195 protein-coding genes, 10 tRNA genes and 1 pseudogene (1 of these 206 cut by a window edge) are annotated in these 225,247 nt (G+C 73.4%); 77 read left to right on the top strand and 129 right to left on the bottom strand.

Annotated elements, in window-relative coordinates:
• Positions 1 to 1,945, bottom strand: partial view of a hypothetical protein gene (locus ACWEPF_RS01030; RefSeq protein WP_452170877.1) — the 5' portion only. 185 nt of this gene lie to the left of the window's left edge; only the first 1,945 of its 2,130 coding nucleotides appear in the window; its start codon is at positions 1,943 to 1,945; its stop codon lies beyond the left edge, outside the window.
• Positions 1,942 to 2,727 carry a hypothetical protein gene (locus tag ACWEPF_RS01025; protein ID WP_452170876.1) on the bottom strand — a complete coding sequence of 262 codons (786 nt, stop codon included), beginning with the start codon at positions 2,725 to 2,727 and terminating at the stop codon, positions 1,942 to 1,944. The genes ACWEPF_RS01030 and ACWEPF_RS01025 overlap by 4 nt, the downstream gene beginning before the upstream one ends.
• A 233-nt stretch (positions 2,728 to 2,960) precedes the next feature.
• On the opposite strand from ACWEPF_RS01025, the gene ACWEPF_RS01020 reads away from it, so the two are divergent.
• The gene (locus ACWEPF_RS01020; protein WP_452170875.1) at positions 2,961 to 3,452 is read left to right on the top strand and encodes a hypothetical protein; all 492 of its coding nucleotides are present in this window, start codon (positions 2,961 to 2,963) and stop codon (positions 3,450 to 3,452) included.
• Positions 3,453 to 3,520: 68 nt separating this feature from the next.
• Here the strand turns inward: ACWEPF_RS01020 and ACWEPF_RS01015 are convergent, their stop codons facing one another.
• The gene (locus ACWEPF_RS01015; protein WP_345287100.1) at positions 3,521 to 4,222 is read right to left on the bottom strand and encodes a Crp/Fnr family transcriptional regulator; all 702 of its coding nucleotides are present in this window, start codon (positions 4,220 to 4,222) and stop codon (positions 3,521 to 3,523) included.
• Between the two features lie 110 nt (positions 4,223 to 4,332).
• Here ACWEPF_RS01015 and ACWEPF_RS01010 point away from each other — a divergent pair, with 110 nt between their 5' ends.
• Positions 4,333 to 4,938, top strand: a complete 606-nt coding sequence (locus ACWEPF_RS01010) for an HhH-GPD-type base excision DNA repair protein (protein ID WP_345287102.1) — start codon at positions 4,333 to 4,335, stop codon at positions 4,936 to 4,938.
• On the opposite strand, the gene ACWEPF_RS01005 is transcribed toward ACWEPF_RS01010, so the two are convergent.
• A complete protein-coding gene (locus ACWEPF_RS01005) occupies positions 4,931 to 5,137 on the bottom strand; it encodes a KTSC domain-containing protein (RefSeq protein WP_345287104.1) in 207 nt (68 codons plus the stop codon). The genes ACWEPF_RS01010 and ACWEPF_RS01005 overlap by 8 nt on opposite strands.
• 57 nt (positions 5,138 to 5,194) lie before the next feature.
• Between ACWEPF_RS01005 and ACWEPF_RS01000 the strand changes: the two genes are divergently transcribed.
• Complete coding sequence (locus tag ACWEPF_RS01000; RefSeq protein ID WP_452170874.1) at positions 5,195 to 5,902, top strand: nucleotidyl transferase AbiEii/AbiGii toxin family protein; 708 nt, start codon at positions 5,195 to 5,197, stop codon at positions 5,900 to 5,902.
• 7 nt (positions 5,903 to 5,909) lie between these two features.
• Here ACWEPF_RS01000 and pyrB read toward each other — a convergent pair whose 3' ends face one another.
• Entirely contained in the window at positions 5,910 to 6,944 is a 1,035-nt protein-coding gene (gene pyrB / locus ACWEPF_RS00995; protein ID WP_452170873.1) for an aspartate carbamoyltransferase, read from the bottom strand.
• Positions 6,945 to 7,051: 107 nt separating this feature from the next.
• Positions 7,052 to 7,570, bottom strand: a complete 519-nt coding sequence (locus tag ACWEPF_RS00990) for a YbhB/YbcL family Raf kinase inhibitor-like protein (RefSeq protein ID WP_452170872.1) — start codon at positions 7,568 to 7,570, stop codon at positions 7,052 to 7,054.
• 67 nt (positions 7,571 to 7,637) lie between these two features.
• Between ACWEPF_RS00990 and ACWEPF_RS00985 the strand changes: the two genes are divergently transcribed.
• Both ACWEPF_RS00985 and ACWEPF_RS00980 read left to right on the top strand, forming a co-directional pair.
• Positions 7,638 to 8,363 (top strand): rhomboid family intramembrane serine protease, encoded by a 726-nt coding sequence (locus ACWEPF_RS00985; RefSeq protein ID WP_452170871.1) that lies wholly within the window; start codon positions 7,638 to 7,640, stop codon positions 8,361 to 8,363.
• A 93-nt stretch (positions 8,364 to 8,456) separates the two neighbouring features.
• Positions 8,457 to 9,614, top strand: coding sequence for a hypothetical protein (locus ACWEPF_RS00980; RefSeq protein ID WP_452170870.1), 1,158 nt, complete (start codon positions 8,457 to 8,459; stop codon positions 9,612 to 9,614).
• Between the two features lie 290 nt (positions 9,615 to 9,904).
• Here ACWEPF_RS00980 and ACWEPF_RS00975 read toward each other — a convergent pair whose 3' ends face one another.
• The gene (locus tag ACWEPF_RS00975; protein WP_452170869.1) at positions 9,905 to 11,482 is read right to left on the bottom strand and encodes a helicase HerA-like domain-containing protein; all 1,578 of its coding nucleotides are present in this window, start codon (positions 11,480 to 11,482) and stop codon (positions 9,905 to 9,907) included.
• A gap of 147 nt (positions 11,483 to 11,629) precedes the next feature.
• On the opposite strand from ACWEPF_RS00975, the gene ACWEPF_RS00970 reads away from it, so the two are divergent.
• Positions 11,630 to 11,926, top strand: coding sequence for a type II toxin-antitoxin system VapB family antitoxin (locus ACWEPF_RS00970; RefSeq protein ID WP_104817069.1), 297 nt, complete (start codon positions 11,630 to 11,632; stop codon positions 11,924 to 11,926).
• 217 nt (positions 11,927 to 12,143) lie between these two features.
• Positions 12,144 to 12,809: a LytR C-terminal domain-containing protein gene (locus tag ACWEPF_RS00965; protein WP_452170942.1), complete on the top strand. Its 666-nt coding sequence runs from the start codon at positions 12,144 to 12,146 to the stop codon at positions 12,807 to 12,809.
• A gap of 108 nt (positions 12,810 to 12,917) precedes the next feature.
• On the opposite strand, the gene upp is transcribed toward ACWEPF_RS00965, so the two are convergent.
• Positions 12,918 to 13,553 (bottom strand): uracil phosphoribosyltransferase, encoded by a 636-nt coding sequence (upp, locus tag ACWEPF_RS00960; RefSeq protein ID WP_345287119.1) that lies wholly within the window; start codon positions 13,551 to 13,553, stop codon positions 12,918 to 12,920.
• A gap of 164 nt (positions 13,554 to 13,717) precedes the next feature.
• Between upp and ACWEPF_RS00955 the strand changes: the two genes are divergently transcribed.
• The 4 genes from ACWEPF_RS00955 (at position 13,718) to ACWEPF_RS00940 (ending at position 15,335) form a co-directional block, all read left to right on the top strand.
• Positions 13,718 to 13,924 carry a hypothetical protein gene (locus ACWEPF_RS00955; protein ID WP_345287121.1) on the top strand — a complete coding sequence of 69 codons (207 nt, stop codon included), beginning with the start codon at positions 13,718 to 13,720 and terminating at the stop codon, positions 13,922 to 13,924.
• A 233-nt stretch (positions 13,925 to 14,157) separates the two neighbouring features.
• Positions 14,158 to 14,670 (top strand): tRNA adenosine deaminase-associated protein, encoded by a 513-nt coding sequence (locus tag ACWEPF_RS00950; RefSeq protein WP_380149491.1) that lies wholly within the window; start codon positions 14,158 to 14,160, stop codon positions 14,668 to 14,670.
• Positions 14,671 to 14,703: 33 nt separating this feature from the next.
• Positions 14,704 to 15,201 carry a tRNA adenosine(34) deaminase TadA gene (gene tadA, locus ACWEPF_RS00945; protein ID WP_345287125.1) on the top strand — a complete coding sequence of 166 codons (498 nt, stop codon included), beginning with the start codon at positions 14,704 to 14,706 and terminating at the stop codon, positions 15,199 to 15,201.
• 44 nt (positions 15,202 to 15,245) lie between these two features.
• Positions 15,246 to 15,335 (top strand) — tRNA-Ser (locus ACWEPF_RS00940).
• A gap of 54 nt (positions 15,336 to 15,389) precedes the next feature.
• Here ACWEPF_RS00940 and ACWEPF_RS00935 read toward each other — a convergent pair.
• Positions 15,390 to 16,298, bottom strand: coding sequence for an NgoMIV family type II restriction endonuclease (locus ACWEPF_RS00935; RefSeq protein ID WP_452170868.1), 909 nt, complete (start codon positions 16,296 to 16,298; stop codon positions 15,390 to 15,392).
• Between the two features lie 70 nt (positions 16,299 to 16,368).
• On the opposite strand from ACWEPF_RS00935, the gene ACWEPF_RS00930 reads away from it, so the two are divergent.
• Together ACWEPF_RS00930 and ACWEPF_RS00925 are read left to right on the top strand one after the other, a co-directional pair.
• Complete coding sequence (locus ACWEPF_RS00930; protein WP_452170867.1) at positions 16,369 to 16,839, top strand: very short patch repair endonuclease; 471 nt, start codon at positions 16,369 to 16,371, stop codon at positions 16,837 to 16,839.
• 214 nt (positions 16,840 to 17,053) lie between these two features.
• Positions 17,054 to 18,139, top strand: coding sequence for a DNA cytosine methyltransferase (locus tag ACWEPF_RS00925; RefSeq protein WP_452170941.1), 1,086 nt, complete (start codon positions 17,054 to 17,056; stop codon positions 18,137 to 18,139).
• Positions 18,140 to 18,157: 18 nt separating this feature from the next.
• Here the strand turns inward: ACWEPF_RS00925 and ACWEPF_RS00920 are convergent, their stop codons facing one another.
• Positions 18,158 to 19,114 carry a NaeI family type II restriction endonuclease gene (locus ACWEPF_RS00920; protein ID WP_452170866.1) on the bottom strand — a complete coding sequence of 319 codons (957 nt, stop codon included), beginning with the start codon at positions 19,112 to 19,114 and terminating at the stop codon, positions 18,158 to 18,160.
• Between the two features lie 428 nt (positions 19,115 to 19,542).
• On the opposite strand from ACWEPF_RS00920, the gene ACWEPF_RS00915 reads away from it, so the two are divergent.
• The 4 genes from ACWEPF_RS00915 to ACWEPF_RS00900 all read left to right on the top strand — a co-directional run bounded on the left by ACWEPF_RS00915 (position 19,543) and on the right by ACWEPF_RS00900 (position 22,386).
• Positions 19,543 to 19,707: a hypothetical protein gene (locus ACWEPF_RS00915; RefSeq protein ID WP_345287128.1), complete on the top strand. Its 165-nt coding sequence runs from the start codon at positions 19,543 to 19,545 to the stop codon at positions 19,705 to 19,707.
• Between the two features lie 82 nt (positions 19,708 to 19,789).
• The gene (locus ACWEPF_RS00910) at positions 19,790 to 20,083 is read left to right on the top strand and encodes a Dabb family protein (protein ID WP_345287129.1); all 294 of its coding nucleotides are present in this window, start codon (positions 19,790 to 19,792) and stop codon (positions 20,081 to 20,083) included.
• A gap of 402 nt (positions 20,084 to 20,485) precedes the next feature.
• Positions 20,486 to 21,274 carry an RNA polymerase sigma factor SigF gene (locus tag ACWEPF_RS00905; protein ID WP_452170940.1) on the top strand — a complete coding sequence of 263 codons (789 nt, stop codon included), beginning with the start codon at positions 20,486 to 20,488 and terminating at the stop codon, positions 21,272 to 21,274.
• Between the two features lie 158 nt (positions 21,275 to 21,432).
• Positions 21,433 to 22,386, top strand: coding sequence for an RNA polymerase sigma factor SigF (locus tag ACWEPF_RS00900; RefSeq protein WP_345287131.1), 954 nt, complete (start codon positions 21,433 to 21,435; stop codon positions 22,384 to 22,386).
• Between the two features lie 3 nt (positions 22,387 to 22,389).
• On the opposite strand, the gene ACWEPF_RS00895 is transcribed toward ACWEPF_RS00900, so the two are convergent.
• On the bottom strand, positions 22,390 to 23,277 hold the full coding sequence (locus ACWEPF_RS00895) for a tyrosine-protein phosphatase (protein ID WP_452170865.1): 888 nt from the start codon (positions 23,275 to 23,277) through the stop codon (positions 22,390 to 22,392).
• Positions 23,278 to 23,428: 151 nt separating this feature from the next.
• Complete coding sequence (locus ACWEPF_RS00890) at positions 23,429 to 23,629, bottom strand: hypothetical protein (RefSeq protein ID WP_345287135.1); 201 nt, start codon at positions 23,627 to 23,629, stop codon at positions 23,429 to 23,431.
• Between the two features lie 155 nt (positions 23,630 to 23,784).
• Between ACWEPF_RS00890 and ACWEPF_RS00885 the strand changes: the two genes are divergently transcribed.
• Entirely contained in the window at positions 23,785 to 24,756 is a 972-nt protein-coding gene (locus ACWEPF_RS00885; RefSeq protein WP_452170864.1) for an aldo/keto reductase, read from the top strand.
• Positions 24,757 to 24,863: 107 nt separating this feature from the next.
• Here the strand turns inward: ACWEPF_RS00885 and ACWEPF_RS00880 are convergent, their stop codons facing one another.
• The 3 genes from ACWEPF_RS00880 to ACWEPF_RS00870 form a co-directional block, all read right to left on the bottom strand.
• Complete coding sequence (locus tag ACWEPF_RS00880; RefSeq protein WP_452170863.1) at positions 24,864 to 25,772, bottom strand: C40 family peptidase; 909 nt, start codon at positions 25,770 to 25,772, stop codon at positions 24,864 to 24,866.
• A complete protein-coding gene (locus ACWEPF_RS00875; RefSeq protein ID WP_452170862.1) occupies positions 25,769 to 27,091 on the bottom strand; it encodes an SPFH domain-containing protein in 1,323 nt (440 codons plus the stop codon). The genes ACWEPF_RS00880 and ACWEPF_RS00875 overlap by 4 nt, the downstream gene beginning before the upstream one ends.
• A 166-nt stretch (positions 27,092 to 27,257) precedes the next feature.
• Complete coding sequence (locus ACWEPF_RS00870) at positions 27,258 to 30,599, bottom strand: Ig-like domain-containing protein (protein ID WP_452170861.1); 3,342 nt, start codon at positions 30,597 to 30,599, stop codon at positions 27,258 to 27,260.
• A gap of 416 nt (positions 30,600 to 31,015) precedes the next feature.
• On the opposite strand from ACWEPF_RS00870, the gene ACWEPF_RS00865 reads away from it, so the two are divergent.
• Positions 31,016 to 32,176: a globin domain-containing protein gene (locus tag ACWEPF_RS00865; RefSeq protein WP_452170860.1), complete on the top strand. Its 1,161-nt coding sequence runs from the start codon at positions 31,016 to 31,018 to the stop codon at positions 32,174 to 32,176.
• Positions 32,177 to 32,243: 67 nt separating this feature from the next.
• Here ACWEPF_RS00865 and ACWEPF_RS00860 read toward each other — a convergent pair.
• The 3 genes from ACWEPF_RS00860 to ACWEPF_RS00850 all read right to left on the bottom strand — a co-directional run bounded on the left by ACWEPF_RS00860 (position 32,244) and on the right by ACWEPF_RS00850 (position 32,649).
• Positions 32,244 to 32,319 (bottom strand) — tRNA-Arg (locus tag ACWEPF_RS00860).
• Positions 32,320 to 32,358: 39 nt separating this feature from the next.
• Positions 32,359 to 32,434, bottom strand: a tRNA-Arg gene (locus ACWEPF_RS00855).
• Between the two features lie 124 nt (positions 32,435 to 32,558).
• Positions 32,559 to 32,649, bottom strand: a tRNA-Ser gene (locus ACWEPF_RS00850).
• Between the two features lie 202 nt (positions 32,650 to 32,851).
• Between ACWEPF_RS00850 and ACWEPF_RS00845 the strand changes: the two genes are divergently transcribed.
• A complete protein-coding gene (locus tag ACWEPF_RS00845; RefSeq protein ID WP_452170859.1) occupies positions 32,852 to 36,124 on the top strand; it encodes a PAS domain-containing protein in 3,273 nt (1,090 codons plus the stop codon).
• A gap of 87 nt (positions 36,125 to 36,211) precedes the next feature.
• Here ACWEPF_RS00845 and ACWEPF_RS00840 read toward each other — a convergent pair whose 3' ends face one another.
• On the bottom strand, positions 36,212 to 37,870 hold the full coding sequence (locus tag ACWEPF_RS00840; protein WP_452170858.1) for a long-chain fatty acid--CoA ligase: 1,659 nt from the start codon (positions 37,868 to 37,870) through the stop codon (positions 36,212 to 36,214).
• Positions 37,871 to 38,013: 143 nt separating this feature from the next.
• Complete coding sequence (locus ACWEPF_RS00835) at positions 38,014 to 38,979, bottom strand: DUF1906 domain-containing protein (protein ID WP_452170857.1); 966 nt, start codon at positions 38,977 to 38,979, stop codon at positions 38,014 to 38,016.
• 121 nt (positions 38,980 to 39,100) lie between these two features.
• On the opposite strand from ACWEPF_RS00835, the gene ACWEPF_RS00830 reads away from it, so the two are divergent.
• Positions 39,101 to 40,039 (top strand): EamA family transporter, encoded by a 939-nt coding sequence (locus ACWEPF_RS00830; RefSeq protein ID WP_452170856.1) that lies wholly within the window; start codon positions 39,101 to 39,103, stop codon positions 40,037 to 40,039.
• Between the two features lie 142 nt (positions 40,040 to 40,181).
• Here ACWEPF_RS00830 and ACWEPF_RS00825 read toward each other — a convergent pair whose 3' ends face one another.
• From ACWEPF_RS00825 to ACWEPF_RS00775, 11 genes are all read right to left on the bottom strand, one after another.
• Positions 40,182 to 40,511 carry a hypothetical protein gene (locus tag ACWEPF_RS00825; protein WP_345287155.1) on the bottom strand — a complete coding sequence of 110 codons (330 nt, stop codon included), beginning with the start codon at positions 40,509 to 40,511 and terminating at the stop codon, positions 40,182 to 40,184.
• Between the two features lie 302 nt (positions 40,512 to 40,813).
• Positions 40,814 to 41,755, bottom strand: a complete 942-nt coding sequence (locus tag ACWEPF_RS00820) for a glutathione S-transferase family protein (protein ID WP_452170855.1) — start codon at positions 41,753 to 41,755, stop codon at positions 40,814 to 40,816.
• Positions 41,756 to 41,800: 45 nt separating this feature from the next.
• Positions 41,801 to 42,415 (bottom strand): CE1759 family FMN reductase, encoded by a 615-nt coding sequence (locus ACWEPF_RS00815; protein ID WP_452170854.1) that lies wholly within the window; start codon positions 42,413 to 42,415, stop codon positions 41,801 to 41,803.
• Positions 42,412 to 43,494: a CE1758 family FMN-dependent luciferase-like monooxygenase gene (locus ACWEPF_RS00810; RefSeq protein ID WP_452170853.1), complete on the bottom strand. Its 1,083-nt coding sequence runs from the start codon at positions 43,492 to 43,494 to the stop codon at positions 42,412 to 42,414. Before ACWEPF_RS00810 ends, ACWEPF_RS00815 begins: the two co-directional genes overlap by 4 nt.
• 123 nt (positions 43,495 to 43,617) lie before the next feature.
• A complete protein-coding gene (aroC, locus tag ACWEPF_RS00805; RefSeq protein ID WP_452170939.1) occupies positions 43,618 to 44,802 on the bottom strand; it encodes a chorismate synthase in 1,185 nt (394 codons plus the stop codon).
• Positions 44,803 to 44,804: 2 nt separating this feature from the next.
• Complete coding sequence (locus ACWEPF_RS00800) at positions 44,805 to 46,034, bottom strand: 3-hydroxybenzoate 6-monooxygenase (RefSeq protein ID WP_345287162.1); 1,230 nt, start codon at positions 46,032 to 46,034, stop codon at positions 44,805 to 44,807.
• Positions 46,035 to 46,120: 86 nt separating this feature from the next.
• Positions 46,121 to 47,302, bottom strand: a complete 1,182-nt coding sequence (locus ACWEPF_RS00795; protein WP_452170852.1) for a transaldolase family protein — start codon at positions 47,300 to 47,302, stop codon at positions 46,121 to 46,123.
• Positions 47,302 to 48,063 carry a glucose 1-dehydrogenase gene (locus ACWEPF_RS00790; protein WP_345287166.1) on the bottom strand — a complete coding sequence of 254 codons (762 nt, stop codon included), beginning with the start codon at positions 48,061 to 48,063 and terminating at the stop codon, positions 47,302 to 47,304. The genes ACWEPF_RS00795 and ACWEPF_RS00790 overlap by 1 nt, the downstream gene beginning before the upstream one ends.
• Positions 48,064 to 48,098: 35 nt before the next feature.
• A complete protein-coding gene (locus ACWEPF_RS00785) occupies positions 48,099 to 48,584 on the bottom strand; it encodes an AtaL-like protein (RefSeq protein ID WP_452170851.1) in 486 nt (161 codons plus the stop codon).
• A gap of 171 nt (positions 48,585 to 48,755) precedes the next feature.
• Positions 48,756 to 49,373 carry an NAD(P)H:quinone oxidoreductase gene (gene wrbA / locus ACWEPF_RS00780; RefSeq protein WP_452170850.1) on the bottom strand — a complete coding sequence of 206 codons (618 nt, stop codon included), beginning with the start codon at positions 49,371 to 49,373 and terminating at the stop codon, positions 48,756 to 48,758.
• A gap of 202 nt (positions 49,374 to 49,575) precedes the next feature.
• A complete protein-coding gene (locus ACWEPF_RS00775; protein ID WP_452170849.1) occupies positions 49,576 to 51,054 on the bottom strand; it encodes a multicopper oxidase family protein in 1,479 nt (492 codons plus the stop codon).
• A 343-nt stretch (positions 51,055 to 51,397) separates the two neighbouring features.
• Between ACWEPF_RS00775 and ACWEPF_RS00770 the strand changes: the two genes are divergently transcribed.
• Positions 51,398 to 52,273 carry a shikimate dehydrogenase gene (locus ACWEPF_RS00770; RefSeq protein ID WP_345287176.1) on the top strand — a complete coding sequence of 292 codons (876 nt, stop codon included), beginning with the start codon at positions 51,398 to 51,400 and terminating at the stop codon, positions 52,271 to 52,273.
• A gap of 125 nt (positions 52,274 to 52,398) precedes the next feature.
• Here ACWEPF_RS00770 and ACWEPF_RS00765 read toward each other — a convergent pair whose 3' ends face one another.
• The gene (locus ACWEPF_RS00765; protein ID WP_345287178.1) at positions 52,399 to 53,613 is read right to left on the bottom strand and encodes an IS701 family transposase; all 1,215 of its coding nucleotides are present in this window, start codon (positions 53,611 to 53,613) and stop codon (positions 52,399 to 52,401) included.
• 276 nt (positions 53,614 to 53,889) lie between these two features.
• Between ACWEPF_RS00765 and ACWEPF_RS00760 the strand changes: the two genes are divergently transcribed.
• Positions 53,890 to 54,591: a ScbR family autoregulator-binding transcription factor gene (locus ACWEPF_RS00760; RefSeq protein ID WP_452170848.1), complete on the top strand. Its 702-nt coding sequence runs from the start codon at positions 53,890 to 53,892 to the stop codon at positions 54,589 to 54,591.
• A 54-nt stretch (positions 54,592 to 54,645) separates the two neighbouring features.
• Here ACWEPF_RS00760 and ACWEPF_RS00755 read toward each other — a convergent pair whose 3' ends face one another.
• Entirely contained in the window at positions 54,646 to 55,284 is a 639-nt protein-coding gene (locus ACWEPF_RS00755; RefSeq protein WP_345287182.1) for a ScbR family autoregulator-binding transcription factor, read from the bottom strand.
• 274 nt (positions 55,285 to 55,558) lie between these two features.
• Here ACWEPF_RS00755 and ACWEPF_RS00750 point away from each other — a divergent pair, with 274 nt between their 5' ends.
• Positions 55,559 to 56,521, top strand: coding sequence for a ScbA/BarX family gamma-butyrolactone biosynthesis protein (locus ACWEPF_RS00750; protein WP_345287184.1), 963 nt, complete (start codon positions 55,559 to 55,561; stop codon positions 56,519 to 56,521).
• 27 nt (positions 56,522 to 56,548) lie between these two features.
• Here the strand turns inward: ACWEPF_RS00750 and ACWEPF_RS00745 are convergent, their stop codons facing one another.
• The 7 genes from ACWEPF_RS00745 to ACWEPF_RS00715 all read right to left on the bottom strand — a co-directional run bounded on the left by ACWEPF_RS00745 (position 56,549) and on the right by ACWEPF_RS00715 (position 63,518).
• Positions 56,549 to 57,247: an HAD family hydrolase gene (locus ACWEPF_RS00745; RefSeq protein WP_452170847.1), complete on the bottom strand. Its 699-nt coding sequence runs from the start codon at positions 57,245 to 57,247 to the stop codon at positions 56,549 to 56,551.
• 156 nt (positions 57,248 to 57,403) lie between these two features.
• A complete protein-coding gene (locus ACWEPF_RS00740; protein ID WP_452170846.1) occupies positions 57,404 to 57,736 on the bottom strand; it encodes a hypothetical protein in 333 nt (110 codons plus the stop codon).
• A gap of 98 nt (positions 57,737 to 57,834) precedes the next feature.
• Positions 57,835 to 59,769 carry an anthranilate synthase family protein gene (locus ACWEPF_RS00735; protein ID WP_452170845.1) on the bottom strand — a complete coding sequence of 645 codons (1,935 nt, stop codon included), beginning with the start codon at positions 59,767 to 59,769 and terminating at the stop codon, positions 57,835 to 57,837.
• Positions 59,770 to 59,838: 69 nt separating this feature from the next.
• Positions 59,839 to 60,474: an isochorismatase family protein gene (locus ACWEPF_RS00730; RefSeq protein WP_345287192.1), complete on the bottom strand. Its 636-nt coding sequence runs from the start codon at positions 60,472 to 60,474 to the stop codon at positions 59,839 to 59,841.
• A gap of 117 nt (positions 60,475 to 60,591) precedes the next feature.
• Complete coding sequence (locus tag ACWEPF_RS00725) at positions 60,592 to 61,371, bottom strand: 2,3-dihydro-2,3-dihydroxybenzoate dehydrogenase (protein WP_345287194.1); 780 nt, start codon at positions 61,369 to 61,371, stop codon at positions 60,592 to 60,594.
• 81 nt (positions 61,372 to 61,452) lie between these two features.
• On the bottom strand, positions 61,453 to 62,661 hold the full coding sequence (locus ACWEPF_RS00720) for a 3-deoxy-7-phosphoheptulonate synthase (RefSeq protein ID WP_452170938.1): 1,209 nt from the start codon (positions 62,659 to 62,661) through the stop codon (positions 61,453 to 61,455).
• A gap of 416 nt (positions 62,662 to 63,077) precedes the next feature.
• On the bottom strand, positions 63,078 to 63,518 hold the full coding sequence (locus ACWEPF_RS00715; protein ID WP_452170844.1) for a transketolase-like TK C-terminal-containing protein: 441 nt from the start codon (positions 63,516 to 63,518) through the stop codon (positions 63,078 to 63,080).
• A 163-nt stretch (positions 63,519 to 63,681) separates the two neighbouring features.
• On the opposite strand from ACWEPF_RS00715, the gene ACWEPF_RS00710 reads away from it, so the two are divergent.
• Complete coding sequence (locus ACWEPF_RS00710) at positions 63,682 to 64,446, top strand: SDR family NAD(P)-dependent oxidoreductase (protein WP_345287198.1); 765 nt, start codon at positions 63,682 to 63,684, stop codon at positions 64,444 to 64,446.
• 59 nt (positions 64,447 to 64,505) lie between these two features.
• On the opposite strand, the gene ACWEPF_RS00705 is transcribed toward ACWEPF_RS00710, so the two are convergent.
• A tRNA-Ser gene (locus tag ACWEPF_RS00705) sits at positions 64,506 to 64,593 on the bottom strand.
• A gap of 47 nt (positions 64,594 to 64,640) precedes the next feature.
• Positions 64,641 to 66,254, bottom strand: coding sequence for a S1C family serine protease (locus tag ACWEPF_RS00700; protein ID WP_452170843.1), 1,614 nt, complete (start codon positions 66,252 to 66,254; stop codon positions 64,641 to 64,643).
• A 310-nt stretch (positions 66,255 to 66,564) separates the two neighbouring features.
• Between ACWEPF_RS00700 and ACWEPF_RS00695 the strand changes: the two genes are divergently transcribed.
• The 4 genes from ACWEPF_RS00695 (at position 66,565) to ACWEPF_RS00680 (ending at position 70,691) form a co-directional block, all read left to right on the top strand.
• Positions 66,565 to 67,905 carry a purine-cytosine permease family protein gene (locus ACWEPF_RS00695; protein WP_452170842.1) on the top strand — a complete coding sequence of 447 codons (1,341 nt, stop codon included), beginning with the start codon at positions 66,565 to 66,567 and terminating at the stop codon, positions 67,903 to 67,905.
• Positions 67,906 to 67,993: 88 nt separating this feature from the next.
• Positions 67,994 to 68,803, top strand: coding sequence for a glycerophosphodiester phosphodiesterase (locus tag ACWEPF_RS00690; RefSeq protein WP_449796141.1), 810 nt, complete (start codon positions 67,994 to 67,996; stop codon positions 68,801 to 68,803).
• 240 nt (positions 68,804 to 69,043) lie between these two features.
• Positions 69,044 to 69,571 carry an ATP-binding protein gene (locus tag ACWEPF_RS00685; RefSeq protein ID WP_380149493.1) on the top strand — a complete coding sequence of 176 codons (528 nt, stop codon included), beginning with the start codon at positions 69,044 to 69,046 and terminating at the stop codon, positions 69,569 to 69,571.
• A 133-nt stretch (positions 69,572 to 69,704) separates the two neighbouring features.
• Complete coding sequence (locus ACWEPF_RS00680; RefSeq protein ID WP_452170841.1) at positions 69,705 to 70,691, top strand: DUF5926 family protein; 987 nt, start codon at positions 69,705 to 69,707, stop codon at positions 70,689 to 70,691.
• 156 nt (positions 70,692 to 70,847) lie between these two features.
• Here the strand turns inward: ACWEPF_RS00680 and ACWEPF_RS00675 are convergent, their stop codons facing one another.
• Positions 70,848 to 71,558 (bottom strand): bifunctional DNA primase/polymerase, encoded by a 711-nt coding sequence (locus ACWEPF_RS00675; protein ID WP_345287210.1) that lies wholly within the window; start codon positions 71,556 to 71,558, stop codon positions 70,848 to 70,850.
• Between the two features lie 461 nt (positions 71,559 to 72,019).
• On the opposite strand from ACWEPF_RS00675, the gene ACWEPF_RS00670 reads away from it, so the two are divergent.
• Positions 72,020 to 73,372 (top strand): PP2C family protein-serine/threonine phosphatase, encoded by a 1,353-nt coding sequence (locus ACWEPF_RS00670; RefSeq protein ID WP_449796143.1) that lies wholly within the window; start codon positions 72,020 to 72,022, stop codon positions 73,370 to 73,372.
• A gap of 153 nt (positions 73,373 to 73,525) precedes the next feature.
• Entirely contained in the window at positions 73,526 to 75,025 is a 1,500-nt protein-coding gene (locus ACWEPF_RS00665; protein WP_452170840.1) for an aminopeptidase P family protein, read from the top strand.
• A gap of 69 nt (positions 75,026 to 75,094) precedes the next feature.
• On the opposite strand, the gene ACWEPF_RS00660 is transcribed toward ACWEPF_RS00665, so the two are convergent.
• The 4 genes from ACWEPF_RS00660 to ACWEPF_RS00645 form a co-directional block, all read right to left on the bottom strand.
• Positions 75,095 to 76,432 carry a hypothetical protein gene (locus ACWEPF_RS00660; protein WP_452170839.1) on the bottom strand — a complete coding sequence of 446 codons (1,338 nt, stop codon included), beginning with the start codon at positions 76,430 to 76,432 and terminating at the stop codon, positions 75,095 to 75,097.
• Complete coding sequence (locus tag ACWEPF_RS00655) at positions 76,429 to 77,073, bottom strand: RNA polymerase sigma factor (protein ID WP_452170838.1); 645 nt, start codon at positions 77,071 to 77,073, stop codon at positions 76,429 to 76,431. The genes ACWEPF_RS00660 and ACWEPF_RS00655 overlap by 4 nt, the downstream gene beginning before the upstream one ends.
• Before the next feature lie 100 nt (positions 77,074 to 77,173).
• Positions 77,174 to 77,305 carry a hypothetical protein gene (locus ACWEPF_RS00650; RefSeq protein ID WP_452170837.1) on the bottom strand — a complete coding sequence of 44 codons (132 nt, stop codon included), beginning with the start codon at positions 77,303 to 77,305 and terminating at the stop codon, positions 77,174 to 77,176.
• A gap of 161 nt (positions 77,306 to 77,466) precedes the next feature.
• Positions 77,467 to 77,931 (bottom strand): rhodanese-like domain-containing protein, encoded by a 465-nt coding sequence (locus ACWEPF_RS00645; RefSeq protein ID WP_452170836.1) that lies wholly within the window; start codon positions 77,929 to 77,931, stop codon positions 77,467 to 77,469.
• Between the two features lie 202 nt (positions 77,932 to 78,133).
• Here ACWEPF_RS00645 and ACWEPF_RS00640 point away from each other — a divergent pair, with 202 nt between their 5' ends.
• Positions 78,134 to 79,111, top strand: a complete 978-nt coding sequence (locus ACWEPF_RS00640) for a helix-turn-helix domain-containing protein (RefSeq protein WP_425558694.1) — start codon at positions 78,134 to 78,136, stop codon at positions 79,109 to 79,111.
• A gap of 2 nt (positions 79,112 to 79,113) precedes the next feature.
• Here ACWEPF_RS00640 and ACWEPF_RS00635 read toward each other — a convergent pair whose 3' ends face one another.
• On the bottom strand, positions 79,114 to 79,884 hold the full coding sequence (locus ACWEPF_RS00635; RefSeq protein ID WP_452170835.1) for a MerR family transcriptional regulator: 771 nt from the start codon (positions 79,882 to 79,884) through the stop codon (positions 79,114 to 79,116).
• Positions 79,885 to 80,055: 171 nt separating this feature from the next.
• On the opposite strand from ACWEPF_RS00635, the gene ACWEPF_RS00630 reads away from it, so the two are divergent.
• Positions 80,056 to 80,787 carry an aquaporin gene (locus ACWEPF_RS00630; RefSeq protein WP_449796149.1) on the top strand — a complete coding sequence of 244 codons (732 nt, stop codon included), beginning with the start codon at positions 80,056 to 80,058 and terminating at the stop codon, positions 80,785 to 80,787.
• Positions 80,788 to 80,803: 16 nt separating this feature from the next.
• Here ACWEPF_RS00630 and ACWEPF_RS00625 read toward each other — a convergent pair whose 3' ends face one another.
• The 3 genes from ACWEPF_RS00625 to ACWEPF_RS00615 form a co-directional block, all read right to left on the bottom strand.
• Positions 80,804 to 81,400 (bottom strand): flavodoxin family protein, encoded by a 597-nt coding sequence (locus tag ACWEPF_RS00625; protein WP_345287230.1) that lies wholly within the window; start codon positions 81,398 to 81,400, stop codon positions 80,804 to 80,806.
• 42 nt (positions 81,401 to 81,442) lie between these two features.
• Positions 81,443 to 81,868 carry a PPOX class F420-dependent oxidoreductase gene (locus tag ACWEPF_RS00620; protein WP_452170834.1) on the bottom strand — a complete coding sequence of 142 codons (426 nt, stop codon included), beginning with the start codon at positions 81,866 to 81,868 and terminating at the stop codon, positions 81,443 to 81,445.
• A 72-nt stretch (positions 81,869 to 81,940) separates the two neighbouring features.
• Positions 81,941 to 82,429, bottom strand: coding sequence for a GNAT family N-acetyltransferase (locus tag ACWEPF_RS00615; RefSeq protein ID WP_452170832.1), 489 nt, complete (start codon positions 82,427 to 82,429; stop codon positions 81,941 to 81,943).
• 246 nt (positions 82,430 to 82,675) lie between these two features.
• On the opposite strand from ACWEPF_RS00615, the gene ACWEPF_RS00610 reads away from it, so the two are divergent.
• Positions 82,676 to 83,815, top strand: a complete 1,140-nt coding sequence (locus ACWEPF_RS00610; protein WP_345287274.1) for a sensor histidine kinase — start codon at positions 82,676 to 82,678, stop codon at positions 83,813 to 83,815.
• Between the two features lie 17 nt (positions 83,816 to 83,832).
• A complete protein-coding gene (locus ACWEPF_RS00605) occupies positions 83,833 to 84,468 on the top strand; it encodes a response regulator transcription factor (RefSeq protein ID WP_345287236.1) in 636 nt (211 codons plus the stop codon).
• A 197-nt stretch (positions 84,469 to 84,665) separates the two neighbouring features.
• Here ACWEPF_RS00605 and ACWEPF_RS00600 read toward each other — a convergent pair whose 3' ends face one another.
• The 4 genes from ACWEPF_RS00600 to ACWEPF_RS00585 all read right to left on the bottom strand — a co-directional run bounded on the left by ACWEPF_RS00600 (position 84,666) and on the right by ACWEPF_RS00585 (position 89,507).
• Positions 84,666 to 86,525 carry an FAD/NAD(P)-binding protein gene (locus tag ACWEPF_RS00600; RefSeq protein WP_452170831.1) on the bottom strand — a complete coding sequence of 620 codons (1,860 nt, stop codon included), beginning with the start codon at positions 86,523 to 86,525 and terminating at the stop codon, positions 84,666 to 84,668.
• Positions 86,519 to 87,526, bottom strand: a complete 1,008-nt coding sequence (gene sbnB, locus ACWEPF_RS00595; protein WP_452170830.1) for a 2,3-diaminopropionate biosynthesis protein SbnB — start codon at positions 87,524 to 87,526, stop codon at positions 86,519 to 86,521. Before sbnB ends, ACWEPF_RS00600 begins: the two co-directional genes overlap by 7 nt.
• A gap of 54 nt (positions 87,527 to 87,580) precedes the next feature.
• Positions 87,581 to 88,552: a 2,3-diaminopropionate biosynthesis protein SbnA gene (sbnA, locus tag ACWEPF_RS00590; protein WP_345287242.1), complete on the bottom strand. Its 972-nt coding sequence runs from the start codon at positions 88,550 to 88,552 to the stop codon at positions 87,581 to 87,583.
• Between the two features lie 94 nt (positions 88,553 to 88,646).
• Positions 88,647 to 89,507 (bottom strand): ABC transporter substrate-binding protein, encoded by an 861-nt coding sequence (locus tag ACWEPF_RS00585; protein ID WP_452170829.1) that lies wholly within the window; start codon positions 89,505 to 89,507, stop codon positions 88,647 to 88,649.
• Between the two features lie 405 nt (positions 89,508 to 89,912).
• Here ACWEPF_RS00585 and ACWEPF_RS00580 point away from each other — a divergent pair, with 405 nt between their 5' ends.
• Positions 89,913 to 91,127: a helix-turn-helix transcriptional regulator gene (locus ACWEPF_RS00580; protein ID WP_452170828.1), complete on the top strand. Its 1,215-nt coding sequence runs from the start codon at positions 89,913 to 89,915 to the stop codon at positions 91,125 to 91,127.
• A gap of 79 nt (positions 91,128 to 91,206) precedes the next feature.
• Here the strand turns inward: ACWEPF_RS00580 and ACWEPF_RS00575 are convergent, their stop codons facing one another.
• The 14 genes from ACWEPF_RS00575 to ACWEPF_RS00510 form a co-directional block, all read right to left on the bottom strand.
• Positions 91,207 to 92,451, bottom strand: coding sequence for an MFS transporter (locus ACWEPF_RS00575; protein ID WP_452170826.1), 1,245 nt, complete (start codon positions 92,449 to 92,451; stop codon positions 91,207 to 91,209).
• An 86-nt stretch (positions 92,452 to 92,537) separates the two neighbouring features.
• Positions 92,538 to 93,794 (bottom strand): ATP-grasp domain-containing protein, encoded by a 1,257-nt coding sequence (locus tag ACWEPF_RS00570; protein WP_452170825.1) that lies wholly within the window; start codon positions 93,792 to 93,794, stop codon positions 92,538 to 92,540.
• Positions 93,791 to 94,810, bottom strand: coding sequence for a methyltransferase (locus tag ACWEPF_RS00565; RefSeq protein WP_452170824.1), 1,020 nt, complete (start codon positions 94,808 to 94,810; stop codon positions 93,791 to 93,793). Before ACWEPF_RS00565 ends, ACWEPF_RS00570 begins: the two co-directional genes overlap by 4 nt.
• Positions 94,811 to 94,845: 35 nt before the next feature.
• On the bottom strand, positions 94,846 to 95,040 hold the full coding sequence (locus ACWEPF_RS00560) for an MbtH family protein (RefSeq protein ID WP_345287255.1): 195 nt from the start codon (positions 95,038 to 95,040) through the stop codon (positions 94,846 to 94,848).
• 3 nt (positions 95,041 to 95,043) lie between these two features.
• The gene (locus tag ACWEPF_RS00555; RefSeq protein ID WP_452170823.1) at positions 95,044 to 95,763 is read right to left on the bottom strand and encodes a DUF6875 domain-containing protein; all 720 of its coding nucleotides are present in this window, start codon (positions 95,761 to 95,763) and stop codon (positions 95,044 to 95,046) included.
• Positions 95,760 to 97,535, bottom strand: a complete 1,776-nt coding sequence (locus tag ACWEPF_RS00550) for a non-ribosomal peptide synthetase (RefSeq protein WP_452170822.1) — start codon at positions 97,533 to 97,535, stop codon at positions 95,760 to 95,762. The genes ACWEPF_RS00555 and ACWEPF_RS00550 overlap by 4 nt, the downstream gene beginning before the upstream one ends.
• Positions 97,532 to 98,875, bottom strand: coding sequence for a cytochrome P450 (locus tag ACWEPF_RS00545; RefSeq protein ID WP_452170821.1), 1,344 nt, complete (start codon positions 98,873 to 98,875; stop codon positions 97,532 to 97,534). Before ACWEPF_RS00545 ends, ACWEPF_RS00550 begins: the two co-directional genes overlap by 4 nt.
• Position 98,876: 1 nt before the next feature.
• Positions 98,877 to 99,764: a phytanoyl-CoA dioxygenase family protein gene (locus ACWEPF_RS00540; RefSeq protein WP_452170820.1), complete on the bottom strand. Its 888-nt coding sequence runs from the start codon at positions 99,762 to 99,764 to the stop codon at positions 98,877 to 98,879.
• Between the two features lie 28 nt (positions 99,765 to 99,792).
• Positions 99,793 to 104,166, bottom strand: coding sequence for a non-ribosomal peptide synthetase (locus ACWEPF_RS00535; RefSeq protein WP_452170819.1), 4,374 nt, complete (start codon positions 104,164 to 104,166; stop codon positions 99,793 to 99,795).
• The gene (locus ACWEPF_RS00530; protein WP_452170818.1) at positions 104,163 to 107,117 is read right to left on the bottom strand and encodes a type I polyketide synthase; all 2,955 of its coding nucleotides are present in this window, start codon (positions 107,115 to 107,117) and stop codon (positions 104,163 to 104,165) included. The genes ACWEPF_RS00535 and ACWEPF_RS00530 overlap by 4 nt, the downstream gene beginning before the upstream one ends.
• The gene (locus ACWEPF_RS00525) at positions 107,114 to 113,263 is read right to left on the bottom strand and encodes an amino acid adenylation domain-containing protein (RefSeq protein WP_452170817.1); all 6,150 of its coding nucleotides are present in this window, start codon (positions 113,261 to 113,263) and stop codon (positions 107,114 to 107,116) included. The genes ACWEPF_RS00530 and ACWEPF_RS00525 overlap by 4 nt, the downstream gene beginning before the upstream one ends.
• 143 nt (positions 113,264 to 113,406) lie before the next feature.
• Positions 113,407 to 114,174, bottom strand: a complete 768-nt coding sequence (locus ACWEPF_RS00520; protein WP_452170816.1) for a thioesterase II family protein — start codon at positions 114,172 to 114,174, stop codon at positions 113,407 to 113,409.
• A 236-nt stretch (positions 114,175 to 114,410) separates the two neighbouring features.
• Complete coding sequence (locus tag ACWEPF_RS00515) at positions 114,411 to 114,602, bottom strand: hypothetical protein (RefSeq protein WP_345287985.1); 192 nt, start codon at positions 114,600 to 114,602, stop codon at positions 114,411 to 114,413.
• A gap of 100 nt (positions 114,603 to 114,702) precedes the next feature.
• Positions 114,703 to 114,966 carry a hypothetical protein gene (locus tag ACWEPF_RS00510; RefSeq protein ID WP_452170815.1) on the bottom strand — a complete coding sequence of 88 codons (264 nt, stop codon included), beginning with the start codon at positions 114,964 to 114,966 and terminating at the stop codon, positions 114,703 to 114,705.
• A 241-nt stretch (positions 114,967 to 115,207) separates the two neighbouring features.
• On the opposite strand from ACWEPF_RS00510, the gene ACWEPF_RS00505 reads away from it, so the two are divergent.
• Complete coding sequence (locus ACWEPF_RS00505) at positions 115,208 to 116,212, top strand: helix-turn-helix transcriptional regulator (protein ID WP_452170814.1); 1,005 nt, start codon at positions 115,208 to 115,210, stop codon at positions 116,210 to 116,212.
• 66 nt (positions 116,213 to 116,278) lie between these two features.
• On the opposite strand, the gene ACWEPF_RS00500 is transcribed toward ACWEPF_RS00505, so the two are convergent.
• Positions 116,279 to 116,351, bottom strand: a tRNA-Lys gene (locus ACWEPF_RS00500).
• A 154-nt stretch (positions 116,352 to 116,505) separates the two neighbouring features.
• The gene (locus ACWEPF_RS00495; protein ID WP_452170937.1) at positions 116,506 to 117,216 is read right to left on the bottom strand and encodes a nucleotidyltransferase domain-containing protein; all 711 of its coding nucleotides are present in this window, start codon (positions 117,214 to 117,216) and stop codon (positions 116,506 to 116,508) included.
• A gap of 167 nt (positions 117,217 to 117,383) precedes the next feature.
• Here ACWEPF_RS00495 and ACWEPF_RS00490 point away from each other — a divergent pair, with 167 nt between their 5' ends.
• From ACWEPF_RS00490 to ACWEPF_RS00475, 4 genes are all read left to right on the top strand, one after another.
• On the top strand, positions 117,384 to 118,592 hold the full coding sequence (locus ACWEPF_RS00490) for a DNA glycosylase AlkZ-like family protein (RefSeq protein WP_452170813.1): 1,209 nt from the start codon (positions 117,384 to 117,386) through the stop codon (positions 118,590 to 118,592).
• 44 nt (positions 118,593 to 118,636) lie between these two features.
• The gene (locus tag ACWEPF_RS00485; protein ID WP_345287993.1) at positions 118,637 to 119,389 is read left to right on the top strand and encodes an SDR family oxidoreductase; all 753 of its coding nucleotides are present in this window, start codon (positions 118,637 to 118,639) and stop codon (positions 119,387 to 119,389) included.
• Positions 119,390 to 119,520: 131 nt separating this feature from the next.
• Entirely contained in the window at positions 119,521 to 120,231 is a 711-nt protein-coding gene (locus ACWEPF_RS00480) for a tyrosine-protein phosphatase (protein ID WP_452170812.1), read from the top strand.
• A gap of 83 nt (positions 120,232 to 120,314) precedes the next feature.
• A complete protein-coding gene (locus ACWEPF_RS00475) occupies positions 120,315 to 120,635 on the top strand; it encodes a hypothetical protein (protein ID WP_345287997.1) in 321 nt (106 codons plus the stop codon).
• A gap of 67 nt (positions 120,636 to 120,702) precedes the next feature.
• Here ACWEPF_RS00475 and ACWEPF_RS00470 read toward each other — a convergent pair whose 3' ends face one another.
• Positions 120,703 to 121,518 (bottom strand): TIGR02452 family protein, encoded by an 816-nt coding sequence (locus ACWEPF_RS00470; RefSeq protein ID WP_452170811.1) that lies wholly within the window; start codon positions 121,516 to 121,518, stop codon positions 120,703 to 120,705.
• 101 nt (positions 121,519 to 121,619) lie between these two features.
• Positions 121,620 to 123,944, bottom strand: a complete 2,325-nt coding sequence (locus tag ACWEPF_RS00465) for a DEAD/DEAH box helicase (RefSeq protein WP_452170810.1) — start codon at positions 123,942 to 123,944, stop codon at positions 121,620 to 121,622.
• A gap of 258 nt (positions 123,945 to 124,202) precedes the next feature.
• Between ACWEPF_RS00465 and ACWEPF_RS00460 the strand changes: the two genes are divergently transcribed.
• Complete coding sequence (locus ACWEPF_RS00460; protein WP_452170809.1) at positions 124,203 to 124,544, top strand: hypothetical protein; 342 nt, start codon at positions 124,203 to 124,205, stop codon at positions 124,542 to 124,544.
• A 439-nt stretch (positions 124,545 to 124,983) separates the two neighbouring features.
• Here ACWEPF_RS00460 and crcB (ACWEPF_RS00455) read toward each other — a convergent pair whose 3' ends face one another.
• Together crcB (ACWEPF_RS00455) and crcB (ACWEPF_RS00450) are read right to left on the bottom strand one after the other, a co-directional pair.
• Positions 124,984 to 125,337 carry a fluoride efflux transporter CrcB gene (gene crcB / locus ACWEPF_RS00455; RefSeq protein WP_452170808.1) on the bottom strand — a complete coding sequence of 118 codons (354 nt, stop codon included), beginning with the start codon at positions 125,335 to 125,337 and terminating at the stop codon, positions 124,984 to 124,986.
• Positions 125,334 to 125,813 carry a fluoride efflux transporter CrcB gene (gene crcB / locus ACWEPF_RS00450; RefSeq protein ID WP_452170807.1) on the bottom strand — a complete coding sequence of 160 codons (480 nt, stop codon included), beginning with the start codon at positions 125,811 to 125,813 and terminating at the stop codon, positions 125,334 to 125,336. The genes crcB (ACWEPF_RS00455) and crcB (ACWEPF_RS00450) overlap by 4 nt, the downstream gene beginning before the upstream one ends.
• 98 nt (positions 125,814 to 125,911) lie before the next feature.
• Here crcB (ACWEPF_RS00450) and ACWEPF_RS00445 point away from each other — a divergent pair, with 98 nt between their 5' ends.
• From ACWEPF_RS00445 to ACWEPF_RS00430, 4 genes are all read left to right on the top strand, one after another.
• Complete coding sequence (locus tag ACWEPF_RS00445) at positions 125,912 to 126,253, top strand: metallopeptidase family protein (RefSeq protein WP_452170936.1); 342 nt, start codon at positions 125,912 to 125,914, stop codon at positions 126,251 to 126,253.
• Between the two features lie 106 nt (positions 126,254 to 126,359).
• Positions 126,360 to 126,432, top strand: a tRNA-Glu gene (locus ACWEPF_RS00440).
• Positions 126,433 to 126,484: 52 nt separating this feature from the next.
• A tRNA-Asp gene (locus ACWEPF_RS00435) sits at positions 126,485 to 126,558 on the top strand.
• A 27-nt stretch (positions 126,559 to 126,585) separates the two neighbouring features.
• A tRNA-Phe gene (locus tag ACWEPF_RS00430) sits at positions 126,586 to 126,659 on the top strand.
• A 125-nt stretch (positions 126,660 to 126,784) separates the two neighbouring features.
• Here the strand turns inward: ACWEPF_RS00430 and ACWEPF_RS00425 are convergent.
• The 3 genes from ACWEPF_RS00425 to ACWEPF_RS00415 all read right to left on the bottom strand — a co-directional run bounded on the left by ACWEPF_RS00425 (position 126,785) and on the right by ACWEPF_RS00415 (position 129,148).
• Positions 126,785 to 127,828, bottom strand: a complete 1,044-nt coding sequence (locus ACWEPF_RS00425) for a hypothetical protein (protein ID WP_452170806.1) — start codon at positions 127,826 to 127,828, stop codon at positions 126,785 to 126,787.
• 41 nt (positions 127,829 to 127,869) lie between these two features.
• Positions 127,870 to 128,223 carry a WXG100 family type VII secretion target gene (locus ACWEPF_RS00420; protein ID WP_345290665.1) on the bottom strand — a complete coding sequence of 118 codons (354 nt, stop codon included), beginning with the start codon at positions 128,221 to 128,223 and terminating at the stop codon, positions 127,870 to 127,872.
• Between the two features lie 115 nt (positions 128,224 to 128,338).
• Complete coding sequence (locus tag ACWEPF_RS00415) at positions 128,339 to 129,148, bottom strand: class I SAM-dependent methyltransferase (RefSeq protein ID WP_452170805.1); 810 nt, start codon at positions 129,146 to 129,148, stop codon at positions 128,339 to 128,341.
• A 432-nt stretch (positions 129,149 to 129,580) separates the two neighbouring features.
• Here ACWEPF_RS00415 and hrpA point away from each other — a divergent pair, with 432 nt between their 5' ends.
• Both hrpA and ACWEPF_RS00405 read left to right on the top strand, forming a co-directional pair.
• Positions 129,581 to 133,555 (top strand): ATP-dependent RNA helicase HrpA, encoded by a 3,975-nt coding sequence (gene hrpA / locus ACWEPF_RS00410; protein ID WP_452170804.1) that lies wholly within the window; start codon positions 129,581 to 129,583, stop codon positions 133,553 to 133,555.
• Between the two features lie 349 nt (positions 133,556 to 133,904).
• Positions 133,905 to 133,978, top strand: a tRNA-Asp gene (locus ACWEPF_RS00405).
• Between the two features lie 343 nt (positions 133,979 to 134,321).
• Here ACWEPF_RS00405 and bldC read toward each other — a convergent pair.
• On the bottom strand, positions 134,322 to 134,528 hold the full coding sequence (gene bldC, locus ACWEPF_RS00400; protein WP_014137253.1) for a developmental transcriptional regulator BldC: 207 nt from the start codon (positions 134,526 to 134,528) through the stop codon (positions 134,322 to 134,324).
• 515 nt (positions 134,529 to 135,043) lie between these two features.
• A complete protein-coding gene (locus ACWEPF_RS00395) occupies positions 135,044 to 135,931 on the bottom strand; it encodes a hypothetical protein (protein ID WP_345290662.1) in 888 nt (295 codons plus the stop codon).
• A 110-nt stretch (positions 135,932 to 136,041) separates the two neighbouring features.
• Here ACWEPF_RS00395 and ACWEPF_RS00390 point away from each other — a divergent pair, with 110 nt between their 5' ends.
• Together ACWEPF_RS00390 and ACWEPF_RS00385 are read left to right on the top strand one after the other, a co-directional pair.
• Positions 136,042 to 137,217: a Glu/Leu/Phe/Val dehydrogenase dimerization domain-containing protein gene (locus tag ACWEPF_RS00390; protein ID WP_452170803.1), complete on the top strand. Its 1,176-nt coding sequence runs from the start codon at positions 136,042 to 136,044 to the stop codon at positions 137,215 to 137,217.
• Positions 137,218 to 137,562: 345 nt separating this feature from the next.
• Positions 137,563 to 137,802, top strand: a complete 240-nt coding sequence (locus ACWEPF_RS00385; RefSeq protein WP_345290661.1) for a DUF3073 domain-containing protein — start codon at positions 137,563 to 137,565, stop codon at positions 137,800 to 137,802.
• 123 nt (positions 137,803 to 137,925) lie between these two features.
• Here the strand turns inward: ACWEPF_RS00385 and purM are convergent, their stop codons facing one another.
• From purM to ACWEPF_RS00370, 3 genes are all read right to left on the bottom strand, one after another.
• On the bottom strand, positions 137,926 to 139,011 hold the full coding sequence (gene purM, locus ACWEPF_RS00380; RefSeq protein ID WP_345290660.1) for a phosphoribosylformylglycinamidine cyclo-ligase: 1,086 nt from the start codon (positions 139,009 to 139,011) through the stop codon (positions 137,926 to 137,928).
• Positions 139,012 to 139,093: 82 nt separating this feature from the next.
• Positions 139,094 to 140,674 (bottom strand): amidophosphoribosyltransferase, encoded by a 1,581-nt coding sequence (gene purF / locus ACWEPF_RS00375; protein ID WP_345290659.1) that lies wholly within the window; start codon positions 140,672 to 140,674, stop codon positions 139,094 to 139,096.
• A 219-nt stretch (positions 140,675 to 140,893) separates the two neighbouring features.
• Positions 140,894 to 141,718 (bottom strand): diacylglycerol kinase family protein, encoded by an 825-nt coding sequence (locus ACWEPF_RS00370; RefSeq protein WP_345290658.1) that lies wholly within the window; start codon positions 141,716 to 141,718, stop codon positions 140,894 to 140,896.
• A 126-nt stretch (positions 141,719 to 141,844) separates the two neighbouring features.
• Here ACWEPF_RS00370 and ACWEPF_RS00365 point away from each other — a divergent pair, with 126 nt between their 5' ends.
• Positions 141,845 to 143,128 (top strand): adenylosuccinate synthase, encoded by a 1,284-nt coding sequence (locus ACWEPF_RS00365; RefSeq protein ID WP_449796164.1) that lies wholly within the window; start codon positions 141,845 to 141,847, stop codon positions 143,126 to 143,128.
• Between the two features lie 106 nt (positions 143,129 to 143,234).
• The gene (locus ACWEPF_RS00360; protein WP_452170802.1) at positions 143,235 to 143,828 is read left to right on the top strand and encodes a GNAT family N-acetyltransferase; all 594 of its coding nucleotides are present in this window, start codon (positions 143,235 to 143,237) and stop codon (positions 143,826 to 143,828) included.
• Between the two features lie 3 nt (positions 143,829 to 143,831).
• Here ACWEPF_RS00360 and ACWEPF_RS00355 read toward each other — a convergent pair whose 3' ends face one another.
• The 6 genes from ACWEPF_RS00355 to ACWEPF_RS00330 form a co-directional block, all read right to left on the bottom strand.
• Positions 143,832 to 145,646 carry an NHL domain-containing thioredoxin family protein gene (locus ACWEPF_RS00355; RefSeq protein WP_452170801.1) on the bottom strand — a complete coding sequence of 605 codons (1,815 nt, stop codon included), beginning with the start codon at positions 145,644 to 145,646 and terminating at the stop codon, positions 143,832 to 143,834.
• Positions 145,647 to 145,698: 52 nt separating this feature from the next.
• On the bottom strand, positions 145,699 to 146,520 hold the full coding sequence (locus ACWEPF_RS00350) for a hypothetical protein (protein ID WP_345290654.1): 822 nt from the start codon (positions 146,518 to 146,520) through the stop codon (positions 145,699 to 145,701).
• Positions 146,521 to 146,615: 95 nt separating this feature from the next.
• The gene (locus tag ACWEPF_RS00345) at positions 146,616 to 147,416 is read right to left on the bottom strand and encodes a hypothetical protein (protein WP_449796166.1); all 801 of its coding nucleotides are present in this window, start codon (positions 147,414 to 147,416) and stop codon (positions 146,616 to 146,618) included.
• Between the two features lie 32 nt (positions 147,417 to 147,448).
• On the bottom strand, positions 147,449 to 148,252 hold the full coding sequence (locus ACWEPF_RS00340; protein ID WP_452170800.1) for a hypothetical protein: 804 nt from the start codon (positions 148,250 to 148,252) through the stop codon (positions 147,449 to 147,451).
• Positions 148,253 to 148,333: 81 nt separating this feature from the next.
• Positions 148,334 to 149,554: a glutathionylspermidine synthase family protein gene (locus ACWEPF_RS00335; RefSeq protein WP_345290651.1), complete on the bottom strand. Its 1,221-nt coding sequence runs from the start codon at positions 149,552 to 149,554 to the stop codon at positions 148,334 to 148,336.
• Between the two features lie 7 nt (positions 149,555 to 149,561).
• The gene (locus ACWEPF_RS00330; protein ID WP_345290650.1) at positions 149,562 to 149,867 is read right to left on the bottom strand and encodes a hypothetical protein; all 306 of its coding nucleotides are present in this window, start codon (positions 149,865 to 149,867) and stop codon (positions 149,562 to 149,564) included.
• Positions 149,868 to 149,973: 106 nt separating this feature from the next.
• On the opposite strand from ACWEPF_RS00330, the gene ACWEPF_RS00325 reads away from it, so the two are divergent.
• Entirely contained in the window at positions 149,974 to 150,396 is a 423-nt protein-coding gene (locus ACWEPF_RS00325) for a DUF350 domain-containing protein (RefSeq protein WP_345290649.1), read from the top strand.
• An 82-nt stretch (positions 150,397 to 150,478) separates the two neighbouring features.
• Here the strand turns inward: ACWEPF_RS00325 and ACWEPF_RS00320 are convergent, their stop codons facing one another.
• Positions 150,479 to 151,780 carry a M18 family aminopeptidase gene (locus ACWEPF_RS00320; RefSeq protein WP_345290648.1) on the bottom strand — a complete coding sequence of 434 codons (1,302 nt, stop codon included), beginning with the start codon at positions 151,778 to 151,780 and terminating at the stop codon, positions 150,479 to 150,481.
• 363 nt (positions 151,781 to 152,143) lie between these two features.
• Here ACWEPF_RS00320 and ACWEPF_RS00315 point away from each other — a divergent pair, with 363 nt between their 5' ends.
• From ACWEPF_RS00315 to ACWEPF_RS00305, 3 genes are read left to right on the top strand one after another with little or no spacing between them, the layout of a single operon-like run.
• Entirely contained in the window at positions 152,144 to 153,625 is a 1,482-nt protein-coding gene (locus ACWEPF_RS00315) for a peptidoglycan-binding protein (protein WP_452170799.1), read from the top strand.
• Positions 153,622 to 154,401 (top strand): ABC transporter ATP-binding protein, encoded by a 780-nt coding sequence (locus ACWEPF_RS00310; protein WP_452170798.1) that lies wholly within the window; start codon positions 153,622 to 153,624, stop codon positions 154,399 to 154,401. Before ACWEPF_RS00315 ends, ACWEPF_RS00310 begins: the two co-directional genes overlap by 4 nt.
• On the top strand, positions 154,401 to 155,654 hold the full coding sequence (locus ACWEPF_RS00305; RefSeq protein ID WP_452170797.1) for an ABC transporter permease: 1,254 nt from the start codon (positions 154,401 to 154,403) through the stop codon (positions 155,652 to 155,654). Before ACWEPF_RS00310 ends, ACWEPF_RS00305 begins: the two co-directional genes overlap by 1 nt.
• Before the next feature lie 97 nt (positions 155,655 to 155,751).
• Here ACWEPF_RS00305 and ACWEPF_RS00300 read toward each other — a convergent pair whose 3' ends face one another.
• Entirely contained in the window at positions 155,752 to 157,581 is a 1,830-nt protein-coding gene (locus ACWEPF_RS00300) for an acyl-CoA dehydrogenase (RefSeq protein WP_345290644.1), read from the bottom strand.
• 159 nt (positions 157,582 to 157,740) lie between these two features.
• Here ACWEPF_RS00300 and ACWEPF_RS00295 point away from each other — a divergent pair, with 159 nt between their 5' ends.
• Together ACWEPF_RS00295 and ACWEPF_RS00290 are read left to right on the top strand one after the other, a co-directional pair.
• Positions 157,741 to 158,262 (top strand): SseB family protein, encoded by a 522-nt coding sequence (locus ACWEPF_RS00295; RefSeq protein ID WP_380149505.1) that lies wholly within the window; start codon positions 157,741 to 157,743, stop codon positions 158,260 to 158,262.
• Positions 158,263 to 158,386: 124 nt separating this feature from the next.
• Entirely contained in the window at positions 158,387 to 159,337 is a 951-nt protein-coding gene (locus ACWEPF_RS00290) for a pirin family protein (protein ID WP_449796170.1), read from the top strand.
• A gap of 90 nt (positions 159,338 to 159,427) precedes the next feature.
• Here ACWEPF_RS00290 and ACWEPF_RS00285 read toward each other — a convergent pair whose 3' ends face one another.
• The gene (locus ACWEPF_RS00285) at positions 159,428 to 160,249 is read right to left on the bottom strand and encodes an integrase (RefSeq protein ID WP_452170796.1); all 822 of its coding nucleotides are present in this window, start codon (positions 160,247 to 160,249) and stop codon (positions 159,428 to 159,430) included.
• A gap of 298 nt (positions 160,250 to 160,547) precedes the next feature.
• On the opposite strand from ACWEPF_RS00285, the gene ACWEPF_RS00280 reads away from it, so the two are divergent.
• Complete coding sequence (locus ACWEPF_RS00280; protein ID WP_345290628.1) at positions 160,548 to 160,760, top strand: DUF5302 domain-containing protein; 213 nt, start codon at positions 160,548 to 160,550, stop codon at positions 160,758 to 160,760.
• Between the two features lie 57 nt (positions 160,761 to 160,817).
• On the opposite strand, the gene ACWEPF_RS00275 is transcribed toward ACWEPF_RS00280, so the two are convergent.
• The 4 genes from ACWEPF_RS00275 to ACWEPF_RS00260 all read right to left on the bottom strand — a co-directional run bounded on the left by ACWEPF_RS00275 (position 160,818) and on the right by ACWEPF_RS00260 (position 164,195).
• Positions 160,818 to 161,687 (bottom strand): alpha/beta fold hydrolase, encoded by an 870-nt coding sequence (locus ACWEPF_RS00275; RefSeq protein ID WP_452170795.1) that lies wholly within the window; start codon positions 161,685 to 161,687, stop codon positions 160,818 to 160,820.
• Between the two features lie 128 nt (positions 161,688 to 161,815).
• Positions 161,816 to 162,433 carry a TetR/AcrR family transcriptional regulator gene (locus tag ACWEPF_RS00270; protein WP_449796172.1) on the bottom strand — a complete coding sequence of 206 codons (618 nt, stop codon included), beginning with the start codon at positions 162,431 to 162,433 and terminating at the stop codon, positions 161,816 to 161,818.
• 235 nt (positions 162,434 to 162,668) lie between these two features.
• Positions 162,669 to 163,922, bottom strand: a complete 1,254-nt coding sequence (locus ACWEPF_RS00265) for an amidase (RefSeq protein WP_452170794.1) — start codon at positions 163,920 to 163,922, stop codon at positions 162,669 to 162,671.
• A gap of 27 nt (positions 163,923 to 163,949) precedes the next feature.
• On the bottom strand, positions 163,950 to 164,195 hold the full coding sequence (locus tag ACWEPF_RS00260; RefSeq protein WP_345290624.1) for a hypothetical protein: 246 nt from the start codon (positions 164,193 to 164,195) through the stop codon (positions 163,950 to 163,952).
• Between the two features lie 138 nt (positions 164,196 to 164,333).
• On the opposite strand from ACWEPF_RS00260, the gene ACWEPF_RS00255 reads away from it, so the two are divergent.
• On the top strand, positions 164,334 to 165,125 hold the full coding sequence (locus ACWEPF_RS00255; RefSeq protein ID WP_452170793.1) for a thioesterase II family protein: 792 nt from the start codon (positions 164,334 to 164,336) through the stop codon (positions 165,123 to 165,125).
• Positions 165,126 to 165,129: 4 nt separating this feature from the next.
• Here ACWEPF_RS00255 and ACWEPF_RS00250 read toward each other — a convergent pair whose 3' ends face one another.
• From ACWEPF_RS00250 to ACWEPF_RS00240, 3 genes are all read right to left on the bottom strand, one after another.
• Positions 165,130 to 165,981 carry a nucleotidyltransferase domain-containing protein gene (locus tag ACWEPF_RS00250; protein WP_452170792.1) on the bottom strand — a complete coding sequence of 284 codons (852 nt, stop codon included), beginning with the start codon at positions 165,979 to 165,981 and terminating at the stop codon, positions 165,130 to 165,132.
• Positions 165,978 to 166,331, bottom strand: a complete 354-nt coding sequence (locus ACWEPF_RS00245) for an Eco29kI family restriction endonuclease (RefSeq protein ID WP_452170935.1) — start codon at positions 166,329 to 166,331, stop codon at positions 165,978 to 165,980. The genes ACWEPF_RS00250 and ACWEPF_RS00245 overlap by 4 nt, the downstream gene beginning before the upstream one ends.
• 167 nt (positions 166,332 to 166,498) lie before the next feature.
• Complete coding sequence (locus ACWEPF_RS00240; RefSeq protein WP_452170791.1) at positions 166,499 to 167,341, bottom strand: GIY-YIG nuclease family protein; 843 nt, start codon at positions 167,339 to 167,341, stop codon at positions 166,499 to 166,501.
• A 116-nt stretch (positions 167,342 to 167,457) separates the two neighbouring features.
• Here ACWEPF_RS00240 and ACWEPF_RS00235 point away from each other — a divergent pair, with 116 nt between their 5' ends.
• Together ACWEPF_RS00235 and ACWEPF_RS00230 are read left to right on the top strand one after the other, a co-directional pair.
• Entirely contained in the window at positions 167,458 to 168,777 is a 1,320-nt protein-coding gene (locus ACWEPF_RS00235; protein ID WP_452170790.1) for a DNA cytosine methyltransferase, read from the top strand.
• Complete coding sequence (locus tag ACWEPF_RS00230) at positions 168,774 to 169,556, top strand: very short patch repair endonuclease (RefSeq protein ID WP_452170789.1); 783 nt, start codon at positions 168,774 to 168,776, stop codon at positions 169,554 to 169,556. Before ACWEPF_RS00235 ends, ACWEPF_RS00230 begins: the two co-directional genes overlap by 4 nt.
• Positions 169,557 to 169,570: 14 nt before the next feature.
• Here the strand turns inward: ACWEPF_RS00230 and ACWEPF_RS00225 are convergent, their stop codons facing one another.
• The gene (locus ACWEPF_RS00225; protein ID WP_345290621.1) at positions 169,571 to 170,221 is read right to left on the bottom strand and encodes an ATP-binding protein; all 651 of its coding nucleotides are present in this window, start codon (positions 170,219 to 170,221) and stop codon (positions 169,571 to 169,573) included.
• Positions 170,222 to 170,451: 230 nt separating this feature from the next.
• Between ACWEPF_RS00225 and ACWEPF_RS00220 the strand changes: the two genes are divergently transcribed.
• The 6 genes from ACWEPF_RS00220 to efeB all read left to right on the top strand — a co-directional run bounded on the left by ACWEPF_RS00220 (position 170,452) and on the right by efeB (position 176,747).
• The gene (locus ACWEPF_RS00220; protein WP_452170788.1) at positions 170,452 to 171,270 is read left to right on the top strand and encodes a hypothetical protein; all 819 of its coding nucleotides are present in this window, start codon (positions 170,452 to 170,454) and stop codon (positions 171,268 to 171,270) included.
• Between the two features lie 140 nt (positions 171,271 to 171,410).
• Positions 171,411 to 172,157, top strand: coding sequence for a YcnI family copper-binding membrane protein (locus ACWEPF_RS00215; RefSeq protein ID WP_452170787.1), 747 nt, complete (start codon positions 171,411 to 171,413; stop codon positions 172,155 to 172,157).
• Positions 172,158 to 172,237: 80 nt separating this feature from the next.
• A complete protein-coding gene (locus ACWEPF_RS00210) occupies positions 172,238 to 172,918 on the top strand; it encodes an SCO family protein (RefSeq protein ID WP_452170786.1) in 681 nt (226 codons plus the stop codon).
• Positions 172,915 to 173,418: a copper chaperone PCu(A)C gene (locus ACWEPF_RS00205; protein WP_449796179.1), complete on the top strand. Its 504-nt coding sequence runs from the start codon at positions 172,915 to 172,917 to the stop codon at positions 173,416 to 173,418. The genes ACWEPF_RS00210 and ACWEPF_RS00205 overlap by 4 nt, the downstream gene beginning before the upstream one ends.
• A 6-nt stretch (positions 173,419 to 173,424) precedes the next feature.
• A complete protein-coding gene (locus tag ACWEPF_RS00200) occupies positions 173,425 to 175,527 on the top strand; it encodes a FixH family protein (protein ID WP_452170785.1) in 2,103 nt (700 codons plus the stop codon).
• A gap of 5 nt (positions 175,528 to 175,532) precedes the next feature.
• Entirely contained in the window at positions 175,533 to 176,747 is a 1,215-nt protein-coding gene (efeB, locus tag ACWEPF_RS00195; RefSeq protein ID WP_452170784.1) for an iron uptake transporter deferrochelatase/peroxidase subunit, read from the top strand.
• Positions 176,748 to 176,885: 138 nt separating this feature from the next.
• On the opposite strand, the gene ACWEPF_RS00190 is transcribed toward efeB, so the two are convergent.
• Positions 176,886 to 179,333, bottom strand: coding sequence for an FtsX-like permease family protein (locus ACWEPF_RS00190; protein ID WP_452170783.1), 2,448 nt, complete (start codon positions 179,331 to 179,333; stop codon positions 176,886 to 176,888).
• Entirely contained in the window at positions 179,330 to 180,094 is a 765-nt protein-coding gene (locus tag ACWEPF_RS00185; RefSeq protein WP_345290614.1) for an ABC transporter ATP-binding protein, read from the bottom strand. Before ACWEPF_RS00185 ends, ACWEPF_RS00190 begins: the two co-directional genes overlap by 4 nt.
• Before the next feature lie 357 nt (positions 180,095 to 180,451).
• On the opposite strand from ACWEPF_RS00185, the gene pheA reads away from it, so the two are divergent.
• The 3 genes from pheA (at position 180,452) to ACWEPF_RS00170 (ending at position 184,118) form a co-directional block, all read left to right on the top strand.
• On the top strand, positions 180,452 to 181,387 hold the full coding sequence (gene pheA / locus ACWEPF_RS00180) for a prephenate dehydratase (RefSeq protein ID WP_452170782.1): 936 nt from the start codon (positions 180,452 to 180,454) through the stop codon (positions 181,385 to 181,387).
• A 656-nt stretch (positions 181,388 to 182,043) separates the two neighbouring features.
• Entirely contained in the window at positions 182,044 to 183,318 is a 1,275-nt protein-coding gene (gene serS / locus ACWEPF_RS00175; protein WP_345290612.1) for a serine--tRNA ligase, read from the top strand.
• Positions 183,315 to 184,118, top strand: a complete 804-nt coding sequence (locus ACWEPF_RS00170; RefSeq protein ID WP_345290611.1) for an HAD family hydrolase — start codon at positions 183,315 to 183,317, stop codon at positions 184,116 to 184,118. The genes serS and ACWEPF_RS00170 overlap by 4 nt, the downstream gene beginning before the upstream one ends.
• 101 nt (positions 184,119 to 184,219) lie before the next feature.
• Here ACWEPF_RS00170 and ACWEPF_RS00165 read toward each other — a convergent pair whose 3' ends face one another.
• The 13 genes from ACWEPF_RS00165 to ACWEPF_RS00105 form a co-directional block, all read right to left on the bottom strand.
• Entirely contained in the window at positions 184,220 to 186,193 is a 1,974-nt protein-coding gene (locus ACWEPF_RS00165) for an LCP family protein (RefSeq protein ID WP_452170781.1), read from the bottom strand.
• Between the two features lie 160 nt (positions 186,194 to 186,353).
• Positions 186,354 to 187,277 (bottom strand): sporulation protein, encoded by a 924-nt coding sequence (locus ACWEPF_RS00160; protein WP_452170780.1) that lies wholly within the window; start codon positions 187,275 to 187,277, stop codon positions 186,354 to 186,356.
• 112 nt (positions 187,278 to 187,389) lie between these two features.
• Entirely contained in the window at positions 187,390 to 188,601 is a 1,212-nt protein-coding gene (locus ACWEPF_RS00155) for a threonine synthase (protein ID WP_452170779.1), read from the bottom strand.
• 98 nt (positions 188,602 to 188,699) lie between these two features.
• Positions 188,700 to 189,926 carry a CynX/NimT family MFS transporter gene (locus ACWEPF_RS00150; RefSeq protein ID WP_452170778.1) on the bottom strand — a complete coding sequence of 409 codons (1,227 nt, stop codon included), beginning with the start codon at positions 189,924 to 189,926 and terminating at the stop codon, positions 188,700 to 188,702.
• A gap of 100 nt (positions 189,927 to 190,026) precedes the next feature.
• On the bottom strand, positions 190,027 to 190,752 hold the full coding sequence (locus ACWEPF_RS00145) for a FadR/GntR family transcriptional regulator (RefSeq protein WP_345290606.1): 726 nt from the start codon (positions 190,750 to 190,752) through the stop codon (positions 190,027 to 190,029).
• A 306-nt stretch (positions 190,753 to 191,058) separates the two neighbouring features.
• Positions 191,059 to 191,775 carry an ABC transporter permease gene (locus tag ACWEPF_RS00140; protein WP_452170777.1) on the bottom strand — a complete coding sequence of 239 codons (717 nt, stop codon included), beginning with the start codon at positions 191,773 to 191,775 and terminating at the stop codon, positions 191,059 to 191,061.
• A gap of 58 nt (positions 191,776 to 191,833) precedes the next feature.
• Positions 191,834 to 192,751, bottom strand: coding sequence for an ABC transporter ATP-binding protein (locus ACWEPF_RS00135; RefSeq protein ID WP_452170776.1), 918 nt, complete (start codon positions 192,749 to 192,751; stop codon positions 191,834 to 191,836).
• Between the two features lie 9 nt (positions 192,752 to 192,760).
• Complete coding sequence (locus ACWEPF_RS00130; RefSeq protein ID WP_452170775.1) at positions 192,761 to 193,702, bottom strand: ABC transporter permease; 942 nt, start codon at positions 193,700 to 193,702, stop codon at positions 192,761 to 192,763.
• Positions 193,695 to 194,648 (bottom strand): ABC transporter ATP-binding protein, encoded by a 954-nt coding sequence (locus ACWEPF_RS00125; RefSeq protein WP_345290602.1) that lies wholly within the window; start codon positions 194,646 to 194,648, stop codon positions 193,695 to 193,697. The genes ACWEPF_RS00130 and ACWEPF_RS00125 overlap by 8 nt, the downstream gene beginning before the upstream one ends.
• 158 nt (positions 194,649 to 194,806) lie before the next feature.
• Complete coding sequence (locus ACWEPF_RS00120) at positions 194,807 to 195,718, bottom strand: hypothetical protein (protein WP_452170774.1); 912 nt, start codon at positions 195,716 to 195,718, stop codon at positions 194,807 to 194,809.
• Complete coding sequence (locus tag ACWEPF_RS00115; protein ID WP_452170772.1) at positions 195,715 to 196,548, bottom strand: hypothetical protein; 834 nt, start codon at positions 196,546 to 196,548, stop codon at positions 195,715 to 195,717. Before ACWEPF_RS00115 ends, ACWEPF_RS00120 begins: the two co-directional genes overlap by 4 nt.
• Positions 196,545 to 197,360 carry a hypothetical protein gene (locus ACWEPF_RS00110; protein WP_452170771.1) on the bottom strand — a complete coding sequence of 272 codons (816 nt, stop codon included), beginning with the start codon at positions 197,358 to 197,360 and terminating at the stop codon, positions 196,545 to 196,547. Before ACWEPF_RS00110 ends, ACWEPF_RS00115 begins: the two co-directional genes overlap by 4 nt.
• The gene (locus ACWEPF_RS00105; protein WP_452170770.1) at positions 197,353 to 198,129 is read right to left on the bottom strand and encodes a hypothetical protein; all 777 of its coding nucleotides are present in this window, start codon (positions 198,127 to 198,129) and stop codon (positions 197,353 to 197,355) included. Before ACWEPF_RS00105 ends, ACWEPF_RS00110 begins: the two co-directional genes overlap by 8 nt.
• A gap of 342 nt (positions 198,130 to 198,471) precedes the next feature.
• On the opposite strand from ACWEPF_RS00105, the gene ACWEPF_RS00100 reads away from it, so the two are divergent.
• From ACWEPF_RS00100 to ACWEPF_RS00090, 3 genes are read left to right on the top strand one after another with little or no spacing between them, the layout of a single operon-like run.
• Positions 198,472 to 199,068, top strand: coding sequence for a WXG100-like domain-containing protein (locus ACWEPF_RS00100; RefSeq protein WP_452170769.1), 597 nt, complete (start codon positions 198,472 to 198,474; stop codon positions 199,066 to 199,068).
• Positions 199,065 to 202,979 (top strand): colicin E3/pyocin S6 family cytotoxin, encoded by a 3,915-nt coding sequence (locus tag ACWEPF_RS00095; protein ID WP_452170768.1) that lies wholly within the window; start codon positions 199,065 to 199,067, stop codon positions 202,977 to 202,979. Before ACWEPF_RS00100 ends, ACWEPF_RS00095 begins: the two co-directional genes overlap by 4 nt.
• Entirely contained in the window at positions 202,976 to 203,212 is a 237-nt protein-coding gene (locus ACWEPF_RS00090; RefSeq protein ID WP_452170767.1) for a DUF7683 domain-containing protein, read from the top strand. The genes ACWEPF_RS00095 and ACWEPF_RS00090 overlap by 4 nt, the downstream gene beginning before the upstream one ends.
• Before the next feature lie 173 nt (positions 203,213 to 203,385).
• On the opposite strand, the gene lanKC is transcribed toward ACWEPF_RS00090, so the two are convergent.
• Positions 203,386 to 205,983: a class III lanthionine synthetase LanKC gene (lanKC, locus tag ACWEPF_RS00085; protein ID WP_452170766.1), complete on the bottom strand. Its 2,598-nt coding sequence runs from the start codon at positions 205,981 to 205,983 to the stop codon at positions 203,386 to 203,388.
• Positions 205,984 to 206,226: 243 nt separating this feature from the next.
• Between lanKC and ACWEPF_RS00080 the strand changes: the two genes are divergently transcribed.
• The 3 genes from ACWEPF_RS00080 (at position 206,227) to ACWEPF_RS00070 (ending at position 208,756) form a co-directional block, all read left to right on the top strand.
• Positions 206,227 to 207,114, top strand: a complete 888-nt coding sequence (locus ACWEPF_RS00080; RefSeq protein ID WP_452170765.1) for an LLM class flavin-dependent oxidoreductase — start codon at positions 206,227 to 206,229, stop codon at positions 207,112 to 207,114.
• A gap of 124 nt (positions 207,115 to 207,238) precedes the next feature.
• The gene (locus tag ACWEPF_RS00075; protein WP_449796193.1) at positions 207,239 to 207,850 is read left to right on the top strand and encodes a hypothetical protein; all 612 of its coding nucleotides are present in this window, start codon (positions 207,239 to 207,241) and stop codon (positions 207,848 to 207,850) included.
• Positions 207,851 to 207,919: 69 nt separating this feature from the next.
• Positions 207,920 to 208,756: an HAD family hydrolase gene (locus ACWEPF_RS00070; RefSeq protein ID WP_452170764.1), complete on the top strand. Its 837-nt coding sequence runs from the start codon at positions 207,920 to 207,922 to the stop codon at positions 208,754 to 208,756.
• Positions 208,757 to 208,763: 7 nt separating this feature from the next.
• Here the strand turns inward: ACWEPF_RS00070 and ACWEPF_RS00065 are convergent, their stop codons facing one another.
• The 13 genes and pseudogenes from ACWEPF_RS00065 to ACWEPF_RS00005 all read right to left on the bottom strand — a co-directional run.
• A complete protein-coding gene (locus tag ACWEPF_RS00065; RefSeq protein ID WP_452170763.1) occupies positions 208,764 to 210,548 on the bottom strand; it encodes a GAF domain-containing protein in 1,785 nt (594 codons plus the stop codon).
• A 9-nt stretch (positions 210,549 to 210,557) separates the two neighbouring features.
• Positions 210,558 to 214,148 carry a thiol reductant ABC exporter subunit CydD gene (cydD, locus tag ACWEPF_RS00060; protein WP_452170762.1) on the bottom strand — a complete coding sequence of 1,197 codons (3,591 nt, stop codon included), beginning with the start codon at positions 214,146 to 214,148 and terminating at the stop codon, positions 210,558 to 210,560.
• Between the two features lie 27 nt (positions 214,149 to 214,175).
• The gene (gene cydB, locus ACWEPF_RS00055) at positions 214,176 to 215,177 is read right to left on the bottom strand and encodes a cytochrome d ubiquinol oxidase subunit II (RefSeq protein WP_452170761.1); all 1,002 of its coding nucleotides are present in this window, start codon (positions 215,175 to 215,177) and stop codon (positions 214,176 to 214,178) included.
• Positions 215,178 to 215,198: 21 nt separating this feature from the next.
• Entirely contained in the window at positions 215,199 to 216,737 is a 1,539-nt protein-coding gene (locus ACWEPF_RS00050) for a cytochrome ubiquinol oxidase subunit I (protein ID WP_452170760.1), read from the bottom strand.
• Positions 216,738 to 216,932: 195 nt separating this feature from the next.
• Positions 216,933 to 218,381: an ATP-binding protein gene (locus ACWEPF_RS00045; RefSeq protein WP_452170759.1), complete on the bottom strand. Its 1,449-nt coding sequence runs from the start codon at positions 218,379 to 218,381 to the stop codon at positions 216,933 to 216,935.
• Positions 218,382 to 218,398: 17 nt separating this feature from the next.
• Positions 218,399 to 219,163, bottom strand: coding sequence for a response regulator transcription factor (locus ACWEPF_RS00040; RefSeq protein WP_345290587.1), 765 nt, complete (start codon positions 219,161 to 219,163; stop codon positions 218,399 to 218,401).
• Positions 219,164 to 219,296: 133 nt separating this feature from the next.
• A complete protein-coding gene (locus ACWEPF_RS00035; protein ID WP_452170758.1) occupies positions 219,297 to 219,965 on the bottom strand; it encodes a hypothetical protein in 669 nt (222 codons plus the stop codon).
• Positions 219,966 to 219,972: 7 nt separating this feature from the next.
• Positions 219,973 to 221,172, bottom strand: a complete 1,200-nt coding sequence (locus ACWEPF_RS00030; RefSeq protein WP_452170757.1) for an ABC transporter permease — start codon at positions 221,170 to 221,172, stop codon at positions 219,973 to 219,975.
• Entirely contained in the window at positions 221,169 to 221,891 is a 723-nt protein-coding gene (locus ACWEPF_RS00025) for an ABC transporter ATP-binding protein (protein ID WP_452170756.1), read from the bottom strand. Before ACWEPF_RS00025 ends, ACWEPF_RS00030 begins: the two co-directional genes overlap by 4 nt.
• A gap of 32 nt (positions 221,892 to 221,923) precedes the next feature.
• Positions 221,924 to 223,240 (bottom strand): efflux RND transporter periplasmic adaptor subunit, encoded by a 1,317-nt coding sequence (locus ACWEPF_RS00020; protein ID WP_452170755.1) that lies wholly within the window; start codon positions 223,238 to 223,240, stop codon positions 221,924 to 221,926.
• Between the two features lie 235 nt (positions 223,241 to 223,475).
• Complete coding sequence (locus ACWEPF_RS00015; RefSeq protein ID WP_452170754.1) at positions 223,476 to 223,868, bottom strand: hypothetical protein; 393 nt, start codon at positions 223,866 to 223,868, stop codon at positions 223,476 to 223,478.
• A gap of 114 nt (positions 223,869 to 223,982) precedes the next feature.
• Positions 223,983 to 224,699, bottom strand: a complete 717-nt coding sequence (locus ACWEPF_RS00010; RefSeq protein ID WP_452170753.1) for a hypothetical protein — start codon at positions 224,697 to 224,699, stop codon at positions 223,983 to 223,985.
• Positions 224,699 to 225,247, bottom strand: a pseudogene (locus tag ACWEPF_RS00005) (hypothetical protein); the annotation flags it as partial. The pseudogene ACWEPF_RS00005 and the gene ACWEPF_RS00010, both read right to left, overlap by 1 nt.

The raw sequence follows: 225,247 nt of genomic DNA, 5'->3' as shown, positions 1-225,247 counted from the left end.
CGGCCTCCGCCTGCGCCCTCGCCCGTGCCGGGCCGCCGGACCGGTCCAGGCCCTCCACGGCCCGCACCAGCGCCGTCAACGCCCCCCGTCGCAGCGGTCGGTAGCGGAGCAGGTCGGCCCAGAGCCGGCCCAGCCGGGCGGCGTGGTCCGGCCGGGCCGCCAGGTGGTGCATCACGGCCAGGCCCGCGGCCCGCTCGGCGGGGGCGGAGAGCACCGCGAGCACCGTGGAGAACACGGCCCCGGGGTCGCGCCGGCGCTCGGCGGCGTCCATCCGCTCCAGGTTCTTCAGCACCACGGTCGCGGCCCGGCCCTCGGCGGTGAGCATCGCGAACAGCACGCCCAGCGCCTGCTGGGCCATCCCCCGCAGCCGCTCGTCCTGCCGCACCAGGCCGCAGAGCCGGGCGGCCGCCTCGTGCGGGTAGCGCAGGCCGAGCTCGCCGGTGAAGGCCACCGAACCGGCCCACCGCCGCGCCTTGTTCGGGCCGGTGACCCAGCCCTCGGCGATGCTCAGCGCGACGGGGGCGAGCCCCTCGTCCAGCCGGCACATCATCCACAGGGTGTGGACGGCGGTCTGCTGCCCGGCCCACCCCAGCTGTCCGGCGGCCCACGGGTGGAGACAGGAGTTCTCCACCTCGTACACCTCCAGCCTGGCCAGCTCGGCCAGCCCGGAGGCGACCGCGGTGCGCAGCTCGGGGTCGGCGTCCGGGCGGCCGCGGACCCGGCCCGCCAGCCAGCTGCTGACGCCCCGCCAGAACGCCACGTCGTAGTGGTCGTTGAGCTCGGCCAGCACCCGCTGCCGGTAGACCGGCTCGCGGAAGACCATCACCGCCCTGGTCCGGACGCCCTCGGCCAGCCGCTCCCGCCGGATCAGGCCGTCGGGCCTGATCCGGGCGGCCCGGCTGGCCGGGAGCACCGGCACCGCCGGGGCGTCCGGCCCGTCCTCGACGGAGGGCGCCAGCGAGGGCACCGCCACCGCCATCCGCTCCACCAGTTCGGCCAGGCCGTGCTCGTACTCCTGGATGCTGGTGTGCTCGCTGAAGGCCAGCGCCGTCACCTCCAGCACCTCGACCGGCCCGGGCCCGGCGCGGAACCAGTCGGCCACCGCCGCCGAGGCCGCCAGCGAGAACTGTTCGAGGGCGGCCGCCGTCCCCTCCCCGGCGGCCAGCCTCCGGGCGACCGTCCGCAGGTCCTGCGGGCGGAAGTCGGCGGGCACCGAGGCGAGCACCTCGTCCACCGTGCCGGGCGGGAGCTCGGCCGGCCCGAGCCCGGCCAGCAGCAGCGCCCGGGCGTCCGGCCGGCGCCACTCCACCCGCCAGGGCGAGGGCGGCGAGGCCACCGAGGCGGTCACCACCAGGTGGGCGCCGGCCTCCCGGACCGTCGTCCGCACCCGGCGCCAGAGCAGGTCGGTGTCCTCGGCCCGGTCCCCCTCGCCGAGCCGGCCCGGCAGGACGTAGCCGCAGCCGGAGCGGTAGTCGCGCTCGGCCAGCTGCCGCAGCGAGAGCGTGGGACGGAGCAGGAAGACCGGCCCGTCGAGCAGCTCGTCGAGCAGCACGACCGCCCCGGCCCGCTTGCCGGTGCCGGCCTCGCCCCAGAGCTCCACCACCCGGTGCTTCATCAGCAGGGCGAGCGCTCCGTCGTACGGCGCCGGCCGGATGTACCCGGTGGTGGCGTCGGCCAGGTCGTCCTCGGTGAGCCGCCCGGTGTCGGTGGCGCGGCGCGCCGGGCGCCCCGGCTCCCGCCCGGTTCCGCCGCCTTGGCCGAAGACGCTGTTGCGGGCGTCCACCGGACCGGCGAACAGCTGGAACACCTGGACGGCACTGGCGAGTTGGTCGGCCACCAGCTCCTCGGCCGGCAGCCCCTCGTCCTCGCCGGCCGCACCCCCCTCGGGCTCGGCCGCCGCCGCGCCCGGGCCGTCGGCCGGATCGGCCCCCTCCTCCTCGCTCACCGGTCGTTCCCGTGCCGGTTGTGGACCGTCCCGAAGCCGAACACCGAACCGGGGGCGGTGACGTGGTGGAAGACCTGCTGGAGGCCGGGCGCCGACGCGGCCGGAGCCGGATCCGCGCTTCCGCGCTCCGGCCCGGGGTCCGATCCCGACCCCGATCCCGCGCTCGGGCCCGCGCCGCCGTCGAGGTCCAGCCCGTGGACGTCCTCCCCCGGCACCCGGAGCCAGGCCGCCACCGGACGCTCCTTGGTCTCCACCGTCACCCGCCGGAACTCCCCCGGGGCCAGCCGGGTGTGCCGCTGGAGCACGGTGTCGGTGTAGACCCGGTCCGAGACGACCACCACCAGGTCGGCCGCCCTGGCCACGGCCAGCGCCCGCTTGACCGGCGCACCGTCGATCAGCCGGCTGACCAGGACCACGCCCTGGCTGGCGAAGCCGTTGTCGGCGTCCGAGACCGGCCCGAAGTGCACCGCGAGCCGCAGCCGGAGCCGGTGCTCCGGGCGCCTGGGCTCGTTGTGGTACGCCAGCGCGGCGCGCAGCTCGGCCACGTAGTCGTCGACCACCTTCGCCTCCGGGACGTCGGCCGGCAGGATCGCCAACTCCCCGTCCCCGGCGCCCTGTCGGATCCAGTCCGACCGTGCGAGGCCGACCGCGTCGGCGGCGTCGCCGAGCACCTGCACCAGCCCGCGCTGCGTGTCGAACTGGGTCCGGTCGTCACCCTTCCCGTACCCCTCGACATCGGTGGAGAGCAGCAGCCGTCGCGGCCCGCCCTGAAACCTGCTCAACTCCGCCCAGCCTTCCTTGCGGTGATGCGCCTCATGGGCAGCAGTGTGGTGCGCCGGGGCAGCAGGAATACCGGATCGATACGGATTCCCCCCGGTCGATCGCACCCCTCGCGGGTGACCATGCTCACACAGCGGAACCCGGATTCCTCCGGCATCTCCGATTCGTTACCGAGCTTCCATGAATGTGCGAACACCCGTACCAAGGGGGGGCTTTGACGAATCATCAAATCGACATGGCGGCTCAGCCGGAGCCGTCCGCGCTGAGCGTCGCACTCAGCGCGCTGACCGCCTTCCAGGGTTACGTGCAGCAGGCCGACAGCAAGGTCAACACCCTCCTGGTGGTGCACACCGGCGGGGTGGTCGCGGTGGTGAGCGCCCTGGCCGGGCGGGACACCCCGGCCCGCTTCCCGGTGCCCACGCTGCTGGTGATGGCGGGCTTCGTGGCGGCCTTCCTGATCTCCGGACTCCATCTGGTCCAGGCGCTCCGCCCCCGGCTGAGCCCGCCGGTGCCGCCCAGCCGGTTCGCCATGACGGGCGTCGGCCACCTCGGCCTCGGCCACGTCGCCGGTGCCGATCCGGACGCCCAGCGGGTGGAGGCCTGGGCGATGGCCCAACTGCTGGGCCAGATCGCCCTGCTGAAGAACCGGCACCTGTCCAGGGCGACGCCCTGGACGGCCGTGATGCTGCTGCTCGGGGTGGTGGCGGCCCTGCTCCGCTCCTGGTGACCGCCGGGAGCGGGGCGGGGGAGCTCACGCGTCGGCGAGGCACCGCGGAGGGGCCGGAGCGGGGCGGCTCACTCGTCGGCGAAGTGCCGCAGCCCCTCCAGGTCGAGCACCACGACGCTGCGGTACTGCGAGCGGACCAGCCCGGCCGCCTTCAGGCGGTGCATCGCCCGGCCGACGGCGTCGGTGCCCGCCCCGATCAGCCGGCCGAGCTCGGGCTGGGAGAGCTCGACCCCGATGCTGTGACCGCCGCCGACCCGGTGCCCGTACTGCTCGACCAGCTCGACCAGGATCCGGGAGAGCCGCTGCGCCACGTCGAAGGCCGCGAAGTCGAGCCGGCGCCGGTTGGCCGAGTTCAGCCGGTCCGCCATCATCACCGTCAACGCCAGCCCCGCCGAGGGGTGTTCGGCCAGGAAGCCCATGAACCGCTCCCGCGTGACGTGGCCGACCAGCACCGGGCTGCAGGCCGTCACGGTGGCCGAGCGCGTCCCGTCGGTGATCACGGCCTGCTCCCCCACCAGGTCTCCCCCGACCCTGATGCCGAGCAGCCCCTCCGCCCCGTTCTCCAGGGTCGCGGTCACCTTGGCGCAGGCCAGCGCCGAGCTGTCCACCGGCTGGAGCAGGCAGACGTGGGTGCCGTCGTCCCCCTGACGCACGATCACTTCGCCCGGCGCGTACCGGACCTGACGGGCCAGGCCCAGCAGACGCTCTGCCTGGACCGGCTCCAGCCGGGCCAGGTACGAGTTGCGCGCCCAGGGCGCGTTCTCCCTCATGTCCGGTATTGAACCCCCGTCGGAGCCCCAGGTGAAGCCCTCGGAGCGGCACCCCGCCGGGGCGGGCGGGCACACCTACGCTGGGCCGCAGCGACGACGAGGAGACGGCGATGGCGACCGAGGTGCACCTGGCGCAGCAGGCGGAGGCCGACGAACTGCTCGGGCGCAGCCCGTTGGCGGCGTTGATCGGCATGCTGCTGGACCAGCAGGTGCCGATGGAGAAGGCGTTCAGCGGGCCCCGGGTGGTGCTGGACCGGATGGGCGGGGAGGACCTGGACGCGCACGCCATCGCCACCTACGACCCCGAGGGGTTCGTGGCGCTCTGCGCACGGACCCCGGCGGTGCACCGGTACCCGGGGTCGATGGCCAAGCGGATGCAGCAGCTCTGCCAGTACCTGGTGGCGGAGTACGACGGCGACGCGGAGGCCGTCTGGCGGGGGGCCTCGACCGGGGCCGAGCTGCTCAAGCGGCTGGAGGCGCTGCCGGGGTACGGGCGGCAGAAGGCGCAGATCTTCCTGGCGCTGCTGGGCAAGCAGTACGGCGTGCGGCCGGAGGGCTGGCGGCAGGCGGCCGGCGCGTACGGGGAGGAGGGCAGCTTCCGCTCGGTGGCGGACATCACCGGGCCGGAGTCCCTCTCCCAGGTGCGGGCGCACAAGCAGGAGATGAAGGCGGCGGCCAAGGCGGAGAAGGCCGCCAGGACGGGCAGGGTCAGCTGAGGCGGCGGTAGGGGTACCGGTCCCGGATGTGTGCGTGGAAGTACCGGCCGAGGCTGGGCGCGGCGAGCAGTGCGCGGTACTCCGCCTCGGGCACGTCCGCGTACGCGTAGACCGAGCCGCCGTGGAACTCCAGCTCCAGCGTCGTGCCCCGGTGGCCGACGGAGGAGAGGCAGCTGGATTCGACGGGTAGGCGTTCCACTGGGTGCTCCGCCCTCCAGTATGAGCGGGGAGCCGCAGGCCCGGCGATACTGACGGCATGTCACCCATGACGGACACCGGACGGCGGCTGCTGGCCGATCTGCTGGCGCTCGGCACCCGCTTCCCGCTGGTGCTCGGCGGCGACTGCGCCGCCCTCGCGCACGGCCTGCCGGACCGGCCGGTGCGCACGGTGGAGCTGGCGACCGCGAGCCCGGTGCCGCTGGAGGAGCTGACCGCGCGGACGGCCGCCGAACTGCTGGCCCGCGGCTGGACCGTCCGGGTGCTGGTGGACGATCCGCTGGCCTCCGCCCTGACGGCGGCCGGTCCGGGGACGGGCGAGGAGTACGGGGTGGAGCTGCGGAAGGAGAACTTCTGGCAGCCCCCGCACCAGGGCCCGGACGGGCCGGTGCTGGCCCTGGCGGACCTGGCCGGGACGAAGGTCCGCGCCCTGGTCGACCGGGGGCTGCCCCGGGACCTCGCGGACCTGTTCGCCCTGGCGGACCGGTGGTCGTACCCGGAGCTGGAGACCCTGGGCCGCCGGCACACCGGCGAGCCGGGGCTGGACCCGGCCGAGCTGCAGGCCCGGCTGGCCGAGGCGGGGTGGCGCGAGGAGCGCGACCTGGCCCGGCTGGGGCTCGACGCCGGGGAGTCCGCCGCCCTGCGCGACTGGGCGCAGGGCTGGCTGGACGACCTCACGGAGCGCCTGATGGAACGTCAGGCACCGCTCGCGGAGGAGGACGACGAGGACCCCGACGGGGAGTCCTGAACCGCCGTCACTTGTAGAACGGCGCGTCGTCCGGCCCGACGTACTCCGGCCGGTACCAGCGGGCCGGGCGGAGCGAGCCGGGGATCTCCTCGGCGACGCCGAGCACCGAGGCGAAGAGCGCCATCCGGGTCGGGATGCCGGCGTCGGTCTGCCGGAAGACCGCCAGCCGCGGGTCGCGGTTGAGGTCGGCGCTGAGGTCGTTGGAGCCGGGGCGGGAGTCGCGCGGGAGCGGGTGCATGATCACCGCGTCCTCCCGGCAGACCCGGTTCACCAGGGCGCTGTCGATCCGGAAGTCGTCGCTGTAGGGCAGCGGCCGGTCCTTGAAGCGCTCGGTCTGCAGGCGGGTGGTGTAGACGAGGTCGGCGTCCTTGAGGCCCAGGGTCGGCTGGTCGGTCACCTCGACCCGGTGGCCGCGCTCGGCGGCCAGCTCCAGCAGGTGGGCGGGCATGCCCAGCTCCTCCGGGGCCACGCAGACGATGGTCATGTCCTGGTAGCGGGAGAGCAGCTTGACCAGCGAGTGCACGGTGCGGCCGTGCTTGAGGTCACCGACCAGGGCGATCCGGCGGCCGTCCATGGACTTGCCGAGCCGGTCGAACTCGCGGTGCAGGGCGAACATGTCCAGCAGCGCCTGGGTCGGGTGCTCGCCCGCCCCGTTGCCGGCGTTGACCACCGGGACGTTGGTCGCGGCGGCGAACTCGTGGATCGAGCTGACCTCGGGGTGACGCATCACCACCAGGTCGACGTAGCCGGTCACCACGCGGCTGGTGTCGGCCAGCGACTCGCCCTTGGCGATCGAGGTGACCTCGGTGCCGGTGGTGGAGGTGACCCCGCCGCCCAGGCGCAGGAACGCGGTCTCGCAGCTGAGCCGGGTACGGGTGGAGGCCTCGAAGAACAGGCTGGCCATCACGGCGCCCTCGAGCACCCGGGTGATCTGCTCGCCCCGGGCCACCGGCACCAGCAGGTCGGCCAGCCGGAACAGCTGCTCCAGGTCCTGCCGCTCGAACTGGTCGCTGGAGAGGATGTGCTTCCCGGTCAGTGACATGGCGGCTGGGTTCTCCCTCGGGCGACGCGCTGGACGCCGTCAGTTTACTGGCCGGGCACCGGCCGCCGCCCGGGCCCTCCGCGGGCCCGGACGACGGCCGCCGCAGGTCACGGCCGTGCGTACTCGACGGTGAGCAGCGCCCGGCCGAGCGCGTGGTGGGTGAGGTGGAAGCCCACCACCGCGGCCGGGGTGTCCGGGGTGAGGTCGAGCTCCGCCACGTCCAGCGCGTGCACCGCGAAGACGTACCGGTGGGCCGGGCCGGGCGGCGGGGCGGCCCCGTCGTAGCGGTGGCCGGGGAAGTCGTTGCGGACGTGGAACGCCCCGCCCGGCAGGGTCCCGTCCGAGGCGCCGGCCCCGGCCGGGAGCCCGGTGGTGGCGGCCGGGAGGTTGACGGCCAACCAGTGCCACCACCCGCTGGCGGTCGGCGCGTCCGGGTCGTAGCAGGTGACCGCGTAGCTCAGCGTCCCCTCGGGGGCGCCGGACCAGGCCAGCTGCGGCGAGGTGTTCCCGGCCGCGTGCACCTGGGCGTCCGGCATGGTGCCGCCCTCGGTGAGGTCCTCGCTGGTCAGCTCGAACGACGGGACCGGGGGCAGGAATTCGTACGGCAGCGGCGGGCGCCGGCTCATCGCGGGACCTTCCTCGACTTCGGTGGCGGGGGTCACTGCGCAGCCTATGACCTCTAGAGTGCGGGGCATGGCAGCCGAACAGACTCCCGCTCCCGACTACGGCCGGATGGTCGCCGAGGCCCGGCGGGCCTTCTACGTGATGTTCGGGGTGCTCTGCCTGGTCTGGGCGCTGCACCTCGTCAACTGGCTGACGGACTACCAGCTGAGCGTCGACGGCGGCATCCGGGCCCGCGAGCCCGACTCCCTCCCCGACCTGGTCTCCGCGCCCTTCCTGCACGTCAACTGGGCGCACCTGGAGGGCAACTCCGGCCCGCTCTTCATCTTCGGCTTCCTCGCCGCCTACCGGGGCGTCAAGCGCTTCCTCGGGCTGACCGCACTGGTCGCCCTGACCAGCGGGACGGCGATCTGGCTGTTCTCCCCGGAGCGCTCGCTCACCATCGGGGCCAGCGGACTGGTCTTCGGCTACTTCGGCTACGTGGTGCTGCGCGGCCTGATCGACCGGAACCTGATCGACAGTCTGGTCGGCGTGGTGATGGGAGCCTCCTTCGCCTACATCCTCACCACCGCGGTGCCCGGCACCCCCGGCGTCAGCTGGCAGGGCCACCTGGGCGGGCTGATCGGCGGCCTGGCGGGCGCGTGGCTCTTCCGCGAGCGCCGCCCGAAGGCCTCGACCGCCGCCACGGCCGCCCCCTCCTCGGCCGTCCTCCCCGCCCAGTCCGCCCCCACGGAGGGTGGAGCCGCGCTGACGGAGCGCCAGAAGCTGCTCAAGGAGCTGGACGACCTGGGGCTCTAGACCCGACGCACCCCCCTTGGAGGTATAGACCATTCGAGGGCCCCCCGGTTAGCGTGGTCGCACCCGCCCGCACCACCCGTCCGGAGCCGCCCCGTGGACTCGTCCGTCCTCGCCTTCGCCACCGACCTGCTCGACGAGGGCCCCGAGACCTTCTTCGGCAACCTCACCGACCGCGCCGGGGTCGGCGGCGTCACCCTCGCCTCGGTCTACCACGAGGCCCGCGACGTCTTCCCGCACAACCCGCACCGGGTGGTCCGCTACCTGGAGCCGGGCGCCGCCTACTTCCGCCCCGACCCGGCCCGCTGGGCCGGCCGCCGGCTCACCCCGCTGCCCTCCACCGCCATCGGCGACCGCGACCCGTTCGCCGAGGCGGCCGAGGAGGCGCAGCGGCGCGGCCTCAAGCTGCACGCCTGGACGGTCTTCTGCCACAACGACCGGCTCGGCTTCCGCCACCCCGAGGTCTCCCCCGAGAACGCCTTCGGCGACCGCCACCTCACCGAGCTCTGCCCGGCCAACCCCGAGGTCCGCGAGTACGCCACCACCCTGGTCGGCGAGTTCGCCCGCTACGGCGTCGACGCGATCCGCGCCGAGTCGCTGCACTTCCACGGCCTGCGCCACGGCTACCACCACGAGCGCTACTTCGAGCAGCTCGGACCGGTCACCGAGGCCCTGCTCGGCCTCTGCTTCTGCGAGCACTGCCGGGCCGCCTTCGGCCCGGACGCGGAGGCCGTCCGCACCGCCGTCCGCACCGAGGTCCGGGCCCGCCTGTCCGACGAGGCCCGGGCCGCCGAACCCGCCCCGCTCGACGGCCTCGCGGACGGCGCGGTGGCCGCGTACGTGGACGCCTCCGCCCGCACCGTCACCTCGCTGGCCACCGAGGTCGCCGAGGCGGCCGCCGCCGACGGCATGCGGCTCAGCTTCATGGACGGCGGCGGCCCCGGCACCGGCTGGCTCTCCGGCATCGACCTGCCCGCCCTGACCAAGGGCGTCCACCAGATCGAGACCCTCGGCTACGCCCGCACCCCCGAGGCGGTCCGCGACAAGGTCGCCGCCTTCGCGGTGCACGGCGTGCGCCCCGAGGAGATGGCCGTCATCCTCCGCCCGATGACCGAGGACTGCGACGGCCCCGCCAACCTCGCCGCCAAGATCGCCGTCCTGCGCGAGCTCGGCGTCCCGGAGGTCGAGTTCTACAACTACGGCCTGATGCGGCTCTCCTCCATGGACCGCATCGGCCAGGCCCTCAACGGCTGACGACGCGTCACCGCCGGGAGGCCCCGCACCCACCCCGCGAGGCCTCCCACCCCGCCCGCCGCAGGCGGCCCTACCGCTTGCGACGCGACGTCCCGAAGATGCTCCGCGAGATCTCCCTCCCGACCTGCGCCCCCGCCGCCCTCTCCCTCCCCCCTCCCGCCCCGCCCGCCGCAGGCGGCCCTACCGCTTGCGACGCGACGTCCCGAAGATGCTCCGCGAGATCTCCCTCCCGACCTGCGCCCCCGCCGCCCTCTCCCTCCCCCCTCCCGCCCCGCCCGCCGCAGGCGGCCCTACCGCTTGCGACGCGACGTCCCGAAGATGCTCCGCGAGATCTCCCTCCCGACCTGCGCCCCCGCCGAGCGCGCGAACGACTTCAGCATCGGGTTGTTCAGCAGCGCGTCCATCAGCCCCGGCTCGGGCTTCGCCGCCGGCGGCGCGGGAGCAGGAGCGGGCTCGGGCAGTGCCTCGGGCTGCGGCGGCGCCTCCGCCTCCGCCTCCGGACGGGCCGTCAGCTTCTCGTACGCCGACTCGCGGTCGACCGCGTCCCGGTAGCGCCCGATCAGCGCCGACCCGTCCACCGCCGCCCGCAGCGCCTCCGCCGGCACCGGCCCCATCAACGACTGCGGCGCCCGCAGCCGGGTGGCCGCGACCGGCGTCGGCGCGCCCTTCTCGGAGAGCACCGTCACCACCGCCTCCCCCGTCCCGAGCCCGGTCAGCACCTCCCCGAGGTCGTAGGCGGCCGACTTCGGGAAGGTGGAGACGGTCGCCTTCAGCGCCTTGGCGTCGTCCGGCGTGAAGGCCCGCAGCGCGTGCTGCACCCGGTTGCCCAGCTGCGCCAGCACGTCCCCCGGCACGTCCTTGGGCGTCTGGGTCACGAAGAAGACCCCGACCCCCTTGCTGCGGATCAGCCGCACCGTCTGGGTGATCGCCTCCAGGAAGGCCTTCGAGGCGCCCTTGAACAGCAGGTGCGCCTCGTCGAAGAAGAACACCAGCTTCGGCTTCTCCGGGTCCCCCACCTCCGGCAGCTCCTGGTAGAGCTCGGCCAGCAGCCACATCAGGAAGGTGGAGAACAGCCGCGGCCGGTCCTGCACCGCCGGCAGCTCCAGCACCGAGACCACCCCGCGCCCGTCCTGCGCGCACCGCAGCAGCTCGGAGGTGTCGAACTCCGGCTCGCCGAAGAAGGACCCGGCCCCCTCGTTCTCCAGCACCGTCACCGACCGCAGGATCACCCCCGCCGTGGCGGCGGACAGCCCGCCGATGCCCTTGAGCTGCTCCTTGCCCTCGGGGGAGGTGAGGAAGGAGATCACCGCCGAGAGGTCCTTGAGGTCGTAGAGCTCCAGGCCGTTGCGGTCGGCGAAGTGGAAGATCAGCGAGAGCGAGGCCTCCTGGGTCTCGTTCAGCTCCAGCACCTTGGACATCAGGAGCGGCCCGAAGCTGGTCACGGTGGCCCGCAGCGGGATGCCGTCGCCGAGCCCGCCGAGGGCGTAGAACTCGGCCGGGCAGCCCTGCGCCGACCAGACCTGTCCGACCTCGGCGGCCCGGCCGGCCACCTTCTCGTTGGCCTGCCCGGGCGCGGAGATGCCGGAGACGTCGCCCTTCACGTCGGCCAGGAACACCGGGACGCCCTGGGCCGAGAGCTGTTCGGCGATCAGTTGGAGGGTCTTGGTCTTGCCGGTGCCGGTCGCCCCGGCCACCAGACCGTGCCGGTTCAGCGCCCCGAGCGGGATGCGGACCGGCGCCCCGGGGAAGGCGGTGCCGTCCAGCAGCACGGCGCCGAGGTCGAGCGCGGGGCCGGTGAAGGCGTATCCGGCCGCGATCTCCCGCACCTCGGCCGGCAGCTCGTCGGTGGGCTTCTGGTCGGTGGTCATCTCGGCAGGCTCCCGGTCCTCGCGAACGGATCGTCAGAACAACCACCCCGAAAAGGGGATGTTTCCTATGTAATCCCTACGAATCACCGAACGCAGGCCGGGTCACGCTTGCTGTGCCCCGGGGCGGCGTGACGGTAGGCTTTCCGTGTGATCTTCAAGCGCATCGGCAACGCACGGCCGTACCCGGATCACGGCCGGACCAGCACCCGCCAGTGGGCGGACGTCGCGCCGCGCCCGGTGCGGCTGGACCAACTGGTCACCACCAAGGGCCAGCTGGACCTCGAGACCCTCCTGGCCGAGGACTCCACCTTCTACGGGGACCTCTTCGCCCACGTGGTGAAGTGGCGCGGCGACCTCTACCTGGAGGACGGCCTGCACCGCGCGGTCCGGGCCGCACTCCAGCAGCGCCAGGTCCTGCACGCCCGCGTCCTCGAGATGGACTGACCCTCCGTCACTCCTTCGCGGGACCGCTGCCGTCGTCCGTTCGGACGCCGGTACATCCTTTCGAGTGCCCGCGTACTCCAGATGATGATCATTTAGTACCTCCGGGCCGGGTGTGGCACTAATCTGCTGATTACGGCCGCAGACTCCGGCACTCCGCCCCGTCGGCCGCATCCGCCCGACCCTTGCCCTGGCACGAGGGGGAGACCGACCCGTGAGCATGTTGACTCCCCAGGGACTGAAGGGGAAGCAGTACCGGATCACCGGTAACTCCTACCCCCGCCTTGGACGCCCGCCGAAGAAGAGCCGCAAGATCCTTGCCGCGATCGGCGCCCTGCTGGCCCTCTCGCTGATCGCCCTCGGTGGCGTGCAGCTGGTGGACATCTTCTCCGGCAAGAAGGGCGGCACCGCGCAGGCCTGCGCCTCCCCCTCCGGGAAGCCGCTGGCCGCCCCCGAACCGGCCGGCACCCCGGCCGCCTCCCCCACCGCCGGCGCCACCTCGACGGCCGTCCCGCAGCCGAACGCCGTGACGGTGAACGTCTACAACGCCACCGCCAAGTCGGGCCTGGCCGCGCGGACCGCCGAGGAGTTCAAGAAGCGCGGCTTCACCATCGGCAAGGTCGGCAACGCGCCCGCCAACGTGGAGAAGCTGCCCACCACCACCGTCCAGGTGATCAGCGGCCCCGGCGGCCTCGGCGGCGCCACCCTGCTCGCCTCCCAGGTCGGCGGCGCCACCAAGTCGGCCGACACCCGGGTGGACGGCTCCGTGGACGTGGTGGTCGGCGACGCCTTCACCGCACTGCTCGAACCGAACCAGGCCGCCGCCGCACTGGCCGAGGCCACCAAGCCCTCGCCCACCCCCAGCCCGGTGCCCGGCAGCTGCTGACCGGCCCCGCCGCCGGGCTCCGGCGGCCGCCGTGCGGCACCACTGACCGAACGTCAGGAGGGCCCCACCCCCGTGCGGGGGTGGGGCCCTCCTCGCGTGCTCCGCGCCTCAGCCGGCGGTGCCGTACAGGCGGTCGCCCGCGTCGCCCAGGCCCGGCACGATGTAGCCGTTCTCGTTCAGGCGCTCGTCCACGGCGGCGGTCACCACGGTGACCGGCAGGCCGGCCAGCTCGCGCTCCATCACCTCGACGCCCTCCGGCGCCGCCAGCAGCACCACGGCGGTGACGTCGGTGGCGCCCCGCTCGATCAGCATCCGGATCGCCGCGACCAGCGTGCCGCCGGTGGCCAGCATCGGGTCCAGCACGTACACCTGACGGCCCGAGAGGTCGTCCGGCATCCGGGTGGCGTAGGTGGAGGCCTCCAGGGTCTCCTCGTTCCGCACCATGCCGAGGAAGCCGACCTCGGCGGTCGGCAGCAGCCGGGTCATCCCGTCCAGCATGCCGAGGCCGGCCCGCAGGATCGGCACCACCAGCGGGCGCGGGTAGCTGAGCCTGGTCCCGGTGGTGACGGCGACCGGGGTGGTGATCTCCACCTCGTCGGTCCGGACGTCCCGGGTGGCCTCGTAGGCGAGCAGGGTGACCAGCTCGTCGGTGAGCCGACGGAAGGTCGGCGAGTCGGTGCGCTCGTCACGCAGGGTGGAGAGCTTGTGGGCCACCAAGGGGTGGTCGACGACATGGAGACGCATGTTCCGACCATAACGGGCATCGGCACACCCGTACGACCAGCCGGGCCGCACCCCTCCCCACCTGCGGGCTTCACCCGGCCCGCCCGGCGACCCGCCGCACCGGGTCGCCGGAGCCGCGCACCAGCTGTGGTATTTACCGGACACATCTGGGAAAGTCGGACCTTATGAAGAGCAGCACCCCGGCACCCGGGCCTCGCTCGACAGAGGAGCCCGAGGTCCCGCACGAGACCGAAGCCGAACGCCGCCGCCGGCGCGCAGTCTTCCTGCGCGAGCTGGCCGAGGCCCGCGAGCTCCGCGCCAGGGTGCAGCCACGGCGCACCAAGGAGCGCAGGATGCGCGAAGCCCTCCGGATGCGAACCTTCCGAATCTGACGGTACGTCGGTCATTCCGACACGACCTGCGAAGACGCGCTGCCGAACACTCCCCGCAGCGCCGGGCTTTCTGTCACGATGCCGGAGGGACGGTCCGAACAGCGGGCCGCACCCGGCGCGGGGGCGGCCAGGCCGCGCCCGTCCGAGATCGCCGACAGCCGAGACCAATCTTGGGAGAGTCCCTGGTGGCGTACTTCGCTGCAGTGCTTGCTCGCACCTCCGGCGGGTGGGACGTGAGCGAGACAGAACTGGACGACGTCGAGACCCTGACCGACCTGGCCGACCTGGCCAGGGAGGCGGCCCAGGACGACGACAGCGTCCTGATCTTCATCGAGCAGGAGGACGCCTGGTTCGCCGTCCTCCGGGTGGACGGCGAGGAGGATCCGCGGATCTTCGTCTCGGACGGGGCCGCCGCCGCCCGCAGCTCCTACGGTTCGATCCTCACCGACGAACTCCTCGACCGCGGCCCCGACGACTTCGACGAGCTCGACCGGCTGGTCGACCTCGACGAGGACTCCGAGGACTCCGACTCCGACACCTCCGACGGGGACGAGGACGAGGACACCGCCACCGGCCACGACGGCATCCCGATCGGCCCGCTCGGCGACGCCGAACTCCTCGCCGAGTTCGGCCTGGCCGCCGACGGCCTGCGCGAGCTCAGCGGCGAGGGCGCCCTGCCCGGCGACGCGCTCGGCGAGATCGCCGAGGCGATCGGCTGCGGCGAGGTCCTGGAGGCGGTCCGCTGAGGGCCTGAGGGCACCATGCCCGACACTGGTCCCATGCAGATCGCCCCGCTCCCGGCCCCCGTACGCCCCGACCCGGTGCGCGACCGCTGGACGGACGCGATGCGCCTCGCCATCGACGAGGCCGCACTCGCCACCGCCACCGGCGACGTACCGGTCGGGGCACTCGTGCTCGGCCCCGACGGCACCCTCCTCGGCCGCGGCCACAACGAACGCGAAGCCGTCGGCGACCCCACCGCCCACGCCGAGGTCGTCGCCATCCGGCAGGCCGCCGCCGCCCTCGGCGAGTGGCGCCTCAGCGGCTGCACCCTCGTCGTCACCCTCGAACCCTGCACCATGTGCGCCGGCGCCATCGTCCTCTCCCGCCTCGACCGTGTCGTCTACGGAGCCCTCGACGACAAGGCCGGCGCCGCCGGCTCCCTCTTCGACGTCATCCGCGACCGCCGCCTCAACCACCGCCCCGAGGTCATCCCCGGCGTCCTCGCCACCGCCTGCGCCGACCAGCTCCGCACCTGGTTCGACACCCACCGCTGAACGGATTTCGTCCCCACCCACCCCATCCGGTAGAGTCTCGTCTCGGTAGCGTGTCCGAGCGGCCAAAGGAGCACGCCTCGAAAGCGTGTGTGGGGGCAACTTCACCGTGGGTTCGAATCCCACCGCTACCGCCATCAGCCCGAAGGGCCCCGATCCACCGGATCGGGGCCCTTCGGCATTCGCGTGCTTCAGTCCAGCACGAGCCTCCCGGGGGCCGGAGACCAGACCGTGGCGAGGTAGGCCACCAACTCGTCGTAGTCCCGAAGCCTGCCTTGGTCGACCATCCGCCGGAAGGCGTCGCGCTGCTTCCTTCGGGCAGGGCTTCCGTACACCTCTTCGACAGCGTCGATCAGGCCGGGCAGGTGGAGGTGGTAGACACAGTCGAGGTCCCCGGTCCCGCCACCAAGACGGCCGAGCATGTACGGGCGGGGCTCCATCGTCACGGCTGCGAAGTGCGGCATGCGCCCGCGACGCAGGGAGGCCATCTTCGAACCCTGGATCCGCGGGTCCTGGAGCCGGTCGGTTCGCAGGGTCCACTTGAGCGACAGGCCGGCGACGAGATGGGACGCAGCCTCGGCGGCGTGCTGCGAGCCGCCCGCGGACCGGTGCACGGCGATGTCCAGCCGCAAGAGCGACTCGTCGCCGAGCATGTCGAGCAGCGGCTTGCGCCGGGCGGCGGCGTCATCGAGGGCGGCCCGCAGCTGACCGAGCAGCCGGTTCGCCTGGGACATCCCGACCGTGCCGTCCAGGGAGCGCAAATGGCGGTCCAGGTTGTCGAGGCTCAGCTCGACCTCGGGACTCTCCTCGGCGGCAAGGTCCTGGAGCGCCCTGAGGTGCGCGTACTGCTCGAACTCGTGGGGCCAACGTTCCTCCTGCACCGTCAGGTGAGGTGCGGGGAAGCGGAGTTGAGCGGAGAGGTCCTGGACCATGGCCGCACTCCACAGCTTGTCGACCTTGCCGACCTGCTGCCACCTCGGGACACCGATCCGTTCGAAGAAGGCTTCGCCGATCTCCACCGAGAGCTTCTGGCTCGCGTCGCTGGTGTTCGGGAGACCGTTCCGATAGCCGCAGAGCTGGAGGGTGAACGGCGCGGGCATAAACGCTCCAGTTGATCGTCTTTTCCGACAAGCCTAAGCCCCTGTCCGAGGCACGCGGCATGATGCAGATGTGGCAAGAACTCTGGGCACCACTCCGGCCGTCCGGGCGCGGATGAGTCGTCAACGGCGGCGCGACACCGGAATCGAGGTCGCGCTGCGCCAGGAGCTGCACCGTATGGGGCTCCGCTTCCGCAAGCACCGTCGACCTCTGCCGAACCTCCGGCGTGAGGCAGACGTGTTGTTCGGACCGGCTCGGGTCGCGGTCTTCGTCGACGGTTGCTTCTGGCACGGATGCCCGACCCACGGGACCTACCCGCGCAACAACGCCGAGTTCTGGCGGGCGAAGATCGACGGGAACCGCGACCGGGACAGGGAGACGGACACGCTCCTCCTGGCAGCGGGCTGGCAGCCCGTCAGAGTGTGGGAGCACGAGGATGCGGCCACCGCTGCCGCCGAGGTGGCCAGGATCGTCCTGGGCCGGCGCAAACGCTCCGCGTCCCCGGCGGGCGGTCATCCCGGCTCCCCGTCCGAGACGACGTGAGGTAGGCCGCCGGTCCGACCGGCGGAAGGACCACCTGCACTCACCGCCGAGGGGCGAAACGGTGCCTTTCGGCGAAAGTCATGATGTCGGCGACTCGGGGTACGCTGTGTGGCTGCTGTCGTGTTCGTCGGTCGAGCCTTGCCGGTGCTCCCGAACATGCCGGCGCAGGCCACGAAGCGCACCCCTTGGAGATCACGTGCACCCCACCAAGATCGTGGACTTGTTCGCAGGTCCCGGCGGGATCGACGTGGCTGCCGAGAAGCTCGGCCTCGAGACCGTGGGTCTCGAATGGGACGCCGGTGCCTGCGAGACCCGCCGGGCCGCCGGGCTCGCGACCATCCAGGGAGACGTTCGCTCGCGGAACTCCACGGATGCCGATCTGCGGGACGCTGAGGCCCTGACCGGCGGACCGCCTTGCCAGACCTTCACCGTCGCGGGTGGTGGCGCCGGCCGGCGGGCTCTGGACGACGTGCTCGAGTTCGTCAAGAGGATGGTCGCCCGCGAGAGTCACGAGGAGATCGTCCGGGACCTCGCGAGGATGGAGGACGAGCGGACCGGCCTGGTCCTGGAGCCCCTCCGGTGGATCCTGGAGGCGATCGACAGCACGGATCGCGCCCCCTACCGAGTGATCGTCCTCGAGCAGGTACCGGCAGTCCTGCCGGTCTGGAAGGCGTACCGCGAAGTCCTGGAGGGCGAGGGCTACCAGGCGGACTGCGGAATCCTGCACACCGAGGCGTTCGGCGTTCCCCAGACCCGTCGGCGGGCCGTGCTGATCGCACGCCTCGGCACCGAACCGGTCTCCCTGCCCAGCCCGACCCACCGGATCTACCGGAAGGGCGTCGCCCACGATGCTGGCGACCCGGTCCTGCAGCCGTGGCGGACCATGGGCGAGGTCCTGGACCGCGTTCACCCGTTCGAGGTCGTCTCCAACTACGGCACCGGTGGTGACCCCAAGGCCCGAGGCAGGCGTTCTTCCTCCGAGCCGTCGGCCACCGTGACCGGAAAGATCTTCCGGAACCGGATCTACAGCAACGGGGTCGAGCAGGACCGCTTCCTCCCCGCCGAGGCCGGGCGCCTGCAGACCTTCCCCGGCAACTACCCCTGGTCCGGACGCGATGTGGGCCAGCAGGTCGGGAACGCCGTTCCCCCGCGGCTCGCCATGCACATCCTCGCTGCCGCCTTCGGCCTCCCCGCGCCGACCCCGGACCAGCTGCGGGGCCTCGGCACCTGGGACAAGCAAGCCGTACCGGAGCCCCGCTCGGAGGAGGCGCCCGCCGCCTCCGTTCCCAGCGCCACCTGACGGCCGGGCAGGGTCGGGTCACACTTCCGGGGCCGGGGCACCAGTCTCGCCCGGGAGTGCCACCGAGTGGCGGGTCCCCGCGATCACGACACCCGCACGGCTCTGGTCTTCGCTCGCGACGAGCCTCACCGCCGTCCACTCACCCTTGCGCGGTACGGCCAGACCAAGGTCACGCGCGATCCTGGGATGGTCCCCCTGGTGACCGAGGATGACGATGCCCTCGGGGCGCAGGTGCTTACGGGCGTCCCGGACCCGCTTCGGCCCGTCGTCCTGGCGAGCCACCGTGAGGATCGTGCTGCGACCGACGAGCTTGCCCTGGACCCACTCCCGCCGGAACAGCTCGTTGACGCGTTGCTGACCTCCGCGCTTTCCGTTCAGGCTCACACCCCCAGCCTTCTCGACGAGGATGCGGTCGGCCTTCGGCATGTTGAGCAGCAGGTTCTCGGGCAGGTCGCCGTTCTCGACCAACCAACGGATGGCCGACTTGCCCATCTTGGAGAGGGACTTCTTGCCGTCCTTGTTCTCGCCGTTGGTCAGGAGAGCGGCATCGGCCTTCACCAGACCGACCGCGAACGATCCCAGCACGTCGTTCGCCGTCGACACGAGACAGATCTGTCCGACCGCCTCCGTCGGGATCATCCAGCCGGCGGAGAGGGAGAACTTCGAGTCGACCTCGTGCCCGCTCACCGTGTAGTCCATGGAGTTGCCGGGGGCGAGGTCGAACTCGTTCCGCAGGAGGATCTCGACCTTGGTGCCGAGGTAGGTCTTCTCGGTCTTCTCCGCCTTCGCGATGTCGTACCGACCGGTCCGCTGACCGTCGAGCACCTCGTCGATCGACTGCCGCAGGACGCCGCCCAGCCGGTGCTCAAGATCCGGCCGCGCACGGAACCAGGCCTCGACCTCGTCAACCTCTGCCCAGGTCGCGGCGAAGGGAGGTTCGGGGACGTAGTCGAAGAGCCCTGGGGTGGAGGTCATCCGAGGACGGTAGCCGCTCTGCGCGCAGTGATCAACGGACTTGTGGGCATACGGAAAAGGCCCCGCACTCGGGGCTTTGACCACCGTGGCCCGGGGTGAGTGCGAGGCCTGTTGAGGGGGCAGCCGTCCCGGGGGGACGGACGGCTGCCCCGGGCGGAGGTCCCACAACCGGGGTCGTGTCGGGGGGAAGCCACGACGCCCGGTCCCACAGCGGGGAGCTCCGGTCCTCGTACCTGGGGATTCCTGCCAGATCCCTCGGTACGTGTTCCATCCTGCTGGACGGGGTGGGGGCGGGCGAGCGGAGAAGGGCCCGTCTTGGGGGGACCTTCGTCCTGGGGGGTGAACGGGGTGCTGACCTGATGGGCCGTCCGGTCGATAAGCTGCTCGGGGTGGTGGGCCAGGTGGGCTAGCGGGAGGCGGCGAGCAGGGTGGCACAGGCGAAGAAGATCGGGATGTGGCTGCTGCTGATCTTCGTGATCTACACGGTGATCACCTCTCCGACCCGGGCAGCCGAGCTGGTGCAGTCGGGGTTCGTGGGGATCTCGGACGCGGCCAAGGCGGTCGGGACGTTCATGACGGGGCTGGTCAGCTAGCGGACGGCGAGGACGGGGCCGCGGGGGCGGAGGCTACGGTGGGCGGGACAGCACACACCCTCGACCCGCTGGGAGCGGCATCGTGATTCGGCATCTGGTCCTGTTCAGGCTCAACGACGGCGTCACCAAGGACGACGAGCGCGCGGTGGCCGGCGCGAAGGCGTTCGAGGAGCTCGGCGGGCTGATCACCGAGCTGCGCGAGTGGGAGTGCGGCTGGAACACCACGGAGCGGGACATCGCCTACGACTTCGCGATCAACAGCCTGGTGGAGGACCGCGACGCGCTGGCCGCCTACCTGGGCCACCCGGCCCATCAGGCGGCCGCCGGGCAGTGGCGCGAGTTCGCCACCTGGGTGATCGCGGACATCGAGGTCTGAGTAGGCCATTCGGACAGGTCGTACCCCAAGGACCCTTCGGCCCCCTGGCGCCCAGTGCGCCGGGGGGCCGTTCCACACCCCGACAGCTCTCCCGACTATCCGCCAACACGCCTACTACGGGTGCTTGCTCCCGATGTGCACGACTTGTGATGCTATGACCGTTTTTGCCGGACCTGGTGAGCGACGGGCAGCGGACCACGACCGGTGGTCCCTGGCACAGGGCGTGGGAGGGGTGGCGTGGCCGTGCGGACGCGGGACAGTCAGGACAGCAGTGCGCCGGAGGCCGGCGAGGAGCGGATCACCGAGGCGCGGACCAGCGAGGAGCGGATCGCCGAGGCGCGGGTCAGCGAGGAGCGGATCAGCGAGGATCGGGTCGCCGAGGACCGGGGCGAGGCCGGGCCGGTGGTGGAGGTGCGCGGCCCCGCCCGGGGCCAGGTGGACGTGCGGACGCTGACCAGGGTGCTGTTCGAGCGGTTGGCGGAGCTGCCGCCGGGCGCCCCGGAGCGGGAGCGGGTGCGGGCGGCGCTGATCGAGGCGAACATCCCGCTGGTGCGCTACGCGGCGACCCGCTTCCGCAGCCGGAACGAGCCGATGGAGGACATCGTCCAGGTCGGCACCATCGGCCTGATCAACGCGATCGACCGCTTCGACCCGACCCGGGGCGTGCAGTTCCCGACGTACGCGCTGCCGACCATCCTGGGCGAGATCAAGCGGTACTTCCGGGACAACGTCCGCACCATGCACGTGCCGCGCCGGCTGCAGGAGCTGTGGGTCCAGGTCAGCGGCGCCATGGAGGAGTTGACGGTCACTCACGGGCGCTCGCCCAAGGTGCCGGAGATCGCCGCCAACCTGCGGATCCCGGAGGAGGACGTCCGGGCCTGCCTGGCGGCCGGGCGGGCGTACAACGCGGCCTCGCTGGAGGCCGCGCAGGAGCACGAGGGCGGGCTGGCCCTGCTGGACCGGCTGGGCTACGAGGACTCGGCGCTGGCCGACGTGGAGCACCGGGACATGGTGCGCCACCTGCTGGTGCAACTGCCCGAGCGGGAGCGGCGGATCATCATGCTCCGGTTCTTCGCGAACCTGACGCAGTCCCAGATCAGCACCGAGCTCGGTATGTCGCAGATGCACGTGTCCCGACTACTGTCCAGAATCCTGACCCGTCTGCGGACCGGGAACTCCTGGGAGGAGTGACGCCGCGACGGGTAGCCGTGTGTCACTGCGGCGTGACATCTTGCGACGTTCGGGTTTGCCGGGGCGCCTGGGCCGGTATGGAGCTGGAGGGGTAGTCCGAAGCCGGGAACTGTCGCTGGGTAGTGCCCGTTGTACAGTCGGTCACGAGGGGGTGGAGCATGTCCGCAGAGCTGGGCAGCGCGGAGGGCCACGGTACGGCCGCCACGCTCGCGTCCGTGACGGCACCGGGGCCGGTGCCCGAGCCGGTGGTGGTCGTGGTGGAGATCCCCTCCCAGGCCACGGCGGAGCGGCCCGCGGCCGGGGAGCCGGCGGGGCCCGAGGGCGCCGCGGACGGGCGTCCCGTCCTCGAGAAGGGTCTGGACACCCGGACGCTCTCGCGCTCGCTGTTCGCCCGGCTGGCCGGGCTGGAGCCGGGCAGCGAGGAGCACACCTACGTCCGCGACACCCTGATCGAGCTGAACCTGCCGCTGGTCCGGTACGCCTCCGCCCGCTTCCGCAGCCGGAACGAGCCGATGGAGGACATCGTCCAGGTCGGCACCATCGGCCTGATCAAGGCGATCGACCGCTTCGACCCGGAGCGCGGGGTGGAGTTCCCCACCTTCGCGATGCCCACCGTGGTCGGCGAGATCAAGCGCTTCTTCCGGGACACCAGTTGGTCGGTCCGGGTGCCGCGGCGGCTCCAGGAGCTGCGGCTGGCCCTCACCAAGGCCGGCGACGAGCTCTCCCAGAAGCTGGACCGCTCCCCCACCGTGGCCGAGCTCGCGGTCTTCCTCGGCGTCACCGAGGAGGACGTGGTCGAGGGCCTCGCGGTGGGGAACGCGTACACCGCCTCCTCGCTGGACTCCACTCCCGGCGAGGAGGACGGCGACGGGCCGCTGGCCGACCGGCTCGGCTACGAGGACCTGGCGCTGGAGGGCGTCGAGTACCGCGAGTCGCTCAAGCCGCTGCTGGCCAAGCTGCCGCCGCGCGAGCGCCGGATCATCATGCTCCGGTTCTTCGGCGGGCTGACGCAGTCCCAGATCGGCGAGGAGATCGGCATCTCGCAGATGCACGTCTCGCGGCTGCTCACCAAGACCCTGAGCCAGCTGCGGAACGGGCTGACCGGCGAGTAGCGCCTACGGCTCCAGCAGGTTGGCGCGCAGGCCGGCCAGGACGGCGTCGTCCAGGCCGAGGCCGTCGCGCCAGAAGTGGTCGAAGGAGTCCCAGCCCGCGTCCACCTCGGCGAAGGCGGCGTCCAGGAACTCGCGCTCGGCGCGGAGGACCGGGAGCAGCAGCGAGGGGTCCTCCATCAGGCCGGAGGTGCCGAAGCTCTCCATCAGGTGGTCGACCACGCGGGCCGAGCGCTCGTTGGTGAGCAGGTAGTCCTGGTAGACGGTCCCGCGGTCCACGCCGAGCGCGGTGAGGGCCAGGGCGGCCACCCAGCCGGTCCGGTCCTTGCCGGCCGAGCAGTGGAAGAGCACCGGCGGGCCGTCCGGCGCGGCCAGCAGCCGCAGGACCTCGGCGAAGCGCTCGCGGGCCTCGGGGGCGGTGACGAACCAGCGGTAGAGGCCGGTCATGATGCCGGCCGCCCGGCCGTCGCCGAGCAGCTCGCGCTGGCGGGCCGGATCGCGGTCGGCGAGGGCGTCGCGCAGGGCCACGTAGACGTCGAAGTCGGCGGCGAAGACCGGGAGGTGGTGGAGCGTCAGCCCGCCCTCCAGGGTGAGCGCGGCGGCGGTGGCCTCGGCCTGCTCCAGCTCGGCCAGACCGGCCACCGGCAGGCCGGGCATCCGGTCGGCCCCGGCCTCCCGGACCTCGCCGAAGCTGCGCAGGTCGACCACCCGGCGCACGCCGGCGGCGAGCAGCGCCGCGCCGTCCTCCTCGGTCAGCCGGTGGAGCGCGTCGGCCCGCAGCGCCACGCCGTGGCGCACCACCGAGCCGTCCGCGGTGCGGTACCCGCCCAGGTCACGGGCGTTGGAGGCACCGGCCAGTCCGAGGCTGCGGGCTTGCTCGACGGACTGGGTCACGGGGGCCTCCGGGGCACGCTGGAACGGGAGTGCGGATCTTCCGCGCCAGTCTAGGCGGGTCGGATCCGCACCCCGGAGGGCGTCCCGGCAGGTGACGGGGTGCGTGGCGGCACGCGGTGCGGCGCACCGCACGGCGTGCCGCTACGCGGGGTCACTTGACGGCCAGCCAGATGACGGCACCCAGGACCGCCAGGCCGAGCACGGCGAGACCGACGATCAGGCCGGTGCGGCTGTTGCCGCCGGTGCTGCCGTAGGTCGTCACCGAGCCGGGCGCCTGCGGGGCCGGGGCCTCGTCGACGAAGGCCCGGAACATCTGGGTGCTGCCGGCGGGGTCGTAGTCGTTGTCAGCCATGCCACGGACTCTAGCCAACCCCGCAGGTCGAGGAACACCCCGGACCCCCTCGTTAGTGGTGCCCGATGGCAGCACTGCTACGGGCGTACGACGGTCCTGTGAAGGCCCGTGGAGAACCCGCGCGGGCCGGTGAACGGTGCGGTTGGATCGCCCCCATGACCGACATCCTCAGTGACGCCCGGCACCGGGTGACCCTCGGCGCCTCGGACCTCTCCGTCTCCCGGCTGGCCCTCGGCGGCAACGTCTTCGGGTGGACCGCCGACCGCGACGCCTCCTTCGCCGTGCTGAACGCCTACGCCGCGGCCGGCGGCAACTTCGTGGACACCGCCGACGTCTACTCGGCCTGGGTGCCGGGGAACACCGGCGGCGAGTCCGAGGCGATCATCGGCGAGTGGCTGCGCAGCCGGGGGAACCGGGACGCGGTGGTGGTCGCCACCAAGGTCGGCGCGCACCCCGAGGCGGAGGGCCTCTCGGCGGCCACCGTGCGCTCGGCCACCGAGGCCTCGCTGCGGCGCTTGGGCCTGGACCACGTCGACCTGCTGTACACCCACCGGGACGACCTCGGGACGCCGGTGGCCGAGATCGTCGGCGTGCTGGACGAGCTGGTCCGGGAGGGCAAGGTCCGGGCGGTGGCCGCCTCCAACATCGGCGCGGACCGGCTGGCCGAGTCGCTGGCGCACTCCGCCGCCGAGGGCCTGGCGGCGTACGTCGCGGTGCAGCCGAACTACAGCCTGGTCTCCCGCGGCACCTACGAGGGCGGGCTGGCGAAGGTGGTGGCCGAGTACGGGCTGTCCGCCGTGCCGTACTACGCGCTGGCCTCGGGCTTCCTGACGGGCAAGTACCGGCCGGGCGGCCCGGAGGTGGACAGCGCCCGGGCGGTCGGCGCCTCGCGCCACCTGACCGAGGGGCGCGGCCTGGCCGTGCTGGAGGCGCTGGACCGGATCGCGGAGGGACGCGGGGCGGCCCTGGCCAGCGTGGCGCTGGCCTGGGTGGCGGCGCAGCCGACCGTCGCGGCGCCGATCGCCTCCGCGCGGACGGTGGAGCAGTTGCCGGCGCTGCTGGAGGGCGTGCGGCTGGAGCTGACGCCGGAGGAGCTGAAGCTGCTGGACGCCGCCTCGGCGGGCTGACCCGGGCCGGCCGGCTGACGGATGGGCGGACGGGCGGACAGACGGACAGACGGACCGTCCGCGCGGGCCCGGGGCGGCTGGTGCTCCGGGCCCGCGCGGGCTCTCCGCTACGGGCGGCCGATGTGGGTCGGGAAGTAGCCCTGGGTGAGGGTCGAGATCCGGATCCGGGTGCCGGGGCGGGCAGCCTCGAGGTACTTGTTGTCGCCGAGGTAGACGGCGACGTGGTGGATCCCGGAGGCCCGGCTGCTGTTGGACCAGAACAGCAGGTCCCCGCGCCGGAGTTGGCCCGCATCGATCGGCGTGGTGGCGGCGTACTGGTCGTCGGCCACCCGGGGCAGGGAGATGCCCGCCCGGCGGTAGGCCTGCTGCACCAGGCCCGAACAGTCGTACCCGGAGGGGCCGTTGCCGCCCCAGACGTAGGGCTTTCCCAACTGGGCGGTGGCGTGGGCGATCGCGGCCTCGACCGAGGAGGAGCCCGGCTGCGAAGGTTGCGACGCCGGGGGCTTGGGCTGCGGCGCCGGGGGCTGCGGCTGTCCGGCGCCCGCGCCGGTGCGGGCCTGGTAGACCGAGAGGTGGCTGGTCCAGCGCCACTCACCCGAGGCGTTCTTGAACCAGTACCTCGAACCGTCCCAACCCTGCCTGATCCCACCGGAGTCGGTGGGCCGGCCGACGGAGCTCCCGGTGCGGGCCTGGTAGACCGAGAGGTGGCTGGTCCAGCGCCACTCGCCCGAGGCGTTCTTGAACCAGTACTTCGAACCGTCCCAACCCTGGCTCCCGGCAGCGGCGTTGGCGTTCGCCGCACCGAGCCCGAGGCCGACCGTACCGGCTCCGGCGAGCACCGTGGTGGCCACGCAGGTGGCGCGCACCGCCCGGTGTATTCGCCCGGGCTCGGCGTCCTCGCGGGCGGCCGCGGACCTGCTCCGCTCCTCCTCGCGGCACGGCGGGCAGGTGCACAGCCCCTCCCCCAGGGAGGTCTCGGAGAAGTCGATCAGGGCGGGGTCGGTGGCTATCCTCACGCGGGCTTTCCTTCCTTGCGCCCGGCCCTGGCGGCCGGGGACGGCACGGCGGCGGCCACCCCGGCGGGGGCCACGAAGGCGACCAGCAGCTGCTCCATCAGCGCGCTGCGGGCGGCCTCGTCCAACTGGTGCGCGGTGGCCCGCTCAAGGCGGCGGACGGCCAGCGCGGCGGCCTCCACCGCGTCGTCCACCAGGACGGTGCGCAGGCCCGCGTCCAGATCGGCCAGCCGACGGCGGCGCATCGACTCGGCGACCTCCGGCGCGTAGTCCAGGGAGAGCGGCTGCACCGAGTAGGCCTCGATCCCGGCCGGGGCGACCTCGGCGGCCAGCGCCCGGGTCAGCTCGTCGGCGAACCACTGACCATCCCGCAGGGCGGGCCCCGGCGCGGAGTTGGAGTCGCAGGGCAGGGCGCTGGCGATCCGGGTCAGCACCGCGTGCACCTGCTCGCGCAGGTAGGCCTCGTGCTCGGCGATGGCCAGGGCGGCCCGCGCGGTGTCCCGCACCCGCCAGACGATCAGCAGCCGGACCACGATCGGGGTGCCGGTGCGGTCGGTGACGTGCACCGGCTCGCTGCGCCAGTGCCGGAGCCGGACGTCCACCCGGCGGCGGCGCAGCAGCGGGTTGACCCAGAGCAGACCGGTACGGCGCACCGTGCCCCGGTACCGGCCCCAACGGGTGAGCACCCGGGTCTCGCCGCCCGCGTTGACCAACAGTCCCGACAGCGCGACCAGCACCGCCAGCCCGGCGGCCGCGACGGCCGCTGCCGAACGGAGCGTCACCTCGGAACCGCCGCTCGCCCTCGCAGCCTCGCCACGGAGGTCGGGCAGCACGTCCGGGTGCGGCAGCACCCCGGCCCGGGCCAGCACCAGCAGCACCCCGGCGATCCCGGCCAGCAGCACCAGCAGGGCCAGCCAACCGGGCAGCGAACGGGCCTGGCGCTCCCGGAGGTTGGGGTCGGTCCGGGGCGGGCGACGGCCGGCCCGGGCCTCGGTGACGGCCAGGCCCTCGAGGGTCGGCGCGTCGGCGGGCGGCGCGGCCGGCCGATCGTGGGCGGCAACCCTCGGCGCCTCGGGCGCGGTCGGCGTGTCCGGCGTGTCGGGCGTGGCGGGCGTGGCGTGGCCCGGCGTGACGGCGTCCGGCACGACGGCGGGCTCGCCCTCGACGGGCAGCGGGTGCACCTTGATCAGCGGACGGGCGACCGCACCGGCCACGGCCAGGCTGAGCGGCGTGGCGCCGCCACCACCGGGCAGCTCCGGCCGTTCCGGCAGGACCGGCGGCCAGGTCTCGGGACGGGGAGAGGGTTCGCGGGTGACGTCCATGCACGGGTTCCTTGGTGGTCGGTGTGTCGCGCAACGGGCGGCCCGGAACTGACGGGCGGTGCCAGGTTCAGGCTAGGTTGATAAGTCATCAAATGCGACATTTGCGGCGCGGCGTGTCGAGCATATCTGACGGCGCGTCGGGCGACGCGCCGTCAGATTCCGCAGCTCAGCGGCGTCGTCGGCCGCCACTGCCCCGGCTGAGCACCCGCCGGGCCAGCAGGCCGAGCGCCGTCAGCATGAGCAGCAGCCCGAACGCACCGTTCCGCCAACTCTCGGCCTCGCTCTGGGCCCCGACCGGCGGTGCGGCGAGGTTCCGCTCCTCCGGGCCCGTCTCGGACGGCGAGGGCGTGGGGCTCGGCGGAGGCGCCGGAGCATCGGCGGCCTCCGGCTGCCCCGCCGCAGAGGTGGCGGCGGGTTGCCGCGCCGCGGAGGGGGACGGCGACGGCGTACCCGAGGGGGCGCCCGAAGGCGAGGCCGACGGTGACGGAGAGGTCGTGGTGGCCGTTGGCGAAGCCGACACGACCGGGGGGGCTGATTCCACCGCAGGTGCGGCGGCCGGCCCCGACGGCGACGGGGAGACCGGGCTGCCCTGTTCCGTTTGGGTGGACGGCGAGGCCGAAACCGAGGGAACGGCCGCGGCGGACACCGAAGGTGACGCAGCCACAGTCGCCGACCCGGACGGCGACGCCGACGGCGAGGCGGGGGCCGACGGCGCGGGCGAGGCGGACGGCGCGGCCGGCACGGACCCCGAAGGCGGGGCCGACACGGCTGCGGACGCCGGAGCCGACGACGGCGAACCCGAAGCGGCTGCGGCTGCGGCTGCGGACGCGGACGCGGAAGGCGCTGCGGACGGCGAGGCCGACGCGGATGCGGGGGCGGAGGCCGAAGGGGACGCCGAGGCCGACGGGGACGGCTCGGGTGCGGCCGGGTCCGTACCGCCGCCGGGCACCACGATCGGGACGATCGCGGCCAGCTCGTCCGGCGTCAACACCGGTCCGGTGTACGGCGGTTCGGACGGCTCACCGGACGGTGTGGGGCGTACGGAGGCCGGCACGGTCGGCAGCAGCGACGGCGAACCGGACGGCAGCGGAAGGGCGCTGGCCGGGACGGACGGCGACGGCGTGTCGGCCGGACCCGACGCCGACGGCCCCACGGCGGGCAGGGACGGAGAAGCCGAGGACGGGACCGACGGCAGGGCGGCCGCCGAGGGAGAGGCCGAGGCGGAGGCGGACGGCGAAGGCACCACCGCGACCGACGGCGACGGCGACGGCGTGGGCGTGGGCGTGGGCACAACCGAAGGCGAAGCGGAGGGCGAAGGTGAAGGAGACGGCGACGGCGACGGCGAAGGAGACGGCGACGGCGACGGCTCCGCCGGCGGACGGACCGTCAGGTCGGCCGCGTTGGCCGAAGCCGTGTTCCCCGCCCGGTCCGTGGCCGTGACCACCACCGCGTAGTCGCCCGCCGCCAGGTCACGTGCGGCGGTGCAGCTCCAGGCCCCGTCCGCCCCGGTGACGGCGGTGCAGAGCACGAACCGCTCCCCCGCCGCCCGCGGCCGGGCCGTGACGGTGACGGTGGAGCCGGGCTCGGCGCGGCCGGTGAGGCGGGGTCGGGTGGTGTCGAGGACCGCACCCGCCGCCGGGGAGCCGAGGGAGGGCCGGGGCGGGGCGACGGTGTCGACCACCAGGGTGGCGGGCTTGCCGGCCGTGCGGTTGCCGGCGGCGTCGGAGGCGGAGGGGGTGAGCTGGTGACGGCCGTCGGCGAGGTTCTCCACCGGGAGGCAGGACCAGGTGCCGTCGGCGGCCACGGCGGTGCTGCACAGCTCGCCGGCGATCCGCCCGGCTCCGGGCGCGGCCGGGGAGTCGACCACGGAGACGGTGGTGCCGGGGTCGGCGGTGCCGGTGAGCAGCAGGCCGGGGTCGTTGGTGTACTCGGGGAGGGTCAACTGCGGGGCCGAGGGCGGATCGGTCTTGACGGTGAGTCGGATCTCCTCGCCGCGCAGCACCAGCCCGCCCCGGGTGGTCTCCACCGGGACCAGGACGTGCTCCCCGGCGGGAAGCGGCTGGTCCGGGCGGCAGACCCAGCCGCCGTCCCGTCCGACGGTCGCGCGGCAGAGCTCGCGCTCGCCCTCCAGCACCGCGACGGTGGCGCCGGCGACGCCCGCCTCGCCGCGGATCTCCGGGCGGGCCTCGGCCAGCACGCTGCCGCTGACCGGGCTGGTGAACTCGGGGCGGGCGGCACCGACGGTGAGCCGGACCTTCTGGTCGAGCACCTCGCCGGAGTCGGCGAAGCCGCCCGGGTTGACCACCTGGGCGGCGGCGTGGGCCAGCCGGAGCCGGGCCCACGCCTCCCCCGCGGCCGCGTTGCCGGGCACGATCCACTCCAGCCGGGCGCTCTTCGCGCCGGGGACCACCTCGGCCTGCACCCGCTCGGGGGCGTCGAACTTCCCGTTGTGGTCGAAGTCGATCCAGCCGGCCAGGGTGGCCGGCCCGGAGGCGGCGGCGACCGGGACGGTGGCCTCGTAGTAGCGCCCGATCGCGGCCTCGGCGGGGAAGACCACGGTCGGGTCGGGGCCCTGGTAGTCGCCCCGGCCCGGCTGGGGGGCGCCGGGCGCGGTGGGCCGCTCGAAGGCGCTGCGGCGGGACTCGCCGCCGTCCAACTCGACCATCGGCTGCGAGCGTTCGAGCAGGGCCTCGGGCTCCTGCGGGCCGGCCGGGCCCTCCGGCACCAGCGGCCGGGCCACGGTGGCGGTGCCGGGGCGGGCCGCGCCGGTGGCGGTGCGCCCGAGGAAGAGGTCGGAGACCAGGTGCGAGGCGTTGGTGTAGCCCTGGGGCGCGCTGCCCACGCCCTCGTCCAGGGTCACCGTGTACGCCTGCCGGAGCGGCGCCGGGGCGGGGGCGGAGCCGCTCGTGGTGCTGCGCTGCTCCAGACGGAAGGTCACGGTGGAGACGGTGCCGGAGAGTTCGAGACTCCCCTGCCCGGGCCCGGCCTCGGGGCCGGTCTCCCCGGAGCCCGCGGGGGTGAGGGCGTTGTCGGTGACGGTCCAGCCGGGCCAGTCGGTGCGGGCGACCAGGCTGGGGGCGCTCGGGCTGCCGCCGGTGACGGTCAGCCGGCTCACCGTGGAGGTCGACCCGTTCCTTCCGCCGGCCAGCGCGGAGAGGCCGCTGAGGTGCAGCCGGGGATTGCGGACCGGGCCGGAGAAGGAGAGCTGGAGGGTGCCGAGGGTGCGCCAGGAACCGTCCGTGGTGGGCCGTTCCGCGCCGAGTTCGAACGCGGTGGCCGGATCTCCGCCGCGCAGCCCGTCGGAGTATCCGCCGCCACCGGTGGCGAGCTTTCCGGCACCGCCTTTGGCGGTGATTCCTGGGAGGGGGGAGAAATCCAGCTGGACACGGAGTCCGGAGGGCAGCGCGGCGCGGCGTTCGGCCGACCAGGAGTCCGGGGTCTGCTGCGCGACCGCGGCCGGGGCCAGCAGCGGTGAATTCCAGCCGAGCAGCAGCCCGGTGGCCAGCACCGCCGCCATTCTCCGCCCGATTCCCGACCTCCGGCCGGCGCTCCCACCTGCCCTCCCGGAGGCGAGCTCCGCCGCAGGTGCGGCGCACCGGCCCGAGCGGGCGGCTGACGGCGTGTCGGCAGAACGGAACTGTCGGCTCATCCGGCTCTCCTTCGGTGTCGGCCGCGAACGGGCACGGCGGGCATAAGTTCCGACAAAACGGAATCACGACATGGAGTCCGTCATACCGTGACACTGCGGGGAACGTCCCACTGCAACCCGATTGGCGGTCACTCGTCCGGCAGTCTCCGACTTACCCCACGCGCACCGGTTCCAGCCGTCGGAGTTGTCCGCCAACCGGACGTTAGGGGGCCGTGCCTGACCATTCGTCACCGATTTCCGTTCGAATAAATCTCCGGTTGAGTAGAGTCAGCGCAGTGTCCTTCGACCCCGCGCTGCTGCGCGCCAGCTTCGCCGTCGTCGAGCGCCGGGCCGACCAGCTGGTCCGGTTCTTCTACGTCCACCTGTTCGCACACAACCCCGGTCTGCGCAGGCACTTCCCCGCCGACCTGACCGCACAGCGCGACCGCCTCTTCCGCGCCCTCGCGCAGGTGGTGCTCCACCTCGACCAGCCCGCCCGGCTCACCGAGTACCTGCGGGGGCTCGGCCGGGACCACCGCAAGTACCGCGCCGCCGCCGAGCACTACCCCGCCGTCGGGGCCAGCCTGATCGCCGCGCTGCGGCACTTCTCCGGCCGGTCCTGGACCCAGGAGGTGGAGAAGGCCTGGACCGAGGCGTACACGGTGGTCTCGCAGACGATGATCGAGGCCGCCGAGTCCGACGCCGAAGCACCCGCCTGGTGGGAGGCCGAGGTGACGCACCGTCGGCGGGCCGCCGCCGACGTGGTGGTGCTCACCCTCCGCCCCGACCAGCCCTACCCGTACGCGGCCGGCCAGTACCTGACCCTCAGTTCGCCCCGGCTGCCGCGGCTGTGGCGCCCGTACTCGATCGCCAACGCCCCGCGCCCGGACGGCACCCTGGAGCTCCACGTGCGCCGCGTGCCCGGCGGGACGCTCAGCCCGGTGCTGGTGAACGACGTGCTGCCCGGCGAGCGGCTGCTGCTCGGCGCGCCGCTCGGCTCCACCGTTCTCGACCCCGGCTCGGACCGGCCGGTCCTGGCGGTGGCCGGCGGCACCGGCTGGGCCACCGTCAAAGCGCTGCTGGAGCAGCTCTCCCGGGGCCCGGCCCGCCCGGCCACCGTCTTCCTGGCCGCCCGGGACGACGACGACCAGTACGACCTGGCGGGCGTCACCGCGCTGGTCACCCGACACGCCTGGCTGGAGGTGGTCCTGGCGGCACCCGAGCGGGGGGCCGGCCCCGAGGAGGCGGCCGCACTGCTGCGCACCGGGCTGCGCCGGGCCCGCGACTGGTCCGGCCACGACGTCTACCTGAGCGGGCCTCCGGCCATGGCCCCCGAACTCACCCGTCTGCTCACCGGGCTGCACGCCGAACCGGAGCTGATCCGCCACGATCCGGCCCCACCGACCACCCGGCCCGACGGGCACCTCAGCTCGGCCGAGTGGTTCCTCAGACCCTGAAGGACCCCGGAGGCGGGTGGGCCGGGAACGGCGAGAGGGCCCCGGGATGTCCCGGGGCCCTCTCGTCTGGTGCGCTCAGCAGGATTCGAACCTGCAACCTCTTGATCCGTAGTCAAGTGCTCTATCCGTTGAGCTATGAGCGCTTGCGCGGCCCAACTGGCGGGCTGCGAAGCGGTGGTGCGTGGTGCGCTCAGCAGGATTCGAACCTGCAACCTCTTGATCCGTAGTCAAGTGCTCTATCCGTTGAGCTATGAGCGCTTGCCCCTGGCGGGGCGTTGCGGGGACAACATTACATGACCCGCGACCTGGGGCGAAATCGATTGCCCCGGGGGTACGACACAGGAGCCCCGACGGTCAGTGACCGCCGGGGCTCCCGGTTGAGCGGAGGCTGAGGGATTTGAACCCTCGATCAGGAATAACCCCGAAACCGCATTAGCAGTGCGGCGCCATAGACCGGACTAGGCGAAGCCTCCTCCACAGGGACCGCACCGGCGAAGCCGGTGCACTCCGTGCGAGTGTGATGATGCCACAGCCTGGGGCCCCGACACCAACCGCCGCCAACGATACTGGGCGGGTCGTCCGCGGTGCAAAGAAGAATGAGATACTCCAGTCTCCCGAGAGAGCGCGAGCCGCCGGTCGCACGCCGTGACGCAAGCCGTGAGGAGACCTGTCGACATGAGCAGCAGGCCGATCCGAGGCGCTGCTCGCCTCGCCGCGATACTCGACGCGCTGCCCGACGCACTGCTGCTGGTGAACAGCAACGGCACCGTGGTCGACGCCAACGCCGCTGCCGTGCAGGCGATGCAGACCCCCGGCACCTCCCTGGTCGGACGCGGGGTGCTCGACCTGCTGCCGGAGTTCGACCCGAGCCGGATCCCCGGTTCGATGCGCCCGGCCCCGCGCGAGCCGGAGGGTCTGGACCGCCCGGTGCGGATGACCGCCCGGCGGACCGACGGGACCACCTTCCCGGTCGAGGTCTCGGGCAACGACTTCACCGACGAGGGCGAGGGCCGGGGCGGCTCCGGCTACACCTTCTATCCGGACGGCGGTTCCTCGGCCGGGGAGCTGCTGCTCCTGCTGGTGCGCGACCTGAGCGGCCGGCTCGGGGTCGAGGCGGAGCTGCGCCGCCAGCACAAGCAGACCGAGATGATCCTGCGGGCCGCCGCCGAGGGCGTGCTCGGGGTGGACCTGGACGGCCGGGTGGTGCTGGTCAACCCGGCCGCCGCGCACATCCTGGACTACCGGGCCAGTGAGCTGGGCGGCCGCGAGCTGCACCCGCTGGTCCAGCACTCGCAGGCCGACGGCACTCCGCTGGCGCTCGAGGGATCGGCGCTGCTGGACACCCTGCTCTCCGGTCGCAAGCACCGGGTGCGCGGCGCGGTGCTCTGGCGCAAGGACGGCACCCCGGTGACGGTGGACCTCACCACCGCCCCGGTCCGGGACGGCGACCAGCTGGTCGGCGCGGTGATGACCTTCACCGACCGGACCAGGGAGCTGGCCCTGATCGCCCGCAACGAGCACCTGACGGCCGTTCTGGAGAGCGAGCTGGGCGGGGCGTTGGAGGACCTGCGGAGCCGGATCGACGGGCTGGCCGAGGACCCGGCCGGCTCGCTCTGGCCCGAGGCCAACTGGACCCTGCGGCGGCTGGCCGACGAGTGCCGCCGCTTCGGCACGCTGATCGAAGGGGTGCTGGACCACCAGCGCTTCGAGGTGGCGGCCGAGTCCGGGCGGGAGCAGCTGGACCGCGAGCCGGTGCCGCTGGACGAGGTGGTCAAGCGCGCGGTCGAGCAGGCCGGCGAGCTGGTCGGTGCGGGCCGGGTGCGGTACTCGGTGCACGCCGCCTCGGTCGAGGTGGTGGCGGACCGGGAGCGGCTGGCCCGGGCGCTGGCCCACCTGGTGGCGGACGTCAGCGGTGTGGCGCTCTCCTTGGACGGCGACACCGGCGAGGCCCCGATGGTGGTGCTGGCCGCCGCCCAGCGCGGCGAGGTGGCCCGGATCGAGGTGCGCGGCCCGGCCCGGGCGGCCAACCCCGTGCACCTGCCGATCGCCCGGGGCACCGTCGAGCGGCACGGCGGGGTGCTCCAGCGGCACGACCTGCCGGCCCGCGGCGGTACGACGTACGTGGTGGAGCTGCCGCTCGACCCGGCCACCGCCGCCCTGCACCGGACCAGGCCGAGCGTCCCCAAGGAGACCGACACGGCGATGCTGCCGGACCTCCCCGAGGTGCCGCCCGCCGAGGAGGCCCGGGGCGGGGAGCCCGCCGGGAGGCCCGCCGACCGCGCGGAGGCGGACGGGGAGGAGCCCGCGAAGGACGGGGAGCCGCAGGCCCGCACCCCGATCGCGCTGGGCCCCGGCCCCGACGCGCCGTCGGCCACCGAGGCCGCACCCGCCGAGGATGGCGGCCGGGTCGGGCGGCGCCGGCGCGGTGCCCCCGCCCCCACCCCCGGGGAGGCGCTCGCACTGCCGGGCGTGCCGGACCCGGGCACGCCCGTCTACCCCGGCCTGGAACGCTCCCTGACGGAGGCCCAGCCCGCCGCCGAACCCACCGCCACCCCGCCGACCGGGCGCCGCCGCCGGCTCGCCCTGCCCGCCCAGGCCGGCCAGGGGAGCCAGGGGCAGCGGACGGACGAGGGGAACCGGTCCGGCTCCGAGCCGGAGGCGGCCCGGGGCGCGCTGGAGCTGCCCGCCGCTCCCAACGGCTCGTCACCCGCCCTCCCCCCGGCCCTCCCTGAGCCCCCGTCGGTCCCGCCGACCGCGCACCTGGTGCCCGCGGGCGAGTCCGGGCCGCCCCAGCCGGTCGGCACCGGGCTGGGCGAGCTGGCCCCGCCGCGCCCGATGGGCGGCGGCTTCGCGGGGGCCTTCCCGAACGCCTTCCCGCAGCAGCCCGCGGGCCCGGGCGGAGCGGAGCGCGCCGCGCTCCCTGCGCTCACCTCCGGCGGCGCCCCGGCGGACGGGCTCGCGCCCGGCGCCGGCGCACCGAACACCGGCGCGCCGAACACCGGCGCGCCGAACACCGGGGCACCGAACACCGGTGCGCCGGGGGCCGGTGGGCCGGAGGCCGGTGCGTCCGAGGGCGTGCGGCAGGACGGCGCGCTGGTGCCGGCCGCCCCCGCGCCCCGCACCCCGCCCCGGCCGACCTCCGAACTCGCGCTGGCGGCGGGCCCGTCCGGCCAGGTCCCGGACGAGTCCCCGACCGTGGTGGTGCCCGCCGTGGACGGCGGTCCGCGCCGCCTGCTGGTCTGGCCGGAGCCCGAGCCGGCCACCGAGCGGGCGCTCCAGGACCGGGGCTTCCTGCCCGTCACGGTCCGCTCCCGCGAGGAGGTCGACTCCGAGGCCCCCGGCTACCCCGCCGCGCTCTTCGTCGACCCGCTGACCGGCCCGATCACCCGCACCGCACTCCAGTCGCTGCGCACCGCCGCGCTCAACAACCGGGTGCCGGTGCTGGTCACCGCCGGGCTCGGCCAGGCCACCCGGGACGCCGCGTACGGAGCCGAACCGGCCGTGCTGCTGCGGGCGTTGGCCCCCAAGGACAGCGAGAACCACGCCCCCCGGGTGCTGCTGGTGGAGTCCGACCCGGACGTGGCCGCCGCGCTGATCGGCGGTCTGGAGCGGCGCGGCATGCACGTGGAGCACGCCACCGACGAGAACGACGCGGTCTCCCGGGCCAGCAGCGTGCAGCCCAACCTGGTGGTGATGGACCTGCTCCAGATCCGCCGCCGCCGGCTCGGCCTGCTGGACTGGCTGCGCGCCAACGACCGCCTGCACCGGACCCCGCTGGTCGTCTACACCTCGGTGGACCTCGACCCGGCGGCGCTGCCCCGGCTGCGCACCGGCGAGACGGTGCTCTTCCTGGCCGAGCGCTCCACCTCCGACGAGGTGCAGGCCCGGATCGTCGACCTGCTGGCCCGGATCGGCTCGCTGGCCGAGCCCGCCGCCGCCGAGCGCTGACCGGCAGCGACACCTGCGCGGACGCCGACGCGGGACGGGGCCCGGACCGCCGCACGCGGTCCGGGCCCCGTCATCGCTGACCCGGCGTCACTTCCCGAGGGTGGTGACGTCCAGCTCGTCGGCCGCGTACTGGGCACGGATCACCTTCTTGTCGAACTTGCCGACCGAGGTCTTCGGCACCGCCTCGACCAGCGACCAGCGCTCGGGCAGCTGCCAGGAGGCCACCCGCCCGGCCAGGAAGGCGCGCAGCTCGGCCAGACCGGCGGTGGCGCCGGGGCGCAGCACCACGGTGGCCAGCGGGCGCTCGCCCCACTTCTCGTCCGGCACCGCCACCACGGCGGCCTCGGCCACCTCCGGGTGGGCCATCAGGTGGTTCTCCAGCTCCACCGAGGAGATCCACTCGCCGCCGGACTTGATCACGTCCTTGGCCCGGTCGGTCAGGGTGAGGTAGCCGTCCGGGGTGATGGTGCCGACGTCACCGGTGCGCAGCCAGCCGTCCGGGCTGAACTTGTCCTCGGGGCGCTCCGGCTCCTGCCCCGCGCCGCCGAAGTACGCCCCCGCGATCCACGGGCCGCGCACCTCCAACTCACCGGCGGAGACGCCGTCGTGCGGCATCCGCTCGCCGGCCGGGCCGATCAGCCGGGCCTCCACCGAGGCCGGGAAGCGGCCCTGGGTGTAGCGGTACGGCCACTCCTCCTCCTCGGTCAGCCCGCCCGGCGGGAGGCCGAAGGAACCGAGCGGGGAGGTCTCGGTCATGCCCCAGGCGTGCACCACCCGGATGCCGTGGCGCTCCTGGAAGGCCCGCATCAGCGCGGGCGGGCAGGCCGAGCCGCCGATCACCACCATCGCCAGGCTGGAGGTGTCGTAGGAGCCGGCGTCCAGCTCGTCCAGCAGCCCGTTCCAGATGGTCGGCACGGCGGCGGCCACGGTCGGCCGGCAGCGCTCGATCATCTCGGCCAGCGGCTTGGGCTGGAGGAAGCGGTCCGGCATCAGCAGCTTGGCGCCGGACATGAAGGCGGCGTACGGCTTGCCCCAGGCGTTCACGTGGAACATCGGGACCACCGGCAGCACGGTGTCCCGCTGGCTCATGCCGAAGCTGTCGGCGGAGAGCACCTGGAGGCAGTGCAGGTAGACCGAGCGGTGGCTGTAGGCCACGCCCTTCGGGTCCCCCGTGGTGCCGGAGGTGTAGCAGAGCGCGGCGGCCCGGCGCTCGTCGATGTCGGTCAGCCAGGGGTAGTCGGCCGGGCGGTCGGCGATCAGCGCCTCGTAGTCGTGCACCCGGCCGGCGAAGCCGTCCAGCAGCGAGCGGTCGCCGGGGCCGTTCACCACGATGTGACGGAGCGTCGGGTTGAGCTGCGGCAGCACGCCGGCCAGCAGCGGCAGCACGCTGCCGTCGACCAGGACGGCGTGGTCGGCGGCGTGGTTGATGATGTACGCCAGCTGCTGCGGGGGCAGCCGGAGGTTGAGGGTGTGCAGCACCGCGCCCATCGAGGGGACGGCGAGGTAGGCCTCCAGGTGCTCGGCGTTGTTCCACATCAGGGTGGCGATGACGGACTCCTCGCCCGCCCCGAGCTCGTCCCGCAGCGCGTGGGCCAGCTGCCCGGCGCGGGCGCCCACCTCGCCGAAGGTGCGGACCACCGGCCCGGTGCCGTCCCAGGTGGAGACGGTGGAGGCGGCGTGCAGGGTCGATCCGTGCGTCAGGATCCTGGCGACGGTGAGCGGTACGTCCTGCATGGTGCTGAACACGCGGGTCCTCCTTGACCGGGCGGGGGGACGAGCAATCGCGCCAGTGACTACTGGCGGGTAGTGAGATGCTGCTTGTCCCGGATTCCGTCGTCAAGGGAATGGACCGTCAGCGACGAAGGTCACGCCCCGGCCCCGACGGGTCGTCAGGCCGCGACCGGGGCGTCCACGCTGTTGTGGTCGATCGAGAGGGTGGCGCCGCCGTGGGTCTCGGTGGTGTTGCCGCGGTACTGGTGGACGCGGGCGTGCGGGGACCACTGGCCGGAGGTCAGGGCGGTGGTGGAGGTGGTGTCGGCCTTGTCGTCCCAGCGGGCGTACCAGACCGCGTCCGGCAGCGGGGAGGCCCCGGCCTTCGCGGCGGCGGCCAGGTCGGCGATGCCGGAGTCGGTGCTGGAGTAGAAGCCGGAGCGGTATCCGGCGGCGTGCAGGGCCCTGGTCCAGGAGAGGGTGAAGTCCACCACGCCCTGGGCACAGCGCTGGTCGCCGCGCGGGTAGGACTCGATGTCCAGGTAGACCGGGCTGCCCGGGCCGAGCCCGAGGGCGCGCAGCGCGGCGACCGCCTCGGCGGCCTCCTCCTTGCCCTGGCGGACGGCGGCGGCCGGGTCGATCCGGCGGGGCTTGCCGCCGAGGGCGGCGCAGGGGGCCTGCAGGCCGACGTGGGTGGGGATCAGCCGCCAGCCCATCGCCCGGACCTCGCGGACCCAGTCGGCGGTGAGCCGGGGCTGGGAGCAGCCGCGCTGGCTCCCGCTGACGTAGATGCCCACCGCGCCGTACGGGGAGTCCCGCTTCCAGGCCCGCATGGTCTCCAGCGGGGGCGCGGTGCAGGCGTCGAAGCCGCCGCCGGTGAAGATCTCGGCCGGGGCGAGGGAGCGCCGGGTGCGGCTCTCCGTCAGCCGGGTGCCGCGGATCACCACGGGCCGCGGCGAGGGGGCGGCCGAGCGGGAGGGGGAGGCGGCGGGGGCCTTGGCCGGGACCACGCTGGCGACGGGCACGGCGGCCGGCGCCGCGACGGGCACGGCCTCGGCGACGGGGGCGGCGGCGGGCATCCCCTCGGCGGCGACCAGCAGCACGAGCGAGGAGACGGTGAGGGCGGCCGGGGCCAGGTAGCGCATCACAACCGGGATACCTGGCCAACCGTCAGGCGGAACAGCCGCCCGGCCGCGAAGTTCACCCGTTCGCACCCGGCCTGTCATGGGTTTGCCCGGGCTGCGGTCCTTACGTCACACTCCTTGGATGTCCACCGCCGACCTCGCCGCCCCCGCGGCCACCACCCCTGCCACCAGCACCGCTCCCCCGTCCGGGGGCCGCACCGCCCACGTTCCCGCGCCCCTGCTCTGCGTGGTGGCGATGTTCACCGTCCAGCTGGGCATCGCGCTCTCCAAGCCGCTCTTCGGCCAGCTCGGCGTGGGCGGCGCCACCTTCCTGCGGATCACCTTCGCGGCGGTGCTGCTGCTCGCGCTGACCCGCCCCCGGCTGCGCGGCCGCAGCGCCCGCGACCTGGGGGCCACCGCCCTGCTGGGCGCGGCCTCGGCCGGGATGACGCTGCTCTTCGCCGGCGCGGTGGACCGCCTGCCGATGGGGACCGCGGCCACCATCGAGTTCCTCGGCCCGCTCGCGGTGGCACTGGCCTTCTCCCGGCGGCTGCCGCACCTGCTCTGGGCCCTGCTGGCCGGCGGCGGAGTGGCGCTGCTCACCCTGCTCGGCGAGGGCGGCGGGCACGGCGGCGGCGGACTGGACCCGGTCGGCCTGCTCTGCGCCTTCGGCGCGGCCGCCTGCTACGCCGGGTACATCCTGCTGACCGACAAGGTCGGCGCCGCCTTCCAGGGCTTCCAGGGGCTGGCGGTCTCGATGGCGGTCGGCGCCGTGCTGCTGGCCCCGGTCGGGCTCGGCGGGGCCTGGTCGGGGCTCTCCTCGGCCGAGTCGCCCTGGCTGCTGCTGGCCGCCTCGGCGGGGGTGGCGCTGCTGCTGCCGGTGATCCCGTACGCGCTGGAGATGACGGCGCTGCGGCGGATGCCGCAGCGGGTGTTCAGCGTGCTGGTGAGCCTGGAGCCGGCGGTCAGCGCGCTGATGGGCCTGCTGGTGCTCGGCCAGCTGCTCGGAGCGGTCCAACTGGCCGGGATCGCCTGCGTGGTGGCCGCGAGCCTGGGCGCCACCCTGACGAGCCGTCACTGAACGGCGCGCGCCGGACGCGCCCGTGGGCGGTGCCGCGCGATGCGGCACCGCCCACGGTGCGTTCTCTCGGGAGCGAGTGACCCTTCCCACTCCTGGGAGGCCGGGCGTCGGGGTGCTCAGCTCACCCCGGCCCGGTGACCTGTCAGTGGAAGACCGGCGCGAAGACGAAGTTGAAGTCCCGGTTGCCCTGGTCGCTGAAGATGAAGCCGGTGTTGTCCTTGGCCTGCAGGTTGTTGTTCTGGTTCGACGCGCCGGAGCCGGTGGCCACCTGCTGGGTCGAGTTGTAGTTGCCGTTCACGGTTCCGAAGATGTTCCCGCTGCCGACGTTGGACACCACGCTGCTGTTGGAACCCTGCCCGGCCAGCGCGCCGTTGTCGGCCGACGCGGTGCCGGCGCAGGCGAGCAGCAGGCCGGCGGCGAGCGGGGCGCCGGCCAGCAGGCCGACCAGTCGGGTGGTGCGAGAGCGAACCATGGTGAAGCCTCCAGATAACCGCACAGATAACTGCACTTCGGGTACTGCGTGCGGGAGTTCGCGGCCAGACGAGCTCCTGCGGGCTGCGACGCCGAGGAACAGGTTTCCTTAACAAATCGACAAAGTGCCAGTACCTGAAGGGGTTTTCGCCCGTTAGCGTGATCCGGCCGGTCCGGTGCATAGTCCGTGGACGGCCGGTTCGTGGGCAGGCACACCGGCCTCCACCAGCGACTTCCCCCGATCGGAGGCAGCTCCGAAGAGCTGCCGCCCGGCGCGCGGCGACACGCCGCGCGCCGCGCCCGTCATCCCCGGCCGTGCGGGGTGAGCCAGAGCTCCGGGTCCGGGCCGACCGCCACCACCCGGGTCGGGTTGATGTTGTCGTGGGTCGCGTAGTAGTGCCGGCGGATGTGCTCGAAGTTCACCGTCTCCCCGAACCCGGGCGTCTGGAACAGGTCCCGGGCGTAGGCCCAGAGCGCGGGGTACTCGCTCAACTTCCGGATGTTGCACTTGAAGTGGCCGTGGTAGACCGCGTCGAAGCGCACCAGCGTGGTCCAGAGCCGGATGTCCGCCTCGGTGAGGGTGTCACCGACCAGGTAGCGCCGCTCGCGCAGCCGCTCCTCCAACGCGTCCAGCCGGCGGAAGAGCACCCGCACCGCCTGCTCGTAGTAGGCCTGGTTGGCCGAGAAGCCCGCCCGGTACACCTGGGTGTTGACCTCCTCGTAGACGATCTCGTTGATCGCGTCGATCTCCGCCCGCAGGTGCTCGGGGTAGAGGTCGGGAGCGCCCTCGCGCTGCCACTGCTTCCACTCCGTGCCCAGGTCGAGGGTGAGGTTGGCGAAGTCGTTGTTCACCAGGAAGCCGGTCCTGGTGTCCACCAGGCCCGGCACGCTCACGCCGCCCGTGTAGTCCGGCTCGGCGGCCAGGTAGGCCTCCCGCAGCGCGTGGATGCCCAGCACCTCGTCGACGCCGCCGGCGTCGCCGTTCTCCTCGGTGAAGACCCAGTGGTACTCGCCCTCGATCATCTCCTGGACCGGGTCGGTGACGGCCAGCGAGATGACGTCCTGAAGACCCATCAACTCCCGGGTGATGACCACCCGGTGGGCCCACGGGCAGGCCCGGCTGACCACCAGTCGGTACCGGTCCGCCTCGGCCCTGACGCCGTCCGCGCCGTCCGCGGTGAGCCGGGTGGTGAAGTGCTGCGGAGCCCGGACGTGCTCCTTGGTCTCGCTCTGCTCGGTGGTCATGCCAGTCCCCTCCAGGTGTGCGGTCACCGCGCCGTCGCCGCGCGGTCACTCCAGGCCGAGTGCGGCCAACTGCTCTGCGAACGGCACGAGTTCGTCCTCGGAGGACGACGCGTGCGATGACGGCGCGGTGGGCACGCCCAGCGCGGCGGCCAGCTCGGCCCCGCCCCGGTCGATCCGGCCGGCCAGCTCCTCGGTGCCGCTCTCCACCCCCGCGCCCCAGTCCGAGGAGGCGGCGTACACCGCCGTCGGCAGCACCACGGCGCGCAGGTAGACGAACATCGGACGCAGCGCGTGCTCCAGCGCCAGCGAGTGCCGGGTGGAGCCGCCGGTGGCGCCGAGCAGCACCGGCTTGCCGGTCAGCGCGGTGTTCTCCAGGACGTCGAAGAAGGACTTGAACAGGCCGCTGTACGAGGCGGTGAACACCGGGGTGACGGCGATCAGGGCGTCCGCCGCCGCGACCGCCTCCTGCACCTCCCGCAGCGCGGGCGTCGGGAATCCGCTGACCAGGTTCTTGGCCACGTCCACGGCCAGCTCGCGCAGCTCCACCACCCGCACCCCGACGGGCGTCAGGCGGGCGGTGGCCTCGGCCAGCCGGTCGGCCAGCAGCCGGGTGGAGGAGGGCTCGCTCAGCCCGGCCGAGACGACCACCAGGCGCTTCACCGCCCGGCCCGCCCGGCCGCCGCCACCCGGGCCTCGTGGGTCGGCCCGGCCGGCACGTCCACCGGGCGGCCGACCGCGAACTCCTTGCGCAGCTCGGGCAGCACGTGCTCGCCGAGCAGGTCCAGCTGCTCCAGCACCACCTTCAGCGGGGCACCGCCGCCGTCCATCAGGAAGAGCTGGCGCTGGTAGTCGCCGAAGTGCTCGCGGAAGGTCAGGGTCTTCTCGATCACCTGCTGCGGGCTGCCCACGGTGAGCGGGGTGGCCTCCAGGTAGTCCTCCAGCACCCCGCCGCGGTAGACGCCGCTGTTGTTGAAGTACGGGCGGTACGCCTTGATCGCGTCCTGGGAGCTCTTCCCGATGAAGACCTGCCCGCCGAGGCCGACGTAGGCCTGCTCGGGGCGGCCGTGGCCGTAGTGCGCGTACCTGGTCCGGTAGAGCTCGATCAGCTTCCGGAAGTGGTCGGTGGGCCAGAAGATGTGGTTGGCGAAGAAGCCGTCGCCGTAGTACGCGGCCTGCTCGGCGATCTCGGGACTGCGGATCGAGCCGTGCCAGACGAACGGCGGCACGCCGTCCAGCGGCCGGGGCACCGCGGTGAAGCCCTGCAGCGGGGTGCGGAAGCGGCCCTTCCAGTCCACCACCTCCTCGCGCCAGAGCTTGTGCAGCAGCGCGTAGTTCTCGATCGCCAGCGGGATGCCCTGGCGGATGTCCTTGCCGAACCACGGGTAGACCGGGCCGGTGTTGCCGCGGCCCATCATCAGGTCCACCCGGCCGTCGGCCAGGTGCTGGAGGACCGCGAAGTCCTCGGCGATCTTCACCGGGTCGTTGGTGGTGATCAGCGTGGTGGAGGTGGAGAGGATGATCCGCTCGGTCTGCGCGGCGATGTACGCCAGCAGCGTGGTCGGGGAGGAGGTGACGAACGGCGGATTGTGGTGCTCGCCGGTGGCGAAGACGTCCAGGCCGACCTCTTCGACCTTGCGGGCGATGGCGACCGTCGCCCTGGTCCGCTCCTGCTCGGTCGGCGGGCGCCCGGTGGACGGATCGGCGGTCAGGTCGCCGACGGTGAACAGACCGAACTGCATGTCTCTCTCCATACCGACAATCGTGGGTGCTCGCGGGAACGGGCGGGAAAGCCCGGCCCGATACTTCGTCAACTGCCGCGCGGGCCCGGCCCGGAGGCTCGTCCTCCGGGCCGGGCCCGCGGCTCAGCGGATGGCCATCGCGTCCAGGTAGCCCCGCACGTTGCGGCTCGTCTCGGCGACGCTGTCGCCGCCGAACTTCTCCAGCACCGCTTCGGCCAGCACCAGGGCGGTCATCGCCTCGGCGACGATGCCCGCCGCCGGGACGGCGCAGACGTCCGAGCGCTGGTGGTGGGCCGGGGTGAACTCGCCGGTGCGGACGTCCACCGTGCGCAGCGCGTGCGGCACGGTGGCGATCGGCTTCATCGCCGCCCGCACCCGCAGCGCCTCGCCGGTGGAGATGCCGCCCTCCACCCCGCCCGCCCGGGCCGAGGCCCGGCGGATGCCGGCCGGGGTGGGCACGATCTCGTCGTGCGCCTGCGAGCCGGGCAGCCGGGCCAGGTCGAAGCCGTCGCCGACCTCCACGCCCTTGATCGCCTGAATGCCCATCAGGGCGGCGGCCAGGCGCGCGTCCAGCCGGCGGTCCCAGTGCACGTGCGAGCCCAGGCCCACCGGCAGGCCGTACGCCAGCACCTCGACCACGCCGCCCAGAGTGTCGCCGTCCTTGTGCGCCCGGTCGATCTCGTCCATCATCCAGGCCGAGCTCTCCGGGTCCAGGCAGCGGACCGGATCGGCGTCCAGGTACGGCTGGTCCTCCGGCTTGGGGGACAGCCAGGACGGGGCGGTCGCCCGGCCGAGACCGACCACGTGCGAGACCACCTCGATCCCGGCGGCGGCCCGCAGGAAGGACTTGGCCACGGCGCCGAGCGCGACCCGGGCCGCGGTCTCCCGGGCCGAGGCCCGCTCCAGCACCGGCCGCGCCTCGTCGAAGCCGTACTTCTGCATGCCCGCCAGGTCGGCGTGGCCCGGTCGGGGCCGGGTCAGCGGCTCGTTCCGGGCCAGGCCCGCGAGGACCTCCGGGTCGACCGGGTCGGCCGACATGACCTGCTCCCACTTGGGCCACTCGGTGTTGCCGACCATGATCGCCACCGGGCTCCCGATGGACTCGCCGTGCCGGACGCCGCCGAGCAGGGTGACCTCGTCCCGCTCGAACGCCATCCGAGCGCCCCGGCCGTGGCCGAGCCGACGGCGGGCCAGCTCGTCCGCCACCGCCGAGGTGGTCACCGGCACGCCGGCCGGCAGGCCCTCCAGGGTGGCCAGCAGGGCCGGACCGTGCGACTCGCCCGCGGTCAGCCAGCGCAGCCCGCCCACGGTCACCGGCCTTCGCCGGCGGCCCGACGGCCGATCACCGGCGGCTCGATGACGGTGCCGTCACCGACCCGGGTGCCGTGCAGCCACTGCACCTTGTCGTGCAGCTGCTCCGGGGTGAGCGAGGCGAGCAGCGCGTTGCGGGCCTTGGCGGCCTCGCCGATCGGGTGGTACAGCTGCTTGCCCATCTCACGGGCGACCAGCTGGGTGGCGGCGGTGCGCTCGCGGCGCTCGCCGTTGAACTTCTCGAAGCGCTGCGGGAACTCGCAGGCCTCGGTGCCGATCACCTGGCCGAGCACCACCGCGTCCTCGACCGCCTGGCAGGCGCCCTGGGCGGCGTACTGGAGCATCGGGTGCGCGGCGTCGCCGATCAGCACCACCCGGCCGTCGGTCCACTTCTCGACCGGGTCGCGGTCGCAGAGCACCCAGGCCTTCCAATCCTCGCCGAGCTCCAGCAGCCGGCGCGGGATCTCGCCCAGGTCGGGGAACTCGTTGAGCACGAAGTCCTTCTCGGCCGGGGCACCGATCACCGCCTCCTGGGCGTCGTCGTCCCGGGTGGCGGCCAGGTTGAAGTACTTGCCGCCGCCGATCGGGTAGTGGACGAAGTGCCACTTGGGGCCGGCCCAGAGGGTCACGGTGTTCCAGCGCAGCTCCTCGGGCACCTTCTCCATCGGGATGACGGAGCGGTAGATGGTGTGCCCGGAGACCTTCGGGAAGCCGTCGCCGACCAGCTGCTTGCGGACGAAGGAGTTGATGCCGTCGGCGCCGATCAGCGCCTCGCCGCGCACCTCCTCCCCGGAGGCCAGCACCGCGGTGACGCCCTCGGCGTCCTGACGGTAGCTCAGCAGCTGGGAGTCGGTGCGCAGCTCGATCGCGTCCGAGGCGCGGGCCGCGTCCAGCAGCGGGGCGTAGATGTCGATCCGGTGCACCACCGCGTACGGGTTGCCGAAGCGCTCCCGGTACTCGCCGGTCAGCGGCATGGTGGCCACCAGCTCGGAGGTGGTGCCGTCCATGAAGCGCAGCTCGTCGATGTGCACGGCGCGGGAGCGGACCTCGTCGCCGACGCCCAGCACGTCCAGGGCGTGGAAGGCGTTCGGGCCCAGCTGGATGCCGGCGCCGAGCTCGGTGAAGGTGTCACGGGCCTCCAGCACCACCACCTGGTGCCCCTGGCGGGAGACGCTCAGCGCGGTCGCCAGACCGCCGATGCCACCGCCGGCTATCAGGATCTTCGCCATCTGGCTGTTCTGCCTTTCGGGTTGGTCGGGTCGGTGGTCCGTCTGATCCCGGTCGGGGACCGACAGCCGGGAGGGGGTGGGCGGGGTCATCGGTTCGCCTCGGCGGCCCGGTGGCCGACGGCCTTCTCGGACGCCCCGTCAGGACCGGCCCCGGGCCCGGCGGTCCGGGCGTGGGAGGCCCTGAACTCGGTGAGCCGTGCCAGTACCGACTCCAGGAGTTCGGTCCGGGTCCGGCGCAGCCCGGCCAGGGCCTCCCGCTCCAGTTCGGTGAGCAGCCCGACCAGGTCGAGGCCGAACCACTCCAGGTAGCCCAGCACCCGCTCGGCGTCGGCGTACCCGGCGGAGAACCGCTGGGCCGGGGCCGGCCGGCCGTGGTCGCGGACCTCGGCCAGGGTCGCCTCGGTGACCGCGGTCACCGAGTTGGGCGCGACCAGCTCGTCCACGTACCGGGTGCCGCGCCGCCCGGAGGGCTCCCGCATCTCGGTGCGGGACCAGAGCAGGCGCTGCGGCCGGGCGCCGAGCGCGGCCAGCACCGTCCAGCGCTCCGAGCCGAACTCCCGCTCGTAGCGCCGGTAGGCGATCCGGGCCAGCGCCGGGCCGGCCTGGCCCCGGAAGGCCTTGGCCTCCTCGGTGCCGACCGCCTCCAGCGCGTGGTCCACCACCGCGTCCAGCAGACCGACCGGCACCTCGGCCACCGAGTTGATCCGGGAGACGTCCCGGCCCTGCTCGGCGGCCAGCTCCAGGCCGGTCACGAAGGCCTCCAGCACCTGGCCGTACCGCTCGGGCGAGAGCACCAGCGAGACGTGCACGCCGATCCCCTCGGCCAGGCAGCGGGTGACGGCGGGCAGCGCCTCGGTCGTGGCCGGCAGTTCGACCAGCAGGTTGGGGCGGTCCACCGCCTGGTGCAGGGTCCGCGCCTCGGCCAGCGCGGCCAGCGTGCCGCGGGCGAAGGCCGGGTCGACGGCGGCCGAGACCAGACCGTCCAGGCCCGCGGTGCACCGGTGGACCGGGTCCAGCAGTTCGCAGGCCCGCCGCAGGTCACGGACCGTCAGTTCGCGCAGCGCGACGGTAGCGGAGGCACCCCGGGCGGCCAGTTCGGCCAGCTGCTGGTGGTACGCCGGGCCCGTCCCGGGCGCGGCGAGCGCCCCGGCCACGGACCGGTCGCCGACCAGGGCGGCCAGGCCCCCGTCGGCCAGCCGGTCGCGGCCGAGGCCGTCCAACCAGAGCGAGACGCCCTCCTCGGAGAGCCGCCGCAGGATGCCCGTCATCAGGCGGTGGCCCCGCCGTCGAGCACCAGGTCGTGGCCGACCACGAAGCTGGACTCGTCGCCGGAGAGCCAGAGCACGGTGTCGGCGATCTCCTCGGTCCGGGCGACCCGGCCGATCGGGACGCCGTTGCGGACCCGCTCGTCCCGCTGCTCCTCGGTCTCGTTGTAGCGGCGGCCCTGGTCGGTGTCGACCGTGCCGGGGCTGATCGCGTTGATCCGGATGCCCTCCTTGATGTACTCGCGGGCGGCGGTCCGGGTCAGGGTGGAGAGCGCGGCCTTCGAGGCGGCGAAGGCGCCGAAGCCGGGGATCCGGCCGTGGATGCCGATGTTGGCCGCGGTGTTCACGATGACGCCGCCGCCGTGCTCGCGCATGTGGGCGATCTCGTGCTTCATCAGCAGCCACGCACCGGTGAGGTTGGTGGACAGGATGTCGCCCCAGACCGCCTCGCAGACCTCGGCGAGCGGGCTCGGACGGCCCATCACACCGGCGTTGTTGAAGGCGATGTGCAGGCCGCCGTGCCGATCCACGGTGGACTGCACCAGCTTGATGACGTCCATGCCGTGCGTGACGTCGGCGCGGATGCAGTCGGCCTTGCCGCCCGCCTCCTCGATCAGGGCCACGGTCTCCCGCAGCTCGCTCGGCTCGCGGCCGGCCACCATCACGGTGGCGCCCTCCCGGGCGAAGGCCAGCGCGGTGGCACGGCCGATGCCGGACCCGCCACCGGTGACCAGGGCGACCTTGCCGTCGAATCGTGCGGTCATCAGGTTCCTCCTGTGGATGTGCAAGTACCGGTCGTTCAGGCGGCGTTGATCAGCTCGACGGTCCCGACGGTGGTCCTGATCTCGTCGATCGCGGCACGCAGCGCATCGGTGAAGTAGGCGTCCGCGGCTTCCAGGAACCTGCTCTCCCGGACGGCTCGCTCGACCCCCTCGGGAGCCAGGTCCACCGAGATGGTCAGCGCCAGCGAGCCGTCCTCGGTGCGGTCGATCCGGTTGCTGATCGCCTGGATCTCCGGGTCGCCGGGCTGGCGGTAGACGATCTCGTCACCGGGCTCTATCTCGATGCGCTGGAACACGGTGCGGCCGTCCCGGACGATGCTCCGGTGGAATCCGCCGGGAAAGCGGTCGAGTACGGTGCACTCGGTGATCGCGGGAACGTAGGGGACGGGATTCTCGGCCTTGGCCATCAACTGGCTCCACAGCCCGTGCGCGTCCATCCGTGCTGGCCCGGACGTCGTCCCGGAATCGACCGGTACCGTCCAGGAGATCGTCACCGTCGACATCCGCTGCCCCTTCGCCGGGTAATTCGAACCGTTCTCCTTTCGAGAACTCTGGGCCAGCCCTCTGGACTGCGGCAATGAGGGTCCCCTGACTTCGTCAGCTGCCCGAAAAGCGGGCAGCGCAGCGATTACGGGAATTCCGCATCCGCTGCGCTGCCGGGTGGTGACGGTCCGTCAGGACGCCGCGAGGCCGACCTTCAGGGCTGCGGCGATCTGGACCGTGCGACGGGCCTGGTGGCCGATCGCGGCCAGGTTCTCGTCGTTCGGGGTGCCCACGCCGTTGTTCGACACGTGGCTGGTGCCGTACGGGTTGCCGTTGGTCGGCGCGAACTGCACCTCGTGGGTGTAGCCGGGCGGGACGATGACGGCGCCCCAGTGGTAGAAGGTGTTGTTCAGCGCCAGCAGGGTGCTCTCCTGGCCGCCGTGCAGGGTGGAGGTGGAGGTGAAGGAGGAGACCACCTTGTTCACCAGCTTGCCCTGGAACCACAGGCCGCCCGTGGTGTCGATGAACTGCTTGAGCTGGGCGGCCGGCAGGCCGAAGCGGGTCGGGGTGCCGAACAGGATCGCGTCGGCCCACTCCAGGTCGGCCAGGGTGGCCACGGGCACGTCCTTGGTCGCCTCGTGGTGGTCCGCCCACTCCTGCTTCGCGGCGACCACGGCGGCCGGGGCGAGCTCGGCGACCTTGCGCAGCCGGACCTCGGCCCCCGCCTTCGCCGCGGCCGAGGCGGCCTCCTCGGCCAGCTTGTGAACGTGGCCGGTGGACGAGTAGTAGATGATGGCGACGTTGGTCACGGTCGCTACTCCATTCCCGGTGGGTCCGTCGTGCGGGGCGGCCGGGGCCTCCCCCGACGCGCACGACTCTCCCGCTCGGGCGCACCGACCGGCAACCGTGAGCGGCCCACTCCATCACCTCGTGGCGACTTGGCACTGACGGTGGCCCGGTCCGTCAGTCCGTCCGGTTCCGCGGAAGTCCTCCGGCAGATTCCCGGAGGTGTCAGTAGATCTCCATCTGCCCCATCATCCCCATCGCTCCGTGGTCGAACATGTGGCAGTGGTAGGGGAAGACGCCGCGGTAGCTGTTGAAGGTGACCAGCAGCTTGACCGTCTCCCCCGCCAGCACCTGGACGGTGTCCTTGAGCCCGGCCTCGGCCGCGGCCGGCGGTGTGCCGTTGCGCTCCAGGACGCGGAACTGCACCAGGTGCACATGGAAGTTGTGCGGGGCGCGGGTGTTGGTGTTGCTGACGGTCCAGACCTCGGTCGAGCCCCAGGGGATCCGCACGTCGATCCGGGCCGGGTCGTAGGTCTGCCCGTTGACGGTCGCCCGCGGGTCGGGCCGGCCGTCCTCGTCCATCCGCAGCTCGAAGCCGCGGTTCGCGGTGGCGGGCGGCGGGGTCGGCAGGGTGGTCAGCCGGTCCGGCACGGTGGAGCCGTCGGCGGCGGTCCTGACCACGTCGAAGCGCATGACCTTCCCGACCTGGTCGGCCGGGCCGGGCCCGAGGGCGTTCTGCAGCACCAGCTGGGTACCGACCGGGTAGCGCGAGAAGTCGATCACGACGTCGGCCCGCTCCCCGGGCGAGACCGCCAGCACCGGGGTCACGTTCGGCCGCTCCAGCAGGCCGCCGTCCGAGCCGATCTGGGTGAAGGCGCTGCCGTCGGAGAGGTTGAGCCGGAGGAAGCGGACGTTGGCCGAGTTGACGATCCGGAAGCGGTACTTGCGGGCCGCCACCCGGAAGTACGGCCACGGCGAACCGTTCACCGTGATGGTGGTGCGGTTCATGAAGTCGTCCATGATGTAGACGAGTTGGCCGTTCTCGTCGTAGCGGCCGTCCCGGATCACCAGCGGCACGTCGTAGGCACCGGAGGGCAGGCCGAGCGCCTGCTCGGCGTCGTCGTTGATCACGTAGACCGAGGAGAGCCCGCGGTAGACGTTCTCCGACTCGAAGTGGTGCGCGTGGTCGTGCGTCCAGAGCGTCGTGGCCCGCTGGTTGTTCGGGTAGGTGTACACCTTGCTGGCCCCGGGGGCGATGGTGTCCATCGGCGAGCCGTCGCTGTCCATCGGGACGTCGGCGCCGTGCAGGTGCACCGAGACCGGCACGTCCAGCTGGTTGGTCTGACGGACCACCACCCGGGTGCCGCGTCTGGCCCTGACGGTCGGGCCGGGCACCAGGCCGTTGTAGCCGTAGAACTCGGTCTGCTTTCCGGGCACGACCTCCTTGAGCACCTTCTTCATGGTGACCAGGTAGTAGTCGGTGGTGCCGCTGGAGAGCAGCGGCGAGAGCACCGGCGGCACCGTGAGCGGGACCGCGAACTGCGGGATCACCGCCGGCGCCCCGATCGCACCGGGCACCGCGCCCGCCCCCGGCTCGGCGGCCTCGGCGGCCCGCGAGCCGAGCACCGGGCTGGCCAGTCCGGCCGCCCCGACCACCCCCGTGGTGATCACTCCGGCCTTGAGCGCGTTCCTACGTGACAGCATCGGTTCCCCGTTCCCGTTGCGTCGACGGCGCGTCGACTAGGCTCGGACGACCAGTTCGATCATCCACTGGGAAGCGTGCGGATTCTCCGTACGACCTATCAAACGCAGGTTCGAGACCATGTCAGCTGCTTGATTGACAGGCAAAATGGCATGGTGAGCATGACAATCAACGGTGCGTGACGGAGTGGGAGTCAAAAGCCGTCAGGTCATCCCCGAACGTGACTCTGTGTCAGGCGGCCCACCCGCTTCCGGCCCACGGCTACCTAAGCTGGGCGGTAACCGGGACAGTGAGTGGAACCTGCCCGTCCGGTAGGCCGTTCCCCCTGGCGAAAGGAGCACGACGATGCGCATCGAACAGCCCCCCGTGCTGGAGAGCAGCACGCCGCCCCGCCAGGCCGCCCGACGCACCGCGGTGCTCGGCTCACCCGTCGGCCAGTCGATCACCGCGGCGCTGCACCGAGCCGGGCTGACCGCCATGGGCCTGGACTGGTCGTACCAGAACATCGAGTGCGACGAGACCGAACTCCCCGGCGTGCTGGCCGGCCTGGAGAGCGGCTGGGCCGGCTTCGCGCTCGGCATGCCGCTCAAGCGCTCGGTGCTGCCGCTGATCGACGAGGTCTCCGACCTCGGGCTGGACGTCGGCGGGGTGAACACCGTGGTGTTCCGCCGCGGCCGCAGCCACGGGGAGACCACCGACGTCTACGGCATGCTGACCGCGCTGCGCGAGGCCGGGGTCACCTCACCCGGCTCGGCGGTGGTGCTCGGCGGCGGTGCCACGGCCTGCTCCGCGCTGGCCGCCCTGCGCGAACTCGGCGTGCTGGAGCCCTCGGTGGTGGTCCGCGACCGCAGCCGCGCGACCGAGGCCACCGCCGCGGCCGGCCGCCTGGGCATCGCCGTGGACGTGCACACCTTCGGCGGCCTGGAGGCCCTGCTGCCCGGGGCCGGCCTGGTGATCTCCACCCTGCCCGCCGGGGCCGCCGACACCTTCGCCGCCGCCGTGATGCACTCCCGGGCCGCCGTCTTCGACGTCGTCACCTCGGCCTGGCCGACCAGGCTGGTCAAGGCGGCCGGCTTCGCGGGCTCCACCGTCGTGGACGGCGTCTCCTTCGCGGTCCACCAGGCCGCCCGTCAGCTGGAGCTGCTCACCGGCCGGAGCGACGTGCCGATCGCGGCGCTCCGCCGCGCGGCCCAGGAGGAGCTGCTCCGCCGCGCGGACTGACCCACCCCGCCCGTCCGGGCCGACCCGCTCCCGGGAGGCCCGGACGGTCCGTCGGGCGGGGTGGCCGTCGCACGACCGTGCGCAGGCCACCCCGCCCGTCGCCGTCTCCCGCCCCCGGACCGCCATCAGGCCGACAGCTCCTGCGACTTGTCGAAGCCCTGGCGCCGCGCGGTGGAGAGCACCGAGATCGCGTGGGCCACCGAGCACAGGGTGGCGTGCCGGTGCCAGCCGGCGTAGGAGCGTCCCTCGAAGTCCCGCATCCCGACCCGGCCGGAGACCTCGGCGAAGTCCTTGGCGACCCGCCGGGTGAGCCGGCCCAGCCGCAGCAGTGCGACCGGCGGCACGTCCACCAGGTTGGAGAGCCAGAGCTCGGCGGGCTTGCCCTTGGAGCCCGACCAGCCGCCGACCAGGGCCAGCGCGCGCTCCGGCGGCACCATCATGCCGGGGCGCCGGACCGTCGGCATGGTCACCCTGGTCCCGCTGACCAGGATCGAGCGGGTGATCGAGTAGTCCGGGTCCACCCAGCCCACCGGCCGGGAGAACCGCTTCGCCCACTCGATCAACTGCTGGGCCTGGAAGACCCGTTCGCCGCGTCCCGGCAGGCTGCCGTCGAAGCCGACCAGCCTGGTCGACCCGCTCACCCGCATCACGAACGGGACCCCGCGCCGGCAGAACTCCTCGACCAGGGTGGCGGCGTCCAGCTCGCGGGCGTCCAGCACCGCCGGGCGACGGCGCAACCCCCAGTCGGGAGCGGCCAGTTCGACCACGCTGTTGACGGCACAGAGCTCCGGGGTGGTGGCCGAGACCTCGTCCGGGATCTTCGCGCGCTTGCGCCGCTCCTCGTTGGCCAGCCAGTCGGCCGGCAGCACCAGGCCCCAGTTGACCGGTGCGCTCATGTCCTCGCTGGCGAGCCACACCCCGTACGCCTGCTGGCTGTTGACGACCCGTCCGAGCTCGGTCCGGAAGGACTCCTCGACCCCGACCGAGTGCTCGCCGGCCTTGGGAATGGCCATCGAGTTGAGCACCCAGGCCTGCGGCAGCAGCACCCGGTCCAGGTGCTTGGCCAGCGCCTGGCGGACCGGCCCCCACCGCCAGGACGAGTCGCTGATGAAGTGGTGCAGGCTCTGCTCTGCGGCTCCGTACCCGGCCACCGCCGCCAGGGCCCGCATGGACTTGCGGCCCTGCACCGACAGTAAGCCCGAGATGTACCACTCCCCGCGGGCACGCTGGTCGCGACGCTTCAGCGAAGCCAGCATCCGGCGGGAGAACTCCGTGACGAAGTCGTCCGCCACGTCACCCCAGATGTGCTCAGGAACGTTCTTCTCGCTAACACCTTCCACAGCCCCCGTCCCCTCCTCCGTGGTCACCGTCCGGTGGGGCGCCGGGCGGCGCCGCGCAGCCAGACAGCAGATGCTGGTGATGGATACAGTACAGAACCGACTGGTTGGTTTTGCTGACTCCGTCATCTTACGCACCGCCAGCGCAAGGTCACCAGAGGAAACATGACAGACCTTAGAAATACCGGGTAAGCGGTTTGTTACGCTACTCCGGAAGATGAACACTCAGCAAACCGGGGCTTCGCGCGGGGCCACCGGCGCCACCAGGGAGGAGCCTTGATGGCCCGTCAGGAACGCGCCGAACGCACCCGCATGGTCCTGATCAGGGCAGCAGCCGCCTCGTTCGACCAGGTGGGCTTCGCGATGACCGGCCTGAACGACGTGACCCGGCCGACCGGGATCTCCAAGGGAGCGCTCTACTTCCACTTCGGCTCCAAGGAGTTGCTCGCCGAGGCGGTCATGGCCGAGTCGCGGCACGGACTCCGTGAGGTCGTCCGCCGGGCCCGGCGTTCGGGCGGCTGTCCGCTGCAGTACCTGATCGACCTCAGCCACGGCCTGGCGCACCTGCTGGCCACCGACATCGTCTTCCGGGCCGGCCTGCGGCTCACCGACGACAACGGGCTGGCCGAGCAGCAGCGACCGAACCCCCATCCGGCCTGGATCCGCCTGATCACCCGTCAGCTCTCCCGCAGCGCCTCGGCGGGCCGCATGCACCCCGAGGCCGGGGTCGAGGAGGCGGCCGGGCTGCTCGCCGCCGCCACCGCGGGGGTGGAGATCATCGCCCGGCGCGACCGGGACTGGCTGGAGCCCAAGGTGATCACCCGGCTCTGGCAGGCCGTGCTCCCGCTGCTGGTCCCCGCGGACCAGCTGGACGACATCCGCACCTCGCCCCGTCCCTCCGTGGACGTTCCGGCCGGGGATCCGATCGGCGAACCGATCGCGGCCTCCGTCGCGGGGCGGGCAGGCCACTCGGCCCGCTGACGTGCCGTTCCGACGGAGTGTCTGCCCCTCCGCCTTCCCGACGCCGCCCCGTGCTCAGTCCTGGCCGGCCATCGCCAGCACCCTGGCCCCCCGGCCGGATGCCGCGTCGAGCCGCACCAGGGTGGCCGGCAGTGCGATGGTCGGCAACAGGTGCCGCCAGAGCACCGAGACCCGCTCCTCCATGTCGGCCAGGTTGGTGGCCGCCTGGGAGAAGGTCTGCACCCCGGCGAAGCTGGCGACCAGCATTTCGGCCGTCTCCTTGGCGTCCACCTGCGCCAGCACCTCCCCCAGCCCCTTCGCCTTCTCCAGCAGACCCCCGCACACCCCGGCCCAGGCCAGTAGCGGATTGCTGTCCGAGAAGTCGACCGAACCCCGCTCCATGGCCAGCCGCAGGCCGGCCCGCAGCAGCGGCGAGACGGGAAGCATGTGAGCCACCGCCATCGTCAGGTCGATCAATTCCTGGAGCTTCGAGACGTTCTCCGGAATGTCCAGATAGACGGTCTGTTCCTGGAGCACGCCCCGGGCCAACTCCTCCTTCGACGGAAAGTGGAAGTAGAGGGCGCCCTTCGTCACCTGGGCCCTGACCAGGATCTCCTTGATCGAGGCGGCGTCATATCCGTACTCGTCGAACACCTGGGCCGCGCCGAGCAGGATGCTCCTCCTGGTCTGGACCGCCCGTTCCTGCTGTGCCATGGGCTGGCTCTCTCCCGTCTTGCTTTGATCCGTTCATGACAGGCATTGAACTGCTGTCGGAGTTCGAGGTATCAGGGTCTACAAATAAACCGGCTGCCCTGTATTCTAAGTGCCTGCCGCGCGTCGTCGCCCGTCTGCTGACAGTGATCCTTTGGGGGGGACCATGTCTGACCTGCTCTCGGCCACCGCATTCGGAGTCGAGGCGGTGCACCGCCCGACAAGCACCACTTCCCTGCACTCCCTACTGGCCCCACCTGCGTCTTTCACCACCACTGTGCCCAAAGAGCTGGTGCACCGCGCCGCCGTGGCCGAGGTCCTGCTGACCCGCTGGCGCCGGATCGACGACCGGTTCTTCTCGGTCTCGGCCCAGTGGCCCCGCGGCCACAGCTTCTTCGGCTCGCCCGACGGCCTTCACCACGACTCCACTCTCATAGCAGAAACCATCCGGCAGGTTGGTACTCTACTCGCCCACGCTGAGTTCGCCGTACCTCTCACGAGCCGTTTTCTGCTGCACGACCTGGAGTTCACCGCGGTACTCCACCAGCTCACCGTCCGTGACACTCCGGCCGAGCTGGAGGTGCTGGTCAGCACGACAGTGACCAGGCAGCACGGGCGCCGGGTGGCCGGTCTGCGGTACCAGATGACGCTGCTGAGGGACGGTCAGATCGCCGCCGTCGCCAACGTGAGCGCCACCTTCATGAGCCCCGAGGTCTACCGCCGGGTCCGGGAGAACCGGGTGGTGTCACCGCTCGTCCACGTGCAGCCGACCCCGCCGGTGGATCCCGCCCTGGTCGGCCGGCTCTCCCCGGCGGACGTGGTGCTCTCGGCCACCGGTGAGCGGGACCGTTGGCAGCTGCGGCTGGACACCCGGCACCCGGTGCTCTTCGACCACCCCGGCGACCACGTCCCGGGCATGGTGATGCTGGAGGCGGCCCGGCAGGCGGCCCGGATCATGGTGCCGGAGGCGGCCCTGGTCTCCTCGGCCAGCTCGGAGTTCAGCCACTACGTGGAGTTCGACGCGCCCTGTTTCGTCGAGGCGGTCGAGCTGCCCGTCGAGCATCCGAACCGGCGCACCGTCTCGGTCCGCGCCGAGCAGGGGGGCCGGACGGTCTTCGCCAGCACGCTGACCGTGCCCACCTGTCTGCTCCGCGGCAGCCGCACCGGTGCCGTCTCCTCGTCCGGCCGCGGCCGGGTCACCGCCGAGCTCAGCCACCCGTGGGTGTGCAGCCCGGCCTGACGCCACGTCACGCCCGGCTCTTCGGCCTCAGCTCCACAGCCTCCCGGTGGCGGCCTCCTCGTCCACCGCGCGCACCAGTGCCTCGTCCACCTCGGCAGGCTCCGCCGCCAGGTGCCGCACCCCGGCCTCCCGCATCAGCCGCGGTTGGAAGCCGTGCTCGAACCCGCTCGGGTGACCGATGAACGCCGTCCCCAGCCCACGGGCGGCCTCGGCCACCCGGGCCACGTCGTCGACGAAGAGCACCTCGTCGTGGCGCAGCCCCAGCACGTCCACGACGATCTCCCGGACACCGGGGCGGAATCCGTCGGTGCACACATAGCCCGGATCGTCGAACAGTGCCGTGTGCGCGCCGAGTTCGCGCTCGAAGTGGGCTCTGGACAGGCCGCCGTAGCAGACCGTCCGCAGGCCCAGTGCGCGCAGCCGGGTCACCATCTCGGGTGCGCCGTCGAGGACTTGGATCGGGTGCCGGGCCAGGTACTCCTCGCGCTCCCGGAAGTAGACCTCCAGGACGCGCTCCACCGGCCAGTCCAGGCCGGCCGCCTCGGCGGCGGCAGCAGCAGCGCTGCGCTGGTCCTGCGAGAAGATCCGGCGCTCCACCTCCGCGGTGTACGCGCCGCCCCGGCTGGTGACGAAGTGGTGGATCACCGGACTGAAGGTGTCGTCGAGCATCACACCGTCGATGTTGACGGCGGCCGCACGCAGCCGCCGGAGCGGCTCAGCCGCCATCGGCCCCTCCCCGATCGGATCGGCCGCCAGTCTACGACCCGGGGCGGGGCCTCCTGCCAGAGCACCGTCAACTCAGCCGCGCTCTACGTCACTTCGACCCACGCGCTCCGGCCGGTCGGGCCCGGGCGGGGCCCTGAGCGGGCAGCCGAGCGGCCGTCAGTCGAACGCCAGGCCGAGTCCGGCCAGACCGGCCAGCCGGTACTCGGCCCCCAGCACGCCGGCCTCGACGTCGAAGGCCCAGCGGTGGGTGGGCGGGTAGCCGATGAGTTCGGCGGCCCGGGGCGGGAGCGGACGCCCCGCCGCCTCGGCGGACTCCCAGAGGAAGACCGCGCCCCAGCGGTTGGCCTCCAGGTCGGAGATCCAGCTCTTGTGGACCAGCCCGGGGTGACCGGTGAAGCGCTCGACCGCCTCGTCCCGCAGGAAGGCCCGCAGCTCCTCGATGCCCGCCTTCGACTCGGCGAGGTCCCACCAGACCACGACAACGCGCATGTGACTGCTCCAACTCGGCCGGATCGGTTCGTGGAAGGCCTTCGTGCGGGGCGGCCGGGGAGGGGGGCCGCCCCGCACGGGTCGGGGGTGGTCCGGGCTCAGGAGGCGAGCAGCGAGACCAGGGTGTCGGTGATGATGTGCAGGCCGTCCTGGCTCAGCACCGACTCGGGGTGGAACTGCATGGAGCGGAAGCCGGGCCCGCGCAGCGCGTGCACCTGGCCGTTGGCCGGGTCGCGGCTGACCTCCACCTCGGCCTCGGCCCCGCCGTCGCCGAGCGGGAGCCGCAGCAGGTCCTGCTCGGAGTGCCCGGCGAAGGTGTTGTAGAAGCCGACCAGCTCGGTCCGGCCGAACAGGTCGATCTTCTTGGCCACGCCCTGGTTGGGCATCTCCCGGCGGACCAGGTCCAGGCCGAGCACCGCGCAGAGCACCTGGTGGCTCAGGCAGACCGAGAGGAAGGGCGTGCCCGAGGCCAGCAGCCGGCGGGTGGCGCCGTGCAGGTGGGCGATCTTCGGGTGGTCCACCTCCTGCGGGTCGCCCGGGCCGGGACCGAGCAGCACCAAGTCCCAGTCCTCGTCCAGCGAGTACTCCTCGTCGAACCGGCGCAGCGTCACCTCCAGCCCCAGCGACCGGAGTTGGTGGTCCCACATGGCGGTGAAGGTGTCCTCGGCGTCCACCACCAGGACCCGGCGGCCGGCCAGCCCGGGGACGGGGCGCTTGCGCTCCGCGGTGTCCTCCAGCCAGAACGGCGCCAGCGCGAGGTTGCGCTGGGCCAGGGCGGCCAGCACGTCCGGGTGCCGCGCGAAGCGCACCGGCTCGGCCGGGGCGGCGGCGCCCGCCGGGCGGGTGGCGAACGCGGCCAGCAGGCCGGCCGCCTTGGCCGCCGTCTCGGCGACCTCGGACTCCGGCTGGGAATCGCGGACCAGGGTGGCGCCGACGCCGATGCTCAGGCGGCCGGCGGCGGATATCTCGGCCGTGCGGATCAGGATCGAGGAGTCCAGCGTGCGGCCGCCCTCCGCGTCGCGGCCGATCAGCGCGACCAGGCCGCTGTAGTAGCCGCGGCCCTTGGGCTCGTAACGCTTGATCACCTTGGCCGCGCTCTCCAGCGGGCTGCCGGTGACGGTGGGGGCGAACAGCGTCTCGCGCAGGATCTCCCGCGGGTCGCGCGAGGTCTCGCCCTCGATGAAGTACTCGGTGTGCGCCAGACGGGCCATCTCCATCAGGTGCGGGCCGGTCACCCGGCCGCCCGACTCGGTGATCCGGGCCATCATCTTGAGCTCTTCGTCGACCACCATGTAGAGCTCGTTGGCCTCCTTGGGGTCGGCCAGGAAGGAGAGCACGCCGGTGAGTTCGGGCCCGCCGGCCGGGTAGCGGTAGGTGCCGCTGATCGGGTTCATCACCGCGACGCCGCCCGAGAGGCTGATGTGCCGCTCGGGTGTGGCGCCGACGAAGGTGCGCTCACCGGTGTCGATGACGAAGGTCCAGTAGGCGCCGCGCTCGCGCTCCAGCAGACGGCGGAAGAAGGTGAGGCCGGCCGCCGGGGTGTAGTCGGTGATGTCGGCGACGAAGGCCCGCCGGATCACGAAGTTGGCGCCCTCGCCGTTGCCGATCTCCTCGGCCAGGATCTGCCGGACCACACCGGCGTACTCCTGGTCGTCCACGTCGAACGCGCCGTTCGCCAACTCGATCGCCTGGTCGGGGAGTTGCGCGATCACCTGGTCGAGGGGCAGCGAGGCCTGCTCCCGCACGGCGAGCGCCAGCAGCGGCGCCCCGTCGTCGGCGGCGGCGAAGCCGCGCTCGGCGATCTGGCGGTAGGGCACCAGGGCGAGCACCTCGTGCTCGGCCCGGCCGGTGGCGGTCGGCTCCCCTTCGGCCAGCGGGATGTCGGCCAGCCGGGCGACCTCGGCCACCTCTCCGCCGAGCACGTCCACCCGGCCCGGCCCGCCGGCCTCCGGCCGGTACAGCAGGGCGTAGCCGGACTGCCGCCCGGAGAGGATCCGCTCCAGCAGCTCTTGCCCGGCCTGACTGTCCGTCATGTTGCTCTCCTCCATTGTCCGTTGGCGCCGCTTCTGGTGCTTGGTCCGTCGCGTTCCGGCTCCGTCCGCTCAGTCCAGGTCGGCGAGCACGGCCTTGGTGGTGACCGCCATCGCGCAGCGCTCGGCGGCGTACTTGAGCGCCATCCGGTGGTAGTCGAGCGTGAAGTCGGCGATCGCGTCGCCGACCAGGAACGGCTGGATGTCGTGGGTGTAGGCGTCGAGGGTGGTGGCCAGCACGCCGATGTGGGCGTAGACCCCGCAGACGACCAGCTGGTCCCGGCCCTGCTCGCGCAGGAACTCCAGCAGCTGGGTGCGGTGGAACGCGCTGTAGCGCCACTTGGTCAGCACCAGGTCGCCCTCGGCCGGGGCGATCGGCTCGACCACCTGCTTGTGCTCGGCGTCGATGGTCATCCCCGGGCCCCAGAAGTCCTTGAGCAGGCCTCGCTGTTCGGGCGTCATGCCGCCGGGCTGGGCGGTGTACGCGACCGGGATGCCGAGCTCGGCGGCGCGGTCCCGGAGCAGGGTGGCGTTGGCCACCAGCTGGGTGACCGGGGACTCGCCGGCCTCGAAGGGCTTGAGGAAGTACTTCTGCATGTCGTGGATCAGCAGCACCGCGCGGGCCGGGTCCACCGTCCACTGGACGGTGTTCTCCGGCAGGTCGCCCTGCTGGGGCATCGGGTACGGGCTGATGGTCGGGATCCCCATGACGCTTGTCCTCTCAACTCTGCTGTTCCGTACGGTTGCCGACGCGGCGTCGGGGCGGCTGCGGGCCGGTGGGGCGACCCGCAGCTCCGGCGGCCGGCGGTGGGGCGCCGGCCCTGGTCAGTGCCCGAGCGCGGCGCCTCCGTCGACGGTGAGGTCGTGCATGGTGATGTGCGCGGCCTGGTCCGAGAGCAGGAAGAGCACCGCGTCCGCGATGTGCGAGGGCTGCGCGATCCGCCCGAGCGGGATGCCCACCCGGAAGACCTCGGCCACGCCCTCGATCGAGGCCCGCGAGGCGCTGTCGTCACCGTCGGACCAGAGCGCGGTGAGCATGGGGGTGTCGGTCGAGCCGGGCGCCACCACGTTGCAGCGGATGCCGTACTTGGAGACCTCCAGGCCCAGGCACTTGGTGAACATGGTGGCCGCCGCCTTGGAGGCCGCGTACGCCGACATGTCCACCCGCGCGGTGCCGGCGGCGTTGGACGCCACCGTGACGATCGCGCCGCGGTGCCCGCGCTCCACCATCCGGTTGACCACCGCGCGGGAGATGAAGAACACCCCGGTGGTGTTAACCGCGAAGGTGGTCGCCCAGTCCTGGTCGGTCAGCTCCTTGGCGGGACCGAGCCGGAGCACGCCGGCCCCGTTCACCAGGTAGTCGATCCCGCCGAGCTGACGCTCGATCGAGTCCACCACCTCCTCGACATCGGTGCTGCTGGTCACGTCGGCCGGAAACGCCTCCGCCCGCCCGCCCGCGTTCCGCAGCTCCTTGGCGATGTCCTCCAGCCGGTCGCCGTTCCGGTCGACCAGGGCGACCGTCACACCTCGCTCGACCAGCCCTCGGACGACCGCCTCACCGATGCCGCCGGCCGCGCCGGTGACCATCGCGACCTTGTTTTCCATTCCGTGAATGCTCATTTCGACCCCAAAGATCGAGGAGGATCGACCGTCGTCGGCCGGTAGGAGGAGTGGCGCCGGGCCGGGTCAGCCCCGCCAGGCAGCCGCGACTTCAAGTGCCTGCTCCGGGTTGAGCCGGGGGTCGCAGAAGCTGGTGTACTTCTCGCCGATCCGGTCGAGCTGGCGCTCGTCCCGGGCGCACTCGGTCACCTCGTCCGGCGTGGTCTCCAGGTGCAGACCACCCGGGACCGCGCCGACGCTCAGCAGCGCGTCCTGGAAGGCGCGCACCTCGCGGACCACGGTCTCCACCAGACGGGTCTTCAGCCCGCCCGGCCCGTTGACCGTGTTGCCGTGCATCGGGTCGGTCAGCCAGACCACCGGGTGCCCCTCGGCCTTGACCGCGGCCGCCATCGCGGGCAGCTTCCCGGCCACGTTGTCGGCACCCATCCGGGCGATCAGCACCAGCCGGCCCGCCTCGCGCTCGGGGTCGAGCGTGCGGCAGAGCGTCAGCAGGTCCTCGATGCTCATGCTCGGACCGACCTTGGAGGCCACCGGGTTGGCCACCGAGGCCAGCAGCGCCACGTGCGCGCCGTCCAGCTGGCGGGTCCGGTCGCCGATCCACGGCAGGTGGGTGGAGGCCAGGTAGGGCCGACCGTCGTCGGTGCGGCGCAGCATCGGCACCTCGTAGTCCAGCAGCAGCGCCTCGTGGCTGGTCCACACCGGGGCACCGGCGGCGGCCAGGCCTGCGTCGGCACGCTCGCGCAGCGCGTCGAAGGCCCGCGCGGCGGCGTCGTAGCCGGCCAGCAGCCGGGTCGGGTCCGGCCGGCGCAGCTCCGGGTCGGGCTCGGGGCTGTTCACCATGTGCCCCCGGTAGACGGGGAGTTCGACCCCGGCGACCGTCTCGGTCGGCTTGGAACGCGGCTTGCCGAACTGACCGGCCATCCGGCCGATCCGCAGCACCGGGCGCCGGGTGTTCATCGAGACCACCCCGGCCATCGCGTCCAGCAGACCCACCTTGCGGGTCACGTAGCCCGGCTCGCACTCCGCCGGGTCCTCCGCGCAGTCGCCGGACTGGACCACCTGGAGGCGGCCGGTGGCCACCTCGGCCAGCAGGCCGCGGAGCTCGGCGAGCTCCGCCGGGGTGACCAGCCCCGGGCGGTCGGACAGCTCGGCGGTCACCCGGGACAGCTGCTCGGCGTCCTCCCAGGCAGGCTGCTGCTGGGCGGGGAGAGATTTCCAGTACTGGAGTTCGCTCTCCGACAGCGGCGGGCCGGCCGGGGCCGACTGTGCCGCCATGACGTCGCTACTCACTCAGAACCTCCGTGGTCATGAATTCTTTTCCATTTGCCCGGAAAGCGCGGCTGCCGAATATCCGGACAATGTTGTGGATTCAGTGCGGAAGGCAACCTTTACTTGAGTTTGAGCAGCACAAAGTGGCTGGTCAACGGCGACTTTGACACTCCGTCAGGTGGACACAACCGTGTCACTAGGAACCGTCCGGTTGGATTGTTTTGGCAATTGACCGGTCGTCGACGAAATTCCTGGCATCGGAATTCCCGAATTCCCGGTGGTCCGTCGGTCACTTCGCCACATCGGCTCTTCCTGAGGCACCGGGCCCGGTACTGCGTCAGATCGCCGGCCGGGGACGGGAACGACGGAGCGCCGCCCGGCGAAGCCGGACGGCGCCCTGGGGCCCTGCGTGTCGTGGTGGATCAGGCGGCGCGGTCGCGCACCTCGGCCAGCCTCAGCCGGGCCCGCGCGGCCACCCGCTCGGCGGCGAACGCCACCTGCTCGTACAGCGTCTGGTACGGCGCCGACAGGCCCGCGCCCGCCAGGCCCACCGGCGCACCGGCCTGGCCGGCCAGCGCGTACCAGCCCAGCGAGGCGCCGGCCCCGACCGAGACCCGCACCCCGGCACCGCGGGGCAGCACCCGCTCCCGGTACTCGCGCGGCTGGCGGTCGAAGCGCGCCGGACAGGACATCGCCACCACCCGGGTGGCCACCCCCGCCGCCTCCAGGATCTCCCGGGCCCGCAGCGCCACCCGCTCCTCGCCGCCGTCCGCGATCAGGATCACCTGCGGCAGACCTGCGGACGCCTCCGCCAGCACGTGCCCGCCGCGGACCGCCGGCGTGTCCTCTCCAGGGATGCCCATCGCGCCCGCCCGCCTCTCCGTCGAAGCCGCTCCCCCACCGTACGAACGACTCTCCGCCCGCACCCCGACACGGACAATCCCGCTTCTGTCACTCCGTCACATACCCATCACCGCACTGTGGTTGGATCGCCGCGAAGGATTTCCGACCGGAGAGGGGGCTCCGATGGGAGCACTGGAGGGCAAGACCGCACTGGTCACCGGTGCCAGCCGGGGGATCGGCCGGGGCATCGCCCGCAGACTGGCCGCCGACGGCGCACTGGTGGTGGTCCACTACGGGGTGAACGAGGCCGCCGCCGAGGAGACGGTGCGGCTGATCGAGAAGGACGGCGGCCGGGCCGTCGCGGCCGGCGCCGACCTGGCCGAGCTCGACGGGCCCGACCTGCTCTGCGCACGGCTCTGGGAGGCGCTCGCCGCGGTCGGCGCCGACCGCGGCCTGGACGTCCTGGTCAACAACGCCGCCCTCTCCGGCGGCGGCCACCTGGCCGAACTCTCGGCCGAGCACTACGACCGGCTGCACCTGGTCAACACCCGCTCACCGCTGCTGCTGATCCAGCGGCTGCTGCCCGACCTGCGCGAGGGCGGAAGGATCGTCAACATCTCCTCCGCCGCCACCCGGGTCTCCTTCCCCGAGTCGATCGGCTACGCCATGACCAAGGGCGCCCTGGAAGCCCTCACCCTGGCCCTGGCCAAGGACCTCGGCCCGCGCAACATCACCGTCAACACCGTGGCCCCCGGCTACGTCGCCACCGACATGAACGCCCGCCGCCGCACCACTCCCGAGGCGGCCGCCTCACTCGCCGCCCTCTCCGCCCTCGACCGCATCGGCTCCCCCGAGGACATCGCCGAGATGGTCGCCTTCCTCGCCTCCCCCGCCGCCGGCTGGACCACCGGCCAGCGCCTGGAGGTCAGCGGCGGCCTGCTGATCTGACGCCCTCTCGGGAACGACCGAGGCCCCCGACCACCTGGTGGTCGGGGGCCTCGCCGCAGCGGAGAGTGTGGGATTTGAACCCACGGTGACGGGTCACGCCACGACAGTTTTCAAGACTGGTCCCTTAGGCCGCTCGGGCAACTCTCCAGGCGGAGGTCAGCCTAACGGTTCCCACGGGGATCCGTGCACACCCTTTAGTTGTCGCCCTTGCGCTCGCCGAGGGTGACGGTGGTCTTGGCGGTCTTGCCGTCGCGGGTGTACTCGACCTCGACCTTGTCGCCGGGCTTGTAGGTCCAGATCTCGCTGACCAGGGTGGGGCCGCTGTCGATGACGTGGCCGCCGAGCTTGGTGATGACGTCGCCGGGCTTGAGGCCGGCCTGGTCGGCGGGGCCGCCGGGGGTGACGGCGGGCTTGCCCTGGACGGAGGAGGTCTGGATCTGGGCGCCGTCGCCCTTGTAGTCGTCGTTGCGCAGCACGCCGAGGATCGCGTAGACGGGGGTGCCGTTGGCGATCAGGTCGCCGGCGACGCGCTTGGCCTGGTTGATCGGGATGGCGAAGCCGAGGCCGATCGAGCCGGCCCGGCCGGAGCCGCTGCTGTTCGACTGGATGGCCGAGTTGATGCCGATCACCGCGCCGGAGGCGTCGAGCAGCGGGCCGCCGGAGTTGCCCGGGTTGATCGAGGCGTCGGTCTGCAGCGCGTTCATGTAGGAGGCCTGCGCGCTGGTCTCGTCGCCGGAGGCGACCGGGCGGTCCTTGGCGCTGACGATGCCGGTGGTGACGGTGCCCTCCAGGCCGTACGGGGCGCCGATCGCGATGGTGGCGTCGCCGACCGCGACCTTGTCCGAGTCGCCGAGGGCCAGCGGGACGAGCTTGTCCTTCGGCGGGTTGTCGAGCTTGATGACCGCGACGTCGTAGCCCTGGGCCCGGCCGACCACCGAGGCGGCGTAGGAGGAGCCGTCGGAGAAGCGGACCGTCAGCTTGCCGCCGCTGGCGGCCGGGGCCACCACGTGGTTGTTGGTGAGGATGTGGCCCTCGGTGTCGAAGACGAAGCCGGTGCCGGTGCCGGACTCGCCGGAGCCCTGCGCCTTGATGGTGACGACGCTCGGCAGCGCCTTGTTGGCGATCCCGGCGACCGACTCGGGCGCCCGGTTGACCGCCTGCTGGTTCTGACTGGCCTGCACCGTGGTGCTGGAGCCCCGGCCGGAGGAGGACGAGGTGCGTCCGTCCCGGTCGGCGACGGAGACGCCGATCGCGCCGCCGGCCAGACCGGCCAGCAGGGCGACGGCCGCGACCAGGGCGATCAGACCGCCGCGCTTGCGGCCGGGCACCGGGGTGGCCGCGCCCGGGAACTCCGGGTACCCGGGCAGACCGGGGCCGCCGCCACCGGGCGGGGCGGCCCAGCCGCCGAGCGGGGTGCCCGCGCCGAAGGGGTGCGGGTGCGCCTGCGGGTGCGGGTGCGGGTGGCCGTGCGGGTCGGCGACCGGCGGCAGCGGGGCGGCGGCCGGGACCGCGTACGGGTTCTCGGACGGGACCACCGGCGGCGGCGCGTCCAGGTAGGACGGGGCGGCGGCAGCGGGCGCGGCGGGCGGCGCGGCGGGCGCGGGGGCCGGCGGGGCGGCGGGCGCGGGCGGCAGCACCGGCGGCGGCGCGTCCAGGTAGGAGGGCGCCGGGGGCGCGACCTTGCCGAGGGCCACCGTGTCGGCGGGCGCGGCGGGGGCGGTGGTTGACGCGGTGTCAGCCGCCTCCCGGGCCGTGGAGGTGCGCTCCTCCTCGGGACGCGAGTCCCCACTCACGTGCTCGGTGCTCACGGACGACCTCCATAGCTGACAGGACCTTGGGCCACAGTTTTCCGCATGTCCGATTCAGTTGTCGTAAGGAGCGTTCTGAAGGATTGGTGAGAATCCTTAGCCGTTCCCGACATCCCACGCCTTGGGCCCCGCCTTGGTGTTCGACGGTCCTGCGGCTAGCCTGGCGCTCCAAACTGACACGCGGGAGCTTGGACCGTCCAGGCTGAGAGTGCGCGGAACGACCGTACGCCATGCAGCAGCTGGCCGTGCGGCGAGGGAGCGCAGACCGCTCGAACCTGTCCGGGTAATGCCGGCGTAGGGAGCTTCGGCCATGACGGCTGCTTCGCCTGCCCCTGTCCAAGACGTCTCCGCGAGAGCCGAGGCGCCGCTGGTCCTCGACACCGCGCCGCCGCGCACGCTGGACTTCCGGGCGCTCTTCTCGCTCTGGGCCAACCTCGGCGTCAGCCTGATCGGCTTCACCAGCGCCGCCACCGTGATCGGCGTCAAGGGCGCCGAGCTCTCGCTGGCCGCCGCGATCACCGCGACGGTGGCCGGCACCGCGATCGGCACCTCGATGCTGGGCGTCGCCGCGCTGATCGGCGCCCGCACCGGCGCCCCCGCGATGGCCCTGCTGCGCGGCCTGTTCGGCACCAGGCTGTCCTACGTGCCGACGGTGCTGAACATCGCCCAGTGCATCGGCTGGGGCGTGTACGAGCTGCTGGTGATCGCGATGGGCGCCCAGGAGGTGACGGGCACCCAGGGCTGGCGGTGGCTGTTCGTGCTGCTGGCCGGGGTGCTGACCACGGCGCTGACCATCTGGCCGCTGGGCTCGATCGCGGTGCTGCGCAAGTACGTGACCATCGCGGTGGGCATCGCGATGGTGTACTTCACCGTCCAGCTGGTCCGCCAGGGCGTGCCGAACCCCGGTGCGGGCAACTGGACCGGCTTCCTGACCGCGACCGACGCGATCATCGCGGTCTCCATCTCCTTCGTGCCGCTGGCCGCCGACTACACCCGGCACGCCCGCACCGCCTCCTCCGCCTACTGGGCCACCTTCTCCGGCTACTCGCTGGCACAGGTGTGGTGCTACCTGCTCGGCGTGGTGGCACTGCTGCAGTCCGACGGCGACGCGACCCGGATCTTCTCCTCCTTCACCGGCGTCGCGGCCGGCTGGGCCTTCCTGCTGGTGCTGGTGATCCGGGAGACCGACCAGTCCTTCGCCAACGTGTACTCCACCGCGATGTCGGTGCAGAACCTGCTGCCGAAGGTGGACCGCCGCCTGCTGACCGGCGGGATCGGCGCCCTGGTGACGGTGCTGGCGCTGAACATCGAGGAGTTCACCGCCTCCTACTACGCCTTCCTCGGCCTGATCGGCGCGGTCTTCGTGCCGATGTTCGCGGTGCTGGCGGCCGACTACTTCCTCGGCACCGGCCGCCGCGGCTGGAACCTGGACGAGGACGCGCCGGCCCGGCCGCTGATGCTGCTGCCGTGGGCGCTGGGCTTCGCGACCTACCAGTTCATCGCGCCGACCGCGATCGACGGGTGGCAGGGCTTCTGGCAGGACCTGCAGTCCTCGGTGGGCTTCACGCCGCAGGCCTGGACCTCGGCCTCGCTGTTCGCCTTCCTGGTGGCCGGTCTGGCCACCCTGGCCGTCCAGCCCCGCGGGAAGTAGCGGCGCGGCTCCGCCGCCACGGGGACTTCACCCGGAGTTTCCCGTGGCGGCGGCCGACGTCCACCGGCCGCCTCGTAGGGTGGTCCGCGTGGACACCCGGGACCAGGCCTTGACCTCGACGAACACCCCCGACCGCGCGGCGGTGAAGGTGATCGCCCACCGCGGCTCCTCCGCGGCCCGTGCCGAGCACACCCTCGCCGCGTACCGGCTGGCGATCGAGGAGGGCGCGGACGGCCTGGAGTGCGACGTCCGGCTGACCGCCGACGGCAAGCTGGTCTGCGTCCACGACCGCACCGTGCACCGCACCTCCGACGGCCGGGGCGCGGTCTCCGCCCTGACGCTGGCTCAGCTGGAGGCGATGGACTTCGGCTCCTGGAAGCACCCGGACGCCCCCGAGCCCAGCCCGGTGCTCACCCTGGAGCAGCTGCTGGAGCTGGCGGTGGACGCCGGCCGCCGGATCGAGCTGGCCATCGAGACCAAGCACCCCACCCGGTACGCCGGGCGGACCGAGGCCGAGCTGCTCCGCCAGCTGGCCCGCTTCGGCCTGCTGCCGGACAGCGCGGAGGAGTCCGCCGTCCGGATCATGAGCTTCTCCGAGCTCTCGCTGCACCGGGTCCGCCGGGCCGCCCCGACGGTGCCGACCGTCTACCTGTTGGAGCGCCGGCTGCCGCTGATCGGCCGCACCCGGGTGCTGCCCGGCGGGGCCCGGATCGCCGGCCCCGGAATCGAACTGGTGCGGGCCAACCCCGGGCTGGTGCCGGCCCTGCGCCGGGCCGGGCACCGGGTGCACGTGTGGACGGTGGACGAGCCGGCCGACGTCGAGCTCTGCCTGGAACTGGGCGTCGAGGCCATCATCACCAACCGGCCGCGAGCGGTTCTGAGTCAACTCGGCCGATAAGTACGTCAAGTCGGCCGGTAATCACCCGCGCACGGTTGTGAACGGGCGTGAACTGCGGCGCAGAACACCTGGAGTGGCCAATTCCGGTCGTTTTCACGACGTTCCGTGAGCAGCCAATCACCATGTGCCCACCGCGAGTTACCACGGCCGTTAATGTCGTGCCGCGATCGATGAACGCCCGTTTCCGACGCATTACCAAGGGGCATCCATCCCTCGGCGAATGCTGAAGGAGGTCCGGGGGTGGCGTTGATGATGGCACACGAGGTGCCGACTTCATCGACCATGGCGGTGCCGCACGGGCCCGCCGGAGTCGGAGCGGCACGACGCCGGTTGCGCAGTGATCTCGGTGACCGCTCGGTGGACGAGACGGTGATCGACGACGCTGTCCTGATCCTGTCCGAACTGCTCAGCAACTCCTGTCGCTACGCCCGCCCGCTGGGCAGGCTGGCCGACCTCAAGGACGACGCGCCGGGCGGCTACCCGGCCCCGGTCCTGGTCGGGGCGGGGTGCGGCGAGGACGGCGAACCCGAAGGGGTGACGGTCCGTTGGCGGCTCCCCGGGGACGGCTCGCTCACCCTGGAGGTCACCGACGGCGGCGCGGCCACCCGGCCGCTCCCCGCCCGCCCCTCGCTCACCGCGCGCGGCGGCCGCGGCCTGGCCATCGTCGGACGGCTGGCCAGCGAGTGGGGCGTGCGGGACGCACCGGGCCGGGTGACGGTCTGGGCCGCACTGCCGCTCCACCCCGACCACGGGGCGCGCACCGCCTGACGCCCCGTCCGGCGCCCGGCCCGGTGCCGCGGCTGACGGCCCGTCCGGGCCCGACGCGCGACACGGACGCGGTGGCGGCCGAAAGCTCAGTAGGCTTCCGGGGCAAGCCAGTCGCCGTACCGGGAGCCGCACCATGGCCAAGAAGGCCGCCAAGAAGTCGCCGCAGCGCCGTCCGTCCACCGCCGTGACCCCGGGTGAGATCCCCGTGGTGGGAGCCCGTGAGGACTGCCCCTGCGGCTCGGGCCGCCGGTACAAGGCCTGCCACGGCCGGGAGGCCGCGCACGCCGTCCAGGAGCTGGTGCACCGCCCGTTCGAGGGTCTGCCCGGTGAGGCCGACTGGGTCGCGCTGCGCGAGCTGGTGCCCGCCGCCACCGTGCCGCTGACCCTGGCCAAGGGCGTGGCCGACACCGCCAACGGCCCGGTCCCGTCCGTCACCCTGGCCACCGTGCTGCCGCTGGCCTGGCCCGCACTGCGCCGCCAGGACGGCTCGATCCTGCTCGGCCTGCAGACCCAGTCCTCCTCCGGCGACCTGAGCCGCGACCTGGCGGACGCCCTGGAGCTGGCCCTGGCCACCGAGCCGGGCACCCCGGTGCCGGCCCGCCGGACGGTGCCCGGCGGGCGCCGGCTGCAGGAACTGCTGGACCTGGAGGCCGAGTTCACCCCCGAGGTGTTCGCCGGCTTCGAGTTCTGGCTGGAGGACGCCGAGGCCGCCGAGGGCGAGGTGGCCGCCTCCCTGGAGCGGGCCAACGCCTCCGCCATCCCGACCGAGAAGATCTCCAGCGTGCCGTCCTCGTACTGGTGCGCCGCGGCGGACAAGAACCACCTGCGCTGGGTCATGACGGTTCCGGAGGAGCAGCTGCTGGACGCGCTGGCCCGGCTGGACGCGGCCGGCGACTCCTCGCTGGGCGAGGACACCCGCCTGGTCGGCTCGTTCCGTGCGCACGGCCTGACCGTCCCGGTCTGGGACCTGCCGCAGTCGATGACCGCCGCCGACTGCGAGGCGCCCGCCGCCGCGTTCGCCGAGCGACTGGCCGGCGCGCTGGCGGAGGAGGCCCCGCTGACCGTCGAGGAGCGCAAGGCCCGGGCCAATCTGGTGAACCGTCAGGTGACCCTCAACTGAGGATCCGCACGGGCGGAGTGACTCCGGTCACATTCACCGCCCGAACGGAGAAACCCCAGGTGACAGAGTCCTTGGACAAATTGGCGCGGACGAGGATCTTTGTTACCATTTAAACAGTCCGGTCGCTGGTGCATCCCCCGTCGCCAGCGGCCGGATTCACTGTTTTCCGAGGGAAGTTGAGGCGGCGTCAGCCGAACTCGCCGCGATCAGCGCGCCGAGCAGGCCTCCCACCTCGGGCAGCCAGGGCCGGTCCCCGACCGGCGGCCGGACCCACCGCGCCGGCGCCGAGCCGGACCCGGCCCGCGAGGGCGGCAGCACCAGGTACCCGTCCGGTCCGTGGTAGCGCATCACCCCGGGCACGCACGGCTGTTCGGCCAGCAGCTCGCCCAACTCGGCCAGCGAGTACGGCGCCACCAGCAGAAGGTACCGCCCCTGTCCGGCCAGCACCGGGCCGACCGGCAGGCCCATCAGGTCGAACCAGGCCAGCGCGCGGGCCCCGGCCCTGGCCGGAACGCTCACCGCGCTGACCGTCCGCCCCGTCGCCAGCAGCACCGGGGCGTCCGGGCTCCGCCGCTCCCACCACCAACCCACCATCCGGGCATCGGTGGTGGCCGCCACCAGCGGCGGCTCGTGCGGATGCGCGCCGGGCGTGGGGCAGCCCTGGTCCGCACAGGAGCAGCCGCCGGGCCGGCCCGGCGCCGCGTGCGCCCCCGGCAGCACCGGCCAGCCGCGGCCGGCGGCCTCCAGCGCGGCTCCGCGCAGCGCGGCCCTGACCCGGCGCCGACTGCCCGGCCAGCGCAGCCAGACCCGGCCGGCGGCGGGGCCGGGTGCTCCGGCGGTGCCCCGTCGGGGACGTGACCATGGCATCGGCGCTCGTTCCTTTCCGCTTCCGCGGCCGCTTCCTGGACCGCTGGGCCAGAGGGGCTCTGGGGTCAGGCCGGGGCGGGGCCTGGGCCGGACGGCCCGGAACGAGAATCCCGCATACGACCGGACGGACGCTCCTCGGGAGCCTTCGGTTCCACCGTACGGGTGAGTGGCGCGCGGCCCGGGCGGCCGGTCGGCGGGCGAACCCTACGATCGCCGACGGCACCTGACGGACCGTCGGCCCCACCGGCCCGGACGCGGTCCGGCCGCACGCGGCGTCCGGGCAGGTCGACGGGCGGGCGGGAGCGGGCGAGAACCAGCCATCCGGCCTTGTCCCGATTCTGGACATGCCCCTTTCGGCCTGTGTACAAGTGGTGGATTGATGCCGAGTAGTGACATAGCAATCCTTTTGGGCGGTCCTGAGGGTCCTGCGTGACACGTACCAATGTGTGGGGAGTTGGGACATGACCGACGCCAAGCCACCGGCAGCGGCGACCACCGCCGTGCTGCCGGACCTCGGCTTCCTGGCCACCAGCGGAACGGCCGACCTGCAGGACCGTTTGGCCGGACAGCTGTCCGATCTCACGGTGCTCCAGGAGCACACCGAGCTGCTCACCCGGGCCCGCGGCCTGGCCGGCACGCTGGCCACCGTGCTGGCGTCCGGAGCCGCTCTGCTCGGCGCCCGGCGCGGTCTGATCACCACCACCGCCCGGGGCGCCGGCCGACCGGTCGGCCTCGGCCTGGACCGGGCCGAGCTGGGCGCCCTGGAGACCGTCCCGGCCGAACACGGGCCGTTCGCAGGCCTGTTGAGCCACCCCGACGGGGCCGGTCAGCTGCTGATCACCGATCTGGCGGAGGACCCGGCGGCCGGTCCCCGGTTCCGCGAGGTGGCCGAGCAGCTCGGCCTGGGCGCCTGCTTCGCCCTCCCGTTGGCCACCCCCGAGGACGGCCCGCTGGGCGCGGCCGCCTGGTTCTACGACGAACCGGCCGAGCCGGACCCGGGCCGCCGCCTGCTGGCCCACCGGTACTGCGAGTTCGCCGCCCAGCTGCTGGCCCGCCAGCTCGACCAGGAGCGGGCCGAGCGGCAGGCCGAGGCGCTGCGCCGCGGCCTGCTGCCGGACCGCCTTCCCGTCGGCGCCGGGCTGCGGATGGCCGCCCGCTGCCTGCCCGCCGCGCTGGACCGCTCGGCCGGCAGCGACTGGTACGACGCCATCCCGCTGCCCGACGGCACCTTCGGCCTGACCGTCGGCAGCGTGGCCGGTGACGGCCTGGGTGCCGGCCCCGGCTCCGCGCCCGGCGCGGCCGCCGCGATGGGCCGGGTGCGCGCCGCGCTGCGGGCGTACGCGGTGCTGGAGGGCGAGGACCCGGTCTCCGTCCTCGGCGACCTGGAGCTGCTGCTCAAGACCACCGAGCCGGCCCGGACCGCCACCGCGCTCTACGCCTGGGTGCAGCCCGAGGAGCGTCGGATCACCCTGGCCGGGGCCGGGCACTGCCCTCCCGTGCTGGTGACCCGTCAGGGCGCCGAGTTCGTGGAGACCTCGCTCTCCGCCCCGCTCGGCATGCTCAGCTGCTGGGAGGCGCCCGGCGTCGAGGTCGAGGCCGGGCCGGGCGACGTGCTGGTGCTCTACACCGAGGGCCTGGCCCGCCGCTGCGGCCCCACCCTGCACGCCGGGCAGAACGCGCTGCGCCGGGCCGCCGCCGACGCCCCCCGGGAGGTGCGGGCCGACCCGGACCGGCTCTGCGCCCACCTGCTGGCCGCCGCCGGCGCCGACGGCGGCACCGACGACCTGGTGCTGCTGGCCGCCCGCTTCGACTGAGTTCCTCCCCCCGGGCGGCTGACGGAGTCCGGACCCGCTGGCGGTGCCCGCTCAGCCGTTCGGTGGCGATCCGTACCATGGGGGCCGACGGCCGCCCACGTGCGTCGCGATCCGACGCGCCGAGGCGGGACCACATCGCAAGGAGGCGACGTAGTGACCGAGGACCGCAGCCCGGCGGCAGCCGAGAACCCCGAGGGTGCCGCAGGCGAGGACGCCGAGGAGCAGCCGGTCAAGGGCCGCAAGAACGGCCTGTACGGCGAGGTCTCCGACGAGCTGGCCGCCTCGATGAAGTCCGGCTGGGCCGACACCGAGCTGCGCGGCCTGGAACCGGTGGCCCAGGCGCCGTACGCGGCCGCCCGCCGCGCCGCGCTCTCCGCCGCGTACCCCGGCGAGCGCCTGGTCGTCCCGGCCGGGAACCTGCGCACCCGCGCCAACGACACCGAGTACTCCTTCCGCGCCGCGAGCGAGTACGTCCACCTGACGGGCGACCAGACCGAGGACGCGATCCTGGTCGGCGAGCCCCGCGAGGGCGGCGGCCACGACTTCCACCTCTACCTGCTGCCGCGGTCCAACCGCGAGAACGGCGAGTTCTGGCTGGACGGCAACGGCGAGCTCTGGGTCGGCCGGCGCCACAGCCTGACCGAGGCCGAGCAGCTGCTCGGCCTGCCCTGCCGCGACGTCCGCAAGGCCGTCGAGGAGCTCCAGGCCGCCCCGGCCGCCCCGACCCGGCTGGTCCGCAAGTACGACGCCGGCCTGGAGGCCGGGCTCGCGGACCAGCTGGACGAGGAGAAGGACGAGGAGCTCAAGACCTTCCTCAGCGGCCTGCGCCTGGTCAAGGACGAGTGGGAGATCACCCAGCTCCGGGCCGCCTGCGACTCCACCGTCAACGGCTTCACCGACGTGGTCCGCGAGCTCGGCCAGGCCGTCGCCACCTCCGAGCGCTGGATCGAGGGCACCTTCTGGCGCCGCGCCCGGGTCGAGGGCAACGACATCGGCTACGGCTCCATCTGCGCCGCCGGCCCGCACGCCACCACCCTGCACTGGGTCCGCAACGACGGCGACGTCCGCCCGGGCGAGCTGCTGCTGCTGGACGCCGGCGTGGAGACCCACACCCTCTACACCGCCGACGTCACCCGCACCCTGCCGATCAACGGCACCTTCACCCCGCTCCAGCGGAAGATCTACGACGCGGTCTACGACGCCCAGGAGGCGGGCATCGCCGCGGTGAAGCCGGGCGGCCGGTTCCGCGACTTCCACGACGCCTCCCAGCGGGTGCTGGCCGAGCGGCTGCTGGCGTGGGGCCTGATCGACGCCTCGGTGTACGACGTCGAGAAGGTCCTGGAGCTGGGCCTGCAGCGCCGCTGGACCCTGCACGGCACCGGCCACATGCTCGGCCTCGACGTGCACGACTGCGCCCAGGCCCGCCGCGAGGACTACGTCGACGCCGACCTCGTCCCGGGCATGTGCCTGACCGTCGAGCCCGGCCTCTACTTCCAGCAGGACGACCTCACCGTCCCCGAGGAGTACCGCGGCATCGGCGTCCGCATCGAGGACGACATCCTGGTCACCGCCGAGGGCAACGAGAACCTCTCGGCCGGCCTCCCCCGCCAGGCCGACGAGGTCGAGGCCTGGATGGCCCGCCTCACCGGCTGACGCAGGGTCACGCACGGCGGCGGCCGCACCCCCTCGGGCAGGGGGGGCGGCCGCCGTCTCGGTCAGGGATCAGCCCACACCGACCATCGGCCACTCACCCGCGTCGCCGACCGAGTTGAACTCCCCACCCGCCGTGGGCAGATAGGCTGCTCCGGTCATCCGCATCGCCATCCCCGGCTTGGTGTTGGTGAGCTTCATCCGGTACGTCACGGTCCGGCTCTTACCCGGTGCCAGCGGGAAGGCCGCGTCCTGCCCGGTCGTGGCGTAGTCCATCCCTCCACCGATCCGGAGCATCGGCAACTGCTTCCACCGCGTGCCGTCCTGGCGCTCCAGCGTGCCGGCCGGCTGCTTGGCGACCGCCGCAGCGTCCGCGGGGTCCGCGCCCTCCCGGCCGGCCACCACAGGCTCGACGGAGGCGTAGGTGGTGGAGCTGACGTTGGTCCAGGTGACAGGGAAGGTCACCACCGTCCTGTCCCCCTCACGGGCCGTGGACGAGACGCCGAAGGTCACCTTCACGTCCGTACCGTGCCCGGGGTCCTTGCGTCCGGTCAGGTCGAGGCCGGCCACGATCGCCTCGAGGTCCGCCTGGTACTTCGCCGGCAGACCGTTGGCGTTCACGAAGACCTGCTCCTTGTGGAACCCCCACATCTGGGCGGTGTACTGCCTGGTGGCATCGCAGGCCACCTGCCAGCGGACCTTGTTCACGTACTTCCCGTTGAGCGTCACCAGCGAGCGCTGCGGCTGCCCGATCCGTCGGTAGTCGTCACCGACGCCGGTCGGCCCCGGGTCCCCGGGCAGGTAGCAGGTCGGCTGGTGGGACCAGCCCGAATCGGAGTCGAGGTCCGCCTCGCTCGGCCAGAGCTGCTCCACGCCCTTGTCGTACGCCGTGATCATCACGCCCTGCGGCAGGCACTCCCCCTTGGCGGCGACACCCGCCCCTGGGACGCGCAGACAGAGCCTCATCGGATCGCGGACGTCGACCGTCCAGCCCGCTGGGACCTCGACCTTGACCTTGTGGAATTCCACGGTGGTCGTGGCCGGCGGCTCCTCGGTCTCGGTCGCCGATGCCGACGCCGATCCGCTCGGGGTGAGTTCGGCGCTCGGGGACGCGGTGGGCGTCGGGGACGGGGAGGGGGACACGGAGGCGGTGACGGCGGGGGCCACGTCCTCGGCGACGGGGTGGCCGCCGGTGTTGAGGACGCCGATGGCGAGGCCGGCGGCCAGGCCGAACATGGCGATGGTGGTGACCACGTGGAAGGGGCGGACCTTGCGCGTGCGTCGGGTGGGCGGGGCGGCGGGGCGCAGGTTCTGGGCCGTCACCTGCTCGGCGCGGGCGGCCAGGGCCGCGCGGAGCAGCTGCTCGGTCGGCGACTCGGGCCGGTCGGGATCGGTCGGCTTCGCGGTCATCGGGCCTTCTCCAGGTGCTTCTCGAGGGCATCCAGAGCCCGGCTGGCGGTGGACTTCACTGCGCCCCGGGAGAGCCCCAGGGTCTCGGCGATCTGGGCCTCGGAGAAGTCGGACCAGTACCGCAGCACCAGCACCTCGCGCTGACGCGGGGTCAGTTCCTGCAGGGCCACCAGCACCCGGCGGTGCTCGTCGTTGAGGACGGCCTGCTCCTCGGCCGAGGCGGCGTCGGCCTCGTGCGGCGGCACGTAGTCGCGGGCGGTCCTGCGGCGGCGCAGCACGGAGCGGGCGCCGTTCACCACGGAGGTGCGCAGGTAGCCGAGCGCGTTCTCCAGGTTGTCGAGGTCCTCGCCGTGGCGCTGGTACAGCGCGGTGAACGCGTCCTGCACCACGTCCTCGGCCAGGTCCTGACGGTCCACCAGCAGGACGGCCATCCGCACCAGCCCGAGCCGGTGGGCGTGGTAGAGCTCGGTGAGCGTCGGGCGCTCCGCGCCGGGGCCGCCGACCCGGACGACCTTGAGGTTGGTGCTGGTCTCCGAGGCGGAGTAGGGCTCGGCGGCCTCGGCCCCGAACAGCAGCTTCCAGAACCCCTTGAGCACACCCGCGCCGGAGAGTCCCCGGGCGGGTGCGATCGCTATGGACATGCTCGCTCTTCCGTTCCCTCCGCGGCACGGCCCGCTCGGCGGGCGGCACAACGGTAAATGTCTGTTCGGACGGCTGTTGACCTGCGCGATTGTGCCCGGTTCAGAACGCGGCGGGCACACCGGCCGGGGCGGAGGGCTGCGCGGTGGAGCAGCCGGCCGGGCCGAGCGGGGCCAGGACGGCGAGCGAGACGGTGATGTTCTTCGCGAAACGGTGGAAAACGGGCTCGTTCATGGTGCAGGTCCCCCTGGGCGGTGTGGTGCTCCGTCAATTGGCGAGAGCCGCCGGGCTCGGCCGTTCTCCCGGCTCCCCTTGCTCCCACCCTGATAGACGTGCATCCCCCCGGGGGGTTGCAGGTGACCTCAGAACTTTTTTCCGCGGGGCATCGCCGCAGGTCAGCACACCAGGCCGAGGTCGTTCGGGGTGGCGTTCGCCGGGTCGATCGCCCGGCGGCCCTCGGTCGGCCAGCCCTCGCGGACCCAGTACTCCAGGCCGCCGATCATCTCCTTGGTCTCGCGGCCGAGCGCCGCCAGCTTCATCGCGCCCTTGGTGGAGCCGTTGCAGGCGGGGCCCCAGCAGTAGACCACCAGCAGGCCGGCCGGGAGTTCGGCCACCCGCTCGGCGGTGATCTCGGCGAGCGGCAGGCTGATGGCGCCGGGCAGGTGGGCCTTGCGGTGCGAGCCCTCGGCCCGGACGTCCACGATCGTGAAGTCCTGCTTGCCGTCCCGCATCGCGTACCAGACGTCCGCCGGGTCGGCCTGGCAGCCGAGGCGCTCGGCGTGGAAGGCGAAGGCCCGCTCGGGGGAGACGGTGGCGCCGAGCGAACCGTTGTAGGTCGCGGTGGTGGTGACAGTAGTCATCTGCGGGCTCCTGGTGGGCGGTTGTGCGCTCTTTCCGACGTGACGATCTTCCGATCCGGACACCCCGCCCCGACAGTGGCGCCCACGACTACACTCGCCAAGATCCCGCCAACCACGTACCGCCGCGCCAGGAGCACCGATGGCCGACCACCCCGCCACCACCCGCCCCGTCCAGGTCAGCATCGGCCCCCGCCCCGAGCCGGTGCACACCATCGCGGTGTACGCCTTCGACGGCATGGCCCCGTTCGAACTCGGCGTGGTGGTCGAGGTGTTCGGCCTGGCCAGGCCCGAGCTGGCCGGGCTGCTGGCCGCGCCCTGGTACGGGCTGAAGATCTGCGCGGACCGCCCCGGGCAGCTGCTCGGCGCGGTGGGCGGCTTCTCCCTGATGGCCCATCACGGACTGGACGAGCTGGCCGCCGCCGACACCGTGATGGTGGTCGGGGTGCCCAACGCGTTCAGCGGCGAGGTCTCCCCCGGGCTGGTGGCCGCGCTGCGCACCGCGCACGAGCGCGGGGCCCGGATCGTGTCGATCTGCTCCGGTGCGTTCGCACTGGCGGCCGCCGGACTGCTGGACGGCCGGGAGGCCACCACCCACTGGCGGTACGCGGAGCTGCTCCAGCAGCGCCACCCCGCGGTGAAGGTCAACCCCGACGTGCTCTACGTGGACAACGGCTCGGTGCTGACCAGTGCCGGCAGCGCGGCCGGCATCGACCTCTGCCTGCACCTGGTGCGCAGCGACCACGGCGCCAAGGTGGCCAACACGGTGGCCCGCCGCTTCGTCGTGCCGCCCCACCGGGACGGCGGGCAGGCCCAGTTCATCGAGGCCACCGTGCTCCCGGTGGAGGAGGAGGACGACGGCATCGCCCGCTCCATGCAGTGGGCCCTCGACCACCTGGCCACCCCGCTGACCATCACCCGGCTGGCCCGGGCCGCCCGGATGTCCGACCGCTCCTACCTGCGGCACTTCACCGCCCGCAACGGCACCAGCCCGATGCGCTGGGTCATCACCCAGCGCATCGCCGCCAGCCTGTCGCTGCTGGAGTCCCCGGAGGGGACGGTGGAGGAGATCGCCGCGGCCGTCGGCTTCGAGTCCGCCGCGACCTTCCGGCACCACTTCGGCCGCACCATGCGGACCTCCCCCACCGCCTACCGCCGGGCCTTCGGCCGGGGCGTGGCCTGAGCTCAACCGGCCAGGTGGGCATCCGCGTTGGCGACGATCGCGTCCCGCAGCCAGTGCGCCAGGCCGGGGGCCACCTTCTCGTACGTCGCGGTGAAGCGCGGGTCCGCGACGTACATCTCGCCGAGGCAGCGGTGCATCTCGTGGCCGCAGTCGTAGAACGCCCCGGTGATCTGCAGGCGGTGCTCCTCCGCCAGCGCCATGCCGTCCGCGCTGCCCGAGGCCACCCCCGCCTTCATCGCGGCGGCCAGCCGCTCGTTGAGCGCGGCCTGCTCCTGCTGGAGCTTCGCCCAGTCCTCCTTGGTGTAGCGGGCGGTCCGGCGCCGGGACTCCTTCCAGGCGTCGGTGCCGCCCCAGCGCTGCTCGGCCTCGGTCTCCCAACTCTCCTGGTAGTCCTGGCCGAAGACCTCGAACTTCTCCTCCGGGGTCAGCTGAATTCCCATCGTGCTCGCCTCCATGGCGTGTTCGACCGCCGCGGCCAACTCCTGGAGCCTGGTGATCCGGTCCCGCAGCAGCGCGTGCTGCCGGCGCAGGTGCTCGGTCGGTCCGGCCGAGGAATCGTCCAGGACGGCCGCGATCTCCTCGAGGGAGAAGCCGAGTTCGCGGTAGAACAGGATCTGCTGCAGCCGGTCCAGGTCCTCGTCCCGGTACCGCCGGTAGCCGGCCGGGGTCCGCCCGGACGGCGACAGCAGGCCGATCCCGTCGTAGTGGTGCAGGGTCCGCACCGTCACCTTGGCGACGGCCGCGACCTGTCCCACCGAGTACTCACCGCTCATCCGGCCCTTCCTCCTTCACTGGCCCCAGCCTCCGCCCTCACGTCGCGTGAGGGTCAAGCCGGTGCGCGGGCGTGCGCCGTACGAGTCTCCGAGCACGGAGCCCGAACGGCCGCCGACCTTGGGCACACCGGCCAATTGTCCAGCTCAGCGGGGTGCCCCGACCATGGCCGCATGACCACCCCCTCGCTCCCCCGGCGGTTGGCCGCCGAGGCCTTCGGCACCGCCGTGCTGGCCGCCGTGCTGATCGGCTCCGGCATCCGGGCCACCGCGCTGAGCGCCGACGGCGGGGTGCAGTTCCTGGCCAACGTGCTGGCCTCGGTGCTGGCCCTGGCCGTACTGATCACCCTGCTGGGGCCGGTCTCCGGCGCCCACCTCAACCCGCTGGTCTCGGCCGCCGCCTGGTGGACCGACCGGCGCGGCTGCACCGGCCTGACCCTGCCCGAGCTGGGCGGCTACGTCCTCGCCCAGCTGCTCGGCGGTGTGGCCGGGGCGGCCCTGGCCAACCTGATGCACCGGCAGCCCGTCCTGGCCGCCTCCTCGCAGCCGCTCGGCGGCCCGCACCTCTGGCTGGCCGAGGCGGTGGCCACCGGGGGCCTGGTGCTGCTGGTCTTCGGCCTGCTCCGGACCGGCCGGGGCCAGTACGCCCCGGTCGCGGTGGCCGCCTGGATCGGCGCCGCCTGCTGGGCCGTCTCCTCCGGCAGCTTCGCCAACCCGGCCCTCACCCTGGCCCGCTCGCTGAGCGACACCTACACCGGCATCGCCCCGGCCTCCGTGCCGGCCTTCGTACTCGCGCAGGGCGCGGGCGCCGTCCTCGGCCTGGCCCTGGTCCCGGTCCTGTTCGGCCGGCCCCGCCACCGCGCCCCGGACGACGCCCGCGAGCTCGTCCCCGAACTGCGGGGCTGAGGCCGCCGAGGCTCCGTCAGACGCCCGCGAAGAAGGTCCTCGCCTCGGCCAGGGCCAGCTCGTCGTTGCGGACGTCACCCGGGCGGGTTCCGTTGCCGAGCAGGGCGCCGCCCCAGGGCATGCCCATGTAGTCGGCGGTGAGCTTCAGGGTGCCGATCAGCGGGTCCACGTCGGAGCGCTCGCCGGAGTGCGAGGTGACGCTCCACAGGGTGGTGCCCCGCATCCGGGCGCGGAAGTCCGAGCCGGGGACGCGGAACCAGCCGGACCAGTGGTCGAGGTAGTGCTTGACGCTGGTGGAGACGGTGTACCAGTACAGCGGGGAGACGATCACCAGGTCGGTGGCCCGCGCGGTGGCCTCGAAGAGGGTCAGGGCGTTGCCGGCGAGCGGTGGGTAGCTGCCGTCACCGGTGTGCCGGATGTCGCCGAACGGCTCCAGCCGGAGCGACTCCAGCCGGAGCCAGGTCTGCTCGACGCCGGCCGGGAGGTGCTCGGCGGCCAGCCGGGCGAGCTGCTCGGAGTTGCCGTCCTCCCGGACGCTGCCGAGCAGGAAGAGGAAGCGACGGTCCGTCAGCCCGGGGTCCGAGGGGACGGATTCGGCGGAAGATGCGGTCATCCGGCGATCGTACTGACCGCCCGGGCGGGTCCGGCGGGCGGCTCAGTCGGCCACCCGGGTCACCGCGACCACCTTCTCGATCGCGATCCGGACCAGCAGCTCGCCGGGCACCCCGTTCCGCGCCCCGTACTCCTCGGCCCGCTCCTCCCCCATGTAGCGGGCGGCGATCCGGCCGGCCCAGTACCGCACCTCGTCGAGGTCCTCGCTGAGCCTGGCCCGCCCCCGGACGGTGACGAAGTCGAACGGCGGCCGGTCGTCGTCCACGCACACCACCACCCGGCCGTCCCTCGCCAGGTTCCGGCCCTTCACCGTCTCCGCCCCGGTGTTGAGGATCAGCTCCCCGCCCTCCAGCAGGAACCAGACCGGCGCCACGTGCGGGCTGCCGTCCGCCCGGACGGTGGCGAGCTTGCCGGTCCTGGTCCCGGCCGAGAGGAACGCGCGCCACTCGGGCTCGGTCATCTGAGGCATGGGGTCATCGTGACCGACCCGGCGGCCGGGGCGGCCCCGGCGCGCCGGGGCCGCCCCGAGGTGCTCCGGGAGTCAGGACTCCAGGGCGTAGTGGTGCAGGGTCTCGTCGGAGGAGGTGCGGCGCAGACCGGCCTTCTCCAGCACCCGCTGCGAGCCGAGGTTGTCGTGGGTGGTGTCGGCCACCGCGCGGCGGGCCCGGCCTCCGGCGAAGGCCCGGTCGAGCAGGGCGCGGACGGCCTCGGTGGTGTAGCCCTTCCCCTCCGCCTCGGGGGCGACGCCGTAGCCGAACGCCACCGTGCCGGTCTCCTCGTCCGGCGGGCCGAAGAGGCCGATGCCGCCGATCACCTGACCGGTGCTCAGCAGCACGATCTGCAGCGGCCCGTACAGCGGCTCGCCCGCCGGCAGCCCCAGGAACATCCGCGCCACGTCCCGGTCGTCCTCCCGCGGGTACCCCGCGCTCCACTCCGGCGAGCGTCCGCCGCCCCCGGCCACCAGCTCGGCCTCCTCGGCCGTGTACGGGCGCAGCCGCAGCCGCGCGGTCTCGATGCTGAAGTCCGTCATCCCCAACTCCGTGATCACTCCCCGGGCCCCACCCCACCGGCGGGCCACCCGGCGCGGATTCCCCCGCACGGGGACGACAGTACGACCACCCACCAGGGGCCACCCCACCCCTCCCAAGCCCGCCGGAGGCGACCCGAGCCCATGTCAGCCGATCGGTTGACCCCCTTCGGTGCCGTCCCGGGCCAGGATGGAACCGTGAGCGAGACGAGTGGTGCGGAGCGCAGCGGCCTGCGGCTGACGGTCGTGATGTACGGCGCGTTCCTGCTGCTGCTCGGAGCCTCCCTCACCCGCTACCTGCTGCGGCACGGCGACAGCGGCCGGGCCGGCTGGGTGATCGCCCTCAGTGCCGCCCTCGCCCTCGCCCAGCTCCCGGAACTGCGCCGCCGCGGACGGGCCCTCCGGATCGCCCGCCTCGCCCTGGTGGCCGGCCTCTGGACCGTCCTGGTGCTGCTCGCCCCGAGCTTCGCCTGGTGCGCCGTCCCGCTGATCTACACCGCGCTCCGCACCCTCCCGGCCACCGCCGCCGTCCCCCTGGTGGCCCTGCTGACCGGCCTGGTGATGTACGCCGAACAGCAGCTCGCGGACGGCATCGACCCGGTGACCCTGCTCGCCCCGCCCGCCGTGGCCGGCCTGGCCACCGTGGTCTTCCTCCAGATGGAGCGTCAGGCCGAGCGCCAGCGCGCCCTGATCGCCGACCTGGTCTCGACCCGCCGTGCCCTGGCCGACACCAACCGTCGCGAGGGCGTCCTGGCGGAGCGTCAGCGGCTGGCCATCGAGATCCACGACACCCTGGCCCAGGGCCTGTCCAGCCAGCAGATGCTGCTCCAGGCGGCCGACCGCGTCTGGGACACCGACCCGGCCACCGCCCGCACCCACGTGCACACCGCCGCGTCGATCGCCGCCCGCAGCCTCGCCGAGGCCCGCCGCTTCGTCCGTGACCTGACCCCGGCCGACCTGGCCGACGGCGTGGGGCTGGACCAGGCGCTGCGCACCCTCGCCGACCGCGAGGCGGCGGAGAGCGGTCTGACGGTCCGCTGCCACCTGGAGGGCACCCCGGCCCCGCTGCCGGACGCCGTCCGCAGCGCACTGCTGCGGATCGCCCAGGGCGCGCTGGCCAACGTCCGCGAACACTCCGGAGCCCGCACCGCCGCGCTCACCCTCTCCTACCTCGGCGACCAGGTGGTCCTCGACATCGGCGACGACGGCCGCGGCCTGCCACCGATCCCGGCGGGCGCGGAGGCCGACCCGTCCCGGGGGCACGGCCTGCCCGCGATGCGGGCCCGGGTCCGCCAACTGGGCGGCACCCTGACCGTCGAGTCCGCCCCGGGCGAGGGCACCGTGGTCACGGCGGCCATCCCGCTCGAACTCCCCGCAGACGCCCAGTGACGACGACCGGAGGACCCATGACCGCGACCACCCCCGTCCGTCTGCTGGTCTGCGACGACCACGCGGTGGTCCGGGCCGGGCTGCTGGCCCTGCTGGGCAGCGCCCCCGACATCGAGGTGGTGGGTGCGGCCGGCAGTGGCGAGGAAGCCATCGCGCTGGCGGCCAAGCTGCGGCCCCAGGTGGTGCTGATGGACCTCCAACTGGGCGACGGCATCGACGGGGTGGAGGCCACCAGCCGGATCGCCGGGCGGCCGGGAGCACCGTACGTGCTGGTGCTCACCACCTACGACACCGACGCCGACATCAACCGGGCGATCGCCGCGGGGGCCACCGGCTACCTGCTCAAGGCGGAGCGGCCGGAGGAGCTGTTCGCCGCGATCCACGCCGCCGCCGAGGGTCGCACCACCCTCTCGCCCCCGGTGGCCTCCCGGGTGATGGCCCAGCTGCGCACGCCGGTGCCCCAACTCACCGACCGGGAACAGGAGATCCTCGCCCAGCTGGCCCAGGGCCTGGGCAACCGGGAGATCGCCCGCGCGCTGTTCATCAGCGAGGCCACCGTGAAGACCCACCTGGGGCGGATCTACGACAAGCTCGGCGTCGACACCCGCTCCGGCGCGGTCGCCGTCGCCAAGGAGCGCCGACTGCTCCGCTGAACCTTCGCCGGATCCGCCCGGACGGGCAGCGCCCAGGGGCGCGGGGAACTGCGCGCTGCGGCAGGCAACGACCCGTGTGCCGGGTACGGACGCTCACGTGCACGTGGCTCTCCGTACCCGGCTCACGGGTCTCGTTCTTCCGTCTCGCGCAGTTCCTCGCGCCCCTGTCCGCCCTCCGGGCGGAGGGCGAGCCGGTGTCAGAGGCGGTCGAAGAGGTCTCCCACGCAGCGGTGGGCGTCGGCCAAGGCCCGGTTGGGGCCACCGGGCGAGGGGACGTAGTGGTTGTAGAAGGTGGCGCCCTCGCAGAGCGGGCCGAGCACCCAGAGCCGCTCGTCCACCGTGCCGTCGGCGCCGATCGGCTGGTTGCCCCGGGTGACGTCCACGCCGCGGCTGCTCGGCGCGGACGGGCGGTGCCGCCGGATCCGGCCGCTGTCGCGGAGCTGCCGCAGCAGCGGGCTGGCGGTGCGCTCCACGTCGGGCTGGCCGGAGGTGGCCAGGCAGAGCCAGTCGACCCACTCCTGGTGCGGGGTGGCCAGTTCGGTGGAGGAGACCACCCAGCCCAGGCCGTCCCACTCCACGGTCGGCGCCGGGCCGAACGGGATCTTCACGATCCCGGCCTCCACCAGTGCCAACAGCTCGGCGTGCCGGTCGAGTTGGGGCCCGGTGACGTTGCGGTTGAGCACCCCGGTGTAGGAGCCGTAGAACTCCTCGTGGGACTTCTCCTCCAGCCCGCCGAAGTCCACCGCGTAGCGGATCACGTCGCGCAGGTCGCGTAGCACCTCCAGGGCGGACTTCACCGGGCTGCCGGCCAGGCCCAGCCGGGCCTGCGCCAGGTCCTGGGCGATCCGGTCCAGGTACCAGGCCTGGTACGCCTCCCGGTCCTCGGTTCCGCCGACCGGCGGGTGCACCAGCTCGACCGGGTCGAACTCGCCCTGCTCGCGGTCGAGCCGGTCCAGCTCGGCACCGATCCGGCCGGCCGCGTGGGCCTCCCGGAGCGCCCGCTCGACCACCGCCTCCAGCTCCTCTCCTCCGGCCAGCGCGGCGGTGCGGCGGTGGAAGGCGATCCGCATCTCGGTCAGGATCAGCGGTTCGACCTGCTCGCGCAGGTCCAACTCCGGCCGGTCCGTGCGCAGTCGGTCGACGGCCTGGCGGGTGAAGGCGATCGGCTGGTAGCCGCCGCGCCGGTTGTTCTCCGGCCGGGCCCGGAACGGCAGCCCGGTGCGGGAGTAGAGCAGGATGCGCGGCTCGCGGCCGCTCGGCAGGTAGCAGCGGCGGCCGTCGGGGCCGGGCACGTGCTCGCCGCCCCGGCCGACGGTGAGCGCGGCCAGCGCGTCCATCGCGGACAGTCCGGTGCCGCCGAGCGCGACCGTCTGGCCGGGCTCGATCCTGGCCAGTTGGCCGGGCAGCGGGTAGATCTCCCGCAGGTACCGCTCGCCGCCCGGGCCGGGGGCCGGCTCGGCGGGCGGGGTGTGACCGGTGGTCAGGAAGACGTGGTCCACCTCGACCCGGCGGCCGTCCTCCAGGGTGATCGAACGGCCGCCGTCCGGGGCCTCGTTGAGGGCGATCGCGGTGGTCCGGTGCAGCTCCACCGTGACGTGCTCGGGGGCCCGGGCCAAGGTCCGGCGCAGGCACCAGGCCAGGTACTCGCCGAGGATCCGCCGGGGCAGGTAGTCGTCGGGTGCGACCGGTCGGCCGAACGCTCCGAGGGTGAAGCCGTCCTCGGCCAGCCGGAGGCTGCGGCCGGTGACCCAGGTGTACAGGTCGGTGCCCCGGTCCGCCACCGCGTCGCCGACGGTGGCCTCCTCCGGGAAGTGCGAGACCTGCGCGGCGACGGTGTTCAGCAGCAGGTAGTCCGGCTGCTCCGGGTCGTGCAGCCCGCTGCCGTCGCCGACCGGGTCCACCAGCTCGACCCGGACCGGCCGCCGACCCCAACTCTCCTGGGAGGCGAGGGTGATGATGCGCTCCAGCACCCCGAGCCCGCGCGAGCCGAGCCCGATGACGCCGATCCTGGCCTCCGCCGTCGTGTGCGCCGCGTCCGTCACGTCCGTCGTCACCACCGCTTGGTCTCCCCGAAGAAGTCGGCGATCTCGACCGCCTGGCCGGACCGCTGGGCCTCCTGGTGCACGAACCTGCCGACCGCGAGGTCCAGCACCCCGAGGCCGAAGGGCGAGAAGACCACCGGCTTGTCGTCGCCGACCGCGGCGTCCCCGTTGATCACCTGGGCCAGCGTCCCGGTGACGAAGTCCCGGTTCCCGACCAGCTGTTCGGCCAGGTGCGGGGAGGTGTTGGCCTTCATGCAGTGCTCGACGTCGTCCAGCACGTTGTAGGAACCGAGGATCAGCTCCGGGGCGATGTCGCGCAGCGAGATGTTCAGCACCAGCTGGCCGGGGGCGAAGCTGTCCGGGGCGGTCACGTACGGCTCGCCCGCCGTGGTCGCGAAGACCACCAGGTCGGCCCCCTTGAGCACCGGCGCCAGCTCGGGGGCGAACTCCGCCGCCCAGCCCAGCTCACCCGCCGTGTACTCCACCAGGGCCTCGCCGTACTGCGGCAGTTGGTCGTGCACCTGGACGGTGCCGAACTCCCAGTCACGGGACCGGAAGAACTCCAGGATGTTCCGGGCGATGATGCCCGCGCCGACCACGACCACCCGCTCCGCCCGGCGGCCGCCGGACAGCACCTCGGCCGCCAGCACCGCCGAGGCGGCGGTGCGGGCCGCGCTGATCTGGGAGGCCTCCAGCACCGCGTACGGGTAGCCGGTGGCGTAGTCGTTGAGCAGCAGGGCGGCCGAGGCGCGCGGGACGCCCTGCTCGATGTTGGCCGGGAAGCTGCTGATCCACTTGATGCCGGCCACGTCCTGGCCGCCGCCGAGGTACGCGGGCAGGGCGATGATCCGGGCGTCCGGCTTCTCGGGGAAGCGCAGGAAGTAGCTGTCCGGGTTGACCGACTCGCCCGCCTCGTGGGTCAGGTAGGTCTCCCGGACCTGCTCGACGATCCGGGGCCGGCTCCGGCCGATGATCTCCCTGGCGGCCTTGCCGCCGATCACGCTGAACTCGAACACGCTGCTGCTCCTTGCCACTTGGGCACTGGGGAAGAGTGGATGGGACGGGAAGGGTCAGTGGTGCGCCGCGGCGGCGGTCTCCAGGAGGTCACCGAATCGCTCGGCCACCCAGGCGTCGTCGTACACGGTGCCGAGGTAGCGCTCGCCGAGGTCCGGGCCGATCGCCACCACCGAGGCGCCGGGCGGGAGTTCGAGCCGCTTGCGGTCCACCGCGGCCAGCACCGAGCCGGTGGATCCGCCCATCGCCAGCCCGCGCTCGACGGCCAGGCGGCGGCACATCCGGACCGCCTCGGCCTCGGGCACCAGGACCACCTCGTCCACGCCCTCGGGGCGCAGGATCTCCGGGCGGCGGCTGGTGCCCAGGCCCGGGATGTGGCGGCGGCCGCCCGGGTGGCCGAAGGTCACCGAGCCCTCGGTGTCCACCGCGATGATCCTGGTCAGCGGCGAGTTGGCCCGGAACCACTCCACGCAGCCCATCAGGGTGCCGGTGGTGCCGGCGCCGACGAACAGCACGTCCACGTCGAGGAACTGCTTGCCGATGGCGGCGGCGGTGCGCTCCCGGTGGGCGGCCGGGTTGGCCGGGTTGGCGTACTGGTTCGGCCAGACCAGCTCGGGGTCCTCCCGCAGCCGCTCCTGGATGTGGTCGATCCGGGACTGCAGGAAGCCGCCGTTGGCGTCCCGGCGGTCGACCATCGCGACCTCGGCGCCGAAGGCCCGCATCAGCCCGATCGACTGGACGGAGGTGTTGGGGTCGATCACGCAGGTGAACGCGTAGCCGCGGGCCGCGCAGACCGAGGCCAGCGCGATCCCGAGGTTGCCGGAGGAGGACTCGATCACCCGGCCCCCGGCGCGGAGCACGCCGCGGGCCTCGGCGTCGTCCAACAGGCCCACCGCGGCCTTGAGTTTGATCGACCCGGCCGGATTCAGGCCCTCGATCTTCAGGGTCAGGTCGACCCCGGGCACGAAGCCGTTGAGGTCCAGGAAGAGATCGTCCAGCACGATCTCGTAGGCATGCCGAAATAACATCACGGAACCTGTCGGTAGGGGGAGTGGGGCTCTGACAGGCGCGGGGAGCGGACGCGGGAAGCGGACGGGGCGGCGAGCCGGCGGCCGAAGCCGCTCAGCAGCCCGTCATCCTGACGACCTGCCAGCTGTCCGCCACCGGCGCTCCGGCGGTGTCCAGCAGCAGCGCCGAGCGCTCCCGCACCGCGGCGGCCAGTTCGACCCCGGTCACCCCGGGGCGGTCGGTCAGGGCACCGGCCAGCGCGGCCAGCGCGGCCCGGACCCTCGGGGCCCGGCCACCGGCCGGGCGGCAGAGCAGCGCCCCGGCCGCGGCCGTACCGGCCAGCCGGGCGAACTCCGCCAGTTCACAGTCGTCGGGGAAGGCCAGCTGCCCGGTGTACCCGGACTCCCTGAGCCCTCTTGCCAGTTCGGCCGCCCGGTGGAACCGCGCGGCCACCACCACCGTGCGCAGTGCGGACGGCACCGGCCCCACCGGGCCGACGGTCCGCACCGGCCGGTCCGGCGAGTCGGCCCCCAGCAGGTGGACACCGAGCCGGTAGCCGTACGCACTGCCGTCGGTCAGCACGCCGACCCCGGTGGCGCCCAGCGAGTCCAGCGCCGCCAACAGGGCCTTCGCCTGACCGGCCTCGTCCGGCGCCCAACTCAGCGCCAGCGGCTGCCCGTCGGGCCCGCCGCCCGGCTGCCCCGGGACGCTCGGCAGGGCCGTCACCGGCAGCAGACAGGGCAGCCCCGCCGCCCGGTAGAGCGGTAGCGCGGCGGCCGCGCCCCGGCTGCCCAGGTGGCCGACCACGGCCCGGTACCCGCCGCTCTCCACCACCTTGCGGGCCACCCGACGGGCCCCGTCCAGGGCCGCCGACTCGTCGTGCAGCACCCACTCGATCGCCGGTCCGGTGCCGCCCCTGGCCACCGCCCGCAGCGTCCGGCCCCAGGCGGCCCGGGGGCCGGTGGCCGGCAGCACGAGTGCGATCCTGGGGCCGCCCACCGGGCCGCCCGCTCTCGCCGACTCCACCGGGGCTAACCCCAGATCGCCGAGGACCGCACCGGCTCGGCCAGTTGCACCCCGGCCAGCAGGACGGTGCTCAGCAGCAGCCCGGCCAGGACCCGCAGACGTCCGCCACCGGACACGCCGGACACGGCACGCCCGCCGGAACGGCCGGACCGGCCGGACTCCTGACCAAGAACGGCACCCATTGGGTCAACTCGCCGCATGACAACGCCTCCTCGTCGGACCACTCGTCAGGGGATCCGGCCTGTTCAGCGCCGTGCGCCGGCCGGTGGATCCATCGTCACCCGCCGCCGCGACTTGGAACAGTACGTACGCCTTTCCTGTACAGGCCACGACCGGTCGCGGACACTTGCTCGAGTGATCCAACAGAGCGCTCAGAAGGCGGCCACCCCGCCCCACCAGCGCCGCACGGCCGAGCGGGACAGGCGGCCCACCGGCGCCGACCAGCCACAGCAGGCGCACCAGCCGTACCAGCCGCACGCCCCGCTCGCCGAGGACTACGGCACCCTGACGGCGGCCCTGGCCGAGGACAGCACCGCCCTGGCCGACGCCCGCGAGATCTACCGACGGGCCCTGGACGACCCGGAGTGGGACCCGTCCCCGGCCCGGGCCCGGCTCGGCTGGGACGACGACCGCTTCGTCCGCGCCATCGAACTGCTGGACACCATGGGCCTGTTGGCCCCGGCCGCGACCACGCCCAGCGGCTGGACCACCCTCTCGCCGACCAGCGCGATCAGCCGGCTGCTGGCCGACGAGGAGCAGCGCGTCGCGACCCGGCTGGCCGAAGCCGCCGCCGCCCGGCACACCCTGGCCCGGCTGCTGACCGACTTCCACCCGCTGCACGCGGACCAACTGTCAGGCGCGGCAACCGAGTTGGTGATAGGTCCGGCCCGGGTCACCGCCATGCTGGAGGACGTCGTCCGACGCGCCCGCTCCGACTTCCTCTCCCTGCACCCCGGCCCCCCGGTGGCCCGCGAGATGCTGGCGGCCGGGCTCTCCCGCGACAAGCTCCTGCTCGAACGCGGCGTCACCATCCGCTCCGTCCACCTCGGATCCTCCGCCGCCACCCCCGCCCTGCACGGCTACCTCGCCGAACTCTCCTGGGCCGGGGCCCGGGTGCGCACCGCGCAGACCCTCCCCATGCGGATGATCCTGGTCGACGGCTCCCTCGCCGTCCTCCCCGCCCCCGCCGTCCCCGACGAGATCGCCGCCCTGGTGGTCCACGGCGAACAGCTCGTCGCCGTCTTCCGCCAGCTCTTCGAGCACTGCTGGTCGCTCTCCGCCGACTTCGCCCCCACCCACACCGGCCCCGCCGCCCCCGACCCCGACCTCACCGAGCGCCACCACGAGATCCTCCGCATGCTCGCCTCCGGCCTCACCGACGAGTCCATGGCCCGCCGCCTGGCCGTCTCCGAACGCACCGTGCGCCGCCTGGTCGCCGAGATCACCCAACGCCTGGGCGCCGACAGCCGCTTCCAGGCCGGCGTCATCGCCACCCAGCTCGGCTGGCTCGACCAGACCGCCCCGGCCCCCGCCCGCCCGGGCGCCCGACCCGGCCCCACCCCCGCCTGACGGGCCGTCACGTCGCGGAGACGGCGAAGCCGCCCCAGGAACGGTTCCTGGAGCGGCTCCGGGCCGGGTGCGGCCGGACTCAGCCCACCGGCGCGGGGGTCTGCTCGGTGCTGAGGCTCCGGGCGTCCTTGCTCAGTGACAGGGTGATGCCGACCGCGATCATCGGCAGGGCCGCCATGACGAAGCCCCACTGGACGCCGACCGTGACCAGCATGCCCATGAGGGCGAACGAGAGCGGCTCCAGCACCACCCGCGGCAGGCCCATGATGCTGTTCATCCGGCCGAGGAAGTCGGTGGGCGTCCGGGTCTGGATGAAGGTCGGCAGCGCCACGTCGCTGGAGTAGGCGACGCCCACGCCGAGCACGGCCAGCAGCGCGGCCGCGGCCCAGGGGCTGGGCAGGAAGCCGAGGACCGCGAACGCCAGGCCCTCGCACAGGGTCATGCCGATGATCAGCAGGCCCCAGCGGCGGGGGAGGCCGGTGACGGCTGCCGCGATGGTGCCGACCAGCTGGCCGAGGCCCCAGGAGGAGATCAGCACGCCCAGGGCGAGCGCGCTCTCCGAGAAGCTCCGCGAGAGGGCCGGCAGGCCGACCGAGAAGAGCCCGCTGTAGCTGAGCGCCGACGCCGAGATGAGCAGCAGGACGGAGCGGACCTCGCGGCTCCGCCGGGCGTACCGCAGCCCCGAGGCGATCTCCGACCGGATCTCCGCGACCGAGGGCGACTTGGCTTCGGGGTCCGCCGGGCGGGCCGGGGCCGCGCGCAGGCTCAGCGCCGCGAAGAGGAAGGTCGCGGCGTTGAAGAAGAGTGCGCCGGTGGCACCGGTCGCGGCCACCAGGGCGCCGCCGAGGACCGGTCCGAGCAGCCGCGCGCCCTGCTCGTTGAAGCCGGCCAGCGCGTTGGCCCGGGGCAGGTCCTCCTCGTCCACCAGCGAGGGCAGGATGCTGTCGCTGGCCGGCCAGAAGAAGGCCTCGGCGACGCCCATCACGATGGCGATGGCGTAGAACTGCCAGACCTGCACGCCGTCGAACGCGCTCGCCAGACCGAGGGCGACCACCGCGCTGCCGCGCGCCACGTGGGTCGCCAGCATCACGGTACGGGGGGACAGCCGGTCGGTGAGCGCCCCGCCGAGCAGCATCAGGAGGCCGCGCGGAATGGCCTGGGCCAGCACGACGCCGGCCAGGACGGCGGCCGAACCGGTCTCCTGGAGCACCAGCCAGATGAAGGCGACCTCGAAGCTCAGGTCACCGAGGATCGAGACGCCCTCCCCCGCCCAGACCATCCGGAACGGCCGGGACCGCAGCGGCCGCCGCAGTTGATCCAGCATCACTTGCCTTTCTGTCGAGGCGCGCCGGGCGCGCCGTCGGTGTGCGGGGCCGGCCGGTACGGCCGCCCCCGGGTCGCGGACCGTGGTCAGGACACGCTCTGATAGGTGGCCACGAAGGTGCGGGCCACCTGATCCACGAGGTGCCGCAGGCCATCGTGGTCGATCACCCGGCCGTGCACCAGGCCGAGCGTCTGGTTGCCGATCCGCCAGTCGATCGGCTGGCCGGGCCGGGCCAGGACGTCGACGGCGGTGACGCCGTCCAGCGCCTCGGCCTCCTCCACCCCGTGCAGCCCGGTCAGTTCGCGGGCCTCGACGGGCGGGAGGAGCACCCACTCGAAGGTCACGCCGGAGAAGTCGAAGGAGGCCGCCGACGGGCGCCGGCCGAGCGCGAGTTCGAGCGCGGAGCGGACCAGGCTGGCGCCCGAGCCCCTCGGGACGAGGTCCACCACGTGCCCGCCGACCCGGCCGTTGACCTCGATGATCCGCGGGCCCGACGGGGTCAGCTTCACCTCGGTGTGGGTCACCGAGTCCCGGATCCCGAGCGCCCGCACCGCGTCGGCGGCCAGGGCCTGCACCTCGGCCGACAGCTCCGGGGAGAGCGTCGAGGGCACGAAGAAGCCCGTCTCCCGGAACGGCTCCGCCAGCGGCAGCTTGCCCGACACGCAGGAGGCCACGACCTCCCCCCGGTGCACCAGCCCCTCCACTGACACGTAGTCGCCCCAGCCCTCCCCGGCGGCGGAGGGATCTCCGACCAGGCACTGCTCGACCACGAACACCCGGTCCTGGCCGACCTCGCCCGACATCACGGCGGGCAGCGCGCGGACGGCCTGCTCGGCGGAGTCCAGCCTCACGGTGTTCCGGCTGCCCGCTCCGGTCCGGGGCTTGACCACGACCGGGTAGCCCAGCTCCGCGGCCGCCTCCAGCACCTGCTCGGCGGACTCCGCCAGCCGGCAGCCGGTGGCGTCCACGCCGGCCGCCGCCAGGGCCGCGCGCTGCGCCAGCTTGTCGGTGAGCAGCCGCACCGTCGCGGCACCGTGGTACCGGAGGCCGAGCTCGGCCGCGAGCTCCGCGGTCCGGCCGAGGCAGTACTCGCTGAAGGTGACGATGGCCTCGGGCGCCTCCCGGCGGACCGCCTCGGCGGCCTCGGCCGGGCTCAGTCCGGTGATGTCGCACACCGTCGCCCGGCGGCGCAGGCCGCGCAGCAGGGGTGCGACGCCCGGCTGTGCGGCGTCGCACACGAGAACCACCTCGCACAGCCCCTCGGCGTCCGCCAGCACCGTCCCGGGGCCGGCAGCGCCGTCGGCGTAGACCACGGCGACCCGCGGCAGCCGACGGCCCGTCACCGGTCCACCTCGACCTCGGACAGCGACCACTGGGGCCGGCCCGGGACGGGGACGGAGGCGGCGCCGGAGAACCTCAGCCCGGCGGCCGACAGCAGCCCGGCCAGCTCCGAGCGGCTGCGCAGCCGCCCGCCGAAGTGGACCAGCGCGTGCAGGTCGCCGATCGGCGCGAAGGCGCCGGCCGCCACCTGCTCCGGCATCTCGGCGTCCACGATGAGCAGCCTGGCCCCGGGCGTCATCACGGCGGCGAAGTGGCGCAGGATCCGCAGGGCCTCCTCATCGCCCCAGTTGGGGAGCACCCGGACCAGCAGGTAGCGGTCCGCCCCCGGGACGACGCCGTCCAGGAACGATCCCGGCACCGCCGTGGCCCGGCCCGCCAACCCGGGATCGGCGAGCCGGTCGCGCGCCTCCTCCATCACGTGCGGGATCTCCTGGAGCGTGCCCGTCAGATGCGGGTGGGCCAGCAGGAGTTCGGCCAGGGTGGTGCCGTTGCCTCCGCCGATGTCGGCGACCGAGGCGGCCGTGCCGAAGTCGTACGCCTCGGCCAGCGCGTCACCGAGGCCCTCGACCGCGATGACGGCGTTGTAGTGCGCCGCCAGCTCGGAGTGCGTGCCGAGGAAGCCGTAGAAGTCGGTGCCGTGCCGGCTCCGGAACCCGTCGCCGTCCGTGTGGAGGAGGTCGTACAGGGAGTCGAAGGAGGGTGCGCTCACCGCACCGAAGTAGACGGCGGCGCTGTGCAGCGAGTCCGGCAGGTCGGTGCGCAGCGGCTCGCCGAGCGGGGTGAGCGCGAACGCCCCGTCGGGCCGGGACTCCAGCAGACCGACCGCGACGAGCGCGCGCAGCAGCTGGAGCAGGCGGTCCGGCCGCGCTCCGGTCAGCTCGGCCAGCCGGCCGAGCCCGGCCGGCCCCTCGGCGAGGAGGTCGGCCAGCCCCAGCCGGGCGGCGGTGGTCACCAGCGCGGTGGCCCGGTAGCCGCCGATCATCTCCAGGAGGCCGGACCTGGCTTCGCTGCCGTCCATGTGCTCTCTTCTCTCTCGGGTCGGGTCGGGCGAGGTCATGCCGGCACGGCGCGGACCGACCTGGGGGTCATGTCGGTCCACTCGGTCTCGATCCGGCGCAGGCACTCCTCACGGGTGGCCGCCTCGCCGCTGGCCCGCCAGCCGAGGGGGATCTCGTGGTACGTGGGCCAGATCGAGTACTGGTCCTCGTGGTTGACGACGACGTGGAACAGGTCCTGGGTCGGGTTCATCGGTCACTCTCCTTCGGTGGGGACGATGGCGGGGAGGCCGTAGCGCTCCACCGCGGCGTGGTAGAGCTCGCGCAGCAGCGGATCGCGCACCCGCCCGCGCTCGTAGTGGGCGCGGAAGGCGGTGTCGTACCTCTCGAACCAGTCGCGGCGGCTGGTCAGGAAGAGCACGTCGTGCGGGGCCATCCGGCGCATCGCCAGCAGGCCGACCGGAGCCACGGAGACCCGGAAGCCGGTGTTGCGCGCGGCCCGCTCGTCGCAGTTCGGGTGGAACTGACCGATCATCAGGCCGGCGTCCACCGCCGCGTTCTTCAGCGACTCGTACGCGTCGTCGAGGCGCTGCCAGCCGGCCGGACCGGTCATCGGCATCACGACGATCCGGCACTCCAGCGAGGCGCCGGACTTGGGCTGCGGCTCCGCCGTGAGGGCGAAGTCGGCGAGCTCCTCGGTGAGCGCCTCGGTGATCCCAGCCGTGCTGGAGCCGTCCACCTCGTAGCGGAAACTGAACTGCACGGCCTGGTCGTTGAGGGCCGGCGGGACGAACGGGCAGACCGGCCCCGTCCTTCCGAGCTGCTCGTGCGAGCGTCCGACGTAGTCGCGCAGCCAGGCGTCGACGACGGCGAGGTCGGCGGCGAAGGCGTGCCCGGGCGGCTCGGTCCGGATGCGGAGCTCACGCCGCCCGGACGCCTTGCGGTCGCTCACGGCGGACCTGCTGGAGGCGGTCATGCGGCCGCCTCCGCACCCAGTCGGTCCGCTATCAGCCCGGCCATCTCGGTGTACGACTCCAGGGCGTAGACCTCGGCGAAGTCCAGCTCCACGCCGAGCCGGGTCCGGACGTCCTCGACCACTCGCATCAAGGCCAACGAACTGCCGCCGTCGGCGAAGAAGTCCGAGTCGGGGCCGGGTACCACCCCGGTGTGCCGCTGCCAGGAGTCCGCCAGCTCCGGGAAGGGCAGGGCGGCGGCCCGCTCGGGCGGGCCCTCCGGCCCGGGCCCGGCCGCGGACGGCAGCAGCTCGCGCAGCGCCCGACGGTCCACCTTGCCGGTCGGGCCCAGGGGAAGGGCGTCGAGGGCGACGATCCGCTCGGCCACCAGGTGGCGCGGGACGGACCGGCCGACCCGCTCGCGCAGGGCCGCGGTGTCGAGGCCGGCCGGGGTCACGAACGCGACGAGCACGGCCCCCTCCTCGGTCCGGTCGGCCAGCACGGCCGCGTCCATGACCTGGGGATCGGCGGCCAGCGCGGCCTGTGCCTCGGCCGGGTCCACCCGGAAGCCGCGGACCTTGACCTCGTCGTCGGTCCGGCCCAGGAACTCCAGCGCGCCGCTCGTCAGCAGCCGGACCCGGTCGCCGGTGCGGTACATCCGGGAGCCGGGGCTCGTGGTGAAGGGGTCGGGCAGGAACCGGTCGGCGGTGGCGGCCGGGCGGCCGAGGTAGCCGCGTGCCAACCGGCTGCCGCCGACGAAGAGTTCGCCGGGCTGCCCGTCCGCCACCGCGTCCAGCCGCTCGTCCAGGACGTAGCAGGAGGTGCCGGGGTGGGCGAAGCCGATCGGCAGCGAGGCGGACAGCGACCGGTCCCGGCCGGCGACCGGTCCGAGGGTGCTGAAGGTGGTGTTCTCGGTGGGCCCGTAGCCGTTGACCAGCGCGGTGCCCGGGTGGGCGGCGACGAAGGCGTCGGCCACGTCGGGGAGCACCACGTCGCCCCCCACGGCCAGCCGCCTCAGGGTGCCGAGCGCGGCGGGGTGGTGAGCGGCCATCAGGTGGAAGACCGCGGCGGTGAGCCAGGCCGTGGTGACCTCCGGACGGCTGAGCTCGGCGGCCAGCTCGTGCAGCGCCTGCGGGTGGTGCGGCACGGCGACCACCCGGGCACCCACCAGCAGGGCGTTCCAGATCTCGAAGGTGGAGGCGTCGAAGGCCAGGGTGGAGTGCAGCAGGGTGCCGTCCTCCGGGCCGAGCAGCAGCTCCCCGCCGCCGAGTGCGAGGCCGGTGACACCGCGGTGGGTCACGCCGACCGGCTTGGGCTCGCCGGTCGTCCCGGAGGTGAACATCACGTACGCGAGGTCGTCCGGGCCGGCCGTCGGACCGGGCAACGGGCCGTCGCCCTCCCCGAGGCCGAGCCCGTCCACCGCCCGGGTGACCAGGCCCGGCACGGGCGGGGTGCCGCCGTCGGTGCTCAGGTTGAGCACCGCGCCGGCCAGCCGCGCCATCAGGGCCGCCCGCTCGGGCGGGAAGGAGGGATCGACGGGTACGTAGTGGGCTCCGGCGAACAGCACCGCGAGCATGGCCAGCACCGCCGGCCGGCCGCCGTGGCCGGTCAGCAGCACCGCGTCGCCCGGGCGCACGCCCAGGCGGCCCAACTCGGCGGCGGCGGAACGGGCGCGGGCCAGCAGCTCGCCGTAGCCGTACGCACCGCCCCCGTCCACGACGGCCGGGCGGTCCGGCTGCCGTCGCGCGACGGCGGCGAAGGCCGCTTCGACGCGTGGGGCGGTCGGACCGCTCATCGGTTCTGCTCCTGTCCGTACTCGGTGAAGACGGCCTGGGGGTTCGGCTCGGGGGCGAGGGCGATGTGCGGACGGAGCGCGGTCACCGGCTCCGGGTCGAGCAGCTCGACGAGCCCGTGCCGGAGCACCGTGGCGGCGACCAACTGGGCCTCCAGCAGCGAGAACTGACGACCGAGGCACTGGTGCGGCCCGGCACCGAAGGGCAGGTACTGCTGGGCCGGCGGCCGGTCGCCGAGGAAGCGCTCCGGGCGGAACTCCTCCGGTGCCTCCCACAGTTCGGGGTCGTGGTGCATGACGTAGGTGGCGGCGAGCACCACGTCCCCGGGGACCAGCTCGATCCCGGCGGCCTCCAGCGGCTCCTCGATCGTGCGGACCAGGGCCCAGGCCGGCGGGGTGAGCCGCAGCGACTCCTCGACCACGGCACGCAGGTAGGGCAGCACCCCGTTCGGGGCCGAGGGCTGCGCGGCCAGCGCGTCCAGGTCCTCGGCACGGACCTCCGCCAGACTGCGGCGCAGCGCCTCGGGGTTGTGCGCCAGGTTGTGGAAGATCCAGGTCAGCAGCGTGCCCATGGTCTCGACGCCGGCGACGAAGACCGAGAGCAGTTCCTCGCGCAGCACCTGGTGCGGGTCCTCGCCGGCGGCGGCCTCCTCGCCCAGCGCGGCGACGATCTCGGCCAGGACGCCGGGCTCGGAGGCGGGGCAGCCGAACTGCCCGGCCCGGCCCGCGATGAAGGCCTCCAGCGCCGAACGGCGCTTGAGGAAGGCCTCGTGCTCGGCCTCGCCCACGCTGTCCGGGACGAACAGCCGGTGGTCCAGGTACTCGACGGCGTCCTGGAGGGCCTCGGTGAGCTCCTCCAGCTCCGCGCCGTCCAGCGCCGGGTCGACCGAGCGCAGGATCACCTGGACGCTGAGCCGCTGCATGGTCACCGCGAGGTCCATCGGCCGGCCGTCCCGGCCCTTCAGCTCGCGCCGGACGAAGTCCTCGGCGGCCCGCAGGATCACCCCGTGCCCGGACGCGACCGCACGCGGGGTGAACATCGGGCGCAGCAGCGCCCGGCGGCGCCGCCACTGGTCGCCGGTGGCGACCACGAACAGGCCGCTGCCGACCAGTTCGCGCAGCAGCGCCCGGTGGGTCCGGAGACCGTGCACCAGGGCCGCGTTGGCCAGCGCCGGCTCGGTGGTGATCAGGATGCGCTGCTCCCCCTCCCCCTCGCCCTCGTCGTACGGGATGACGCAGACCGTGCCCTCGGCGCGGATCCGGGTCAGGGTCCCGAGCGGGTCGCTGCGCATCCCCTGGTTGAACCCGTCGAGGTCGACGGGGCTGTCGGTGAGCGTCGCCATCTCAGCCACGCTCCGCGGCGGTGTCCTCGGCCGGCAGGATGATCTGCTGGGCGTACTCGCTCATCACCCAGCCCTCGGCGGTCCGCACCGAGGTCCGCTGGCGCTCCTTGAAGCCGCCGTCGTTCTCCTGGTGCCAGGCGAACGGCGGGCGGAGCAACTGGCGCTCGACCGGCGTCCAGTCGTCGAAGTCGGTGTCCTCGGGCACCGGGGCGGGCGAGGTGTGCTGGACCATCCCGGCGGTGTAGCGGCAGAACACCACGCGCCGCTCGAAGTCGGCGACCCAGGGCCAGCTGCCGTGGGTGGCGGTGTCCGCGAAGAGCACCACCGAACCCGCCTTCACCGGCACCCGGTTGACGAAGTCGGCCGGCTTCTCCCAGGCCGCGTACTCGTCCGGGATCGGGAAGTGCGACTTGTGGCTGCCGGGCACGACGGCGAAGCCGCCCTGGTCGGCGAGCGCGTCGGTGAGGCAGAAGGCCACGATCAGGTGGCCGGCGTAGATCTGGCCCTCGCGGACCTGGTAGCTCAGCGGCGGGTACTCCCAAGGGGTGTTGCCGTTGTGCAGCACGAGCGCGCCGGCGCCCTTGCGGGAGAAGAGCACCTGGCCCTCGTCGTAGCGCAGGTCGGCGCCGAGCAGCTCCTCCAGGTACGGCAGCACCTTCGGGTGGGCCAGCAGGTCGCGGACCGGACGCTGGGTCTCGTGCAGCGGCCCGGCGTTGGCGATGAAGGGGTTGTACTGCTTGAGCAGGCGGTAGTCGTGCTTGTTCTCGCCCTCCCACAGACCGTGCCCGTCCAGCGCGGAGTTCAGCCCGGCGAGCTCCTCGGCGCCGAGCACGTCCTCCAGGACGAGGTAGCCGCGCAGGTCGAACAGGTACTTCTCTTCCTCGTTCATGTCTCTCCCAGTGAGTGGTGTCGTGAGGTCAGACGGCCCAGCGGCCGAGGGACTCGGCGAGCTCGGCCGTCCAGCCGCGCAGCGCGGCGGGGTCGAAGATCAGCAGGTCGCCGGAGAGCAGCAGGCTCCTGGACCCGTCCGGCCCGGGCTGCACGTGCAGCACCAGGTCGAGGTCGGACCAGTGCTCGGGCACCTCGTCCGCCGGCGCGGAGCCGGGCGAGCCCTCCGGAACGCCCTGGTAGTCGTGCGTGAGCAGCGCCGCGGCGCAGACCGCCGGGCGCAGGGCCGGGTCGACCGGGTCCACCAGCTCGGCGATCCGTTCGAGCGGCAGGTCGGCGTGGCCCAGCGCGGTGAGCAGCGCCCGGTGAGCCGCCGTCAGGTCGCCCTCGGCGTCCAGGACGACCGGCAGCATGTCCACCGCCCGGCCGACCAGCCCGGCCTCGGCGGTGCCCGACCGGTGCCCGACCGGCGTGCCCACCACCACGCGGCCGGCCCCGGCGATCCGGGAGACCAGCCCGCCGAGGGCGGCCAGGAACGGGGCGGCCGGAGCGACCCCGAGCACGGCGCAGCGGGCCCGCAGCCGGGCGTCCAGCCCGGCGGGCAGGGTCCAGCGCACGCCGTGGTTGCGGAAGCCGCGCCCGGTCGTGCGCAGCTGCGCGAAGGGGTCGAGCGGCAGTGGCTCCAGGGTCGTGGTCCAGTACCGTTCGAGCTCCTCGCCCCCGAGGGCGCGGCGGCGGGCGCGCTCGCCCAGGTGCCGCCGGTAGCTCGGCGCCGGCCCGGCCGGCTCCCGGCCCGCGAGCAGCCCGGTGAGCTCCTCGGCGAGCACGCCGGCCGAGGGCCCGTCGGCCCGGTTGCGGGCCAGGAGCAGCAGCAGCCGGTCGGCTCCGCCGCCCCCTCGCAACAGGACCGCCTGCAGGCCGGGGTGACCGTCGGACAGGTGACGCTCGATCAGTTCGGCAGGCCAGCCGAGCAGTTCGGGCCCGGCCGGCAGCGCCGCCGTCACGCAGGGCTGCCAGTCGTCCGGGGCGCTCGCGCCGGGCAGCGGCCGGAGCGCGTCGTGGCGCTCGGCGAGCCGGCGGACGGCGTCCGCCACCCGCTCGGCACCGGTGCCGGCCTCCAGGTCCAGGACGACCGGGACCGGCGGGGCCGGACGGCCGAGCAGCCGCTCCAGGGCGAGCACCTGCCGCTGCTCGGGGCCGGGCACCAGGTCGTCCGCGGGCGCCCCGGCCGGGGCCGCCCCGGCCGGCCCGGCCGCCAGCGCGGCGGCCAGGTCGGCCGCGCGCGGGTTGCCGAGCACGAGGCGGACGGGGACCTCGGCACCGAGCCGGGTGGTCAGTTCGGCGGCGATCCCGGCCGCACCGAGCGAGGCCCCGCCGAGGTCGTAGAGGTCGTCCTCGGGGGAGGCCGAGGGCAGCTCCAGCACCGCGGCGAACGCCGCCAGCACCGCCGCCAGCACCGGATCGTCCCGCCGCGCCGCGGCCGGCCCGCCGACGGGGCGGCTGCCGGCGAGCTCGGTCAGCCGGCGCCGGTCGGCCTTGCCGTTGGCGGTGGTCGGCAGCGCGGGCAGCACCCGCAGCTCGGCCGGCACCATGTACCCCGGCAGCGCCCGGGCGAGCCGGGCCCGCACCGTCTCCGGAGTGAGGTCCGGCCCTCCGGCGAGGAAGCCGACCAGCCGGTGGAAGCGCTCGCCGACCACCACGGCCGCGGCCTCCCGCACACCGGGCACCGCGAGCAGCGCCCGGTCGACCTCCTCCAGCTCCACCCGGTGGCCGCGGATCTTCACCTGGTTGTCGGCCCGGCCGAGGAACTGGACAGTGCCGTCCGCGTTCCAGCGGGCGCGGTCCCCGGTCCGGTACATCCGCGCACCGGGCGGGCCGGCCGGCTCCGGCAGGAAGCGCGCGGCGGTCTCGGCCGGACGGCCGGCGTAGCCGCGGGCCACCCCGAGCCCGCCGATGTACAGCTCGCCGGTCACACCGACCGGTACGCGCCGCAGCGCGGAGTCGAGGACGTGCAGCCGCACGCCGCCGATCGGCCGGCCGATGGACACGGTGCCCTCCGCCGTTCCCCCGTCGTAGCGGTGGGAGCTGGCGTCGATGCAGGTCTCGGACGGACCGTACTGGTTGTACAGGGTGCCGGAGCCCAGCCGACGGTAGCGCTCGGCCTGTGCGGCCGGCAGCGGCTCGCCGCCGCAGAACACCACCCGGGCCGGCAGCCGGCCCAGGTCCTCGTCCTCCAGTGCCGCGAGCAGGGAGGGCACCAGGTCGACCACGGTGGCGCCGTACGCGATCGCCGCGTCCACCACCGCGCCCGGGGTGGCGTCCGGATCGGCCTCCGGCAGCACCACACCGGCCCCGGCCGCGAGCGGGCCGAAGCACTGCCAGAAGGCCGGGTCGAAGGCGAGCGGGATGGTCTGCAGGACCCGGTCCCGGCCGTCCAGGCCGATGGCCGCCCGCCGCCAGGCGAGCTCGTTCGCCAGCGCGCCCTGCGGCACGGCGACGCACTTGGGCGTGCCGGTGGTGCCCGAGGTGAACACCGCGTACGCGAGGTCGGCCGGGCGGAGGGCGGCGGGCGGGGGTGCCGCCCGTCCGTCGCCGGCCAGCTCCTCGACGGCAAGCTCGGCCACCCCGGGCAGCCCCGCCGCGGCGGCCGCGGCGGGCCGCACCAGGAAGGCCGCGCCGGCACCGGCCACCAGGGAGCGCAGCCGGTCCAGCGGGTCCTTCACGTTCAGCGGGACGGTCCAGCCGCCCAGGTGCCAGACCGCGAGGGTGAGCGCCAGGTAGTCGACGGACCGCGGCAGGCAGAGCGCCACCGCACCGCCCGGGCGGACCCCGGCCCCGTGCAGGGCGGCGGCGAAGCCCTCCACCCGGTCGGCGAGCTCGCGGTAGCCGAGCCGGGAGCGGTCGGCGTCGGCCGCGGCGAAGGCGTCCGGGGTCCGCTCCACCCAGTGGCGGAACGCCTGGTAGGGAAGGCCGAAGGCCGGTGCGGCAGCTGCCTCGGCCGAGTCAGCGAGCAGCGCCCGGTCCCGGTCGTCCAGCAGGTCCGCCGCGGCCAGCGGGGCGTCCGGGGCGGCCAGCAGCGCGTCCAGGCAGCGCAGGTACGTGCCGCCCAGCCGGTCCAGGTCGGCGTCGCCGTAGCGGCCGGGGGCGGCGGTCAGCGCACCCGACGGACCGTCGGGCCGCTCCACCAGCTGGACGGTGAGCTCGTTCTGACTGCCCTGCACCCGGACCGGCAGCGTCTCGACGACGAGTCCACCGGGCACCTCCCGGCGGCCGCCCTCCCCGGTGAACACGAACACCGCGGCGGGCGAGGCCGGCGTCGGTCCGCCGAGCGGGGCCGCGGCGTGCTCGGACCCCTCCAGCAGGGCCTCGGTCACCCGGCGCACCAGCTCGGTGAAGGTCCGCGCCGGGTCGACCCGGACCACCAGCGGGAGCGTCGTCACGAAGGCACCGACCGCGCCGTCCCAGCGCGCCTCGCCGCGGTTGGCGGCGGGCACCCCGATCGGCACGGCCCGGACGCCGGTGACCAGGTGCCAGGTCGCCGCGAAGGCCGCGAGCCAGACGGCGTGGGTGGTCGCCCCGGCCCGCCGGGCCAGCTCCGCGACCCGCTCGCGCAGCCCGGCGGGCGGCACGAAGGCCGACACCGGGTCGCCGACCGCCCCGGGGCCGTCGGCGAAGGGCAGCTCCGGACGGTCCGTCAGGTCCTCGTGGTGACCCGCCCAGTAGGCGGCGTTGCGGGCGAGCACGTCCCGGCCGGGGGCCGAGTGCTCCCACCGCGCGTAGTCGAGGTGCTGGGCGGCCGGCCCGGCCGGCAGGGCCGGGGCGCCCGGCGCGCCGTACGCCTCGAACAGCTCCCGGAGCAGGACCTCCAGGGACCAGCCGTCGCAGAACGCGTGGTGCAGCGACAGCACCAGCACCCGGGCCTGCGGGCCGGTGCTCAGCAGCACCGCGCGCACGTGCGGCGGCCGCGCCAGCGAGAAGACCTGCGCGGCCTCCTCCCGGAGGGCCGCGGCGAGCCCGGCCTCGCCGTCGGCGAGGTCCCGCCGCTCCAGCGGGATGCGCGCGGGCAGGTCGAAGCGCTGCCGGGGAGCACCGCCCTCCTGGACGATCCGGGCGCGCAGGGCCAGGTGCCGCTCGGCGAGCAGGTCGAGGCAGGCCTGGAGGCGGCCGGTGTCCAGTGCGCCCTCGACGCGGAGCGCCACCGGGACGGTGAAGGCGGCCGACGGGCCGTGGGCCTGCTCGGCCAGCCACAGGCGGTACTGGGTGTCGGAGAGCGGGTGACTCGCGGTCAGGTCGACCGGGGCCTCCTGCCGCTCCCGGGGCGGAGCGGTCCGGCGGCCGGCCAACCGGCGCTCCAGCTCCGCCCGCTGATCGGGCGTCAGCCGGTCGAGACGTGCGGTGTTCACAGGGCCCCCTCGGCCTCGGCAACCAACTGCTGGATCAACAGGTCCTCCACCAGCGCGACGTGGCCGTCGACCGTCCGGGCGGCCAGCAGCTCGCGGACCGGCACCTCCACCCCGAACACCTGGCCCATCCGCCGCGCCAGCCGCGTCACGGCCAGCGAGTCCCCGCCCACCTCGAAGAAGTCCGCCCCGCCCGGCAGGGCGTGCACGCCCAACTGCTCGCGCCAGAGGTCCTGGACCAGCTCCACCGGACCGCGCTCGTCCTCGGTTCCGGGCCCCTCCTCGGCCCCGTCCGAGGGTCCGGGCGAGGGCGCGGCCGCGGTCGCGGCCACGGGTGCGGCCCGGCGTGCGGGCAGCGGCCACCTCGGCCCCTCGAAGGAGTAGGTCGGCAGGTGGAGCCGGCGGCCGGGACCGGCCAGCAGCTCCACGGCCACCGGCTCGCCCGCGGCCCACAGGCCGCCCAGGGCGGCGAGCACCGATCCGGCCGCGTCCCCGTCCGGCACCGCCGGGCAGAGCGGCGTGGCGTCCAGACCGGCCGCCTCGGCCAGGGCGGCCAGCACCCGGCCCGGGCCGACCTCCACCGCCCGCGCGCCGGGGAACTCCGCCGCCAGCGCGGCCAGTCCGTCGGCGAAGCGGACCGGCCGGCGCAGCTGCTCCGCGAACCGCTCGGCCGCCACCACCTCCCCCGCCGCCACCAGCACCCCGTCGGTGTTGCCCACCCACGGCACGGTCGCGGCCCCGGGCCGGACGTCGGCCAGCAGCTCGCGCAGCCCGGCCGCCGCCGGGTCCATCGACGCCGAGTGGAAGGCGTGGCTGGTGCGCAGCCTGCGGCTGCGGTACCGGCCGTCCAGGGACGCCGCGAAGGCGTCGACCTCCGCGACCGGACCGCTGAGCACCGTGTCCGTGGCGGTGTTGACGGCCGCGATCTCCAGGCCGGCACCGGAGTCGGCGAGCAGGCGCCCGGCCTCCTCCGCCGAGCAGGCCACGGCGAGCATCGCGCCCGGCTCGCACGCCTGCATCAGCCGGCCCCGGTGCTCCACCAGCCGGGCCGCCGTCACCAGGTCGAGGGAGCCGGCCAGGCAGGCCGCGGTCAGCTCGCCGAGGCTGTGCCCGATCAGCGCCGAGGGCCGCAGGCCGAGCCCGGCCAGGGCGGTGGCCGCCGCGAACTCCACGGCGAACAGCGCCGGTTGGGCGAGCCGGGTGGCCTCCAGCCGGTCGGCCGGGAAGCCCCGGTCGTACAGTGCCTCGGCCAACTCCGCCGCGAGCTCCGGGCCGAAGGCCGCTAGACAGGTCTCCAGCGCCTCGGCGAAGCCCGGCAGGGCCAGCGCGAAGGGCCTGGCCATGCCCGGGGTCTGGGTGCCCTGACCGGGCAGGAGGAAGACGAGCGGGGCGGGCTCCCGTCCGGCGGCGGCAGCGTCCGGGGCCGGAGCGCGCAGCGCGGCGGCCAGTTCGGCGGAGGTCGAACCCGCCACCGCGCTGCGGTACGGGAACACCGCCCGGCGGGCGAGGGTGGCGGCCACGTCCTGGGCCGCCTCGCCGGTGGCGTCCAGGTGGTCCGCGAGCCGGGCCCTGGCCCGGCGCAGCGCCTGCGGGTCGGCGGCCGACAGCACCACCAGCCGGTCCTCGCCTGACGGTGCGTCGGTGCCGGGCACCGCCTCGGGCGCCTGTTCCACCAGCACGTGGGCGTTGGTGCCGCCGATGCCGAAGGAGCTCACCGCGGCCCGGCGGGGCTCGGGGCCCGACCAGGGCTCGGCGGCCGTCGGCAGGGCCAGCGGCGAACCCTCCTGCTCCAGCAGCGGGTTGGGGCCGCTGAACCCCGCGATCGGGGGCACCGTGCCGGTGCCGACCACCAGCAGGGCCTTGACCAGACCGGCCAGCCCGGCCGCCGCGTCGAGGTGTCCGATGGTCCCCTTGACCGCACCCACCCGGACCTGGCCCGGGGCCGCGCCGAGCTCGCTCAGCACCGCCGAGGCCGCGGACCACTCGATCGGGTCACCGATCCGGGTGCCGGTACCGTGCGCCTCCAGGTAGCCGAGCGAGGAGGCCTCGATCTCGGCGGCCGCGAAGGCCTCCCGGATCACCCGTTCCTGGCCCGCCGCCGCGGGGGCGGAGAAGCCGGGCTTGGCCTCGCCGTCGTTGTTGACGGCGGAGCCGAGCAGGACTCCGTACAGCGGCGTGCCCTCGTCGGCGGCGTCCGCGAAGCGGCGCAGCACCACCCCGACCACGCCGGAGCCGCCGACCGCGCCGTCGGCGGCCTCGTCGAAGGGCCGGCAGACGCCTGAGCCGGAGAGGATGCCGCCGGGGAGGTGGAGGTAGCCGGCCTGCGGGGCGTTGGCGGAGGCGGCGACCACCAGTGCCTGGTCGCACTCGCCGTTGTTGAGCGCCTGGACGGCGAGGTGCACGGCGACCAGCGAGGACGAACACGCCGTCAGGACGGCCATCGCGGGGCCGGTGAGACCGAGCTTGTAGGCGATCCGGGTGGCGAGGAAGTCCCTCTCGTTGGCGACGATCGCCGCGTCGAACTCCGGCTCGTCCAGCTCGTCCCCGGCCAGCAGCATCCGCAGGTGCTCGCTGCTGCTGGCGGCCGCGTAGACGGCGGTCCGTCGGGTGTCCGGCTCGCGCAGCCGGTGTCCGGCGTCCTCCAGCGCGGACCACGCGCACTCCAGCATCAGGCGCTGCTGCGGGTCGAGCAGCCGGGCGTCCCGGGGGCTGACCCCGAAGAACTCGTGGTCGAAGCGGTCGGCGTCGGCGAGCCGGCCGTGCACGGGCACGTAGGCCGGGTCGCCCGCGAGCGCCGCCGGGACCCCGGACCGCTCCAGCTCCTCCGGGGTGAGCCGCTGGAGCAGCGTGCGGCCCTGCTCGACCGCCTCCCACAGCCGTGCGACGTCCGGGGCGCCCGGGAATCGGCCGGCCATCCCCGTGACGGCGATGTCCAGCGAACGGTCGCGGCTCATCGGTTTCCTTCCTGGTTCTCCGGGGTCGCCTCGGGCCGGACTCGGCGCAGGCGCAACTGCCGGGAGGACTCCCGGCGGGATCGGGACGGGGGCTCGGCGGGCCGACCGGGCTCGCCGAGCGGCTCCGGCCGCAGCCGGGCCGCCGTGTCGGCGACGGTGCCGTGCCGGAAGAGGTCGAGGATCGGCACCCGCACACCGGTGCGCCGGTACAGCGCCTCCTGGAGCGCGGGCATCAGCAGCGAATGGCCGCCCAGCTCGAAGAAGTTGACGTCCACCGGGACGTCCGCGACGCCCAGCACCTCGCACCAGGCCGCGACCACCTCGGCGTACTCCGGGCGGACCCGTCCGCCGGGAGCCGCGGGCGGCACCTGCCGGTCCGCCTCCTCGGCCAGCCGCTTGCGGTCGACCTTGCCGTTGCTCGTCAGCGGCAGGCGCTCCACCCTGTGCACAGCGGCCGGGACCATGACGGCGGGCAGCCGTTCGACGGCCTCCCGCCGGACCCGGTCCGGATCGGCGTCGCCGGTGACGAACGCGGCCAGCCGGCCCCGGCCGTGGGCGACCACCGCGGCCTCCAGCACACCGGGCGCCCCGCGCAGCACGGCCTCGATCTCGCCCGGCTGGATCCGGTGGCCCCGGATCTTGAGCTGGTCGTCGGCCCGGCCGAGGAAGAGCAGCCCGCCGTCCCCGGCCAACCGCACCCGGTCACCGGTGCGGTACATCCGCGCGCCGGGCAGCCCCGCGAACGGGTCCGGCAGGAAGACCGCGCCCGTGTCGGCGGGGCGGCCGAGGTAGCCGCGGGCCACACCGGGCCCGCCGACGTACAGCTCGCCGGGGACGCCCTCCGGCACCGGCCGCAGCGCGTGGTCCAGCACGTAGAGGGCGTAGCCCGGCACCGGACCGCCGATGCCGACCGCTCCCGGTGCCCGGTAACGGCGGTAGCTGGACCAGACGGTGGCCTCGGTGGGCCCGTACTCGTTGACCAGCTCCACCCCGGGGAGCAGCTCGAAATGAAGGTCCATCACCTGCTCCGGGAGCGGCTCCCCGGCCACCACCGCACGGCGCAGCGAGCGCAGTGCGGCCGGTCCGGTGCGCCGGGCCTCGGCCAGCACCACTCCGTGCAGCGAGGGCACGCACAGCAGGTCGGTGACGGCGTGACGCTCGATCAGACCGAGCAGCCGCCCCGGGTCGCGGACGTCGTCCGGCCCGGCGACGACCAGTCGGCCGCCGGCCGTGAGGGTCCCCCAGATCCCAGCCACCGAGGAGTCGAAGGCCAGCGGGGAGAGCAGCAGGAAGACCGGCTCGCCCGGGTAGACCTCGCGCCGGGCGGCGGTCGAGGCGGCCAGCGGGCCGTGCTCGACGACCACGCCCTTCGGCCGGCCGGTGCTGCCCGAGGTGAAGATCATGTAGGCGGCGTCGCGCTCCCCCCGGGCCGGAGTGGCGGGGCGGCCGGCCGGCTCGGGAAGGGCGGTCACGTCCAGCGCGGTCAAGCCCAGCGCCCGGCCCCGGTCCACCGTCGCGGCCGTGCCGAGCAGCACCTCGGCACCGCAGTCCGCCAGGGCCTGCGCCAGCCGGGCGTCCGGGTGGTCCACGTCGAGCGGTACGGCGACCGCACCGGACAGGTGGGCACCGAGCAGTGCCGTGATCATGGCTGCCGAGCGCGGGGCCAGCACGGCCACCCGGTCGCCCGGGGCGACCCCGGCCCCGGCCAGGGCGGCCACCACGGCCAGTGCGCCCGTGAGCAGCCCGCCGTACCCGAGCCGCTCCTCACCGCAGACCACGGCCTCCCGCTCCGGGTCCGCCAGCGCGATCCGCTCGACCAGGAGGCCCGCCTGGGCGTAGGCCCGGGGCTCCGCCGGCGGGCGGCGCAGGATCGACCCGCCCTCCAGCGGCACCCGCGCCGGCGCGTCCGGCTCGGCCGCCAGCAGGACCAGGGTGTCGCGCAGCGCGGTGGCCAGCCGGGTGGCCTGGGCCTCGTCGTACCGGCCGCGGCGGAAGCCGACCTCGATCTCCGCACCCTCGGCGGTCTCGCGGAGCACGACCTCCAGGTCGTACTTGGCCACCTCGGCGGGGATGTCGACCGGCCGCACCTCCAGCCCGGCCGGGGCCGTGGCCCGGGCGGCCGGCTCGTGGTCGACGAGGGCGTGGAAGAGCGGGGTCCGGCCGGGCTCGGCGCGCAGGCCCAGCCCTCGGACCAGCTCGTCGAAGGGCACGTCGCGGTGGGCGTGGGCACGCAGCAGGGCCTCGTGCGTCCGGCCGAGCAGCCGGCCGCCCGTCAGGCCGGGCTCGGCCCGCAGCCGGACCGGCACCGGGTTGACGAACAGCCCCACCACGTCGTCGAAGCCGGGTGGCCGGACGTCCATGGTGGTGCCGGCCACCACGTCGCCGGCCGCGCCGTACCGGTCCGCCGTCAGCGCGAAGGCCGCCAGCGCCAGCACCAGCGGAGTGGTGCGGTGGGCACGCGTGGTCTCCAGCGCCTTCGCCCAGTCGGCGGCGCCGACGAGGGCCCGGACCGTGCCGGCCCGGTCCGCCCGCTCGGTGGTGCCGGGCCCGCCCAGGTCGATGCCGGGCGCCGCCACCGCCTCCGCCAGCTCGGCCGTCCAGAAGGCCCGGCCACCGTCGATCCGCTCCCGCGTACGGGCGGGGGCCTCCTGGTAGGCGCGCCGGGGCGGTGCGGACGGGTGGCCGTCGAGCCCGCGGAAGAGCTGATCGGTGATCAGCTCCACCGAGCGCCGGTCCAGCACCATGTGATGCCCCGTCAGCAGCAGGACGTGCTCGTCCGGCCGGTCGGAGAGCGAGATGAGCTCCAGCGCGGCCAGCGGCCCGCCGAAGACGTCGAAGACCTGCCGGGACGCCGCACGGAGCTCCTCGTCGAGCCCGGCCTCGGGGAGCGTCCGGGCGCGGAGCGCGAACTCCTCGGCCGGCCAGGCCGACCGGCCCGGCTCGCCCGCGTCGTCCAGCACCCGGAGCCGCAGCTCGCCGTGGTTCTCGACCACCGCGCGCCAGGCCTCCGCCAGCCGGTCGCGGTCCAGCGCGCCGCGCAGCCGCACCGCCCAGTAGACGGTGAACTCGGGGCTCTTCGGGTCCAGCAGGTGCATCAACCACAGCCGCCGCTGGGCCGGGGAGAGCCCGACGGCCGGGGCGGCGGCCGCCGTCCCCCCGTCGCCGGCCGACTCGAGCTGGTGGCGCAGGCCGCGCAGGGTCGGCTCGGCGAAGAAGGCCGCGAGGTCGATCTCGGCCCGGAAGGCCTGGTTGACCCCGGCCACCAGCCGGGCGGCGTCCAGCGAGCTGCCGCCGCAGGCGAAGAAGTCGTCCTCGTCCGAACCCGCCGCCGTGCCCGCGGCGGCCTGCCACATCCGGGCCAACTCGTCCTTCGCCGGGGCGACTTCGGGCACGGCGTGGGACGGGGCGGGCAGCGCCCGCTCGTCGAGCTTGCCGCTCGCGGACAGCGGGAAGGCCTCCAGCACGAGGACGTGGGCCGGCACCGCCGCCGGTGCCAGTCGGCGGGCACAGGCGGTGCGCAGCCCGACCGGGTCGAGCGGCCGGTCGGCCCGCTCCGGCAGCACGTAGGCGAGCAGACCGTTGGAGGTGCCGGGCGCCTTCCGCGCCACGTACGCGTCCCGGACGCCGGGCAGATCGCGCAGCACGTTCTCGACCTCCACCGGGTCGACCCGCTGCCCGCGGACCTTCAACTGGTGGTCGGCGCGCTCCAGGTAGCTCAGGAAGCCGTCCTCCTCCAGCCGCACCCGGTCACCGGTGCGGTACATCCGTGCCCCCGGCACGGTGGAGAAGGGGTCCGGCAGGAAGCGATCGGCCGTCAGGCCCGGCGATCCGAGGTAGCCCCGGCCCACCTGCGGCCCCGCCAGGTGGAGTTCACCGGCCACACCGGTCGGCACGGGCCGCAGGTCCGGCCCGAGCACGTAGGCGCTCACGCCCTCCAGCGGCCGGCCGATGCCCGGGGCGGTCCGCTCCCCGAACCCGCAGACCGTGACGCAGATGGTGGTCTCGGTCGGGCCGTAGGCGTTCACCCCCTCGACGCCGAGCTCGCGCAGCAGCTGCCAGGTCGGCTCGTCCAGGGCTTCGCCGCCGAGCAGCAGGCCCACCCGCCCGCGCCGGAGCACCTCCTCGAAGCCGAAGTTCCGCATGGCCCCGAACATCGAGGGCGTCAGGCCCAGGAAGCGGACGTCGTGCCGCTCCACCCACTCCACCAGCGCCTGCGGGTTCCGGTAGGTCTGCTCGTCCGCCACCACCAGGCAGGAGCCCGTGAAGAGGTCCAGCAGCTGGAGGTAGAACAGGTCGAAGGAGACCGAGCTCACCAGGCCGACCCGGTCCGCCCCGCGGCCCGCCGTGGACGCACCGACGAAGGCCGCGTAGGAGGCGTGGTCGATCATCACGCCCTTGGGCAGCCCGGTGGTGCCCGAGGTGTGGATGACGTACGCGAGCCGTCCCGCCACCGCCCCGGGTGCGACGAAGCCGTTCGCCCCGAACCCGTTCGCGCCGAGCGCGACGACCTCGCGCCCGGCCGGCAGCTCCAGCACGCGGGCCGGGCCGGCCTGACGCTCCGCCAGGGACGCGCTGCGCAGCACCACCCGGGCACCGGAGTCGGACAGCACGTAGGAGATCCGGTCGTCGGGGTGGAGCGGGTCGAGCAGCACGGCGCAGCCGCCCGCCCGCCACACCGCCAGGAGCGCCGCGACCAGGGCCACCCCACGCTCGGCGAGGATGCCGACCACCTCGCCCGGGACGACCCCGTCCGCCGCCAGGCGGGCCGCCAACCCATCGGCGGCGGCGTCCAGTTCGGCGAAGCTCGTGAGGCCGGCCGGGCAGCTGACGGCCGGCTGCTCCGGCCGCTCGCGGACGAGCTCGGCGAAGCGCTCCATGACGAGCCGGACCGGCTCCGCCGAAGGCTCGGCGCGCAGGACGGCGTCCGCCTCGACGGCGCCCAGCCGGGCGGTGCCGGCCACCGGCGCGCCCGGGTCCGCGGCCAGCCGGAGCAGGGCCGCCCGGTAGTCGGCCAACAGCCGGGCGGCGGCCGGGGCCGTGGTACCGCCCGTCAGGCGCCGGGTCAGGGCCAACTCGCCACCGTCCGGGCGCAGGTAGAGGTCGAACTCGAGGTCGTTGCGCACCGTTCCGTGGCCGTCCTCGGACAGCGCCCGCACCTCCGCGCCCACCAGGACGGGCGCGGGCAGCGGGCCGTGCGCCTGGAAGGCCACCGTGACCCCGGGCTCGACCGCGCCGAACAGGTCGGCCGCCTCCCGGATCGGCTCGGCCAGGTGGCTCAGCGCCCCCGCCATCGTCCGGCGGACGGCGGCGACCAGGGCCGCGCCCGTGTCGTCGGCCGCCCAGCGCTGACGCATCGGCACCACCCGGGCCAGGCAGGCGACCAGACCCGCGGTGGCCGGCGTGCGGTCCGCGAAGGGCGTGGCGACCATGACGTCCCGCGGGCTGCCGTGCGCGGCGAGGGTGCCGTACAGCGCGGCCAGACCGAGCAGGTGCGGGGTCGCCCGCAGGCTCCGGGCCGCCGTCCGGAGCAGGCCGGCCTGCTCCGCGGTCAGCGGCAGCGTGGTGGTCTCGGCCTCGGGGGTGCGCGCCCCGGGAGTGCGCGGCAGCGAGCCCGGCCACTCGGCCTCGGCCAGCTGCCCGGCCCAGTAGCCGGTCGCGGGCGCGGGGCCCGCCGGCCGGCCGTCCACGACCGGCGGCAGCGCGGGCCCGCCCGCCGTCCGGGAGGCGTAGGCCAGCCCGATCTCCTCCAGGAGGATCTCCAGGGAGAGCCCGTCGCAGGCGATGTGGTGGACCAGCAGGGAGAACAGGTGGCGCTGCGGGGTCTGCCGCAGCAGTGCGACGCGGACCGGGCACTCGGCCGCGAGGTCGAACCGGTGGGCGCCCTGCTCGGCCTGCCAACCCGCCTCGTCCGCCACCTGCTCGGCCGAGGACCAGGCCGCGACGGCCTCCCCCCGCGCCCAGTACGGGACCTCACCGCTCTCCCGCAGCCGCCGCCCGAAGACCCGGTGACGGCCGACCACCTCGTCCACCGCCGCCCGCAGGGCGGCCTCGTCCAGGGCACCGGTGATCTCCCAGACGCGGTGGATGTTGTACGTCTCCGGATGCCGGCGACCGGCCAGCCAGATGCCGAACTCCGGTGTGGTCAAAGCTTCGTGATGAACCGTCTGTCCCATGACTGCGCCCCTGCCGTCCAGTGCCCGTGTGTCTTCCACCGCCCGGCCGCGCGCCGTCGGCCCGCCCGCCGTCCGCCCGTCCGCGGTCTGTCCGCCCGCCGTCCGCCCGTCCGCCCTCACCGCGCCGCCGCCTCGTGCCAGGCCGCGAGCAGCCGCGGATAGTGCTCGTCCAGGAAGAAGTGGCCGCCCGACAACCCCTCGAACGCGACCCCCGCCCCCGCCAGCCGGGCCCAGCCCGCCACCGCCGCCGCGTCGACCAGCGGGTCCTCGCTGCCGTACAGCACCTCGAGCGGTGCGGGCAGCAGGCCGTCGGAGCAGCGGTAGCCCTCCACCATCGCCAGGTCCGCGCGCAGCACCTCGACGGCGAGGTCCAGCAGCTGCGGCATGTCGAGGAGCTCCTGCGGCACGCCGCCGAGGAGCCGCAGCAGCTCGTCCGGGCGCCGGGACGCCACCGCCGACCAGCACGCGTGCCGGGGAGCGGCCGTCCCGGCCACCACCACCGTGAGCGGCGGCCGGGCCCCGAGCCCGTCCAGTCCGAGTGCGACCTCGTAGGCGAGCAGGCCGCCCAGGCTGTGCCCGAGCAGGACGTAGGGCGTCTCGTCCCGGGCCAGCAGTGGAAGGAGCTCCCCCGCCACCGTCGCGGCGAGGCGGTGCAGGTCGGTGGCGTGCGGCTCGGCGATCCGCGCCTCGCGCCCGGGCAGCAGCACCGCGGTCACCGAGGTCTCCGGACCCGCGGCCCTGCGGAGCGCGGCGAACGAGCCCGCCGCCCCGCCGGCCGGCGGGAAGCAGACGACGTTCAGCTCCACGGCCGGGCCCGCACCACTCGTGCGCAGCCAGCGGCTCGGCGGACCGGGGCTGACCCGGCTCCCAACGGAAACGCTCACGACCTCGGACCTCATTTGAATATGCCTGCGGATAATCGCACCGGCGCACCGGGGACAATCCGCAGGGGATACCGGAAAGAACGGCGAAACCCGGCACCCGGGGCCGGAAGCGGGCACAGGCGATCCCACGCACCCGGAAGAGGTCGTGAATCATTTCCCCGACGGGGAATCCGCCCGCCCGCAGGAATTCCGTTCCGTGCCGTGCACGGCGGTGGCCACCGGGCCGCGCCGAGCGCTCACGGACCCCAGGTGACGTCGCTCAGCGCGGCCCCCGGCGCCTCGCCGGACGGCGCCCCGAGCGCCTCGACCCGCGACTGCCACTGCGTCCCGCCGGGCTCCGCGGCCACGGCCGACGCGGCCGCCCCGAACAGGCCGGCGCCCACCAGAAGGGCGGTGGCGACGAAGGTGGCAGCACGCGGTCCGAGCATGGTTCTCTCCCCCAAGAGCAAGCGGGGGAGCGGCGGTGAGGGTGTCTCGACCTCCGCACTCCCCGTCGGTCGACTTGATGAACAGCAGTCTCTCCACGCCTCAGAAGCCGAGGAAGGGGTTTCCACTGTCATGATCCGGCCTTGGCATAACCCGTCCAGGAGAGGACCGGCCGAACATTCGGTCGAAGTACGCGGCGACCAGCCGGACCTCGCAGCGGAGCAGCAGGAACGCGCCCAACTGCGGGTGGTTCCTCAGCGCCCTCGCGCACACCGCGGCCCCGACCGCCTCCGCGTCCTCCAGCGAGCGGGCGACCAGGAACAGGCCGACGACCGGGCCGATCGGAGCATCCGGATGTACGGTCACGTACTCCACGGATTCGCCGGGTTCCGCGCTTGCCCGGAATAGCTTTGACGCGTCGTCAGGCAGCGGCGCGCCGGTTCGGGTGCCCAGTTGAGCGTGAACCATATACATGGAGCCAGAGTTCCATCCCCGGCAAACGCTCCGGAACCGGGCGGATTGGACACTTTAGGCCATTGCCTAAACCTGCAAGCTCGGCAATAATCGCCTGCACACGGTCAAGGGAACACCAACAGTGTATGGGGGAATGGTGCTCGAGCCACTCGGCCTGGACTCTGCGGCGGAACGGCTGTACAAGTCCATGCTGGCCCACCCGCAGGAGGATCTGGCCGTCCTGGCCGGCCGCCTGGGGGTCGCCGAGCAGGACCTGCACCGAAGCCTCGACGCCCTCAGCACCCTCGCACTGGTCCGGCCCTCGCTCCAGGAGGGCGGCGGCTACCGGGTCGTCAGCCCCGAGATCGCCATGGAGATGATCCTCAGCCGGCAGCAGGCCGACCTCGCCGCCCAGCAGCTCCGGATCGAGACCTCGCGCGCCGCCGCCGCCCAACTGATAGCGGAGTGCTCCGCCCTGACGAGCGCCGCGGCCATCGCCGGCGAGGACGCGGAGCGGCTCATCGGCCTGGACGTCATCCGCGAGCGGCTGGCCCTCCTCGCCGCCCAGGCCGAGCAGGAGATCACCACCTTCGCGCCCGGCGGAGCCCACCCCGCGGCGGACCTGGAGGCCAGCCGGCACCCGAACGCCGCCCTGCTCGACCGGGGCGTGCGGATGCGGACGGTCTACCTCGACAGCGTGCGCAACCACGCCCCGACGCTGGAGCACGTGAACTGGCTGAGCGCCCGCGGCGGACAGGTGCGGACCGCGGCCACCCTGCCCGTCCGGATGGTCATCATCGACCGCCGCCAGGTGGTCCTCCCCCTCGACACCTCCGACGCCCGCACCGGGGCGGTCCTGCTCAAGGGCGAGGGCATCGTCGCCGCCCTCTGCGCCCTCTTCGAGAGCACCTGGACCAGCGCGAACCCCCTCGGCGAGGCCCCCGCCGTCGACCGGCACGGCCTGAGCAGCCAGGAGGCCGAGATCCTCCGCCTCCTCGACACCGGCCTCACCGACGAGGTGATCGCCAAGCGCCTGGGCGTCTCCTCCCGCACCGCCCGCCGCCTCACCGCCCTCCTCATGGAGCGCCTCGAGGCCCGCAGCCGCTTCGAGGCCGGCGCCAACGCCGTCCGCCTCGGCTGGCTCTCCTCCACCCGCTGACCTCGACGGGGCCTCAGAACGCAAGAGACCCAGGCCAGTTGGGATCTGGTCTGGGTCTTGCTGCGGTGGGCCGCCAGGGGTTCGAACCCTGAACCTACGGATTAAAAGTCCGCAGCTCTGCCAATTGAGCTAGCGGCCCGTTCGGGCTTCGCCACCGTGGTGCCTGGGCGCTGCCACGGTGATCCTACCCGGTGATCCCTCGGCGGCCGCCACCCGTTTGCCTCCGGGCGGTTCGCGCCGACGGCACGTCCGGAGGGCGGTGCGGCAGCCGTCGGGCGGGGGAGCGGACGCCGTCAGGCGGGGGTCAGGTGGGCGGCGCGGACGCGGCGCAGCCAGGCTTCGGCCGGTGCCTCGTCGGGCGCCTCGGGGAGGACGCCGGGGCGGGAGAAGCGGTCCTCGGCGTCGGAGAGCAGGGTGGTGGCCAGCGAGGCGTCGTCGGCGATCCGTTCGGCCTCGGCGCGCACGGCCTCCGGGTCGGGCAGCCGGATCTCCAGGTGGCCGGTCTCGTGCAGGGTGACGCCCTGGCGGACGAGGCGGATCAGGTGGCGGGCGTGCTTGGCGGCCCGGGCCCGGCTGGCCGTGTCGGCGGGGTCACGGGTCGTCAGTTTCCTGAACTGCTGGGTGGCGTAGCCGAGGTAGGAGTTGCGGACCGCCCGGGTGCTCAGGAAGGAGGTGCGGATGCCGATCAGCTCCTCGCCGAGGGGCGTCCTCACCTCGTGGAGCTCCTCGGGCAGCCAGACCAGCTCGGAGGCGGTGGGGTTGCCGCCGAGGGCGAGGCGGCACCACTTGGCGGCCTCGTGCAGGGTGCGGTCGGGGGCGGTGGTGACGTGCGACTCGGCGGGGCGGTGCAGGCCGTGGAACTCCTCGGTCGGTGCGGCGAACAGGCCGAGCCGGTCGAGGTCGGAGCCGGCGTGGGCCAGGCCGTACGCGGTGGAACCGACGATGCCGGAGAGCAGGACGTTCACGGGTGTCGCCTCCTCGGCGGGTACGCGGGACGCGTCCAGTCTGGGGGCGCCCCGCACCCGGAGTCGAACGGTTATCCGGAGGCCGACCGGCGACGCGCCCGGACGGATCGGACGGACCGGACCGGACCGGACGGGATCGGACGGACCGCGACCCGCCCGGGCGTCCGCTCCGCGCCCTTGCCGCACCTCCCGCCGATACTGACCCCATGGCCAACCCCGAGCCCCCGCCCGCCCCGATCGAGAAGCTCCGCGCCTGGTGGTCCCGGCGGCAGTGGCTGGACGGGACGCACGGCGGCGCCACCCCGGCCGAGGTGCTGGACGCCACCGGCTGGGCCCGCTCGGTCGGCGGCGCGGCCCCGTACCTGGGCCTGTTCGCCCGGGCCGGGCTGGACCGGGAGGCGGTGGACGTGGCGGTCGCCGCGCTGGAGGTGCACGAGCTGCCCTCCGCCCGGGGCTGCACCTACGTGCTGCCCGCGGCCGACTTCGCGCTCGGCCTGGCCGCCGGGGCGGGCGCCCCGGAGGGCGAGCTGGCGGCGGCCGAGAAGCACCTGGGCGTGACCAGGGACGAGATCGAGAAGCTCTGTCTGGCGATCAGCCAACTCCTCTCCCGGAACGGCCCGTTGGATCCCTCGGCAATCCGTGCCGGGGTGGGCGGCGCCTCCCGGAGCCTGGGCGAGGCGGGCCGGAAGCGCGGACAGTCCACCACCCTCCCGCTGGCCCTGGGCCTGCTCCAGGCGCGCGGCCTGATCCGCCGGGTGCCGCCCAACGGCCGCCTGGACCAGCAGCGTTACGCCTACGCGGCCTGGGACCAGCCGGTGGTCGGCTCGGCCGCCGAACTGGCCGAGCGGTACTTCTCCTGGGCCGCTCCGGCCTCGGTGAAGCACTTCCGCTGGTTCTCCGGCTTCACCGCCGCCACGGCCAAGGCCGCACTCGCCCCGCTCGGCCTCACCCCGCTCCCCGGCACCGACCTCCTCCTCCCCTCCGAACTCGTGGCGGAGTTCCAGGAGTTCACCGTTCCGACCACCCCGCACCACACCCTGCTCGCCGGGATCGACGGCATCCACCTGCTGCACCGCGACCTCCCCCGGCTGCTCGACCCGGCCGACGCCGCCCGCCCCTCCCCCACCGCCAAGGGCGGCCGCAGCTTCGGCACCGAGGCCGACCCGCAGAGCCACGTCGTCCTCGACCGGGGCCGGATCGTCGGCATCTGGGAGTACGACACCGAGCGGGAGGAGATCGTCCACCTGCCCTTCGTCCCGGTCGACGACGCACTGCGCGCGGCGGTGGACCGCACCGGACGCTTCATCCGCGAACAGCTCGGTGACGCAAGGGGGTTCAGCCTGGACTCCCCCAAGAGCCGGGCCCCGAAGATCGCCGCCCTCCGCGCCGCCGCGGCGGCGAGGCCGAACGGCTGACCCCGCCGGTCATCCGTACCCGCCCCGTGGACTACCGTCGGCCCATGAACGACGAGAACGTGATCCTGATCACCGGCGCCGGCCGAGGCATCGGCGCCGCCACCGCCCTGCTGGCCGCCGAACGCGGCTACCGGGTCTGCGTCAACTACCGCTCCGACGAAGCCTCCGCCGCCTCCGTGGTCGAGCGGATCACCGCCGCCGGCGGCAGCGCGCTGGCCGTCCGGGCCGACGTCACCCGCGCCACCGAGGTCGAGCGGCTCTTCACCACCGTGGACCGCGAGCTCGGCCCGCTCACCGCCCTGGTCAACAACGCCGGCACCCTGGAGAAGCAGTGCCGCCTCGAGGACCTGGACGAGGAACGGCTGGCCCGGATCTGGACCGCCAACATCACCGGCCCGTTCCTCTGCGCCGGTGCCGCCGTCCGCCGGATGTCCACCCGGCACGGCGGCAGGGGCGGCGCCATCGTCAACGTCTCCTCCGCCGCCTCCCGGATCGGCTCGCCCAACGAGTACGTCGACTACGCCGCCTCCAAGGGCGCCCTGGACACCATGACCACCGGTCTCTCCCTGGAGGTCGCGGCCGAGGGCATCCGGGTCAACGCCGTCCGGCCCGGCCTGATCCACACCGAGATCCACGCGCTCGGCGGCGAACCCCGCCGGGTCGACCGGGTCGGCCCCCAGCTCCCGATGCGGCGGGGAGGACAGCCCGAGGAGGTCGCCGAGACCATCCTGTACCTGCTGTCCCCCGCCGCCTCCTACGTCACGGGCGCCTTCATCGACGTCGCCGGCGGCCGCTGAGCCCCGCCCCGACCTGCCTGACCCGGCCCGACCCCGCCCGACCCCGCCCGACCCGGCCCGTCCGACCCGGCCCGGTCCCACGCCCGGATAGCACCGCTACCAGGTGCCACCCGGCCGCTACCGTACGACTCATGACCGCTCGTGAGTTCGACGCCGCCCCGCCCGCCCTCACCGTCTCCGACGTCCGCAACTTCCGTGACGCAGGCATCGCCGGCCTGCGCCCCGGCCTGCTCTACCGCTCCGCATCCCTCAACACCCTCACCCCCGAGGGCGCCCGTCAGCTCGAAGTGCTCGGCATCCGCACCGTCATCGACCTCCGGACCACCGCCGAGCGCGCCGCCTGGCCCGACCTCCACCACCACCTCGAGCTGGAGGACCTCCACCACCCCCTCCTCCCCGACCAGGACGCCGACTTCGCCTGGCCCAGGACCATGGAGGGCACCTACCGGGCGATGGCCGAACTCGGCGGCCCCTCGATCGCCGCCACCGTCCGCCACCTCGCCTCAGACGACGCCCGCCCCACCCTGGTCCACTGCGCCGTCGGCAAGGACCGCACCGGCCTCACCATCGCCGTCCTCCAACTCCTGGCCGGCCTCTCCGAAGCCGAGGTCCTCACCGACTTCGTCCGCTCCAACCCCCACCTCGGCCTCGACACCGACGAGCCCGTCTACTACTACGACGAACACGGCACCCGCCACCGCTCGCACCCCGTCGCCCCCGAGCTCCTGCACCTCGCCCTCAGCCACCTCCGCACCACCCACGGCTCGCTCCCCGGCTACCTCGAATCCCACGGCGTGACCCCCGTCGAGATCACCGCGGTCGCCGCCCGGCTGCGGGCCTGATCCGGACGGCCGGGCACCCCGCCCGGCCACCGGGCGTTGTACCCGGCGTACCCGGAGCGTCCACGACCCAGGAGTTGAGCGGCATGGCGAGCATCCCCAGCGGAACGGCCGGTACGGCGGTCGCGGCGGCCGGTCTGATCGGCGGCTACGGGGTGGCCAGGTGGAGCGGGCGGCGGGAGCTGGGCGGGGCGGTGCTGGCGGCGGCCGGAGCCGCCGCGGCGGTGGGGTGGAAGCGGCAGTCCGGGGCCGCGGTGGCGGCCGGGCTGACGGGGCTGTACGTGGCCGCGTTCGGCGGCTCGCACCCGCTGGCGAAGCGGATCGGGGCCTGGCCGTCGGTGTTCGCCGTGACCGGCGTGGTGGCCGCGGCCTCGACCGTGGCCGGCGCGGTGGCCGGCCGCCGCTGACGCACCGTCGGCTCGCCGGACGGTCGGGCGCCCTACCGTCGGGCGCCCAGCCGTCGGTGCCGAGCCGTCAGGCGCCGAACCGGGCCTCGAAGGCCGCTCGGTTGGCGGAGACCGGGGTGCGGTCCCAGACCGCGAAGACCACCCGGCCGAACGGGGCGCCGTGGGTGGCCAGGGCCAGCTCGAAGGCCTCGGCCACCTCGGCCGGGTCGTTGCCGAAGACCCCGCAGCCCCACGCGCCGAGCACCAACTCCCGTACCCCGTGCGCCGCCGCGACCCCGAGCACCCGCCGGGCCCGCTCCACCAACACCTCCCGCACGTCCACCCGTCCGCCCTCGGCCCGCCGCGCCAGCTGCCCGGCGTTGGGGGCGGGCGAGGTGAGGAAGGAGACGGTGTACGGGTCGGCCCGCAGCTCGCCGTGCGCGTCGCGGATCACCGGTACGTCCGGGGACCAGATCACCCGGTGGCTGTAGTGCAGGTCGGTGGAGGCCCGGTGCGCCTCGTAGTAGTCGGGGGCGGCCAGCAGGCAGTGGTAGAGCAGGGCGGACCGGCAGAGGTCCTCCTCCTGGGCACGGGCGCCGCGCAGGTAACCACCCCCGGGGTTGCGGGCCGAGGCGAAGTTGAGCACCGCCACCGGGCCCGCCCCACCCGGCACCGAGAGCCGCTCGGCGGCCGCCATGCTCCCCTCCGCGGTCACCTCCACCACCCCGGTGAACCGCCCCTCCCCCGCGAACCGGTGCTCCGGCGCGTACGAGACGGTGCCGGCCCGCGCGGCCGCGAGCTCCACCCCGATCCCGACGGCCTTGCCGCTCCTCGGGAGCCGGTACTCGCCCTCCGCGGCGATCCCCTCGTTCACGACGGCGACCTGGTGCAGTCTGCTACTCATACCGCCGACGCTAGGGGACGCCTGACCCTCCGTCACCCGGATAAACGCGGACGGGCCCGCCCCACCGGAGTGGAGCGGGCCCGTCGTCGAGCTGGTGCGCGTCAGCTCTTCCAACGCGGCTTGCGGTCGCCGCCGTTGAAGCTGCCCGAGCGGCTGCCGCGGTCGTCGCGGTTGAAGCCGCCCGAACGGTTGTCACGGTCGCCACCGAAGGAGCGGCCGCCACGGTCGTCGCGGTTGAAGCCACCCTGCGGACGGCCGCCGGAGCGGTGGTCGTCGCGGCGGGCGAACGGACGGCTGCCGCCGCCACGGCTGTCGCGGTCACCGAAGGACGGACGGTCGCCACCGAAGGAACGGCTGCCGCGGTCGTCGCGGTTGAAGCCACCCGAGCGGTTGTCACGGTCGCCACCGAAGGAGCGGCCGCCACGGTCGTCGCGGTTGAAGCCACCCGAACGGTTGTCACGGTCACCGAAGGAACGGCCACCACGGTCGTCACGGTTGAAGCCACCGGTGCGCGGGGCACGGTCACGGTCGCCACCGAAGGAGCGGCCGCCACGGTCGTCGCGGTTGAAGCCACCCGAACGGTTGTCACGGTCACCGAAGGAACGGCCACCACGGTCGTCACGGTTGAAGCCACCGGTGCGCGGGGCACGGTCACGGTCGCCACCGAAGGAGCGGCCGCCACGGTCGTCGCGGTTGAAGCCACCCGAACGGTTGTCACGGTCACCGAAGGAACGGCCACCGCGGTCGTCACGGTCGCGGTCCCGGCCGAAGCCACGGTCACGGTCACGGTCGCCGTAGGACGGACGCTCGTTGCGCGCCTCGCGGTACGACGGGGTCCGCTCGGCGGCCTCGGCGGCCACCGGGGCGGCGGTCTCGACGGCCGCGCCCTCGGACGCCTCGTCGGCGGCCTCGACGGCCGGCTCGTCCTCGATGCCCAGCTCGGCCCGCTCACGCGCCGCACGGGCGGCCAGACGGTCGGCCTCCTCGCGCAGCTCGGTGGCGCGGCGCTGCGCGCGCTCCAGCTGACGGGTCATCTCGGCGACCTCGCGCTCGGCGGCACCGGCGATGCCGGAGGCCGACTCGGCCTGCACCTCGACGAGCGAGCGGGCGCCGGTGATCTTGGCGACCTCGGCGTCGAAGGCGTGGTCGAGGATGTGGCGCGAGGCGTCGACGCCCGCGTCCTCCATCAGGCGGAAGACGCCGCGGCGCTGGTGCGGGAGCACCAGGGTGACGACGGTGCCGGAGCGGCCGGCGCGGGCGGTGCGGCCGGAGCGGTGCAGGTAGTCCTTGTGGTCACCGGCCGGGTCCACGTTCAGCACCAGGTCGATGCCGTCGACGTGGATGCCGCGGGCGGCGACGTCGGTGGCGACGACCACGTTGACGTAGCCGTCCTTGAAGTCGCCGAGGACGCGGGTACGGGCGCCCTGGGTCATCCCGCCGTGCAGCGCGTCGGCCTTCACGCCGGCCTCGATGAGCTGCTCGGCCACGCGGTCGGCGCCCATCTGGGTGCGGACGAAGATGATCGTGCGGCCCTTGCGGGCGGCGATCGCGTTGGTGATCGGCGCCTTGTCCTTCGGCTTCACCACGAGGATGTGGTGGGTCATGGTGGTGACCGCACCGGCCGAGGGGTCGACCTCGTGGGTGACCGGGCTGTTCAGGTAGCGCTTGACCAGGGTGTCGATCTCGTTCTCCAGGGTGGCGGAGAACAGCAGGCGCTGGCCGCCGGCCGGCACCTGGTCGAGGATCTCGGTGACCTCGGGCAGGAAGCCCATGTCGGCCATCTGGTCGGCCTCGTCGAGCACCGCGACCTGGACGTCGTCGAGCTTGGCGGAGTTGCGGTTGATCAGGTCGCGCAGACGGCCGGGGGTGGCCACCAGCACGTCGACGCCGCGCTCCAGCGCGTAGATCTGGTTGGACATCGAGGTGCCGCCGCAGACGACCTTGAGCTTGAGGCCGAGCACCGAGCCGAAGGGCTCCAGGGCGTCGGCGACCTGCATGGCCAGCTCGCGGGTCGGGACCAGGATCAGGCCGCGCGGGTGCTTGGGCCGGGTGCGCTCGCCGCCCGCCAGGCGGGTCAGCAGCGGGAGGCCGAAGCTCAGGGTCTTGCCGGAGCCGGTGCGGCCGCGGCCCAGCACGTCCTTGCCGGCCAGCGCGTCCGGGATGGTCGCGGCCTGGATCGGGAACGGGGTGGTGACGTCGCGCTTGGCCAGCGCCCGGACGATCTCGTCCGGCAGGCCCAGGTCACCGAAGGTGATGGTGGGCTCGGCGGCCTCGGTCTCGTCGGCCTCGACGGAAGCGGACTCGACGGCGGCGTCGGTGGTGTCGATGGAGTCGGTGGCCTCGACCTCGGTCTCGAGGGAGGCGGTGTCGGCGGCGTCCGAACCGTTCGCGGGCATGCTGAAGCGGTCGTCGTCAACGAGAGACATGCAAAACCTTCCGGAAGTGGCACGCGCCAAAGTCCGGGGTTCTGTTCACAACCGCCTCTATGCGGTCAGCCACGGATCGCCGGAACGCGCCAAGGGCGCCAGATGGGAGTAGGGCGCCAATCAAATGGATCAAACTAACGATCTACCACCATACGGGAACCTCCGGATCAAAGGCAAACGTGCTGGCCAGGCCGGTATCAGCCAGCCGGACTGGCGCTCGGGGCAGTGGTTCCGGGGTCGGTCGGGGTGGGGTCCGGGGTGGGCGAGGCCGCCGGCGGCGGGCTGGAGCTGGGCTCGGCGGTCGGGGAGGAGGCGGCCGTGGGCGAGGAGCTGGGCAGCCCGTGCTCGCCGCCGGCACCCCTGGACGGCGAGGGGGAGGCCGAGGCCGCCGGGGCGCCGGGGCTGGGCGGGGCGCTCCCCACCATGGCCGGCACGGGCACCGGCTGGCCGGCACCGGGCGCCTCCGCGCCGGGCGTGGCCCCGGGCACTCCGGCCTGCGCCGAGGCGCTCGCGCCCCCCGCGCGCTCCACCCGCTGGCCGCTCACCGCCTTCCCGGGGGCGTGCGTCCCACTCCCGCCCTTCCCCGGCGCGCCGGTCTGACCCACCGGCCGGCCGCTCACCTGCGCGTCCGAGGAGGCCGATCCGCCGACCGACATGCAGCCGGCCATGCTCGCCCCGGCCAGCGCCAGCACCGCCCCCGCGCGGGCCACCCGGACCACCCGTGCCACTCGTGCCGCTCGCGCCACCCGCGCACCCTGGACCGCCATCTGATCCGCCGTCACCTGGGCACCTCCCCTGCTCGGCGGCACGCGCCGGCGCGGCACCCGCCGCGCCCGGTCCACCTGCGGTGACCAACGCGCACCCGACGGCCAGGACACGGCCCTCCCCCGAACGTCCCACCAGGGCACCGGCATCCGACCGACCGTCAGAACACCCGTGCGCCAAGGGGGCCCGCGCCGGCACGCCGGGCGAACGCCCGTCCGCACCGGGCCCCGGGCACCCGCCCGGACCGGCCTCCCCGCGACCCCGCGACCGGGCCTCAGAACGCCCCTGCCAGCGCCGCCCCGGCCCAGACCGCCGCCAGCCCGGCCACCAGCGTGCCGAGCACGTTCACCACCGCCGCCCGCCGGGGGCCGGCCTCGGCCAGCCGCAGCGTCTCCCAGGAGAAGGTCGAGTACGTGGTGAGCGCCCCGCAGAGCCCGGTGCCGAGCAGCAGCTGCCCGCGGCTCCCGCAGACCCCCGCCACCAGCCCGAGCAGCAGCGAGCCGGCCACGTTCACGGCGAAGGTGCCCCAGGGCAGCGCCGCCCCGTACCGGGCCCGCAGCGCACGGTCCGTCAGGTAGCGCAGCGGAGCGCCGGCCAGCGCACCCGCCGTCACCAGCAGCCAGTTCACGAGGCCTCCCCCCGTCCGGCCTCGCCCCGTCCGGAGGTCCGCCGCCCGGACGTCCACCGCCCGGCCAGCCACCTGGTCGCCCCGGCCGCCACCCACACCGCCGCCAGCGCCCCCAGCAGGGTGGCCGCCGCGTACGCCGCCGCGAGCGGCAGCCGGCCGGCGTCGGCCAGCCGGTGGACGTCCAGCGCGTAGGCGGAGAAGGTGGTGAAGCCGCCGAGCACCCCGGTGCCGAGGAACGGCCGGACCAGCCGGTGCGGCTGCCGCACCTCGGTGACCAGCACCATCAGCACGCCCATCGCGGCGCAGCCCAGCACGTTGACGGTCCAGGTGGTCCAGGGGAAGCCCCCCTCCGCCACCGGCCGGACCAGCCCCGCCCCGTACCGGGCGAGCGCCCCGAGCGCCCCGCCGAGCGCGACCACCAGGACGACCGGGCCCTCGCCCGACCACCGCTCCCGTCGCTCCGTCCCCGTCCGCACCGCCCCAGTCAACCACCGGCACGCCGGAGACCCGGTGAACTGCCGTCGCGGATGATCTGGCACACCGTCACCCCACGCCCGACAATGGACCGGTGGACATGACCCGGGACGAGTTCGAGACGCTGGTCGCCGATGCCCTGGACCAGATCCCGCCGCAGCTCGCGGCGATGATGGACAACGTGGCGATCTTCGTCGAGGACGAGCCCGACCCCTCCGACCCCGACCTGCTCGGGCTCTACGAGGGGACGCCGCTGACCGAGCGCGGCGAGTGGTACGCCGGGGTGCTGCCCGACCGGATCCTCGTCTACATGGGCCCGACCCTCCGGATGTGCGACACCCGGGAGGAGATGGTCGCCGAGGTCCGCACCACCGTGATCCACGAGGTGGCCCACCACTTCGGCTTCGACGACCACGAGCTGCACGAACTCGGCTGGTCCTGAGCCCGCGACCCTCCCGCCCCGCCCGGAACCGTTTTGGCGTTCACGACCGGCATCCCATATGCTTCTCACGTCCCCGACCGGTGCGAGTCACCCGGACGGGCCGCAAGCCCTCATCGTCTAGTGGCCCAGGACGTCGCCCTTTCAAGGCGGTAGCACGGGTTCGAATCCCGTTGGGGGCACGCAGTACCCGTAGTACAGTCAGTGCAGCAAGACCGGACGTCAGTCCGCCAAGGTCCTGTGGAGCAGTTGGTTAGCTCGCCACCCTGTCAAGGTGGAGGTCGCGGGTTCAAGTCCCGTCAGGATCGCTCGTCCCGCAAGGGACGGTGCAGTACGGCCAGGTAGCTCAGTTGGTACGAGCGTCCGCCTGAAAAGCGGAAGGTCGCCGGTTCGACCCCGGCCCTGGCCACAGCGTGAGCCCCGAAGCGGAAGCTTCGGGGCTCTTCTGTTTCCCCGTCCTGGCGCCCCGTCACCCCGCTCCGACCCGGGGCCCCGTGGGGCCCCGGCCGGGGTGCCGGGGGCGCTGAGGGTGCGTCAGAGGTCCTTGCGGCGGTAGAAGCCGTACTCGGTCCCCATGGTGGCCACCCGCGAGACGGTGCCGGAGCGGCTGGCGTTCTCGATCGCGATGTACTTGGTGTGGGACTCGTCCACCCAGCCGCCGAAGAGGATGGTGTGGCCGCTGTTGATCAGCGCGTCGCCCGGCTTGAGGTCGTTCTTGGAGATCTTCTCCGAGACGCTCGGGTCCATCAGGGCGGTGGTGTTGAGTCCGCCGTAGGAACCCGGGTCGAGGCCCCAGGCGGCGCTGACGAAGCCGGAGCAGTCGACCCGGTACTTGTCGGTGATGGCGCCCTGGCTGTAGCCGAGCTTCATGTCGACGCGCTTCATGGCGCGCTCCAGGATGTCGTGCCGCTCGTCCGAGAGGCCGTCCAGCTTGGGGCGGACCAGGGCGCCCTTGCCCTCGCCGTTGTGCGGGTGCTTGCCGTAGGAGTCCTTGCCGCGGGCCCAGTCCTCCCAGCTGTCACCGTTGATGTAGCGGACGTTCTTGTCCCCGGTGGTGTGGTCCTTGTACTTGCTGTGGTCGCCGTTGCCGTCGGGGCGGGTGCTGCCGCCGCCACCGCCGTCACCGCCGCCGGTCCCGTGACCGCCGCCACCGCCGTTGCCGCTGCCCTTGCCGTCGCCCTTGCCGGCTATCTCGGTGGAGGCGGGGGGCTGCTTCTTCTCCTTGTCCTTCATCTCGTCGTGCACCTTCCGCTCCGCTTCGGTGTACTCCTTGATGACCGACTTGATCCGCTCGGCGTCCTGGGCGATGCCCTGGGTGAGCTTCTCCTTGGTCTCCATCAGGTGCCGAGCCCGCTTCTCCACCTCCTTCGCGTCACTCAGCACGTCGTACGCGACGGCGAAGCCGGCTATGCCGGCCAGCGGGCTGACCGACAGGTCGACGGCGACCGCCTTGGCCAGGGTGGACTGGATCTTCCCGAGCTTCGCCTGGAGCTCCGCCATCCTCCGACTGGTCTCCTGCCAGTCCTTCTGGATCTTGCCGAGCTCCTGCAACTGGACGCCGAACTGCTCACCGGCCATGGTCCCCGTACCCCTTGTCGTCCTGGTGAATGCGCTGTCGGTCAGAAGCTGGCGAGCCGCTTGACCGCCTGGCTGAGCCCTTCGAGCTCGTCGGCGACCCCGGAGATCTCGCGGACCCGGCCCTGGGCGTGGTTGACGAAGGCGTCGGCCGCCGGGCCGTGCCAGGTCAGGTGGCCGAGCGCGGTGTTGACGTCCTTGCCGAGCTTGTCGAACTCCTTGCCCAGTTCGGCCAGTTCGGCGGCGATCTGGTTCAGTTCGTCCTCGCCGCCGCCGAACATCTCGCCGAGCGCCCAGCGGGCGATCTCGGCCGGGGCCATCACGATGTCCTTGACCAGCTTGGCGCCCGAGGTCACCAGACCAACGGCGTCGTCCCATGCCGCACTGAAGAAGTTCAAAGCCGCTCCCCCGGAACCTCACGTCGAAAAGAAAAGGATGACAATCCGTCAAAAGGCTATCGGACCACCCTGCCACCACGGAGCCCGCAGGGGTGCGCGGCGCCGCGCGGCACTGCTACAACGAGCGGACCCCGGAGGCCAGCACGGCGACCGCCTCCAGCGCGAGCCGCCCGTCCGGCCCGGCCTGCGCCGCGGCCAGCCGGTCGTACTCCCGCTTGAGCCCGGCCACCCGCGGAGCCGGCAGCCCCGTCACCACCAGGCCGACGTTGGCCACCCCGCCGGCCGGGCCGGCCCACCAGTCCTCCGGGTCCGCCCGGTGGGTCCAGGCCAGCTCCCGGCCGTGCGGCTCGGCCCAGCCCGCCTCCGCGAGCAGCCCGGCCAGGCCCTCCGGGGTGCGCTCGAAGGCGACCGGGACGGGCGGGAAGGAGGGGCGCTCCACCCCCTCCTCGTCCAGCACCCGGTTGAACAGGTCCATCGCGCGGTTCCCGGCCGTGTGCCAGAGCGTGACCGCCACCCGGCCGCCGGGGCGCACGACCCGGCGCAGCTCGGTCAGCGCGGCCACCGGATCGGCCACGTGGTTGACCACGAAGTTGGCCACCACCGCGTCGAACCCGCCGTCCGCGAAGGGGAGTTCCGGCAGCTGGGCGAGCGAGACCGGCACCCCGGGCAGCCGTTCGGCGGCCGCCTTCACCATCTGCGGCTCGGCGTCCACCGCCGTCACCTCGGCGCCCAGCGCCAGGGCGGCGGCCGCCGCGTTGCCCGTGCCGGTGCCGACGTCCAGCAGCCGCACCCCGGGGCCGGCCCCGGCCGCCGCCAGCAGCGCGGGCAGCGCTCCGGCACAGAGCCCGGCGAACCCCCGCGCGTACGCCTGCGCCACCCCGTCGCCGCCCCACATCCGCCGCTCGTGCACGTCGAAGTCCTGCACACCCGCTCCTGTCGTCGTTCGGTGCTCCACCGGAAGAGGACGCGGCCGGAGCCGGTTCGGCTCCACCGGCCCGCGCCCGGGTGCCCTGCGGGCGGCAGAGGGGGGAGAAGAAGGGGGCCGAAAGAAGTCAGGGCTGGAGCCGGTTCGGCTCCACCCGGCCCCGGCCGGGGTGCCCTGCGGGCGGCGGAGAGGGACGGCAGGCGAGGGGGACGGCGGAAGCGCCCGCGGGCCGGGGGCTCCGTGGGCGTCGGGGCGGGAACAGGAACCGTCCCGGCCGCGCTTCACCCGCGGTGGCCCCCGCCGGAGGCCCGTTCGGCTCCACCCCGGTGCCGCAGGCCCGTGCGCGCGGAGGGCGAGGGGGCCCGTCTGTGACACTGGAGGGGCTCGAAAACCGAGGTGCGCCCGCGCGCTCCTCCTTGCGAACCTAGAGGGATGTCCGCAGTGAGTTCTCCCGTAGCCCAGCCCGCCGAGGCCCCGAAGGCGCCCAGCATCGGGGAGCTGGCCGCCCGGCTGCCCGAGCTGACGCTGCGTGACCAGCAGCGGATCGGCCGCCGCCTGGACGGCGCCCGCCGGGTCCGCAAGCCCGAGGCCCGGGAGGCCATCGCGGCCGAGCTGGTCACCGAGATCGACCGGGCCGAGCAGCGGATGGCCCAGCGCCGCGCCTCGGTGCCGGTCATCCGCTACCCCGCCGAACTGCCGGTCAGTCAGAAGAAGGACGACATCCTGGCGGCCGTCCGGGACCACCAGGTGGTGATCGTCGCGGGCGAGACCGGCTCCGGCAAGACCACCCAGATCCCGAAGATCTGCCTGGAGCTCGGCCGCGGCGTGAAGGGCCTGATCGGCCACACCCAGCCGCGCCGGATCGCCGCCCGCACGGTGGCCGAGCGGGTGGCCGAGGAGCTGGACACCCCGCTCGGCGAGGCGGTCGGCTGGAAGGTCAGGTTCACCGACCAGGCCGGTCCGAACACCCTGGTCAAGCTGATGACGGACGGCATCCTGCTGGCCGAGATCCAGACCGACCGGGACCTGCGCCAGTACGACACCCTGATCATCGACGAGGCCCACGAGCGCAGCCTCAACATCGACTTCCTGCTCGGCTACCTCAAGCAGCTGCTCCCCCGCCGCCCCGACCTCAAGGTCGTGATCACCTCCGCGACCATCGACCCGGAGCGCTTCGCCGAGCACTTCGACGGCGCCCCGATCATCGAGGTCTCCGGCCGCACCTATCCGGTCGAGGTCCGCTACCAGCCGGTCCTGGAGGAGGACGAGGACGGCGAGGAGATCGACCGCGACCGGGACCAGGTCCAGGCGATCTGCGACGCGGCCCAGGAGCTCCAGGCCGAGGGCCCGGGCGACATCCTGGTCTTCCTCTCCGGCGAGCGCGAGATCCGCGACACCGCGGACGCCCTCAACAAGCTGAAGCTCAAGTTCACCGAGGTCCTCCCGCTCTACGCCCGGCTGAGCTCCGCCGAGCAGCACCGGGTCTTCCAACGCTCCAACTCCCGCCGGATCGTGCTGGCCACCAACGTCGCCGAGACCTCGCTGACCGTCCCCGGCATCAAGTACGTGATCGACCCGGGCACCGCCCGGATCTCCCGCTACAGCCACCGCACCAAGGTCCAGCGCCTCCCCATCGAGGCGATCAGCCAGGCCAGCGCCAACCAGCGCAAGGGCCGCTGCGGCCGCACCTCGGACGGCATCTGCATCCGGCTCTACTCGGAGGAGGACTTCCTCTCCCGCCCCGAGTTCACCGACGCCGAGATCCTGCGCACCAACCTCGCCTCGGTCATCCTCCAGATGACCGCCGCCGGCCTCGGCGACATCGCCGCCTTCCCCTTCCTCGACCCGCCGGACTCGCGCAACATCAAGGACGGCGTCAACCTGCTCCACGAGCTGGGCGCCCTCGACCCGGCCGAGAAGGACCACCGCAAGCGCCTCACCCCGCTCGGCCGCAAGCTGGCCCAGCTCCCGGTGGACCCGCGGATGGCCCGCATGGTGCTGGAGGCCGACCGCCTGGGCGTGGTCCGGGACGTCATGGTGATCGCCGCCGCGCTCTCCATCCAGGACCCGCGCGAACGCCCCGCCGAGAAGCGCCAGGCCGCCGACGACCGGCACCGCCGGTTCAACTCGGAGACCTCCGACTTCCTGGCCTACCTGGCGATGTGGCGCTACGTCAGGGAGCAGCAGAAGGAGCTCTCCTCCTCCGCCTTCCGCCGGATGTGCAAGACCGAGTTCCTCAACTACCTGCGGATACGGGAGTGGCAGGACCTCTACACCCAGCTGCGCACCGTCGCCAAGCAGCTCGGCGTCACCTTCGAGGAGCCCCACGAGGACGCGGAGCCGGACGCCGACCGGATCCACCAGGCACTGCTCACCGGCCTGCTCTCGCACCTCGGCCTGTACGACGTGGAGAAGCGCGAGTACGGCGGCGCCCGCGGCGCCCGGTTCGCGATCTTCCCGGGCTCGGGCCTGTTCAAGAAGCCCCCGCGCTGGGTGATGTCCGCCGAGCTGGTGGAGACCTCGCGCCTGTGGGCCCGGATGAACGCCAAGATCGAGCCCGAGTGGGTCGAGCCGCTGGCCGAGCACCTGATCAAGCGCAGCTACAGCGAGCCGCACTGGGAGAAGAAGGCCGGCGCGGTGCTGGCGTACGAGAAGGTCACCCTCTACGGGATGCCGATCGTCGCCCAACGCAAGATCAACTACGGTCGGATCGACCCCGAGCTCTGCCGCGAACTGTTCATCCGCAACGCCCTGGTCGAGGGCGACTGGGAGACCCACCACCGCTTCTGGGGCGAGAACCGCAAGCTGCTCAGCGAGGTCGAGGAGCTGGAGAACCGGGCCCGCCGCCGCGACATCATGGTGGACGACCAGACCCTGTTCGACTTCTACGACGCCCGGCTGCCGGAGGAGATCGTCTCCACCCGGCACTTCGACGCCTGGTGGAAGAAGGCCCGGCACGGCCAGCCGGACCTCCTCAACTTCGAGAAGTCGATGCTCATCAACGACTCGGCGGACGGCGTCACCGAGGCGGACTACCCGGACTACTGGCAGCAGGGGAAGCTGAAGTTCAAGCTGACCTACCAGTTCGAGCCGGGCAGCGACGCCGACGGCGTCACCGTCCACATCCCGCTCCCGGTGCTCAACCAGGTCACCGCCGAGGGCTTCGACTGGCAGATCCCGGGCCTGCGGGCCGAGCTGGTCACCGCGTACATCCGGGCCCTGCCCAAGGCGATCCGGCGCAACTTCGTGCCCGCCCCGGACTTCGCCGCCGCCGCGCTGCGGCAGGTGAAGGACCGTCAGGAGCCCCTGCTGCCCACCCTGGAGCGGATCCTCAAGCGGATGACCGCCATCACCGTCCCCCCGGAGGCCTGGGACGACGAGCGCGTCCCGGACCACCTGCGGATCACCTTCCGGGTGGTGGACGGCAAGAAGAAGCTGGCCGAGTCCAAGGACCTCGAGGACCTGCGCCTGAAGCTCAAGCCCAAGCTCAAGGAGACCCTCTCCTCGGCCGCCTCCGGCCAGGGCATCGAGCGCACCGGCCTCACCTCCTGGCCGGAGGGCCTGCCGGTGCTCCAGCGCACCTTCGAGCAGCGCTCCCGGGGCCACTCGCTGCGCGCCTACCCGGCACTGGTGGACGAGAAGGACTCGGTGGCGATCCGGCTCTTCGACACGCCCGAGGCCCAGCGCCAGTCGATGTGGGCGGGCACCCGGCGGCTGCTCATGCTGACCGTCAACTCCCCCGCCAAGTCCATCCAGGGCCGCCTGGGCAACCAGGCCAAGCTGGCGCTCTCGCACAGCCCGCACGGCTCGATCCCGGCGCTGTTCGAGGACATCGTCTCGGCCGCCACCGACCGCCTGATGACCCTGCACGGCGGCCCGGCCTGGGACGAGGCGGCCTTCACCAAGCTCTACGACAAGGTCCGCGCCGACCTGTACGAGCTGTCCGCCGACACCACCCTGAAGACCGCCACCGCCCTGATCGCCTTCCACAAGGCCTCCACCCGGCTCAAGACGGTCTCCAGCCCGGTCCTGCTCACCGCCGTCAACGACGTCCGCCTGCACCTGGCCTCACTGGTCCACCCCGGCTTCGTCACCGACACCGGCTGGCAGCGCCTGCCCGACCTCAAGCGCTACCTGCTGGCCGTCGAACGCCGCCTGGAGGCCCTGCCCAACCACCCCCAGCGCGACCTCCAGCACCTCGCCAAGGTGCAGCAGCTCCAGGACGCCTACGGCGAGCTGCTCGCCAAGGTCCCGGCCGGCCAGGAACCCTCGGCCGAACTGCGGGCGGTCCGCTGGATGATCGAGGAGCTCCGGGTCAGCTTCTTCGCCCAGGGCCTGGGCACCCCGACGCCCGTCTCGGAGAAGCGGATCCTCAAGGCGATGGAGGCCGCGGCGGCGACCCTCTAGGGGTGGTCTCCTCGCTCGGGCCGGATCAGCGGGCGTCGTTGGAGGGCCCCTCCTGCTCGGCGGCGGGCAAGGAGGGTGCGTGCCTCGGCGGCGCCGAGAAGGGGGCACCTCCCGGCCGAAGGCTGGGGGAGAGTCCATGCGGAGCATCGGCAACTGACGAGAAGCCGGCGAAGGGCCCCTCCTGCCCGTCGGCGGGCAAGGAGGGCGCGTGCCCCGGCGGCGCCCGCCCGGCCCGAGCGAGGAGACCACCCCTGAGGCCAGTTTTACCTGGACCCCAGGCATGCAGTACGATCTGTCTTGTTCGCAAGCGGGAGCAGGCGAACAAGACAGATCGACCAAGCAACATCCTGGTCCTGTGGAGCAGTTGGTTAGCTCGCCACCCTGTCAAGGTGGAGGTCGCGGGTTCAAGTCCCGTCAGGATCGCAGTGCCGAAGAGGCCCGGAACCGTCAGGTTCCGGGCCTCTTCGCGTTTCCCCTGACCCGGCGTCATCCGCTACGTCAGGCAGGTCTAGACCACAAGGTAACGGTCCTGTGACCGTCGTCACTTATCTTTTCTTGAGACCGGACACTCGGACCCCCCTCCGAGGGACGTCTAATTTAATATGTAAAATTGCACATGTAATTACCCCCAATTCCCCCCACCCCCACACGCCCCAATAGGAACTCTGCATTCCGGACATGCCGAAGGGGCCGCATCCCTGACCCGGCGGAGTCAGGCACACGGCCCCTTGCGGTGAACGTCTTAAAAGGCCCCTGAGGGCCCCTCTCAGGCCTCGGTACGCTGCGCCGGAATACCGGCCAGCAGGGCACGCACCTCCGCCTCGCGGTACCGGCGGTGGCCGCCGAGGGTGCGGATGGACGTGAGCTTGCCCGCCTTGGCCCAGCGGGTGACCGTCTTCGGGTCCACGCGGAACATGGTGGCGACCTCTGCCGGCGTCAGCAGGGGCTCGGCGTCAGGGGTACGAGCGGTCATGAGCGGCCTCCTCGGGAGAACCGAACCAGGGCGGTTCTATCCTTCAAATTCTGCACCTTGGCCCGCGATGCCCGAAATGGCATAGACGGGCCGAGTCGGTAATAGGACGAACGGCTTGTCCTGGTGTCTACAACTACACCATTCGTCCAGCCCCATCGGCCAAACCGCCAAAATTGACCCCTCACGGGTTCAAGGGAGACGGATGGCCATGGACCACCCCATAACGGACAGTCACCAATCGGTGACAAGCGGTTATGGAGGACCAGACCCAACTGATTCCCCGCAAAGAGCGCACTGCCGTCAGATCCACCCAAAAGTGGACACACCCGAGTGAACTTGGGCTGGTTGTCCCATTTTTACACATAGGCGTAAGTAAGCGTCAACGGTGAGTAGTGTCACGTTCGAGGGGTATTGACCCGAACCGGGACCTTGGTCCCGACCATCGACACCAAAGGTCCCAACCATCATCACCCGTCCTGCTGACACCCCTGCCCACTCCGGGGCCTGACCTACCGTCAGCTGGCGTACCGAAGTGCGTGGACCCGCCGCCAGCGCTCCGTCACCGACTCGTACATCCGGGCCGCCTCGCGCCCGTCCCCGGCCCGCAGCGCGGCCACCCCGGCCTCGATCTCCCCCACCGAGTCCTCCTCGGCCAGCGCGGCCGCCCCGATCAGGTGCACCAGGCCGCCGTAGTCCAGCTCCACCAGCGAGCGCGGGTGGAACTCCTCCAGCCAGCGGCCCAGCTCCTCCACCCCGCCCGCCAGCGCCGCGCTCGGCACCCGCTCGCGCAGCGCCCGGTACCCCCGGGCCACCCGGCGCCGGGCCTGCGCCATCGGCGTCAGGTAGAAGAGGGCGGCCGGCGCCCCGCCCGGCTCGGCCGGCAGGTGGCAGCGGTCCTCGGTGCCGAACGGCAGGAACCAGCGCACCGGCACCTCCCACCGGCTGGTCAGGATCCACGGCCGGGCGTCCGGGTGGCCGGCCCGCCAGCGCTCCCGGTCGGCCTGGGCCGCGGCCCGCACGGCGGGCGGCAGCACGGTGTCCAGCAGCGAGGCCGGCAGCTGCTCGGTGAGCTCCTCCAGCGCCTGCCAGCTGCGCAGCCGGGTCGCCCACGGGCAGACGTACGTCACCCCGTCCACCACCCGGACGAAGGCCCGCTCGCTCTCCCGCTCCGGCAGCGGCCGGGGCGTCCGGGAGAGCAGCTCGGCCAGTGCCCCGCGCTGCTCGGCCAGCACCGCCGGGGCCACCGCCTGGCCCGGCTCCGCCGCGTCCGGCCCGTAGCGGGCCGCGTAGGACTGCCAGCGGGCCCGCTCCGGCCCCGCGTAGGCGGCCAGCGGCTCGTACACGCGCAGGTGCGCGGCGTAGGGCGGGAGCACTGATGTGCGCACGGCGGTCACGCCTCGCATCGTCGCACGGCGGACCGCTGCAGGGGGGCAGCTCGGGCACCTCGCCGGAGCTAGCATTCCGGCAGGCGCCCACACCACAGCAGTGGGCCACAGATACTGGAGTCACCACAGTGACCGACGTACAGATCGCGTCCGCCCCGCACCCCGCACCCGGCGTGCTGAGCAGGATCTTCCGCACCGAGCAGGACGGCGTCCCCGGCGACGGCCACGAGCAGGTCGTCCTCTGCCACGACCGCTCCTCCGGCCTGAAGGCCATCATCGCCATCCACTCCACCGCCCTGGGCCCGGCCCTCGGCGGCACCCGCTTCTACCCGTACGCCTCCGAGGAGGCGGCGCTCGAGGACGCGCTCAACCTCTCGCGCGGGATGAGCTACAAGAACGCGCTGGCCGGGCTCGACCTCGGCGGCGGCAAGGCCGTCATCATCGGCGACCCGAACAAGGTCAAGAACGAGGCGATGCTCCGCGCCTACGGCCGCTTCGTCGAGTCGCTGCGCGGCCGCTACATCACCGCCTGCGACGTCGGCACCTACGTCCAGGACATGGACGTGATCGCCCGCGAGACCGAGTTCGTCACCGGCCGCTCGCCCGATAACGGCGGCGCCGGCGACTCCTCCATCCTCACCGCCTTCGGCGTCTTCCAGGGCATGCGCGCCTCCGCCCAGGCCCGCTGGGGCCAGCCGACCCTGCGCGGCCGCCGGGTCGGCGTCTCGGGCGTGGGCAAGGTCGGCCACTACCTGGTCGGCCACCTGGTCGCGGACGGCGCCACCGTGGTCGTCACGGACGTCTCCGAGGCCGCCGTGAACCGGGTCCGGGCCGCCCACCCGGACGTCGAGGTGGTCGCGGACACCGCGGCCCTGCTCGCCGCGCGGCTGGACGTCTACGCCCCCTGCGCGCTCGGCGGCGCGCTGGACGACCACACCGTCGCCGCCCTCGGCGAGGCGGGCACCTCGGTGGTCTGCGGCGCGGCCAACAACCAGCTCGCCCACCCCGGCGTGGAGAAGGACCTGGCCGGCCGCGGCATCCTCTACGCGCCCGACTACCTGGTGAACTCCGGCGGCGTGATCCAGGTGGCCGACGAGTTCGAGTCCGCGCACAAGGGCGGCTACAACTTCGAGCGCGCCAAGAACAAGGCCACGAAGATCTTCGACACCACCCTGGAGATCTTCACCCGGGCCGCCGCCGACGGCGTCCCGCCGGCCGTCGCGGCCGACCGCCTGGCCGAGAAGCGGATGCGCGAGATCAGCGCGCTCCGCTCGGTGCTGCTGCCCGGCGCGCGCCGGGGCTGAGCCCCCGCGGGCCCAGGGTCACGATGTGGAACCGGATTCTCGTTCGGTAGCCCGATCGGGCGATCCTGGGCCCCCCGCCGGGGGATAATCGGTCACGGAACAACGGACCTGGGCAGGCTCTGAACGGCCTGCGAAAGCCCGAAAACCCCCACGTGACCTGGAAGGACCTGGTTTCGGGGGGCGTCGGTGCGCGCCACGTCACACGGGCGACGTACCGTTCGGCGACGGAAACAGGTACCGTTAATGCTCCAAGGGACGGTTCTCCCACTTCGGGTAGGACCGCACCTGATCATGGATACGTGTCAGACTCGGGGCCGTGAGCCCCATCGTTGAGGGGGTCGACCCATGGGGCGCGGCCGGGCCAAGGCCAAGCAGACGAAGGTCGCCCGCGAGCTGAAGTACAACAGCGGCGGGTTCGACGCCAACCGTCTGTCCAGCGAGTTGGGCGTATCAACACCGCCTCCCGTTCCGGTCAAGCCGGAGCCCATCGAGGAGGACGACGACCCGTACGCTGCGTACGCGGATCGTTACAACGACTACGACGACGAGGAAGCGGACTCGGGCAGTCAGCCCGGTCGTCGCTGACCACGCCTTCGGAAGACCGGCTCGACCACCCCTCGGGGTGACGAGCCGGTCTTCGTCGTTCCCCGGGACGCACTGCGGCCGGACAGGCCGAAGGGCCCCCGGAGGGGCCCTTCGGACCTGCGGTCAGAGCAGCTCGAAGCCGTCGTAGGAGTTGTACAGCGCCGCGCCGTCCGCGTGCTCGTCGGTGCGGTCCACCACGTCGCCCAGCAGCCAGGCCTCGACGCCCCGGTCCTCCAGGATCGAGAGCACCACGTCGACCGACTCCGGCGGGACCACGGCCACCATGCCGACGCCCATGTTCAGGGTCTTCTCGATCTCCAGGGCGGCCATGTTGCCGACCTTCGCCACGGTCTGGAAGACCGGGAGCGGGGACCAGGTGCCGCGGTCCAGGCGGGCGTGCAGGCCGGCCGGGATCACCCGGGCCAGGTTGGCCGCCAGGCCGCCGCCGGTGACGTGCGAGAAGGCGTGGACCTCGGTCGCCCGGGTGAGCGCCAGGCAGTCCAGCGAGTAGATCCGGGTCGGCTCCAGCAGCTCCTCGCCGAGGGTGCGGCCGAACTCCTCGACCTGGCGGTCCAGCGACCACTTGGCCTGGTTCAGCAGCACGTGGCGGACCAGCGAGTAGCCGTTGGAGTGCAGGCCCGAGGCGGCCATCGCGATGACCACGTCACCGGCCCGGACGCGCTCGGCGCCGAGCAGCTTGTCGGCCTCCACCACACCGGTGCCGGCGCCCGCGACGTCGTAGTCGTCCGGCCCGAGCAGGCCCGGGTGCTCGGCGGTCTCGCCGCCGACCAGCGCGCAGCCGGCCAGCGTGCAGCCCTCGGCGATGCCCTTGACGATCGCCGCGACGCGCTCCGGGACGACCTTGCCCACGCAGATGTAGTCGGTCATGAAGAGCGGCTCGGCGCCGCAGACCACCAGGTCGTCGACGACCATGCCGACCAGGTCGTGGCCGATCGTGTCGTGCTTGTCCATCGCCTGGGCGATGGCCACCTTGGTCCCGACCCCGTCGGTCGCCGAGGCCAGCAGCGGGCGCTCGTAGCGCTTGAAGGCGGAGGCGTCGAAGAGCCCGGCGAAGCCGCCGAGACCGCCGACCACCTCGGGGCGGTCGGCCTTCTTCACCCACTGCTTCATCAGCTCGACCGCGCGGTCGCCGGCCTCGATGTCGACACCTGCGGCGGCGTAGGTGGCACCGCTCTGGTTGCTGGTCACGTGCTGTGGCCCTTTCGGGTCAGGGGTGGGGGTGTACGAGAACTGCACCGCCCCGGCCTGGGAGGACCGGGGCGGCGGTGGATCAGGGCCTGCGGAGCGCGTCGGCCGCGCCGTGCCCGCCCAGCAGCGACTGGACGCCGTCCAGGTCGGAGCCGGTGGACTTGCCCCGGACGGCCGGCTGCTGCTTGCTGCCGGCGATCTCGGCCTCCAGCAGCAGCTTGCCGAGCAGCGCCGGATCCGGCAGCTCCATCGGGTACTCGCCGTCGAAGCAGGCCCGGCAGAGCTTGTCCTTGGGCTGGGTGGTGGCCTCGATCATGGCGTCGATCGAGATGTAGGCGAGCGAGTCCGCACCGAGGGTGCGGCCGATCTCCTCCACCGTCATGCCGTTGGCGATCAGCTCCGCGCGGGTGGCGAAGTCGATGCCGAAGAAGCACGGCCACTTGACCGGCGGCGAGGAGATCCGGATGTGGACCTCGGCCGCGCCGGCCTCGCGGAGCATCCGGACCAGCGCGCGCTGGGTGTTGCCGCGGACGATCGAGTCGTCCACGACCACCAGGCGCTTGCCCTGGATGACCTCGCGCAGCGGGTTGAGCTTGAGGCGGATGCCGAGCTGGCGGATGGTCTGGCTGGGCTGGATGAAGGTGCGGCCCACGTAGGCGTTCTTCACCAGGCCGGAGCCGTACGGGATGCCGCTGGCCTCCGCGTACCCGATCGCGGCGGGGGTGCCGGACTCGGGGGTGGCTATCACCAGGTCGGCCTCGACGGGCGCCTCCTTGGCCAGCCGACGGCCCATCTCCACGCGGGAGAGGTGCACGTTGCGGCCGGCGATGGTGGTGTCCGGGCGGGCCAGGTAGACGTACTCGAAGACGCAGCCCTTGGGCTTGGCCTCGGCGAAGCGGGAGGTCCGCATGCCGTTCTCGTCGATGGCGATCAGCTCGCCGGGCTCCACCTCGCGGATGAAGGAGGCGCCGCAGATGTCGAGCGCCGCCGTCTCGGAGGCGACCACCCAGCCGCGCTCCAGGCGCCCGAGCACCAGCGGGCGGATGCCCTGCGGGTCGCGCGCCGCGTAGAGGGTGTGCTCGTCCATGAAGACCAGCGAGAAGGCGCCCTTGACCTTGGGCAGCACCTGCTTGGCGGTCTCCTCGATGGAGAGGTCCGGGTAGCCCGCGAGCAGCGCCGTCACCAGGTCGGTGTCGTTGGTCGCGGCGGACCGGCCGGAGCGCGAGACGTGCTCCTCACCGGGCAGCTCGGCGACCATCGCGGCGAGCTCCGCGGTGTTGACCAGGTTCCCGTTGTGACCGAGCGCGAGCGAGCCGTGCACGGTCGCCCGGAAGGTCGGCTGGGCGTTCTCCCAGACCGAGGACCCGGTGGTCGAGTAGCGGGCATGTCCGACGGCGATATGCCCGTGCAACGACCCCAGGGAGGTCTCGTCGAAGACCTGGGAGACGAGCCCCATGTCCTTGAAGACGAGAATCTGGGAGCCGTTGCTCACTGCGATGCCCGCGGATTCCTGTCCGCGGTGCTGCAGGGCATAGAGGCCGAAGTACGTGAGCTTGGCGACCTCCTCGCCGGGAGCCCAGACCCCGAAGACGCCGCAAGCGTCCTGGGGGCCTTTCTCGCCGGGAAGAAGATCGTGGTTGAGTCTTCCGTCACCACGTGGCACGTCAACGAGTCTAGGGCAGTTCCGTACGCCTTCCCGAACGGGGGACGGCGCGGTTATTGGGCGATCGGATAGCAACGCGCGTAGACAAAACCCCTTACCGGGGTGGGGCTTTTCCCGGACACAATTCGTTGAATGCGCGGCTCGCCTTGGCGTACGCGGACTCCGGCCTTTCCCGATCATCCGCGCGGCCCCCGGCGGAGGCCGCGGACGTGACGCTGCTCACGCGGCCGGGACGAGGAGCTGCCAGACGCCCGGATGGAGGGTCCAGACCCGGGTGCGGACCGGACCGACCCGGCAGCCGTCGGCCTCGTAGCCGAAGCCGCGGCCGGCCACCGCGAGGCGGGCGGCGCGCAGGGTGCGGGGACCCTCGGGGGTGTGCAGGCGCAGCTCCATCTCGCCGGCCCCGGCGGGCAGGCTGACCTGGAGGCGGTGCACGGCGTGCGGCAGGTCGGCGAGCAGGCGGCCGTCGGCCTCGATCCGCAGGCGGTGGGCGTCCGGGACGGGGGAGGTCCCCTGCTCGGCCGCAGCCAGTTTCGCCCATAGCGAACGCAGTGCCCCCGGGCGGCCGGTCCAGTCGCCGTGCACCCGGACCTCGCCGAGCACCACCCCGCCGCCGTCGTCCACCAGCAGGTCGAGCTTGCGGGCGCTGCCGCAGAGCACCGCCCGGGCGGCCGCCACCGGCTGGGCCGGGACGCCGAGCGCGCGGGCCGAGGCCACCGCCTCGGGGCGGCCTACCGGGACCACGCCCAGCGGGTCGGAGCCCAGGTCGCGCTGGCGGTGCAGGGCCTGGAGCACCCGTTGCAGGGCCAGATCGGAACCGATCACCACCGGTCGCCGGCGGCCCCGGTGCGCCAGCATCCGGTCGAGTTCGGACGGGCTCTCGGGCAGCGCCAGCTTCACGTCGGCTCCGCCGGCGAGCACGTCCCGGGCGATCCGGACCGACTCGCCGTCGGCCCGCCGGGCGGCCGGGTCGAGGAGGAGCAGCAGCTGGCCCGGTGCGCCCGGGTCGGCGGCACGGCCCTCGGGCGTGGACACAGACGACACGACCCGTCCTTCCTCAGGTAATCTCTCGGTGCAAGAGCCCCTTGCGCTATTGCGCCAGGGGCTTCGTCTATCTCGGGGCAGACTGCGGCCTACGCAGGATGCCCCAACCCGAAGGGGTGTACGCCTGTGCCGGCACTCGTGATCGTTGGTGCCCAGTGGGGAGACGAGGGCAAGGGGAAGGCGACGGACCTGCTCGGCGGCTCCGTCGACTACGTCGTCCGCTACCAGGGCGGTAACAACGCCGGTCACACGGTGATCATCGGCGATCAGAAGTACGCCCTGCACCTGCTGCCCTCCGGCATCCTCAGCCCGAACGTCGTCCCGGTGATCGGCAACGGCGTCGTGATCGACCCGGGCGTGCTGCTCTCCGAGCTCAACGGCCTGAACGAGCGCGGCATCGACACCTCAAAGCTGCTGATCTCGGGCAACGCGCACCTGATCACCCCGTACCACCGGACCCTGGACAAGGTCACCGAGCGCTTCCTCGGCAAGCGCCGGATCGGCACCACCGGCCGCGGCATCGGCCCGACCTACGCGGACAAGATCAACCGCGTCGGCATCCGGGTCCAGGACCTCTTCGACGAGTCGATCCTGATCCAGAAGGTCGAAGCGGCGCTGCACGACAAGAACCAGCTGCTGGTCAAGCTCTACAACCGCCGCGCCATCCCGGCCGACCTGGTGGTGCAGGAGTACCTGGGCTACGCCGACAAGCTCAAGCCCTTCCTGGCCGACACCACGCTGGTGCTCGACGAGGCGCTGAAGGCGAACAAGGTGGTCCTGCTGGAGGGCGGCCAGGGCACCCTGCTCGACGTCGACCACGGCACGTACCCCTTCGTCACCTCCTCGAACCCGACCGCCGGCGGCGCCTGCACCGGGTCCGGCATCGGCCCGACCAAGATCGACCGGGTCATCGGCATCCTGAAGGCGTACACCACCCGGGTCGGCTCCGGCCCGTTCCCGACCGAGCTGCTGGACGCGGACGGCGAGGCGCTGCGCCGGATCGGCGGCGAGCGCGGTGTCACCACCGGCCGTGACCGCCGCTGCGGCTGGTTCGACGCGGTGATCGCGCGCTACGCGACCCGGGTGAACGGCATGACCGACTTCTTCCTCACCAAGCTGGACGTGCTGACCGGCTGGGAGCAGATCCCGGTCTGCGTCGCGTACGAGATCGACGGCAAGCGCGTCGAGGAACTCCCGTACAACCAGAGCGACTTCCACCACGCCAAGCCGATCTACGAGAACTTCCCCGGCTGGACCGAGGACATCTCGAAGGCGAAGACCTTCGCCGACCTGCCGAAGAACGCGCAGGCCTACGTGAAGGCGCTGGAGGAGATGTCGGGCGCCCCGATCTCCGCGATCGGCGTCGGCCCCGGCCGGACCGAGACGATCCAGATCAACTCCTTCATCTGATCCGGTAGTTGAGCGCAGGGCCCCACCTTCGGGTGGGGCCCTTTGCTTTTGCACTAGTGCATAGTGCCCTTGCTGCTAGTGCAAAGCGCGGCTAACGTACCGGGACATGACCGCGAAGCTGCCCTCCCCCACCGTCCTGACCGGCCGTCACGTCCGGCTGGAGCCGCTCACCACCGCGCACGCGGCCGACCTGTTCGAGGCGGCCGGAGGCGACGAGGAGGTGTTCCGCTGGATCCTGGGGCCGGTGCCGGGCACGCCCGGGGAGATGGTGGCGGCGGTCGAGGCGCGCACCGGTGACGCGGACTGCGTCCCGTTCGCGGTGGTCCCGGTGGAGACCGGGCGGGCGATCGGCATGACCTGCTACTTCGACGCCTCGGCCGGGGACGAGCAGGTGGAGATCGGCGGCACCTGGTACGCCCGGTCCGCCTGGCGGACGGCGGTGAACACCGAGTCCAAACTGCTGCTGCTCACCCACGCCTTCGAGGAGCTCGGCATGGGCCGGGTCTTCTGGAAGACCGACCACCTCAACCAGCGCTCGCAGGACGCCATCCGGCGCCTGGGCGCGCAGTACGAGGGGACCCTGCGCCGGTCCCGCCAGCGCCGGGACGGCAGCTGGCGGGACAGCGTGTACTTCTCGATGCTCGCGGACGAGTGGCCGCTCGCGAAGAACGTCCTGACGGGCCGTCTGGCCCGCGGCTGATCCCTACTCCATGCCCGCCAGCACCAGCGGCAGGCGGTCGGCCCCGCCCGCGACCAGCTTCACCGGGACGCCCCAGTCCTGCTGGTGCACGTGGCAGGCCGGGTACTCGATCTCCGGGTCGTCGTCGCAGGAGGCGGCCATCGCGGAGACGTGCAGCACGCCCTCGGTGAGCGCGCCGTTGAGCACCAGCTCGCGGGTGAGGTCGCTCTCCGCGCCGGCACCGGAGAGCAGCAGCTCGGGCGGGGTGGAGGAGACCAGCAGCCGGGTGGACGGGCCGTAGCGCTCGTCCAGCTTCTGGCCGGTGGGGGCCTGGAAGACCACGTCCAGCCGGAGCGGGCCCGGGGCCACCTCGGTGGCGGCGCGCTGGGTGCGGTGGGCCACCGCCTCGACCCGGACGGCCTCCTCGGGGAGCCGGAGCCGGGTGAGCCGGTGCCGGGCCGACTCGACCACCACGATGTCGTCGCCGACCAGCACCGCGCCGGAGGGCTCGCGCAGGTCGGTGGCGAGGGTGGTGACCTCGCCCGTGGAGGGGTCGAAGCGGCGCAGTGCGTGGTTGTAGGTGTCGGCGATCGCCACCGAGCCGTCCGGGAGGACGGTCACCCCGAGCGGGTGCTGGAGCAGGGCCTGGCCGGCCTCGCCGTCGCGGTGGCCGAAGTCGAACAGGCCGGTGCCGACGGCCGTGTGCACGGTCTGGGTTTCACGTGAAACCCAACGGACCGCCGAGGTCTCGGAGTCGGCGACCCAGAGCTTCTCGCCGTCCGCGGAGACCGCCAGACCGGAGGGCTGGGCGAACCAGGCCTCGGCCACCGGGCCGTCCACCAGGCCCTCGTTGGTGGTGCCCGCCGCCACCGCGACCTCGCCGGACGCCGGGTCGTAGGCCCAGAGCTGGTGCACGCCGGCCATCGCGATCCAGACCCGGCCGTCGAAGAAGGCCACGTCCCAGGGCGAGGAGAGGTCGACCTCGAGGCCGGGGCCCGAGGTGGGCGAGCCCTGCCACCACTGCTTGCCGGTGCCGGCCAGCGTGGTCACGGAGCCGTCGGCCAGACTCACCCCGCGCAGCGCGTGGTTGACCGTGTCGGCCACCACCACGTCGTAGCCGAGGCCCTCCGGGGCCAGCGCCAGGCCCGAGGGCTCGCTGAACCGGGGCGCGGTGCCGTCGGTGAAGCCGCGCTCGCCGTCGCCGATCCGGCGCACCACCGTCTCGCCGTCCTCGGCCAGCTCGACCAGCGAGTGGTGGCCCGAGTCGGCGACCAGGTAGTGCCCGTTCGGCAGCAGGACCGCCTTGCCCGGGAACTTGAGGTCCCCGGCGACCGGCTCCGGCGCGACGTACGGGCCGTCGCCGCGGCGCAGGGTGCCCTTGGCGGCGTGCTCCTGCTCCAACTCCTCGACCAGCTTGGCGATCGCGTGCGCGTGCCCCTCACCGGCGTGCTGGGCGACCACGTACCCCTCCGGGTCGATCACCACCAGCGTCGGCCAGGCCCGGACGGCGTACTGCTTCCAGGTGACCAGCTCCGGGTCGTCCAGCACCGGGTGGTGCACCTCGTACCGGGCCACCGCGTCCACCACGGCCTGGTGCTCGGCCTCGTGGACGAACTTGGGCGAGTGCACGCCGACGATCACCAGGGTGTCGCGGTGCTTCTCCTCCAACTCCCGGAGTTCGTCCAGGACGTGGAGGCAGTTGATGCAGCAGAAGGTCCAGAAGTCCAGGACCAGGATCTTGCCGCGGAAGTCAGCCAGCGACAGGTCCTTGCCGCCGGTGTTCAGCCAACCGCCCTTCCCCACGAGTTCGGGGGCGCGGACACGAGCACGAGTAGCCATGCCCCCATCCAACCGCATGGGGGCACGGCCGCATTCCTCGTGCGGGCGGTGGCTACCAGTTGCCCCAGGTGCCGGTGGACCAGAGCGGCTGGCCGGTCTGGGAGTAGAGGACGAAGTTGCCGTCGTCCTGGACCTTGGCGTAGGCGTTGGGCTGGTTCCTGGTCGGCAGGGTCCAGCTGATGTTGTGGGTCTTCATGTCCCGCAGGTACAGGTTGCCGTGGATGTTGTTCACCGTGAGGCCCTGGCCCGGCCGGTTCCAGGTCCCGGTGGACCAGAGCGCGGCGCCGTCCCGCTTGCGGTAGAGCACCACGTTGCCGTCCTGCTGGTTGAGCAGCCAGACCGAGTTCGACCGGACCCACTGCCCGGGCTCCAGGACCCGGCTCTGGTTGACGACGCCCTCCCGGGGCGTGCCGTTGCCCTGGACCGCCGCGCCGAGACCCGTCCCGGGGTTCCAGTAGGTGGAGTTGTCGCCGACCCGCAGCCAGCCGCCGAGCATGGTCAGGGTGGCCCCCGGGTGGCCCCAGCTGCGGGTGCTCCAGAGCGCGCCGGCGCCGTTCTGGCGGTAGACCACGAAGTTGCCGTCCTCCTGCATGACAGCGTACGCGGACCGGTTGCCGTAGGTACCGCTGGCCCAGACCGCCGGGCCGAGGTCGCCCTGGTCGTTGACCAGCCGGAGCACCAGGTTGCCGTCCTCCTGCATCACCAGCGCGGCCTCGCCGCTGACCAGGGCCTCGCCCGGCTCCAGCCGCTCGCCGGACCCGAGGGTGGCGAACTCGGCCTCGGCCGCCGAGGCGGTCACGGCCGGGGCCGCGACGGCCAGGAGGACAGCGCTGAGCAGGGCGGCCGCGGCGCGGCCGAGAGTGTTCGTCCGCATCGTGCGGAGCCCCCAAGGAGATCGTGGGCCCACGGAACCTCCGTGGACCCACGATTTCTACACTGCGGCCCCGACGGGCCGTCAGGCGGGGGTGATCACCAGTTGCCGTAGGTGCCGCTGGCCCAGATGGGCCGGCCCTGGCCGTTGTACAGCACGAAGTTGCCGTCGTCCTGGACCTTGGGGGTCGCGCCGCTCGGGTCGGTGACGTGGTTGGACCAGAGCGTCCCCGCCGGTCCCTGCATGCGCCACACCGAGAGCTCGCCGGTGTTGTAGCTGACCGTCGTCACCGCGCCCGGGTACCTCCACGTGCCGGTGGACCAGAGGCCCGCGCCGTCCCGCTTGCGGTAGAGCACCAGGTTCCCGTCCAGCTGCATCACCAGCCAGACCGAGTTGGAGGCCACGTACTGGCCGGAGGCGAGCCCGCCCATGCGGTCGAACACGGCCCGGTGGCCGGTCCCGCTCTCCCACCGCCGGGGCGACCCGTTGACGTAGAACGAGCCGTCCAGCAGCTGGACGTACGCGCCCTGCGATCCCCAGGTGCCGCTGGACCAGAGCGCGTCGCCCGGGCCGCTGCCGTTCTGACGGTAGATCACGAAATTGCCGTCCGCCTGCATGACGGCGTACGCACCCCAGTTGTTGTACGTCCCGCTCGCCCACAGCGGGACGGCGTTCTGGCCGTACGAACCGACCAGGTACAGCACCAGGTTCCCGTCCCCCTGCATCACCAGACGGGACTCCCCGCTGCTGATGCTCGCGCCGGGGTCCAGCCGCTGGCCGGCCCGCAGGTAGGCGGAGTCCGCGGCCGCGGCCGGGGTGGCCGACAGCGCGGGCACCGCGGCGGCGAACACGGCCGCGCCGATCAGGGCGGCGGCCCTTCTGAGCATGGTCTTGCGCATTTCCTCGGACTCCCCGCTGTCGGTCTGACGGTCTACCAGTTGCCCCAGGTCCGGGTGGACCAGAGGGCCCGGCCCGCGGCGTCGTAGACCACGAAGTTGCCGTCGTCCTGGAGCTTGGCCCTGGCCTGGGTCCGGACGTCGACGCCGTTGGACCAGATCCGGCCCTGCCGGGGGTCGCTGACCAGGAACTCGCCGGTGCCGTAGGCCAGGCCCGCCGTGGCGCCCGGGTGGTTCCAGGTACCGGTGGCCCACAGCGCCTGGCCGTCCCGCTTGCGGTAGAGCACCAGGTTCCCGTCCGACTGCATCACCAGCCAGACGGACTTCGAGTCGGTGCGGGAGCCGGGGCCGAGGCCGGTCACGTTGTCGGGCATGCCGTAGCGGCTGGTACCGCTCTGCCAGCTCCGGTGGCCGATGGCGGCGCTGGTGACGTAGACCGTCCCGTCCAGCAGTTGGAGGCGTGCCCCCGGGCTGTTCCAGGTGCCGCTGGACCAGAGCGCGTCGCCCGGGCCGCTGCCGTTCTGACGGTAGATCACGAAATTGCCGTCCGTCTGCATGACGGCGTACGCACCCCAGTTGTTGTACGTCCCGCTCGCCCACAGCGGGACGGCGTTCTGCCCGGAGGAACCGACCAGGTACAGCACCAGGTTCCCGTCCCCCTGCATCACCAGACGGGACTCACCGTCGGCCAGGCTCTCCCCCGGGCCCAGCCGCTTGCCGGCCTCCAGGTACACCGGGCCGGCCGCGGCGGCCGGGGTCGTGGTCAGGGCCGGGACGGCCGTGGCCAGCAGAGCGGCACCGAGCAGCGCGGCTGCCCGTCCGCGCAGCGTCTTCCTCATGGTCGTGATCCCCCTCGTGTGTCGGCCCCTTTCCTACACCGGGCACGGACGGACGCCGACACCGGGGGGGCCGACGACGCGTCAGCGGATCAGGTGGGGGAGGAAGCGGGCGCCCTGGTGGGTGATGGGGGAGTCGTCGGTCTCGCGGATGCCGAGGCCGGCGGCCTCGCCGTCGACGACCCAGGTGCCGAGGACCGGGCGGTTGCCGTCGAAGTCGGGGAGGGGGCAGAGCTGCTGGTAGCAGAAGCCCTCCTTGCCGTAGCGGTCCGGGTCGCCGGCCCACTCGGCCAGCCTGGTCTCGTGGCCGTCGGGTTCGACGATCCGCACGCCCGCGCCCTCCCGGCCGAGCAGCGGCTTCATCGCGTAGCCGGTGGCGGCGAGTTCGCGGGGGCCGTCCAGGTAGGCGGGGAGCAGGTTGGGGTGGCCGGGGTTGAGCTCCCAGAGGACCGCGAGCAGCGCCTTGTTGGAGAGCAGCATCTTCCACGGCGGTTCGATCCACAGGGTGTTGCCGGTGGATCCGCCCAGGTCGACGCCGGAGAGCAGGGCGGGGGTGAACTCCTCCTCGGTGAGCCACTCCCAGGGGTAGAGCTTGAAGAGCGAGCGGATGTAGCGCTGCTCCAGGTCGACGAAGCGGCCGGTCAGGCCGTCCAGGCCGATGTCCTCGACGGCGATGCCGATGGTCTCCAGGCCGGCCTGCTCCGCGGTCTCCTGGAGGTAGAGGGTGGTCATCCAGTCCTCGCCCTCGGTGTCGCCGCGGGAGTGGGCGAAGTGCACGGGGCCGGGCGGCAGCAGGTGCTTCTGCCGCTCCCAGGAGGCGACCAGTCGCTCGTGCAGCGAGTTCCACTGGTCGGCGCCGGGGAAGAGCTGCTCCATCCAGAACCACTGCGGACCGGCCGCCTCGATCAGCGAGGTCGGGGTGTCCGCGTTGTACTCGAACAGCTTGGCCGGGCCGGTGCCGTCGTAGGCCAGGTCGAACCGGCCGTAGACGGAGGGCTGCTCGTCGCGGCGCCGCCAGGACTCGGCGATCATCGCCGTCACCCGGGGGTCGGTCAGGCCGTAGTCGGCGTACCGCTCCGTCCGCACCACGTGGTCGGCGGCCTCCAGGCAGAGCTCGTGCAGCTCCTCGACCACCTCCTCCAGTGCCTCCACCTCGGGCAGCGAGAACTCGTAGTAGGCGCTCTCGTCCCAGTAGGCGTGCGGGCCGCCCTGGTTGCAGGGGTCCTGGCAGACGGCGTAGATCAGGCCCTGGGACTCGACGGTGGGCTGCCAGTCGGGGCGCGGAGTGATGGTGTGACGGCGCATCAGGAGGTCAGCCCCCGCCGGAGCCGGAGGAGCCGGACGGGCAGCCGAAGCCGCCGCGCTTGGTGTCGGCCTTGACGAAGGTGCCGCCGGTGGCGCTGAGCGAGCCGGAGCCGCAGTAGTACCAGCGGCCGGCCGAGGTCTTGCTGTCGGTGCAGGAGTGGTTGTCCAGCACCTTGAGGCTGCCGGGGTCGACGCAGCGGCGCGGGGCGCTGCTGTTCGAGGAGCAGCTCGTCAGTGCGAGGGCCAGCGTGCCGACCATGCCCAGCGCGACGAAGCCCGATCTGCGGCGGTCGGGAACGGGAGTGGAGGTCATGGCGGGAGATGCTACTGGGAAGGGTCCCAAAGGGAACCCGATGGGATATCTTTTGCCGATCCTTGAGCCAGGGATTCCGACTCTTTCCACTCCGGGGGGCCACCCAGTGAACGACATCGTCAACGGCCTCGGCGCCGCCGCCGTCTTCGGGGCGGTGGGCGTGGTCCTGCTGCTGCTCGGCGTCGGCCTGGTGGACCTGCTGACCCCCGGGAAGCTGAGCCACCAGATCTGGGTGGACCGCAACCGCAACGCCGCCCTGGTGCTCAGCTCCGCACTGCTCGGGATCGGCGGGATCGTCTTCACCGCGATCATGTACACCTACGACGACTTCGGCAAGGGCCTGGCCACCACCGCGGCCTTCGGCGTGCTCGGCCTGGTGCTGATGGCGGTGGCCTTCTGGCTGCTGGACGTGCTGACGCCGGGCAAGCTGGGCGCCATCCTGGTCGACCCGGAGCCGCACCCGGCGGTCTGGGTGACCGCCAGCATGAACCTCGCGGTGGCCGCGATCATCGCCGCCTCGATCGCCTGACACCGCCTGACGTCGCATCGCGCACGGGACCCCCTGGAGCCTCTGCTCCAGGGGGTCCTGTCGTTCCGTCGGCGCCGCGGCGTCAGCCCTCCAGGAAGGCCTTGAGGGCGGCGGCCAGCAGGTACGGGTCCTCGGCGCCGCAGAGCTCGCGGGCGGAGTGCATGGAGAGCGCGGCGATGCCGCAGTCCACCGTGGTGATGCCGAGGCGGGCCGCGGTGATCGGGCCGATGGTGGTGCCGCAGGGCATCGAGTTGTTGGAGACGAAGGTCTGCCACGGCACGCCGGCCTTCTCGCAGGCGGCGGTGAAGACGGCGCGGCCGAGCGCGTCGGTGGCGTACCGGTTGTTGACGTTGACCTTGAGGATCGGGCCGCCGTTGGGCAGCGGCTGGTGGCCGGGCTCGTGGCGCTCGGTGTAGTTCGGGTGGACGGCGTGGCCCATGTCGGAGGAGAGGCAGATGGTCCCGGCCAGCGCGCGGGCGCGGTCCTCCGGAGTCCCTCCCCGCGCGTAGACACTGCGCTCCAGCACGTTCCCCAGCAGCGGGCCCTGGGCGCCGGTGTCGGACTCGCTGCCGGTCTCCTCGTGGTCGAAGGCGGCCAGCACCGGGATGCAGCCGGGCTCGCCGCCGGCCGTGGCCACCGCGGCCAGCGCGGCGGTGCCGGCGTGCACCGAGAGCAGGTTGTCCAGCCGCGGAGCGGCGAGCAGCTCGCGGTCCTTGCCCAGGTACGCGGGCGGCTGGACGTCGTGGGTCATCAAGTCCCAGCCGATCACGTCGGAGGCGGCCAGGCCGGCCCGCTCGGCGACGTACTCGATCAGGGAGCCCTCGGTGACCTTGCCCAGGCCCCAGATCGGCGTGAGGTGGCGCTGCTTGTCGAGCTTCATGCCGTCGTTCACCTGGCGGTCCAGGTGGATGGCGAGCTGCGGCACGCGCAGCAGCGGCTCGTCCAGCTGAACCAGCGTCACGCTGCCGTCGCGCAGGGCGAGTCGGCCGGAGAGGCCGAGGTCGCGGTCCAGCCAGGTGTTCAGCGGGACGCCGCCGTAGATCTCCACCGCGACCTGCCGCCAGCCGGCCGAGCCGGTGTCCGGCACCGGCTTGACCCGCAGGTTCGGCGAGTCGGTGTGGGTGCCCACCACCCGGAACGGGGTCTCGGGGCCGGCGCCCTCCGGCACGTACCAGGCGATCAGCGCGCCGCCCCGGACCACGTACCGGCCGCCGGCCGCGGCGTCCCAGGCATCGGTCTCGGCCACCCGGCGGAAGCCAGCCTTCTCGAGCCGCTCGGCCGCGCTGGCCACCGCGTGGAACGGCGACGGCGATGCGCTGAGGAAGGCGATCAGGTCGTCGGTGTGCGTTCGGTCGAAGGAGGCCGGGCGGACGGCGGTCGACATGCTGCTCCTGGGTCGAGGGAGGGCTGAAGCCCGATGGGGGACCGGTCTTCGCACCCGAGCATATGCCCGTACACGGACATGACGCTGTGAACTCAACAACGGTGACACAACGGTGAAGCGCTCGTTGCCTTTCCCCCAGTCCGCTCCCCGGAATCCGTCGTTCCGGCCCTCGAAGCCGTGCCCCGGTCCGTTCTCCTCCCGGCCCCAGGGGGCCCTCCGCCCGCGCGGGGCGGTGCACCGTCTCCGCCCCTGACCTCCGATTGTGCCGGTTCCGGCCCCAACTGACTGAGCATCCACAACAATTCCCCCGGAACGGCCCGCCCACTCGACCGCGGGCCGCCTGGGGGGACGAGGGTGTCCGTGATGCGCAGGAAGAGCCCGTGGCCGGACGCCGGCGGGCCGCCGGAGGGCCACCCGCCCGGACGGTCCGCGGCGGCCCGGCGGCAGCGGGTGGTGCTGGTGGTCGCGGTGGTCTCGGCCGTGCTGTCCACCGGCGGGCTGGCGGCCACCACCCTGGTGAAGTCCCCGGCGGAGCGCGCGGCCCGGACGGCCCCGCCGCCCCGCACCCTGCTCACCGTCCCGGCCGTCAGCCGGGTGCTCAACCCCTCGGTGACGGCGCGGGCCTCGGTGTACCCGCCCACGCGGTACGACGTGGTGCCGACCGCCGCGTCGACCGAGGTCACCCAGCTCTTCCTGTCCAAGGCGGGCGCCAGGGCCGGCGACACGGTGACCAGCGGCCGGCTGCTCGCCGAGGTGTCCGGCCAGCCGGTGTACGTCCTGAGGGGCGCCGTGCCCGCGTACCGCGACCTGAAGCCCGGGGCCAGCGGTCCGGACGTGGTCGAACTACAGGAGGCCCTGGGCGAGTTGGGGCACTCGACCGGTTCGGACGAGAAGGGGTCCTTCGGCCCCGGCACGAAGACGGCGGTCACGGGGTTCTACCGCCGCCTCGGGTATCCGGTCCCGGTCACCGGCCCCGCCACCCAGCAGGCGGTGGACGCCGCGCAGAAGGCGGTGGACACCGGCCGGCAGACGGTGGACGCCCTGGTCGCGCAGCGGAACTCCGGCCGGCCGGCCGGGACGCCGTCCGAGCAGCCGGCCGTCGGCGCCGGCCTCGACCAGCAGATCGCCGCCGCCAGGAAGCAGGTGACGGCCGACCAGGCGGCGCTGGCCCGGGCCGTGGCGGTGAACGGCCCGATGGTGCCGGCCGCCCACGTGATCTTCCTGCCCGCCCTGCCGGCCACCGTCACGGCCGTGAACGGCTCGGTCGGGGCCCCGGTCTCGGGAGCCCTGCTCTCGCTCACCAGCGGCGGACTGACCGTCACGGGCCAGCTGCCCCCGGCCCAGGCGGCCGCGGTCAAGGCCGGCATGGCGGTCGAGGTCCTGGACGAGGAGACCGGCGCCAAGCTCACCGGCAAGGTCGCCGAGCTGGGCGCGCCGACCACCACCCCGCCGGCCGGCAAGGTGATCGCGCTCGGCGGGGCCGCCGCCGGTCAGAACGCCGGTGGCGCCGCCCCCGCGCCGGCCCAGGGCGGCGGAGCCCCGGCCGGCCCCTCGTACATCCCGGTCACCGTGACCCCCGACAGCCCGCTGCCGGGCGCGCTGAGCGGCAGGAACGTCCGGATCACCATCCTCAAGGACACCGCCGGCCGGCCGGTCACCGCCGTCCCGGTGGCGGCGGTCTTCACCGACGCGGCCGGACGGACCGCCGTCAGCACCCTGAGGGCCGGCGGTCTGCGGGCCGACGTGCCGGTCACCACCGGCGTCAGCGCCGACGGCCTGGTCGGCGTGGTCCCCGACATCGAGGGTGCCCTGAAGCCCGGCGACCAGGTGGTGGTCGGATCATGAGCCCGGCCACCGGGGCGGCCGCCCCGGCCGCCGGTACGCCCACCCCGGCCGCCGGTCCGCCCGCCCGGACCACCGGCGCGCCCGCGGACGGGCCTCCCGTCATCCGGCTGGCCGGCGTCGGCCGCAGCTTCGCCGGGCAGCCGCCCGTGGTCGCGCTGCGGCCCGCCGACCTGACGGTCCGCCAGGGCGAGTACGTCTCCGTCACCGGGCCGTCCGGCTCGGGGAAGTCCACCCTGCTGCACCTGCTCGGCCTGCTCGACACCCCCACCGAGGGGCGGTACGAGCTCGACGGCATCGACACCGGCGCGCTGCGCGACCGCGACCGGTCCACGCTGCGCGGGCGCCGGATCGGCTTCGTCTTCCAGTCCTTCCACCTGCTGCCGCACCGCACCGCCGAGGAGAACGTGGTGCTGGCCCAGGTCTACAACCGGGTGCCCCGGGCGCAGCGGGCCGGGGCGGCCCGGGAGGCGCTGCGGCTGGTCGGGCTGGGTCACCGGCTGGGCGCGCTGCCGACCACCATGTCGGGCGGCGAGCGCCAGCGGGTCGCCATCGCCCGGGCCCTGGTGAACCGGCCGAGCCTGCTGCTGTGCGACGAACCGACCGGGAACCTGGACTCCGCCAACGCCGAGGCGGTGCTCGCGCAGTTCGACGGGCTGCACGGCCAGGGCTACACCCTGGTGGTCATCACCCACGACCCGGCGGTGGCGGCCCGGGCCGGCCGGCAGGTGGCGATCCGGGACGGCGTGCTCTCCGAGACCTCGGAGGTGGTCCGCTGATGGCTCGTCACCCGCTGCCGGAGCCCGGCTCCCGGCTCGGCCCGCGGGACCTGTGCGCCGAGGCCCTGGCCGGCATCCTCCAGCGCCCCGGCCGGTCGGTCCTCACCGTGCTGGGGACGGTGCTCGGCATCGGCGCCTTCGTGGCGGTGCTGGGCCTCACCGCGACCGCCTCCGGACGGATCGGCGAGCAGTTCGACCTGACCAAGGCCACCACCGTGAACGTCGCCGACCGCCCGCGGACCGACGGCGTCCGCCCCGGCACCAACCCGCCACCGAGCTTCCCCGAGGACGCGGACGCCCGTCTCGCCGGGATCGACGGCGTCACCGCGGCCGGCGTCTGGTGGCCGCTCCCCGCCAACCCGGTGCTCTCGGCCCGCCCCACCGAGGCGCAGGGCGCCGGCACCGGCCTCACCGTCTTCGCGGCCACCCCGGGCGCGGTCGCCGCGATGGCCCCCACGCTGGTGGGCGGCGTGACCGTGGACGCCTTCGCGCAGCGGACGGCGCAGCCGGTGGTGATGCTCAGTCAGGCCGCCGCCAAGCGGCTCGGGGTGAGCCGGCTGGACGTGCGGCCGGCCGTCTTCCTGGACGGGCTGCCGTACACGGTGATCGGGATCTACTCGGACGTCCAGCGGCTGCCCGCCACCCTGCTCGGGGTGATCGTCCCGGCGAGCACGGCGCTGGAGCGCTACGGCAACCCCGGCACCGAGCCCGACCGCAGCGCCCAGGGGCTGATCGCCACCCGCACCGGCGCGGCCGCGGTGGTGGCCGAGCAGGTCGCGACCGCCCTGCGCCCGGACTCCCCCGGCTCCTTCGCCGTCACCCCGCCGCCCGATCCGCACGGTCTGCGCGACCGGGTCACCTCGGACCTGACCGGGCTCTTCCTTGCGCTGGCCGCGATCTGCCTGCTGGTCGGCGCGGTGGGCATCGCCAACACCACCCTGGTGGCCGTGCTGGAGCGCACCGAGGAGATCGGCCTGCGCCGCGCGCTCGGTGCCAGGACCAGGCACATCGCGGGGCAGTTCCTCACCGAGTCGACCGTGCTGGGCACCCTCGGCGGCCTGGTCGGCACCAGCCTCGGCGTGCTGACGGTGCTGGTGGTGGCGGCCGCCCGGGACTGGACGGCGGTGATGCACCCGGCCACCACCCTGCCCGCTCCGCTGATCGGCTCGCTGACGGGCCTGCTGGCCGGCCTCTACCCGTCGCTGCGGGCGGCCCGCACCGACCCGCTGAAGGCGCTGCGCGGCGGCGGCTGACCCCGGGCGCGATCCGCGGGAACGCACCGCGGGGCCCGGTCCAGTCGGACCGGGCCCCGGGTGCTGAGGGTGTGTCAGGCAGTCTTCCGGGCGGGGCCTAGAAGGCCTCCTCCGCCAGCTCCATGAGCTCGTTGTCGATGCCCTCGGCGATCAGGCGCTGCGGGGTGACCGTCGGCAGGACGTTGCGGGCGAAGAACTTCGCGGCCGCGACCTTGCCCTGGTAGAACGGCACGTCCTTGGCGGTGGCACCGGCCTCCAGCTTGGCCAGCGCCACGGAGGCCTGACGGAGCAGCAGCCAGCCGACCACCACGTCGCCCGAGGCCATCAGCAGGCGGGTGGTGTTCTGGCCCACCTTGTACATGTTCTTGACGTCCTGCTCGACCGAGGAGAGGTCGGCCAGCAGCTTGCCGACGATCGCCTCCAGGTCGCCGGCCGCCTTGCCGAGCAGCTCGCGCTCGGCCGCCAGGGCCTCGCCGCCCTCGCCGGTGGCCAGGAACTTCTTGATCTGCTCGGAGACCACGGTGAGCGCCTGGCCGCCGTCCTTGACGATCTTCCGGAAGAAGAAGTCCAGGCCCTGGATCGCGGTGGTGCCCTCGTACAGGGTGTCGATCTTGGCGTCGCGGATGTACTGCTCGATCGGGTACTCCTGCAGGAAGCCGGAGCCGCCGAAGGTCTGCAGGGACTGGGCGAGCTGCTCGTAGGACTTCTCCGAGCCGTAGCCCTTGACGATCGGGAGCAGCAGGTCGTTCAGGCGCTCGGCGGCGTCGTCGTGCTCGCCGCGCAGGCGGGCGGCCATCACGTCGTCCTGGACCGAGGCGGTGTAGAGCACCAGGGCGCGCATGCCCTCGGCGTACGCCTTCTGGGTCAGCAGCGAGCGGCGCACGTCCGGGTGGTGGGTGATGGTGACGCGCGGCGCGGTCTTGTCCAGGAACTGCGAGATGTCGGCGCCCTGCACGCGCTCCTTGGCGTACTCCAGCGCGTTCAGGTAGCCGGTGGAGAGGGTGGCGATGGCCTTCGTGCCGACCATCATCCGGGCGAACTCGATGATCTTGAACATCTGGCGGATGCCGTCGACGGTCTCGCCGACCAGCCAGCCCTTGGCGGGGTGCTTGGCGCCGAAGGTCATCTCGCAGGTGTTGGAGGCCTTGAGGCCCATCTTGTGCTCGACGTTGGTGGCGTAGGCGCCGTTGCGCTCGCCCAGCTCGCCGGTCTCCCAGTCGAAGTCGAACTTGGGGACGATGTACAGGCCCAGGCCCTTGGTGCCCGGCTTGCCGCCCTCGGGGCGGGCCAGCACCAGGTGGATGATGTTCTCGGACATGTCGTGCTCGCCCGAGGTGATGAAGCGCTTGACGCCCTCGATGTGCCAGGAGCCGTCCTCCTGCTTGATCGCCTTGGTGCGGCCGGCGCCCACGTCCGAACCGGCGTCCGGCTCGGTCAGCACCATGGTGGCGCCCCACTGGCGGTCGACCATGTGCTTGGCGACCTTGTGCTGCTCCTCGGTGCCCTCGTCGTAGACGACGCCGGCGAAGGCCGGACCGGAGGAGTACATCCAGATGGCGGGGTTGGAGCCCAGGATCTGCTCGGCGTAGGCCCAGATCAGCGAGGACGGGGTGACCTGGCCGCCGATCGCCTCCGGGATGCCCAGACGCCACCACTCGGCGTCCATGTACGCCTGGTAGCTCTTCTTGAAGGTCTCCGGGATCGGAGCGGTGTTGGTCTCCGGGTCGAAGACCGGCGGGTTGCGGTCGGTGTCGGCGAAGGAGGCGGCCAGGTCGTTCTCGGCCAGCCGGGAGATCTCGCTGAGGATGTTCTTCGCGGTCTCGACGTCCATGTCGGCGTACGGACCGGTGCCGTAGACCTGGTCACGACCGAACACCTCGAAGAGGTTGAACTCCACGTCGCGCAGGTTGGACTTGTAGTGACCCATGACCGTTTCTCCGGTTCGTCGCTTCCGCGGGTCCGCCACCTTCGAGCGCCCCACTTACCCACCAGTAGGCACCATGATGCTACCCGTAAGTAACATGCACAAGCCCCTGGAGCCGAAGGGGCTATGAAGAGGGTCACGTCCGCCGATAACCTTGACCCCGTGTACGGCTACGAGCAGACCGGGTACCAGGGCGACCCCTACCAGCAGCAGGCGCAGCAGCAGCACGCCCAGCAGCAGGGGATGAACGGCATGCCGGGCCCCGGCCAGTACGGCGAACAGCCTCCGCAGGCCGCTCCCCAGCAGTCTCTCTACCCGGAACCCTCGCCGCCATCCCTCGCGGACGCGGTCCGGGCCTTCACCACGGGCGCCATGCCGGTCGAGGACTTCCAGGCGATCTTCATCACCTCCAAGGTCCACTGCCCGCGCGGCGACCGCCCCGGCTTCCTGGCGCTGCACAACACGCCGACCCCGGTGATCCCGATGTTCAGCTCGCTCAAGGAGCTGCGCCGCTACGCCGGCAAGGACTCCAAGCACTTCAGCGTCACCGGCGCCGAGGTCCTCGACCTGCTGCCGACCGGCTACGGCTTCGCCCTCGACATGGAGGGCGAGCACCGGATGGTGTTCGACGCCAAGGCCGTGGAGCAGATGGTCGACTTCACCATGCGGCGGATGTACGGCTGAGCCCCCTCGGGGATCCCTCACGGGAGACCCATGACCCAATGGTTCAACTTTCAACTTGATTGTTGTTGAGGATTGAACTACATTGGCCGACGTAGGCCAGAGAACCCCGAAGAAGGAGGCCGACATGCCCGCCGTGACCGTCGAGAACCCGCTGACCCTTCCGCGCGTCGCCACCCCGGACGCCGCGACCAACACCCCTCGACCGGTGCTCGCGGTGGTCACCGCCCCGGAGGGCTTCGAGGGCGAGGGCTTCCCGGTCCGCCGGGCCTTCGCCAAGATCAACACCAAGTACCTCGACCCGTTCATCATGATGGACCAGATGGGCGAGGTGGAGTACGCCGCCGGAGAGCCCAAGGGCACCCCGTGGCACCCGCACCGCGGCTTCGAGACCGTCACCTACCTGATCGACGGCGAGTTCATCCACAAGGACTCGCACGGCGGCGGCGGCCACCTCGGCGGCGGCGACACCCAGTGGATGACGGCCGGCTCGGGCATCCTGCACATCGAGACCCCGCCGGAGTCGCTGGTGCTGACCGGCGGCCTGTTCCACGGCATCCAGCTCTGGGTGAACCTGCCGGCCGCGGACAAGATGACCCAGCCCCGGTACCAGGACATCCACGGCGGCCACGTCAAGCTGCTCACCACGCCGGACGGCGGCGCGGTCCTCCGCCTGATCGCCGGTCAGCTGGACGGCCACGAGGGCCCGGGCATCACCCACACCCCGATCACCCTGCTGCACGCCACCGTGACGCCCGGCGCGGAGCTCACCCTGCCCTGGCGGCAGGACTACAACGCGCTGGCCTACGTGCTCAACGGCGACGGGACGATCGGCGCCGAGCGCCGGCCGATCCGCACCGGCCAGTCGGCGGTCTTCGGCGAGGGCGACACCCTCACCATCGCGGCCGACGCCAAGCAGGACTCCCGGCACCCCAACCTGGACGTGATCATCCTGGGCGGGCAGCCGATCCGGGAGCCGGTCGCGCACTACGGGCCGTTCGTGATGAACAGCCACCGCGAGCTGGAGCAGGCCATGCGGGACTTCCAGTCGGGCGCCTTCGGGCAGCCGACCGACTGACCCGCCGTCGGGCCGGAGGCCGGGTCCCCGTGCGGGGGCCCGGCCTCCGGCGTTCCGTCGGCGTTCCGTCGGCGTTCCGTCGGCGTTCCGTCAGATCCGGGCGTAGAGGGCGGAGGCGTCGTCGTGGGCCTTGCCGCGGGGCCAGCGGCGGCAGTGCGCGTCGGTCCGCTCGGTGGCGCGGACCTGGGCGATCAGTTCGGCCGGGCCCTGTTCGGCGAGCAGGTGGACGGCGTCGGACCAGCTGCCGAGGCCGAAGCGCTCCGTCCAGCGGGAGGCCCCGTCGCTGAGGGCGGCGACGGCCCGCAGGGCGGTCAGCCGGACGAAGCCGGTCTCGGCGTGGCCGGCCGCGCGCGGGGAGGCGGCGGCGATCCACGGGCCGTGCCCGGTGTTGCGGGCCGCCCGGACGGCGAGGGAGTAGCGCAGGTGGAGGTCCGCCCGTTCGGCCGAACCCGGGACGGTGGACCAGATCTGACGCCGCAGCAGCTCACCGGCGGGGAAGCGCTGGTTGTCCCCGATCACCCGGGGCGGACCGTCCTTGAGGTCCAGCACCAGCATCGAGTCGCCGAGCACCAGGTACTCCAGCGAACTGCCGTGCAGCCGGGCCGCCACCACCATGGCGGCCGGGGTGTTGGGGTGGGCCAGGTCGCAGCGGCCGCCGTGCAGCGCGGCCGTCTCGACGATGGCGTCGGCCAGGCACTCGGCGATCGAGCGGTCGGCCCGGTCGGTGAGTCTGGCCAGGAGGTGGACGCCGAGGCGCCGGACGTACCAAGGGGTGCCGTGCCGGCAGCCGGACTCGAAGTCCTCCGGACTGCTCGACCCGTCCAGCAGTACCAGTGCCTCCGGGCTGGCGGCGGCGAAGTCCTCGCTCTCCCTGCCCGGCTTCTGCGGTTCGCCCGCGAGCTCTACCTGCATCCCGACAGTGTGGCGGCGGAGCGCGCGAGCGGACAGGGTGCCGACGGGATAGCGTCGTGAATGTCCTGTTCTGTCATCTTTTCAGGAGCCTCACGTGATGGTGCTGCAGTTCTTCGTCCTGCTGATCGCCGCGATCGGCTTCCCGACGCTCGCCCTGCTCTACCTGATCGGCGGCCCGCAGTACCGGGACCGGCCGCACTGAACCGCCGCCCGGTCCGGCGGGGAAATGGCCAGCCGGAGGGCCCCGGGCGTGGCAGGGTGACCCCGTAACACCGGTACCGGTTCCTGGAGGTCACACATGAGCGCCACCCCCGATCCCGTCGAGCCGACGGCGAGCGAGGAGCCCGTCGCCGAGCCCGACGACCAGAAGGCGAAGTTCCTCGCCGCGCTCGCCCGCAAGCAGGGCGCCAAGGGCGGCAACGGTGGCGGCCAGGGCGGGGAGTCGAAGATCCACGGCACCCACGCGGCGGCCGGCGGCAAGCGGAACTTCCGTCGCAAGAGCGGCGGCTGACGGCCCCTCGGCGCCGTCCGGGCGGTCCTCCCCCAGGGGAGGGCCGCCCTTCGCGTTTCAGCGGGCGGGGGTGGGGACGGGCAACGGTTCGGCGAGGAAGCCGAGCACGTTGTCGAGCACGGCCGGCTCGGTGAGCACCCGCTTGTGGCCGAGCCCACGGGTGGTCAGCAGGCGTGCGCCGTACGGCTCGTACGCCGCGTGGAGCGGGCCGGACTCGGCGTACGGGATCACGCGGTCGTCCTCGTCGTGCACCAGGAGGACGGGCAGGGCGAGCTCCTCCGGGCGGTGCACCGGGCTGAGACCCGGGTACTCCAGACCGGGCGGGAGCACGGCGGCGATCCGGCGGCGCAGTTCGGGGACCGCCCAGCCGCCGAGACCGAGGCCGGCGGCGAAGGCACGCGGGAAGAAGTCGAAGTCCCCCGGGCCGGCGATCGCCACCAGGCGCCCGGCCTTGACGGTGTCGCGCAGCGCCAGCACGGCGGCCGGGACCGCGAGGGAGTGGGCGACCACCGCCTCGAACGGGCCGTGGCGGTCGTGCAGCTGACGGATCGCCTCGCGGTAGTCGAGGATCGTCACCGTCCGGCCGGCCGACTCGCCGTGGCCGGGGGCGTCGAAGGAGACCACGGTGAGGCCGAGTGCGCGCAGCCGGGGTATCAGGGCGGCGTAGCGGGAGGCACGGGACTGCCAGCCGTGCAGCAGCAGCACCGGGCGCGCGCCGTCGCCCCAGCGGTAGGTGGTGACGGCGGTGCCGTGCACCTCGATGCGCTCGACCGCGGCGGCGGCGTGCAGCTCGCGCTCCTCGGGGCGCAGGCGGCTGCGGTGCACCGGGCGGAGGAAGAGGGCGAAGGCGGCGTGGCCGGCCAGGCGGGGCGCGAGGGCCGCCGTGGCATTGAGGGTGGTGCGGATCAGGGCGACGGACAGGTCCATGGGCGCTCCCCGGTCGGGCCGCGGCATGGGTGTGCGGCCTCTCTGGGGAAATATATTAGCACGACCGTTCGTGCAGTTTATGGAGTGGACGGTGGCCGGTGGACGGTGCGGGTGGGGACGGGCGGGGGTCAGGAGGCGAAGGCGGTGAGGGTCCGGTCGATGACGGTCGCGGCGCGGTCGAAGCGGGCCGGTTCGTCGAGGAGCAGGCTCTGCGCGTTGGCGGTCTCCATCGCGGCGACCAGGAGGAAGGCGAGCTGCTCGGGCTCGGCGGCCGGGGTCAGTTCGCCGGCGGCGCGGGCGGCGCGGACGAGGTCGATCAGGAGGCCCTCCCAGTCGCGGGCGGCCTCGGCCAGGGCGTCCCGGATCGGGCCGGGCTGGGTGTTGAACTCCGCCGAGACCGACTGGAAGAAGCAGCCGCCCGGGAAGACCCGGTCGCGGGCGTAGCCGACCCAGCTCGCGCACAGGGCACGCAGCTTCGACAGGCCCGGGGCCTCCTGCTCGTGCGGAGCGATCACGACGTCGTAGAAGATCCGGCGGGCGGCCCGGACGGTGGAGAGCTGGAGCTCCTCCTTCGACCCGAAGGCGGCGAACACCCCGCTCTTGCTCAGCCCCAGGTCGGTGGCCAGGCGCCCGATCGACAGTGCCCCCAGCCCCTCGACCGAGGCCACCTCGACGGCCCGGCCGAGCACCGCGCGACGGGTCTCGTTGCCCCGCTGCACCCGTCCGTCGGTGGCTGTTCCGGCCACTGCTCCCACCTCACTCCGCATCCGGCCCTCCAGGGTAGGGCCTGCGCGGCGCACGCAGGTGGTGATGCCGGGGGGGCGCAGGGAAACGGCAGCACGTGCAACTGGCTCGCCTGCCCCGACCTCACGCTGGGCCGCCTTCCGACTCGCGCAGTTCCTCGCGCCCCCGGGGTGACCACCTACGGTCCTCGCGCCCCGGGGTGACCACCTACGTTTCTCGCGCCCCCAGGGTGACCACCTACGTTCGCCAGTCGCCGGCCCAGGTGAGGAGGCGTTCGTCGTGGTGGGCCGGGGCGATGAGCTGGAGGCCCAGGGGGAGGGCGTCGGGCGGGGTGGTGGGGAGGGTGAGGGCGGGCCAGCCCAGGGCGCTCCAGGGGGTGGACATGACGGGGTCGCCGGTGGACTCCAGGCCGGGCGGGGCCGGGCCGGTGGCGGCGGGGGTCGCCCAGAGGTCGATGCCCTCGGTGGCGGTGAGTGCGGTGAGGTCGCGGCGGTGGCGGGTGAGGTCGCGCTGGGCGGCGGCGTACTCCGCGGTGGTGATCTCCTGCCCGTGCCGGATGGCCGCCGCCGTCTCGGGGCGGTAGAGGCGGCCGAAGCGGGGGAACAACTCCTCGTGCACCCGCGCCAGTTCGTACCGGGTGACCACCTCCACGGCCTCGACCACGGCCTCCAGGCCACCCGCCGGGGTCAGCCGACGGACCGTCAGCCCCAGCTCTCCGAGGACCGTTTCGAAGACCGCCAGCGCGGCCGGATCGACCGGGGCCAGGTAGGGCTCGGGGACGCCGAGCACCGGCGCGGGCAGCTCGCCGGCCACCGGCGTCCAGCCGTCGCAGAGCAGCGCCGCCGCGCGTGCCGCGCCGGCGACGCCGGAGGCCAGGACGCCGATGGTGTCGAGGCTCGGGGCGCAGGCGATCATCCCGTCCGGGGGGATCCGGCCGTACGTGGGGCGGAAGCCGACGACGCCGCAGTAGGCGGCCGGGCGGATCACCGAGCCGAGGGTCTGGGTACCGAGGGCGAGCGGCACCAGCCCGGCCGCGACCGCCGCCGCCGAGCCGCTGCTGGAGCCCCCCGGGGTGCGCGTCGGGTCGTGCGGGTTGCGGGTCGGGCCGGGGGCGCCGAGGGCGAACTCGGCGGTGACGGTCTTGCCCGCCACCAGGGCTCCCGCCCGCCGCAGCCGCCGTACCGCCGTCGCCTCCGGCCCGGCGAGCACCCCCGGCGGCAGGGCGGAGCCGGCGTGGGTCGGGAGCCCGTCCACGTGCAGGACGTCCTTCACCCCGACCGGCACCCCGTACAGCGGCGGGCGGTCGGGGCAGTGCGCCAGGGTGCGGGCCTCGGCGGCGAGCCGGGCGTAGCGACCGGGCTCCGGGGTGAAGGTCCGCAGCAGCGGGTCGAGCCGGTCGATCCGGGCGCACAACTCCTCGACCACGCCCTCCGGGTCCGCCCCTTCGCCCTCGGGGCCCACGTCCATCGGGTCCACGCCTGCCGGGTCCACGTCCGCCGGGTCCACGGGCGCGGCGGGCTAGGGCTGCTCGGTGTAGGTGTGTTCGCTGGGCAGGTACGGCACCTCGCGGAGGAAGAGGGCTCCGCAGGTGTGGCAGTTGAGGTCGGGCTGTTCCGACCACCGGGTCGGCTCCCGGGTCTCCGCCGCGCTCTCCAGCTCGTGGCCGCACATCGCGGTGGAGGCGCCCACCGTGGTGATGTGCCAGCTCTTCACGCCACCGGACTGACCGTCAGGGCCGTACTCGGCCCGCATCTGGTGCTCCATGCCCCAAGGCTGCGCCGCCCGCCCGCGACCGGCAATTCCTGAGCGCCCGTCAGGACGGCCGACCCGGTGCCCGGCCGCCGGGCGCCCCGGCCCCAGACTGGTACCCGTCACCGGACGACCGACCACGGAGGATCCCGCATGAGCGCCACGCTCCGCACCGACCGCACCGCGATCCGGCTCCGGCCGGTCGAGGCGCCCGCCGTGCGGCTCTTCCTCTTCCACCACGCCGGTGGCTCGCACCTGTTCTTCCGGGAGTGGTGCGAGCTCTTCCCGGCCGACTGGGACGTCGTGCTGACGGAGGCGCCCGGGCGCGGCTTCGGCGGCAGCGAGGCGCCGTTGACCGAGCTGGGTGCGCTGGCCGAGCGCTTCCGGGCGGACCTGCGCGCCCTGCTGACCGGGCCGTACGCCTTCTTCGGGCACAGCATGGGCGGACTGGTCGCCACCGAACTCGCCCGGCGGATACGGACCGCCGGGGAGCCGGGGCCGCGCTGGCTCGGCCTCTCGGCCTGGGCGGCCGACCGGGCCCGGCCCGCCGATGCGGAGGAGCCGCGCTACCTGCGCTCCGACGACGCGCTGCGGGAGCTGCTGGTCGGGATGGGCGGCACCCCCGCCGAGGTGCTGGCCGTGCCGGAGCTGTGGAACATGTTCTCCCCCGCGATCCGGAGCGACTTCCAGCTGGTGGACACCGCGCCGGCGGAGCTGCGCGCGCCGCTGACCGAGCTGCCGCAGTCGCTCTTCGCCGGGCAGGACGACCCCGTGACGCCCGCCCCCGCCGTGGCGGAGCTGGCCGGGCGGCTGCCACACCTCACCGGCCTGCACCTCCACCCCGGGGGCCACTTCTACCTGCGCGAGCACCGTGAGGTGATCGCCCGTCAGATCGTGGCCGACCTCGGCGGTGTGCTCCGGCAGGACGCCCCTGACGCCCCCTGACGCCTCACGGCCGCAGGCCCGCCAGCTCCTCGTGCAGCCCGCGCACCGCGTCCACGGCGGACCGCAGCGTCGACGGGTCGACCGAGAGCCCGGTCAGCGCCGCCTCCGTGCGGGGCCGGTAGTCGGCGGGGGTGTGGGGCATCCCCGCCGCCTCCGCGAGGGCGCCCTTCTCGTTCAGCAGGAAGCGGCGGTTGTGGGCGAAGACCACCTGGTTGAGGCAGGCCACCGCGCGGTGCAGCAGGCCGGTGACCTGGTGCAGGTCGCCCCGGCGGGCCGGGGAGAGCGCCCCGTCCAGGGAGAAGCCGGCCTCCCAGCCGAACCGGGCCACCACGGCCTCGGCCAGCGCCGGCGGGTACGGGTCGACCAGGGCACGCAGGGCGGCCAGCCGGCCCTCGGGGTCGTGCAGCGGCAGGTTGTGCCGCACCTCGCCGGCGTAGACGGTCGAGACGAAGCCGTGCGGGTGGCCCGGCTGGTAGTCGACGGTGAAGCGTCCGGCCGCCGCCTCCCGGACCACCCGCTCCACCCGGGCGTGGTCGCGCAGCAGGACGTCGGTCTTCAGCCCGTCCGCGGTGAGCCAGACGCCGCCGTTGATCCACGGCCCCCACTCGCCGTACCCACCGTGCCCGGCCGGTGCGCCCCCGTCGTCCAACTCCGCGGCCGCCGCCAGCACCTGCCCGAACTCCGGCGCGGCGGCGGGGTCGTAGTACAGCCCGATGTCCAGGTCCGAGTCCGGCCGGGCCGCACCCCGGGCCCGCGAGCCGCCCAGCACCACCCCCGTCACCCCGGGCAGCCGGGCCAGCCGCTCCCCGATCCGGGCGAGCGTGGCGGCGGGTTCGGGCAGCTGCGGGTTCGTCATCCGGCGAGCCTAAGGGCGGGGCCAGCCGGAGGACGGGCAGCTCCATCGTGAAGTCCGAAAAACATCGCGGCGCTGGAACGCTCCCGTGTCACCTCACCTGAAGATGCCGGTGTGACCCCGCTACGTCTCCACCGGTGACGGCCCTTGAGCCATCCCCGCCGCGGCGTTCGAATCCTCGATGTCCTGGTCGAGAACGAGCAGCACGGGCTCACCTTCGGATCCGCGTTGCCCTTCCGAGTGCCCTCCGGACGTGCCTGTCCGACATAGATCGGCTTTTCGGTGCCGCGGATGGCCTGGTAGAGCGGGTGCGCACCGGTGTAGTAGAGCGCGTAGACACCCGCACCGAACATGATGCCGATGGAGTCGAGCGGTTCCGGTTCGTGCTTCAGCAACTCCCGCTCTACGCTCCGGCCGAGGTTGTCCAGGTCGAGAGGGTTGTACGGCGTCGGCGTGAGAGCGGTGTCCCGCCACTTCCTTGGCTTGCGGGGCTTGCTCGGAACGCGCTCCGGCGGAGTGGTCACCCGAGCTCCGACGGCGTCTCGTCGACCGGCGCGTCGTTGGCGGGCGACGCCTCGGGCACGGCGTCGATTGCCTGCCCGGCCCGGTAGTACCTCCAGGCGCTCCGGTACTCGGTCGGGCTGTCGTTGTACATGATCACGTAGCCCATGAGGCTGGTGACCTGCCAATTGTCGGGAATCTCCGCCGAGATGAGCCGGAAGATCTCGGCGGCATCCACCGGCCCTTCGGGCACCTGGACGTACCTGTGCTTGAACTCGGAGGAGTGCGCGTACCGGAAGTTGTACGGCAGGCCGGCCTTCACCTTCTCCAACAGGTCCTGAAGGGTGATCTCACCGGGCCCAAGACCGGTGATCGGCCTGGACAGATCGACGGGGAACTGCACGTCGAAGTGATTCAGCTTCAGGATCGTGCTGTCCCGCTGCCGACCGGGATCCTTGTTGCCGAAACCGTTGTTGTTCCAAGGGATGTTGCCCATCTCCTTGTGACGGCTGATCAGCAGCTGCTCGGGGGCGAGCGCGGAGAAGTCTTCGGCCACGTACAGGCAGGAGAACGTCATCCTCTCCGACGAGATGTTCCGGCGCCCGGAGATCTTCTGGAGGTGGTTGCGCAGCCGGGCCGGCAGTGACTTGTCGGCCTTGCCCACATAGACGAACTCGCCGTCCAGGTAGAGCTGGTAGACCCCGGCCTTGTCCTCGAGCCGCCCGATGCTCTCCTCGCTCAGCGGAGCCTTGCCCAACCCCTGGAGCGCCTCGGCCAGTTGGTCACCGAGCGCTTTGGTGATGCTCAGCATGAAGTCCTTGTGGTACTGCGGCCCTCCATCGACCCCCGCCACCGGCGCCATCGGCCCTACTCCCTTGTTCGAGTGATCGGGGAAACCCTATCGGCGGGCGCCACGCCGCCGACGAACCTTCACGTCGAATCACTTGAAGATCGACAACTCCGCGGTATGCTTTGGCCATGGCCAAGCTGCAAGAAGTCTCGAAAAAAGATCGCACCGGTGTCGAACTGTTCGCCGGTGCCGGCGGCCTGGCCATGGCCGTGCATCGAGCGGGATTCCGACCTCTGCTGTTCAACGAGTTCGCCAAGCGAGCCTGCGAGACTCTTGAGGCCAACGGAGCCGAGCGGCTCGCGGACGGCGAGAAGCCGACCCGAGCACCGCTCGCCGGGGAGAAGGTCCCGCTCGTCGCCGGCGACGTCCAGGAGCTGGACATGGACTACCTGAAGGGTCGGGTGGACGTACTCGCCGGGGGGCCGCCGTGCCAGCCCTTCAGCCTTGGTGGCATCGCCAAGGGCGACGAGGACAAGCGGAACATGTTCCCGCAGATGTTCAGGGCTGTCCGCGAGATCCAGCCGAAAGCCGTGATCTGTGAGAACGTCCGTGGTCTGCTCCGGCCGTCCTTCAAGTCCTACTTCCACTACATCCTGCGCGAGTTGGAGCTGCCCTTCGAGGAGCGCGCCGAGGGTGCGGACTGGACGCAGCACGACGATTATCTGCGGACGCGGCTGCTGGAGTCGCCTGATGACCTCGGCAAGCGCTACGAGGTCATCATGACGCCGGTGAACGCCGCGGACTACGGCGTGCCTCAAATCCGCAACCGAGTGATCATCGTTGCCTTCCGGCGTGACCTGAACGTCGACGTAGACCTGTTCAAGCGCCTTGTGAGGCCGACGCACTCCGAGGCGGCTCTCCTCCGATCGATGACGGACGGGGGAAGTTACTGGGCGCGGCACTCGGAGGTCCCCGCGCACGTACGCGAGTGGGTGGGCTCGCGCCTACCGGAGACGCTTCCGATCGACGACGGGCTACTGCCCTGGAACACCCTGCGGGACGCGATCGCCGGCATCGGCGACAACAAGCCCCTGCCCGATGTCCCGGACGAGTGGCTGGACCGAACCGAACACCTCCTCGGTGGCTTCACCGAACACATCGGCTGGCCCGGCGCCCGGATCTACGACGGTCACACGCCCAATGAACTCGACCGGCCCGCCAAGACCGTCAAGGCGGGGGTGCACGGGGTTCCAGGTGGCGAATCGGTCATACTGCTCGACGAGTTGGTCACCGACAGGGCTGCCCAGGGCGGGCGCCGTTACAAGCACCGATACATGACGGTCCGAGAGACCGCGCGCGTCATGACGTTTCCCGATGACTGGGAGCTGAAGGGCCCGCGCGGCGAGAAGATGCGCCAGCTCGGCAATGCCGTGCCGGTCGTTCTCGGAGAGGTCTTCGCCAAGGCCGTCGCCGCCGTCCTGGACGAGGCGGAGGCACGCCGGAAATGACCGGGGCCGCGAGTGGTGGGCAGGGCCGCTGGAAGCACGATCCGCCGCCGGGACGTGCTTGGAAAGGCCGGCCGGGCCGAACCCGAGAGGCACTCGCCGCCGAACAAGACCGTGCCGCCGGCGGTCGTCACCGGCGCTCCGTCGACCTCGGCGACGGACGATTCGCCCGCGCCTCCGTCGAGTTGAAGGTGCTCCCGGACACCCGGCGCATTCGCGCCTACCTGCGCTGGTCGGACGCCGGGAAATCGCCGGCCCGCTATCTCGGTGAGGTCGAGCACGGCACCCGGGCGGCGAACCTGGCCGAGGGGTGGAGTCTGGCCTGGCAGAAGGCGCTTCTGACCGAAGAGCCCCCGGCGGAAGGCTCCTGGGCGTCGTCGGCGGCCGTCAGGGCCTCGATGCGAGGCAATCGGAACAAGGACACGAAGCCGGAGTTGAGGCTTCGCTCACTGCTCCACAAGCGGGGTCTCCGGTACCGAGTCGCGGCGAGACCACTCCCCGACCTACGACGCACTGCCGACCTCGTCTTCTCGAGGGCCAGAGTCGCCGTCTTCGTCGACGGCTGTTACTGGCACGGTTGTCCGGAACACCTGCGTGCCTCCACCAAGAACGTCGAATTCTGGCGAGCGAAGATCGACGGCAATCGGGCCCGGGACGCGGAGACCGACCGCCGACTCCAAGAAGCCGGATGGACCGTCATCCGAGTCTGGGAGCACGAGGACCCGGCCATGGCCGCCGCACGGGTCACCGATGTCGTCCGTTCCGCCTCACCCGCCCGGTGACGACGTGAGTCGCCTCAGGAGGCGGCGCGGAGGAGGGCGTCGTCCTGCCACTTGAGGACCTTGTCGAAGCTGACGATGGCGCCGCGGAGGGGGTGGTTGCGGAGCTGGACGTGGTCGGTGAGGGCGTGGATGAGGAAGAGGCCGCGGCCGCTCTCGGCGGAGAGGTCGGGGAGGGCCTCGAGGTCGACCGGGCGGGCGGAGGTGGGGCGGCCGGCCGGGAGGACGTGGGTGTCGTAGGGGGCGGGGCGGCCGTCGCCGCGGGGGCGGTGGGTGGTGAGGGCGGGGGCCGGGAGGGTGGCGCGGCCGCGGCGGGTGCGACAGCGGGTGCGGGGGCGCGCCGGGGAGGGGGCGGCGGCGCGGCGGACGGCGGGCAGCGGCGGGGTGCGGACGGGGACGGTGGCCGGGGGCAGGCCGGGGCCGGAGTCGGTGACCTCGATGCGCAGGGTGTCGCCGGAGATGGAGGCCGTCACCTGGAAGCCCTCGTCGGGGCGGGCGGTGGTGGCGTGCTCGACGGCGTTGGCGCAGGCCTCGGTGAGGGCGATGCCCAGGTCGAAGGCGATCTGGGGGTCGACCCCGGCGGAGTCCATGGCGCCCAGCAGGATGCGGCGGGCGAGCGGCACGCTGGCCGGGTCGCGCTTGAGGTGCAGAGTCCACCAGATGTCCACGGGAGGTCCCTCCTGGCTGCGGCTCCACATACAACTAGGTATCTCCGGCACATTCGCGGGTGAACCGTGCACGGGCCCCGGGACCGCCCGTTCGGCGGATGGACTGGTGCAGCGGGGTGTGCCGGGCAGCGCGTTGCACGGCGCGCACGCCGGGGCCGAACGGGGCAATGTGATGTATTTTCCGCCCCTCCCCGGGGACCGCTTGTAGGCGGTGAGAGGATGGCTCAGCCATGACCAGCCATCAGCCCGCCCCGCCGCCGGGAGCCGCCACCGGGAGCCGCCGTGCTCCGCAGGCCGCTCCCGTCGCCGCGTGGGACCTGCGGCTGGCCCGGGCCGTGCCGTTCGCGCTGGTCTGCACCGTGATCGCGGCCGCCGGGCACACCCTGGTCGGCAGCGGCGAGGTGGCGCTGCCCGCGCTGGTGCTCGGCTTCGTGCTGGTCTGCGCGGTGGCGGCCGCGCTCGGCGGCCGGGAGCGTTCGCTCGCCTCGATCGCCGGGGCGCTGGGCGCCGGGCAGTTGGGGCTGCACCTGCTCTTCCACTCGGCCTGCGGCGGGTTCGCCGGGGTGGCGATGACCGGCATGGCCGGGATGCACCACGGCGGGCTGACGCTGCCTCAGGTGGCGGGGCGGCTGGTCTGCAACGAGACCGGGCTCCCGCTGGCCGGGGACCCGGCGCAGCTGGTCCGGGCCGCCGGGCTGGACCCGACGGCCTACCCGCTGACCACCGCCGCTCCGGACCAGGGCTTCCTCGGGATGACCGTCCCGATGCTGCTGGGCCACCTGGCCGCCGCCGTGGTGGCCGGCTGGTGGCTGCGCCGGGGGGAGGCCGCGCTCTGGCGGCTGCTCCGGCTGACCGCGCGGGCGGCACAGGAGTGCGCCGCCCCGCTCCGCACGGTGCTGGCCCTGGTGCTGGCGCTGCTGCTCGGCCCGCTGCCCGCACCGCGCGCCCTGCGCGCGCCCCGGGCGGGCGACTGGCGGCTGCCCGCCGCCGTCTCGCTGCGGCACAGCCTGCTGAGGCGCGGGCCTCCCGGGTACGGGTTCGCGCGCTGACCCAGGGCCCCCGGGCCCGGTACGGCGTGCGAAGAGTGCTGACCCCTGGTCAGATCCCACGTCCCGTACCCCTGCGGGCCCGCGCGCCGTCGACCACGGCCGGCGCGGCCGCCCGCCGTCTCCGTCTGGAGCCCACACCCATGCGCATCTCTCCTGCCCGTCGTCTCACCGCTGCCGCCGCAGGCGCCGCCGCCTCCGTGCTGGCCCTGGCCGCCCCGGCGTTCGCGCACGTCACCGTCCAGCCGGGCTCGGCCCAGCAGGGCGGCTACACCGCCGTCGACTTCCGGGTGCCGAACGAGAGCGACTCCGCCTCGACCGTGAAGCTCGAGGTCAACCTCCCGCTGGACCACCCGATGGCCTCGGTCCGCGTGCTGCCGGTGCCGGGCTGGACCGCCGTGCTGGAGAAGTCCAAGCTCGACAAGCCGCTGAAGGCGCACGGCCAGGACATCACCGAGGCGGTCTCCAAGATCACCTGGACCGCCGAGGGCGGCGCGAAGATCGCCCCGGGCCAGTTCCAGGAGTTCAAGGTCTCGCTCGGCGCGCTGCCGACCGACACCGAGAAGCTCACCTTCAAGGCGCTGCAGACCTACGACGACGGCAACGTGGTCCGCTGGATCGACGAGGCCAAGGAGGGCCAGCCCGAGCCGGCCAAGCCCGCTCCGGTCCTGACCCTCACCAAGGCCCCGGCCGCCGCTGCCGGCGCCGACCACCACGCGGCCGGTTCGGCCGACGCCGCGAAGGACAAGGCGGCCGACAAGGGCGGCCAGGCCGTGGCCAAGGCCGACGACTCCACCGCCCGCACCCTCGGCGTGGTCGGCATCGTGGTCGGCGTGATCGGCGCCGGGCTCGGCTTCCTGGGCCTGCGCCGCAAGAGCAGCGCCTCCTGAGTCAGGGCCGGTCCGGGCCGCCGCACGCCAGGCGGCGGCCCGGACCAGGCCGCAGTCGCACGCCCCACGAACGGATCACCATGGCACCCCGCACCACCCGACGGACCTCCCCCCGACTGCTCGGCGCCGCCGCCCTCGCGCTGACCGCCGCCCTCGCCCTGACCGCCTGCGGCTCCTCCGGCTCCGGCGCCGGCGGCCCCGCCAAGGTCTCGAAGGAGAGCAGCACGTCGCCGTACCAGGCGACCGTGCTGACCAAGCACTTCGACAAGCCCGACCTGGTGCTGAACGACACCTCCGGCCAGCCGTACGACCTGCGCGCCAAGACCGCCGGCCGGGCCACCCTGCTGTTCTTCGGCTACACCAGCTGCCCGGACGTCTGCCCGACCACCATGGGCGACATCGGCGTGGCGATGTCCAAGCTCTCCCCGGAGGAGCAGCAGAAGATCGACGTGGTCTTCGTCTCCACCGACCCGGAGCGGGACACCCCGAAGGTGCTGCGCACCTGGCTGGACTCGATGGGCAAGAGCTTCACCGGCCTGACCGGTGGCCTGGAGAAGGTGAAGGCCGCCGCCAAGACCCTCGGCGTGCTGGTCGAGGACCCGATCGTGAACAAGGACGGCACCGTCACCTCCTCGCACGGCGCCCAGGTGCTGGGCTTCCTGCCCTCCGACGACAAGGCCCACCTGCTCTACCTGAGCAGCACCTCCACCCAGACCTTCGCGCACGACCTCCCGCTGCTGGCCAAGGGGGTGGCCGCGTGACCGGCTTCCGCCGCAGTGCCCTGATCGGGGCGGGCCTGGCCGCCGTGCTGGCCGCCGGGACGATACTCGTCGGCTGCGGGTCCGGCTCCGGGGCCGACGCGCCGTCGGCCGGGGCCGCGGTGGCCGGGGCCGCCCCGAGGCTCAGCGTGGTCGACTCCTACATCCCGCTGCCCGCCAGCCCGAACGGGATGGGCGCCGGGTACCTGACGGTGCGCAACGAGGGCGGCGCCGACGAACTGGTGAAGGTCTCCAGCCCCGCGGCCAAGTCGGTCACCATGCACCGCTCCACCGACCAGACCATGGAGCAGGTGGAGTCCTTCCCGGTGCCGTCCGGCGGCGAGCTGCAGCTGGCCCGGGGCGGGAACCACCTGATGATCATGGGCTGGGAGAAGGCGCCCGCCGTCGGCGACCAGCTCGAACTGGACCTCACCTTCAAGAAGGGCGGGACGGTGGCCGTCAAGGTCCCGGTCCAGCCGCTCACCTACCGACCGGGAAGCTGACGACCCATGAGAAGGCTCGGTGCTCTGCTCGCCGTGGCGGGCGCGGTTCTGGTGCTGTTGATCGGCGGGGCCGGGACGGCCTCCGCGCACGCCGCGCTGGTCTCCACCGACCCGGCTGCCAACACGGTGCTGCCCGCCGCCCCGGCGGCCGTCACGCTGACCTTCAGCGAGGGCGTCTCGCTCTCGCCGGACTCGGTCCGGGTGCTCGGCCCCGACGGAGCGTCGGTGGACAGCGGGGCCCCCGGCCACGTGGACGGCAAGGCCGCCACCGCCCGGGTCGGCCTCAAGGGCGGCCTGGCGAACGGCACCTACACCGTCGCCTGGCGGGCCGTCTCCGAGGACTCGCACCCGATCGGCGGCGCCTTCGTCTTCTCGATCGGCGCCCCCTCCGCCACCACCGTCTCCGCCACCGCACTGCAGAACGCCGAGGCCGACTCCACGGTCGCGTTCTTCTACGGCACCGGCCGGGCCGTCGCGTACGGCGCCTTCGCCCTGCTGGCCGGGGCGGCCGCGTTCGTGCTGGTCTGCTGGCCCGCCGGGGTCGCGGTGCGGGCGGTGCAGCGGCTGCTGATGACCGGTTGGGTCGCGCTGCTGGTCTCGACCGTCGGGGTGCTGCTGCTGCGCGGCCCGTACGAGCGGGGCACCGGGATCGGGCAGGCGCTGGACCTCTCGCTGGTGCGCGCCACGCTGGACGAGCGGATCGGCACCGCGCTCTCGGTGCGGCTGCTGCTGCTCGCCGCCGCCGGGGTCTTCCTCTCGCTGCTGGTGGGGCAGTTGGGCCAGGCCCGGCCGGCCGTGCCGACGGCGGGGGCGGCCGACGGCTCCGGACCGACGGGGGACGCGGAGGAGGACGAGCTGCGGCGGCTGGAGCGCAAGGCCGCCGAACGTCCGCTCCGGGACGCCCGGTTGGGCCTCGGGGTGGCCGGGCTGGTGCTCGCGGTGGCGCTCTCGGCCACCTGGGCCGGGGCTGACCACGCCTCGGTCGGCGAGCAGGTCTGGCTGGCGCTGCCCAGCGCGATGGTGCACCTGCTGGCGATGGCGCTCTGGCTGGGCGGGCTGGTGGCCCTGCTGATCGGCCTGCGGGCCGGGGTCGGGACGCGCGCGGTCGAGCTCTTCTCACGGCTGGCCTTCTGGTCGGTCGCGGCGCTGGTGGCCACCGGGCTGTACCAGTCCTGGCGCGGGCTGGGCGGCTGGGCCGCGCTGGTGGACACCGAGTACGGGCGGCTGCTGCTGGTGAAGACCGGCGTGGTGGTCGCGATGGTCGGCGTGGCGTGGTTCTCCCGGGGGTGGGTGGCGCGGCTGCGGGCCGAGCCGGACGCCGCGGAAGGCATGGAGGCTGCGGAGGGCACGGAGGTCACGGAGCGGGACGGGGTCAAGGCGGAGGTCGAGGCCGGGCGGGTCGAGGTGCGCGAGGGCGTGGGCCCCAAGGGCGGCGGCCGGGCTGCGGGCGGCGCCGGGGGTTCCGGTGCGGACCCGGGCGAGGAGGACCCGGTGCGGGCCGCGCAGTTGGCGCTGCAGCGGGCCGCGCGGGCCGAGGCGACGGAGCGTCAGGAGCGGGACGGCTCCCCCGCCCGGGCCGGGCTGCGGCGCTCGGTACTGGTGGAGGCCGCCGTGGCGGTCGCCGTGCTGGTGGTCACCACCATGCTGACCAACACCCCGCCCGGCAAGGTCGCCGAGGCGGTGGCCGCCTCCCCCGGTGGCGGCAGCTCCGCCGCACCGGGCACGGGCGACCGCAACCCGGTCCGGGACGGCACGGTGCCGGGCAGGACCGTGGAGCTCAAGCTCCCGTACGACACCGGCGGCCGCACCCCCAACGCCAAGGGCACCGCCACCGTCACGCTCAACCCCGCCGGGGTCGGGCTCAACGCGACCACGCTGACCCTGACCGACACCGCCGGGCAGCCGGTCGAGGTGCCCGAGGTCCAGCTGGCCGTCACCCTGCCGGACCGCGACCTCGGCCCGCTGCCGGTGGCCCTGCAGTCCGGCGGCCCCGGCAAGTGGACCGGGCAGGCCCAACTCCCGCTGGCGGGCAACTGGGTGGTGTCGGTGACCGTGCGGTCCTCCGACATCGACCAGGTGACCGAGGTGAAACCCCTGAAGATCGGCTGAGCACCATGAGCGCGTCCCCTCTCTCCCGCCGTGCCGTCCTGGGCGGCGTCGGAGCCGCCGGGCTGACCGTCGGTGTGGCCGGCGGCGCCCTGGGCCGGCAGGCCCTGGCCGACTCCCCCGCCGGGGCTCCGGCGGCCCTGGGCCGGGCCGCCGTCCCGTTCTTCGGGCCGAGGCAGGCCGGGATCACCGAACCGGGCCAGGCCCGGGTGCAGTTGGCCGCCTTCGACCTGGCCCCGGGCACGGGCCGGGACGGGCTGCGGCAGCTGCTGCGGCAGTGGTCGGCGACCGCCGCGCGGTTGGCCCGGGGGGAGACGGCCGAGTCGGCGGAGAACCAGATCGCGCTGGACGCCGGGCCGTGCGGGCTGACCTTCACCTTCGGCTTCGGGGCCGCGCTCTTCGAGAAGACCGGTCTGACGGACCGTCGGCCGGCCGCGCTGGCCCCGCTGCCGGCCTTCCCCGAGGACGCGATCGACCCGGCGCGGAGCGAGGGCGACCTCTGGGTGCAGATCGGGGCGGACGACGCGCTGGTGGTGTTCCACGCCTTCCGGGTGCTGCAGCGGCAGGCGGCGGGGGTGGCGGTCCTCCGGTGGCAGATGGCGGGCTTCAGCCGGACGCCCGGGGCCACCGAGCGGCCGATGACGCCGCGGAACCTGATGGGCCAGATCGACGGAACCGGGAACCCCAAGGCGGGTGAGGCCGGGTTCGAGGAGAAGGTGTTCGCGGGCGGGGCGGACTGGATGCGGGGCGGGACGTACGCGGTGGTGCGGCGGATCCGGATGCTGCTGGACAACTGGGAGAGCCTGCCGACGGACCGTCAGGAGCGGGTGATCGGACGGCGGAAGTCGGACGGCGGCCCGCTCTCGGGCGGGGGCGAGCACACGCCGGTGGACCTCACCGCCACCGGGCCGGACGGGGGGTTGCTGATCCCCGCCGACGCGCACGTGCGGGTGGCGGCGCCCTCCGCGAACGGCGGTGCCGCCATGCTGCGGCGGGGGTTCTCCTACGCGGACGGGGTCACGGCGGACGGGTCGCCGGACGCGGGGCTGCTCTTCGTCGCGTACCAGGCCGATCCGCTGCGGGGGTTCGTCCCGGTACAGCGGAAGTTGGCCCGGGGGGACGGGCTCTCGCGGTTCCTGCGGCACGAGAGTTCGGGGCTGTACGCGGTGCCGCCCGGCGCACCCGAAGGCGGGTACGTCGGGCAGCAACTCCTGGAGGGCTGACGTCGGGCGCGACGCTCAGTTGCAGCGGCCCAGGGGCGCGAGGAACTGCGCGCTGGGGAACGGCAGCACGTGCAACTGGCTCGCCTGCCCCGACCTCACGCTGGGCCGCCTTCCGCTTCGCGCAGTTCCTCGCGCCCCTCAACGTGTAACCAATCTCCCTGGGAGAGCGGTGGAGGCGAGGGCGAGGAGGACGACCGCTCCGGCGAGGGGGAGGGCGAGGGTCGGGGGGACGTAGGGGGTGCCGCCGGTGAGGCCGCGGGCGATGGGGGTGAGGGTGGCCCAGGCGATGGCGGTGCCGATCAGGAGGCCGGCCGAGGCGACCAGGAGGCCCTCCCAGCGGAGCATGCCGCGGATCTGGCGGCGGGTGGAGCCGGCCAGCCGGAGGAGGGTGAGCTCGCGGCGGCGGTCCAGGACGGTCATCACCAGGGTGTTGGCCGCGGCGACGGCCGCGAAGCCGCCGAGCACCGCGGCCATCACGGAGTTGGCCCAGCCGCTGGCCTCGCGGTCGCGGTCGGCCTGGGCGCCGTGCTCGGCCGCGTCGGTCACGGTGACCGCGCCGAGGCCGGCCAACTCCCGTGCCACGGCGGCGCGGTCGGCACCGTCGGCGGCCCGGACCAGCAGCCGGCCGTCGTAGCCGGTGGTGACGTGGGCGGCCAGGTCGGCGCGGGGCAGGACGGCCTCGCCGAGGCCGAGGCCGCGGTCGTAGGTGGCCACCACGAGCGGCTCCACCGGGGTGCCGTCGCCGAGCCAGAGGGCGGCGTGCTGACCGACCGTCACGCCGAGGTCCTCGGCCAGGCCGGCGGCCAGCGCGACCGTGCCGGGGCGGGCCAGGCCGGACAGGTCGCCGTCGCGCACGCCGAGGTCGAGCACCCGAGCGTAGGCCGCCGGGTCGCCGGAGATGCCCAGGGCGGTGGCGGTGGCCGGGGTGTCGCCGGAGCGGTGGGCGACCGCGGTGTCGAGGATGCCGACCGCCGCGCCGACGCCGGGCAGGCGGGCCGCCCGGGCCACGGTGTCCGGGGACAGCCCCGGGCCGGCGGAGGTGACCACGTGGTCGGCGACCAGGCCGCGGCGGGCCTGCTCGCCCGCGGCGTGGGTGAGGGTGCTCTGCAGGAAGAGCAGGGTGCCGCAGAAGGCGGTGACCATCACGATCGGGGTGATCGCCGAGGCCAGTCGGCGGGCGTTGGCCCGGGTGTTGTCGGCGGCCAGCGAGGCGGCCGCGCCGCGCAGGCGCAGCGGCCAGCCGAGGACGGCGGCGGCGGCCCGGGCCAGCAGGGGGCCGAGCAGGCCGACCGCCAGCAGCAGGCACATCACCACGCCCAGCGCGGTGTTGGCGGCGTCGGAGCCGCCGAGGTTCGCCGCGACGCCCGCCAGGGCGAGGCCGCCGGCCAGGGCCAGCGCGCCGAACAGGGTGCGGACCTTGCCGAGCCCGGGGCGCTCGGCCGCGGACTCGCTGAGCGCCAGTCCGGGCCGCAGCTTGGCCGGGCGGCGGGCGGCCAGCCAGCCGCCCAGCAGGGCGGAGAGCAGTCCGGTGCCGACCGCGGCCAGCACCGGGATCGGGCCGGTGTTCAGCGCCACGCCCTCGGCCACCATGCCGCGCTCCGTCATCTGCCCGAACCACCAGCGGGCCAGGCCCAGCCCGGGCAGCACGGCCAGGGCTCCCGCGACCGGCGCCAGCAGCGCGGCCTCGGTGGCCACCGTGCGGCGGATCTGGCCCGGGGTGGCGCCGACCGCGCGCAGCAGGGCGAACTCGCGGGACCGCTGGTTGGTGGCCAGGGCGACGGTGCCGAGCACCACGAAGACCGCCGTCAGGGCGGTGATGCCGCCGAAGGAGCCACCGAGGGCGGTGAGCATCTCCCGGGTGTTGGCGAGCTGCGGCTGCTCGGCGGTGGCGCGGTCGTCCCCGGTCAGCACCTGGGCGCCGGCGGCCACCGTCCGTACCCGGTCGGCGAGTTCGGCGGTGCTGACGCCGGGCTTCGGCTGCACCGCGATGACGTCCACCCGGCCCAGATGGCCGGCGGCGCGGGCCGCCTCGGCCGGGTCGAGCCAGAGGCCGGTACGGCTCGGCAGGGTGCCGGTGACCAGGTAACTCCGGGGGCCGGAGGGGGTGTTGAGGGTGACCCGGTCGCCGGTGCGGTACGGGGTGTCCGCACCGGCCGCGAGCTCGGCGGCGGCGGGGGCGCGGCCCTGCAGGCCGTCGGCACCGGTCAGGGCGGTGGCGGTGGACGGGCCGGCCGTGGTGGTGACCGGGAAGGAGAGCTCGGGGACGGCCGAGGCCACGCCCGGAAGGGCGGCGATCCTGCCGGCCAACTCCAGCTCCACCCTTGCCCTTTCGGGCAGCGTGATGCGGGTGGTCTCGGGCTTCTCGCCGGGGACCGGGGCCACGGTGACCTCGGCCGAGGCCCGGTTCGCCACCACGACCGGGGCTCCGGCGTACTTCACCGGCGGGAGGGAGGCGGTCAGGCCGGTCTGGAGCAGGACGCCGCAGGCGATGGTGACGACGGCGCCGAACAGCAGCGCGACGAAGCTGCCGACGAAGGCCGCCGGACGGGCCCGCACCGAGGCGGCGGCCAGGCCGAGGGCGCTCATGCCGCCACCGCCGAACCGGCGTGGGTGGCACGGGCGGTGAGGCGCAGCAGGTGGTCGGAGACGGTCTGCGGGTCGGGGCGCTCCAGGGCGGAGACCAGCAGGCCGTCGGCGAGGAAGAGCACCCGGTCCGCGTGCGAGGCCGCGACCGGGTCGTGGGTGACCATCACCACGGTGGCGCCCAGTTCGTCCACCGCCCGGCGGAGCAGGCCCAGCACCTCGTGCGCGGTCCGGGCGTCCAGGGCGCCGGTCGGCTCGTCCGCGAAGACCACCTCCGGGTCGGTGACCAGCGCGCGGGCGATGGCCACCCGCTGCTGCTGGCCGCCGGAGAGCTCGTGCGGGCGGCGGCCGCCGTGCTCCGGCAGGCCGACCCGGGCGAGGAGTTCGTCGGCCCGGCGGCGGTCCTGGCGGGCGCCGGCCAGGCGCTGCGGGAGCAGGACGTTCTGACGGACGGTCAGGGAGGGGAGCAGGTTGAAGGACTGGAAGACGAAGCCGATGCGGCTGCGGCGCAGCCGGGTCAGCTTGTTCTCGCCGAGGGTGGCCAGGTCGGTGCCGCCGAGGAGCACCTGGCCGGCGTCCGGGCGGTCGAGGCCGGCGGCGCACTGCAGGAAGGTGCTCTTGCCCGAGCCGGACGGGCCCATCACCGCGGTGAAGCCGCCCCGGGGCAGCACCAGGTCGATGCCGCGCAGGGCCTGCACGGAGCCGTAGCGGCGCTGTACGCCGCGCAGTTCGACGGCGGCGGGGTGGGCTTGCTGGACGGCCATCGGGGTCCTTCCGGGGCGGGATCTTCGGCATCTCCCAACCTAGGAACGACGGGCTCCGGGAACCATGGAGTCCCCTGGCGTCCCCGGGGTGGGGATAACCCCCGGTGGGAATCGGCCACGCCGCCGGGGGCGCGAGGAACTGCGCGGGTCGGAAGGCGGCGCAGCGGCAACTGAACCGCCGTCAGCCAGTTGCCGGTGCTGCCGTTCCCCCTCGCGCAGTTCCTCGCGCCCCTGGGGCCTTCGGCCCGGGGCGCAGCCCGGGCTTGTCCGCTGACCACTCGGCGGACGGGTCGGTGGGGGTGCGTGGGACTGGCTAAGGTGGGTCGGTCTGGCTGTTGCGATGCGTTCGGAGGCGGTATGTCGGCGACCCGGTACACCTACCTGGGCCCCGAGGGGACGTTCACCGAGGCGGCGCTGCGGACGCTGCCGGAGGCGGCGACCCGGGAGCTGGTGCCGTTGGCCTCGGTGCCGGCGGTGCTGGACGCGGTGCGGGCCGGGGAGGCGAGCGGGGCGTTCGTGCCGGTGGAGAACTCGGTGGAGGGCGCCGTCACGGCGACCAGCGACGAACTCGCCAACGGCGGGCCGCTGATGATCTACCGCGAGGTGCTGCTGCCGATCTCCTTCGCCCTGTTGGTGCGCCCCGGCACGGCGCTGGAGGACATCAAGACGGTGACCAGTCACCCGGTGGCCCAGCCGCAGGTGCGCAAGTGGCTGGCGGCGAACCTGCCGGACGCCCGCTGGGAGTCGGCGGCCTCGAACGCGGACGGCGCGCGGCTGGTCCAGGAGGGCCGGTTCGACGGTGCGTTCGCCGGTGAGTTCGCGGCGCCGATCTACCAGTTGGAGCCGCTGGTCACCGACATCCACGACGCGGCCAACGCGACCACCCGGTTCGTGCTGGTGGGCCGGCCCGGACGGGTCTCCTCACCGACCGGGGCGGACAAGACCTCGATGGTGGTCTGGCTGCCGGACGACCACCCGGGCGCGCTGCTGGAGCTGCTCCAGGAGTTCGCCGTGCGCGGGATCAACCTGATGCGGATCGAGTCCCGGCCGACCGGTGAGGGGCTCGGGCAGTACTGCTTCCTGATCGACTGCGAGGGGCACCTGAGCGAGCGCCGGGTGAGCGAGGCGCTGATGGGCCTGCGGCGGATCTGTCCGCAGGTGCGCTTCCTCGGCTCCTATCCGCGGGCGGACCACGGGGCGCCGACCGCACTCCGGCCGGGCACCTCGGACCAGGATTTCAGCGCCGCCGCCGACTGGCTCTCGCGCTGCCTGGACGGACGCGGCGAACTCTGAGTCCGTTCTCCGGAGCCTTCGCCCGGAACTGATCCGAGCCGACCGCTTTCGACCGTTCAGGTCCCATTTCCGACACGCGGAGCCCTTCACCCGCGCGGTGCAGTGCGGGCTCCCGACCGTCGCCCGCCCCGCCGGGGCGGGCGGCCTGCTTCGTCCACAGGCCCCCGGGGGCCGTCCACAGGCGGCCCTCCACCGAGTTATCCACAGCCCTGGGGACGAGTCGACAAACCGGCATATCCACTGCGGGAGCTGGTCAGATCATCTGCTTCTCGGTCGGAGCCGACTAATCGGACCAGAGTCACCCCCGATCCCGCAAATCACCCGGCCGAGTGGGTAAATTCCCTTACCCGTGTGGGCGTATCGAGGTTTCAAACCTCAATTCCTTGGCGGATCGCCACCACAACCGTCACTTCCGACTCGTCCACAGGTCCGCCGCCGGACCTGTGGACAGCGGGCCCGGGAGCGGTTCTCCACAGTGGTTATCCACAGGCTCGGGGGAGTTATCCCCAGCCACTCGACACAGTCCACAGCCCGACCTGACACGTGCGCGGGGGCACAGTGCCACAAAAGCGGACATAAATCCATGGACCGGACAGTGTCCGACACCGGCGAAACCCGTTCCGGACGGAACCCCCCACCCCGGTAGGCTGGGCCCCGTGATTGACCTTCGCCTGCTCCGTGAGGACCCTGACCGAGTGCGCGCCTCGCAGCGCGTCCGTGGAGAGGACGTCGACCTGGTCGACTCCCTCCTCGCAGCCGACGAGCGGCGCCGCTCCTCCTCCACGCGCTTCGACGAGCTGCGCAGTGAGCAGAAGACCCTGGGCAAGCAGATCCCCAAGGCCCAGGGCGAGGAGAAGGCCGCCCTGCTGAAGCGGACGGGTGAGCTGTCCGCCGAGGTGAAGGCCGCCGAGGCCGAGCTGCGCGAGGCCACCGAGGAGGCCGACCGCCTCGCCCGCGGGCTGGCGAACCTGATCGACCCGGCCGCCCCGGTCGGCGGCGAGGAGGACTTCGTCACCCTCGAGGAGATCGGCACCCCGCGCGACTTCGCGGCCGAGGGCTTCGAGCCCCGCGACCACGTCGAGCTGGGCAAGATCCTCGGTGCGATCGACACCGAGCGCGGGGCCAAGGTGGCCGGTGCGCGCTCCTACTACCTGACCGGCGTCGGCGCGCTGCTGGAGCTCGCCCTGGTCAACATGGCGATCGCGCAGGCCACTTCGGCCGGCTTCATCCCGATGATCACCCCGGCCCTGGTCCGCCCGGCGGCCATGGACGGCACCGGCTTCCTGGGCCAGGCGGCGGAGAACGTCTACTTCCTGGAGGAGGAGGACCGCTACCTGGTCGGCACCTCCGAGGTCCCGCTCGCCGCGTACCACATGGACGAGATCCTCGACGCGGACAAGCTCCCGCTGCGGTACGCCGGTTACTCGTCCTGCTTCCGCCGCGAGGCCGGCACCTACGGCAAGGACACCCGCGGCATCATCCGGGTGCACCAGTTCGAGAAGGTGGAGATGTTCGTCTTCACCACGCCCGAGGACGCCGAGGCCGAGCACCGCCGCCTGCTCCAGTGGGAGAAGGACTTCCTGAACGCGCTGGAGCTGCCCTACCGGGTGATCGACGTCGCCTCCGGCGACCTCGGCTCCTCGGCGGTCCGCAAGTTCGACATCGAGGCCTGGGTGCCGACCCAGGGCAAGTACCGCGAGGTCACCTCGACCTCGAACACCACCGAGTACCAGTCCCGCCGCCTGGCCATCCGCCTGCGCGACGAGAACGGGGTGCGCCCGCTGGCCACCCTGAACGGCACCCTGGTGGCCGTGCCCCGCACCATCGTGGCGCTGCTGGAGAACCACCAGCAGGAGGACGGCTCGGTGGTCGTCCCCGAGGCGCTGCGGCCCTACCTCGGCGGGCGTTCCGTCCTGGAACCCGTCAAGTGACCCCCCTGCCCTACCGCCTGGTCGCGACCGACCTGGACGGCACCCTGCTGAGTTCGGCGGAGACCGTCTCGGAGCGCAACCGCGCCGCGCTGGCCCTGGCCGGCGCGGCCGGGGCGCGGCACATCATCGTGACCGGGCGGGGGGCACGCTGGACCAGGACGGTCTTCGACGAGATCGGCTACACCGGCCTGGCGGTCTGCGCGCAGGGCGCCCAGGTCTACGACGCGGGCGAGCACCGGCTGCTCACCTCGCTCACCCTGGACCGGCGGCTGGCCGCCGCCGCACTGGCCAAGATCGAGGCCGAGATCGGCACCATGGCCGTCGCGGCCAGCCAGGACGGGCTGGACGGCGAGGTGATCACCGGGCCCGGCTACGCGCTGGAGATCGGCACCGGGCTGCCGATCCGCCGGGTGGAGCGGGACGAGCTGCTGGCCGAGCCGGTGAGCAAGCTCTACCTCCAGCACCCGGAGCACACCGACGACGAACTGGCCGCCGCGGCCGAGCGGTTGGCGGGCGACCTGGTGACCATCACGATGGCCGGCCCCGGGGTGGTCGAGATGCTGCCGCTGGGCCTGTCCAAGGCGACCGGCCTCGCGGTGGCCGCGCACCGGCTGGGCGTGAAGGGCTCCGAGACCATCGCCTTCGGCGACATGCCGAACGACGTCCCGATGTTCGGCTGGGCCGGGCACGGGGTGGCCATGGCCAACGCCCACGAGCAGCTGCTGGCGGTGGCCGACGAGGTGACCGCGGGCAACGACGAGGACGGCGTGGCCGTCGTCCTGGAGCGGCTCTACGGCTGACCCGGGATCGGGCCCGCCGGGCCCGTCCGAGGGGCCGTCAGCCCGCCCGAGGGACCGTCAGCAGGGGCCCGGTGCGCACGCGCCGGGCCCCTGACGCGTCGTCAGCCCGGGCTGCCGTAGGTGAGGTCGTCGCAGGCCGGGGCGTCCGCGGAGCGGGCCGCGCCCGAGATGCTGGTGGGCAGCGCGGTCGGGGTGGCGCCGGCGCCGCCGGCGGCCGGGGTGGTGGCGCCGTTGGCCGCGGCGTAGTCCTGGCCGAGCACCAGGTTGATGCCGGCCTTGGTGGAGGACTCCAGGGTGGCCCCGGGGAACAGGTCGGCGACCAGCTGGGCACCGGCCTTCTGGCCCGGGCCGTACTGCACGGTGGTCGTGGTGTGGTTCTGGGTGGAGGCGTTACCGGTGGCGCCGACCGTGAACTTGGAGTCCTTCAGCTTGGTGACCGCGCCGGTGGCCAGCCCGGCGGTGGTGGTGCCGTTGTAGACGTTCACCTTCACGCCGGTGCCCTTGACCGCGGACGGGGCGGCCTGGGTCGGCGAGGGGCTGGGCGAGGGCGCGGCCGGGGCGGGCGAACCGCCGCCCGCGGCGGGTGCGTTGGCGTCCTGGCCGTCCAGCGTGCGGCCGCTCTTCAGGGCGGCCCAGAGGGCGTCCACGTCGGGCTTCTGGAAGGCCACCCGGGAGCCCTCGAAGCGCCACGGCGGGGTGATGAACTGGATGTTCTTGAGGTCGATGTTCTTCATCTGCAGCGCGAAGGAGAGCAGCTTGGCCGGGGAGCCGAGCGCCTCGTCCACGGTGATCGACTTGGTGGCCGCGTCGGCCAGCGGGAGCAGCGTCCCGGCGTCCATGCCCTTGGCCTTGATGTCCTTGATCAGCGAACCCAGGAAGGCCTGCTGGCGCTTCATCCGGCCGATGTCCGAGCCGTCGCCGATGCCGTGCCGGAGCCGGACGTAGTCCAGCGCCTTCTGGCCCGAGACCTTCTGCTCGCCCTTGGGGAAGATCTGCTTGCCCTTGCGGTGCAGGTTCGGGTTGAGGTCGCCCTCGGAGATGGCGTTGGGCAGGCAGACGTTGACGCCGCCGACCGCGTCGGTGATGGCGGCGAAGCCCTGGAAGCTCACCACGATGGTGTGGTCGACCCGCAGGCCGGTGAGCTTCTCCACGGTGTTCTGGGTGCAGGCCGGGTTGCCCTCCTCGGTGCCGCCCACGGAGAAGGCGGAGTTGAACATGACCCCGGCCTCCTCCTTGGTCCACTTCCCGTTCGGGAGCTTGCACTTGGGGCGGGTGACCAGCGCGTCGCGCGGGAAGGAGACGCCGACCGCGTGCTTCCGGTCGGCGTAGACGTGCAGCAGGATCGTGGTGTCGGAGCGCGCGCCGCCCTCCTCGCCGCCGCCCAGGTTGGCGTTGTCGCCGGCCCGCGAGTCGGAGCCGATCAGCAGCACGTTGAGCGGGGTGTTGCCGTTGGCGTCGGGCGCTGCGGCGTCCGGGCGGTCCTCGTTCAGGCCGTCGCTGCCGAAGGTGCTGAGGTTGCCGTTGAACTTCAGGTAGAGCGCGCCGCCGGCGCAGACCACCAGGGCCATCGCCCCGGCCGCGACCAGGGCGACGATCTTCTTCCGGCTGCGCTTGGGAGCCCCCTTGGCCGCGGCGGCCCGGGTCGCGGCCCGGCCGGGCCCGGCCGGCGGCGTACCGTCCTCGGCGCCCGCGCCGCCCTGCGCCGCCAGTGCGGCCGCCTGCTGGGCCCGGCGCGCCTCGGCCCGGCCGCCGGTGGGCTGCCGGGGCACCGGCTCCTGGTCGAGGTAATCCGGCTCGGGCTCCGGGACCGGCCGCTGGGCCCGCTGCGGCGGCGGGACCTGCTGCGGCACCTGCTGGTACTGCTCCTGGTACGGGTCCTGCGGCTGATAGGGCGCCTGCGGCTGCTGGTAGTAGCCCTGCTGCGGGTACTGCGGCTGCTGGTACTGCGGTTGCTGGTACTGCGGTTGCTGCGGGTACGACTGCTGCTGGTACGGGTCCTGGTAGGCCCCCCCGTGAGCGGCGTCGTCGCGCCACCATTCGGCGTGGTCCGGGGACCCCGGCCTCTGGCCAGACATTCGCACACCCTCCACCAGCAGCCAGGTACTACTCCGTCAGCTTCGCCCCGACCTCATACCGCCGTGGAGAGCTTCTGCGGAGCATATAAAGGCAACATTGCGGAGTCACGGGGCGGGCTCCCGATTGCAGGATCCACCAAGCCCCGTGACCCCGATCGGATCAGTCCTCGAAGGCATCCTCGAAGGCGTCCTCGAACGCCTCCTCGACCACTTCGTCCATGAACTCCTCGACCACCAGACCGCCGACCACCCCGACCGCCGCACCCGCCACCAGGCCGCCGCCGAAGCCGTGCCCGCCCCCGTGGCCGTGGCCGTGGGAGTGGCCGTACGAGCCCTTGGCCAGCGCCTCCTGGATCCAGCCGTCCACCAGGCCGGTGAGGTCCTGCCCGGCCACCGCGTGCTCCACCACGTGGTGGTTGACCACGTCGCTGCTCCGGCGGTCGAACTCGAGCACCACCTCGACCCGTTCGGCCGAGGTGATCAGGGTCAGCTCCAGCGCGCCGAACCGGTCCGCGTACTGCGGCGCGGCCAGGTACTCGATCTCCTGGTAGAACGGCAGGCCCTGCGCGGTGCCGTGGATCCGCCCGGCCTCCAGGTCGGCGGAGCGGAAGCGGAAGCCGAGCGCCGTGAAGGCCTCCAGCAGCGCGCGCTGCACCGGCAGCGGCTCCACCCCGAGCGGGTCGGCGTCGCCCTTGTCCCGGGCCCCGGCGATGTCCACCTCGGTCCGCACGCCCAGCGCCATGCCGTGCAGGTGCTGCCCGGCCAGCTCGGTCACCGGGATCTCGTACGGGGCCGCGAAGGAGAACGGGAGCGAGCGCCGCTCGCCCGCCGCCAGGGTGAACGGACCGGTCACCACGTGCCGGGCGAAGCCCGCCAGGCCGTTCGACTCGCCCTCGGAGTGCTCGATCTCCACGCGGGCGACCAGATCGAGCGTGATCGCGTTGACCGCCGCCTCCTGGCTGCCGCCGGTCAGGTGGACCTGACCCTCGATCAGGCCTCCGGGCCGCACCACGGGCGTGGACAGCACCGTGTCGACGGCCGGGCCGCCGACACCGAGGGCACCGAGCAGCTTCTTGAACACCATGGGGCGGTACTCCAACTCCGGGAAAGGGGAACGGCGAACGGAGAAACGCAGGGCACGGCGGCGCGGTTCCGCACCGGTGAACCGTTCGGGCCGCCCGGGCCGCCCGGACCGCTCAGGCCTCGATCCCCGCCGCCTTCAGCCGGCCCGCCACCGCCTCCCACTCCGGGTCCAGCGCCTCGGCCCGCTCGGTGCCCACCCGCAGGTCCTTGAAGCCGCTGGAGGTGGAGACGCAGACCACCGGCCCGTCGAAGGCCGCCGGCCCGCCCAGCTGCCGCAGACCGGCCAGCCCGATCGCCGAGGAGAACTCGCACCACAGCCCCTGGGCCGCCAACTCCCCGTGCGCGGCCCGGACCTCCCGGTCCGTCAGCAGCAGCGCACCGCCACCGCTCGCGGTGACCGCCCGGACCCCCCGGTGGCCGCCGTTGGTGACGTCGATCGCGTACGCCTCCGTCGGGCCGACCTCCACCACCGCGGCCGGGGCGCCGGTGCGCACCGCCGCCGCCAGCGGACCGCCGGCGGCCGGCTCGCAGCCGAAGACCCGCGGCACCCGGTCCGCGACGCCCAGCCGGTGCAGCTCGGCGAAGCCCTTCCACACCCCGTACAGCAGCTCCCCGTACCCCGTCGGCACGAACACCGCCGCCGGGGTTCCCAGTTCGGCGTGCAGCTCGTACGCCACCGTCTTGTAGCCCTCGGCACCGAAGCCGTGGCCGGTGTGGGTGCGGGTGTGGTTGCTGACGGGGTGGAAGCCGGTCCGCTCGGCGATCTGCCGCAGCAGCGGCCAGCGGGCCTCGACCGGCACCGGGAGCACCAGCGCGCCGTAGGCGTTCAGGAAGGACTGCACGGCCGGCGGCGAGCTCGCCGAGGCCAGCACCACGCAGCGCAGCCCCGCCCGGGCGGCGTACGCGGCGGCCGAGGCGCCGTGGTTGCCGGAGGAGGCCACCACGATGCCGGGCGCGCCCTGGTGGACGGCGGCGCTGACCGTGACCCGGTTGAGGCGGTCCTTGTGGCTCCAGGTCGGGTTGCGGGACTCGTCCTTGACCAGGGTGCCGTCGGGGAGGGCGAGAAGGGGGGTGCCGCCCTCGCCGAGGGTGGGCGCGTCCAGCGGGGGCAGCAGCGGGGCCCAGCGGTCCAGGCCCGGGCCGGGCGGCTGCGCGAACAGGGCGGCCGGGACGGCCGGGTAGTCGTAGTCGACCTCGACCGGGTAGGCGAGCTCGGGGGTGCTGGTGACCGGGCACCCGGCGGTGAGGGCGGGCCAGAGCGGGTACCGGACCTCGGGATCGCCGAGCGAGACCTGAGCGGTGGCCAGGGAAGCGGCAGCTGTCATGCCGCCAACGGTAGGGACACGGAGGGTGGTCGAGGGCCTCTTCGGGCACTCCCGGAGGCGATCGGCACCCCGACTGTGTCAGGTGGCGGCGGGGCCGCTCAGAGCACCTGGTTGCGCCCGGCGCCCCAGCCGGCCACCGCCGCCACCGCGGCGAGCGCCAGCAGCAGCACGAGCGGCAGCTCCCAACCGCCCGTCAGCTGGTGCAGCGCGCCCGCGCCGACCGGCCCGGCGGCCGCCACCAGGTAGCCCACCGCCTGGGTCATGCCGCCGAGCTGCGCCGCGCCCAGCGCGCTGCGGGTGCGCAGCACGATGAAGGCCAGCGCCAGTCCGAGCGAGCCGCCCTGGGCGATGCCGAGCACGCCGGCGGCCAGCCAGGCGCCGGAGACCGGGGCCAGCAGCAGGATGGTGATGCCCACCGCGTTGAGCCCGGCCATCGTGACCGCGAGCCCGCGCTGACGGGTCATCCGGCCGGCGATCAGCGGGACCAGGAAGGCGCCGATCACCTGGACCAGGTTGCTGAACGCGAAGACCAGACCGGCCTCGCCGCGGTCCATGCCGTGGTCCGCCAGGATGGTCGGCATCCAGGCCACCAGCGTGTAGACCATCAGCGAGGAGACGCCCATGAAGACGCTGATCCGCCAGGACAGCCCGTTCCGCCAGATGTTCGCGATCGCCGCACCGGCCGGAGCGGCCGCGACCGCGGCCTTCTCCTGACGGGACTTCAGCACCTGCGGCAGCCAGGCCGCCGCGGCCACCAGCGCCAGCACCGACCAGGCCGCCAGCGAGCCCTGCCAACCGCCGCCGAGCACCTTCTCCAGCGGCACCGAGGTGGCCGCCGCGAGGGTCGCGCCGACCAGCATGGTGGTGGAGTAGACACCGGTCATGGTGGCCGCGTTCCCCGGGAACTCCCGCTTCACCAGGCCCGGCATGGAGACGTTCAGCACCGCGATGGCGACCCCGATCACCATGCAACCCGCGTACAGCGCCGCGACGTCGGGCAGCACCCGGAGCAGCACCCCCGCGCCCAGCGTGAGCACCGCGCCGAGCACCACCTTCTCCGCGCCGAAGCGCCGGGTCAGCCGGGGCGTCAGCGGGGCGCCCAGGCCCTGGAACAGCACCGGCACGGTGGTGATCAGGCCGGCGGCGGTGGCCGACAGGCCGAAGGTGCGCTGGATCTCGCCGACCAGCGGGGAGATCGCGGCCAGGCAGGCCCGCATGTTGAGCGCCACCAGCACGATGCCGAGCAGCATCAGCGCGGGGTGGGCGAGCCTGGTGCGGGTACGGACCGTCGGGGTGGCGAGCTGCTGGGCGTGGGTGACCGTCATGACGGTGGTGTCTTCTCCGGACAGGGCGGGGCGGAACGAGGAAGGGACCGGCTCGTGCGGCCGGTGACGTGCGCGGGCTACGACTCGGGCTGAACGGTCGTCACTTCCGCGCGGCGATGGCGGCGAGCAGCTGCTCCACGGCGGCCGTCGGCTCCGCGAGCAGCCGGCGACAGGCGGCCTCGGCCAGCTCCGGGTCGCCGCTCTCGATCGCGTCCACCAGCGCCTCGTGGGTGGCGACGACCACCTCGGGCATCTCGTGGTCTCCGAAGGCGGTCCGCATCGACTCGCGCACCGAGGCCCCGAAGTACCGGTAGACCTCGGTCAGCGCCGGGTTGTGGGCGGCCTCGACCACCGCGGTGTGGAACTCCAGGTCGTGCTCGACGGTCGCCTCGCGCCCCGCCCGGTCGGGCTCGGCGGCGATGATCTCGGCCTCGCGGGCCAGCGCCGCACGCATCCGGGCGATGTCCTCGGGGGTGTGCCGCACGGCGGCCAGGCGAGCGGCCTCGGCCTCCAGCGCGGCCCGGACCTCCAGCACGTCCCGGACGCCGGAGCGCTGCACCCCGCGCAGCACCGCGGCCGGGTCGGTGGTGGAGGTCACGAAGGTGCCCTCCCCCTGGCGCGAGACCAGCATCCCCGCGTGCACCAGCACCCGGATCGCCTCCCGCACCGTGTTCCGCCCGACCCCGAGCCGCTCGGCCAGCTCGTGCTCGGTCGGGATCCGCGCCCCGACCGGCCAGCTCCCGGCGCTCAGCTGCTCGCGCAGCTGCTCGATCGTCACGTCCACCAGCGAACGCCGCCCGGCGGCCTGCAGCCCGTCCGCACTCATGGGGGGCTCCTTCCGGGTTCGCTCAGCAGTGGACGGCAGTCATCCTACAACCTCTTGCCCGGTCATCCTACAACTGGTCACTGTTGACAGCACGTCTAGCACGGGGCGCCCCGGGACACACCCCGCCGAACGGGGGTGGTGCGGATGATCGACACGGTGTGAGCATGTGCTCACCTTCGGGGGCGTTGCGTGGCCGTCGGGGGAGGTGGCCTTGGCCGCCCCCGAAGGGTTCCGGGTGGGTGCCCGCGAACGAGGAGGGCCCCGGCATCAGCCGGGGCCCTCCTCGTTCGCGGTGCGGGATGCGGGCTACTCCTCGGAGGCCAGGGTGAGGCCGGCCAGCTTGACGGCGGCGAGGGCGGTGGCGCCCAGGATGACCACGATCAGGAGCGGGACGGCGACCGCGGTGGCCACGGTGGCGTCGATGGCGCCCTCGGCGGCGACGGACTCGGCGATGCTGCGGCCCCACTGCTGGATGCTCAGGGTCTTGGCGCCGTCGACGAAGTTGCCGATCAGGCTCTCCCAGATGAGGGCGTAGACGAGACCGACGACCACCGCGTTGCGGGTGACCACCGAGAGCAGGAGGAAGAGCGCGCTGTAGGCGGCGCCGGCCACCAGGGTGCCGACCGCGTAGCCGACCGCGAGGCCGTCCTCGGTCCCGACCAGGACCAACCCGGAGATCAGGGCGGGCAGCGCCGCGAAGACCCAGGTGGTCACCACGGCCACCGCGAGCTTGGTGGTGATGATCTGCCAACGGGGCAGCGGCTTGGCCAGCAGGTAGACGATCGAGCCGTCGTCGATCTCGGTGGCGATCACGCCGGTGCCGATGATCAGGCCGAGCAGCGGGAGCAGGGTGCCCAGCGAGAGCTGGCCGAGGATGGTGGTGGCCAGGTCGTGCTTGTCCTCGCTGCCGCTGCGGGCGATCACGGAGATCACCAGCAGCAGCACGGGCGCGGCCAGCAGCAGGAGGCCGCGGCGGCGCCCCAGCAGGCCGCGGACGGTCAGCCTGGCGACGGTCAGGTTCACAGGGGTCAGCCTTTCGGGTGCGACGAGACGTCGGCGACGGGGCGTCGGAGGCGGGGCGTCAGTTGGCGACGAGGTAGGAGAAGACGCTCTCCAGCGACTCGTCGGCCGGGGAGACGGTGTAGAGCCGGATCCCGGCCTCCTTGGCGACCTTCGGCAGCAGCGCGGTGAACTGCGGGAAGTTGATCGCCTCGATGCGCAGCGCCCGCTCGTGCCAGTCCAGTTGGATCCCGGCGGTGGAGCTGTCCGCGATCAGCGCGGAGGCCAGCCGGCGGTCGTCGCTGGAGCGGACCAGGTAGCGGTGCGGGCGGTCGGTCATCAGGCGGCGGATCTTCCGGAAGTCACCGGAGGCGGCGTGCCGGCCGGCCACCACCACCTCGATGTGCCGGGCCAGCTGCTCGACCTCCTCCAGGATGTGCGAGGAGAACAGCACCGTCCGCCCGGCCGAGCCGAACTGCCGCAGCAGCTCCATCAGTTGCAGCCGCTGGCGCGGGTCCATGCCGTTGAACGGCTCGTCCAGCAGGAGCACCTCGGGGTCGTGCACCAGTGCGGAGGCCATCTTGACGCGCTGCTTCATGCCCTTGGAGTACGTCCCGGCCTTCCGGTCCTGGGCGTACTCCATCTCGACCATCCCGAGCGCCCTCTTCGCGGCCGCACCCGGATCGGCCAGGCCGTGCAGTTCGGCGTTGGCCAGCACGAACTCCCAGCCGGTCAGGTAGTCGTACATCGACTCCCGCTCCGGGACCAGGCCGATCTTGCGGTAGACCTCCTGGTTGCGCCAGATCGGCTCCCCGTCCAGGGTGACCGCCCCGGAGGAGGGGGCCAGGAAACCGCTCATCATGTGGATGAGGGTGGACTTGCCCGCGCCGTTGGGCCCGAGCAGACCGGTGATGCCCGGCCCGATCTCCATGCTGACGTCGTTGACGGCGACCACGTTGCCGAACCAGCGGGAGACCCTGTCGATGGTGATGACGGCCATGACGTTCCCTCAGATCTTCCGGTAGCGGCGCAGCAGCGCCCAGTACGAGCCGCCGATCATCGCGGCCACGGCCAGCGCGAAGACCGCCACGCCGATCCCGTCCGGGGCGGTGAGCGGCCCGGCCGTCCTGATGTCCAGCAGCTGGTTCAGCATCGCCTCGGCGGCGTTCGTCGGGGAGAGCAGGAAGGCCCAGTGCGCGGACTCCGGCGGGTCGATCCGGTTGCCGCCGATCAGGACGTAGAAGATGGCCGCGACCGGCTGGCTCACCACCAGCACGCCCATGATGGCGGCCACGCCGAAGCCCTTGCGCGGGGTCAGCGCGGAGATCGCCAGGCCCAGCGCGGCGTACAGCACCGAGAGGACCACCGCGACGGCCAGGCCCTGGAGGAAGTGCCCGGTGTTCTTGCCGAGCGGCAGCCCGCCCAGGATCGAGCCCAGGTAGAGCACCAGCAGCGGGGTGACGGTCATCAGCAGCATGGCCGAGGTCATCGCGGCGAACTTGGCCCGGACGTAGTCGCCGCGGGTGATCGGCCGGGAGAAGTACAGCGGCACGGTGTGGTGGCGCAGGTCCCGCGACATCAGCACCGGGGCCTGCGCGGCCACGAAGATCTGCACCAGCACGCCGAAGGCGGAGAGGAACTGCGCGTAGTCCACCGGGAACAGGTCGGTCTTGACCGGCCCCTGGAGGAACAGCCCGATCGCCACGATCACCACGGCGGCGGCCGTCAGCGCGGAGGCCACCAGCATCGGCAGCACCTTGGACTTGCCCGAGCGGCCGAGGCCGTAGGCGGCGCGCAGGCTCTGCACGTAGAGCGAGCGGGTGGCGTAGCCGCGGCCGAGCCGGGGGCCCTGGTAGCTGCGGTAGCCGATGTTGTGGATGACCCCGGTGTCGACCGGCGAGCCCACCGGCGAGTCCACCGGCGCCGCTCCGGAGGGAAGTTGCTCAGACATCGGCACGGCCTTCCGTGGACTCGGTCGTGAAGATCTCGGAGACCCGGTGGCGGCGCTGCTCCAGCCGGACCAGGCCGAGGCCCAGGTCGGCCACGGTGTCCCGGACGGTGTCGTAGGTCTCGTCGCCGGCGATCTCCACCAGCAGGATCTTGGCGCCGTCCTGACGGACCACCAGACCGGCGGCGGCCAGCCGCTCCCGGACGGCCTCGTCGGCGTCGAAGCCCGGATCGTCCGGACGGTCCGTCACCTCGACCGCCAGCAGCTGGGTCGCCTCGGTGAAGGAGGCCGTGGAGGAGGACCGCAGCAGGCGGCCGCCGTCGATCACCACCAGGTGGTCGCAGGTGCGCTCCAGCTCGCCGAGCAGGTGGGTGGTGACCAGCACCGAGATGCCGAAGTCGGTGTGCACCCGCCGGATCAGGCCGAGCATCTCGTCCCGGCCGACCGGGTCGAGGCCGTTGGTCGGCTCGTCCAGCAGCACCAACTGCGGGTCGTGGACCAGGGCCTGGGCCAGCTTCACCCGCTGCTTCATGCCGGTCGAGTAGCCGCCCATCGGGCGGTAGCGCTCCTCGTACAGGCCGACGTGGCGCAGCGTGTCGGCGGTCCGCTCGCGCGCGGCGGCCGGCGGCAGCCCGGCCATCCGGGCCATGTGCACCACGAACTCCGTCGCGGAGACGTCCGGCGGCAGGCAGTCGTGCTCGGGCATGTAGCCGACCCGCTCGCGGATCGCGGAGCCCTCGGTGGCGATGTCCAGGCCGAGCACCTGGCCCGTGCCGGAGGTCGCCGGGGCCAGCCCGAGCAGGATCTTGATGAGTGTGGACTTGCCCGCCCCGTTCGCCCCCACCAGACCGACCACACCGGGCTGCACCTCTACGGTGAGCCGGTCCAGTGCGGTGACCCGGGGGAACTTCTTGGTGAGGGCGTCCGTCTTGATGACAGTGGTGGACACCGTCCCAACCTAGTGGCCGCGCCCCGTGGGTGGAATGAGCTGGCGAGAGGAGCCGCTCCCCCTACCGCAGGATGACGCCGGGCCGCCCAGCCCCTAAGGGTCGGACGGCCCGGTGCCGGGCCCGGTGCCGGGCCCGGTGCCGGGCGCGGGCGCGGGCGTCAGCCCAGCATGCCGAACTGGCCCATGGCCACCTGGCGGAAGGCCTGGAGCGGGACGCCGTCCTGATTGGCCGTCAGCACCAGCGCCGTCACGTCCCCGCGCTGGAAGTACGCGGCCCTGGCGACCGGCCGGGGCTGCTCGCCGGGCTTGCCCGCCTTGTCCGCGCTGACCTTGACGGTGGTGATCCGGTCCATCTCCGGGGCGATGCCGTCGACCGAGGCCTCCAGCCCGGCCGGCTCCTTGAGCTGGCCGTAGTTCATCACCAGGTAGTGGGCCTTGGCCTCGTCCTCGGAGCCGAAGCGGAGCAGCCACAGCTCGGTCCGGGTGCCGTCGGGCGCCGTCCAGACCCGGCGGACCGCGTCCCGGCAACCGTTCTGCAGCAGGATCGCGCGGGCCTCGGCCGGCTCCTTCTCCAGCTCGGCGTAGTCCCCGCAGCCCTTCCGTTCGGCCGCCGCGGTCATCCCGGCCGGTGCCGGCAGCAGCAGCTGCCGCAGGTCGGCGTGGTGCCGGTTGCCCGCACCGCTGGCCGACGGGGCGGGCCGGCCGGAGGGCAGCGGAGGCAGCGTCAACTCCGGCAGGACGTACCGGCCGTCGTTCGGGGTCCTGAGGCCGGGCAGCTCGGTCCGCTCCGGGGCGATCACCGCGGCGGCTGCGCCGGTGCCGGTCAGCACCGCCACCAGCACGGCGGCCACCCAGCGGGCCCGCACCTTGCGGCGGGGGCGGCGAGGCCGCTCCGCGGCCGGGCCCTCGGTGCCGGGCACGGCGTCGGCCTCGGCCGGGGCCAGGGCCGGGTCCGACGCCGGCGCCGGGGCGGACTGCTCCGGAACGAGCGGCGGGGCGACGGCCCGCACGGGCGGCTCGGTCGGTGCCGGCTGCGCGTTCTGCTCCGGCTGCGCGTTCTGCTCGGTCATGCGGACGCTCCCGGACGGGCCAGCCGGTCCAGCTGACGGCTGAACAGCTCCACGGTCTTCTCCTTCGGCAGCGGGGCGATCCCCTCCACCTGCATCTCGACCCGGAGGTCGCCCTCGGCCGCCGAACAGACCAGCCGGTCGATCTTGGCCCCGGGGGCTGCGTACGGCAGGAAGCAGCGCGCCTGCTCGTGACCGGCCACGCTCGGGCCGATCCGGTACAGGCCGGAGTCCGAACCCAGCGCGTTCTGCCAGGCGGTGTCCGCCTTGATCGCTTCCTGGTGGTACCTCAGCAGCCAGATCGTCACCACGTACGAGTGGTCGGTCGCCACGTAGCTGCGCACGCCGGCGCCGGTCAGCGGCTGGTCCTGCCACTCCTTGCGCAGCGCGTCCCGGAGCTTCTCGGGCAGGTCGTGCAGCTGGTCCTCGACCCAGTTCTTGCGCTGGTCCTCGGTCAGTTCGGTGTCGTTCCCGTACGCGCCCGCGTCCGGGCCGACCCGGTGGTCGTCCGGCAGCGGCAGCAGCAGGTCGCGGAGCGAGCCGAAGTGGCTGCCGTTCTCCCTGGTGCCGAAGGACGGGCTCGGCGAGGCCGAGGGCGTGGCCGTCGCCGCGACCGACGGCTGCCCGGACGGCGCGGCCGCCGCGGTCCCGCCCTCCGGGTACTGGACGCGCAGGATGCCGACGCCGATGCCGACGCCCAGCAGGGCGGCCGCCACCACGGCGGCACCGGCCCGCAGCGCCGTGCGCCGGGCCCGGCTCGGGCGCCGCTGCTCCGGACCCTCCGTCAACCGCTGCTCCTGCTGCGGGGATCCGGGGTTCTCGAGGATGCTCATACCAGCCGCTCCCACTGCTGCTTGGCGATGCCGGCGAGCTCGTCCCGGTCGACCTTGGCGGGCGAGAACACGGTGATCCGCATCACCACGTCGCCGCGCCGGGCCAGCGCCTCCCCGGAGTAGTACTGCTCGGTGGAGTCCACGTACGTCTGCGCCGTGTCGTCGGTCTGGTAGACGCCGCCGGAGATCCCGCCCAGCGGCAGGGCGCCCACCTCGTGGCGCTCCGCCTCGCGCTGCGCGGCGACGGCCTTGTCCGAGTGGTACTGGATCAACTCGACCCGCCACTTCACGTCCCCCTTGCGCCAGGTGGCCACCGCGTCGCGGCGGAACCCGTCCTGGAGCATGGACCGGAAGTACGAGGCGGAGTTGCCGACCGACATGGCCTTCTCCCCCACCGTGAACCAGCCGGAGCCGGACACGTAGTCGTAGTCCCAGTCCTCCGTTCCCTGCGGCCGGGGCACCAGCAGGGTGCGCAGGTCACCGTCGATCTTCAGCGGTGCGACCGCCGCCTCCGCCACGGCCTGCGGGTCCGCCGGAGCGGCCGGGTAGGTGGGCGAGGGCACGGCGAGCACGGGCAGCGGGGTGGGCGGGCTGCCCGCCTGGACGGCGTAGCCGACCGAGGCGCCGAGCAGCGGGCCGACCAGCAGGGCCGCCAGCAGCAGGCGGGCGGTGGAGAGCGGGCGGCGCGGCGCGGACGGCTCCGGGTCGCCACCGGCCGCGAGCAGCTCGGGCGCCAGGGCCTCGGGCACGGTGCTCTCCGGCGCGGTGCTCTCCGGCGCGGTGCTCTCGGGCGTGGTGAACGGTTCAGCCACCGGAGGACAACCTCTCTCGCTGACGCTTCATCGCGTCGTGCAGCGCGGCCTTGTCCGGCGTGCCCTTCACGTACACGGTGACCTGGTACTCGACGTCGCCGACGGAGGAGAGGCCGACCATCTTCCCGGTCCACGCCTCCTGCTCGGGCTTGAGCATGATGCCGCGGCCGTCGGGGTCGCCGTCGATGCCGAAGCTCTCGCCCTTGCTCATCGTCATGCCGTCGGCGAACTCCTTCGCCATCTGCCGCGACTTGAAGCGCAGCAGGCGGACGTTGACCTCCTGGCGGCCGTCGGCCGTCCGGTAGCGACGGGTCGCCGCGTCGTTCTTGTAGCCGTAGGAGGCGAGCACCTCGCCCATCTCCTCGGCGTTGGAGAACTCCGCGGCCACCTCCTCGGTGGTCAACTTCACGCCGTCCGACGGGCCGTAGGACTCGGCGCCCCAGGGCATCGGCAGCAGGAAGTACCGCAGGTCGCCGCCGTGGGTCGCCCCGTCCACCGTGCCGTGCAGGGTCGACGAGGGCGTGGGCTTCGGCGCGGGCGTCGGGCTGGCCGACGGCGTCGCGGACGCACTCGGGCTGGGGCTCGGCGTCGCGGACGCACTCGCGCTCGCGCTCGCCGAGGGCGCGGCCGCAGCGACCGGCTTCCCCTCCGGCTTCCCGACCGCCACCGTGACGGCGGCACTGGTCGCGGTCACCGCGACCAGACCGGCCACCGCCAGGCCGACCCCGAGCGCCCGCGGCAACCGGCCGCCGCTGCTCGTCGTCCCCACTGACCCACCCTCGGGCCCGGCCGCCTCCACGGAGGCGGTTTCGGGCACGGGTGCTGACGCGTACTCGGACGCGGACAAGGCACTCCCCCGGAAGAACCGAACGCGGGGCCCCTGCTCCTCACCGAAGCACGCCCTCGCGCGTGACAGCACGGATTATGGTTCGCATTCCCCCCACCCCCCAATCCGATTTCCCCGACGATCCGTCACAATGCCCACTCAACCGGACACCCCGTGACCGAACCGCAACGAACACCTCGCCCGGCCGGATCCGACGATGTCCCTGCCGGAGGGCGGCGGCACCGCTAGCCTGCTGGGGTCGTCTGCCACGGGGGTGGAAGCGGAATGGGTGTCGTACTGCCCGACGAGTTGGCGTGGGTACTCGATCTGATCGGCGTGAACTGGCCGAACGTGGACGAGGACGACTACCGCGAAATGGCCGATGCGCTGCGGGAGTTCGCCGCGGAGATCGACACCGGCATCGCCGACGCGCACACGGCCGTCCAGGGGATGCTGGGCGCCAACGCGGGCCTCGCGGTGCAGGCCTTCGAGGCGCACTGGGGCAAGGTCTCCGGCACGCACCTGAGCCAACTGGCCGAGGGCGGGCGGATGGTGGCCTTCTGCCTGGACGGCGTCGCGGTGGTGATCGAAGGAGCGAAGATCGCCGCCATCGCCCAGCTGGTCATCATGGCCGCCGAGGTGATAGCCGCTCAGGCGGCGGCCCCGTTCACCTTCGGGCTGTCGGAGCTCGGTGCGGTGGGCGCGACCCAGGCGACCAGGGTGATCGTCCGCAGGCTGCTCAAGGAGGCCGAGCAGATGATCGTCGACCAGCTGATGGAGATGGCCACCGGCGCGGTGGTCGAAGCGCTCGCCGGCATGGCGGGCGAGCTGGTGGTCAACCTGCTGGAGGACGCGGCAGCGGACGGGGGGAGCACGCGGTGAGCGGCGGGGAGTTCCGGCACGATCCGGATTCGATCGACGACCTGGCCAAGCGGTTCGGCCGGCATTCGGAGGACCTGGAGGACTCCGCCCGGCGGCACCACTCCCGGGCCCGCTCGGCCTTCGGCCGGACCAGGGGCAGGGGTGGCCTGGCGGCCGCGGCGGAGCAGGGCATCGGCAAGCTGATGGACTCGATGGAGCAGGGCCAGAAGGCCCTGACCAAGCACCTGAAGGACATCGGCACCGGCCTCGAACAGACCAGCCGCAACCACCGGGCCAACGAGCAGCGGATCCTCGACGACCTGAAGGGCCGGGGCACCGGCAGCGGCACCCCGAAGGGTCCCGGCCGCGGCCCGGGCGGTGGCCCCGGATCCGGCCGGAACCTGCCCGGGGACGGCCGGCCCGGCCAGTCCACCGAGGGCAACACCCGGTGCCTGACCGCCGGTGACCCGGTGGACGTGGTCTCCGGTCAGATGATCTCCGACGAGACCGACCTCGACCTGCCCGGCATCCTGCCGCTGACCGTCCGGCGTTCGTACGCCTCCGGCTACCAGGGCGGCCAGTACCTCGGCACCGGTTGGAGCTCCACCCTCGACCAGCGCGTGCAGATCGACGCCCGGGGCATCCACTACGCCGGCGACGATGCCCAGGTCCTGCACTACCCGCACCCGTCCGATCCGGACCGTCCCGTCCTCCCCGCCGACGGCGCCCGCTGGCCGCTGTCCTGGGACCGGGAGGCCGACACCATCCGGATCGAGGACGTGGAGACCGGCCGCACCCTGCACTTCGCGGCGGCCGGCACCCCGGAGGTCCGTCCGATCAGCGCGCTGACCGACCGCAACGGCAACCGCGTGGACCACCTGTACGACGACGACGGCCTGCCCGTCGAACTCCACCACTCCGGCGGCTACCGGGTGGCCGTCGACGTCCTGCACACCGCGGCGGGCCCCCGGGTCGAGGCACTGCGGCTGCTCGACGGCACCGGCCACGGATCCGGCACCACGGTCGTCCGCTACGGGTACGACGACCGCGGCCGCCTCGCGGAGATCACCAACTCCTCCGGCCTCCCCCTGGTCCACCGGTACGACGACCGCGACCGGCTCACCTCCTGGACCGACCGGAACGGCTTCTGGTACGCCTACGAGTACGGCCCGGACGGGCGGGTCGCCCGCAGCCACGGCTCCGGCGGCGCCCTGGAGGCAAACTTCGCCTACGACACCGCCAACCGCGTCACCACCGTCACCGACGGGCTCGGCCGCGCCACCCGCTACCACTACGACCGGAACGACCACGTGGTCCGCGTCGTCGATCCCGCGGGCCACGAACTGCGCACCGGACACGACCGCTACGGCCACGTCGTCTCGACCACCGACCAACTCGGCCGGACCACCCGCTACGAGCTGGACGCCCACGGGCGGCCCGTCCGGGTGACCCATCCCGACGGCAGCACCACCGAGACCGCCTACAACGCGTTCGGCCTGCCCGTCGAGGTGACCACGCCGGGCGGCGGCAGCTGGCACCTCGCGTACGACGACCGGGGCAACTGCGTCTCCAGCACCGACCCGTGCGGCGCCACCACCCGCTTCGGCCACGACGCGCACGGCCGTCCCACCACGACCGTGGACCCCGCCGGCCGGACCGTCACGTTCGCCACCGACGCGGCCGGTCTGACCACCGCCCTCACCGATCCGCTCGGCCACACGACGCTCCTCGTCCGCGACGCCTTCGGCCGGGTGGTGGCCGAGACGGACCCGCTCGGCCGCACCACCCGCTACGGCTGGACCGTCGAGGGCAGGCCCGCCCTGCGCGAACTCCCGGACGGCAGCCGCGAGGAGCGCGGGTACGACCCCGAGGGCAACCTGCTGGAGCACCTCGACGCCAACGGCGGACGGACCGGGTACGAGCGGACCGGTTTCGGCCTGCTCACCGCCCGGACCGACGCCGCCGGGCACCGCTGGGAGTACGGCTACGACGCGGAACTCCGGCTCGACACCGTCACCGGCCCCGACGGGCGCGCCTGGCGGTACGGGTACGACGAGGCGGGCAACCTCGCCTCCGAGACCGACTTCGACGGCCGGACGGTGCGCTACGAGCACGACGCGGCCGGGCAACTCACCCGCCGCACCAACGGCGCCGGACAGAGCGTCGACTTCAGCTGGGACGCGCTCGGCCGCGTGACCGGCCAGACCACCGACACCGGGGCCCGGACCGACTTCCGCTACGACCGGGAGGGCAACCTCGAGCACGCCCGGAACGACGCGGTCCACCTGGAGTTCACCCACGACGCCCTCGGACGGGTCCTGACCGAGTCGGCCAACGGCCTCGTCCTGACGAACCGTTACGACCTGCTCGGTCAGCGGACCGAGCGCCGCACGCCGGGCGGGACCGTCACCACCTGGCAGCACGATCCGAACGGCCGGACCGTCACGGCCGAGACCGCCGGGCTGCGGCTCGCCTACGGCCACGACGCGGCCGGCCGCGAGTCCCACCGCTGGATCGGCACCCGGACCGCCCTCACCAGCACCTGGGACGACCTGGACCGCCTCACCGCCCAGCAGCTCGTCGCGGTGGACGAGGGGCAACCCGCCGGGGCCTCCCGCCGGTTGGACGGCCGGAGCTGGACCTACCGGGCCGACGGCGTCCCGACCTCCCTGAGCGAGGACCGCACCGGCACCCGCCACTTCGACCTGGACCCGCTCGGCCAGGTCACCGCCTCCCGCTCCGCCGCCTGGAGCGAGTCCTACGCGTACGACCCCCTGGGCAACCCGATCCGGGCCGACCTGCCGTCCGCGGCCGCCGGCGACCGGGTCCTCGACGGCTCGCTGCTCCGTCGGGCCGGCCGGATCCGCTACGAGTACGACGGCCAGGGGCGGCTGACCGCCCGTCACCTCCGCACCCTCTCCGGCCAGCAGCGGAGCTGGCACTTCCACTACGACTCCCACGACCGCCTGACCTCGGCCGACACCCCGGCCGGCGAGCACTGGCGCTACCTGTACGACCCGCTGGGACGGCGCACCGCCAAGCAGTCGGTCGACCCCGCGGACGGGACCGTCCTCGACGAGACCCGGTTCTGCTGGGACGACGAGGTCCTGGTCGAGGAGGGCCGGCACGACGCCGACCGGTCCGCGGTGGTCCTCACCTCCTGGGACTACGCACCGGACTCGTGGCGGCCCGTCGCGCAGGTCCGCCGGGTCCGCTCGGCCACGGGAACGGTCGAGGAGCAGCGGCACGCCGTCCTCACCGACCTGGTCGGCTCGCCCACCGAACTCGTCACGGCGGACGGCACCGTCGAGTGGCGCCGCGCGGCCACCCTCTGGGGCCTCACCGCCCCGGCCGGCGGCCCGGGCGGAGTGGGGACGGCCGACTGCCCGCTGCGCTTCCCCGGCCAGTACCAGGACGACGAGACCGGTCTGCACTACAACCTGCACCGCTACTACGACCCCGAGACCGCCCGCTTCACCGGCCCCGACCCGCTCGGCCTGGCACCCGCGCCCAACCACTACGCCTACGTCACCAACCCGCTCGACGAGATCGACCCGCTCGGGCTCGCCAAGAAGAAGCGCTCCGGGGGCAACAACAACTCCGGCGGCTCCAACAACAACTCCGGTGGCGGCACCACCCCGCCGACGCCCGCCCCCGGCAGCCGCGCCGTCCCGACCCGCGTGCCCCCGCCCAAGGGCGGCCTCCCCGGCATGCCCGGCGCGCAGCGCGTTCCCCCGAAGACCCCCGTCCAGGGCGGCGGCGGGATGCGCCCCCGGTGGGAGGACAAGAAGCACATCTACGAGTGGGACTCCCAGCACGGTGAGGTCGAGAAGTACACCAAGCAGGGCAAGCACCTGGGAGCATTCGATCCGAACACCGGCAAACCGCTGCCGGGCAAGGGCCCGGTCTCAGGACGGACGTGCGTGAAGTGATCTGGGCAGTACTCGGCTTCGACCGCCACGACGACTCCCTCACGGTGGAGTGGGAGCTCCCCGCCGGCTTCACCGTCACGGATGCCGCCCGACTGGTCGGCGACCACCCGGACCTGATCGGTTCCAGCTTCCCGCTGGACGAGGCCCAGGCCGCCGTCGTCGCCGCCCTGATGGGCACCACCGCCGACACCGCCGGGACCGCCTACTTCCTGGAGGCCCAGTCGGAGGGCTGACGGTCCGTCACGCGCCGGTGCGCCGCCGCCCCGAGGGGCGGCGGCGGGGGACTCCGGCGGTCAGAAGTCGGACTGGGTGATCGTGCTCTCGTAGATGCTGAAGCAGGGGAACATGCGGTCCTCCGACTCCTCGTCGTCCTCGAACGCGAGCTGCTGCAGGGCGAGAACCTCGGTCATCGCCAACTCCCTTCTCTCTGCGGTTGGTTGAGGGGATCCAGGGTGAACCGGTCGTCACCCGGGCCGTGGAGGGCTCGGCACAGTGCCAGCAGGATCCCCGCGCTGCCACTGGCCAGGTCGGCGCTGAACCGGAGCGAGCCCGTTCCGAGCCAGCGGACGCCGTCACCGTGCGGGACGGCGTACTTGAGGAGCCCGGTCGCCAGCCGCACCGCGTGGTCGCGGTCGGCTCCGTCCCGGGTGGAGTCGGCGTGCTCCGCGGCCAGGTGGACCAGGCCGGCGAAGCCGTCGTGCAGGCCGGGCTGCGCCGCGCTGACCTTGCGGGTGTCGGCGACGACCCGGGGCAGGGCGGTGGCACAGCGTTCGTCGGCCGCCGGGCCCGCCGCGTAGCGCAGCAGGACGGTGGCGATCCCGGCGGAGCCGGTGGCCAGGTAGGGCATGACCCGACGGCGCACGCCGTTGTCGGCGAACGACAGCGAGCCGTCGGACAGTTCCACCGCGCGGTCCAACTCCTCGTGCAGCAGCGCGAGTCCGGCCCGACGGTAGCGCTGCTCCCCGGTGCGGTCGGCCAGGCGGTGCAGGAAGAGGGCCGGCCCGGAGCGGCCGTGGAACAGGCCGCGGGCGTCGTCGGCGCCGAGCGTGGGCCCCAGGTCGGGGGTGCGCAGGATCGCGTCCCCGGCGGCGGCCGCCCGGTCCAGGTGGCGCGGGTCGCCGGTGCGCCGGTGCAGGGCGAGCCAGGCGAGGCCGACCCCGGCCCGACCGCCCGCCAGCGTGCTGGTGGTCCGCGTCAGCGGGTGGCCGTCGGCGGTGCGCAGCAGGCCGACCGCCTCGTCGAGGTGCCCGGCCTCGGCCAGCACCCGCGCGACGCCGGCCGAGCCGACCGCGAGCCCGGGCGGCAGCGCGTCCGCCGAGGCGAGCGCGTCCCGCCGCAGCCGCTCGCCGACCTCCCCGGGGACCGGCAGGCCGGCCCGGTGCAGGGCGTGCACCACGCCGGCCGTCCCGTACGCCAGGCAGACCGTGTTGGTGCCGAAGGCCGAGGGCGACGGCGGGAAGAGCCAGTCCGGCCGCTCGGGGGCCGCCAGGTCGAGCAGACCGGTGGCCGTCCGCCGGGCGAGCCGCGCCAGGCAGCCCAGCGGGTCGGCCTCCACCTCCTCGGGGCCGGGCAGGCCCGCGGCCTCGTCCGCACCCGGCCGGTGGAAGGCGGTGGCCCGCCGCCACAGGTCCTCGGGCACCGGCGAGACGGCCGCCAGGTCGCGGCGCAGCAGCGCGAAGTTGGCCGGGGTCAGCTGCGGGGCGTTGGGGAACGGCGCCAGCAGGGCGAGCGCCACGGCCGCCGCGCCGTAGCGGTCGGAGAGCAGGGGGTCCGGGTGCGCGGCGGCGAGGGCCCGGGGCGGGACGAAGCCCGGGGTGCCCATCCGGGCGGGGGCCGCCGACACGGGGGTCACGGTCTCGAAGTCGACCAGCCTGGCGTCCCCGGCGGGGGTGACGATGACGTTCCCCGGGTTCACGTCGCCGAAGCGGAGCCCCAGCGCGTGCAGGCGGCCAAGCGCCTCGTCCAGCGAGCCGAGCAGGCGGCGGCAGGCGGCGTGGTACCGGTCGAAGTCCTCGGCGGGGCGGCCGGCCAGCAGTACGGGCGAGCTGCGGTTGATCCACTTCACCAGCGGGAGCCCCTCGACCAGCTCCATGACCAGGAAGTCGTGCTCCCACTCGGTGAAGTGGTCCAGCGGCTCGGGGCAGGCGCCCGGAGCGGCCGCGTGCACGGCGGTGAGGGTCTCGTACTCCCGTCGCAGCCGCTCCTGGGCGGCGGCCCCGTCCCAGGTGTACCCGTTGTGCGGCCGCGCCTCCTTCACCAGGACGAGGCGTCCCGTCCGGGTGTCGCGGGCCCGGTAGGCACCGCCCGCGTTGCTCGGCCGCAGCACCGTGAGGACCTCGTAGCCGCGGATCCGGATCGCGCCCCGGTGCGGGGCCGGCTCCTCGGTGACGAAGGGGTCGGTGACCCCGTCGGGCAGGGCGAAACGGGGCAGCCGGACGTCCGGCACCTCGTGGCCGTGCCCGTCCCGCACCAGCGGCTGCGCGGTGCCGTCGGCCAGCAGCCGGCTCCGGGGGCCGAACGCGCCGTACCGGTAGTGGACGGTCCGCGAGTCGCGGTACCGGCGGTCGGTGAGGACGTACCCGCCCTCCTCGCCGCGCAGGTCCTCGGCGAGGGCCGCGAGGAGCCGTCCGGCGGCCTCGGTGTCCGGCGGGTACGCGGCGCAGAACTTGCCCGCCTGGGGCCGGGCCGCGTGCTTGTGGTGCAGCGCGAGGTAGAAGAAGTGCGCCGACAGGTGCTTGAACGGCACCCCCTCGGCGAAGCACCGGTCCGCCACCAGGTCGAGGACCTCCTGGGCGCGCTCCAGCCGCGCCGACACGTGGACCTTCCAGCCCTGCTCGGCCCGCCGGACCCCGGGGGCGCTCCACGCCGTCCAGACGTCCCGGTCGGCACCGCGCCAGCCGTCCGGCACCCGGGCGGGGGCGAAGCGCCGGCCCGGGTCGGCCATCGTGCCGAGGGGGGCGTAGAACTGCGCGTCGGCGAAGGCCTCGGACATCGCGTCGAACAACGGAACCTCCTGCGGAGCGGGTCGGTACAGCCTGACGCCGAGGAGTCCCGCGCGGGTTCACGGACGGTTCGGAAGCGGTATGGCCGCAGCTCCGCCCGCCCGGGCCGGCTCCGGACCCTGTCAGGTCGATCACCGGGCCCGGGCGGTGGCGGTCGGGCCCGGACGGTGGCGCCGGGTCGACCACGCTGGTCCCGCACGGCTCCTGACGGGGCGTCCGCCCCCGTGCGTCGTAGGGTCGGTCCCATGCGACTCAGTACGGTGATCCTCCCCATCCACCGGTGGAGCGAGGGGCAGAAGATCTGGCGGCGGGCCGAGGACCTCGGCTTCCACACCGCCTACACCTACGACCACCTCTCCTGGCGCTCGTTCCGCGAGCAGCCGTGGTTCGGCTCGCTGCCGACCCTGACGGCGGCGGCCACGGCCACCGAGCGGATCCGGCTGGGGACCTTGGTGACCTCGCCGAACTTCCGGCACCCGGTGACCCTGGCGAAGGAGCTGATCACGCTCGACGACGTGTCCGGCGGACGGCTGACGCTGGGGATCGGGGCCGGCGGGGCGGGGTTCGACGCGACGGCGCTGGGGCAGGAGGCGTGGTCGCCGAAGGAGCGGGCGGACCGGTTCGGGGAGTTCGTGCCGCTGCTGGACGAGCTGCTGACCAACGACGCCACGACGCACGGGGGGACGTACTACTCGGTGGTCGAGGCGCGGAACGTCCCGGGGTGCGTGCAGACGCCCCGGGTGCCGTTCTACGTGGCGGCGACCGGGCCGCGCGGGCTGCGGCTGGCGGCCGAGCACGGGCAGGGCTGGGTGACGTACGGGGACCCGCGCGGAGCGGCCGACGTGCCGGTGGAGCAGGCGCCGGCGGTGATCGCCGGTCAGCTGGCGAAGCTGGCCGCGGCCTGCGAGGCCCGCGGCCGGGACGTCGCCGAGCTGGAGAAGGTGCTGCTCCAGGGGTCGACGGCGGAGAAGCCGCTGCAGTCGCTGGACGCCTTCGTGGACTGGGCGGGGAGGTACCGGGAGATCGGCATCACCGAGCTGGTGATCCACTGGCCGGTGCCGGACTCGATCTTCGCCAACGACCTCGCGGTCTTCGAACGGATCGCCACCGAGGGCCTGGCCCAGCTGGGTTGAGACGGCCCCTCGATCAGCGCCCGGGCCGCTGGAGAACCAGGGGTCCGGGCGCGGGCGTCCGCGGTGGTGGGTAGCCTGTCCGGTCGTTGACGGTCGTGGATCGAAGTGCGGGGGAGTCGTCGGTATGTCAGCTCGTGGACTGGTGACGGGTGTTGCGGTGGTCTCGGCCTTGGTGCTGGGGCTGACGGGGTGCCAGAAGAAGGACGAGGGCGACGGGCGGGCCGCCGCCGCCCCGTCGGAGACGGTGAGCAGCGCGCCCTCGGCCGTGCCGAGCGCCTCCGCCTCGGGCAGCGCGAAGGCCACCGCGAAGGCGGGCGCGAGCAAGAGCCCGACCGCTGCGGCGAGCAGCGACGCGGGCACCGGCGAGGACGTGGAGGGGTGCAGCACCCCGGCGCCGAAGCCGAACTGGAAGTACGTCCAGGCGGTGAAGCCGCCCAAGCAGGACACCCTGTACGTGAAGGACGCCAAGTTCGTCTGTGACCCGAACGACGGGCACTACGAGGGCGCCGGGGCCGACAAGACCTACATGTTCGCGACCACGGTGAAGGCGCAGATCTCCACCGGCGCCGGCAACGTCAAGACGGTGCCGGTCGGCGAGCTGTGGCAGCACATCGGGGACTGCCTGGTGGACCGGGCCCAGGTGAAGGACCCGTACAGCTGCTCCGGCGGCATCTACGAGATCTCGCTGGACGGCACCGGCAAGATCACCTCGATCCGCGAGGTCTGGCACCCGTAGTCCCGGTGGCGGCCGGGGCGGGTGGTCCCGGTAGCGGCCGGGGCGGGCGGGGTGAGCGAAGATGGAGCGGTGACCGACTCCTCCCGCCCGCTGCCCCGCCCGCCCCGGCTGATCGCCACCGACCTGGACGGCACGCTGCTCTGCTCGGGCGGCGTGGTCTCGGAGCGGACCGCCGCCGCACTGGCCTCGGCCGAGCGGGCCGGCGTGCGGGTGGTGTTCGTGACCGGCCGGCCTCCGCGCTGGATGGCGCAGGTCAGCCCGCACATCGGCGGCCACGGGGTGGCCATCTGCTCCAACGGCGGGGCGGTGGTGGACGTGCACCGCGGCGAACTGCTGCGGACCTTCCCGCTGGCCCCGGCCGACACCCTCCGGGTGGTCGAACTGCTCCGGGCCGAACTGCCGGGCAGCGCCTTCGCCTTCGAGTTCCCCGGCGGCTTCGCCCGGGAGCCGGAGTACTCGCTCTTCATGTGGGACTCGCAGAACGAGCACCCCGTCGCCCCGGCCGAGCGGCTGCTGGCCGAGGGCCGGGTCGACGGGCTGTTCAAGGTGCTGGTCAAGCACCCGGAGCTGGACCCGGACGTCTTCCTGGACAAGGCCCGGGCGGTGGCCGGCCGGTACGCCGAGATCACCCGCTCCGCCCCGGTGGCACTGCTGGAGATCAGCGCGCTCGGGGTCACCAAGGCCACCACGCTGGCCGGTTGGTGCGCCGAGCAGGGCATCGACCGCAGTGAGGTGGTGGCCTTCGGCGACATGCCGAACGACCTGGAGATGCTGGCCTGGGCCGGGCGCTCCTACGCGGTGGCCAACGCCCACCCGGACGTGCTGGCCTCCGTCGCCGAGCACACCCTCAGCAACGAGGAGGACGGCGTGGCCCGGGCGGTGGAGGAGCTGCTCGGACTGTCCTGAGGGGCGGTCAGAGCCGGGCCGACCAGCGGACCCGGGTGCCCCGGCCGTCCGGGCCGGGCTCGTGCCAGGCGTCGCCGCCCAGCACCTCGGCCCGCCGGGTGAGGTTCTTCAGCCCGCTGCGCCGCCCGCCGTCCGGGATGCCCACGCCGTCGTCGGTGACGGTGAGCAGGACGCCGGGCCAGCCGGGCCGCTCCGCCGCCTCCGGGTCGCCGGAGAGCGGGTGGCCCTCCGCGTCCAGGTGGACGGTGGCGTCGAGCTCCACGCCGACCCGGGATGCCCGGGCGTGCCGGGCCGCGTTGGAGAGCATCTCGCGCAGGGCGGCCAGCAGCTGACGGCCCGTCTTCTCCCCGACCAGGCTCTCCACCGGGCCGGTGAAGGTCATCGAGGGCTTGAAGCCCAGCGCGGCGGCGGCCTGGCTGCCCTCCCGCAGCACCCGGGTGCGCAGGTTGTCGGGCTCGTCGCCGTGGTCGTCGTGCTGGAGCGCGTAGATGGTGGTGCGGACCTCCTGGATGGTGGCGTCCAGCTCGTCCACCGCCTTGCCGATGCCGGTCTTCACCTCGGGCACCAGGGCCCGCCGGGCCGCGCCCTCCAGCATCATCCCGGTGGCGAAGAGACGCTGGATCACCAGGTCGTGCAGGTCCCGGGCGATCCGGTCGCGGTCCTGGAAGACCGCGAGGCGCTGCTGGTCACGCTGCCCCTCGGCCAGCCGCAGGGCCAGTGCCGACTGCGAGGCGAAGGCCTCGGCCAGCTGCTTCTCCGACTCGGTGAACGGCGGGGCCCCGGCACTGCGCCAGACCGAGAGGCCGCCGAGCACCCGCCCGGCCGCGATCATCGGCACCGCCATCGAGGCGCCGAAGGAGCGGGCCAGCCGGATCACCACGGTCGGGTCGGTGGACATGTCGTCCAGGTAGACGCTCTCGCCGCGCAGCAGCTCGGCGGCGAAACTGCTGGGCGGCAGCAGCTCGCCCTGGACGAACTCGGCCTTCTCCCCGGAGGCGTGCGCCACCCGCATCTGACCGTCGCCGGTCGGCAGCAGGATCATCCCCAGGGCGGCGTCGGCCAGTTCGCGGACCTGCTCGGCGGCCACGGTGAGCGCGACCTGGGCCCGGTCGGTGGAGAGCAGCGCGGTGGTGACGGCCGAGGCGCCGGCGATCCAGCGCTCCCGGCGCCGGCCCTCCTCGTACAGCCGGGAGTTCTCGATCGCCACCCCGGCGGCCGCCGCCAGGGCGTGCACCACCTGGGCGTCCTCGGGGGTGAAGGCGCCGGAGGTGGACTTCTTCTCGGTCAGGTAGAGGTTGCCGAAGACCTCGCCGCGGACCCGGATCGGCTCGCCGATGAAGGACTTCATCGGCGGGTGGTGCGGCGGGAAGCCGACCGAGCGCGGGTCGGCCGAGAGGTCGGCGAGGCGGAGCGACTCGGGCTGGTCGATCAGCGCGCCCAGGATGCCGCGCCCGGTGGGGAGTTCGCCGATCGCGGCGGCGGCCTCGTCGTCGACGCCGACGTGGATGAAGTCGGAGAGCCCGTCGTTGTGCGGGGAGACCACCCCCAGGGCGGCGTACCTGGCGTCGACCAGGTCGGCGGCCGCACCGGCGATCCGCTGCAGGGTGGCGTGCAGGTCGAGGCCGGCGCCGACCGAGACCACCGCCTCCAGCAGGCGCTGCATCCGGTCCGTGACGGCGGCCGCCGACTGGAGGCGTTCGGAGACCTCGGTGACCAGCGTGTCCAGACCGAGGGAGGCGATCTCGGGCACGCGGTGCGCGGTCGGGTCGGTGCTCTGCTCCGGAGTCTCCATGGGTTGAGCCTAGTTTGTGACGGTTTGCAGGGGGCCGTGCGCGGGCTCGTGGCGGGTCTCGGGAATCGACGCGAGGGCTCCGTCGGCCAGCTGCTCCCGCTGCCACATGGCGGTCAGCCGCCCGTCCGGATCGGCCGTCAGCTCCCGCCAGCCGCCGCGCTCGACGACCCGGCCGCCCTCCAGCACCAGGATCTCGTCCACCCCGTCCAGCCCGGCCAGCCGGTGGGTGATCAGCAGGGTGGCCCGGTCGGTGGTGGCGGCCAGCAGGTCGGCGGTGAGCGCGTCGGCGGTGGGGAGGTCCAGGTGCTCCGCCGGCTCGTCCAGCACCAGCACCGGGAACCCGGCGAGCAGCGCCCTGGCCAGTGCCAGGCGCTGGCGCTGGCCGCCGGAGAGCCGGGCGCCGTGCTCGCCGACCATGGTGTCCAGGCCGTCGGGGAGGCCCTCGGTCCAGTCCAGCAGCCGGGCCCCGGCGAGGGCCGCGCGCAGCTCCCCGTCGGTGGCGCCGGGGCGGGCCAGCCGGAGGTTCTCGCGCAGCGAGCTGTCGAAGAGGTGGGCGTCCTGGGCGCACAGGCCGATCGAGCGGCGGACCTCGTCGGAGTCCATCCGCCGGGTGTCCACAGGCTGTGGACAGTGCAGCGCGATCCGCCCGGCCTCCGGCTCCAGGAAGCGCAGCAGCGCCAGCGCCAGGGTGGTCTTGCCGGAGCCGGACGGACCCACCACGGCCACCCGGCGGCCGGGCGCCAGGTCCAGGTCGACGCCCTCCAGGGCCGGCTCGGTGCGGCCCGGCCAACGGACCGTCAGGCCGCGGACCGTCACCCGGGAGCCCGGCGCGGCCGGGACCACCGGGTCGGCGGGCTCGACCACCGGCGGCTCGGCGGCCAGCAGCTCGTCCAGCCGGGCGGCGGCGCCCCGGCTGCGGGCCCGTGCCAGGACGGCGAGCGGCATCCCGGAGACGGCCTCGAAGGCGGCCAGCGGGGTGAGCACCACCAGGGCCAGGCAGACGCCCGCCAGCGCACCGGTGGAGACCGCGTGCACGCCCAGGGCGGCGGCCGCCGCCACGGTCAGGCCGGTCACGGCGGCGATCAGGCCGCTGCCCAGGGCGAGCGCGGCGGCCGAGCCGGCCGCCAGCGCGGTCAGCCGCCGGTCGGCCTCGCGGGCCACCGCCAGCCGGGCCGGCAGCGCACCGGCCACGGTGAGCTCGGCGGTCCCGGTCAGGGTGTCCACCACGGCGGTGGCCAGCTCGCCCCGGGCCGGGGCCTGCTGACGCTCCGTCCGGGCCGAGAGCCGCGCCGCGAGGGCCGGGACGGCGACCCCGGCCAGCAGCAGCCCCACGGCCAGCAGGAGGCCCGCGGCGGGGAGGAAGAGGCCGAGTCCGACGGAGGCGAGGACCGAGACGGTGGCGGCGACGGCGGCGGGCAGGCGCCAACGGAGGTGGTGGTCCTGGACGGCGTCCACGTCGGCCACCAGCCGGGACAGCAGGTCGCCCCGGCGGAAGGCCGGCAGGCCGGTCGGGGCCAGCCGCTCCAGACGGCGGTAGACGGTGGTGCGGACCGCGCCGAGGGCGCGGAGCACCGCGTCGTGCGAGACCAGCCGCTCGGCGTAGCGGAAGACGGACCGGCCGATGCCGAAGGCCCGGACGGAGGTGACGGCCATCATCAGGTACAGCACCGGCGGCATCTCGGAGGCGTACGAGATCAGCCACCCCGAGGTCGCCATCAGCGCCACGGCACACCCGAGGGCGAGGCTCCCGAGCACGGTGGCCAGGGTGAGCCGGGGCCGCACGGCAGCGGTCCGCCGTGGGTCGGGCTCCGGCCCGGTCCCGGTTTCACGTGAAACAACGCCCGGGCCGGACGCCGCCGCAGAGCCCGGCGGAGCCGGGGCGGGCACGGCGGAGCCGGCAGGAGCCGGGACGGCGACGGGGGCGAGCGCGCCCGGCTCCACGCCGTGCCCACCCCGTGGTGCCGCCCCGGCGAGCGGCGGCTGAGCCGCCGTCAGGTGGTGGTGACGGTCGGCGATGGCCAGCAGGGCGGGGCGGTGGGCGACGAAGAGGACGGTGCGGCCGGTGGCCGGGAGGGCGGCGAGGGCGTCGACCACGGCCTGTTCGCCGGCGCCGTCGAGGTTGGCGGTGGGCTCGTCCAGGAGGAGGAGCGGACGGTCCGTCAGCAGGGCGCGGGCCAGGGCCAGCCGCTGGCGCTGGCCGGCCGAGAGGCCGGCGCCCTGCTCGCCGAGGACCAGCTCGGGGGTGGCGAAGTCGGCGGCGTACGCGGCCGCCAGGGCCGCCCTCAGCTGGGCGTCGGTGGCGTCGGGGCGGGCCAGCCGGAGGTTGTCGGCGACCGTCCCGGCGAACAGGTACGGGTGCTGCGGCACCCAGGCGATCTGCGCGTGCCAGCTCGCCCGGTCCAGCTCGGCCAGCGGCACGCCGGCCACCCGGACGGTGCCGCCGTCGGCCGGCACGAAGCCGAGCAGCGCGGCCAGCAGGGTGGACTTGCCCGCCCCGCTCGGCCCGGTGAGGGCGGTCACGGTGCCGGGCTCCAGGGCCAGCGAGACCGGTGCCAGCCGGTCCCCGACGGTCAGTCCGTCCACCGAGACCACCGAGGTCCGCAGGTCGGGGGCGGGCCGGGTGCCGTCGGCCGGCAGCGGGGTCTCCAGCACCTCGAAGACCTCGTCGGCCGCGCTCAGCCCCTCCACGCTGGAGTGGTAGAGCGCGCCGACCTGGCGGATCGGGAAGTAGACCTCGGGGGCGAGCACCAGCACCAGCAGGCCGGTCTCCAGCGGCATCGACCCGTTCACCAGCCGGAAGCCGATGCCGACCGCGACCAGCGCGACCGAGAGGGTGGCCAGCAGCTCCAGCGCGAAGGAGGAGACGAAGGCGATCCGCAGGGTCCGCAGGGTGGCCCGGCGGTGCTCGTCGGTGATCCGGCGGACGGTCTCGGCCTGGGCCTTGGCCCGGTTGAAGACCTTGAGGGTGGGGAGCCCGGCCACCACGTCCAGGAAGTGGTGGCCCAGCCGGGCCAGCGAGGCCCACTGACGGTCCATCCGGCTCTGGGTGGCCATCCCGATCAGCACCATGAAGAGCGGGATCAGCGGCAGGGTCCCGGCGATGATCGCGGCCGAGGTCAGGTCGGCGCCGAGGATCCGCAGCAGCACCACGGCCGGCACCACCACGGCCAGCGCCAACTGCGGGAGGTAGCGGGCGAAGTAGTCGTCCAGCGCGTCGATCCCCCGGGTGGCCAGGGTGGCCAGCTCACCGGTGCGCCGGGTGGAGAGGTGGGCCGGGCCGAGCGCGGTGGCGTGCTCCAGCAGCCGCCGCCGCAGCTCGGACTTGACCCGGGCCACCGAGCGGTGGGCGGTCAGCTCGGTGAGCCAGGCGACCAGCGCCCGGCCCAGGGCGGTGGCCGCCAGCAGGAGGAGCGGGGTGGTGAGCCCGTACTCCCCCCGCTGGAAGGCCCGCACCACGATCTCGGCGATCAGGCTCGCCTGGGCCACCGTCAGGAGGGCGCCCGCCCCGCCGAGCAGCACCGACCCGGCCAGGAAGACCCGGGTGGCCCGGGCCTCCCGGAGCAGTCGGGGATCGACGGGCCCTCGGCGGTCCTTCGGCATGGCTCGGCTCTCCGTAGAAGCGGTGCGTCAGTGCGCGGCGGGGATGTGCTGGGTGCCGATCCGCTTGCGGAACACCCAGTAGGTCCAGCCCTGGTAGAGCAGCACCAGCGGGGTGAAGACCGCCGCCACGACGGTCATCAGCTTCAGGGTGTACGGCGAGGAGGCCGCGTTCTCCACGGTGAGCGAGTACGCCGGGTCCAGGGTGGAGGGCATCACGTCCGGGAAGAGCGCCAGGAAGAGCATCGCCACCGCGGCCGCGATGGTGACGCCGGAGAGCGCGAACGACCAGCCCTCGCGCCCGATCCGGATCGCCGCCAGCGAGCCGACCAGGGCCACCACCGCGATCACCATGGCGCCCAGGCTCCACCCGTTGCCGCCGTCGGCCTGGGTCCAGATCAGGAAGACCAGCGCCAGCACGGCGGTGAGCAGCCCGAGTTGGAGGGCCAGGCCGCGGGCCCGGTCCCGGATGTCGCCGAGGGTCTTGAGCGAGGCGAAGACCGCGCCGTGGAAGGTGAAGAGCACCAGGGTGACCAGGCCGCCGAGGATGGCGTACGGGTTGAGCAGGTCCCAGAACCCGCCCACGTAGTTCTTCTCGGCGTCGATGTCCACGCCCTGCACGATGTTGGCGAAGGCCACGCCCCAGAGGAAGGCCGGGATCAGGGAGGTCCAGAAGATGGCCTGCTCCCAGTTCCGCTGCCAGCGCTCGCCGTCCCGCTTGACCCGGTACTCGAAGGCCACGCCGCGCACGATCAGGCAGACCAGGATGATCAGCAGCGGCAGGTAGAAGCCGCTGAACAGGGTGGCGTACCAGTCGGGGAAGGCCGCGAAGGTGGCGCCGCCGGCGGTGAGCAGCCAGACCTCGTTGCCGTCCCAGACCGGGCCGATGGTGTTGATCAGGACCCGGCGTTCGGTCCGGTCCTTGGCCAGCAGCCTGGTCAGGACGCCGATGCCGAAGTCGAAGCCTTCCAGGAAGAAGTAGCCGATCCACAGCACGGCGATCAGCACGAACCAGACGTCGTGGAGTTGCATCCGAGATCCCCAGTCAGCGAATCAGTAGGCGAAGGCGAGCGGCTTGTCGGCGTCCTCGGGGTCCCCGCCGCGCAGCGTGGGGTCCTTGGCCGGCGGTTCCTCGCCGGTCACCGGGCCGGCCTTGGCGTACTTGGCCAGCAGCTTCACCTCGATCACCGCGAGGATCGCGTAGAGGGTGGTGAAGGTGGTGAGCGCGACCACCTGCATGGTGACGCTGACGTTGGGGGAGACGGCGTCGGCGGTGGTCATCAGGCCGAAGACGGCCCAGGGCTGACGGCCCATCTCGGTGAAGATCCAGCCGAAGCTGTTGGCCAGCAGCGGGAAGCCCATGGTGAGGATGCCGATCCGCCAGCTCCACTTGGTGAGGAAGGGGCCCAGCTCCTTGTTCTTCCAGAGCATCAGGCGCGGCGGTTCCTCGTCCCCGGTCCGGTACGCCCGGTCCAGGAAGAACTTCTTCCGGGTGGTCCAGAGGCCGATCAGCGCGGCCACGAAGGAGGTCATCCCGAAGCCGATCATGAGGCGGAAGCCCCAGTAGGTGACGAAGATGTTCGGGATGTAGTCCTGCGGCTGGCCGCCGTACTTGGCGGCCTCGCTGGCGGCGGTCTCGTTGATGCCGGGGACGGCCGAGGTGAAGTCGCTGTTGGCGAGGAAGGACAGTATGGCCGGGATCTCCAGCGCGACGCTGTTGTGGCCCTCGTTGACGTCGCCGACCGCGAAGATCGAGAAGGGGGCGGGCGCCTCGGTGTCCCAGAGCGCCTCGGCCGAGGCCATCTTCATCGGCTGCTGACGGAACATCACCTTGGCCAGGCTGTCACCGCTGAGCGCGGTGCCGAGGCCCGCGACCACGGCGACCACCAGGGCGAGCCGCAGCGAGGTGCGCATCACGGCGGTCTTCTTGGGGTCGTTCTCGCCCGACCGCTTGGTCTTCCAGAGGTGGTACGAGGAGATGCCGACCATGAAGGCGGCGCCGGTCAGGAAGGCCGCGGTGAGGGTGTGCAGGACGACCACCACGGTGGTGTCCTGGAACAGCACCCGGGCGATGTCGGTGAGCTGGGCCTTCCCGGTGACCGGGTCGATCGCGTAGCCGACCGGGTGCTGCATCCAGGAGTTGGCGGCCAGGATGAAGTAGGCGGAGAGCACGGTGCCGAGGGCCACCATCCACATGCAGGCGCAGTGGATCTTCTTGGGCAGCTTGTCCCAGCCGAAGATCCACAGGCCGATGAAGGTGGACTCGAAGAAGAAGGCGATGAGCGCCTCCATCGCCAGCGGGGCGCCGAACACGTCACCGACGAAGCGGGAGTAGTCCGACCAGTTCATCCCGAACTGGAACTCCTGGACGATGCCGGTGACCACGCCCATGGCGATGTTGATGAGGAAGAGCTTTCCCCAGAACTTGGTGGCGTGGAAGTACTTCTCCTTGCCGGTCCGCACCCAGGCGGTCTCCAGACCGGCCACCAGGGCGGCCAGACTGATCGTCAGCGGCACGAAGAGGAAGTGGTAGACGGTGGTCACACCGAACTGCCACCGCGCGACGGTCTCGTGAGCGACTGCTAGGTCCACTTCGCCTTCTTCCTGACCGATGCTCACATAACGGACAAAAAGAACTTTTACCAGGTCGTCCCAGGAAAACCGGCAAAGCTTGCCCGCTTGTGAACGTGAACACGTTCACAAGGGGAGTATCCCCGATGCTTAGAACGGTTCGAACACCGGGGGTGCGTGGTCGCCGTCACACCGGCGGACCGGGCTGAGGAAGGGTCAGACGGCGGGCAGGCAGAGGCGGAAGACCGCGCCCTCACCGGGGGCCGAGCTGACGGTCAGCTCGCCGCGGTGGGCCTGGGTGAGCGCGAAGGCGATGGCCAGGCCCAGCCCGGCTCCCCCGCCCTCCTGCCGGGTCCGGGAGGCGTCCACCCGGTAGAAGCGGTCGAAGATCCGCTCGGCCTGATCGGTGGTCATGCCCGGTCCGGCGTCCGCCACTTCGAGCACGCAGCCGTCCTCCGTCCGGCCCACGCCGATCCGCACCGGGGTGCCCGAAGGGGTGTGCTTGGCCGCGTTGCCGACCAGGTTGGTGATCACCTGGCGCAGCCTGGCCTCGTCCCCGAGCACCGGGGCGGGGCGCGGGACGGCGCCGCCGCCCGGGCCGGTCAGGGTGACCGGGCGGCCCGGGTCCAGCGCGGTCAGGTCGTGCAGGGCGTCGGCCGCCAGGGTGCGCAGGTCCATCGGGGCCAGGTCGAGCGGGCGCTCCTCGTCCAGCCGGGCCAGCGTGAGCAGGTCCTCGACCAGGGTGCCCAACCGGACGGCCTCCGACTCGATCCGGTCCATCGCCCGGTCCACGTCCTGCAGCGCGCCCATCCGGTGCAGCTCGGCGAAGCCGCGGATGCCGGCCAGCGGGGTGCGCAGCTCGTGCGAGGCGTCCGCCACGAAGCGGCGCATCCGCGCCTCGGAGCGGGCCCGGGCGGCCGAGGCGGACTCCAGCTGGGCGAGCATGCTGTTGAGCGCGGCGGTCAGCCGGGCCGCCTCGGTCCGCCCCGGGGGCTGGGCCATCCGGTGCGAGAGCCCGCCCTCGGCGATCAGCTCGGCGTCCTGCTCGATCCGGCTGAGCGGCTTCAGCCCGGCCCGGACCGCGAAGGTGCCGACCCCGGCGAGGGCGACCAGCACCACCGCGCCGATCGCCAGGAAGGCCGCCTGCAGGCGGTCGACGGTGTCCTCCACGTCGTCCATCGACATGGAGACCATCACGTAGCGGGGGGTCTCGGCGGCCGGGGTGGTGGCGGCGGCCAGGGCGTTCTTGCCGATCGGCAGCACCAGCACCCGCCAACTGCCGTGGCCGCGCTGGGCGGGCGCGTCGAAGGCCCGCCCGACCGCCGGGCCGAGGCCGTTCACCCGGGGCCCGTTGGTCTCCTCCCCCATCGGCACCCGGTTCTCGGACTGCACCCGCCCGTCGGCCTCCAGGTAGCGGAGCACGTACTGGCTGGGCAGCGCCAGGGCGACCCGGCGCTCGTTCAGCGGGCGGCCGCCGTCCAGCACCTTGTCCGGCGGCCGGCGGGAGACCTGCTCGCCGAAGCGCTTCAGCTGGTCGTCGGCCCGGCCCACCAGGTTGCCCCGGACGGTGCCGAGCACGACGACGTCGCTGACGGCCAGTCCGGCGGCGGCCAGCAGCAGGACGAGCACCAGCAGACGGGTGCGGAGCGAGGTCTTCGAGAACACGGCGGGTCCGGCTCCGGCTACTGCGGGGGCCTGCGCAGGGCGTAGCCGATGCCGCGGACGGTGTGGATCAGCTTGGGGCCGTGCACCGACGGGCCGGCGTCGAGCTTGCGGCGCAGGTAGGAGATGTACGACTCGACGATGGAGAGGTCGCCGCCGAAGTCGTAGGCCCAGACGTGGTCCAGGATCTGCGCCTTGGAGACCACCCGGCCCACGTTGGCCATCAGGTAGTGCAGCAGCTTGAACTCGGTGGGGGAGAGGCCGACGGCCTCCCCGCCCCGGGTCACCTCGTGCGCGGTCGGATCCAGCGTCAGGTCGGCGACCGTCAGCCGGCCGTCCTCGGTCGGGCCGCCGGCCCGGCGCAGGATCGCCCGGATCCGGGCGATCAGCTCCTCCAGGCTGAAGGGCTTGGTGACGTAGTCGTCGGCCCCCGCAGCCAGGCCGTGCACCTTGTCGGTGGTGCCGTCCTTGGCGGTCAGCAGCAGCACCGGCACGTGGTCGGCCGGCTGCGGCCACTGCGCCTGCTCGCGCAGCCGCTCCACCACCGTGAACCCGTCCAGGTCCGGCAGCATCACGTCGAGCACCACCAGATCAGGGCGCTCGGCCGCGATCGCGGCCAAGGCCTCCTCGCCGCTGGCCGCCGACTCCACCCGGAACCCGGAGAACCGGAGCGAGGCGGAGAGCAGCTCGCGGATGTTCGGCTCGTCGTCCACCACCAGCAGGTACGCCTCGCCGCCGGTCGTGCCGGCCGGCTGGCCCGTCGTCCTGGTCGCTGTCCCTTGCACCGTAGATCCGCCTCCCGGTCTGCCTGTCCCCCGGTTGTCCTCCGAAGGACGATAGCCCGGCGAGGCTACGCGCGTTTCATGAAGCGGGGATGAGCTTCGTCCCATCCCCGCTCCGGGGGCCGTCCACGGCCCGTCAGGGAGTGCCCTGACCCGGCTGGGCCCCGGCCTGTCCACCCGTCTGTCCACCGGTCTGCCCACCCGCGCGGCCACCGCCGAAGCCGCCCGGGAAACCTCCGGCCGCGCCCTCGGTGAGCTGGGTGGCGGCGTAGCCGCCGGAGCCGTCCGGGGTGCCGACCACGGTCACCGACTGACCGGGGGTCAGGTCGGAGGCCTTGCCCTGCTTGGCGAGCTGCACCTTGGTGGCGTCGGTGGTGGTGACCTTCACGGTGTTCCCGTTGGCGTCGGTGAGGTAGACGGTGTTGCCGTCCACCTGCTTCACGGTGCCGCGGGTGAAACCGCCCTGGCCGCCCTGGCCGTTGGGGAGGCCCTGCCCGTTCTGTCCGTTCTGACCGTTCTGGCCGCCGGCCCGCCGGTTCGTGCCGCCGTACCCGCCCGGGAACTGGCCCTGGTTCGCCCCGGCCCGCGGGCCCTGGGCGCTGTTGCCGCCGCCGCCCTCGCCCTTCTGGTACTGGACCCCGCCGACGAAGCCCAGGGTGGCCACCACCGCGGCGGCCAGCACCAGGGTCGGCCAGGGCAGCTTGCGCCGGGGCGGGGCGGCCAGCTCGGCCGCGATGTCCCGGGCGTCCGGCGGGGAGGCCAGCGGGTCGGTCTCCTGCGCCGGGCCGTTCTGTGGAGTGCTCATCGGATTCCTATTCGTGTCGGAGGGCTTCGATCGGGCGCAGCCCGGCGGCCCGGTTGGCGGGGTAGCTGCCGAAGAACAGCCCGATCGCGACCGCGATGCCGAAGGCGCCGAGCACCGACTCGGGGATCACCACGGGTGTGATCCCGACGATGGTGAAGCGGGCACCGACCAGTCCGGCCACCACGCCGAGCCCGGCGCCCAGCACCGAGAGCAGGGTGGACTCGGTGAGGAACTGTCCGAGGATGGCCGCCCGGGGCGCGCCGAGCGCCTTGCGGATGCCGATCTCCCTGGTCCGCTCGGTGACGGTCACCAGCATGATGTTGGTGATCCCGATCCCGCCGACCAGCAGCGAGATCGCGGCCACCGCGCCGAGCAGCACGGTGAAGGTCTTGGTGGTGGACTCCCGGGCGGTCAGCAGCGAGGCCTGGTTGGAGATCCGGAAGTCGGCCTTCGACGGGTCCGCGATGGCGTGCGAGGCCAGCAGCACCCGGCTCACCTCGGCCTGCGCCTCGGTGGTGCTCTCGGCCGAACTCGCCTGCACCAGGATCTGGTTGACCGAACCGAAGCCGGTGAAGGCGTTCTGCACGGTGGGCAGCGGGGCGATCACCACGTCGTCCGGGTCGTTGAAGCCGCTGGCGCCCTTGGTCTTCAGCACGCCGGTCACCGTGAACGGGGTCCCGCCGATCACGATCCGCTTGCCGACCGGGTCCTCCTGCGCGAACAGCTGGCTGGCCGTGGTGGAGCCGATCACCACCACCTTGCGGGAGTTGAGCACGTCGTCGTTGGAGAAGTAGTCGCCCTTCTCCACCTTCTGGTTGGCGGTCTCGAAGTACGCCGGGTAGGTCCCGACCACCGAACCGGGGGTGTGCGAGACGTCCCCGTAGCTCGCGGCGGCCGAGGTGGTCACCACCGGGGCGACCGACTTCACCGAGGCCGCCCCGTCCTGGGCGATCGCCTTGGCGTCGTTCACCGTGAGCGGCTTGGCCACCGTGGTGGAGCCGCGCAGGTTGGAGGCGCTCACGGTCAGCGAGTTGGTGCCCAGCGCCGTGATCGAGTTCTTCACGGCGACCGAGGAGCCGTTGCCCACCGCGAGCAGCAGGATCACCGCCGCGACGCCGATCAGCACCCCGAGCATGGTGAGCGCCGAACGCACCTTGTTGGCCGCCAGCCCGCCGAACGCGAACCGCACCATCTGCCAGACGATCACACCGCCACCTCCTCGTGCTGCCGGACGTCCGAGACGACCGCCCCGTCCACCAGCCGGATCACCCGGCCGGCCCGGGCCGCCACCTCGTCCTCGTGGGTGATCAGCACCACCGTGCGGCCGGCCCGGTTGAGGCCCTCGATGATGCCGAGCACCTCCTCGGTGGAGCGGCTGTCCAGGTTCCCGGTCGGCTCGTCGGCCAGCAGCATGGCCGGGGCCGTCACCAACGCCCGCGCCACCGCGACGCGTTGCTGCTGACCGCCGGAGAGCTCGTTCGGCTTGTGCCCGGCCCGGTCGGCCAGACCGACCCGCTCCAGCGCCGCCAGCGCGCGGCTGCGGCGCTCCGCCTTGCGCACCCCCGCGTAGGCCAGCGGAAGCTCCACCTGGGCCAGCGCGGTGGTGCGCGGCACCAGGTTGAAGGACTGGAAGACGAAGCCGATCCGGCGGTTGCGCACCAGCGAGAGCTGGCCCTCGTCCAGGTGGCCCACGTCGGTGCCGTCCAGCAGGTAGCGGCCGGACGTGGGCACGTCCAGGCAGCCCAGGATGTTCATCAGGGTCGACTTGCCGGAGCCCGAACTGCCCATCACCGCGACGAAGTCGCCCTCCGCGATGTCCAGGCTCACCCCGAGCGGCTGCCCGTCGGGGCCGTCCGGGCCGCGCAGCGCGTACACCGTGGCGTCGCCGCTGCCGTACCGCTTCACCACGTTCCGGAGCTGGATCACCGGACGGGCCGTCACGCTCCGGCCTGCCACGATCAACGCCCGCCGCCCGTACCGCCGTTGCGGGTGCCACCGCCGAAGCCGCCTGTGGCGCCGCCACCGCCACCGCCGCCGAGGCCGGGGAACTGGCCGCTCGGGAAGCCGTTGCCGCCGCTGACCGTGGTGCTCACCAACTGCACCTTCTCGCCCTCGGTCAGACCCTCCGTCACCTGCACGGTGGAGTCGCCCTCGACGCCGACGGTGACCTGGACCCGCTCGGTCGAACCGTCGTCCTTCACCACCGTCGCGGTCCGGGACGAGCCGGTGCCGGAGAGCGCGGCGCTCGGCACCGAGAGGGCGTTCTGCGCCTCACCGGTGACCACCGAGATGGTGGCGCTGAGGCCGGTGCGCAGCTTGCTGGTGTCGCCGGTGATCTCCAGCACGGCCGCGTACTGCACCGCGCTGCTGCCCTGGCCGGTCCCGCTGCTGCCGTTCGGCAGCGAACTCACGCTCAGCACCTTGGCGTTGAGCTTGGTGTCGGACTGCGCGTTCAGCGTGACGGTGGCGGCCGCGTCCTTCCGCACCTTGAGCGAGTCCAGCTCGGAGAAGTTCGCGGTGACCCGCATGCCGGCCGGGTTGGTCAGCACCACGAACCCGCTGAGCGAACTGCTGGTGCTGGTGCCCGTCCCGGTGCTCTTGGTGCCGCTGCTGCCGCTGCCGGAGCTGCCGCCGCTGCCGCCCGTGCCGGAGACGGTGTCGCCGACCTTGCCGGCCACCGAGGCCACCGTGCCGTCGGTCGAGGCGGTCAGCGTGGTCCCGGCCAACGCGGCCTTGGCGTTGGTCAGTTGGGTCTGCGCCGTCTCCACCTGCTGCTCGGCCTGGGCCACCTGGGCGTCGTCCACCGTCGTGGTGGTCGTGGTGGTCGGCTGGGACTGCTGACCGCGCTCGTCGGTCTTGCCCGGCGTGGTGGTGGTGACCTTCTGGCCGGTCTCCGCCTTGGTGAGGTTGGCGTTGGCGGTGGTGAGCGCGCGCTGGGCCGCGTCCACCTGCTGCTGGGCGTCGGTGGTCGCCACCGTGGCCAGCACGTCGCCCTTCTTCACCACGTCGCCGACGGCCACCTTCACGGCCGTCACCTTCCCGCCAGTGACGAAGTCCTGGCCCGCGTCGCTGGGCGACGACAGGGTGCCCGATCCGGACACGGTGGCCAGCACCGTCCCCTTGGTGACGGTGGCCGTACGGGTCTGCGGCTTGCTCGCCGCCACCCCGCTGTCACTACCGACGGTGGAGTACGCCACCGCCACGCCCGCCGCCAGAGCCACCACCAGCGCGGAGTTCACGAGGACGGCGGCCCGCCGCCGAGGAAGCACCTTCATGGCACCTCACCCTGCCCCCCGGCGCTTTCCAACCCCTGTGGCCCACCTGGGAACTGACTGGGAGATTGACCAAGGGCTCCCCACCTCCTACACGCCCCCACCTCCCGCTCCCCTGGTGGCACCCCGCCGCACTCCCAGCCGCCTCCCAGGCTCCGCCCAGAACACTCATGGTCCGGGCCCGAAAGAGGCGGACGACGACGCGGGAACTTCGCGCAGACTCGGCTTCGGCGGTACGTCAGGGACGGCCCAGCCGGGATCGCCATGCCGCGGACCAGACCGCCACGGGAGTCCGAATCCAGGTGTGGAAGACGTCGTCGTCACCTTCCATGACGAAGACGAACCCCTGGTGCTCCCAGATCAGAATTCGCCACCCCTGCTCCAGATCGGCGAAGGGTTCACTGATCGTTCCAGTAGGAACATCAGCCTCACTCCACTCCTCCAACCGGTCCCACCAGGGAAACGCCACACTGACGCCCAGCAGGCGGTCCACGAATCGGAGCGAGAGGCCGTCGACCTCAGGATCGTCGAACAGCTCGACCTCGAAGTTCCCGGCCTCCGGGAAACCCTCCAGGTCGAACCCCTCGATGTCCCGGTAGTCGTCGAGCACCACGGGAACCTGCTGAAGCATGGCTTCCTCTCCTCCGCTCGAGCCAACCGATGTGGAACCCTTCCGATGCCTCGACGCGAGCCGCCACCGACACGAATGTCGGTGGCGGCTCGCCCGAGCGTCCCTCAGCGGTTCCTACAGTTCGTCGGCCAGGGACGCGGCCGCGCGCAGCACCTCACCCACGCCGTGGAACTCGCGCTTGTGGTCGAGCGCCGATGACGACCAGAGGACGAAGCCCTCCCCCTCGGCCGCCCGCTGGATCAGGATCTCCGCCGCCCCCGCGTCCGCCTGGTCCTTCGACAGTCTCAAGGTCCAGTGGGAGAAGTACGGGAAGAACTCACGCAGCCCGGCATTCTCCCGCAGGGCCAGAAGCAGTTCCCGGTACAGGAGGAAATCGTCGTCGCCGATGACGATGTCCCACTGCACCTCGACGACGTTGCCGTCCTCATAGGCCTGGCTCAGCCGGTCGAACTCCATGAAGGGGAACCTCGCTGCGAGTTCCCTCAGCTTGACCCCGTGCTGCCACGACACCAGCACCTCGACCACCTCGGACAGGTCGGACGTGCTACCGCTCGCCCAGACATGCCCGTGGCCGTCCAGGGTGACGGCGAACCTGCGGACGCCATGGCCGAGGTTGACCCGCATGGCTCCCCGTGGTGACGCGAACTCCGCCGCGCTCCACTGGGAGGCCGACGGCATCGGGCCCTCCGCGAGGACTCCCGGCTCGGTCCGGTGCGCACCCGCGACCCCGAGGATCGCCGGCCGAAGCCCTCCGCTCTGCACGAGATCCGGGTAGTGGCGGAGACGGAGATCCTCCGCGGACGATCCCGGAGGATTCACCTGGTTCGTCATCAGGCCCACTCCAGGGTCCAGGCGGTGTACCACTTGCTTTCGTGCCACAGGGGCTCGGGAAGGTCGATCTTTCCACTCTTGTCGTAGAACTGGATCGAATCCCAGGACCGCCGCTCACCGATCACGGCCCGAGCGAGCCAGGACATCTCCTGCGCGGTCGCGTGAACACCCGATCCGCCCGCGAGGCCCCGGGTCGCCATCCCTTCGAAGCCTCCTTCGAACTGCTCCGTGAGCACGTGGATCGTCGTGTTGGGGTTGTCGATGGCCTTCTTCACCTCGCTGCTCCAGGTGTCGATGAAGCGCAGGTCCATGAAGTGGGTGAGGCCCTGATCGTTGGCCCACTCCTTGGCCTTCGCCTTCTGGTACCCGAGCCCGACATTGCAGTTGTGAACGAGAAGCGGACTGTCACCCGCCAGCACATAGTACGTGTGCAGGTCACTGACCGTCAGATTCTGAACACGCTGCTGCTGGGTGAAGCGGCGGATGCTGCCGATCTGAACCTTGGTGCCGGAGGAGGTCTCCAGCCACTGGCCGGGCTGGAGCTGCTC

Source organism: Kitasatospora sp. NPDC004289 (assembly GCF_053602875.1).
This window is presented reverse-complemented; position numbering and strand designations above follow the sequence as displayed.

What these genes read in the sequence shown, in the direction of transcription:
- ACWEPF_RS00615 (WP_452170832.1), bottom strand. Translation starts at nt 82,429, where the DNA reads ATGACGGACTTCAGCATCGAGACCGCGCGGCTGCGGCTGCGCCCGTAC.
- ACWEPF_RS00655 (WP_452170838.1), bottom strand. Translation starts at nt 77,073, where the DNA reads ATGTCCATAGCGATCGCACCCGCCCGGGGACTCTCCGGCGCGGGTGTG.
- ACWEPF_RS00605 (WP_345287236.1), top strand. Translation starts at nt 83,833, where the DNA reads ATGACCGCGACCACCCCCGTCCGTCTGCTGGTCTGCGACGACCACGCG.
- ACWEPF_RS00695 (WP_452170842.1), top strand. Translation starts at nt 66,565, where the DNA reads ATGACGGCTGCTTCGCCTGCCCCTGTCCAAGACGTCTCCGCGAGAGCC.
- upp (WP_345287119.1), bottom strand. Translation starts at nt 13,553, where the DNA reads ATGCGTCTCCATGTCGTCGACCACCCCTTGGTGGCCCACAAGCTCTCC.
- ACWEPF_RS00985 (WP_452170871.1), top strand. Translation starts at nt 7,638, where the DNA reads ATGGCAGCCGAACAGACTCCCGCTCCCGACTACGGCCGGATGGTCGCC.
- ACWEPF_RS00730 (WP_345287192.1), bottom strand. Translation starts at nt 60,474, where the DNA reads ATGGGGATCCCGACCATCAGCCCGTACCCGATGCCCCAGCAGGGCGAC.
- ACWEPF_RS00035 (WP_452170758.1), bottom strand. Translation starts at nt 219,965, where the DNA reads ATGAGCACTCCACAGAACGGCCCGGCGCAGGAGACCGACCCGCTGGCC.
- ACWEPF_RS00545 (WP_452170821.1), bottom strand. Translation starts at nt 98,875, where the DNA reads ATGGCGACGCTCACCGACAGCCCCGTCGACCTCGACGGGTTCAACCAG.
- ACWEPF_RS00315 (WP_452170799.1), top strand. Translation starts at nt 152,144, where the DNA reads ATGCGCAGGAAGAGCCCGTGGCCGGACGCCGGCGGGCCGCCGGAGGGC.
- ACWEPF_RS00120 (WP_452170774.1), bottom strand. Translation starts at nt 195,718, where the DNA reads ATGACCGAGCAGAACGCGCAGCCGGAGCAGAACGCGCAGCCGGCACCG.
- ACWEPF_RS00280 (WP_345290628.1), top strand. Translation starts at nt 160,548, where the DNA reads ATGAGCGCCACCCCCGATCCCGTCGAGCCGACGGCGAGCGAGGAGCCC.
- cydB (WP_452170761.1), bottom strand. Translation starts at nt 215,177, where the DNA reads ATGCAACTCCACGACGTCTGGTTCGTGCTGATCGCCGTGCTGTGGATC.
- ACWEPF_RS00710 (WP_345287198.1), top strand. Translation starts at nt 63,682, where the DNA reads ATGGGAGCACTGGAGGGCAAGACCGCACTGGTCACCGGTGCCAGCCGG.
- ACWEPF_RS00160 (WP_452170780.1), bottom strand. Translation starts at nt 187,277, where the DNA reads ATGGTGTTCAAGAAGCTGCTCGGTGCCCTCGGTGTCGGCGGCCCGGCC.
- ACWEPF_RS00810 (WP_452170853.1), bottom strand. Translation starts at nt 43,494, where the DNA reads ATGCAGTTCGGTCTGTTCACCGTCGGCGACCTGACCGCCGATCCGTCC.
- ACWEPF_RS00285 (WP_452170796.1), bottom strand. Translation starts at nt 160,249, where the DNA reads ATGCAGGTAGAGCTCGCGGGCGAACCGCAGAAGCCGGGCAGGGAGAGC.
- ACWEPF_RS00740 (WP_452170846.1), bottom strand. Translation starts at nt 57,736, where the DNA reads ATGCGCGTTGTCGTGGTCTGGTGGGACCTCGCCGAGTCGAAGGCGGGC.
- ACWEPF_RS00650 (WP_452170837.1), bottom strand. Translation starts at nt 77,305, where the DNA reads ATGAACGAGCCCGTTTTCCACCGTTTCGCGAAGAACATCACCGTCTCG.
- ACWEPF_RS00825 (WP_345287155.1), bottom strand. Translation starts at nt 40,511, where the DNA reads ATGGTTCGCTCTCGCACCACCCGACTGGTCGGCCTGCTGGCCGGCGCC.
- ACWEPF_RS00470 (WP_452170811.1), bottom strand. Translation starts at nt 121,518, where the DNA reads ATGAGTAGCAGACTGCACCAGGTCGCCGTCGTGAACGAGGGGATCGCC.
- ACWEPF_RS00215 (WP_452170787.1), top strand. Translation starts at nt 171,411, where the DNA reads ATGCGCATCTCTCCTGCCCGTCGTCTCACCGCTGCCGCCGCAGGCGCC.
- ACWEPF_RS00875 (WP_452170862.1), bottom strand. Translation starts at nt 27,091, where the DNA reads ATGGACGTCACCCGCGAACCCTCTCCCCGTCCCGAGACCTGGCCGCCG.
- ACWEPF_RS00305 (WP_452170797.1), top strand. Translation starts at nt 154,401, where the DNA reads ATGGCTCGTCACCCGCTGCCGGAGCCCGGCTCCCGGCTCGGCCCGCGG.
- ACWEPF_RS00145 (WP_345290606.1), bottom strand. Translation starts at nt 190,752, where the DNA reads ATGAGTGCGGACGGGCTGCAGGCCGCCGGGCGGCGTTCGCTGGTGGAC.
- ACWEPF_RS00920 (WP_452170866.1), bottom strand. Translation starts at nt 19,114, where the DNA reads ATGACCTCCACCCCAGGGCTCTTCGACTACGTCCCCGAACCTCCCTTC.
- ACWEPF_RS00785 (WP_452170851.1), bottom strand. Translation starts at nt 48,584, where the DNA reads ATGTCGACGGTGACGATCTCCTGGACGGTACCGGTCGATTCCGGGACG.
- ACWEPF_RS00725 (WP_345287194.1), bottom strand. Translation starts at nt 61,371, where the DNA reads ATGGAAAACAAGGTCGCGATGGTCACCGGCGCGGCCGGCGGCATCGGT.
- ACWEPF_RS00775 (WP_452170849.1), bottom strand. Translation starts at nt 51,054, where the DNA reads ATGCTGTCACGTAGGAACGCGCTCAAGGCCGGAGTGATCACCACGGGG.
- ACWEPF_RS00885 (WP_452170864.1), top strand. Translation starts at nt 23,785, where the DNA reads ATGACCGACATCCTCAGTGACGCCCGGCACCGGGTGACCCTCGGCGCC.
- ACWEPF_RS00260 (WP_345290624.1), bottom strand. Translation starts at nt 164,195, where the DNA reads ATGGAGCACCAGATGCGGGCCGAGTACGGCCCTGACGGTCAGTCCGGT.
- ACWEPF_RS00755 (WP_345287182.1), bottom strand. Translation starts at nt 55,284, where the DNA reads ATGGCACAGCAGGAACGGGCGGTCCAGACCAGGAGGAGCATCCTGCTC.
- ACWEPF_RS00355 (WP_452170801.1), bottom strand. Translation starts at nt 145,646, where the DNA reads ATGGCTACTCGTGCTCGTGTCCGCGCCCCCGAACTCGTGGGGAAGGGC.
- ACWEPF_RS00490 (WP_452170813.1), top strand. Translation starts at nt 117,384, where the DNA reads ATGGCCAACCCCGAGCCCCCGCCCGCCCCGATCGAGAAGCTCCGCGCC.
- bldC (WP_014137253.1), bottom strand. Translation starts at nt 134,528, where the DNA reads ATGACCGCTCGTACCCCTGACGCCGAGCCCCTGCTGACGCCGGCAGAG.
- ACWEPF_RS00320 (WP_345290648.1), bottom strand. Translation starts at nt 151,780, where the DNA reads ATGTCGACCGCCGTCCGCCCGGCCTCCTTCGACCGAACGCACACCGAC.
- ACWEPF_RS00550 (WP_452170822.1), bottom strand. Translation starts at nt 97,535, where the DNA reads ATGAGCGGTCCGACCGCCCCACGCGTCGAAGCGGCCTTCGCCGCCGTC.
- ACWEPF_RS00190 (WP_452170783.1), bottom strand. Translation starts at nt 179,333, where the DNA reads ATGAGCGCCCTCGGCCTGGCCGCCGCCTCGGTGCGGGCCCGTCCGGCG.
- ACWEPF_RS00845 (WP_452170859.1), top strand. Translation starts at nt 32,852, where the DNA reads ATGAGCAGCAGGCCGATCCGAGGCGCTGCTCGCCTCGCCGCGATACTC.
- ACWEPF_RS00360 (WP_452170802.1), top strand. Translation starts at nt 143,235, where the DNA reads ATGACCGCGAAGCTGCCCTCCCCCACCGTCCTGACCGGCCGTCACGTC.
- ACWEPF_RS00675 (WP_345287210.1), bottom strand. Translation starts at nt 71,558, where the DNA reads ATGCCATGGTCACGTCCCCGACGGGGCACCGCCGGAGCACCCGGCCCC.
- ACWEPF_RS00965 (WP_452170942.1), top strand. Translation starts at nt 12,144, where the DNA reads ATGTTGACTCCCCAGGGACTGAAGGGGAAGCAGTACCGGATCACCGGT.
- ACWEPF_RS00620 (WP_452170834.1), bottom strand. Translation starts at nt 81,868, where the DNA reads ATGCCTCAGATGACCGAGCCCGAGTGGCGCGCGTTCCTCTCGGCCGGG.
- ACWEPF_RS00485 (WP_345287993.1), top strand. Translation starts at nt 118,637, where the DNA reads ATGAACGACGAGAACGTGATCCTGATCACCGGCGCCGGCCGAGGCATC.
- ACWEPF_RS00185 (WP_345290614.1), bottom strand. Translation starts at nt 180,094, where the DNA reads ATGGCCGTCCAGCAAGCCCACCCCGCCGCCGTCGAACTGCGCGGCGTA.
- ACWEPF_RS00210 (WP_452170786.1), top strand. Translation starts at nt 172,238, where the DNA reads ATGGCACCCCGCACCACCCGACGGACCTCCCCCCGACTGCTCGGCGCC.
- ACWEPF_RS00300 (WP_345290644.1), bottom strand. Translation starts at nt 157,581, where the DNA reads ATGGGTCACTACAAGTCCAACCTGCGCGACGTGGAGTTCAACCTCTTC.
- ACWEPF_RS00425 (WP_452170806.1), bottom strand. Translation starts at nt 127,828, where the DNA reads ATGGCCGGTGAGCAGTTCGGCGTCCAGTTGCAGGAGCTCGGCAAGATC.
- ACWEPF_RS00530 (WP_452170818.1), bottom strand. Translation starts at nt 107,117, where the DNA reads ATGAGCCGCGACCGTTCGCTGGACATCGCCGTCACGGGGATGGCCGGC.
- ACWEPF_RS00575 (WP_452170826.1), bottom strand. Translation starts at nt 92,451, where the DNA reads ATGCTGGATCAACTGCGGCGGCCGCTGCGGTCCCGGCCGTTCCGGATG.
- ACWEPF_RS00340 (WP_452170800.1), bottom strand. Translation starts at nt 148,252, where the DNA reads ATGAGGAAGACGCTGCGCGGACGGGCAGCCGCGCTGCTCGGTGCCGCT.
- ACWEPF_RS00990 (WP_452170872.1), bottom strand. Translation starts at nt 7,570, where the DNA reads ATGAGCCGGCGCCCGCCGCTGCCGTACGAATTCCTGCCCCCGGTCCCG.
- cydD (WP_452170762.1), bottom strand. Translation starts at nt 214,148, where the DNA reads ATGCCGAAGGACCGCCGAGGGCCCGTCGATCCCCGACTGCTCCGGGAG.
- ACWEPF_RS00155 (WP_452170779.1), bottom strand. Translation starts at nt 188,601, where the DNA reads ATGACAGCTGCCGCTTCCCTGGCCACCGCTCAGGTCTCGCTCGGCGAT.
- ACWEPF_RS00795 (WP_452170852.1), bottom strand. Translation starts at nt 47,302, where the DNA reads ATGACGGGCATCCTGCGGCGGCTCTCCGAGGAGGGCGTCTCGCTCTGG.
- ACWEPF_RS00445 (WP_452170936.1), top strand. Translation starts at nt 125,912, where the DNA reads ATGACCCGGGACGAGTTCGAGACGCTGGTCGCCGATGCCCTGGACCAG.
- ACWEPF_RS00230 (WP_452170789.1), top strand. Translation starts at nt 168,774, where the DNA reads ATGACCGGGGCCGCGAGTGGTGGGCAGGGCCGCTGGAAGCACGATCCG.
- ACWEPF_RS00115 (WP_452170772.1), bottom strand. Translation starts at nt 196,548, where the DNA reads ATGAGCATCCTCGAGAACCCCGGATCCCCGCAGCAGGAGCAGCGGTTG.
- ACWEPF_RS01015 (WP_345287100.1), bottom strand. Translation starts at nt 4,222, where the DNA reads ATGAGGGAGAACGCGCCCTGGGCGCGCAACTCGTACCTGGCCCGGCTG.
- ACWEPF_RS00555 (WP_452170823.1), bottom strand. Translation starts at nt 95,763, where the DNA reads ATGACCGCCTCCAGCAGGTCCGCCGTGAGCGACCGCAAGGCGTCCGGG.
- ACWEPF_RS00630 (WP_449796149.1), top strand. Translation starts at nt 80,056, where the DNA reads ATGACCACCCCCTCGCTCCCCCGGCGGTTGGCCGCCGAGGCCTTCGGC.
- ACWEPF_RS00290 (WP_449796170.1), top strand. Translation starts at nt 158,387, where the DNA reads ATGCCCGCCGTGACCGTCGAGAACCCGCTGACCCTTCCGCGCGTCGCC.
- ACWEPF_RS00800 (WP_345287162.1), bottom strand. Translation starts at nt 46,034, where the DNA reads ATGGCGAAGATCCTGATAGCCGGCGGTGGCATCGGCGGTCTGGCGACC.
- ACWEPF_RS00565 (WP_452170824.1), bottom strand. Translation starts at nt 94,810, where the DNA reads ATGGACGGCAGCGAAGCCAGGTCCGGCCTCCTGGAGATGATCGGCGGC.
- ACWEPF_RS00660 (WP_452170839.1), bottom strand. Translation starts at nt 76,432, where the DNA reads ATGACCGCGAAGCCGACCGATCCCGACCGGCCCGAGTCGCCGACCGAG.
- ACWEPF_RS00330 (WP_345290650.1), bottom strand. Translation starts at nt 149,867, where the DNA reads ATGACCTCCACTCCCGTTCCCGACCGCCGCAGATCGGGCTTCGTCGCG.
- ACWEPF_RS00345 (WP_449796166.1), bottom strand. Translation starts at nt 147,416, where the DNA reads ATGCGCAAGACCATGCTCAGAAGGGCCGCCGCCCTGATCGGCGCGGCC.
- ACWEPF_RS00240 (WP_452170791.1), bottom strand. Translation starts at nt 167,341, where the DNA reads ATGGCGCCGGTGGCGGGGGTCGATGGAGGGCCGCAGTACCACAAGGAC.
- ACWEPF_RS00635 (WP_452170835.1), bottom strand. Translation starts at nt 79,884, where the DNA reads ATGAGCGGTGAGTACTCGGTGGGACAGGTCGCGGCCGTCGCCAAGGTG.
- ACWEPF_RS00770 (WP_345287176.1), top strand. Translation starts at nt 51,398, where the DNA reads ATGCGCATCGAACAGCCCCCCGTGCTGGAGAGCAGCACGCCGCCCCGC.
- ACWEPF_RS00715 (WP_452170844.1), bottom strand. Translation starts at nt 63,518, where the DNA reads ATGGGCATCCCTGGAGAGGACACGCCGGCGGTCCGCGGCGGGCACGTG.
- ACWEPF_RS00560 (WP_345287255.1), bottom strand. Translation starts at nt 95,040, where the DNA reads ATGAACCCGACCCAGGACCTGTTCCACGTCGTCGTCAACCACGAGGAC.
- ACWEPF_RS00480 (WP_452170812.1), top strand. Translation starts at nt 119,521, where the DNA reads ATGACCGCTCGTGAGTTCGACGCCGCCCCGCCCGCCCTCACCGTCTCC.
- ACWEPF_RS00515 (WP_345287985.1), bottom strand. Translation starts at nt 114,602, where the DNA reads ATGCTCGGACCGCGTGCTGCCACCTTCGTCGCCACCGCCCTTCTGGTG.
- ACWEPF_RS00335 (WP_345290651.1), bottom strand. Translation starts at nt 149,554, where the DNA reads ATGCGCCGTCACACCATCACTCCGCGCCCCGACTGGCAGCCCACCGTC.
- ACWEPF_RS00010 (WP_452170753.1), bottom strand. Translation starts at nt 224,699, where the DNA reads ATGACGAACCAGGTGAATCCTCCGGGATCGTCCGCGGAGGATCTCCGT.
- ACWEPF_RS00015 (WP_452170754.1), bottom strand. Translation starts at nt 223,868, where the DNA reads ATGCTTCAGCAGGTTCCCGTGGTGCTCGACGACTACCGGGACATCGAG.
- ACWEPF_RS00020 (WP_452170755.1), bottom strand. Translation starts at nt 223,240, where the DNA reads ATGAAGGTGCTTCCTCGGCGGCGGGCCGCCGTCCTCGTGAACTCCGCG.
- ACWEPF_RS00465 (WP_452170810.1), bottom strand. Translation starts at nt 123,944, where the DNA reads ATGTCTCTCGTTGACGACGACCGCTTCAGCATGCCCGCGAACGGTTCG.
- ACWEPF_RS00150 (WP_452170778.1), bottom strand. Translation starts at nt 189,926, where the DNA reads ATGACGGTCACCCACGCCCAGCAGCTCGCCACCCCGACGGTCCGTACC.
- ACWEPF_RS01020 (WP_452170875.1), top strand. Translation starts at nt 2,961, where the DNA reads ATGGCGGCTCAGCCGGAGCCGTCCGCGCTGAGCGTCGCACTCAGCGCG.
- ACWEPF_RS00135 (WP_452170776.1), bottom strand. Translation starts at nt 192,751, where the DNA reads ATGGCCGTCATCACCATCGACAGGGTCTCCCGCTGGTTCGGCAACGTG.
- ACWEPF_RS00820 (WP_452170855.1), bottom strand. Translation starts at nt 41,755, where the DNA reads ATGACCACCGAGCAGAGCGAGACCAAGGAGCACGTCCGGGCTCCGCAG.
- ACWEPF_RS00275 (WP_452170795.1), bottom strand. Translation starts at nt 161,687, where the DNA reads ATGGACCTGTCCGTCGCCCTGATCCGCACCACCCTCAATGCCACGGCG.
- ACWEPF_RS00165 (WP_452170781.1), bottom strand. Translation starts at nt 186,193, where the DNA reads ATGTCTGGCCAGAGGCCGGGGTCCCCGGACCACGCCGAATGGTGGCGC.
- ACWEPF_RS00790 (WP_345287166.1), bottom strand. Translation starts at nt 48,063, where the DNA reads ATGACCGCACGATTCGACGGCAAGGTCGCCCTGGTCACCGGTGGCGGG.
- ACWEPF_RS00065 (WP_452170763.1), bottom strand. Translation starts at nt 210,548, where the DNA reads ATGGAGACTCCGGAGCAGAGCACCGACCCGACCGCGCACCGCGTGCCC.
- ACWEPF_RS00935 (WP_452170868.1), bottom strand. Translation starts at nt 16,298, where the DNA reads ATGCCCGCGCCGTTCACCCTCCAGCTCTGCGGCTATCGGAACGGTCTC.
- sbnA (WP_345287242.1), bottom strand. Translation starts at nt 88,552, where the DNA reads ATGTTATTTCGGCATGCCTACGAGATCGTGCTGGACGATCTCTTCCTG.
- ACWEPF_RS01010 (WP_345287102.1), top strand. Translation starts at nt 4,333, where the DNA reads ATGGCGACCGAGGTGCACCTGGCGCAGCAGGCGGAGGCCGACGAACTG.
- ACWEPF_RS00100 (WP_452170769.1), top strand. Translation starts at nt 198,472, where the DNA reads ATGGGTGTCGTACTGCCCGACGAGTTGGCGTGGGTACTCGATCTGATC.
- ACWEPF_RS00395 (WP_345290662.1), bottom strand. Translation starts at nt 135,931, where the DNA reads ATGCGAGGCGTGACCGCCGTGCGCACATCAGTGCTCCCGCCCTACGCC.
- ACWEPF_RS00680 (WP_452170841.1), top strand. Translation starts at nt 69,705, where the DNA reads ATGGCCAAGAAGGCCGCCAAGAAGTCGCCGCAGCGCCGTCCGTCCACC.
- ACWEPF_RS00080 (WP_452170765.1), top strand. Translation starts at nt 206,227, where the DNA reads ATGCGACTCAGTACGGTGATCCTCCCCATCCACCGGTGGAGCGAGGGG.
- ACWEPF_RS00475 (WP_345287997.1), top strand. Translation starts at nt 120,315, where the DNA reads ATGGCGAGCATCCCCAGCGGAACGGCCGGTACGGCGGTCGCGGCGGCC.
- ACWEPF_RS00385 (WP_345290661.1), top strand. Translation starts at nt 137,563, where the DNA reads ATGGGGCGCGGCCGGGCCAAGGCCAAGCAGACGAAGGTCGCCCGCGAG.
- tadA (WP_345287125.1), top strand. Translation starts at nt 14,704, where the DNA reads ATGCAGATCGCCCCGCTCCCGGCCCCCGTACGCCCCGACCCGGTGCGC.
- ACWEPF_RS00955 (WP_345287121.1), top strand. Translation starts at nt 13,718, where the DNA reads ATGAAGAGCAGCACCCCGGCACCCGGGCCTCGCTCGACAGAGGAGCCC.
- ACWEPF_RS00350 (WP_345290654.1), bottom strand. Translation starts at nt 146,520, where the DNA reads ATGCGGACGAACACTCTCGGCCGCGCCGCGGCCGCCCTGCTCAGCGCT.
- ACWEPF_RS00245 (WP_452170935.1), bottom strand. Translation starts at nt 166,331, where the DNA reads ATGTTCGGTGCGGGTGTCTACGCGCTCTACTACACCGGTGCGCACCCG.
- pyrB (WP_452170873.1), bottom strand. Translation starts at nt 6,944, where the DNA reads ATGTCACTGACCGGGAAGCACATCCTCTCCAGCGACCAGTTCGAGCGG.
- ACWEPF_RS00540 (WP_452170820.1), bottom strand. Translation starts at nt 99,764, where the DNA reads ATGAACGAGGAAGAGAAGTACCTGTTCGACCTGCGCGGCTACCTCGTC.
- pheA (WP_452170782.1), top strand. Translation starts at nt 180,452, where the DNA reads ATGTCGGCGACCCGGTACACCTACCTGGGCCCCGAGGGGACGTTCACC.
- ACWEPF_RS00735 (WP_452170845.1), bottom strand. Translation starts at nt 59,769, where the DNA reads ATGACGGACAGTCAGGCCGGGCAAGAGCTGCTGGAGCGGATCCTCTCC.
- ACWEPF_RS00130 (WP_452170775.1), bottom strand. Translation starts at nt 193,702, where the DNA reads ATGTCTGAGCAACTTCCCTCCGGAGCGGCGCCGGTGGACTCGCCGGTG.
- ACWEPF_RS00720 (WP_452170938.1), bottom strand. Translation starts at nt 62,661, where the DNA reads ATGGCGGCACAGTCGGCCCCGGCCGGCCCGCCGCTGTCGGAGAGCGAA.
- ACWEPF_RS00235 (WP_452170790.1), top strand. Translation starts at nt 167,458, where the DNA reads ATGGCCAAGCTGCAAGAAGTCTCGAAAAAAGATCGCACCGGTGTCGAA.
- ACWEPF_RS00610 (WP_345287274.1), top strand. Translation starts at nt 82,676, where the DNA reads ATGTACGGCGCGTTCCTGCTGCTGCTCGGAGCCTCCCTCACCCGCTAC.
- ACWEPF_RS00075 (WP_449796193.1), top strand. Translation starts at nt 207,239, where the DNA reads ATGTCAGCTCGTGGACTGGTGACGGGTGTTGCGGTGGTCTCGGCCTTG.
- ACWEPF_RS00835 (WP_452170857.1), bottom strand. Translation starts at nt 38,979, where the DNA reads ATGCGCTACCTGGCCCCGGCCGCCCTCACCGTCTCCTCGCTCGTGCTG.
- hrpA (WP_452170804.1), top strand. Translation starts at nt 129,581, where the DNA reads ATGTCCGCAGTGAGTTCTCCCGTAGCCCAGCCCGCCGAGGCCCCGAAG.
- ACWEPF_RS00200 (WP_452170785.1), top strand. Translation starts at nt 173,425, where the DNA reads ATGAGAAGGCTCGGTGCTCTGCTCGCCGTGGCGGGCGCGGTTCTGGTG.
- ACWEPF_RS00745 (WP_452170847.1), bottom strand. Translation starts at nt 57,247, where the DNA reads ATGGCGGCTGAGCCGCTCCGGCGGCTGCGTGCGGCCGCCGTCAACATC.
- ACWEPF_RS00670 (WP_449796143.1), top strand. Translation starts at nt 72,020, where the DNA reads ATGACCGACGCCAAGCCACCGGCAGCGGCGACCACCGCCGTGCTGCCG.
- ACWEPF_RS00645 (WP_452170836.1), bottom strand. Translation starts at nt 77,931, where the DNA reads ATGACTACTGTCACCACCACCGCGACCTACAACGGTTCGCTCGGCGCC.
- ACWEPF_RS00830 (WP_452170856.1), top strand. Translation starts at nt 39,101, where the DNA reads ATGTCCACCGCCGACCTCGCCGCCCCCGCGGCCACCACCCCTGCCACC.
- ACWEPF_RS00255 (WP_452170793.1), top strand. Translation starts at nt 164,334, where the DNA reads ATGAGCGCCACGCTCCGCACCGACCGCACCGCGATCCGGCTCCGGCCG.
- ACWEPF_RS01000 (WP_452170874.1), top strand. Translation starts at nt 5,195, where the DNA reads ATGTCACCCATGACGGACACCGGACGGCGGCTGCTGGCCGATCTGCTG.
- ACWEPF_RS00220 (WP_452170788.1), top strand. Translation starts at nt 170,452, where the DNA reads ATGACCAGCCATCAGCCCGCCCCGCCGCCGGGAGCCGCCACCGGGAGC.
- efeB (WP_452170784.1), top strand. Translation starts at nt 175,533, where the DNA reads ATGAGCGCGTCCCCTCTCTCCCGCCGTGCCGTCCTGGGCGGCGTCGGA.
- ACWEPF_RS00900 (WP_345287131.1), top strand. Translation starts at nt 21,433, where the DNA reads ATGTCCGCAGAGCTGGGCAGCGCGGAGGGCCACGGTACGGCCGCCACG.
- ACWEPF_RS00250 (WP_452170792.1), bottom strand. Translation starts at nt 165,981, where the DNA reads ATGACGAACCCGCAGCTGCCCGAACCCGCCGCCACGCTCGCCCGGATC.
- ACWEPF_RS00890 (WP_345287135.1), bottom strand. Translation starts at nt 23,629, where the DNA reads ATGGCTGACAACGACTACGACCCCGCCGGCAGCACCCAGATGTTCCGG.
- ACWEPF_RS00310 (WP_452170798.1), top strand. Translation starts at nt 153,622, where the DNA reads ATGAGCCCGGCCACCGGGGCGGCCGCCCCGGCCGCCGGTACGCCCACC.
- ACWEPF_RS00505 (WP_452170814.1), top strand. Translation starts at nt 115,208, where the DNA reads ATGGTGCTCGAGCCACTCGGCCTGGACTCTGCGGCGGAACGGCTGTAC.
- ACWEPF_RS00975 (WP_452170869.1), bottom strand. Translation starts at nt 11,482, where the DNA reads ATGACCACCGACCAGAAGCCCACCGACGAGCTGCCGGCCGAGGTGCGG.
- ACWEPF_RS00760 (WP_452170848.1), top strand. Translation starts at nt 53,890, where the DNA reads ATGGCCCGTCAGGAACGCGCCGAACGCACCCGCATGGTCCTGATCAGG.
- ACWEPF_RS00625 (WP_345287230.1), bottom strand. Translation starts at nt 81,400, where the DNA reads ATGACCGCATCTTCCGCCGAATCCGTCCCCTCGGACCCCGGGCTGACG.